At 69.3% G+C, this 227,278-nt stretch carries 199 protein-coding genes, 4 tRNA genes and 1 pseudogene (2 of these 204 cut by a window edge); 129 read left to right on the top strand and 75 right to left on the bottom strand.

Annotated features, from left to right (window positions below):
* The 6 genes from BEI_RS10560 to BEI_RS10535 form a co-directional block, all read right to left on the bottom strand.
* A protein-coding gene (locus tag BEI_RS10560; RefSeq protein WP_097789490.1) for a PDR/VanB family oxidoreductase crosses the window boundary here: on the bottom strand, positions 1–98 show its 5' portion. 853 nt of this gene lie to the left of the window's left edge; 98 of the gene's 951 nt are visible here — the first part of the coding sequence; the start codon lies at positions 96–98; its stop codon lies off the left edge, out of view.
* A 10-nt stretch (positions 99–108) separates the two neighbouring features.
* A complete protein-coding gene (locus BEI_RS10555; protein WP_097789489.1) occupies positions 109–1,773 on the bottom strand; it encodes a choline dehydrogenase in 1,665 nt (554 codons plus the stop codon).
* 289 nt (positions 1,774–2,062) lie between these two features.
* Positions 2,063–3,004, bottom strand: coding sequence for an ABC transporter substrate-binding protein (locus tag BEI_RS10550; RefSeq protein ID WP_097789488.1), 942 nt, complete (start codon positions 3,002–3,004; stop codon positions 2,063–2,065).
* A gap of 44 nt (positions 3,005–3,048) precedes the next feature.
* The gene (locus BEI_RS10545; protein ID WP_097789487.1) at positions 3,049–3,816 is read right to left on the bottom strand and encodes an SDR family NAD(P)-dependent oxidoreductase; all 768 of its coding nucleotides are present in this window, start codon (positions 3,814–3,816) and stop codon (positions 3,049–3,051) included.
* Positions 3,813–4,970, bottom strand: coding sequence for an aromatic ring-hydroxylating oxygenase subunit alpha (locus BEI_RS10540; RefSeq protein ID WP_097789486.1), 1,158 nt, complete (start codon positions 4,968–4,970; stop codon positions 3,813–3,815). The genes BEI_RS10545 and BEI_RS10540 overlap by 4 nt, the downstream gene beginning before the upstream one ends.
* A 188-nt stretch (positions 4,971–5,158) precedes the next feature.
* Positions 5,159–6,055, bottom strand: a complete 897-nt coding sequence (locus BEI_RS10535; RefSeq protein WP_097789485.1) for a LysR family transcriptional regulator — start codon at positions 6,053–6,055, stop codon at positions 5,159–5,161.
* Between the two features lie 282 nt (positions 6,056–6,337).
* Between BEI_RS10535 and leuC the strand changes: the two genes are divergently transcribed.
* The 3 genes from leuC to leuB all read left to right on the top strand — a co-directional run bounded on the left by leuC (position 6,338) and on the right by leuB (position 9,694).
* Entirely contained in the window at positions 6,338–7,789 is a 1,452-nt protein-coding gene (gene leuC, locus BEI_RS10530) for a 3-isopropylmalate dehydratase large subunit (RefSeq protein WP_097789484.1), read from the top strand.
* A 3-nt stretch (positions 7,790–7,792) separates the two neighbouring features.
* Positions 7,793–8,437 (top strand): 3-isopropylmalate dehydratase small subunit, encoded by a 645-nt coding sequence (gene leuD, locus BEI_RS10525; RefSeq protein ID WP_097789483.1) that lies wholly within the window; start codon positions 7,793–7,795, stop codon positions 8,435–8,437.
* Positions 8,438–8,614: 177 nt separating this feature from the next.
* Positions 8,615–9,694, top strand: a complete 1,080-nt coding sequence (gene leuB, locus BEI_RS10520; RefSeq protein WP_097789482.1) for a 3-isopropylmalate dehydrogenase — start codon at positions 8,615–8,617, stop codon at positions 9,692–9,694.
* A 64-nt stretch (positions 9,695–9,758) separates the two neighbouring features.
* On the opposite strand, the gene BEI_RS10515 is transcribed toward leuB, so the two are convergent.
* Complete coding sequence (locus BEI_RS10515) at positions 9,759–10,709, bottom strand: IS481 family transposase (RefSeq protein WP_097789481.1); 951 nt, start codon at positions 10,707–10,709, stop codon at positions 9,759–9,761.
* Positions 10,710–10,974: 265 nt separating this feature from the next.
* Here BEI_RS10515 and asd point away from each other — a divergent pair, with 265 nt between their 5' ends.
* The 14 genes from asd (at position 10,975) to BEI_RS10445 (ending at position 26,588) form a co-directional block, all read left to right on the top strand.
* On the top strand, positions 10,975–12,087 hold the full coding sequence (gene asd, locus BEI_RS10510; protein ID WP_097789480.1) for an aspartate-semialdehyde dehydrogenase: 1,113 nt from the start codon (positions 10,975–10,977) through the stop codon (positions 12,085–12,087).
* A gap of 465 nt (positions 12,088–12,552) precedes the next feature.
* Positions 12,553–15,066 carry a FimV/HubP family polar landmark protein gene (locus tag BEI_RS10505; protein ID WP_097789479.1) on the top strand — a complete coding sequence of 838 codons (2,514 nt, stop codon included), beginning with the start codon at positions 12,553–12,555 and terminating at the stop codon, positions 15,064–15,066.
* A gap of 7 nt (positions 15,067–15,073) precedes the next feature.
* Entirely contained in the window at positions 15,074–15,985 is a 912-nt protein-coding gene (gene truA, locus BEI_RS10500; protein ID WP_097791055.1) for a tRNA pseudouridine(38-40) synthase TruA, read from the top strand.
* A gap of 146 nt (positions 15,986–16,131) precedes the next feature.
* Entirely contained in the window at positions 16,132–16,773 is a 642-nt protein-coding gene (locus BEI_RS10495; protein ID WP_227644444.1) for a phosphoribosylanthranilate isomerase, read from the top strand.
* 54 nt (positions 16,774–16,827) lie between these two features.
* Positions 16,828–18,042 (top strand): tryptophan synthase subunit beta, encoded by a 1,215-nt coding sequence (gene trpB / locus BEI_RS10490; protein ID WP_097789477.1) that lies wholly within the window; start codon positions 16,828–16,830, stop codon positions 18,040–18,042.
* Between the two features lie 9 nt (positions 18,043–18,051).
* Positions 18,052–18,855 (top strand): tryptophan synthase subunit alpha, encoded by an 804-nt coding sequence (gene trpA / locus BEI_RS10485; protein ID WP_097789476.1) that lies wholly within the window; start codon positions 18,052–18,054, stop codon positions 18,853–18,855.
* A gap of 74 nt (positions 18,856–18,929) precedes the next feature.
* Entirely contained in the window at positions 18,930–19,931 is a 1,002-nt protein-coding gene (accD, locus tag BEI_RS10480; protein WP_097789475.1) for an acetyl-CoA carboxylase, carboxyltransferase subunit beta, read from the top strand.
* Between the two features lie 7 nt (positions 19,932–19,938).
* Positions 19,939–21,255 (top strand): bifunctional tetrahydrofolate synthase/dihydrofolate synthase, encoded by a 1,317-nt coding sequence (gene folC, locus BEI_RS10475; RefSeq protein WP_097789474.1) that lies wholly within the window; start codon positions 19,939–19,941, stop codon positions 21,253–21,255.
* Positions 21,252–21,932 carry an SPOR domain-containing protein gene (locus BEI_RS10470; protein ID WP_097789473.1) on the top strand — a complete coding sequence of 227 codons (681 nt, stop codon included), beginning with the start codon at positions 21,252–21,254 and terminating at the stop codon, positions 21,930–21,932. The genes folC and BEI_RS10470 overlap by 4 nt, the downstream gene beginning before the upstream one ends.
* On the top strand, positions 21,929–22,495 hold the full coding sequence (locus BEI_RS10465) for a CvpA family protein (RefSeq protein WP_097789472.1): 567 nt from the start codon (positions 21,929–21,931) through the stop codon (positions 22,493–22,495). The genes BEI_RS10470 and BEI_RS10465 overlap by 4 nt, the downstream gene beginning before the upstream one ends.
* Positions 22,496–22,553: 58 nt before the next feature.
* Positions 22,554–24,071, top strand: a complete 1,518-nt coding sequence (gene purF, locus BEI_RS10460) for an amidophosphoribosyltransferase (protein WP_097789471.1) — start codon at positions 22,554–22,556, stop codon at positions 24,069–24,071.
* Positions 24,072–24,085: 14 nt separating this feature from the next.
* The gene (locus BEI_RS10455; protein ID WP_097789470.1) at positions 24,086–25,282 is read left to right on the top strand and encodes an O-succinylhomoserine sulfhydrylase; all 1,197 of its coding nucleotides are present in this window, start codon (positions 24,086–24,088) and stop codon (positions 25,280–25,282) included.
* Positions 25,283–25,422: 140 nt separating this feature from the next.
* A complete protein-coding gene (locus tag BEI_RS10450) occupies positions 25,423–26,013 on the top strand; it encodes a cytochrome b (protein WP_097789469.1) in 591 nt (196 codons plus the stop codon).
* A 2-nt stretch (positions 26,014–26,015) separates the two neighbouring features.
* A complete protein-coding gene (locus BEI_RS10445; RefSeq protein WP_097789468.1) occupies positions 26,016–26,588 on the top strand; it encodes a YceI family protein in 573 nt (190 codons plus the stop codon).
* 88 nt (positions 26,589–26,676) lie between these two features.
* On the opposite strand, the gene BEI_RS10440 is transcribed toward BEI_RS10445, so the two are convergent.
* Positions 26,677–27,426 (bottom strand): 2OG-Fe dioxygenase family protein, encoded by a 750-nt coding sequence (locus tag BEI_RS10440; protein ID WP_227644443.1) that lies wholly within the window; start codon positions 27,424–27,426, stop codon positions 26,677–26,679.
* 261 nt (positions 27,427–27,687) lie between these two features.
* On the opposite strand from BEI_RS10440, the gene BEI_RS10435 reads away from it, so the two are divergent.
* The 3 genes from BEI_RS10435 (at position 27,688) to BEI_RS10425 (ending at position 32,403) form a co-directional block, all read left to right on the top strand.
* Positions 27,688–29,541 carry a putative bifunctional diguanylate cyclase/phosphodiesterase gene (locus BEI_RS10435; RefSeq protein WP_227644442.1) on the top strand — a complete coding sequence of 618 codons (1,854 nt, stop codon included), beginning with the start codon at positions 27,688–27,690 and terminating at the stop codon, positions 29,539–29,541.
* Between the two features lie 117 nt (positions 29,542–29,658).
* On the top strand, positions 29,659–30,945 hold the full coding sequence (locus tag BEI_RS10430) for an MATE family efflux transporter (protein WP_097791054.1): 1,287 nt from the start codon (positions 29,659–29,661) through the stop codon (positions 30,943–30,945).
* 198 nt (positions 30,946–31,143) lie between these two features.
* A complete protein-coding gene (locus BEI_RS10425) occupies positions 31,144–32,403 on the top strand; it encodes a D-amino acid dehydrogenase (protein ID WP_097789465.1) in 1,260 nt (419 codons plus the stop codon).
* A 277-nt stretch (positions 32,404–32,680) separates the two neighbouring features.
* Here the strand turns inward: BEI_RS10425 and BEI_RS10420 are convergent, their stop codons facing one another.
* The 3 genes from BEI_RS10420 to phhA form a co-directional block, all read right to left on the bottom strand.
* Entirely contained in the window at positions 32,681–33,868 is a 1,188-nt protein-coding gene (locus BEI_RS10420) for an amino acid aminotransferase (RefSeq protein WP_097789464.1), read from the bottom strand.
* Complete coding sequence (locus BEI_RS10415; protein WP_097789463.1) at positions 33,869–34,207, bottom strand: 4a-hydroxytetrahydrobiopterin dehydratase; 339 nt, start codon at positions 34,205–34,207, stop codon at positions 33,869–33,871.
* Positions 34,208–34,424: 217 nt separating this feature from the next.
* Positions 34,425–35,246, bottom strand: a complete 822-nt coding sequence (phhA, locus tag BEI_RS10410) for a phenylalanine 4-monooxygenase (protein WP_097789462.1) — start codon at positions 35,244–35,246, stop codon at positions 34,425–34,427.
* Positions 35,247–35,533: 287 nt separating this feature from the next.
* Between phhA and BEI_RS10405 the strand changes: the two genes are divergently transcribed.
* Positions 35,534–37,096 carry a sigma-54-dependent transcriptional regulator gene (locus tag BEI_RS10405; protein ID WP_097789461.1) on the top strand — a complete coding sequence of 521 codons (1,563 nt, stop codon included), beginning with the start codon at positions 35,534–35,536 and terminating at the stop codon, positions 37,094–37,096.
* On the top strand, positions 37,093–37,713 hold the full coding sequence (locus tag BEI_RS10400; protein ID WP_097789460.1) for a hypothetical protein: 621 nt from the start codon (positions 37,093–37,095) through the stop codon (positions 37,711–37,713). The genes BEI_RS10405 and BEI_RS10400 overlap by 4 nt, the downstream gene beginning before the upstream one ends.
* On the opposite strand, the gene BEI_RS10395 is transcribed toward BEI_RS10400, so the two are convergent.
* Complete coding sequence (locus BEI_RS10395; protein WP_097789459.1) at positions 37,707–39,668, bottom strand: RecQ family ATP-dependent DNA helicase; 1,962 nt, start codon at positions 39,666–39,668, stop codon at positions 37,707–37,709. The two genes, BEI_RS10400 and BEI_RS10395, sit on opposite strands and share 7 nt — an antisense overlap.
* 110 nt (positions 39,669–39,778) lie before the next feature.
* Between BEI_RS10395 and BEI_RS10390 the strand changes: the two genes are divergently transcribed.
* The 6 genes from BEI_RS10390 to BEI_RS10365 are packed head-to-tail and all read left to right on the top strand — an operon-like array spanning position 39,779 to position 48,389.
* Positions 39,779–41,212: a hypothetical protein gene (locus BEI_RS10390; RefSeq protein WP_097789458.1), complete on the top strand. Its 1,434-nt coding sequence runs from the start codon at positions 39,779–39,781 to the stop codon at positions 41,210–41,212.
* A complete protein-coding gene (locus tag BEI_RS10385) occupies positions 41,209–42,009 on the top strand; it encodes a hypothetical protein (RefSeq protein ID WP_097789457.1) in 801 nt (266 codons plus the stop codon). The genes BEI_RS10390 and BEI_RS10385 overlap by 4 nt, the downstream gene beginning before the upstream one ends.
* The gene (locus BEI_RS10380; protein ID WP_097789456.1) at positions 42,006–42,197 is read left to right on the top strand and encodes a hypothetical protein; all 192 of its coding nucleotides are present in this window, start codon (positions 42,006–42,008) and stop codon (positions 42,195–42,197) included. The genes BEI_RS10385 and BEI_RS10380 overlap by 4 nt, the downstream gene beginning before the upstream one ends.
* The gene (locus BEI_RS10375; RefSeq protein ID WP_097789455.1) at positions 42,194–42,385 is read left to right on the top strand and encodes a hypothetical protein; all 192 of its coding nucleotides are present in this window, start codon (positions 42,194–42,196) and stop codon (positions 42,383–42,385) included. Before BEI_RS10380 ends, BEI_RS10375 begins: the two co-directional genes overlap by 4 nt.
* Positions 42,382–47,253, top strand: a complete 4,872-nt coding sequence (locus BEI_RS10370) for a hypothetical protein (RefSeq protein WP_097789454.1) — start codon at positions 42,382–42,384, stop codon at positions 47,251–47,253. The genes BEI_RS10375 and BEI_RS10370 overlap by 4 nt, the downstream gene beginning before the upstream one ends.
* Positions 47,250–48,389, top strand: a complete 1,140-nt coding sequence (locus BEI_RS10365; protein WP_097789453.1) for a Wadjet anti-phage system protein JetD domain-containing protein — start codon at positions 47,250–47,252, stop codon at positions 48,387–48,389. The genes BEI_RS10370 and BEI_RS10365 overlap by 4 nt, the downstream gene beginning before the upstream one ends.
* On the opposite strand, the gene BEI_RS10360 is transcribed toward BEI_RS10365, so the two are convergent.
* Complete coding sequence (locus BEI_RS10360) at positions 48,341–49,258, bottom strand: GGDEF domain-containing protein (RefSeq protein ID WP_097789452.1); 918 nt, start codon at positions 49,256–49,258, stop codon at positions 48,341–48,343. The genes BEI_RS10365 and BEI_RS10360 overlap by 49 nt on opposite strands.
* Positions 49,259–50,000: 742 nt before the next feature.
* Entirely contained in the window at positions 50,001–51,152 is a 1,152-nt protein-coding gene (gene cfa / locus BEI_RS10350) for a cyclopropane fatty acyl phospholipid synthase (RefSeq protein ID WP_097791053.1), read from the bottom strand.
* Between the two features lie 124 nt (positions 51,153–51,276).
* Between cfa and BEI_RS10345 the strand changes: the two genes are divergently transcribed.
* The 5 genes from BEI_RS10345 (at position 51,277) to BEI_RS10325 (ending at position 56,044) form a co-directional block, all read left to right on the top strand.
* A complete protein-coding gene (locus BEI_RS10345; RefSeq protein ID WP_097789450.1) occupies positions 51,277–51,597 on the top strand; it encodes an MTH1187 family thiamine-binding protein in 321 nt (106 codons plus the stop codon).
* 211 nt (positions 51,598–51,808) lie between these two features.
* A complete protein-coding gene (gene hppD, locus BEI_RS10340) occupies positions 51,809–52,909 on the top strand; it encodes a 4-hydroxyphenylpyruvate dioxygenase (RefSeq protein WP_097789449.1) in 1,101 nt (366 codons plus the stop codon).
* A gap of 167 nt (positions 52,910–53,076) precedes the next feature.
* Entirely contained in the window at positions 53,077–54,537 is a 1,461-nt protein-coding gene (locus BEI_RS10335; RefSeq protein ID WP_097789448.1) for a sodium-dependent transporter, read from the top strand.
* Between the two features lie 221 nt (positions 54,538–54,758).
* A complete protein-coding gene (cobA, locus tag BEI_RS10330; protein WP_379828895.1) occupies positions 54,759–55,583 on the top strand; it encodes a uroporphyrinogen-III C-methyltransferase in 825 nt (274 codons plus the stop codon).
* Between the two features lie 44 nt (positions 55,584–55,627).
* Entirely contained in the window at positions 55,628–56,044 is a 417-nt protein-coding gene (locus BEI_RS10325) for a septal ring lytic transglycosylase RlpA family protein (RefSeq protein ID WP_227644441.1), read from the top strand.
* Between the two features lie 16 nt (positions 56,045–56,060).
* Here the strand turns inward: BEI_RS10325 and BEI_RS10320 are convergent, their stop codons facing one another.
* The 4 genes from BEI_RS10320 to BEI_RS10305 are packed head-to-tail and all read right to left on the bottom strand — an operon-like array spanning position 56,061 to position 59,771.
* The gene (locus BEI_RS10320; protein WP_097789446.1) at positions 56,061–57,140 is read right to left on the bottom strand and encodes an ABC transporter substrate-binding protein; all 1,080 of its coding nucleotides are present in this window, start codon (positions 57,138–57,140) and stop codon (positions 56,061–56,063) included.
* The gene (locus BEI_RS10315) at positions 57,137–58,510 is read right to left on the bottom strand and encodes a sensor histidine kinase (RefSeq protein WP_097789445.1); all 1,374 of its coding nucleotides are present in this window, start codon (positions 58,508–58,510) and stop codon (positions 57,137–57,139) included. Before BEI_RS10315 ends, BEI_RS10320 begins: the two co-directional genes overlap by 4 nt.
* Entirely contained in the window at positions 58,507–59,172 is a 666-nt protein-coding gene (locus BEI_RS10310; RefSeq protein WP_097789444.1) for a response regulator transcription factor, read from the bottom strand. The genes BEI_RS10315 and BEI_RS10310 overlap by 4 nt, the downstream gene beginning before the upstream one ends.
* Positions 59,169–59,771: an IclR family transcriptional regulator gene (locus BEI_RS10305; RefSeq protein WP_097789443.1), complete on the bottom strand. Its 603-nt coding sequence runs from the start codon at positions 59,769–59,771 to the stop codon at positions 59,169–59,171. Before BEI_RS10305 ends, BEI_RS10310 begins: the two co-directional genes overlap by 4 nt.
* Positions 59,772–59,958: 187 nt before the next feature.
* Between BEI_RS10305 and BEI_RS10300 the strand changes: the two genes are divergently transcribed.
* The 17 genes from BEI_RS10300 to BEI_RS10220 all read left to right on the top strand — a co-directional run bounded on the left by BEI_RS10300 (position 59,959) and on the right by BEI_RS10220 (position 76,731).
* Positions 59,959–60,945 (top strand): Bug family tripartite tricarboxylate transporter substrate binding protein, encoded by a 987-nt coding sequence (locus BEI_RS10300; protein ID WP_097789442.1) that lies wholly within the window; start codon positions 59,959–59,961, stop codon positions 60,943–60,945.
* Complete coding sequence (locus tag BEI_RS10295; protein WP_097789441.1) at positions 60,945–61,397, top strand: tripartite tricarboxylate transporter TctB family protein; 453 nt, start codon at positions 60,945–60,947, stop codon at positions 61,395–61,397. The genes BEI_RS10300 and BEI_RS10295 overlap by 1 nt, the downstream gene beginning before the upstream one ends.
* Complete coding sequence (locus BEI_RS10290) at positions 61,397–62,923, top strand: tripartite tricarboxylate transporter permease (protein WP_097789440.1); 1,527 nt, start codon at positions 61,397–61,399, stop codon at positions 62,921–62,923. Before BEI_RS10295 ends, BEI_RS10290 begins: the two co-directional genes overlap by 1 nt.
* A 322-nt stretch (positions 62,924–63,245) precedes the next feature.
* Positions 63,246–64,565, top strand: coding sequence for an urea ABC transporter substrate-binding protein (gene urtA / locus BEI_RS10285; protein ID WP_097789439.1), 1,320 nt, complete (start codon positions 63,246–63,248; stop codon positions 64,563–64,565).
* A 68-nt stretch (positions 64,566–64,633) separates the two neighbouring features.
* Positions 64,634–66,238, top strand: coding sequence for an urea ABC transporter permease subunit UrtB (gene urtB / locus BEI_RS10280; RefSeq protein WP_097789438.1), 1,605 nt, complete (start codon positions 64,634–64,636; stop codon positions 66,236–66,238).
* Positions 66,239–66,241: 3 nt separating this feature from the next.
* Positions 66,242–67,384, top strand: a complete 1,143-nt coding sequence (gene urtC / locus BEI_RS10275; protein ID WP_097789437.1) for an urea ABC transporter permease subunit UrtC — start codon at positions 66,242–66,244, stop codon at positions 67,382–67,384.
* Positions 67,381–68,211 carry an urea ABC transporter ATP-binding protein UrtD gene (gene urtD / locus BEI_RS10270; protein ID WP_097789436.1) on the top strand — a complete coding sequence of 277 codons (831 nt, stop codon included), beginning with the start codon at positions 67,381–67,383 and terminating at the stop codon, positions 68,209–68,211. Before urtC ends, urtD begins: the two co-directional genes overlap by 4 nt.
* A complete protein-coding gene (gene urtE / locus BEI_RS10265) occupies positions 68,211–68,909 on the top strand; it encodes an urea ABC transporter ATP-binding subunit UrtE (protein WP_097789435.1) in 699 nt (232 codons plus the stop codon). The genes urtD and urtE overlap by 1 nt, the downstream gene beginning before the upstream one ends.
* Before the next feature lie 264 nt (positions 68,910–69,173).
* Positions 69,174–70,079 carry an urease accessory protein UreD gene (locus tag BEI_RS10260; protein ID WP_097789434.1) on the top strand — a complete coding sequence of 302 codons (906 nt, stop codon included), beginning with the start codon at positions 69,174–69,176 and terminating at the stop codon, positions 70,077–70,079.
* A gap of 135 nt (positions 70,080–70,214) precedes the next feature.
* Positions 70,215–70,517: an urease subunit gamma gene (ureA, locus tag BEI_RS10255; RefSeq protein ID WP_097789433.1), complete on the top strand. Its 303-nt coding sequence runs from the start codon at positions 70,215–70,217 to the stop codon at positions 70,515–70,517.
* Between the two features lie 91 nt (positions 70,518–70,608).
* A complete protein-coding gene (locus tag BEI_RS10250) occupies positions 70,609–70,938 on the top strand; it encodes an urease subunit beta (RefSeq protein WP_097789432.1) in 330 nt (109 codons plus the stop codon).
* On the top strand, positions 70,935–72,650 hold the full coding sequence (gene ureC, locus BEI_RS10245) for an urease subunit alpha (protein WP_097789431.1): 1,716 nt from the start codon (positions 70,935–70,937) through the stop codon (positions 72,648–72,650). Before BEI_RS10250 ends, ureC begins: the two co-directional genes overlap by 4 nt.
* Before the next feature lie 147 nt (positions 72,651–72,797).
* Positions 72,798–73,304 (top strand): urease accessory protein UreE, encoded by a 507-nt coding sequence (gene ureE, locus BEI_RS10240; protein ID WP_097789430.1) that lies wholly within the window; start codon positions 72,798–72,800, stop codon positions 73,302–73,304.
* On the top strand, positions 73,294–73,974 hold the full coding sequence (locus BEI_RS10235) for an urease accessory protein UreF (RefSeq protein WP_227644440.1): 681 nt from the start codon (positions 73,294–73,296) through the stop codon (positions 73,972–73,974). Before ureE ends, BEI_RS10235 begins: the two co-directional genes overlap by 11 nt.
* A gap of 250 nt (positions 73,975–74,224) precedes the next feature.
* Positions 74,225–74,914 (top strand): urease accessory protein UreG, encoded by a 690-nt coding sequence (gene ureG, locus BEI_RS10230; RefSeq protein ID WP_227644439.1) that lies wholly within the window; start codon positions 74,225–74,227, stop codon positions 74,912–74,914.
* A gap of 50 nt (positions 74,915–74,964) precedes the next feature.
* Positions 74,965–75,180 (top strand): hypothetical protein, encoded by a 216-nt coding sequence (locus tag BEI_RS10225; protein WP_097789428.1) that lies wholly within the window; start codon positions 74,965–74,967, stop codon positions 75,178–75,180.
* Positions 75,181–75,306: 126 nt separating this feature from the next.
* Positions 75,307–76,731, top strand: coding sequence for a phospholipase D family protein (locus BEI_RS10220; protein ID WP_097791051.1), 1,425 nt, complete (start codon positions 75,307–75,309; stop codon positions 76,729–76,731).
* Positions 76,732–76,780: 49 nt separating this feature from the next.
* Here the strand turns inward: BEI_RS10220 and BEI_RS10215 are convergent, their stop codons facing one another.
* Entirely contained in the window at positions 76,781–77,701 is a 921-nt protein-coding gene (locus tag BEI_RS10215; RefSeq protein ID WP_097791050.1) for a YihY/virulence factor BrkB family protein, read from the bottom strand.
* Positions 77,702–77,885: 184 nt separating this feature from the next.
* Here BEI_RS10215 and BEI_RS19150 point away from each other — a divergent pair, with 184 nt between their 5' ends.
* The 3 genes from BEI_RS19150 to dcd all read left to right on the top strand — a co-directional run bounded on the left by BEI_RS19150 (position 77,886) and on the right by dcd (position 80,398).
* A complete protein-coding gene (locus BEI_RS19150) occupies positions 77,886–78,806 on the top strand; it encodes a coiled-coil domain-containing protein (protein ID WP_097789427.1) in 921 nt (306 codons plus the stop codon).
* Between the two features lie 118 nt (positions 78,807–78,924).
* Complete coding sequence (gene apbC / locus BEI_RS10205; RefSeq protein ID WP_193765205.1) at positions 78,925–79,728, top strand: iron-sulfur cluster carrier protein ApbC; 804 nt, start codon at positions 78,925–78,927, stop codon at positions 79,726–79,728.
* A gap of 103 nt (positions 79,729–79,831) precedes the next feature.
* Positions 79,832–80,398, top strand: a complete 567-nt coding sequence (gene dcd, locus BEI_RS10200) for a dCTP deaminase (RefSeq protein ID WP_097789425.1) — start codon at positions 79,832–79,834, stop codon at positions 80,396–80,398.
* A 289-nt stretch (positions 80,399–80,687) separates the two neighbouring features.
* Here dcd and purN read toward each other — a convergent pair whose 3' ends face one another.
* Both purN and purM read right to left on the bottom strand, forming a co-directional pair.
* Positions 80,688–81,428, bottom strand: a complete 741-nt coding sequence (purN, locus tag BEI_RS10195) for a phosphoribosylglycinamide formyltransferase (protein ID WP_097789424.1) — start codon at positions 81,426–81,428, stop codon at positions 80,688–80,690.
* The gene (purM, locus tag BEI_RS10190; RefSeq protein ID WP_097789423.1) at positions 81,425–82,498 is read right to left on the bottom strand and encodes a phosphoribosylformylglycinamidine cyclo-ligase; all 1,074 of its coding nucleotides are present in this window, start codon (positions 82,496–82,498) and stop codon (positions 81,425–81,427) included. The genes purN and purM overlap by 4 nt, the downstream gene beginning before the upstream one ends.
* Positions 82,499–82,639: 141 nt before the next feature.
* Between purM and BEI_RS10185 the strand changes: the two genes are divergently transcribed.
* Positions 82,640–83,716 carry an AI-2E family transporter gene (locus BEI_RS10185; protein WP_097789422.1) on the top strand — a complete coding sequence of 359 codons (1,077 nt, stop codon included), beginning with the start codon at positions 82,640–82,642 and terminating at the stop codon, positions 83,714–83,716.
* Complete coding sequence (gene hda / locus BEI_RS10180) at positions 83,713–84,414, top strand: DnaA regulatory inactivator Hda (protein ID WP_097789421.1); 702 nt, start codon at positions 83,713–83,715, stop codon at positions 84,412–84,414. The genes BEI_RS10185 and hda overlap by 4 nt, the downstream gene beginning before the upstream one ends.
* Positions 84,415–84,417: 3 nt before the next feature.
* On the opposite strand, the gene ehuB is transcribed toward hda, so the two are convergent.
* The 3 genes from ehuB to BEI_RS10165 form a co-directional block, all read right to left on the bottom strand.
* Positions 84,418–85,293 (bottom strand): ectoine/hydroxyectoine ABC transporter substrate-binding protein EhuB, encoded by an 876-nt coding sequence (gene ehuB, locus BEI_RS10175; protein WP_097789420.1) that lies wholly within the window; start codon positions 85,291–85,293, stop codon positions 84,418–84,420.
* A gap of 93 nt (positions 85,294–85,386) precedes the next feature.
* Positions 85,387–85,926 carry a carboxypeptidase-like regulatory domain-containing protein gene (locus tag BEI_RS10170; protein WP_097789419.1) on the bottom strand — a complete coding sequence of 180 codons (540 nt, stop codon included), beginning with the start codon at positions 85,924–85,926 and terminating at the stop codon, positions 85,387–85,389.
* Positions 85,927–86,045: 119 nt separating this feature from the next.
* Positions 86,046–86,414: a phasin family protein gene (locus BEI_RS10165; RefSeq protein ID WP_097789418.1), complete on the bottom strand. Its 369-nt coding sequence runs from the start codon at positions 86,412–86,414 to the stop codon at positions 86,046–86,048.
* A 203-nt stretch (positions 86,415–86,617) separates the two neighbouring features.
* Between BEI_RS10165 and BEI_RS10160 the strand changes: the two genes are divergently transcribed.
* Positions 86,618–88,000, top strand: a complete 1,383-nt coding sequence (locus BEI_RS10160) for a class II fumarate hydratase (RefSeq protein WP_097789417.1) — start codon at positions 86,618–86,620, stop codon at positions 87,998–88,000.
* Between the two features lie 102 nt (positions 88,001–88,102).
* Here the strand turns inward: BEI_RS10160 and BEI_RS10155 are convergent, their stop codons facing one another.
* The 3 genes from BEI_RS10155 to BEI_RS10145 are packed head-to-tail and all read right to left on the bottom strand — an operon-like array spanning position 88,103 to position 91,058.
* Positions 88,103–89,173 carry a TRAP transporter substrate-binding protein gene (locus BEI_RS10155; RefSeq protein WP_097789416.1) on the bottom strand — a complete coding sequence of 357 codons (1,071 nt, stop codon included), beginning with the start codon at positions 89,171–89,173 and terminating at the stop codon, positions 88,103–88,105.
* A 34-nt stretch (positions 89,174–89,207) separates the two neighbouring features.
* Entirely contained in the window at positions 89,208–90,497 is a 1,290-nt protein-coding gene (locus BEI_RS10150) for a TRAP transporter large permease (RefSeq protein WP_097789415.1), read from the bottom strand.
* 3 nt (positions 90,498–90,500) lie between these two features.
* Positions 90,501–91,058 (bottom strand): TRAP transporter small permease, encoded by a 558-nt coding sequence (locus BEI_RS10145; RefSeq protein WP_097789414.1) that lies wholly within the window; start codon positions 91,056–91,058, stop codon positions 90,501–90,503.
* Between the two features lie 370 nt (positions 91,059–91,428).
* Here BEI_RS10145 and araD point away from each other — a divergent pair, with 370 nt between their 5' ends.
* The 8 genes from araD to BEI_RS10105 all read left to right on the top strand — a co-directional run bounded on the left by araD (position 91,429) and on the right by BEI_RS10105 (position 100,862).
* Positions 91,429–93,162 (top strand): L-arabinonate dehydratase, encoded by a 1,734-nt coding sequence (gene araD, locus BEI_RS10140; RefSeq protein ID WP_097789413.1) that lies wholly within the window; start codon positions 91,429–91,431, stop codon positions 93,160–93,162.
* Positions 93,163–93,171: 9 nt separating this feature from the next.
* On the top strand, positions 93,172–93,969 hold the full coding sequence (locus tag BEI_RS10135) for an HpcH/HpaI aldolase family protein (RefSeq protein ID WP_097789412.1): 798 nt from the start codon (positions 93,172–93,174) through the stop codon (positions 93,967–93,969).
* Positions 93,970–93,971: 2 nt separating this feature from the next.
* Complete coding sequence (locus BEI_RS10130; protein ID WP_097789411.1) at positions 93,972–94,856, top strand: aldose 1-epimerase; 885 nt, start codon at positions 93,972–93,974, stop codon at positions 94,854–94,856.
* Positions 94,853–95,734 carry an SMP-30/gluconolactonase/LRE family protein gene (locus tag BEI_RS10125; protein ID WP_097789410.1) on the top strand — a complete coding sequence of 294 codons (882 nt, stop codon included), beginning with the start codon at positions 94,853–94,855 and terminating at the stop codon, positions 95,732–95,734. Before BEI_RS10130 ends, BEI_RS10125 begins: the two co-directional genes overlap by 4 nt.
* Positions 95,735–95,777: 43 nt before the next feature.
* Complete coding sequence (locus BEI_RS10120) at positions 95,778–97,223, top strand: NAD-dependent succinate-semialdehyde dehydrogenase (protein ID WP_097789409.1); 1,446 nt, start codon at positions 95,778–95,780, stop codon at positions 97,221–97,223.
* 11 nt (positions 97,224–97,234) lie between these two features.
* Complete coding sequence (locus tag BEI_RS10115) at positions 97,235–98,005, top strand: SDR family NAD(P)-dependent oxidoreductase (RefSeq protein ID WP_097789408.1); 771 nt, start codon at positions 97,235–97,237, stop codon at positions 98,003–98,005.
* A 74-nt stretch (positions 98,006–98,079) separates the two neighbouring features.
* Complete coding sequence (locus BEI_RS10110; RefSeq protein ID WP_265331688.1) at positions 98,080–100,107, top strand: alpha-glucosidase; 2,028 nt, start codon at positions 98,080–98,082, stop codon at positions 100,105–100,107.
* Positions 100,107–100,862, top strand: coding sequence for a sulfite exporter TauE/SafE family protein (locus BEI_RS10105; protein WP_097789406.1), 756 nt, complete (start codon positions 100,107–100,109; stop codon positions 100,860–100,862). The genes BEI_RS10110 and BEI_RS10105 overlap by 1 nt, the downstream gene beginning before the upstream one ends.
* A 59-nt stretch (positions 100,863–100,921) precedes the next feature.
* Here the strand turns inward: BEI_RS10105 and BEI_RS10100 are convergent, their stop codons facing one another.
* The 4 genes from BEI_RS10100 to BEI_RS10085 all read right to left on the bottom strand — a co-directional run bounded on the left by BEI_RS10100 (position 100,922) and on the right by BEI_RS10085 (position 106,358).
* Positions 100,922–101,977, bottom strand: a complete 1,056-nt coding sequence (locus BEI_RS10100; RefSeq protein ID WP_097789405.1) for a LacI family DNA-binding transcriptional regulator — start codon at positions 101,975–101,977, stop codon at positions 100,922–100,924.
* Positions 101,978–102,188: 211 nt separating this feature from the next.
* Complete coding sequence (locus tag BEI_RS10095; RefSeq protein WP_097789404.1) at positions 102,189–103,673, bottom strand: carbohydrate porin; 1,485 nt, start codon at positions 103,671–103,673, stop codon at positions 102,189–102,191.
* 277 nt (positions 103,674–103,950) lie between these two features.
* On the bottom strand, positions 103,951–105,450 hold the full coding sequence (gene glpD, locus BEI_RS10090; protein ID WP_097789403.1) for a glycerol-3-phosphate dehydrogenase: 1,500 nt from the start codon (positions 105,448–105,450) through the stop codon (positions 103,951–103,953).
* Positions 105,451–105,599: 149 nt separating this feature from the next.
* On the bottom strand, positions 105,600–106,358 hold the full coding sequence (locus BEI_RS10085) for a DeoR/GlpR family transcriptional regulator (RefSeq protein WP_097789402.1): 759 nt from the start codon (positions 106,356–106,358) through the stop codon (positions 105,600–105,602).
* Between the two features lie 212 nt (positions 106,359–106,570).
* Between BEI_RS10085 and glpK the strand changes: the two genes are divergently transcribed.
* The 5 genes from glpK to BEI_RS10060 all read left to right on the top strand — a co-directional run bounded on the left by glpK (position 106,571) and on the right by BEI_RS10060 (position 109,367).
* The gene (gene glpK / locus BEI_RS10080) at positions 106,571–108,079 is read left to right on the top strand and encodes a glycerol kinase GlpK (RefSeq protein WP_097789401.1); all 1,509 of its coding nucleotides are present in this window, start codon (positions 106,571–106,573) and stop codon (positions 108,077–108,079) included.
* A gap of 103 nt (positions 108,080–108,182) precedes the next feature.
* A tRNA-Val gene (locus BEI_RS10075) sits at positions 108,183–108,259 on the top strand.
* 25 nt (positions 108,260–108,284) lie between these two features.
* Positions 108,285–108,361, top strand: a tRNA-Val gene (locus BEI_RS10070).
* A gap of 22 nt (positions 108,362–108,383) precedes the next feature.
* Positions 108,384–108,460 (top strand) — tRNA-Val (locus BEI_RS10065).
* A gap of 250 nt (positions 108,461–108,710) precedes the next feature.
* Positions 108,711–109,367 (top strand): dienelactone hydrolase family protein, encoded by a 657-nt coding sequence (locus tag BEI_RS10060; protein WP_097789400.1) that lies wholly within the window; start codon positions 108,711–108,713, stop codon positions 109,365–109,367.
* A gap of 31 nt (positions 109,368–109,398) precedes the next feature.
* Here BEI_RS10060 and BEI_RS10055 read toward each other — a convergent pair whose 3' ends face one another.
* The 4 genes from BEI_RS10055 to BEI_RS10040 all read right to left on the bottom strand — a co-directional run bounded on the left by BEI_RS10055 (position 109,399) and on the right by BEI_RS10040 (position 112,548).
* Positions 109,399–109,863 (bottom strand): GAF domain-containing protein, encoded by a 465-nt coding sequence (locus tag BEI_RS10055; protein ID WP_097789399.1) that lies wholly within the window; start codon positions 109,861–109,863, stop codon positions 109,399–109,401.
* 106 nt (positions 109,864–109,969) lie between these two features.
* A complete protein-coding gene (locus BEI_RS10050; RefSeq protein WP_097789398.1) occupies positions 109,970–110,764 on the bottom strand; it encodes a MetQ/NlpA family ABC transporter substrate-binding protein in 795 nt (264 codons plus the stop codon).
* Positions 110,765–110,864: 100 nt separating this feature from the next.
* Positions 110,865–111,518: a methionine ABC transporter permease gene (locus tag BEI_RS10045; protein WP_097789397.1), complete on the bottom strand. Its 654-nt coding sequence runs from the start codon at positions 111,516–111,518 to the stop codon at positions 110,865–110,867.
* Positions 111,499–112,548: a methionine ABC transporter ATP-binding protein gene (locus BEI_RS10040; protein ID WP_097789396.1), complete on the bottom strand. Its 1,050-nt coding sequence runs from the start codon at positions 112,546–112,548 to the stop codon at positions 111,499–111,501. Before BEI_RS10040 ends, BEI_RS10045 begins: the two co-directional genes overlap by 20 nt.
* Before the next feature lie 434 nt (positions 112,549–112,982).
* Here BEI_RS10040 and BEI_RS10035 point away from each other — a divergent pair, with 434 nt between their 5' ends.
* The 17 genes from BEI_RS10035 (at position 112,983) to BEI_RS09955 (ending at position 131,340) form a co-directional block, all read left to right on the top strand.
* On the top strand, positions 112,983–113,612 hold the full coding sequence (locus BEI_RS10035) for a riboflavin synthase subunit alpha (RefSeq protein WP_097789395.1): 630 nt from the start codon (positions 112,983–112,985) through the stop codon (positions 113,610–113,612).
* A 166-nt stretch (positions 113,613–113,778) separates the two neighbouring features.
* Complete coding sequence (locus BEI_RS10030) at positions 113,779–115,083, top strand: NCS2 family permease (RefSeq protein WP_097789394.1); 1,305 nt, start codon at positions 113,779–113,781, stop codon at positions 115,081–115,083.
* Positions 115,084–115,105: 22 nt separating this feature from the next.
* A complete protein-coding gene (locus tag BEI_RS10025) occupies positions 115,106–115,651 on the top strand; it encodes an adenine phosphoribosyltransferase (protein WP_097789393.1) in 546 nt (181 codons plus the stop codon).
* 7 nt (positions 115,652–115,658) lie between these two features.
* On the top strand, positions 115,659–116,138 hold the full coding sequence (gpt, locus tag BEI_RS10020; protein ID WP_097789392.1) for a xanthine phosphoribosyltransferase: 480 nt from the start codon (positions 115,659–115,661) through the stop codon (positions 116,136–116,138).
* Positions 116,139–116,141: 3 nt separating this feature from the next.
* The gene (gene ung / locus BEI_RS10015) at positions 116,142–116,828 is read left to right on the top strand and encodes a uracil-DNA glycosylase (protein ID WP_097789391.1); all 687 of its coding nucleotides are present in this window, start codon (positions 116,142–116,144) and stop codon (positions 116,826–116,828) included.
* Between the two features lie 132 nt (positions 116,829–116,960).
* Complete coding sequence (gene upp / locus BEI_RS10010; protein WP_097789390.1) at positions 116,961–117,590, top strand: uracil phosphoribosyltransferase; 630 nt, start codon at positions 116,961–116,963, stop codon at positions 117,588–117,590.
* Positions 117,591–117,955: 365 nt separating this feature from the next.
* Entirely contained in the window at positions 117,956–119,044 is a 1,089-nt protein-coding gene (locus BEI_RS10005) for an ABC transporter ATP-binding protein (RefSeq protein WP_097789389.1), read from the top strand.
* Position 119,045: 1 nt separating this feature from the next.
* A complete protein-coding gene (locus BEI_RS10000; protein ID WP_097789388.1) occupies positions 119,046–120,146 on the top strand; it encodes an ABC transporter ATP-binding protein in 1,101 nt (366 codons plus the stop codon).
* A complete protein-coding gene (locus tag BEI_RS09995; protein ID WP_193765091.1) occupies positions 120,139–121,023 on the top strand; it encodes a carbohydrate ABC transporter permease in 885 nt (294 codons plus the stop codon). Before BEI_RS10000 ends, BEI_RS09995 begins: the two co-directional genes overlap by 8 nt.
* 1 nt (position 121,024) lies before the next feature.
* Positions 121,025–121,918 (top strand): carbohydrate ABC transporter permease, encoded by an 894-nt coding sequence (locus BEI_RS09990; protein WP_193765090.1) that lies wholly within the window; start codon positions 121,025–121,027, stop codon positions 121,916–121,918.
* 12 nt (positions 121,919–121,930) lie between these two features.
* Positions 121,931–122,203, top strand: a complete 273-nt coding sequence (locus BEI_RS09985; RefSeq protein WP_097789387.1) for a DUF2160 domain-containing protein — start codon at positions 121,931–121,933, stop codon at positions 122,201–122,203.
* 73 nt (positions 122,204–122,276) lie between these two features.
* Positions 122,277–124,004: an ABC transporter substrate-binding protein gene (locus BEI_RS09980; protein ID WP_379828891.1), complete on the top strand. Its 1,728-nt coding sequence runs from the start codon at positions 122,277–122,279 to the stop codon at positions 124,002–124,004.
* A 143-nt stretch (positions 124,005–124,147) separates the two neighbouring features.
* Complete coding sequence (locus BEI_RS09975) at positions 124,148–125,797, top strand: glycerol-3-phosphate dehydrogenase/oxidase (protein WP_097789385.1); 1,650 nt, start codon at positions 124,148–124,150, stop codon at positions 125,795–125,797.
* A 127-nt stretch (positions 125,798–125,924) separates the two neighbouring features.
* A complete protein-coding gene (locus BEI_RS09970; protein ID WP_097789384.1) occupies positions 125,925–127,166 on the top strand; it encodes a uracil-xanthine permease family protein in 1,242 nt (413 codons plus the stop codon).
* Between the two features lie 95 nt (positions 127,167–127,261).
* Positions 127,262–128,644: an MATE family efflux transporter gene (locus tag BEI_RS09965; RefSeq protein WP_097789383.1), complete on the top strand. Its 1,383-nt coding sequence runs from the start codon at positions 127,262–127,264 to the stop codon at positions 128,642–128,644.
* A 67-nt stretch (positions 128,645–128,711) separates the two neighbouring features.
* On the top strand, positions 128,712–129,893 hold the full coding sequence (locus tag BEI_RS09960; RefSeq protein WP_097789382.1) for an acyl-CoA dehydrogenase: 1,182 nt from the start codon (positions 128,712–128,714) through the stop codon (positions 129,891–129,893).
* 241 nt (positions 129,894–130,134) lie between these two features.
* Positions 130,135–131,340 (top strand): CaiB/BaiF CoA transferase family protein, encoded by a 1,206-nt coding sequence (locus tag BEI_RS09955; RefSeq protein ID WP_097789381.1) that lies wholly within the window; start codon positions 130,135–130,137, stop codon positions 131,338–131,340.
* Between the two features lie 170 nt (positions 131,341–131,510).
* Here BEI_RS09955 and ppsR read toward each other — a convergent pair whose 3' ends face one another.
* Complete coding sequence (gene ppsR, locus BEI_RS09950) at positions 131,511–132,344, bottom strand: posphoenolpyruvate synthetase regulatory kinase/phosphorylase PpsR (RefSeq protein ID WP_097789380.1); 834 nt, start codon at positions 132,342–132,344, stop codon at positions 131,511–131,513.
* Positions 132,345–132,575: 231 nt separating this feature from the next.
* On the opposite strand from ppsR, the gene ppsA reads away from it, so the two are divergent.
* The 5 genes from ppsA to BEI_RS09925 all read left to right on the top strand — a co-directional run bounded on the left by ppsA (position 132,576) and on the right by BEI_RS09925 (position 139,201).
* Positions 132,576–134,948, top strand: a complete 2,373-nt coding sequence (gene ppsA, locus BEI_RS09945; protein WP_097789379.1) for a phosphoenolpyruvate synthase — start codon at positions 132,576–132,578, stop codon at positions 134,946–134,948.
* A 112-nt stretch (positions 134,949–135,060) separates the two neighbouring features.
* Entirely contained in the window at positions 135,061–135,507 is a 447-nt protein-coding gene (locus tag BEI_RS09940) for an anti-virulence regulator CigR family protein (protein WP_097789378.1), read from the top strand.
* Between the two features lie 63 nt (positions 135,508–135,570).
* A complete protein-coding gene (locus tag BEI_RS09935; RefSeq protein WP_097789377.1) occupies positions 135,571–137,970 on the top strand; it encodes a Lon protease family protein in 2,400 nt (799 codons plus the stop codon).
* On the top strand, positions 137,957–138,733 hold the full coding sequence (locus BEI_RS09930; RefSeq protein WP_193765089.1) for a universal stress protein: 777 nt from the start codon (positions 137,957–137,959) through the stop codon (positions 138,731–138,733). Before BEI_RS09935 ends, BEI_RS09930 begins: the two co-directional genes overlap by 14 nt.
* Positions 138,734–138,784: 51 nt before the next feature.
* The gene (locus tag BEI_RS09925; RefSeq protein WP_097789375.1) at positions 138,785–139,201 is read left to right on the top strand and encodes a hypothetical protein; all 417 of its coding nucleotides are present in this window, start codon (positions 138,785–138,787) and stop codon (positions 139,199–139,201) included.
* Positions 139,202–139,322: 121 nt separating this feature from the next.
* On the opposite strand, the gene BEI_RS09920 is transcribed toward BEI_RS09925, so the two are convergent.
* Positions 139,323–141,206: a glycerophosphodiester phosphodiesterase family protein gene (locus tag BEI_RS09920; RefSeq protein WP_097789374.1), complete on the bottom strand. Its 1,884-nt coding sequence runs from the start codon at positions 141,204–141,206 to the stop codon at positions 139,323–139,325.
* 72 nt (positions 141,207–141,278) lie between these two features.
* Positions 141,279–141,764 (bottom strand): ribonuclease E activity regulator RraA, encoded by a 486-nt coding sequence (gene rraA, locus BEI_RS09915; protein WP_097789373.1) that lies wholly within the window; start codon positions 141,762–141,764, stop codon positions 141,279–141,281.
* Between the two features lie 210 nt (positions 141,765–141,974).
* Here rraA and BEI_RS09910 point away from each other — a divergent pair, with 210 nt between their 5' ends.
* Positions 141,975–142,541 (top strand): DJ-1/PfpI family protein, encoded by a 567-nt coding sequence (locus BEI_RS09910; protein ID WP_097789372.1) that lies wholly within the window; start codon positions 141,975–141,977, stop codon positions 142,539–142,541.
* Between the two features lie 87 nt (positions 142,542–142,628).
* Positions 142,629–142,988, top strand: a complete 360-nt coding sequence (locus BEI_RS09905) for a ribbon-helix-helix domain-containing protein (RefSeq protein ID WP_097789371.1) — start codon at positions 142,629–142,631, stop codon at positions 142,986–142,988.
* Positions 142,989–143,096: 108 nt separating this feature from the next.
* Here the strand turns inward: BEI_RS09905 and acnB are convergent, their stop codons facing one another.
* Positions 143,097–145,700 (bottom strand): bifunctional aconitate hydratase 2/2-methylisocitrate dehydratase, encoded by a 2,604-nt coding sequence (gene acnB, locus BEI_RS09900; protein ID WP_097789370.1) that lies wholly within the window; start codon positions 145,698–145,700, stop codon positions 143,097–143,099.
* A 243-nt stretch (positions 145,701–145,943) separates the two neighbouring features.
* Here acnB and BEI_RS09895 point away from each other — a divergent pair, with 243 nt between their 5' ends.
* The 3 genes from BEI_RS09895 to BEI_RS09885 are packed head-to-tail and all read left to right on the top strand — an operon-like array spanning position 145,944 to position 150,963.
* The gene (locus tag BEI_RS09895) at positions 145,944–146,378 is read left to right on the top strand and encodes a DUF1289 domain-containing protein (RefSeq protein WP_097789369.1); all 435 of its coding nucleotides are present in this window, start codon (positions 145,944–145,946) and stop codon (positions 146,376–146,378) included.
* 22 nt (positions 146,379–146,400) lie between these two features.
* Positions 146,401–147,033 (top strand): MiaE family protein, encoded by a 633-nt coding sequence (locus BEI_RS09890; RefSeq protein WP_097789368.1) that lies wholly within the window; start codon positions 146,401–146,403, stop codon positions 147,031–147,033.
* A gap of 30 nt (positions 147,034–147,063) precedes the next feature.
* Positions 147,064–150,963 (top strand): ATP-binding protein, encoded by a 3,900-nt coding sequence (locus BEI_RS09885; RefSeq protein ID WP_097789367.1) that lies wholly within the window; start codon positions 147,064–147,066, stop codon positions 150,961–150,963.
* Positions 150,964–150,970: 7 nt separating this feature from the next.
* On the opposite strand, the gene BEI_RS09880 is transcribed toward BEI_RS09885, so the two are convergent.
* The 4 genes from BEI_RS09880 to queC are packed head-to-tail and all read right to left on the bottom strand — an operon-like array spanning position 150,971 to position 153,453.
* The gene (locus BEI_RS09880) at positions 150,971–151,240 is read right to left on the bottom strand and encodes a YkgJ family cysteine cluster protein (RefSeq protein WP_097789366.1); all 270 of its coding nucleotides are present in this window, start codon (positions 151,238–151,240) and stop codon (positions 150,971–150,973) included.
* Positions 151,237–152,127 carry a 6-carboxytetrahydropterin synthase gene (locus BEI_RS09875; RefSeq protein ID WP_097789365.1) on the bottom strand — a complete coding sequence of 297 codons (891 nt, stop codon included), beginning with the start codon at positions 152,125–152,127 and terminating at the stop codon, positions 151,237–151,239. The genes BEI_RS09880 and BEI_RS09875 overlap by 4 nt, the downstream gene beginning before the upstream one ends.
* Complete coding sequence (gene queE / locus BEI_RS09870; protein WP_097789364.1) at positions 152,127–152,771, bottom strand: 7-carboxy-7-deazaguanine synthase; 645 nt, start codon at positions 152,769–152,771, stop codon at positions 152,127–152,129. Before queE ends, BEI_RS09875 begins: the two co-directional genes overlap by 1 nt.
* Complete coding sequence (queC, locus tag BEI_RS09865) at positions 152,764–153,453, bottom strand: 7-cyano-7-deazaguanine synthase QueC (RefSeq protein WP_097789363.1); 690 nt, start codon at positions 153,451–153,453, stop codon at positions 152,764–152,766. Before queC ends, queE begins: the two co-directional genes overlap by 8 nt.
* A 208-nt stretch (positions 153,454–153,661) precedes the next feature.
* On the opposite strand from queC, the gene trhP reads away from it, so the two are divergent.
* On the top strand, positions 153,662–155,074 hold the full coding sequence (gene trhP, locus BEI_RS09860) for a prephenate-dependent tRNA uridine(34) hydroxylase TrhP (protein WP_097789362.1): 1,413 nt from the start codon (positions 153,662–153,664) through the stop codon (positions 155,072–155,074).
* Between the two features lie 137 nt (positions 155,075–155,211).
* Positions 155,212–155,622 carry an SRPBCC family protein gene (locus tag BEI_RS09855; protein WP_097789361.1) on the top strand — a complete coding sequence of 137 codons (411 nt, stop codon included), beginning with the start codon at positions 155,212–155,214 and terminating at the stop codon, positions 155,620–155,622.
* A 42-nt stretch (positions 155,623–155,664) separates the two neighbouring features.
* On the opposite strand, the gene BEI_RS09850 is transcribed toward BEI_RS09855, so the two are convergent.
* The 13 genes from BEI_RS09850 to BEI_RS09790 form a co-directional block, all read right to left on the bottom strand.
* Positions 155,665–157,200 (bottom strand): GGDEF domain-containing protein, encoded by a 1,536-nt coding sequence (locus BEI_RS09850; RefSeq protein WP_097789360.1) that lies wholly within the window; start codon positions 157,198–157,200, stop codon positions 155,665–155,667.
* Positions 157,201–157,326: 126 nt separating this feature from the next.
* Entirely contained in the window at positions 157,327–157,563 is a 237-nt protein-coding gene (locus BEI_RS09845) for a DUF2789 domain-containing protein (RefSeq protein ID WP_097789359.1), read from the bottom strand.
* Between the two features lie 73 nt (positions 157,564–157,636).
* Positions 157,637–158,695, bottom strand: a complete 1,059-nt coding sequence (locus BEI_RS09840) for an asparaginase (protein ID WP_097789358.1) — start codon at positions 158,693–158,695, stop codon at positions 157,637–157,639.
* 58 nt (positions 158,696–158,753) lie between these two features.
* Positions 158,754–159,962: an efflux RND transporter periplasmic adaptor subunit gene (locus BEI_RS09835; protein ID WP_097789357.1), complete on the bottom strand. Its 1,209-nt coding sequence runs from the start codon at positions 159,960–159,962 to the stop codon at positions 158,754–158,756.
* A gap of 13 nt (positions 159,963–159,975) precedes the next feature.
* Entirely contained in the window at positions 159,976–162,333 is a 2,358-nt protein-coding gene (locus tag BEI_RS09830) for an ABC transporter permease (RefSeq protein WP_227644438.1), read from the bottom strand.
* On the bottom strand, positions 162,330–163,043 hold the full coding sequence (locus BEI_RS09825; RefSeq protein WP_097789356.1) for an ABC transporter ATP-binding protein: 714 nt from the start codon (positions 163,041–163,043) through the stop codon (positions 162,330–162,332). Before BEI_RS09825 ends, BEI_RS09830 begins: the two co-directional genes overlap by 4 nt.
* 82 nt (positions 163,044–163,125) lie before the next feature.
* Complete coding sequence (locus tag BEI_RS09820) at positions 163,126–164,346, bottom strand: MFS transporter (RefSeq protein ID WP_227644698.1); 1,221 nt, start codon at positions 164,344–164,346, stop codon at positions 163,126–163,128.
* Positions 164,333–164,881: a hypothetical protein gene (locus tag BEI_RS09815; RefSeq protein WP_097789355.1), complete on the bottom strand. Its 549-nt coding sequence runs from the start codon at positions 164,879–164,881 to the stop codon at positions 164,333–164,335. The genes BEI_RS09820 and BEI_RS09815 overlap by 14 nt, the downstream gene beginning before the upstream one ends.
* 4 nt (positions 164,882–164,885) lie before the next feature.
* A complete protein-coding gene (locus BEI_RS09810) occupies positions 164,886–165,389 on the bottom strand; it encodes a hypothetical protein (protein WP_097789354.1) in 504 nt (167 codons plus the stop codon).
* Between the two features lie 69 nt (positions 165,390–165,458).
* Positions 165,459–166,766, bottom strand: a complete 1,308-nt coding sequence (locus BEI_RS09805) for a DEAD/DEAH box helicase (protein WP_097789353.1) — start codon at positions 166,764–166,766, stop codon at positions 165,459–165,461.
* A 131-nt stretch (positions 166,767–166,897) separates the two neighbouring features.
* On the bottom strand, positions 166,898–167,488 hold the full coding sequence (locus tag BEI_RS09800; RefSeq protein WP_097789352.1) for a PqiC family protein: 591 nt from the start codon (positions 167,486–167,488) through the stop codon (positions 166,898–166,900).
* A complete protein-coding gene (pqiB, locus tag BEI_RS09795; RefSeq protein WP_097789351.1) occupies positions 167,485–169,167 on the bottom strand; it encodes an intermembrane transport protein PqiB in 1,683 nt (560 codons plus the stop codon). The genes BEI_RS09800 and pqiB overlap by 4 nt, the downstream gene beginning before the upstream one ends.
* Positions 169,148–170,506 carry a paraquat-inducible protein A gene (locus tag BEI_RS09790; protein ID WP_227644437.1) on the bottom strand — a complete coding sequence of 453 codons (1,359 nt, stop codon included), beginning with the start codon at positions 170,504–170,506 and terminating at the stop codon, positions 169,148–169,150. The genes pqiB and BEI_RS09790 overlap by 20 nt, the downstream gene beginning before the upstream one ends.
* A gap of 117 nt (positions 170,507–170,623) precedes the next feature.
* Between BEI_RS09790 and BEI_RS09785 the strand changes: the two genes are divergently transcribed.
* The 6 genes from BEI_RS09785 to BEI_RS09760 all read left to right on the top strand — a co-directional run bounded on the left by BEI_RS09785 (position 170,624) and on the right by BEI_RS09760 (position 178,715).
* Entirely contained in the window at positions 170,624–171,607 is a 984-nt protein-coding gene (locus BEI_RS09785; protein ID WP_097789349.1) for a calcium/sodium antiporter, read from the top strand.
* Between the two features lie 273 nt (positions 171,608–171,880).
* Positions 171,881–173,290, top strand: coding sequence for a cytochrome ubiquinol oxidase subunit I (locus BEI_RS09780; RefSeq protein WP_097789348.1), 1,410 nt, complete (start codon positions 171,881–171,883; stop codon positions 173,288–173,290).
* A gap of 3 nt (positions 173,291–173,293) precedes the next feature.
* Positions 173,294–174,295, top strand: coding sequence for a cytochrome d ubiquinol oxidase subunit II (gene cydB / locus BEI_RS09775; protein ID WP_097789347.1), 1,002 nt, complete (start codon positions 173,294–173,296; stop codon positions 174,293–174,295).
* Positions 174,296–174,299: 4 nt separating this feature from the next.
* Positions 174,300–175,964 carry a thiol reductant ABC exporter subunit CydD gene (gene cydD / locus BEI_RS09770; protein ID WP_097789346.1) on the top strand — a complete coding sequence of 555 codons (1,665 nt, stop codon included), beginning with the start codon at positions 174,300–174,302 and terminating at the stop codon, positions 175,962–175,964.
* Positions 175,957–177,693: a thiol reductant ABC exporter subunit CydC gene (gene cydC, locus BEI_RS09765; RefSeq protein ID WP_097789345.1), complete on the top strand. Its 1,737-nt coding sequence runs from the start codon at positions 175,957–175,959 to the stop codon at positions 177,691–177,693. Before cydD ends, cydC begins: the two co-directional genes overlap by 8 nt.
* Positions 177,694–177,719: 26 nt before the next feature.
* On the top strand, positions 177,720–178,715 hold the full coding sequence (locus BEI_RS09760) for an adenosine deaminase (RefSeq protein WP_097789344.1): 996 nt from the start codon (positions 177,720–177,722) through the stop codon (positions 178,713–178,715).
* Between the two features lie 88 nt (positions 178,716–178,803).
* Here the strand turns inward: BEI_RS09760 and BEI_RS09755 are convergent, their stop codons facing one another.
* The 5 genes and pseudogenes from BEI_RS09755 to xdhA form a co-directional block, all read right to left on the bottom strand.
* Positions 178,804–179,793 carry an IS110 family RNA-guided transposase gene (locus BEI_RS09755; RefSeq protein ID WP_097788805.1) on the bottom strand — a complete coding sequence of 330 codons (990 nt, stop codon included), beginning with the start codon at positions 179,791–179,793 and terminating at the stop codon, positions 178,804–178,806.
* A gap of 617 nt (positions 179,794–180,410) precedes the next feature.
* Complete coding sequence (gene guaD / locus BEI_RS09750; protein ID WP_097789343.1) at positions 180,411–181,778, bottom strand: guanine deaminase; 1,368 nt, start codon at positions 181,776–181,778, stop codon at positions 180,411–180,413.
* 314 nt (positions 181,779–182,092) lie between these two features.
* Positions 182,093–182,959 (bottom strand): xanthine dehydrogenase accessory protein XdhC, encoded by an 867-nt coding sequence (gene xdhC, locus BEI_RS09745; protein WP_097789342.1) that lies wholly within the window; start codon positions 182,957–182,959, stop codon positions 182,093–182,095.
* Positions 182,946–185,390 (bottom strand): annotated as a pseudogene (gene xdhB / locus BEI_RS09740) (xanthine dehydrogenase molybdopterin binding subunit). The gene xdhC and the pseudogene xdhB overlap by 14 nt, the downstream one beginning before the upstream one ends.
* Positions 185,374–186,864, bottom strand: a complete 1,491-nt coding sequence (gene xdhA, locus BEI_RS09735; protein WP_097789341.1) for a xanthine dehydrogenase small subunit — start codon at positions 186,862–186,864, stop codon at positions 185,374–185,376. The pseudogene xdhB and the gene xdhA overlap by 17 nt, the downstream one beginning before the upstream one ends.
* A 177-nt stretch (positions 186,865–187,041) precedes the next feature.
* Between xdhA and BEI_RS09730 the strand changes: the two genes are divergently transcribed.
* Positions 187,042–187,725: a TetR/AcrR family transcriptional regulator gene (locus tag BEI_RS09730; protein ID WP_097789340.1), complete on the top strand. Its 684-nt coding sequence runs from the start codon at positions 187,042–187,044 to the stop codon at positions 187,723–187,725.
* On the opposite strand, the gene BEI_RS09725 is transcribed toward BEI_RS09730, so the two are convergent.
* Positions 187,712–189,085, bottom strand: coding sequence for an NCS2 family permease (locus BEI_RS09725; protein WP_097789339.1), 1,374 nt, complete (start codon positions 189,083–189,085; stop codon positions 187,712–187,714). The two genes, BEI_RS09730 and BEI_RS09725, sit on opposite strands and share 14 nt — an antisense overlap.
* Positions 189,086–189,284: 199 nt before the next feature.
* Here BEI_RS09725 and hrpB point away from each other — a divergent pair, with 199 nt between their 5' ends.
* Positions 189,285–191,738 (top strand): ATP-dependent helicase HrpB, encoded by a 2,454-nt coding sequence (gene hrpB, locus BEI_RS09720; RefSeq protein ID WP_097789338.1) that lies wholly within the window; start codon positions 189,285–189,287, stop codon positions 191,736–191,738.
* 15 nt (positions 191,739–191,753) lie between these two features.
* Here hrpB and BEI_RS09715 read toward each other — a convergent pair whose 3' ends face one another.
* A complete protein-coding gene (locus BEI_RS09715; protein ID WP_097789337.1) occupies positions 191,754–194,465 on the bottom strand; it encodes a cation-translocating P-type ATPase in 2,712 nt (903 codons plus the stop codon).
* 122 nt (positions 194,466–194,587) lie between these two features.
* On the opposite strand from BEI_RS09715, the gene BEI_RS09710 reads away from it, so the two are divergent.
* Entirely contained in the window at positions 194,588–195,043 is a 456-nt protein-coding gene (locus tag BEI_RS09710) for a YchJ family protein (RefSeq protein ID WP_097791045.1), read from the top strand.
* Between the two features lie 132 nt (positions 195,044–195,175).
* Here the strand turns inward: BEI_RS09710 and BEI_RS09705 are convergent, their stop codons facing one another.
* The 6 genes from BEI_RS09705 to hutI all read right to left on the bottom strand — a co-directional run bounded on the left by BEI_RS09705 (position 195,176) and on the right by hutI (position 203,661).
* On the bottom strand, positions 195,176–196,522 hold the full coding sequence (locus tag BEI_RS09705; protein ID WP_097789336.1) for a Na+/H+ antiporter family protein: 1,347 nt from the start codon (positions 196,520–196,522) through the stop codon (positions 195,176–195,178).
* Positions 196,523–196,659: 137 nt separating this feature from the next.
* Complete coding sequence (locus BEI_RS09700) at positions 196,660–198,006, bottom strand: Na+/H+ antiporter family protein (RefSeq protein ID WP_097789335.1); 1,347 nt, start codon at positions 198,004–198,006, stop codon at positions 196,660–196,662.
* 83 nt (positions 198,007–198,089) lie between these two features.
* Positions 198,090–199,622 (bottom strand): histidine ammonia-lyase, encoded by a 1,533-nt coding sequence (hutH, locus tag BEI_RS09695; protein WP_097789334.1) that lies wholly within the window; start codon positions 199,620–199,622, stop codon positions 198,090–198,092.
* 123 nt (positions 199,623–199,745) lie between these two features.
* On the bottom strand, positions 199,746–201,449 hold the full coding sequence (hutU, locus tag BEI_RS09690) for a urocanate hydratase (RefSeq protein ID WP_097789333.1): 1,704 nt from the start codon (positions 201,447–201,449) through the stop codon (positions 199,746–199,748).
* Between the two features lie 45 nt (positions 201,450–201,494).
* On the bottom strand, positions 201,495–202,454 hold the full coding sequence (hutG, locus tag BEI_RS09685) for a formimidoylglutamase (protein WP_097789332.1): 960 nt from the start codon (positions 202,452–202,454) through the stop codon (positions 201,495–201,497).
* Complete coding sequence (hutI, locus tag BEI_RS09680) at positions 202,444–203,661, bottom strand: imidazolonepropionase (protein WP_097789331.1); 1,218 nt, start codon at positions 203,659–203,661, stop codon at positions 202,444–202,446. Before hutI ends, hutG begins: the two co-directional genes overlap by 11 nt.
* Positions 203,662–203,961: 300 nt before the next feature.
* Between hutI and BEI_RS09675 the strand changes: the two genes are divergently transcribed.
* Positions 203,962–205,287 carry a YjiH family protein gene (locus tag BEI_RS09675; protein ID WP_097789330.1) on the top strand — a complete coding sequence of 442 codons (1,326 nt, stop codon included), beginning with the start codon at positions 203,962–203,964 and terminating at the stop codon, positions 205,285–205,287.
* Positions 205,288–205,373: 86 nt separating this feature from the next.
* Here BEI_RS09675 and hutC read toward each other — a convergent pair whose 3' ends face one another.
* Positions 205,374–206,084: a histidine utilization repressor gene (hutC, locus tag BEI_RS09670; protein WP_097789329.1), complete on the bottom strand. Its 711-nt coding sequence runs from the start codon at positions 206,082–206,084 to the stop codon at positions 205,374–205,376.
* A gap of 258 nt (positions 206,085–206,342) precedes the next feature.
* Between hutC and BEI_RS09665 the strand changes: the two genes are divergently transcribed.
* From BEI_RS09665 to BEI_RS09635, 7 genes are all read left to right on the top strand, one after another.
* Entirely contained in the window at positions 206,343–206,876 is a 534-nt protein-coding gene (locus BEI_RS09665; protein WP_097789328.1) for a DUF1269 domain-containing protein, read from the top strand.
* A 102-nt stretch (positions 206,877–206,978) separates the two neighbouring features.
* On the top strand, positions 206,979–207,578 hold the full coding sequence (locus BEI_RS09660) for a DUF938 domain-containing protein (RefSeq protein WP_097789327.1): 600 nt from the start codon (positions 206,979–206,981) through the stop codon (positions 207,576–207,578).
* Positions 207,579–207,746: 168 nt separating this feature from the next.
* Positions 207,747–209,144: a c-type cytochrome gene (locus BEI_RS09655; protein ID WP_097789326.1), complete on the top strand. Its 1,398-nt coding sequence runs from the start codon at positions 207,747–207,749 to the stop codon at positions 209,142–209,144.
* A 4-nt stretch (positions 209,145–209,148) separates the two neighbouring features.
* Positions 209,149–210,945 carry a cytochrome c oxidase subunit I gene (ctaD, locus tag BEI_RS09650; protein ID WP_097789325.1) on the top strand — a complete coding sequence of 599 codons (1,797 nt, stop codon included), beginning with the start codon at positions 209,149–209,151 and terminating at the stop codon, positions 210,943–210,945.
* The gene (locus tag BEI_RS09645) at positions 210,942–211,610 is read left to right on the top strand and encodes a cytochrome c oxidase subunit 3 (RefSeq protein WP_097789324.1); all 669 of its coding nucleotides are present in this window, start codon (positions 210,942–210,944) and stop codon (positions 211,608–211,610) included. The genes ctaD (BEI_RS09650) and BEI_RS09645 overlap by 4 nt, the downstream gene beginning before the upstream one ends.
* A 14-nt stretch (positions 211,611–211,624) precedes the next feature.
* Complete coding sequence (locus tag BEI_RS09640) at positions 211,625–212,335, top strand: heme-copper oxidase subunit III family protein (RefSeq protein ID WP_097789323.1); 711 nt, start codon at positions 211,625–211,627, stop codon at positions 212,333–212,335.
* A 17-nt stretch (positions 212,336–212,352) separates the two neighbouring features.
* Positions 212,353–212,670: a cytochrome C oxidase subunit IV family protein gene (locus tag BEI_RS09635; RefSeq protein WP_097789322.1), complete on the top strand. Its 318-nt coding sequence runs from the start codon at positions 212,353–212,355 to the stop codon at positions 212,668–212,670.
* 93 nt (positions 212,671–212,763) lie between these two features.
* On the opposite strand, the gene BEI_RS09630 is transcribed toward BEI_RS09635, so the two are convergent.
* A complete protein-coding gene (locus BEI_RS09630) occupies positions 212,764–213,012 on the bottom strand; it encodes a hypothetical protein (protein ID WP_097789321.1) in 249 nt (82 codons plus the stop codon).
* A gap of 391 nt (positions 213,013–213,403) precedes the next feature.
* Positions 213,404–213,480: transfer RNA gene (locus tag BEI_RS09625), tRNA-Pro, on the bottom strand.
* A 192-nt stretch (positions 213,481–213,672) separates the two neighbouring features.
* On the opposite strand from BEI_RS09625, the gene BEI_RS09620 reads away from it, so the two are divergent.
* Both BEI_RS09620 and BEI_RS09615 read left to right on the top strand, forming a co-directional pair.
* Positions 213,673–214,032 carry a CidA/LrgA family protein gene (locus BEI_RS09620; RefSeq protein WP_097789320.1) on the top strand — a complete coding sequence of 120 codons (360 nt, stop codon included), beginning with the start codon at positions 213,673–213,675 and terminating at the stop codon, positions 214,030–214,032.
* A complete protein-coding gene (locus BEI_RS09615; RefSeq protein ID WP_097789319.1) occupies positions 214,029–214,760 on the top strand; it encodes an LrgB family protein in 732 nt (243 codons plus the stop codon). Before BEI_RS09620 ends, BEI_RS09615 begins: the two co-directional genes overlap by 4 nt.
* Before the next feature lie 113 nt (positions 214,761–214,873).
* On the opposite strand, the gene BEI_RS09610 is transcribed toward BEI_RS09615, so the two are convergent.
* Positions 214,874–215,230 (bottom strand): hypothetical protein, encoded by a 357-nt coding sequence (locus tag BEI_RS09610; RefSeq protein ID WP_097789318.1) that lies wholly within the window; start codon positions 215,228–215,230, stop codon positions 214,874–214,876.
* 196 nt (positions 215,231–215,426) lie between these two features.
* Between BEI_RS09610 and BEI_RS09605 the strand changes: the two genes are divergently transcribed.
* From BEI_RS09605 to BEI_RS09585, 5 genes are all read left to right on the top strand, one after another.
* Positions 215,427–215,600, top strand: a complete 174-nt coding sequence (locus tag BEI_RS09605; RefSeq protein ID WP_097789317.1) for a DUF2970 domain-containing protein — start codon at positions 215,427–215,429, stop codon at positions 215,598–215,600.
* Between the two features lie 122 nt (positions 215,601–215,722).
* A complete protein-coding gene (gene coxB, locus BEI_RS09600) occupies positions 215,723–216,844 on the top strand; it encodes a cytochrome c oxidase subunit II (protein WP_097789316.1) in 1,122 nt (373 codons plus the stop codon).
* 36 nt (positions 216,845–216,880) lie between these two features.
* Entirely contained in the window at positions 216,881–218,512 is a 1,632-nt protein-coding gene (gene ctaD, locus BEI_RS09595; protein ID WP_097789315.1) for a cytochrome c oxidase subunit I, read from the top strand.
* Between the two features lie 16 nt (positions 218,513–218,528).
* Positions 218,529–219,131 carry a cytochrome c oxidase assembly protein gene (locus tag BEI_RS09590; RefSeq protein ID WP_097789314.1) on the top strand — a complete coding sequence of 201 codons (603 nt, stop codon included), beginning with the start codon at positions 218,529–218,531 and terminating at the stop codon, positions 219,129–219,131.
* On the top strand, positions 219,128–219,991 hold the full coding sequence (locus BEI_RS09585) for a cytochrome c oxidase subunit 3 (RefSeq protein ID WP_097789313.1): 864 nt from the start codon (positions 219,128–219,130) through the stop codon (positions 219,989–219,991). Before BEI_RS09590 ends, BEI_RS09585 begins: the two co-directional genes overlap by 4 nt.
* A gap of 5 nt (positions 219,992–219,996) precedes the next feature.
* Here BEI_RS09585 and BEI_RS09580 read toward each other — a convergent pair whose 3' ends face one another.
* Positions 219,997–220,191, bottom strand: a complete 195-nt coding sequence (locus BEI_RS09580) for a DUF2909 domain-containing protein (protein WP_097789312.1) — start codon at positions 220,189–220,191, stop codon at positions 219,997–219,999.
* Here BEI_RS09580 and BEI_RS09575 point away from each other — a divergent pair.
* Genes BEI_RS09575 through cyoE form a run of 4 tightly spaced genes read left to right on the top strand, consistent with a single transcriptional unit; the run spans position 220,190 to position 223,424 of the window.
* The gene (locus BEI_RS09575) at positions 220,190–220,921 is read left to right on the top strand and encodes an SURF1 family protein (protein ID WP_097789311.1); all 732 of its coding nucleotides are present in this window, start codon (positions 220,190–220,192) and stop codon (positions 220,919–220,921) included. The two genes, BEI_RS09580 and BEI_RS09575, sit on opposite strands and share 2 nt — an antisense overlap.
* On the top strand, positions 220,918–221,475 hold the full coding sequence (locus BEI_RS09570) for a hypothetical protein (protein ID WP_097789310.1): 558 nt from the start codon (positions 220,918–220,920) through the stop codon (positions 221,473–221,475). Before BEI_RS09575 ends, BEI_RS09570 begins: the two co-directional genes overlap by 4 nt.
* Positions 221,465–222,505 (top strand): COX15/CtaA family protein, encoded by a 1,041-nt coding sequence (locus BEI_RS09565; RefSeq protein ID WP_097789309.1) that lies wholly within the window; start codon positions 221,465–221,467, stop codon positions 222,503–222,505. Before BEI_RS09570 ends, BEI_RS09565 begins: the two co-directional genes overlap by 11 nt.
* Positions 222,498–223,424: a heme o synthase gene (cyoE, locus tag BEI_RS09560; RefSeq protein ID WP_097789308.1), complete on the top strand. Its 927-nt coding sequence runs from the start codon at positions 222,498–222,500 to the stop codon at positions 223,422–223,424. The genes BEI_RS09565 and cyoE overlap by 8 nt, the downstream gene beginning before the upstream one ends.
* Positions 223,425–223,430: 6 nt before the next feature.
* Here the strand turns inward: cyoE and BEI_RS09555 are convergent, their stop codons facing one another.
* Positions 223,431–224,882 carry an SLC13 family permease gene (locus BEI_RS09555; RefSeq protein WP_097789307.1) on the bottom strand — a complete coding sequence of 484 codons (1,452 nt, stop codon included), beginning with the start codon at positions 224,880–224,882 and terminating at the stop codon, positions 223,431–223,433.
* Between the two features lie 101 nt (positions 224,883–224,983).
* On the opposite strand from BEI_RS09555, the gene BEI_RS09550 reads away from it, so the two are divergent.
* From BEI_RS09550 to thrS, 3 genes are all read left to right on the top strand, one after another.
* Positions 224,984–225,451 carry a DUF2489 domain-containing protein gene (locus tag BEI_RS09550; RefSeq protein ID WP_097789306.1) on the top strand — a complete coding sequence of 156 codons (468 nt, stop codon included), beginning with the start codon at positions 224,984–224,986 and terminating at the stop codon, positions 225,449–225,451.
* A 261-nt stretch (positions 225,452–225,712) separates the two neighbouring features.
* Positions 225,713–226,525, top strand: a complete 813-nt coding sequence (locus BEI_RS09545; protein ID WP_097789305.1) for an OmpA family protein — start codon at positions 225,713–225,715, stop codon at positions 226,523–226,525.
* A 334-nt stretch (positions 226,526–226,859) separates the two neighbouring features.
* Positions 226,860–227,278 carry the 5' portion of a threonine--tRNA ligase gene (gene thrS / locus BEI_RS09540; protein ID WP_097789304.1) on the top strand. Its footprint extends 1,480 nt past the window's final position, so only the first 419 of its 1,899 coding nucleotides appear in the window; the start codon lies at positions 226,860–226,862; its stop codon lies off the right edge, out of view.

Raw genomic sequence — 227,278 nt, 5'->3', positions numbered from 1 at the left:
GGCAGGGGCGCGCCGTCCTCGGCCTCGAGGGTCAGCTCGACGATGGCCGGGGCCAGGCGGCGACGCCGGGTCAGGATCAGCGACAGGCGATCGGTCATGGCGGCCTCCTCAGCGTTGCTGGTTCTGCCAGTCGGGGTGGATCCACACCGGCGCCTCGCTGGGCGCCGGGGCGGGGTGGCCGAGGATCAGGTCGCTGGCCTTCTCGGCGATCATGACGGTCGGCGCATTGGTGTTGCCGCTGACGATGGTCGGCATGATGGAGGCATCCACCACGCGCAGGCCCTCGAGCCCGTGGACGCGCAGCTCGGGGTCGACCACCGCCTCGGGATCGCTCGCCGGGCCCATCTTGCAGGTGCCGGCGGCGTGATAGCCGGTCTCGGTGGTGGCCCGGGCCCAGGCGTCCAGGGCCGCGTCGCTCTGGCAGTCGGCGCCCGGGGTGATCTCCTCGCCGCGCAGGCCGTCGAAGGCCGGCTGCTCGATCAACTCGCGGACCAGGCGTACCGCGGCGCGCATGTCGGCCCGGTCGCGCTCGGTGGCCAGGTAGTTGAAGACGATCGCCGGGGCCTTCGCCGGGTCGGTGTCCGCCAGGCGTACCCGGCCCAGGCTGGTCGGGCGCATCAGGTCGATGTGCACCTGGAAGGAGTGCTCCTTGAGGGCCTCCACGGTGCCGGGCTCGACGGCCAGGGACATGAAGGTCAGCTGCAGGTCGGGGTGCTCGACCCCGGCCCGGGAGCGGATGAAGGCCCCGGCGTCGAACAGGTTGGTGCCGGCCAGCCCGCCGCGGTCGGCGAACCAGCGCATGCCCAGCCACCACTTGCGCGGCGCCCGGGTCCAGGGGGCATGGGAGACGGGCCTGGGGCAGCGGTAGGCGACCACGGTGTCCGGGTGGTCGCTGAGTCGCCGGCCGACGCCTTCCAGGCGATGGGTCTCGGCGATGCCCCAGCGCTCCAGCTCGTCCCGCGGACCGATGCCGGAGAGCATCAGCAGCTGCGGGCTGTTGATGGCGCCGCTGGCGAGCAGCACCTCCCGGCGGGCCCGGGCCTCGACGCGCGCCGCGCCGCGACGGTAGGCCACGCCCCGGGCGCGGCCGTCCTCGACGACCACCCGCTCGGCCAGGGCGCCGGTGATCACGGTGAGGTTGGGGCGCGTCCGGGCCCGGGCCAGGTAGCCCCGGGCGGTGCTCCAGCGCCGGCCCCGGTGGGTGGTGCGGTCGACCCGGCCGAAGCCCTCCTGGCGGTAGCCGTTGACGTCCTCGCTGGCGCCGTAGCCGGCCTGCTCCCCGGCTTCGAGAAAGGCCCGGGCCAGCGGGTCGGTCGGCGTGCCCGGGCTCACCCGCAGCGGGCCGTCGTCGCCGTGATAGTCGTCGCCGCCCAGGGCATGGGATTCCGCGCGCTTGAAGTAGGGCAGCACATGGGCATAGTCCCAGCCCTCGCAGCCGGCCTCGGCCCAGGCGTCGTAGTCCCGGGCGTGGCCGCGGATGTAGACCATGCCGTTGATCGAGGAGGAGCCGCCCAGGGTCTTGCCCCGGGGCGTGGCGATGCGCCGGCCGTCCAGGTGGGGCTCGGGCCCCGACCAGTAGTGCCAGTTGAAGCGGGGGCCGTCGATGGCCGCCCCCATGGCCGCCGGCATGTGGATGGTCCAGGAGCGGTCCCTGGGGCCGGCCTCCAGCAGCAACACCCGGTGCCGGCCGTCGGCGCTCAGGCGGTCGGCGAGCACGCAGCCCGCCGAGCCGGCGCCGACGATGATGTAGTCGTAGTCAGGGGTCGGATTCATGGTGACTCCAGAAGGGAGGCGGGCGCGTTCGGCGCCCGGCATCGCTGGGAGTTGGGAATGGGGCGTGGGAAAGCGCTGATTTATGTCGCGAGCGATGAGAGGCGGGGGCGCCTAGCCTGGCCGCCGCCGGAACGGAGCAACCGGAGTTGACAGGTTGCTCAATGAGGATTGTGACGGTCCGACGAATCGGGACCGCCGTCGGCCAGGCTCCCTAGGTTCGTTCCCGACGAACCAACGCACTTCCCACGTCCCTGTGGTTTGTCGAGCGCAGCAATAAATCAGCCTTTCCTTAGCGGTCGGCCAGGTAGGCGTCCATATAGGCCTCCAGGGCCGGCGTGGCGCCGTCGGCGCTGGTCACGCCCTCGAGCCACTCGCCGACCAGCTCGGGGTTGGCGTCGAGCCAGTCGCCGGCCACCGCTTCCAGGGGCCGTTCCTCGCGGCTGAACTCGTGGACCCAGGCGTTCTGCACCTCGATGGGGACCACCATCCGCTCGAGGAAGGCGGCGACGTTGGGCTCGCGCTCGAGGAAATCGGCGCTGGCCACGGTGGACACGGTGCTGGCGCCGCCCCACAGGCCCTCGGGGTCCTGCAGGTAACGCACGTCGTAGACGACGTTCATCCAGTGGGGCTCCCAGCCCAGGAAGGCGGTCCAGCGGCCGCCGTCGTTGTTGGCCTCGAGCTGGGAGAGCATGCCGGTGACGCTGGAGGCCACGACCTTCCAGTCGCCCAGGCCGTAGGTGTCCGCGTCGATGGCGTCCTGCATGATCTCGTTGCCGACGTTGCCGGGCTCGATGCCGTAGAGGCTGTGGTCGAAGCGCTCGGCATGCTCGGCCAGGTCGGCCATGGAGCGCACGCCGGCCTCCCAGACATGGCCGGGGACGGCGAGCTTGAAGCGCGCGCCCTGGATGTTCTTCGCCACCTCGACCAGCTCGCCGGTCTCCAGGCGCGGGTCGAGCATGTCGCTCTGGGAGGGGCGCCACAGTGCCATGTCGACGTCGATGTCGCCGCCGACCAGGCCTTCCAGGATGATGGCGGTGCTGGCCTCCTTGACGCTGGTCTCGTAGCCGAGGCGCTCCAGCAGCTGGCTGGCCACCTCGGTCTTGACCGTGGCACCGGGCCACGGCGGGGTCGCGAAGTTCACCTCGGCGGCCTGGGCGAGGCCGGGGAGGGTGGCGGCGGTCAGGGCGGTAGCCAGCAGGCCGCTACGCAGGGATTGGGGATGCTTCGTCATGGGGAAATCTCCTTAGCGTGTTGTTATCGAAAGGGCGAATCGGCTCAGTAGCCGCAGACCCCGCCGCCATCCACCGAGAGGATGGCGCCATGGGTGAAGCCGGCCCGGGGCGAGGCCAGGTGGAGGATGGCGTCGGCGACCTCCTCGGGCCGGGCCATGCGCCCCATCGGTGCTCGGGCATGGGCGGCGGCCAGGTAGCGTTCCCGGTCGCCGCTGGCCTCGGCGGCGGCCTCGATCATCTCGGTGGCGACGTTGCCGGGGCAGACGCAGTTGACGCGGATGCGTCCGGCGAGCTCCAGGGCCAGTGCCCGGGTCAGGTTGACCACCGCGGCCTTGGCCCCGGAGTAGACGCTGCTCGGCGGGAAGCCGATCAGCCCGGCGTCGGAACCCAGGTTCACGGCGTTGCCGGAGGCCGCCTCCAGGTGGGGGAGCGCGGCCTGGAGGGTGAAGAAGGTGCCGGCCACGTTGACCGCCATGGTGGCGTCCCAGTGGGCCTGGCTGACCGCCTCGAAGGGCACCTCCTCGAAGACGCCGGCGCCATTGACCAGCACGTCCAGCCCGCCGAGGCCGGCCACCGCGTCGTCCACCACGGCGGCGCAGGAGGCGCGGTCCTCCAGCGGCCCCGGGGCGGCGACCACCGCGGCCTCGTCGCCCAGCTCCCCACGCAGGGCTTCCACGGAGGCCGCCCGCCGGGCGCCGACGGCGACCGTCGCGCCCTCCTCGAGGAAGCGGCGCACGGTGGCGGCGCCGATCCCGCGGGCGCCGCCGGTGACCAGCACGCGCTTGCCGGCGAAGGGACGAGAGGCGCTCATGCCTCCGCTCCGTCCTCGCCGTGCAGGGCCCGGTGCACCAGGCGGTGGAAGTTCAGCACCAGGTGCTCGCTCTCGTTGCTGCGCTCGGCGTCGATCATGTAGCGGCCCTGGTCGTAGCCCAGCGAGCGCAGTCCCTTCTGGGTGGTGACGTTGAGCTCGATGTCCTCCGGGCCCAGGTCCTCGTTCATCCAGCGGATGCTGGCCTGGGTCACCTCGGGCAGGGCGTCCCGGTCATGGGCGCTGTAGTAGCCGAAGCGCAGGATGCTGCGCTCGGCATCCAGCGGGATGATCATGAAGGTGCCCATGCACTGGGAGAACGGGAACTGGTAGAAGGTGTTGTGGGGCCAGAGGCCGATGTTGAAGAAGCCGTCGCCGTCCTCCACCGGGCGGCCGATCGGTGCGCCATAGGCTTCGGTCGCCTCGCGGTTGGGCGGGGCGCCGTAGGTCCACCAGTTGTCGTGGTGACGCAGCTTGTAGCCGGAGAAGTCGATCAGTGACGCCAGGTCGACGTGGTGGGGCCCCGAGAGCTGGAAGTGATAGCCCTCGATGGAGTTGTCCATGATCACCTTCCAGTTGGCCGGGACGACGACGTCGTCCTCCTGGATCAGGCGCAGCTCGTCGAGGTCGGGAATGGCGTCGCGGATGGCCGCCTCGGCCCCGGGGAAGAGCTCATGCATGTCCGCGGCGTCGGGATCGAGGTTGAAGTAGACGCCGCCGGCGAAGACCTGCAGGCGCACCGGCGGGATCCGGTAATCGTCGACGTCGAAGGCCTCGATGCGATCGCTGCGCGGCGCGGCCTTGAGGCGGCCGTCGGCGCCGTAGCACCAGGAGTGGTAGGCGCACCGGATCACGCCCTTCTGGACGCCGCGGGTCTCGTTCAGCAGGCGGTTGCCGCGGTGCTGGCAGACGTTGTGGAAGGCGTGCAGCTCGCCGTCCCGGTCGCGCATCAGGATCACGCTCTGGTCGAAGATGTCGCGGACCACGAAGGCGCCGGGCCGGTCGAGCTCGTTGACGTGACAGCCGAAGTGCCAGGCGCCCATGAAGATGCGTTCGCGCTCGGCCTCGAACAGCGTCGGGTCATAGAAGTAGCGGGACGGCAGGGTCAGGGCGTTCTCGGGACGCTGGGCGGCCCAGGCCTGGGGGCTCTGTGACATGGTTCACCTCGTGCATCAGGGGATGTAATGGGCACAAGGCTAGGCGGGCGGTAGCGGCGCTACATGAGGTTTTGCGACACGCCATGGGGCATAGTTTTGATGTAAAGCGGCAAATAATTGCCGCTAAAAATCATATATAGCGATGATTCAGGATGATGCCGGGTAGTAATTATTGATGTTTAACGGCATCAATGCTCCCCGTCTCTGGCCGCGTCCTCGCGAGCTTGGTCGAGCAGGCCCAGCATGGCCCGGGCGGCGTTGGACAGGGTACGGCTGCGATGCACCAGGTAGCCCAGGGGGCGATGGATCGGCGGGTGGTCCACCTCGAGGACGTGCAGCTCCCCGGCCACCAGCCGCTCCGGCAGCAGGCTCCAGCCCAGGCCGATGGCGGTCATCATCTTCAGGGTCTCCAGGTAGTTGGTGGAGAGCGCCACCGGCAGGTCCAGGCCGGCGGCGGCGAAACGGCCCTCGATCAGGCCGCGGGTGAAGGTCAGGGGGCCGGGAAGGACGGCATCGAAGGCGCACAGCTCGTGGAGCCCCAGCCGCCCCCGGCCGGCCAGGGGGTGGTCCGGGGCGCAGACGAAGCACAGTCGGTCGATCCACACCGGCACCACCTCGAGCTGGGGATCGGGGTGCGGCGCCAGGGTCACCACGGCGATCTCCAGCTCGCCGTCGAGCACGCCCTGGTAGGCCTGTTCGGAGTCCAGGAAGTGCAGGTCCAGCCGCACCTCCGGGTGGCGGCCGGTATAGGCCTTGAGCAGCGGCGGCAGGCGATGCAGGCCGATGTGGTGGCTGGTGGCGAGCGTCAGGCTGCCGGCGACCCGGCCCTCCAGGTTGCCCAGGGCCCGGCGGCTGTCGTCGACCATCACCAGGATCTGCCGGGCCCGGGGGAGCAGTAGCCGGCCGGCCTCGGTGAGCGCCACCTTCCGGCCGATGCGGTCGAAGAGGCGGGCTCCGACCTGGCCCTCGAGCACCGCGATGCGCTTGCTGACCGCCGGCTGGGTGAGATGCAGCTGCTCCGCGGCCCGGGAGAAGCTGCCGCTGTCGGCCACGGCCAGGAAGGCCTGCAGGCTCTGGGTGTCCATGCTGAACTCCTTTAGCTATTCCAGTAAGGAATTCATTTAATAAATAACATGAATTGCTTTTATGTGCGCGCCGCGGGACACTGCCTCCAAAGCGCCGAGGGCCGAGGGCCGAGGGCCGAGGGCCAAGGGCCAAGGGCCAAGGGCCAAGGGCCACAGGATGCAAGCCGATCGCGGCGGAGCAGGGCGGCGCCGGGAAAGCCACGATACCGGGGAACGCAGAGTCCCGAGCAGGATTCGAACACCGACCGGACAAGCAGAGGGCCGCAGGCCCGGGAGAACGAGATGGCAGGCCAGACACTCTACGACAAGTTGTGGTCGCAACACCTGGTGAAGGAGCGCGACGACGGCACCGCCCTGATCTACATCGATCGCCAGCTGCTCCACGAGGTTACCTCGCCCCAGGCCTTCGAGGGCCTGCGCCTGGCGGGTCGCAGGCCCTGGCGGATCGACGCCAACCTGGCGACCCCCGACCACAACGTGCCGACCACCCTCAAGGAGCGGGCCGCGGGCAACAGCGGCATCGAGGACCCGGTATCGCTGATCCAGGTCCAGACTCTCGACGACAACTGCAACGAGTTCGGCATCGAGGAGTTCCGCATCAACGACCCCCGCCAGGGCATCGTCCACGTGGTGGGGCCGGAGCAGGGTGCCACCCTGCCGGGCATGACCGTGGTCTGTGGCGACTCCCATACCGCCACCCACGGCGCCTTCGCGGCCCTGGCCCACGGCATCGGCACCTCCGAGGTGGAGCACGTGCTGGCCACCCAGTGCCTGCTGGCCCAGAAGATGAAGAACATGCAGGTGCGGGTGGAAGGCGAGCTCGGCGCCGGAGTCACCGCCAAGGACATCGTGCTGGCCATCATCGGCGAGATCGGCACCGCCGGCGGCACCGGCTACGCCATCGAGTTCGCCGGCAGCGCCATTCGCGAGCTGTCCATGGAGGGGCGCATGACGGTCTGCAACATGGCCATCGAGGCCGGCGCCCGGGTCGGCCTGATCGCCGTGGACGACACCACCATCGACTACCTGAAGGGCCGTCACTACGCGCCCACCGGCGAGCAGTGGGAGGCCGCGGTGGCCGATTGGCGCGAGCTGGTGTCCGACTCGGACGCCGAGTTCGACAAGGTGGTGACCCTGGACGCCGCCGACATCGAGCCCCAGGTCTCCTGGGGGACCAGCCCGGAGATGGTCACCGGCATCGGCGGCGAGGTGCCGGATCCCGCCGAGGCCGCCGACGAGACGGCGCGGACCGGCATCCGCCGGGCGCTGGAGTACATGGGCCTTGCCCCCAGGCAGAAGATCACCGACATCCGGCTCGACAAGGTGTTCATCGGCTCCTGCACCAACTCGCGCATCGAGGACCTGCGCGAGGCCGCCAAGGTGGCCCGCGGCAAGAAGGTCGCCGACTCCGTCAAGCTGGCCATGGTGGTGCCGGGCTCCGGCCTGGTGAAGCGCCAGGCCGAGGCGGAGGGGCTCGACAAGGTCTTCCTCGAGGCGGGCTTCGAATGGCGCGAGCCGGGCTGCTCCATGTGCCTGGCCATGAACGCCGACAAGCTGGGTGCCGGGGAGCACTGCGCCTCCACCTCGAACCGCAACTTCGAGGGCCGCCAGGGCTATGGCGGACGCACCCATCTGGTCAGCCCGGCGATGGCCGCCGCCGCCGCCATCGCCGGCCATTTCGTCGACGTCCGTGATCTCGCCGCCAACGACGACGCTCAGGAACAAGAGGCCTAAGCCATGCAGAAATTCGAACGCCTCGACGGCCTGGTCGCGCCGCTGGACCGCGCCAACGTCGACACCGACCTGATCATCCCCAAGCAGTTCCTGAAGTCCATCCAGCGCACCGGCTTCGGCGTCAACCTCTTCGACGAACTGCGCTACCTGGACGAGGGCCAGCCGGGCCAGGACGTCTCCCAGCGACCGCTCAACCCGGACTTCGTGCTCAACCAGCCGCGCTACCAGGGGGCCAGCGTGCTCCTGGCCCGGCAGAACTTCGGCTGCGGCAGCTCCCGGGAGCATGCCCCCTGGGCCCTGGCCGACTATGGTTTCCGGGTGGTGATCGCGCCGAGCTTCGCCGACATCTTCTACAACAACGCCTTCAAGAACGGCATCCTGCTGATCAAGCTTCCCGAGGAGCAGGTCGACCGGCTGTTCGCCGAGGTGGAGGCCAACGAGGGCTACCGCCTCGACGTGGATCTCGAGCACCAGCGCCTGGTGACGCCCTCCGGCGAGATCCTCGAGTTCGAGGTGGACGCCTTCCGCAAGCATTGCCTGCTCGAGGGGCTCGACGACATCGGCATCACCCTGCAGGACGAGGACGCCATCCGCGCCTTCGAGCAGAAGCATCGCGCGGCGCGCCCCTGGCTGTTCCGGGAAGCATAATGGCTGCGGGCTACGGGCTACGGGCTACGGGCTACGGGCTACGGGCTACGGGCTACGGGCTACGGGCTACGGGCTACGGGCTACGGGCTATGGGTTTGGGTTTCGTGGCTCGTAGCTCGCTGCCCGCAGCCTGCGGTTTTGGCGCCTCGTAGTGATAATCAAAAGGACTAACCGGTTATGACACGCAAGATTCTGGTTCTCCCGGGCGACGGCATCGGCCCGGAAATCACCGCCCAGGCCGGCCGGGTGCTGGCCGCCTGTCAGGCCCGCGGCCTCGACATCGAGGTGGAGGAGGCGCCGGTCGGCGGTGCCGCCTATGATGCCGAGGGCCATCCGCTCCCGGACGTCACCCTGGCCAAGGCCCGGGCGGCGGACGCGGTGCTGCTCGGCGCCGTGGGCGGGCCCAAGTGGGACAAGCTCGAGGACATCGCCAAGCGCCCGGAGAAGGGCCTGCTCGGCCTGCGCAAGGAGCTCGGCCTGTTCGGCAACCTGCGCCCGGCGCTGCTCTATCCGCAGCTGGCCGAGGCCTCGACGCTCAAGCCCGAGGTCGTCTCCGGGCTGGACATCATGATCGTGCGCGAGCTGACCGGCGGCATCTATTTCGGCCAGCCCCGGGGCATCGAGGAGCGCGACGGCCAGCGGGTGGGCTACAACACCTACGTCTACTCCGAGGCCGAGATCGAGCGCATCGGCCGGGTGGCCTTCGAGATGGCCCGCAAGCGCGGCGGCAAGCTGTGCTCGGTGGACAAGGCCAACGTGCTCGAGGTGACCATGCTGTGGCGCGAGGTCATGGAACGGCTGGCCGCGGAGTATCCCGACGTCGAGCTGTCCCACATGTACGTGGACAACGCCGCCATGCAGCTGGTCCGGGCGCCCAAGCAGTTCGACGTGGTGGTCACCGGCAACATGTTCGGCGACATCCTCTCCGATGCCGCGGCCATGCTCACCGGCTCCATCGGCATGCTGCCCTCGGCCTCGCTCAACGAGAGCGGCCAGGGCATGTACGAGCCCTGCCACGGCAGCGCCCCGGACATCGCCGGCCAGAATGTCGCCAACCCCCTGGCGACCATCCTCTCGGTGGCGATGATGCTGCGCTACTCCCTGGGCGAGGCCGAGCTGGCCGAGCGCATCGAGGCCGCGGTGGGCCGGGTGCTCGACGACGGCCTGCGCACCGCCGACATCGCTTCCGAGGGCTGCCGGACCGTGTCCACCACCGAGATGGGCGACGCCGTGCTGGCGGCCTTCGAGGCCCTGTAGGGGGGACAAGCGAGCCGGCAATATCGTGGGAGCGCAGCTTGCTGCGCGATGCATCGGCTACCCGCTAGGTGTGTAAACCCACCAGGTTGTTCACGGAAAGTCCCAGCCGACTAATCGGAGGCTGATAATTCAGACTGGCATGTGGCCGATGCCAGTTGTACTGGTGGAGCCAGGCGGGCAGATGCTCGCCTCGTTGCTCTGAGCTCTGATAAGACCAGGCATAGGCCCATTCGCGCAGGGCGGTTTGAATGAACCGCTCTGCCTTGCCATTGGTACGGGGCGTAAAGGGGCGAGTGCGCTTGCGTTTCAGCCCTAATCGGCGGCACAGGCGGCGGAATGGCTTGGACTTGTAGCATCCGCCATTGTCGGTCAGTACCCGGCTAAAGTGGACCCCCAGACGCCTGTAGTACCGCACGGCCTGCAGCAGCGCACGGCAAGCGCTCCACTTGGTCTCATCCGGCAGGATGGTGCTGAAGGCCACTCGCGAGTGGTCGTCGATGGCCACATGGACGTACTCCCAGCCAGCGCCTCGTGTGTTCTGCTGGCGATTGCCGGTGACACGATGCCCTGGGCGCTCGAAGCGGCCGAGCTTCTTGATGTCCAGGTGCAGGAGCTCTCCCGGGGCGTCATGCTCGTAGCGGTTCTCGAGAGGAGCGGGCGCCAAGACCGAGAGACGATTCAGCCCCTCGCGCTCAAGGAGTCGCGCGACCGTACTGTGTCCGATGCCCACCTGTTCGGCAATCTGGCGGTAGGTCTGGCGCTGCCGGCGGCGTGCGATGACCTGCGCGCGGATCGCGTCTGGGGTCTCATGAGGACAACGGCATGGGCGAGAAGAACGGTCCAGGAGACCGGCCTCGCCCTCGTCCCTGTAACGGCGTACCCACTTGTAGACCGTCCGCACACTGACGCCTTGCGCCTGGGCCACCTCCGCTGGCCGAAGCCCTTCCCTGATGACTCGGCGGACCAGCAGGGCTCGACCATGCACTGTGAGACGGGCATTCTTATGGGTGTTCATCCGGGCCTCCTGGAGGTTGGTTTGGGTCGCACCTCCAATTGTCCGGGTAGGTTCCGGATGAACAACCTACCGAGAGATCACAGCTAGGCATACGGGGCGCCTGTCGGCGCCAATCGCTCAGTAAACTGAGCTCCCACAGTGATTTGTAGCTCGATTATCGAGACTCCTTATCAGCGTGCGATTGCCCGACACCAAGAGCCTGGCCGCTGATAAGCCCCCTCGCTTCCTGTATACTAATGGGTTCATTCTTTTTGGAGGACTTCACATGTTGAAAGTCGGTTTCGTCGGATGGCGTGGCATGGTGGGCTCCGTGCTCATGCAGCGCATGGTGGAAGATGGGGACTTCAACGGCATCGAGCCGATCTTCTTCACCACCTCCCAGGTCGGCCAGCCGGGGCCCGACGTCGGCGTGGACGTGCCTCCGCTGAAGGACGCCTTCGACCTCGAGGCCCTCAAGGCCCTGGACGTGGTCGTCACCTGCCAGGGCGGCGACTACACCAAGCAGGTCTACGAGGACCTGCGGGGCGGTGGCTGGAAGGGCTACTGGATCGACGCCGCCAGCACCCTGCGCATGGCCGATGAGGCCACCATCGTGCTGGACCCGGTCAACCGCAAGGTGATCGACGACCAACTGGCGCGCGGCGCCAGGACCTTCGTCGGTGGCAACTGCACCGTCAGCCTGATGCTGATGGGCCTGGGCGGCCTGTTCGAGGCCGACATGGTCGAGTGGATGACCTCCATGACCTATCAGGCGGCCTCCGGCTCCGGCGCCAAGCACATGCGCGAGCTGCTCAACCAGATGGGGGCCCTGCGCGACAGCGTGGCCGGCGAGCTCGCCGACCCGTCCAGCGCCATCCTGGACATCGATCGCAAGGTCACCGCGGCCATGCGCGGTGGCGACTTTCCCGTCGACAACTTCGGTGCACCGCTCGCCGGCAGCCTGCTGCCCTGGATCGATTCCAAGCTCGACAACGGCCAGAGCCGCGAGGAGTGGAAGGGCAGCGTCGAGACCAACAAGATCCTCGGCCTGCAGGACAACCCGGTGCCGATCGATGGCCTCTGCGTGCGCATCGGCGCCATGCGTTCCCACAGCCAGGCGTTCACCATCAAGCTCAAGCAGGACGTGCCGCTCGACGAGATCGAGGAGCGCATCGCCACCCACAACGACTGGGTGAAGCTGATCCCCAACGACAAGGACGCCACCATCGACGGCCTGACCCCGGCCGCGGCCACCGGTACCCTGACCGTTCCGGTGGGTCGCCTGCGCAAGCTGTCCATGGGCGGCGAGTACCTGTCCGCCTTCAGCGTCGGCGACCAGCTGCTGTGGGGCGCGGCGGAGCCGTTGAAGCGGATGCTCAAGATCCTGCGGGAACAGTGATAAATCACGGATTCATTGCTGCGCTCGACGACCCACAGGGACATGGGAAGTGGGTTGGTTCGTCGGGAACGAACCTGGCAATCCTGGCCGCCGGCGGTCCCGATACGTCGGACCGTCACAAGCCTCATTGAGCAACCAGTCAACTCCGGGTGTTCCGTTCCGACGGCGGCCAGGCTAGGCGCCCCCGCCTCTCTTCGCTCGCGACATGAATCAGCGACTTATCTTCCAACCCCCTAAATGGGGAAAGGCGGGGCGCCTCCCTCGGGAGGCGCCCCGCCTTTCGTTGGTCGGCCGAAATTCGCACGACCGGGGATCAATGGCTTACGTTGAAAGTATGAGAGGGTAGAAAGAGCGGGGCGGGCCCGCCAACGAGTTCGATGTGTTAGACATTACCATACCGCCCGAATGGCCAGGCCTTGACGGGCCGGGCACCGGAACGACCGAGGCGCGACACTAAGGGGTCCCATGAAACGCAAGCTGACGCTCACCACGCTGCTGCCGCTTTCCCTCGCCAGTCCCCTGGCGCTGGCCCTGGGGCTGGGGGATGTCGAGGTGCGCTCGACGCTCAATGCGCCGTTGCGTGCCAGCATTCCCCTGACCGACACCGCCGGATTGCAGGCCGGCCTGCTCAACGCCTCGATCGCCGGTGCCGAGGCCTATCGCGTCGCCGGGCTCGCCCGTACGCCCCTCGCGGCCAGCGTGCAGCTGGAGATCCAGCGTCGCCAGGGGCGCCTGGTACTCGACCTGGCCACCGAGCGAGCGGTGCGCGAGCCCTGGCTGGACCTCTTGCTGCGCTTCGACTGGCCGGGGGGCCGCCAGCTGCGTGAGGTCACCCTGCTCCTGGACCCCCCCGACTATGCGGCCATGCCGGCCCTGGTGGAGGGCGCCGACCGGGCTCGGCTGGCCGACTCGACCGCGAGGCCCCGCGCACCCAGCCGGGCCGGTCTGCCGGCGAGTTCGCGGACGTCGGGCGATCCGGCCCGGGTGCGCAGCGGCGATACCCTCTGGGCCGTGGCGGGCCGCCTGCGCCCGGACAGCGGGATCGGCATGAACCAGATGATGCTGGCCCTGGTGGAGGCCAATCCCGAGGTCTTCCCGACGGGGAACATCAACGACATGCGAGCCGGCTACACCCTCGTCGTGCCGCCTCGCGCGGCGATCGCCGCCCGCTCACCCTCGCGGGCCGCCGAGCTGGTCCAGGCCATGAACCGTGCCTGGGCCGGTCGTGGCGCCGGCGCGCCGGCCAGGGTGCCGCTGGGGGGCGCCGAGGCGGTGGCCGGTGCCGCCGAGGCCGGGGCCCCGCTGGAGGGAGGCGAGGCTTCAGGAGGGGCGTCCGCGGTCGAGCGCGGCGAGGCCACGAGCGAGGCCCCGCGGCTGACGCTGCTCACCGAGGAGGAAGCGGCGGGGCTCGGCGGGGCCGCCGAAGGCGCAAGCGCCGCGCCGGCCGGGAGCGGGCAGGCGGATGATGGCGAGGCGGCGCCCCGCGTCAGGATCGAGCCGGGCGTGTTGGCGGCGATCACCGGCGGCGGGGCGCTGACCGAGGACGAGCGGCTGTTGCGACTGGAGCGGCGCTGGGAGGAGAGCCGGGCGGCCCTGAGTGCCGTCCAGGCCGAGCGCGATGCGCTGGAGGCCGAGCTGGCCGGCGTGCGCGAAGAGCTGAGCGAGCTGCGTGAGCGCGTGGCCGCCCTGGCGGCGGGAGGCGCCGGCGTCGAGGGTGCCGGCGCCGGCGGCGTGGTGCCGCCGGAGGCGCCGGAGGCCACCGGGCAGCCGGCCGCGACTCCCTGGTGGGGCGCCCTCTATCAAGCCGCCCTGGAGCGCCCCTTGATGTCCGGGGGGGCCGGGATCGCCGCCCTCCTGGCCTTGTGGGCCCTCGTGCGGCGGCGCCGTTCGCGGGAAGAGGAGCCGGCCTTCCCCTTCGGCGAGGTCCAGGTGGCGGTGCCCCATGGGGAGGCGTCCGCCGCGGGCGCGGAGGCTCCCGGCCAGGATGGCGACGCCCCGCGGCCGGTGAAGGCTTCCATGCCCGAGGCCCAGGCCATCAACGAGGCCGATATCTTCATCGCCTACGGTCGCTATGACCAGGCTCGCGAGCTCCTGGAGGCGGGGCTGGCAAGGGAGCCCGAGCGGGATGACCTGCGCGTCAAGCTGCTTCGGGTCCTGCTCGAGCAGGGCGAGCGCGAGGCCGCCGAGCGGGAGGCTACCCGGCTGCGGGCGTCCGCCGATCCCGCCACCCAGGCCGAGGTGGAGCGGCTGATGGGGCGCTTGACCACGAGATCCGCGACGGCCGGCCAGCGGGCGGTCTTCAGCGCGGCGGACGAGCGCCCGCCGCGGCACTTCGCCGAACCCGGCGCCGCGGGTCCGGAGGGGCCGTCCGACGCTTCCCCGCCCCGTGGCGAGGAAGCGCCGAGCGCGCCGGCCTCCGAACGGACCGATCCCCCCGGGGCCGAGGACCTCTCCCGCTACCGCCCCCCGCGGGTGGAGCCCGAGGGCGAAGCGGCGCGGGCGGCGGACGCCGAGAGCCGGCGGGAAGCCGAGGTTGCCGGCGCCGACGAGGGGAGGGCAGAGTCGCCCTCCGCCGACGAGGAGGCCCTGCCTCAGGTGACTACCCGGGTGAAGGAGGACGGCAGTCAGGTCATCGACTACCGGCCGCCGTCGCTGGATCCGGAGGCCTCGACCGGGGATGAGACCCCCATGCAGCCCAGTGTCGACTTCACCCCCCAGGAGCGGCCGGCGGAGCCGCTCACCGCCAAGCCGGGGGAAGGGTGGGATGTCGAGGAGGTGGCGTTCCCGCCGCTCGGCGGGGATAATACGGGATCTGCCGACGAGGCATCCTCGGCGCCCACCCTCAACGAGGCCCGCCACCTGATCGAGCTCGGTGAGGTCCGGGAGGCGCGCCTCCTGCTGGAGCGACTGCTCGAGGAGGCCGATGACACCGGCGTGAGGGAGGAGGCCCGCGACCTGCTCGACCGACACCAGCCATGACGTGCGCATGACCCTTTTTCATCGTCTCGACGAACATCATCCCCTCTCCGGCCGGCTGGCCATGGCCGTGGAATACGACGGCAGTGCCTATTGCGGCTGGCAGCGCCTCAAGCATGCCGCCTCGGTCCAGGCGTCCCTGGAGACCGCCCTGTCCCGGGTGGCCGGGGCCCCTGTGAAGGTGCATGCCAGCGGCCGCACCGATTCCGGGGTGCACGCCACTCGCCAGATCGTCCATTTCGATCCGCCCGCCCCCCGCTCCCAGAAGGCCTGGGTATTCGGCGTCAACTCGAACCTTCCCCGTGACATCGCCGTGCGCTGGGTCACCGAGGTGGCGCCCGACTTCCATGCGCGCTTCAAGGCCCTGGCGCGGCGCTACCGCTATGTGCTGCTGAACCAGCCGAGTCGTCCGGTACTGGAGCGGGCCAACGTGACCTGGTGCCGCGATCCCCTGGACGCCGGCGCCATGCACCGGGCGGCCCAGGCGCTGGTGGGCGAGCATGACTTCTCCACCTTCCGGGCCGCCGGCTGCCAGTCGAAGACCCCCTGGCGGCACCTCCACTTCATCGAGGTGCACCGTCACGGTCCGCTGGTGGTGATCGACGTCCAGGGCAACGCCTTCCTGCACCACATGATCCGTAACATCGCCGGTGCCCTGGTCACGGTGGGGCGGGGCGAGCAGGGCGAGGACTACCCGGCGCGGCTGCTGGCGCTCCGCGATCGCACCCTGGGCGACGTCACCGCGCCGGCCTGCGGCCTGCACTTCGTCGACTCCCTCTACGACGAGGCATGGGGCCTGCCTGCCGAACCCCTGGGGCCCAACCTGCTGGCCTTCCTCGGCGAGTGGACCGGCGAGCGCCCCCTGCCGGATTGCCCGATGGTCGAGTTCCGGCGCGGTCGCCCGGTGGCGGCGGATGCGTAGCCATGCCTTGATCGAAGCCCTCGGTGGGAGCGCGGCTCGCTGCGCGATGCCAGGGCGGCTTCCCGGGCGCCTGGCGGCCACCATCGCGATCTGAAGATCGCTCCCACAGGGCCCATTGACCGCCCGTTGATCTGGAGACGCTTCCCTTGACAGCTCTGCCCCCTCAACCCCGCCGTACCCGGGTCAAGTTCTGCGGCATGACGCGTCCCGAGGACGTGGACGCCGCCGTATCGGCCGGCGCCGATGCCCTGGGCTTCGTGCTCTGGTCCGGCAGCAAGCGGGCCGTCGACCCGTCGCAGCTGGCGGCGCTCTGCGAGCGGGTGCCGGCCTTCGTCACCCGGGTGGGGCTCTTCGTCGACCCGGAACCCGCTTGGGTGGCCCGGGCCAGCGAGCACCTGGACCTGCTGCAGTTCCACGGGGAGGAGCCCCCGGCCTTCTGCGATGCGGCGCCGCGGCCCTGGATCAAGGCGCTTCGCATGCGCGACGGTCTCGACCTGGCGGCCGCGGCCGACGCCTACCAAGGCGCTCGTGGGTTGCTGCTGGATGCCTATCGCCCCGGCGTGCCGGGGGGCACCGGCGAGACCTTCGACTGGACGCGCATCCCCGCAGCCCTGGCAAAACCTGTTATCCTCGCCGGAGGCCTGACGCCGGCCAACGTGGCCCGGGCCATCGAGACGGTCCGGCCCTTCGCGGTGGACGTCTCCGGCGGCATCGAGGCCGCTCCCGGCCGCAAGGATGCCCGGCGCATGGCGGACTTCCTGCGGGAGGTGCGTCGCGCCGATGCGTGATCCCGAATTTCCCGTTCCCTACACCCCTTCTGGCGACCCTGTGAGGTGTCTCTCGTGAGCAAGTTCAGTGACCTGACCCGACTGCCGGATGCCCGCGGCCATTTCGGCCCCTATGGCGGCCGGTTCGTCTCGGAGACCCTGAGCTTCGCCCTGGAGGATCTGGACAAGACCTATGCGCGGCTTCGCGATGATCCGGACTTCCAGGCGGAATTCGACCATGATCTGGCCCATTACGTGGGTCGGCCCTCTCCGCTCTATCATGCGGCACGATGGTCCGAACGGCTCGGCGGCGCCCAGGTCTGGCTCAAGCGCGAGGACCTCAACCACACCGGTGCGCACAAGGTGAACAACACCATCGGCCAGGCCCTGCTCGCCAAGAAGAGCGGCAAGCCGCGGGTGATCGCCGAGACCGGGGCCGGCCAGCATGGCGTGGCGACCGCCACCGTGGCCGCCCGGCTGGGGCTGCGCTGCGACGTCTACATGGGCGCCGAGGACGTCGAGCGCCAGAAGCTCAACGTCTACCGCATGCGCCTGCTGGGGGCCAACGTCATCCCGGTGGAATCCGGCACCCGCACCCTCAAGGACGCCATGAACGAGGCGCTGCGTGACTGGGTGACCAACGTCGATGACACCTTCTACATCATCGGCACCGTGGCCGGGCCGCATCCCTATCCCATGCTGGTGCGCGACTTCAATTCGGTGGTCGGGCGCGAGGCGCGTCGCCAGTCGGTCGAGGAGTTCGGTCGCCTGCCCGACGCCCTGATCGCCTGCGTGGGTGGCGGCTCCAATGCCATGGGGCTGTTCTATCCCTTCGTCGAGGACGACGAGGTGGTCATGTACGGCGTCGAGGCCGGGGGCGACGGGGTGGCCACCGGGCGCCATGCCGCGCCCCTGGCATCGAACGCGCCACGCGGCGTGCTCCACGGCAATCGCACCTACCTGATGTCCGACGAGGGCGGGCAGGTCAGCGACACCCACTCCATCTCCGCCGGACTGGACTATCCCGGTGTGGGGCCCGAGCATGCCCTGTGGAAGGACGTGGGGCGGGTCAACTACGTGGCGGCGAACGACGATGCGGTGCTCGAGGCCTTCCGCGAACTCACCCATGTGGAAGGCATCATGCCGGCGCTCGAATCCGCCCATGCCCTGGCCCACGCCAAGGTGCTGGCGCCGACCATGCGCCCGGACCAGCATATCGTGGTCAACCTCTCCGGCCGGGGCGACAAGGACATCCTGACCGTCGCCAAGCTCGATGGCATCGAACTCTAGGGGATCCTGATGAATCGTATCGACCAACGCTTCGCCGCGCTCAAGGCCGAGGGACGCCGTGCGCTGATTCCCTACATCACCGGCGGCGATCCTGCGCCCGAGTACACCGTGGGCTTCATGCATGCCCTGGTCCGTGCCGGGGCCGACGTGATCGAGCTTGGCGTGCCCTTCTCCGATCCCATGGCCGACGGCCCGGTGATCCAGAAGGCCTGCGAGCGGGCCCTCAAGCACCATGTCCGCCTGACTCACCTGCTCGAGATGGTGCGCGACTTCCGTCGCGAGGATGGCGAGACCCCGGTGGTGCTGATGGGGTACCTCAATCCCGTGGAACGCATGGGGCTGGAAACCTTCGCCGACCAGGCGCGTGACGCCGGCGTCGACGGTGTGCTGCTCGTCGACCTGCCGCCCGAGGAGGCGGACCTGATGGGGCCGGTGCTCAAGGAGCGCGGCCTGGCCTCGATCTTCCTGGTGGCCCCTACCACTTCCTCGGCCCGGGCCGCTACAATATGTGCCCACGGCGAGGGCTATCTCTATTACGTCTCGCTCAAGGGCGTCACCGGCGGGGCCGCCGTCGATGCCGCGGATGTCGCCGAACACCTGGCGCCGCTGCGCGAGATGACCGACCTGCCCCTGTGCGTCGGCTTCGGCATCCGTGACGGCGCGGCCGCCGCCGAGGTCGGTCGAGTGGCCGACGGCGTGATCGTCGGCAGCGCCCTGGTCAACCGCATCGCCGACAACGCCGACCGGCCCGAGGCGATCCCTGCCGCCCTGGAGGCGGTACTGGGCGAGATGCGCCAGGCCCTGGACGCCTGACGCTCCCGAGCCGACCGATTCGATTCCGCCCCCGCCGCTGCGGGGGCGACAGCATAAATGGAAGCGTTTCTGAGATGAGCTGGCTAGACAAGATCGTGCCCTCGGTGGGCCGCATTCAGCGCAAGGACCGGCGCGCGAGCGTCCCCGACGGCCTGTGGCGCAAGTGTCCCAAGTGCGACGCGGTGCTTTACCTGCCGGAGCTTGAGAAGCATCACAACGTCTGTCCCAAGTGCGATCACCACCTGCGCCTGACCGCGCGCAAGCGCCTGGACTGGTTCCTCGACAAGGACGGCCGCGAGGAGATCGCCGCCGAGCTCGAGCCCGTCGACCGCCTGAAGTTCCGCGACTCGAAGAAGTACAAGGACCGCCTGGCCGCGGCCCAGAAGTCCACCGGCGAGAAGGATGCCCTGGTGGCCATGCGCGGTAGCCTCGAGGGGCTGCCGGTGGTGGCGGTGGCCTTCGAGTTCACCTTCATGGGGGGGTCCATGGGCGCCGTGGTGGGCGAGAAGTTCGTGCGTGCCGCGACCGTGGCGCTGGAGGAGGGGGTTCCCCTCATCTGCTTCGGCGCCTCGGGCGGGGCGCGGATGCAGGAGGCGCTGTTCTCGCTGATGCAGATGGCCAAGACCTCCGCCGCCCTGGAGAAGCTCAAGCAGGCCGGGGTGCCCTACGTCTCGGTGCTCACCGATCCGGTGTTCGGGGGCGTCTCGGCCTCGCTGGCGATGCTGGGCGACCTCAACGTCGCCGAGCCCAACGCCCTGATCGGCTTCGCCGGACCGCGGGTCATCGAGCAGACGGTCCGCGAGCAGTTGCCCGAAGGCTTCCAGCGCAGCGAGTTCCTGCTCGAGCACGGCACCGTGGACATGATCGTCCACCGGCACGAGATGCGCAGCCGACTCGGCGCGATGCTGCGCAAGCTGACCCATCAGCCGTCCAGCGGTCCGGTGGCGGCCACCGCCGAGCCGGACCTGGTCGATGAGGCCGAGCGCGCCGAGCCGGAGGCCGATGAGGTTCCCGCCGAGCCCTCCGCGACGGCCGCCGCGCCCGCCGAGGAGCCGCGCTCCGACGCCGGCCGCTGATCTGCCCATGCGCGACGCTTCCTCCTCCCTCGATGCCTGGCTGGCGCGGCTGGAAGCGGCTCACCCGGTGGGCATCGACCTCGGCCTCGACCGGGTGGCCGAGGTCGCCCGCCGGATGGGCCTGCTGGACCGCCCCATCGCCCGTCGCGTGATCACCGTGGCGGGCACCAACGGCAAGGGCTCCACCGTGGCCATGCTGGAGGCCCTGGCCCGCGAGCATGGGGCGACCACGGCCACCTACACCTCGCCGCACCTGCTGCGCTACAACGAACGGCTGCGCCTGGACGGCCGGGAGGCGGACGACGCCGTCCTGGTCGCCGGCTTCGAGGCCGTGGAGGCCGCCCGCCTCGACGCCGAGCCGGTCAGCCTGACCTACTTCGAGGCCGGCACCCTGGGGGCGCTGCATGCCATTCGCGCCTGCGCCCCCGACCTCGCCATTCTCGAGGTCGGCCTCGGCGGGCGTCTCGACGCCGTCAACGTCCTGGATGCCGACGTGGCGGTGGTGACCACCATCGCCCGGGATCATGCCGCCTACCTGGGTGACGACCTGGAAGGCATCGGCCGCGAGAAGGCGGGCATCATGCGGCCCGGGCGGCCGGCGGTGCTGGGCAGCGACCGGCTGCCGGCCAGCGTCGCGGCCACCGCCGAGGCGCTCGGGGCTCCGGTGTTCGCCCTGAACGCGGCCTTCTTCCGCGAGTCGCATCCGGCCGGTTGGACCTGGCGGGGGCGGGATGCCCGGGGCAGTGCCCTGACGCTGACGGACCTGCCCGATCCGGGGCTGCCGCTGGACAACGCCGCCAGCGCCCTGCAGGCGTTGGCCCTGGCCGACCAGGCGCTGGATCCGGCGGCCTGCCGCCGGGCGCTGGACGGGGTTCGGCTGCCCGGGCGGATGCAGTGGCGCGGCCAGTGGTGCCTGGACGTGGGCCACAACCCCCATGCCGCGGAGTACCTGGCCCGGCGCCTGGCCGAGCGCCCCTGCCGTGGGCGCACCATCGCCCTGCTGGGCATGCTCGCCGACAAGGACGCCGAAGGCGTGATTCGCGCCCTGGCGCCGGTGGTCGAGGCCTGGCTGCCGGTGTCCCTCGAGGGTGACCGAGCACGCAGCGCCGAGGCGCTGGCCGGGATCCTGGGCGACCGGAACCTGGCGGTGGTGCACCGGGCGTCCTCCCCGGCGGCGGGAGCGGCGTGGCTGGCGACGCACCTCGACCCCGAGGATCGCGTCCTGGTCTGTGGCTCCTTCTTCACCGTGGCCGGGGTCCTGGCGGCCTGGGCCGAGGAGGCGCAGACTGGAGCGGACGAGGCTAGCGGCGAGGGCGCAAGATGAAATACGGACTGCGTGAGCGGGTCAGCGGAGGACTGATCCTGATCGCCCTGGCGGTGATCTTCGTGCCGCTGCTGTTCGATGACCCGGCGCCTCGAGAGGAGCGCCCCGAGCCAATGCTGACCATCGAACAGCCGGTGGAAGTCGAGCGGCAGTCGCTCGAGGATCCCGTGCCGCCGCAGAGCCTGGGCGAGCAGGCCGGCCAGGAGGCATCGACGATGGGCGCCGACCCGGCCGAGGCCGGGGAGGTCCCGGCACCGGTACCCGGACGCCAGGCCGCGGCCACCGAGGAAGCCCCGGCCGTCGATGCCCCTCCCGCCCCGGGCGGCGTCGCCGAGGAGGCGGAGGCCCCGGCCGAGCCCTCCTCCGGTGAGGATCCCATCGCCGAGCTGGCCCGTGCGGCCGATGAGCGGCTGGGCGGCGACGAGAGGTCGTCCACCCAGGCCGTGCCGGGGGGGGAGTGGGCCGTGCAGGTCGGCAGCTTCGGCGAACCCGGCAACGCGGAGCGCCTGGAGGCGCGGCTGGTGGCGGAGGGCTTCCCCGCGTATCGGCGCCCGCGCAGCAATGACCTGGTCAGCGTCTATGTCGGCCCCTATGCCAGTACCGAGGTCGCCGAGGACGTCATGGGCCGGCTCAAGGCCAGCCAGAATCTCCAGGGCCTGCTGGTGAAGGCGCCGTGACCACCCTGACCTGGCTCGACTGGGCCTTCGTGGCGGTCCTCGCCGTGACCGGCATCGCCGGACTCGTCCGGGGCCTGGTCCGCGAGGCGCTGGGGCTGGCCGCCTGGATCGTCGCCCTGCTGGCGGCGCGCTGGCTGGCCGAACCGCTGGCCGACCGGCTCGTCGGCGTCCTCGACAGCCCCGACGGGCGGCTGGTGCTGGCCTTCGTGCTGGTGGTCCTCGGCGTGATCCTGGCCTGCGGCGTGATCATCCGGCTGATCCATGCCGCCGTGGAGTGGGTCGGGATGGGCCTGTTCAATCGGCTGGCCGGCGCCGCCTTCGGCCTGGTCAAGGGCGGGGCGGTGCTGGTGCTGGTGACCCTGCTGATCGGCCTGACGCCGCTGGAGCGGCTTCAGGCCTGGCAGCAGGCCACCCTGCGGCCAGGCTTCGTACAACTCAAGGACTGGGCGATCGGTCGGCTGGCGGACTGGGAAGACCGCCTGCCCGTGTCGCCCGGGACCCTCGGCGAGCTGCCGGTCAACCCCCACGCGGGGAAGCCGGACGAGCGGGTCGCCACCCCATGACATCGATGACACGGCGCGCAAGGGCGCCGCTCAATCAAGGCAAGCGAGGTAAGGTGTAATGTGCGGTATCGTGGGCCTGATGGCCAAGCAGGCGGTGAACCAGGGGATCTACGATGCCCTGACGGTGCTTCAGCACCGCGGCCAGGATGCCGCCGGCATGATGACCTGGCACGAGGGGCGCTTCCTGCTGCGCAAGAGCAACGGCCTGGTGCGCGACGTCTTCCATACCCGCCACATGGCGCGCCTCAAGGGCAACCTGGGCATCGGCCATGTGCGCTATCCCACTGCCGGTTCCTCCAGCGAGGCGGAATCCCAGCCGTTCTACGTCAATTCCCCCTATGGCATCAGCCTGGCCCACAACGGCAACCTGACCAACTCGGAGCAGCTCAAGCAGGAGCTGTTCTCCTCGGACCTGCGCCACATCAACACCAGCTCCGACTCCGAGGTGCTGCTCAATGTCTTCGCCCATGAGCTGGGCAAGCAGGGCCTGCATCTCGAGCCGGGCGACATCTTCGATGCCGTGCGTCGGGTGCATCGCCGCTGCCGGGGCGGTTATGCGGCGGTGGCGATCATCAATGGGGTGGGCATGGTGGCCTTCCGCGATCCCAACGGCATTCGCCCGGTGGTCTACGGCACCCGCGACGAGGGGAGCGGCCAGGAGGTGATGATCGCCTCCGAGTCGGTGGCCCTCGACGTCGGCGGTTTCGAGCTGGCCCGTGACCTGGCCCCCGGCGAGGCGCTGTTCGTCGACATGGAGGGACGGGTGCACACCCAGTCCTGCGCCGATGCCCCGCGGCTCGCGCCCTGCATCTTCGAGCACGTCTACCTGGCGCGTCCCGATTCCATCCTCGACGGCGCCTACGTCTACGGCACCCGGATGCAGATGGGCCGCAAGCTCGGCGACCGGATCCAGCAGGAGTGGCCGGATCACGATATCGACGTGGTCATCCCCATCCCCGACACCTCCCGGACCTCGGCCCTGGAACTCGCCCAGCATCTGGGGGTGACCTACCGCGAAGGCTTCATGAAGAACCGCTACATCGGGCGGACCTTCATCATGCCCGGCCAGACCCAGCGCAAGAAATCGGTGCGCCAGAAGCTCAATGCCATCGACATCGAGTTCGCGGGCAAGAACGTCCTGCTGGTGGACGATTCCATCGTGCGCGGGACCACCTGCCGACAGATCATCCAGATGGCCCGGGAGGCCGGTGCCAACAAGGTCTACTTCGCCTCGGCCGCGCCCCCGGTGCGCTATCCGAACGTCTACGGCATCGACATGCCGGCCGCCGGGGAGTTGATCGCCCATGGTCGCAGCGAGGCCGAAGTGGGCGAGCTGATCGGTGCCGACCGCATGGTCTACCAGGATCTCGAGGACCTCAAGGCCGCCTGTCGCGAGGTCAACCCGGCCCTGGACGCCTTCGACTGCTCGGTGTTCGACGGCCGCTACATCACCGGTGACATCGACGACGCCTACCTCGCCGACCTGGAGGCCAGCCGCAACGATGCCGCCAAGGCGCAGCAGAGCGCGGGGGATCATGCCCTGGTGGGCATGCACAATCAGGAAGACATCGACTGAACCGGGAGGGCGGCATGCACGACGAATCCAATCCCGGGGAAGCCTGGGGGCTCGATACCCTGGCGATCCGCACCGGGCACCATCGCACGGCCGAGCAGGAGCATGGCGAACCCATCTTCCCGACCTCGAGCTTCGTCTACGAGAGCGCCGCGGAGGCGGCGCGCAAGTTCGGTGGCGAGGAGGCGGGCAACGTCTACTCCCGGTTCACCAACCCGACGGTGCAGACCTTCGAGCGGCGCCTGGCCGCCCTGGAAGGCGGCGAACGCTGCGTGGCCACCAGTTCCGGCATGGCGGCCATCCTGTCCACGGCCCTGGCCCTGCTCCAGGCCGGTGACGAGATCGTCGCCTCGCGATCGCTGTTCGGCTCCACGGTCAGCCTGTTCGACAAGTACCTCGGCAAGTTCGGCATCACCACCCGCTACGTGGAACTGTCGAGCCTCGACGACTGGGAGGCGGCGCTGACGCCCTCGACCCGGCTGCTGTTCGCCGAGACGCCTTCCAACCCGCTCTCCGAGGTTGCCGACATTCCCGCCCTGGCCGACCTGTCCCGGCGTCACGACGCCTGGCTGGCCATCGACAACTGCTTCCTGACCCCGGCTCTGCAACGCCCGCTGGAGCTGGGGGCCGACCTGGTCATTCACTCCGCCACCAAGTACCTGGACGGGCAGGGGCGTGCCGTGGGCGGGGCCGTGGTGGGCCCGGACAAGGCCCTCGAGGAGGTCTTCGGCGTGGTGCGTACCTGTGGCCCCTGCCTGAGCCCCTTCAATGCCTGGATCTTCACCAAGGGCCTGGAGACCCTGGGGCTGCGGATGAAGGCCCATTGCGCCAACGCCCGGCGACTGGCCGAGTGGCTCGAGTCCCATCCGGCGGTGGAGCGGGTCCATTACAGCGGCCTGCCGAGCCATCCCCAGCATGCCCTGGCGGCCCGTCAGCAGAACGACTTCGGCGCCGTGCTGGGCGTCGAGGTCAGGGGAGGGCGCGAGGGCGCCTGGTCGGTGATCGACGCCACGCGCATGCTGTCGATCACCGGGAACCTGGGGGATGTCAAGACCACCATCACCCACCCCGCCACCACCACCCACGGCCGGTTGTCCGACGACCAGAAGATCGCCGCCGGCATCCGCGAGGGCCTGATCCGCATCGCGGTGGGCCTCGAGGACATCGCCGACATCCAGGCCGACCTGGCCCGGGGGCTCGACGCCCTGGCCTGACCCTTCCCGCCCGTCTTCCGCATGTCGCCCTGCCGGGCGGCATGTGGAAATTCCGAACGAAGCTTTCATCTTTTTTCAGCGGATTCGATTGCCCGGGTCGGGTACGCTATGTCTCGGTTTTGTTTCATTAGGAGCTAGGCATGTGGCGTAATTCGGTGTCCGGCTGGGGGCTGACCAGCATCCTGCTGCACTGGCTCAGCGCCGTGGCGATCATCGGCCTCTTCGTGCTGGGCTGGTGGATGACCGGCCTCGATTACTACCACGGCTGGTACAACCTGGGACCCTGGTGGCACCGCTCCCTGGGCATGGTGTTGCTGTTCGCGACCCTGGGGCGGCTGGCCTGGCGCCTCGTCCAGCCCTCGCCGGTGCCGCCCGGCTCACGGCTCGAGCGCCTGGCCGCTCATCTGGGGCACGTCGCGCTCTATGCCCTGATGCTGCTGGTGCTGGTCAGCGGCTACCTGATCTCCACCGCCGAGGGGGATGGCATCGACGTCTTCGGTGCCTTCGAGGTGCCGGCGCTGCTCACTGGCCTGCCGAACCAGGCCAGTCTGGCCGGTACGGTGCACTGGTACGCCGCCCTGGCCCTGATGATCCTGGCGGCCGGCCATGCCCTGGCCGCGGTGAAGCACCACCGGTGGGACCGCCACGATACCCTGGTCCGTATGCTGACCCCACGTCACGCCCGTCGAGCCGGCGGGTCGGAGACTCCCCTGACTCACGCAAGGAGATAGCGATGTTCAAGAAGACCGCCCTGGCCGCCGCCGCGCTGGTGCCCTTCACCCAGGCTCATGCCGCCGACTACGCCATCGATACCCAGGGCCAGCATGCCTTCATCCAGTTCAAGATCAGCCACCTGGGCTTCTCCTACATCCTGGGCAGCCTGGAGGAGTTCACCGGCGAGTTCCACTACGACCCGGAGAACCTGGCGGCGTCCTCGGCCAGCCTGGAGGTGGACGTCACCAGCCTGACCACCAACCACGCCGAGCGCGACAAGCACATCAAGAGCGATGACTTCCTGCATGTCGACGAGTACCCGTCCGCCAGCTTCGCCTCCACCGGCTTCGAGCCCACCGGCGAGAACCAGGGGGTGCTGACCGGCGAACTGACCCTGCATGGCGAGACCAACACCATCGAGATGCCGGTGACCCTGCTGGGCGAGGGCGAGGATCCCTGGGGCAACTACCGCGCCGGCTTCGAGGGTTCCACCACCCTGACCCTGGCCGACTACGGCATCGACATGTCGAGCTTCCCCGAGGTGATGCACGAGCTGGAGCTCTACGTGACCTTCGAGGGCATTCGCCAGTAAGCGCCGCCCCGCGGGCCCGAACGACGACACCCCCGGCCTCTCGGCCGGGGGTGTCGCGCTTGGGGGAAGGCGTTTCCTTCCGGCGGGGTCAGTGCCTGTCGAGCACCGCCTGGGGGAAGTGACGGCGGAGGATGCGGTTCTGGAAGTCATCCACGAAGCGACCGTTGATGATGATCACGAAGCGCTCGAAGGGCAGGCCGGGATCCAGCTGGGCGAGCGGATCGACGCTGTGGAAGAGGCGATCGTCGCGCAGGTGCAGGATGTCGCCCGGCATCAGGGTGGTGTCCACCAACGGCCGAGAGCCGGCCTTGTCCTCATAGAGGTGGCTGTCGGCCCCGAGGACGTTCCGGCGGCTGAGCACCAGGATGCTCAGTGCCTTGCAGCCATCGGCATGGATCCCCTGCCCCTGGAGCGGGTCGATACGGCCCTCGCCTCGGGCGCCGGTGATCTGCATCAGGATGGGCTCGTTCGGCTGGAAGCCCCAGAGGCGGGCCCAGGCTCGGACGAAGGCCAGGACGTCGGCGCGCTCCAGGAAGGCCGGGCTCAACGGCTCGTAGTAGCGAAGCCGATCGGCCATGCTGTCCGCGTCATTGAAGGCCCCGCCCTGGGCCATGGGGCAGTGCCCCAGGTCCTGGACCCCGCCGGCCTCGTCCAGGGCCAGCCAGGACATGCGCTTCCATCGGCGGTTGACGTAGGGGTCCCGCGGCAGGTCGGTGGTGAATCCCTGCCAGGCGGCGAGATCCAGCCTCGAGCGGGCCTCGGTCAGCGCCCAGTCGCCATGCGCCAAGGCATCGTGGACCTCGGGCGCCCAGTAGTCGGCGAGGGGATCTGCTGGCATGGTGGTATGATCAAAACCATATTTGAGAGTATCGAGTTTCATAAGACGTTCTCCTGATCCTTTCAGGGCGAAATTGCCCGACCGTTGACGAAAAACATCCGTCAACAGTAAGGAAAGGAGAGGAAATGTTTCAGAATGTCAAAATACGGCCGGTCGATCGGCATACGCCGATGGCGCCGCCGAATGTGTCAAGATGAAAGAGGTACCGCAGGGAAGGCGGTTTTGCTTATACCGTTTCAGTGCGCGTCATGTGGTCTCTTCATGACGCAATTTCCTGAGAGGCTACCGGGGTACGCCATGTTCCGTCGCGGTACGCGCCGCCTGTTGCAGTGGTGGAAAGGGCAGCAAGAGGCTGCCGTTGAGAGAAAGGCCCGGCGGACCGTCCCGGCGTCGACGAGCGAGGTCGAGCTCGTCCGGCGTCGCTATCATGAGAGCGAGCAGCGATTTCGTGCCCTGCTCGAGAGCCTGCCCCGGGTCGCGGTACAGGGTTATGACCGCGAACGCCGTGTCATCTACTGGAACGAGGCCAGCGTGCGGCTGTATGGCTATTCGGCCGAGGAGGCCATGGGGCAGTTGCTGGAGGACCTGATCATTCCCGAGCCCATGCGGCAGGCGGTGATCGATGCTCACCGTGCCTGGGTCGACGAGGGACAGGAGATCCCCGCCGAGGAGCTCGAGCTGCGCCACCGAAGCGGTGAACTGGTGCCGGTGTTCTCCCATCATGTCATGCTCGGCGAGCACACCGATTCGCCGTTGATGTTCTGTGTCGACGTGGACCTCTCCGACCAGAAGCGGGCCCATCGCGACCTGGCCTTCGCCACCCGCTTCGACCGCCTGACCCATCTGCCCAACCGGGAGGCCTTCGAGACCGATCTGGACGAGCTGCTCGACCAGTGCCGGCGTCGTGGAGTGGGCCTGGTGGTGCTCTATCTCGATATCGACCATTTCGTCGAGATCAATGATGCCCTGGGGTATGCCCAGGGCGACCAGTTGCTGATCGAGCTCACCCATCGTCTGCGCCGCCAGCAGCGGGCCACCGACCTGATGTCCCGGGTCAGCGGCGACGAGTTCGTGATGGCCTTCCCCGGCGTGGCGCGGGAGCAGGACGTCCTGAGACTGGTGGACAAGGTCCGGTCGGCGTTTCGCTCCCCCTTCGCCCTGGACGGCAGCGAACGGATGGTGACGGCGAGTCTCGGCGCCAGCGTCTTCCCGGAGCACGGCATGACGGCCCGCGAGCTGATCCGCAACGCCGATGTGGCCAAGAACCGTGCCAAGCTGGATGGCCGCGGCAGCCTCCAGCACTTCCGTCAGCATTTCCATGACGAGCTGGTCCGGCAGCATCGCCTGGTCGAGCGACTCGAGCGGGCCATCGTCAACCGCGAGTTGCACCTGCACTACCAGCCCCAGGTGTCCGTGGTGAGCGGGCGCATCGAGAACCTCGAGGCACTGCTGCGCTGGACGCCCCTTGAGGGCGAACCGGTGTCGCCCGCCGAGTTCATCCCCCTGGCCGAGCGTTCTGGCCTGATCCATCAGCTAGGCGACTGGGTGATGGAAGAGGCCTGCCGCCAGCAGGCGGCCTGGCGAGCCGCGGGACGCGTCGATTCGCGTGTCGACATCAACCTCTCGGGGCGTCAGGTGCTGGCCCCCGACACCCTGGAGCGGCTCGAGGCCTGCGTGGCACGCCATGGCCTGCGGCCCCAGGATATCGGCATCGAGCTCACCGAGAACGTGCTGATCGAGGCGGATGCCGGCATCCTCGAACGATTGCGTTATCTCTACCACCGTGGCGTGCGCATCGCCATCGACGACTTCGGGACCGGCTATTCGTCGCTGAGCTACCTCAAGCATTTCCCGGTCACGGCGCTCAAGATCGACCGCGCCTTCGTGCGGGACGCCCCGGAGCAGCCCGAGGATCGCGCCATCATGGAGGCGACGATCTTCATCGGTCACCGGCTGGGGCTCGAGGTGGTGGCCGAGGGCGTGGAGACCGCCGAGCAGCTGGCCCTGCTGCGCGAGATGCGCTGTGACCTGGTGCAGGGCTATCTCTTCCACCCCCCCATGCCGGCGGAGGATATCGATCGCCTGCTGGTCGGCCCAGGAGTGGGGCACCACTGAGGACCGGGGCCAGTTCGCGTAGAATGGGGCACCTTCCTTGCCGACCGGAGTCCCGTGTTGCGAACCGATGCTGCTTCCGTCTCCCTGGGGGTGACGCTCTGGCGCCAGACCTGGCCCATGGCCATCGGCGTGCTGGCGCTGCTGGGCTTCCAACTGGTCGACAGTGCCTTCATCGCTCGGCTGGGCACGTCACCGCTGGCCGCGCAATCCTTCACCTTCCCGCTCTCCTTCCTGATCATCGGCGTTCAGGTGGGGCTGGGCATCGCCATCGCAGCGCTGATCTCCCGGGCCCTCGGGGCAGGAGAGCGCGCCCGGTCGCGGCGTCTCGGCAGCCTGGTGCTGATCGTCGGCACCCTGGTCATCGCCGGCCTGGCCCTGGCGCTCTGGTGGGCCCAGGCCGCCATCTTCCTGCGCCTGGGGGCCGCCCCGGACGCCCTGGCCCTGATCCGCTCCTACTGGGGGCCTCAACTGGTCGCCGCTTGGCTCGGCGCGGTCCTCTACTTCGGCTACAGCCTGTTCCGGGCCCATGGCAACACGCGTCTGCCGGGCACCCTGATGGTGGTGACCAGCCTGGCCAACCTGGCCCTGGACCCCCTGCTCATCTTCGGCCTCGGGCCCTGGGACGGGTTGGGGCTGCCCGGCGCCGCCTGGGCCACGGTGATGGCCTTCGGCCTGGGGCTGACCGTGCTCGGCCGTCGCCTGGCGGGAACGAACTGGCTGGCCGTCTCGGGGCTGGCCGGTGAGCTGTGCCGCTCGGCCCGGCCCTTCCTGGGCATCGCCGGGCCGGCCATGATCGGCCAGCTGATGCCGCCCCTGGCCGCCATGCTGGCGATCTCGGTGGTCGCCTGGCTGGGCGAGTCCCAGGTGGCGGCCTGGGGGCTGGCCAGCCGGCTGGAGACGGTCTCGCTGATGGTGGTCCTGGCCATGACGATGTCGCTGCCACCCTGGCTGGGGCGCTGTTATGGCGCCGGGGACTGGGAGCAGGTGCATCGCCTGATGCGCCTGGCGCTCCAGGTGGCGGTGCTGTGGCAGCTGGCGCTGGGGGTGGGCCTGGCCCTGGCGTCGCCCTGGGTGGCCGGCGCCCTGGCGGGCACCCCGGACGTGCGGGATGACCTGAGCATCCTGCTGCGTTACCTGCCCCCCAGCTACGCCGCCCTGGGGGTGTGCATGCTGGTGGTGTCCGCCGGCAATGCGCTGGGCTGGCCGCTGAGGTCGATGCTGATGTCCGCGGCCCGGCTCTTCGTCTGCTATCTTCCGGCGCTCGGCCTGGGCGCCTGGCTGGCGGGGTTGCCGGGACTGGCCCTGGGGGCGGCGATCGGCAATCTGCTGGCCGGGCTGGCCGCCTGGGGGCTGTTGCGCCGGATCCTTGGCAGTCCCCGCCGACAGGGTGTCGAGGTGCAGTGATAAATGCTGAATTTATGTGGATAAACGTGACAAAATAATGAGTATAACAGATAAATTGAAATAAAATGCCATAAAAATAGGTAAAAACGGGCGAATAGACCAATCGAGTGATCCTATACTGCTCCCCTCCTTACGACCGGCGCCGGATTTCGAGCGTCACGGTTCCCGCGTCAACAAGCACAAAGGGTAGGGCAGCGCATGAAGGTACTGATTCTCGGCAGCGGCGTGGTGGGGGTCACCAGCGCCTATTACCTGGCCCGCCAGGGCCATGAAGTCACCGTGGTGGACCGCCAGCCGTCGCCGGCCATGGAGACCAGCTACGGCAATGCCGGCCAGGTGTCTTTCGGCTTCTCCTCCCCCTGGGCGGCCCCCGGCATCCCCCGGAAGGCCGTGAAGTGGATGTTCCAGGAGCATGCGCCGCTGAAGATCCAGCCGAAGATGGAGCCGACCATGGCGCGCTTCATGCTGAAGATGTTCGGCAACTGCAACGCCGAGCGCTATGCGGTCAACAAGGAGCGCATGGTGCGCATCGCCGAGCACAGCCGCGCCTGCATCGATGCCCTGCGGGCCGAGACCGGCATCCGCTACGAGGACCGTCAGCGGGGCCTGCTCCAGCTGTTCCGCCACGACAGCCAGGTCGAGGCCGTGGCCAAGGACATGAAGGTCCTCGAGCAGTGCGGTGTGCGCCACCGGCTGCTGGGGGCCGAAGAGCTCACCGCGGTGGAGCCGGCCCTGGCCCGGGTGCCCGGCAAGTTCGTCGGGGGCCTGCATCTGCCCGACGACCAGACCGGCGACTGCCATCTCTTCACCAACCGCCTGGCCGCGCATTGTCGCGAGCGGCTGGGCGTGACATTCCGCTTCGACACCGAGATCCAGCGCATTCGCCGCGGCAACGCCGGCGTCGAGGGCGTGATCACCAGCGCGGGCGAGCTGACGGCGGATGCCTACGTGGTCTGCCTGGGCAGCTACTCGCCCTTCCTGGTCAAGGACCTGGGCATCCGCCTGCCGATCTACCCGGTCAAGGGCTACAGCCTGACCGTGCCGGTGGTCGACGACGGCGGGGCGCCCCAGTCCACGGTGATGGACGAGACCTACAAGGTGGCGATCTCGCGCTTCGATGATCGGATCCGCGTCGGCGGCACCGCCGAGCTGGCGTCCTTCGACCTGAGCCTGCCGGAGAAGCGTCGGGCGACCATCGACATGGTGGTGCGCGATGTCTTCCCCGAGGGCGGGGACGTGGACCGGGCGGAGTTCTGGACCGGCCTGCGGCCGATGACGCCGGATTCCACGCCGATCATCGGTGCCACCCGTTACGACAATCTCTGGTTGAACACCGGTCACGGGACCCTGGGGTGGACCATGAGCTGCGGCAGCGCCCAGCTGCTGGCCGATCTGGTGGATGACCGCGCTCCGGCCATCGATCCCGCCGGGCTCGATGTCGCACGCTACGCCGCCTGACCTCTCGAACGGCTGCGGATCGTGCAGCAAGCTGCCCTTGTCTGCTGGAAGTGAGCAGACAAGGGCAGTATGGAGAAGACTTGCCGCGGTGGAGGGACAAGCTGCGCATCCACAGGGATGGAGCGATGATCTGTCTGTGGGAGCGCTCTTCAGGGCGCCAAGGTATCGCGCAGCAGGCAGCCACGAAGAAGGTCTTTCACTCGGCCGCGCGGAGACCTGAAAACAAGACGCCCGGGTCTCGCGACCCGGGCGTCTTGCATGGGAGATCCGGAAAGGATCAGTTGACCGCGGCGATGGCCTTGGCCAGGTAGGGCAGGTTCTCGTGGGAGAAGCCGGCCACGTTGGCTCGGCCGGAGCGGACCATGTAGATGCCGAACTCGTCGCGCAGTCGGTCCACCTGCTCCGGCGTCAGGCCGGTGTAGGAGAACATGCCGCGCTGCTCGGCCACGCAGGCATACTTCCGGTCCAGGCCGTAGGGCTTGAGGGCCTCCACGAACTCGCGACGCAGGGTGTTGATGCGATCGCGCATCTCGGTGAGCTCCTCGCGCCAGACGGTGGCCAGCTCCGCGGAGTGCAGGATCTCGGAGACGATGGCGCCGCCATGGGCCGGCGGGTTGGAGTAGTTCTCCCGGGCGACGATGGCCACCTGGGAGCGCACGTTCTCCATCTGCTCCGCGTCCTTGGCGATCATGATCAGGCAGCCGGTCCGCTCGCAGTAGATACCGAAGTTCTTCGAGCAGGAGCTGGTGACGATCATCTCGTCGAGGTTCTCGGCCAGCAGGCGCACCCCGTAGGCGTCCTCGTCCAGGCCCTCGCCGAAGCCCTGGTAGGCGAAGTCGACCAGCGGCAGCAGGCCCCGCTCCTTGACCACCTCCAGCACCTGTTGCCACTGCGCCCGGGACAGGTCGAAGCCGGTCGGGTTGTGGCAGCAGGCGTGCAGCAGCACCACGTCACCCTCCGGGATCTCCTTGAGGGCTCCGAGCATGCCGTCGAAGTCCAGGCGGTTGTCGGCATCCACGTAGGGGTACTTCTTCAGCGTGATGCCGGCCGCCGGGAAGATGCCCAGGTGATTCGGCCAGGTGGGGTCGCTGACCCAGATGGCCTTGCCCGGGAGCTGGCTGGCGATGAAGTCCGCCGCCAGGCGCAGGGCGCCGGTGCCGCCCGGGGACTGGGTGGCGCTGGCGCGCCCGGCCTCGAGCACCGGCGAGCCTTCGCCCAGCACCATCGGCAGGATCACCTCGCCATAGGCGGGATCGCCGTGAGAACCGATGTAGGTCTTGGTGGTCTCGTTCTTGAGCAGCAGGGCCTCGGCTTCCTTGACCGCGCGCATCACCGGGGTGTTGCCCTGGGCGTCACGGTAGACGCCGACGCCGAGATCGACCTTCTGAGGGTTGGTGTCCTTCTTGAAGGCCTCGATGAGCCCGAGGATGGCATCCCCGGGAACCCGCTCAATTTGCTCGAACATTTACTTCGCTACCTCGTCGGTTCTGGCGGCTAGGATGAAATCGTTCTTGTGCAGGCCCTTCATCTCGTGGGACCACCAGGTCACGGTGACCTTGCCCCATTCGGTGAGCAGGGCGGGGTGGTGACCCGCTTCCTCGGCGATCTCGCCGACCTTGTTGGTGAACTCGAGGGCCTGACGGAAGTTGCGGAACTTGAAGACCCGCTCCAGCTGCATGATGCCATCGCGCTCGACGATCTGCCACTCGGGGATGTCGCGACGGTACTGCTCGATCTCGCTGTCGGTGACGTGGGGGGCGTCCCAGCTGCAGGCCTCGCACTGCTGTTCGGAAAGCTCGCTCATGATGACTCCTCGTTGTCGTTGGTCGTCGGGGGTGAAGCAGGGCTATCGCAGTTAGCGTTATCACTCGGGGCTGATTCGTCGACAGGTCTGTGAGGGGGCGCTGTGAACCCCTCCCTGGGCGCTACCGACGCCATCCCTGGCGTAGGACCCCCTCTTCGACCTGTCCCCGGCGCCCCTCGCCAGATCCAACTGCGATAGCCCTGGGAGGTGAAGAGGATCAGGCGCTGGCGGCCTCGGCCGGCTTGGGCTTGGGCGGGAAGCGCGGCTCGAACAGCCCGAGTTCCATCGCCTGGTGGACCATGCCCATGATGTCGCGATTGGCCAGGTCGTGCAGCGTCTCCAGGTCGTCCAGCACATAGTAGAGGGGCTGGAGGATATCGATCCGGTAGGGGGTGCGCAGGGCATCCATGGGATCGAAGGGGGCGTGGATCGGCGTGTCGGACAGGGCGTGCAGGGTCTCCTTGGGCGAGGAGATGATGCCGCCGCCGTAGATGCGCCGGCCTTCCGGCGTGTCGACCAGGCCGAATTCCACGGTCATCCAGTACAGCCGCGCCAGGTAGACCCGCTCCTTCGGAGAGGCCTCGAGCCCCAGGCGCCCGTAGGTGGCGGTGAACTCGGCGAAGGCCGGATTGGTGAGCATCGGGCAGTGGCCGAAGATCTCGTGGAAGATGTCCGGCTCCTGCAGGTAGTCCAGCTCCTCCGGGGTGCGGATGAAGGTGGCCACCGGGAAGCGGCGATTGGCCAGCAGCTCGAAGAAGGTGTCGAAGGGAATGAGCGCCGGCACCTGGGCGGTCTCCCAGCCGGTGGCCTCGCGCAGCACCGCGTCCACTTCGGCGAGCTGGGGGATGCGATCCACCGGCAGTGCCAGGCGCTCCATGCCGTCCAGATACTCCTGGCAGACGCGTCCGGGGAGCAGTTCGACCTGGCGCTCCATCAGGGTCTTCCAGGTGGCGTTCTCCTGGTCGGTCCAGGCGATGTGGCCCTGGGCATCGGGCATCCTGGCCTGGTAGGCGGTCTTCTTGCCTGTCTGAGCCTTCATGATCTCTCCCGTGGCGGTTGGGGTTGTATTGGCCTTAGAGGGAATGACCGCAGTCTAGGCGCGTCGGCACGCCGGGAGGACGGTTCATGCGGGATATCTACAGGCCAGCCCGGCGTCCAGGTGTAAATTTCCCCTTACGACCGAGCGCGGTCGGGATCCCACGACACGGAAGGTCCGTCGATCCGGCCATTGAGTCCGGTTAGGTGTCACGTTATCTTTACACGTGAGTCACGCTATCCTGACGGTCCGATACCGCCCTCGTCCTCCCTGCCTACTTCGAGTGCCCTATGCGCCTGAGATTCCACTGCCAGAACCGAATCGGCATCCTGCGCGACATCGTCGCCCATTTCGCCGACTACGGGCTCAACGTCGCCCACGGCGAGGTGGGCGGCGAGCACGGCAACGCCATCTATCTGCACGTCCCCCACCTGCTCAATGCCCAGCTGGCCACCCTCAAGCCGGAACTGGAGCGGGTGCCCGGCGTCTTCGGGGTGCGCCGAGTCAGCCTGATGCCCAGCGAGCGGCGTCACCTGGAGCTCGACGCCCTGCTGTCGTCGCTGTCCGATCCGGTCATGTCCATCGACATGGAAGGGCATCTGGTGGCCGCCAACCGAGCCGCGGGGCAGTTGCTGGGCGTGCGTGTCGACGAGGTCCCCGGCCTGTCGCTGGATCGTTACCTGCCCGACCTGGACCTGCCGGCGTTGATCCGTCGCAACAACGCTCGGGTCAACGGCCTGAGGGTCAAGCTGCGTGATACCGTCTTCCTCGCCGACATCGCCCCGCTGCACCGTGAGCACCAGGCGGACGTGGCCTCGCTGGCCGGTGCCGTGGTCACCCTGCACCGGGCCGATCGCATCGGGGAGCGCATCTATCAGGTGCAGCGCCAGGAGCTGCGCGGCTTCGAGTCGCTGTTCCAGGCCAGTCCGCGACTCGAGGCACTGATCCGCGAGGCCCGGCGCATGGCCCCGCTGGACGCGCCCCTGCTGATCCAGGGCGAGACCGGCACCGGCAAGGAGTTGCTGGCCCGGGCCTGTCACCTGGCGAGCCCCCGCGGCCAGGCGCCCTTCATGGCGCTCAATTGCGCGGGCCTGCCCGAGTCGATGGCCGAGACGGAGCTGTTCGGCTATGCCCCCGGGGCCTTCGAGGGTGCGCGACCCGAGGGCAAGCTCGGGCTGCTGGAACTGACCGCCGGGGGCACCATCTTCCTCGACGAGGTGGGCGAGACCAGCCCGCGGATGCAGGTCAAGCTGCTGCGCTTCCTCCAGGATGGCGGTTTCCGTCGGGTGGGCAGCGACGAGGAGACCTACCTGGACGTGCGGGTGATCTGCGCCACCCAGCAGGATCTGCCGACGCTGTGCGCCGAGGGGCGCTTCCGTCAGGACCTCTATCATCGGCTCAACGTCCTGACCCTCAATGTGCCGCCCCTGCGCGACTGCCTGGACGGCATCGAGGAGCTGGCCGCCCACTTCATCGATCGCGCCGCCACCCAGATCGGCTGTCCGCTGCCGACCCTGTCCCCGGCCGCCGTGGCCAGGCTGACCGCCTACCACTGGCCGGGCAACGTACGCCAGCTGGAGAACGTCCTCTTCCAGGCGGTGTCGCTCTGCGAGGGGGGCACCATCGAGCCGGCCCACCTGCGCCTGCCCGACGTGGGGCAGGCCCCGGGACTGACCGGCATCGACCTGGACGGCTCGCTGGCCGACATCCACGCCGAGGTGGAGCGCCGGGTCCTCGCCGCCCTCTATCCCCAGCATCCCTCCAGCCGCCAGCTGGCCCGGCGACTCGGCGTGTCCCACACCACCATCGCCAACAAGCTCAAGCGCTACGGTATCGGCACGGAGGAGGCATGAATGCCGCGGCGGGCCGGCTTCCCCTCTGGCTGAAGCTGGCCTTCACGCTCTGGGTCGTCACCTGGGCGACGAGCTATGCCCGGGTATTGGGTTGGCAGAACTTCCTCTGGCTGTGCGACCTGGCGAGCTTCCTGCTGCTGGTCGCCCTGTGGACCGAGAGCCGGCGCCTGATGTCCGCCCAGTGGCTCGCGGTCCTGCTGGTGGGGGTGCTCTGGGGCGTGGATGTCGGCACCGCGCTGGTCATCGGGGTGCACCCGATCGGCGGCACCGAATACATGTTCGATACCGCGCGGCCGCTGGCCTTCCGGCTGCTGTCCCTGTTCCATCTCCTTCTGCCGCTGGTCGCGGGCTACGGGGTGTGGCGGCTGGGGTACGACCGTCGCGGCCTGGTGTGGCAGGTAGGCCTGACCTGGGCGGTCCTGCCGCTGAGCTACGCCGTCACCGATGCCGAGCGCAACATCAACTGGGTACAGGGTCCCTTCGGCCAGCCCCAGGCAAGCCTCGATCCCCTGGTGTATCTCGTCGGCCTGATGCTGGCCTGGCCGGTGGTGGTCTACCTGCCGACCCATCTGCTGACGCTGGGGCTGGCGCGCTGGCGCCGCCGTCGGGATCACTGATCCAGGCCGCGGGCCAGGCCGGCGTGGACCTCCCCGAAGGGGTAGGCCTCGAGGGCGGCGAAGCCCTCGAGGCCTCGCGCCCGGTGGCGACCGAGCGCGGGCGAGCTCAGCCCGCACAGGAAGCGGGCCAGCAGGGTGGGGGTGGCCGCCTCGGCCTCGCCGGCCGCCGCCAGGCGCTCGCGCAGCGCCGCGGTCAGGGGCTCGGCCTCGAGGCCGGCCAGGGGCGCGCGTTCCGGCGGCGCCGGCAGACGAGGGACCGCGCCGCGACAGCCCGAGCAGTGACCGCATCGCTCGGGGGCCCGGTCGTCGCCGAACCAGTCGGCCAGCCGCCGGGTCAGGCATCCCTCGGCCTCGAAGAGGTCGAGCATGGCATGCAGCCGGGCGATCTCGGCGCGCTCCCGGTCGACGAAGTCCTGGTGCAGGGAGGCGACCAGCGCCGGCGTGGCGGGCCTCAGGACCTGGTAGACCTCGGTCATCTGTCGGCTCTCCAGGCGGATCCAGCCCTTGTCCACGAAGTAGTCCAGGGCGGTGATCACCCGGCGCCGCGTGGTATCCAGCCCACGCTCGGCCCCCAGACGCGCCAGCGCCTCGAAGTCCAGACGGTGCCAGGTGCGGGCCTTCGTCGCGGCCTCGAGGATCGCCTCCACGAAGGCGCGGCGTTCCCCCTGGAACCGGGCGGCCAGGGCCTCGGCGGGCTCTTCCAGCTGGAAGCGATACTCGGCGAAGTAGCTGTAGCGAGGGCGGATCACCCCCACGAGCTCGAGGCGGACCAGCAGCGTCTTGAGCGGCAGGGGGCGGATGTCGCTGTCCCGGGACAGCGCGCTCAGGGAGAACTCCCAGTCCTCTCCCAGGGCGGGCAGCATCGCGAAGACCCGGCCGATGGCCGCCCGCTCCGGGGTGTCGCCGTAGGTGAAGTTCTCCAGCACATTGAGGTGGTCGCGTCCGGCCAGCATCAGGCATTCGGCGGGGGCGCCGTCCCGGCCGGCACGACCGATCTCCTGGCTGTAGTTCTCCACCGACTTGGGCAGGTCGAAGTGAACCACGGCGCGGATGTCGGCCTTGTCGATGCCCATGCCGAAGGCGATGGTGGCGACGATGCAGGGTAGCCGCCCGTCCATGAAGTCGGCCTGCAGCCGCTCCCGGGCCTCGGCATCGAGCCCGGCATGGTAGGCCGCCGCCTGCAGGCCGGCCGCCGCCAGGTAGGCGGCCAGGCGCTCGGCGGTCTGCTGCAGGGTCACGTAGACCACGGTGGGGCGCGGGCTCGGCCCCTCGAGACGCGGGCGCAGCCACGCCACGAGCCGTCGGGGGCGCGCCTCGGCGGACACCGGGTCCACCTGGAGGTCCAGGTTGGGGCGATAGAAGCCGGTGGCGGTCACGTCGGATGCCGCGATGGCGAAGCGCTCGCGCATGTCCTCGATCACCCGGGGCGTGGCCGTGGCGGTCAGCAGCAGCACCTGGGGGATGTCCAGCTCCCGGCGCACATCGGGCAGGGTGAGGTAGTCGGGACGGAAGTTGTGCCCCCACTCGGAGATGCAGTGAGCCTCGTCCACCACCAGCAGCGAGATCGCGACCCGGCGGATGAAGGCGCGGAAACGCTCGTTCTTGAGGCGTTCCACCGAGATCATCAGGATGCGGATCTCGCCGCGGGCGACGCCGTCCATCACCGCCTGGGCCGTCTCGCGATCCTGGGTCGAGTCCAGGCTGGCCGCGGGAATCCCATGCCGGGCGAGGAAGGCCAGCTGATCCTGCATCAGCGCCAGCAGCGGCGAGACCACCAGCGTCAGGTGCGGCAGGTGCAGGGCGGGGAGCTGGTAGCACAGCGACTTGCCCGAGCCGGTGGGGAAGATGGCCGCCGCCGAACGCCCGCCCACCACGGCCTCGATGACCGGGCGTTGGCCGGGGCGTAAGTCGGCGTGGCCGAAGACGCGCGACAGGGTCTGGTCGATGGTGGGCATGGCGGCTCCGGTCGGGGCAGGGGCCCTCAGGATACACGTCATGCCCGGCGATGACCCGAGGCGTCCTGTCTTGGCATAATGTGACGTTCTTCGCCCGGAAAGGATGCCCCATGACCGCCTGGAGCAAGCTGCTCGTCGCCACCTCGCGACTGCTCGACCTCCACGACAGTGCCCACGAGCCGGGGTCGCCCTTCGTGCAGGTCAGCCAGGAGCAACGCAGAGGCTGGCGAGACGGCTATTGGCTGGACCTCGGTTGCCTGCTGCTGGAATACCTGCTCGACGTCGACTTCGCCACCAACAGCGCCTTCGTCTCCCAGGGGCGTTGCCTGAGCTGGCTGCGCCACACCTATCCCGACCTGCCACATGATGACCTGGCCTTCGTCATCAACCTGCTGGCGACGCCGACCGAGCTGCACTTTCGCCAGTCGTCGCCGAGAGCGGACGCCGGCGAGGCGGCGTTGAACGCCGGCCCCTGCCGGACGGGACGCAGCACCAAGCGCACCGCCCTGATCGAGAAGCAGGGCCAGACCGGCCAGGTACGCCTCACTCCCAGCGGCCGCCAGGCGGTCACCCTGGCCGGTCAGGTCGAAGACCTGCTGTATTCCGAATACGACGCCGCCAAGGTGCTGGCGGCGCTGGCCCGGGGTGACTTCGCCCGGATCCCCGACATCACCAACCAGATCCTGCTGGCGATCCGCGCCCTGACCCAGGAGCTGCGTCGGGTTCGCGAGAACCCCACCCGGGAAGGCAAGCTCACGGCACTGCAGGACAACGAGCGGCATTACCACAACGCCCTGTCGAGCATCCAGCGCACCCTGCTCGATGCCCGGGCCCAGCTGGGCACCCCGGGCCTGGTCGCGCGTTTCGAGGCCTGGCGGGAGGCCCAGGCCGATGACTGGGACCTGCGCATGCTCTCCGGAGCGATCGGGCGGGTGCTGACCGCCATCGAGAACCTGTCGCGGCGCCTCTCGGAACTGCTCGCCGATATCGCCGAGGGGCGCATCCAGTCCATGGGGGTGGTCGACTTCGCCGACCTGGCGCGATGCCTGCTCACGACGCCGCCGGCCCCGGGGCTCCAGGCGGCGCTGGTCGAGCGCCTGATGCCCTTCCATCAGGCGGTGGCGGTGCCGCGCCTGGCACCGCTGCTGCCGTTGCTCGAGACGCGTCGGGCCGAGACCAGCCATGCGGCACTGGTCTTCGACGAAGCCTCGGACGCCCGGCCCGAGGACCCGCTGCTGGCACGGTTCCTCGAGGCCCGGGGCCCGGCGCTGCGCCGCCGGGTGGCGACCTCGCCGATGTCGCTGCCCGAGGCCCTCGCCGAGGGCTGGCACCGCTTCGAGGACACCGATTGCCTGCCCCAGCTGCTCAACGTCTTCGTCGACACCCAGCAGCTGGACGAGACCCTGGCGGTGGGCGTCGAGTATCGAGCCTTTCGGCTGGACCTGCCCGACGGACGGCGCATCGAGGGCGCCGTGACCCCCAGCCTGCGCCTCGCCGCGCCGGCCGCCTCCTCCCTAGCCACGGAACAGGACCCTGTGCGATGAACATGACCGAGATGGGCGAGGTCGTCGCCTACCTGCTGCGCTATCGCTGCGCCGAACGCCAGCCCGGAAGCGGCCGCAAGCGCCGCGCCGCCCGGGAGGGGCAGCTCTCCGAGCGCGATGTCTGCGCGCTGATCGATGATGCCAGCGACGCCGAACGCGAGGCCCTGCGCGACTTCCTGGCCGGCCAGGGCCTGCGCCTCCGGGTGCTGGAGGCCGGCGACTACCCGGGAATCGCCCCCGGCTCGCGCTACTATGCCTTGTTGCCCGACCCGGATCTGGAGCAGCCCCCGCTCTACACCCGGGAGCCGGTCTTCGATGCCCTGCGCCTGCGCCAGGAGAGTCGGGGCGAGCTGGCCCAGTGGTACCTCCAGCTGTGGCTGCTCACCCACACCCTGCTCTATACCCGCTATAACCGGGCGCTGTCGGACGTCAGCCGCTACCAGGAGGCGACCTTCAGCGGCCCGGAGCTGGTCGACCTGATGCGCGACCAGCTCGAGACCCTCAGGGGCCTGGGCGAGGCCGTGCCCGAGGCCAACCTCTCGCTGCTCGACGAGCGAGGCGAAGACGTCAGCCGGCGGGTGCGGGCCTTCATCGACCTGCAGGTCAGGGCGGGGTTGCTGGAGCCGCTGCGCGAGACCGGCGACGAGGGCGGCGAGGTGTGGCAGCAGACCCTGCTCGGGGCGCTGGAAAGCGAGCAGGTGGGCATCCACCAGCTGGGGCACCTCCAGGCCCTGGCCGAGGGTCGCCAGGCACCGGCCGGCGTCGATGATGTCCCGGTCGAGGAGGACGAGGCATGAGCGTGATCCACCGCATCGAGGTGGCCAACCTGCTCAACAAGCACGGCGACGTGGCCTCCCCCTGGGAGGCCAGGATGCGTCACCTGCTGCTGGACCTGCGTGGCCAGTCCAGCGCCATCAGCATGGAGAACGGCTTCGGCCGAGAGAGCGCCCTGGCCGAGGCGCGCGCCGAGGAGGGTCGGGCATGAGCGTGATCAACCGCATCGAGGTGGCCAACCTGCTCAACAAGCACGGCGACGTGGCCTCCCCCTGGGAGGCCAAGATGCGTCACCTGCTGCTGGACCTGCGTGGCCAGTCCAGCGCCATCAGCATGGAGAACGGCTTCGGCCGAGAGAGCTCCCTGGCCGAGGCGCGCGCCGAGGAGGGTCGGGCATGAGCGTGATCAACCGCATCGAGGTGGCCAACCTGCTCAACAAGCACGGCGACGTGGCCTCCCCCTGGGAGGCCAAGATGCGTCACCTGCTGCTGGACCTGCGTGGCCAGTCCAGCGCCATCAGCATGGAGAACGGCTTCGGCAGGACCACCCTGGCCGAGGCGCTGATCGGCCTGCTGTCCCGGGACCGGACCCTGCTGACCCGCACGCGGCGCAAGTGCTCGCCGAGCAGCGTCGGCGGGGAGGGGCGCAGCTGGAGCCACCTGCGCGTGGAGTTTCGCTCCCGCAGCGGGCGGGCCGGCCAGGACGACATGCTGGAGGCGGCCGGGGAGGAAGTCGCCGGGGAGACCTTCGTGTTCGGCTTCTACGGCTACTGCGACGGCAGCGGCCTGTCCTTCTACCACTACACCGGCCGGCTGGAGGACGTCCCGGTGCACCACCATACCGCCGACGGCAAGCTGGCGCTCTTTGCCAATCGCGACGTCAAGGCGGCCCTGGCCGAGCGGGGGGTGCGCCTGACGCTCAATCGCGAGGAGTGGCTGGAGGCGGTGGGCAGCCACGTCTCGCGACGCGAGCTGGCGCAGCTCGCCGCCTTCCAGAAGGACGGCGGCGCCGACAAGAGCCAGATCTTCAATGCCATCCGGCCCCGCGCCGGCGAGCAGGCCGACCAGGCCTTCTTCTTCGAGGTGCTGGCCCCGGAGATCCTCTCCGGGGCGACCCGGGGCGAGACCGACGAGCGCGAGGAACTGATCGAGGAGGTCATCCTCAACTCGGGCACCAACATCACCGAGCTGCGCCATCGCCTGGAGGAAGCCGAGGCCGATCAGCGGCGCAGCGGCGACAAGGTGCAACGCCTGGCCGCGCTCACCGACCAGGGCGAGGCGCTGCTCGAGGCGCGACGGCATCTCGCCGAGCTCGATCGCGGCCTGGCCGCCGGCGAGCGACTGCTCGGCGGCCGCGCCTTGGCGGGCCTGCCCGGGGTGCCGCGGCCCTCCGAGGCCGACGACGAGGTGGTGTCCGGTTTCGCCTGGGGCGCCGGGGACACCGGCCGTCCCCGGGTCTCGGTCCGGCTGCTGGCGCGGCTCTGCGGTCGCTCCGAACGCGTCCTGCGCCGGGCCCTGGACGAAGCGGGCATACGCCTCGACGGTCACCGCCGCGTGCTGCACCTGCCCGAGGCCGACTGGCCCCGGGCCCGGGAGGTCGGTCACCTCGGCTTCCAGGCCGCCCGGGACTGGCTGGCCGGCAGCCTGGCCTTCGACGACGATACCGACCGGGAGCGCGCCATCCGCGCCCTGGAGGAGGGCGCCGAGGCCTTCGAGGCCCTGGACGGCAACCCCTTCCGCGACGAGGTGATCGCCGACCGGCTCTTCCTGGACGAGCTGGACCGCGACCTGGAGGCGCTGGACGAGCGGGCCGAGCACCTGGACCGGGAGCGCGAGCGGCTCGAGTCCCGCCAGCGGGACTTCATCGACAACCAGAGCTTCTATACCCAGGCGCTGGCCGACGGCCTCTTCGACGAGGCCGAGCTGGAGGACCCGCTGGCCACCGCGGACACCTGTGCCGCCGAGGCCGAGGCGGCCCGCCGGGCGCTGCTCGAACACAGTGCCCGGGTCGGCGAACTCGGCCGGGTGGCCGAATGGCATGACGCCTTTCGACGCGAGCATCCCGGGACCGACCCGGCGGCGCTGCTCGACGAGAAGCTCGCCCGCCAGGAGGCCCTGGAGGCCGATCGGGAAGCCGTCCGAGCCGAACGGGACGCCGCGGACGAACGACTCGAGGCCGACCGGGACGAGGCGGCGCGCCTCGACGGCGAGCGACAGCGCCTGACCGGCGAGCGTGGCCCCCTGGCCCAGGCTCAGGGGCCCTGGGAGGCCTTTCGCCGCGGCTGGCCGGATGCCGAGGCGTCCGGCTTCTGGGCGGCCCGCAAGGCCGGCTTGGCCGACCTCGACGAGGCGTGCCGGGAGTCGATGCGGGCCCGGGAGGAGGCGGAACAGCGTCGGGCCCGCCTCGCGCCCCTGGCCGAGGCCGCCGAGCGCTATCGCGAGCTGCACGGCGATGACGAGCCGGTCCACCTGCGCGACCGCCTGCACGCCGAGGCGCGGCGCCTGGACGACGAGGCCCATCGTCTCGATGCCGAGGAGAGCCGGTTGCGGGACCTGCACCAGGCCCGGCTCGACTTCGCCGAGCGCAGCGATTTGGCCCCGGCCGACTGGCTGGCCGATGCCAAGCGCCGCTATCCACGGCTGCTCAGCGAGGCCGAGCAGCTCGAAGCGGCGATCGCAGGGCGCGAACGCTATCTCGAGCGCCTGGGCGGCGACCCCCTGGAACGCCGAGTCGCCGAGGCCGAGGCCCATGGGCATCTGGACGCGGCCGGGATCCCCTGGCGGCCCTTGCACGAGGTGCTCAACGATCCGGTCCGGGACGAGCCGGCCCGGCGTGCCTGGTTGTCCCAGGCCGCCGGGCTGCTCTTCGCCCCGGTCGTGGACGGGAGCGGGCCGGCCAGGGAGGCCGCCGAGCGCCTGGTCGAGGCCGGACTGACGGTGCCGGTGCTCGAGGGCGAGCGCCTGGCCGAACGGCTGGCATCGGGAGAGTCGCCCCTGGGGGCGATCCAGGGGGTGGAGACCCTGGCGGTGAAGGCCGCCCTGGATCCGCGCCACCTGGACGCCCTGCGCGAGGCCACGACGCGGCGCCTGGCTGCGGATCGCGCATGCCGGGAGGCGCTGGCCGAGGAGTGCGCCCGCCTGGATCCCCATGGCGAGTGGCATGCCCTGGCCCTCCAGGCCCGAGAGGCCGAGGAATCGCAGGTGGAAGGTGCCCTCGAGGCCCTCGCCGAGGCCCGGGAGGCGAACGATGCCCGGCGTGAGGCCCTGGCGCCGCGGCTTTCCGAGGCGGCGCTGGCCTGCATCGACGACTTCCAGCGTTTCCTTCAGGAGGGCGGCGAGATGGCCCTGCGGGAGGCGAAGGCGGCCGCGGAGGCGGCGAGCCGGCGGCTGGAGGAGCTGCAGCCGTTGCGTGACCGACTGGCCCGGGAACTGGCGCTGCATGGCGAGACCTGGCTGGCCGCCGAGCGCTTCGCCGCTGCCGGCGGCGCCGAGCGGCTGGCGGAGCTGGACGAGCGGCTGGCGGTGCTGGAGGAGGCCCTGGCCGAGGTCGAGGCCCGGCGTGACCGGCAGGCCGAGGCCCGGGAGGCCGCCCGCCGTCGCCTGGAGGCGCTGGAGGCCGGGCTGGCCGGCCTCTTCGCGGACGGGGAGCGAGCGCGGCTGCGGTCCCTGGCGGACTTCGAGCGCCAGGACGGCCCGGCCTTCATGGCCGGGGCCGAGGCAAGGCGCCTGGAACTCGAGCAGGATCTGGCCCGGGCCAGCCGGCGGGCCGATTTCGACTTCGAGCGGATCCGGGCCTATCTGGAGGTCCGCGATGCCGGCGGTGGAGGCCGGGTCCTGGAGCGAGACCTGGCTCGCTGCAAGCGCGACCTGAAGGAGGCACGGGAAGCCCGCAAGGCCAAGGAGAGGGAGCGCCGCGAGGTTCAGGACCGCCTGTCTCGGCAGCAGGCGGCCCTGCACTGCGTCGATCAGCTGGGCATCGCCTGGCTGGAGGCACTGCGCCAACTCCCCGAGGGCTGGCGGGAACGGCTCGTGCCGGCGGCCCCCGCGACGGACGCCTTCGGCTGGCCCCCGGACGATCCCCGCGCCGAGGACCGGGACGACGCCCTGGCCCGCTGGCAGGCCCTGGCCGGCCAGGGGCCGGTGGGGGAGGTCGCCGAGCTGGAGGCCGTGCAGCAGAGCCTGCTGGATGCCCTGGGCGAACTGAATCTGGGGGAGCGGGCCCGGGATCGCGAGCGTCAGGCCAGGCGAGTGGCGGAGGCCGAGCGTGCACTGGGCGGCGCCCTGGAGGAGGCGGCCCAGAGTCGATTGTTCAACGACACCGAGCGGGCGCGGCTGGCCTCGCTGCACGGCATCACCGAGGCGGCCCTGACCGACCTGGCCGGGTTGCACGCCCAGCTGCAGGCACAGCTGGAGGAGCACCGCGGGCGGGTGGGCCGGCTGCAGGCCTCCCGGGAGCAGATCGAAGGCACCCTGGTGGAGCGGCTGAGCTCCATCATCGGCGACGCCGCCGGCAATCTGGACATTCTCAAGCGGGTCGCCCGCCGCAGCGGCGAGGGCGGGGCCTATTTCGAGGTCAAGGCGTCCCTGGTCGGCGGCGAGCGCCTGCGCGAACTGATCCAGGTGCTGCTGGCCGAGATCGACGAGCATCAGGCGGCGTTGCGTCGCCGGGCCGAGCGCGACGGCGGACTGGGCGAGGCCGAGACCGGCCGGCGGGATGAGGAGCTGCTCGGCCAGATCCGCCGGCGCATCTACCGGGGGCTCTTCCATGATGTCGCCATCCGCCTCAAGCACGATGCCATTCGTCCTCACGGCCGGTTATTCTCGCTCAACGAGGCCATGTCGGAGGGCCAGCGGGAGGCCGTCTCGCTGATGTGGCTGGTCAAGCTCTCGGAGTTCGCCATCGAGCGGGAACTGCGGGAACTGCCCGGCCACCACAAGCGCCGGGCTCGTGCCAGCCGCGAGAGCGTGATCCTCCTCGACGGCCTCTTCTCCAAGCTGTCGCACCGTCGCCTGATCCAGGATTCCCTGGAGTCGTTGCGCAACACCCGAGGACGCTTCCAGATGATCGGCCTGATCCACAACCCCAACTATGAGAACGACGCCGAGATCTTCCCCACTTACCTGGTCGGCAGCGTGATCGGCGGCGCCCAGGGGCAGGGCGGGCATGTCATGGTCCGCGACGGCCATGCCACGACGCCGGAGTCGCTGGGGCGCGCCAGCGGCGAGGCCAGCCTGTTCGGCATCCATGTCACGGCGCCTGCCACATGAACGGGGAGCATGACGCGGTTCGCGCCGTCCGTGCCTGGCTGGAGGCGGATTGGAGTCGTCATTTCCTGCGCCAGGGGGGCAAGCGCTGGCGCAGCGATACCCTGGTGCGGGACCTGAAACGCCGCGGTGTCTGCGACTCGGAGCTGGCCGCCTGGCAGGCGCTGGCCGTCCTCCGCCACCAGGGCGTGCTCGATGCCCCGGCGGCCCTGGACCACCGGCTGTCGGTACGGATGGGGCTCTCGGAGGGCGAGCGGCATCGCCTGATCCAGAGCCTGCCGCGGCCGGATGCCGCCCTGGGCCTGGAGGGCGACCTGGCCGTCGCCTGGTCGCGGGCCCGGGAGGCCGGCCTGGCGGACTGGTCCCTCGATGACCAGTGCCGCCTCGTCGAGGGCCTGCGACGTCTCGCCGCCGACCTCCCCGCCGCCTATGATCTGGGAGCCTATCGGGCCAGCGCCCGCTACCTGCTGGGCAGCGCCAAGCTGCTTCAGGCGTTGCCCGCCGAGCTGGTCCGCGCCTTCGGCATCGAGCCCCGGGACTTTCGGCCCATGCCCACCTGGCTGCTCGCCGAGGCGCCCGAGGTCCCGCAGGGCCTGCTGTTGATCGAGAATCCCCAGAGCTTCGAGCAGGCCCGCCGCCTCGGGGTGGGGGATCGTCTGGCTCTGGTCTGCGGCTTCGGTTACGGGCTTGCCCTGGGCGAGGCCCTGGCCGACGTCGACCGGGTGAGGCTTGTGGGAGAACGCCCGCCCCGACAGGGCCTGGCCAGGCTGCTGTCGCTGCCGTCCCAGACCTATTGGGGGGATCTCGATCCCGAAGGGCTACGCCTCTACCGCGCGCTCAAGCGTCGCCTGCCCCGGCTGTGCCTGTCGGCCCTGATGGCGCCCATGGCGGAGGGGCTGGAGGCCGAGGGGGGGCCACCCTCTGCATCGCCTGACCGGCAAGGAGGGGCAGCGGGGCAGCGCCGACGGGGCGAGAGGGCTCGATCAGGAATGGCTGGAGGATGCCCGCGTGCTCGAGCGGGCCGGCGAGCCTCTGGACCAGGCTCTCGAGGCACGCTGGCTGGCCGCTCTCGAGGCCGAGTGAGGCGGCCTCAGCCGCTTGCCTCGACCCGGTTGCGGCCCCGGTGCTTGGCCTGGTAGAGGCTGCGGTCGGCGCGCTGCAGGAGGATCTCCCGGGAATCGCCGACCCGGTGTTCGGCGATGCCGATGCTGACGGTGACGCGGCCCGCCCCCATCTGGCCGAAATCGTGCTCGGCGACGCAGCGGCGCAGCCGCTCGGCCAGGCGCTCGGCATTGGTCCGCGGGGTCAGGGGCAGCACCAGGGCGAACTCCTCGCCGCCCAGCCGCGCCAGCAGGTCTTCCTCGCGCAGCAGGGCACGGCAGCAACTGGCCAGGGACTCGAGGACCTCGTCCCCCTTCAGGTGCCCCCAAGTGTCGTTGATCGCCTTGAAGTGGTCCAGATCGAGCATCATCAGCGACAGCGGCGTGGCATGGCGGTTGCTGAGCGAGATCTCCTCGTCCAGGCGCTTGAGGAGCTTGCGGCGATTGGCGAGGCCGGTGAGGGCATCGCTGTCGGAGAGGGCCCGCAGGCGTTCCTCTTCGGCGACCTGCTCGCTGATGTCGAGCATCATGCCATGCCAGAGCACGCCGTCATCCACGCGTTCCGGTTGCGCCCGGACCGCGATCCAGCGGCAGATATCGCCGGGCAGCAGCAGACGAAACTTGGTGATGATAGGCGTGCACCAGCGAACCGAGCGCTCGATCGCCGCCATCAGCCGGGGGTAGTCCGCGTCGTGGAGCCGCTCGAGGGCGGGGCGGGCATCCCGGGCCAGGAGCTCGGGCTCCAGGTCCAGCAACCGGGTGCCGCTGCCCATCAGGTGAGGGAAATGCAGATGACCGTCGTCTCGGCGGTGAAGCTGGAAGATCAGGCCAGGAAGTTGTTCGGCCAGTTCGAGGACCTTCACCGGGTCGAGCCGTTCCCTGCTCGGCATGACTTCGATGGGCGGCATGAGATTTCCCTTCTGGTTCCTGCTGCGTACAGGTAAGTTCGTTATCGTTGGCGTGCTGCCATGGGGCCTGGGGAATATCAGGCGTTCTTCTTGTTAAGCGGCTTATCATACACTCGGCGCGAAGCGCTGGCACTAACCATCGGTTGTAGGAGATCGCCGATGCTTTGTAGGTGATTGCTCGACGTTTGCCACCATTGCCGACAAGTTTTACTTAGGCGTGCCGTGGGGAGCGAAGAATGAAGAATGAAGCAAGCGCCGGTGGGGGACCGGAAGGCGCCGTGGCATGCTTTACCCGGATCCGCCCGGAACATCGTAGCGACCGGGGCGCCCCAGCGAGAAGACCACCTGCCACAGCTGCAGGTTGCGGGCCCGAAACGCCCCGGCACACACGGACAGGCCGAATGGTGAGTCGGAACATCCGCCGCCGGCGAGTGTTCCGCAAGGATCAGCGCGGGGCGTCGTAGCGACCGGGGCGCCCCAGCGAGAAGACCACCTGCCACAGCTGCAGGTTGCGGGCGCGAAATGCCCCGGCACACACGGACAGGCCGAATGGTGAGTCGGAACATCCGCCGCCGGCGAGTGTTCCGCAAGGATCAGCGCGGGGCGTCGTAGCGACCGGGGCGCCCCAGCGAGAAGACCACCTGCCACAGCTGCAGGTTGCGGGCGCGAAATGCCCCGGCACACACGGACAGGCCGAATGGGTGAGCCGGAACATCCGCCGCCGGCGGGTGTTCCGTAAGGATCAGCGCGGGGCGTCGTAGCGACCGGGGCGACCCAGCGAGAAGACCACCTGCCAGAGTTGGAGGTTGCGGGCCCGGAACGCCCCGGCACACACGGACAGGTAATAGCGGAACATCCGCCGGGTCCGCTCGTTGTAGTGCTCGGCGATCTCGTGCCAGTGGGCGTCGAAGTTGGCCAGCCAGGCCATCAGCGTCTTGTCGTAGTCGGCCCCGAAGTTCTGCCAGTCCTCCATCAGCAGGTGTCCCTCGCTGGCCTTGGCGATATGGACCGTCGACGGCAGCACCCCGTTGGGGAAGATATAGCGGTTGATCCAGGGGTCGGCGCTGATCTCCGAGTTGTTCGAGCCGATGGTGTGGAGCACGAACAGGCCGTCCCTGGGCAGCAGGCGGCGAACCGTCCGGAAGTAGGTGTCGTAGTTGCGATGGCCGACGTGCTCGAACATGCCGATGGAGACGATCCGGTCGAAGCGCCCCTGCAGGTCCCGGTAGTCCTCCAGCAGGATCTTCACCGGCAGGCCCCGGCAGCGTTCCCGGGCCAGTTCGGCCTGTTCCCGGGAGATGGTGATGCCGGTCACCTCGACCCCGTGATGGCGGGCGGCATGCTCGGCCAGGCTGCCCCAGCCGCAGCCGATGTCGAGCACCTTCATGCCGGGTTGCAGGTCCAGCTTGCGACAGGCCAGCTCGAGCTTGGCCTTCTGCGCCTCGTGCAGCGTCCCGGCGTCCTTCCAGTAGCCGCAGGAATAGCACATGGTATCGTCGAGCATGCGCTGGAAGAGATCGTTGCCGAGATCGTAGTGCGCCTCGCCGACGATATAGGCCCGGGCCCGACTCTGGAGGTTGAAGAAGCCGGACTGCAGGCGATACATGAGGCGCTCCGAGGGGGACTGGGCATGCTCGCCGAGCCCGTGGCACAGCAGGCGATGGGCCATCTCGTCGATGCGCTCGCAGTCCCACCAGCCGTCCATGTAGGCCTCGCCCAGCCCCAGGGTGCCCTGGTGCAGGATGCGGGGAAAGAAGTCGGGGTGATAGATGCGGATGTCCTGGGGGGCCTCGCCGTTGAGGGTGACCCCGGAGCCGTCGAGGAGCTTCTCGACGACATGGCGAGCCCGGGTATCGGGAAGGGCGACAGGGCCGAGGCGCGAGTCACTGGTCATGGAATCCTCCTGGTCCCGCAGTGGCTGGACGCCGGAAGCCGGCGGCAGAGCGTCTTCCATCATCATAGACCACTCATACAAGCGGCGGGTCCCGGCCCGTCCCCACAGCGACGAGGAATCCCGGATGTACGTCATCATCGATCTCTGCGTGGTCCCCCTGGGCGTGGGGGTATCGGTCTCGCCCTATGTGGCGGCCTGTCAACGGGTCATCGAGGACGCCGGGCTGGAGCACCGGATGCATGCCTATGGCACCAACATCGAGGGCTCCTGGGACGAGGTCCTGGCCGTGGTCAAGCGCTGTCACGAGGCGGTCCACGCGATGGGGGCCCCTCGCATCACCACGACCCTGAAGCTCGGCACCCGCACCGACCGGGAACAGCACATGGATGACAAGCTGGAAAGCGTCGAGACGCTGTTGCGAGACTCCGACGCCGGCAAGGTGTAACGAATCCCTTACGCGCTGTCAGCCTGGCTTGCCGCCAGGGTGACGCCATTCATGGCCTCGCCGGGGCCGTAACGCAGGCTTGACGACGGCCCGGCCAAGGCGGCCGGCGATGGCGGGGAAAGCGCATGATCGGGGCGTTCCGGCGGGGGCGAGGGCGCACTAGTCTGGGGGCATCCAAGGCACCACAACCACAAGCGACCCGGAGGTCTTCATGAACGCCCCTGCCAAGACCAGCGAGATCAGCACCGCCAATCCGATCGGCACCGACGGTTTCGAGTTCGTCGAATACAGCGCCCCGACCGCCGAGGGCATCGAGGCCCTGCGCCAGCTGTTCCTCCAGCTGGGCTTCACCGAGACCCGCAAGCATCGCTCCAAGGCGGTGACCCTGTTCCAGCAGGAGAACATCAACTTCGTGCTCAACGCCGAGCCCGGCAGCCATGCCGCCGAGTTCGCCCGCGTCCATGGCCCCTGCGCCTGTGCCATGGCCTGGACGGTGGCCGACGCGAAGCAGGCCTTCGATCATGCCGTGGCCTGTGGCGCCAAGCCGGTCGAGGTGCCGGTGGGTGAAGGCGAGGTGGGCATCCCCGCCGTCGAGGGCATCGGGGGCTCCCTGCTGTACTTCGTCGACCACAAGGTCGATGGCGAGGGTCGCACCATCTACGACATCGACTTCGAGCCGATTCCGGGCCGCACGGCCCAGGACCACAGCGTTGGCCTCAAGGTCCTCGACCACCTGACCCACAACGTGGACCGCGGCCAGATGGACGTCTGGGCGGACTTCTACACCCGGGTGGCGAACTTCCGCGAGATCCGCTACTTCGACATCGCCGGCAAGAAGACCGGCCTGCACTCCCGGGCCATGACCGCGCCCTGCGGCAAGATGCACATCCCGATCAACGAGTCCGCCGACGACAACTCCCAGATCGCCGAGTTCCTGCGCGAGTACAACGGCGAGGGCATCCAGCACCTGGCCATGGCCACGGACGACATCTACGCCACGGTGCGCGCCCTCAAGGCCAACGGCATCCAGTTCCTGACCACGCCGGACACCTACTACGAGCGGGTCGACGAGCGGGTGCCCAACCACGAGGAGAACCTCGAGGACCTGCGCGAGCTGAACCTGCTGGTGGACGGCGGTCCCGACCAGGGCGTGCTGCTGCAGATCTTCACCGAGACGGTGATCGGCCCGATCTTCTTCGAGATCATCCAGCGCAAGGGCAACGACGGCTTCGGCGAGGGCAACTTCAAGGCCCTGTTCGAATCCATCGAGGAAGACCAGATCCGTCGCGGCGTGCTCAAGGCCGACGACTGATCCCCACCCGCGCCCGGCCGGCGCCGGGCGCGACGAGCAGGGGGGAAGTGACAGAACAATTCGTCGCCTCCCTGCCCATTCACGACAAAATCCGTCACAATGGGCGCCTGTATTGGCCCCATGATTTGTGGCGGGCGACAATAACAGTTCCGTGACCCTGGTGAGACATGTCAAATAACGCGCAAAACCGCACCCAGTGGCTCGGCCGCTGGGGCTTCGTCCTGGCGGCGACCGGCTCGGCGGTCGGCCTCGGTAACATCTGGAAGTTCCCCTACATTACCGGCGAGTTCGGCGGCGGTGCCTTCGTGCTGGTCTACCTGGCCTGCATCCTGGCCGTCGGCGTGCCGGTGATGATGACCGAGATCGCCTTCGGTCGCCGCGGCCGGGGCAGTCCCATCGATGCCATCCGCCGCGTGGCCGCCGAGTCCAAGGCCTCCCCCGTGTGGTCGCTGCTGGGCTGGATGGCCATGCTCTGCGGCTTCATGATCCTGTCCTTCTACGTGGTGGTGGCGGGCTGGTCCTTCTCCTACCTGTGGAAGATGCTCAGCGGCGGCCTGGCCGGCTCCAGCGTCGACGAGATGGCGGCGATCTTCGGCGCCAACAACGAGAGTCCTCTGAATCTGGGCTTCTGGAGCACCCTGGTGACCGTGGCCACCATGGCCATCGTCGGCAAGGGCGTGCAGGCCGGCATCGAGAAGAGCGTGAGCTTGATGATGCCCGGCATGGTGGTCATGCTGGCCGTGCTGATCGGCTACGGCGTGTTCTCCGGCGGCTTCGGCGAGGCCGTGCGCTTCCTGTTCTCCTTCGATGCGGGCAGCCTGTCCAGCGAGGGCATGCTGGCGGCCCTGGGGCATGCCTTCTTCACCCTGTCGCTGGCCTCCGGTGCCATCCTCACCTACGGCAGCTACCTGCCCGGGCGGGCCTCGATCGCCCGCACGACGCTGAGCGTGGCGGTGGCCGATACCGTGGTGGCGCTGATGGCCGGCCTGGCGATCTTCCCGGTGATCTTCGCCAACGGCATGAGCCCCGGCAGCGGTCCCGGCCTGATCTTCATGAGCCTGCCGCTGGCCTTCCAGGCCATGCCGCTGGGCACCCTGTTCGGCATCCTCTTCTTCGTGATGCTGTCCATGGCCGCCTTGACCTCGTCGATCTCCATGGTCGAGGCCACGGTGTCCTGGCTGACCGACAACAAGGGCATCTCCCGTCGAACCGCCTCCTGGGGCACCGGCATCGTGCTGTGGCTGATCAGCACCCTGGCCATGCTGTCCTTCAACGTGGGCGCCGAGTGGACCCTGGCCGGCAAGCACTTCTTCGGCTGGCTGGACTACCTCACCTCGCGCTGGATGATGCCGCTCGGCGGCCTGGGCATGGTGCTGCTCGCCGGCTTCGTGCTGAAGAGCGAGACCTTCCGCGAGGAGCTCGGCCTGTCCCCGGCCTGGCACGCCCTCTGGCTGTTCATGGTGCGCTACGTCAGCCCGCTGGGCATCCTGATGATCTTCGTCGACGCCCTGGGCATCGCCAAGGTCCAGTTCGGGGTGCACTGGCCCTGGCTGCTGCTGGTGCTGGCGGTGATCACCCTGATCGGCGAGCTGGCCAGCCCGAGGCTCAAGCGCGTGCTCGGGGCCTGATCCGGCCCGCTCCGACCCACGACACGGCCCCCGCTTCGGCGGGGGCCGTGTCGTTTGCGGGGGGCAGGTGCGGCCGGTTATATCCTTGCGCCGGATCATGAGTGGCAATCGGGCGCCGAATTAATTACTTTATCGCATATAAAATTCTCCCAACCCCGAGTGATTGGAATATGCGCGCCGCAAGCCCTTCCCCTGAGCCGCAGTCCCTTCGGCTGCCCCCCGTGTCCTCCGAGCTGGCGCCGGGGCGGGTCAGCCTGGTGGGCGCGGGGCCCGGGGATCCCGAGCTGCTGACCGTCAAGGCGCTCAGGCGTCTGCAGGCCGCGGACGTCATCCTGCACGACCGCCTGGTCAGCGACGAGATCCTGGCGCTCGCCGCCCCGCAGGCCTGGCGGCTGTATGTCGGCAAGGCGCGCTCGGACCACAGCGTCCCCCAGGAGGGGATCAACCAGGCCCTGGTGGACTGGGCCCGGGCCGGCAAGCGGGTGGTGCGGCTCAAGGGGGGCGACCCCTTCATCTTCGGCCGCGGCGGCGAGGAACTGGAATCCCTGGTGGCCGCCGGCGTCGAGGTGGAGGTGGTGCCCGGCATCACCGCCGCCTCGGGCTGCGCCGCCTATGCCGGGATTCCGCTGACCCACCGGGACCATGCCCAGTCGGTGCGCTTCATCACCGGCCACCTGCGCAACGGCAGCTGCGACCTGGACTGGGCGGCCCTGGCGAGCCCCGGGCAGACGCTGGTGTTCTACATGGGGCTCGGCAGCCTGGCGATCATCAGCGAGCGCCTGCAGGCGCACGGCCTGGCCGCCGATACCCCACTGGCGCTGATCGAGCAGGGCACCACCGCCCGGCAGCGGGTCCATGTGGGCAGCCTTGGCAGCTTGCCGCCGGCCCTCGAGCTGGGTACTATCCGACCGCCGACACTCGTCATCGTCGGCACGGTGGTGACGTTGCATGACGCACTGGCCTGGTTCGACAGCGAGCGAGCCGGTAGCCTGGGTTGGTTGCAGGGAAAGCACCCGACACCGTCTGACACGTCTCGAGGCGCCTGATCGCGGGGAGGTCGATCGGCGTACCAGTCGTCGTGAGGTGACGCATGGGGTATTCCATGAAGGCGGGCCAGGCTCGCCCCAGAGGGTTTCGTCTTGTCTCGATCTGCCTGGCGGCGCTGTGGCTGACCAGCGCCGCCGGGGCAGTCCAGGCCAGCCAGTCCTCCGCCGATGCCCACCAGAGGGGCATCGCCTCCTACTACAGCGACCGCTTCCAGGGCCGGACCACGGCCAGCGGCGACGCCTTCGACCAGCAGGAACTGACCGCCGCCCATCGCAGCCTGCCATTCGGTACCAGGGTGTTGGTGACGCGCCGCGACAACGGCCGACAGGTCGAGGTCCTGATCAACGACCGCGGTCCCTTCGTGGACGGCCGGGTCATCGACCTGTCCAAGCGCGCCGCCCGGGCGCTGGGCATGCTCCACCGCGGCACGGCCCCCGTCCAGCTCAGCCTGGTTCGCTGATCCTTGCCCGCTCGGTTCAGGGCGGGGGCAGCCCCTCGCTGCCGCGCGCGAACTCCCGCCGCCATCGGGCCAGCAGCGCCTGCCGCTTGAGATCGTCCAGGGTGGCGAGCAGTCCCGGTCCCAGTGACAGGGGACGCAGTGCCTCCCCGTGGCTCTCCCGCAGGGCATTGGCCGTCCCCGGCCCCGTCAGGGCGGGGTGCAGGGCGCCCAGGGCCGTGCGCTCCGCGATCACCCGCTGGCCCGCCTCGCCGATCAGGAAGTCCAGGAATCGCCGGGCGGTCTCGGGATGGGGCGCGCCCCGCGGCATCAACGCCAGCCGTCGGGTCACCAGCGCATAGTCATCGGGGATGACCATGGCGAGGGCCGGATCCGCCTCCACCACGGCCCGTGCATAGCTGCCCAGCAGGTTGTAGCCCACCCAGTAGCGTCCCTCGGACAGGCCGGAGAGCATCTCGCCGGTGGTGTCCGCCAGGGCGGCGTCGGCTTCCCCCAGGGCCGCCACTAGATCCCAGTAGCGCGGCGAGAGCCGTGACTCGGCGATGGCATAGGTATAGCCGGCGCCGCTGCGGGCGGGGTCGTAGGTCACCACCCGGCCGCGCAGCGCGTCGGCGTGGCGTTCCAGCAGCGCCAGCAGGTCGGCATGGCTCTCCGGACGACCGTAGCGCTCGACGAGTTCCCGGCGTACCACCATGACCACGGGTTCGAAGGTGAAGGCGAACAGTTCCCGTCGCCAGCGGGCCCGGGCCGGCCAGGCGTCGGCCGTCGCGGTGTCGAGGGGGCGCGCATGGCCGTCGTTGGCGAGGCGGTAATGCCAGGGCATGGCGGACGAGAGCAGCACGTCGGCCTCCTCGGGGTGCTCCAGGAAGCGGCGGTGCAGGGTCAGGGTCCCGAGGTTGCGATAGGTCAGCGCGATACCGGGATGGCGGCGGTGGAAGGCCTCGAGCAAGGGGCGAACGTGGATCGGGTCCAGGGCGCCGTGTACCACCAGGGCGGTCGCCTCCCCGCCGTCCGAGCGGGCCGGATAGTCGAGGCGCTCCTCGGCATGCACCGAGGCAACGAGCAGCCAGCACAGCATGACGATCAGCAGGCGGATCATGAGGCCGCCTCCTGGAAGCGCAAACGGACGAGGAGACCACGGCCGTCGACGCCGTCGTCGAGACTCAGGCGGACCCCATGGGTGCGGGCGATACCGTCGACGATGGCCAGGCCCAGCCCCGAGCCCTCCTGGTCGTCGCTGCCGCGATGGAAGGGGCGCAGCATCAGCAGGCGTCGGGAGGCGGGAATGCCCGGGCCGTCGTCCTCGACCTCCAGCGTCGGTGGCGAGGGACGGGTGCGCACGGTGATGCGCCGGGCGCCATAGCGCCGGGCATTGTCGATGAGGTTGCCGAGCGCCTCCTCGAGCTGCCAGTCCAGCCCCTCGACCGTCAGCGCCCCGGCGGCCGTCTCCACGCCCAGGTCGATCCCGTCCCGGTGACACGACGCCCAGTGGGTGCGTACCGCCTCGCGGGCCAGGTCGTTGAGATCCACCCGGCCCATCTCGGGATGATATTCGGGGTTGTTGAGCCGGGTCAGGGACAGCAGCTGGACGGCCAGGCGCGAGATTCGGGTGCCGGTGGCCCGGATGGCCTCCAGCGCCTCCCGCCAGCGTTCCGGCTCGTCCTGGCGCAGGGCCAACTCGGCCCGGGCCGAGAGTCCGGCGAGGGGGGTGCGCAGCTGATGCGAGGCGTCGCCGATGAAGCGCTCCTGGTTGGCGCGCACCCGGCGCATCCGCGCCAGCAGCTCGTTGAGGGTCTCGCGCAGCTCGGCCAGCTCCCGGGGCAGGGGCAGGTCCAGCGGGGCGAGGGTGCGGGGGTCCCGGGCGCGGATGGCGCGGCGAAGGCGGGTGAGCGGCGCCAGGGCGCCGCGGATCGCCAGCAGCAGGACCACCACCGCCAGCGCCGCCATGCCGAGGATGTAGGCGAGGTTGGCCCGCAGCAACTCCGCGGCCAGGCGCTCGCGTCCCTCCCGGGTGTGGGCGACCCGGATCTCGAAGCGTTCCCGTTGCTGCCAGTCCTCCAGGCGCGAGCGGCGCACCCCCTGGCGCAGGGTCATCTCACCCCAGTCGATGTCCCGATACAGCAGGGCGGCATCGCCGGGTGCGCCGCCCCGCGGATCGCCGGGCAGCTCGGCGTTGCCGGTGACGAAGCGTCCCCGGGCATCGTAGAGGGCGTAGAAGACGCGCTCCTCGGCATCGGTGGCGAGCATCTCCAGGGCGGCGGGGGGCAAGTCCAGCCAGAGGCGATCGTCCTGCCACTGCACCTGTTCGGCGATCGCCAGGGTGGCCGCCTCGAGCAGGCGGTCGTGGGCGCGGTCGGCGGTGCGTCGGGCATCGAGCCAGGCTTGCAGGACCATGAGACCGCCCAGGGCCAGCAGCGGCAGCAGCAGCCAGGTCAGCAGGCGACGATACAGGCTGTCTCGCCGGATCACGTCGCCTCCAGCAGGTAGCCCAGGCCGCGTACCGTGCGCAGGGCGACGCCGCCGTCGGCGAGCCGCTTGCGCAGGCGGTGGACATAGACCTCGATGGCGTTGTCGCCCATGGGTTCGCCCTGGAAGGCCTCCTCGGCGAGCCGCACCTTGTCGACGGGTTCCCCGGCATGACGCATCAGGCAGGCCAGCAGGCGCTGCTCCCGCGGGGGCAGCGACAGCGCTTCGCCGTCCAGGCTGAAGCGCTGGGCCAGCGCATCGAAGGCCAGCGGGCCCACCTGGAGCTGGTGCCCCCGCTCGCGGCGGCGCAGCAGCGCCCGGACGCGAGCCTCCAGCTCGTCCAGGGCGAAGGGCTTGGCCAGGTAGTCGTCGGCGCCCAGGTCCAGGCCGCGCACACGATCTTCCACCGCGCCCCGGGCGGTGAGGATCAGCACCGGCGTGTCGGCATCATGGCCGCGCAGGGTGGCGAGCACCTCCAGGCCGCCACAGCCGGGCAGGTTGAGATCCAGCAGCACCAGGTCCAGGCCGTGTTCCGCGGTGTCGAGGCGGGTCCGGGCCGCGTCGCCGTCGGCCAGATGCTCGACGTCGTGTCCCTCCAGGCGCAGGGCATCCACCAGGGTGTCCGCCAGCAGCCGATCGTCCTCCACCAGCAGCAGTTTCCTCATGGCGTTTCCTCCGGCTGGGGGGCGGCCAGGGCCTCCCGCGCGCGGGCCAGCGCCCGGCGGGCCCGCTCCCCCGTCAGGCGGCCGGCGGGCCCGGACAGCGACAGCCACAGCGCGGTCGCCTCGGGGGCGTTCGGCAGCGCCACCCAGGTCATGGTGCCACCGGGCAGGGCAGGGCGGGGATCGTCATCGCTCTCGATCCTCCAGCGGCTGCCGGGGCGCAAGTCGTGCCGCAGGCTGGTCGCCGGCAGGGCCACCAGTCGGCACTCGACCTCGCCGCCTTGGGCCTCCAGCAGGGCGGCGGTTTCCCCGGTCTCGGACGCGAGCCGATCGAGCAGGGGCTGTATCCGCGCGGCCAGCGCGCGCGAGGGCGGATGTCGGCGGGCCAGGCGCACCGGGGTCGCGCCCAGCCGCCAGCGGCCGTCGGGGCTACGCTGCACGTAGTCGAAGCGCTCCAGCGAACCCAGCAGCCGCAGCAGGGTGCTCTTGTAGAAGCCGGTGGCCTGGGCCAGCTCGGCCAGGCTGAAGGCCTCCTTGTCGGCATCGAAGGCGTCGAGCACCGTCAAGGCTCGCTCCACCGCTTCCACGCGATCCTGTGCCATCTCTAGGTCTCCGAGGCGGTAGGGGATGCAACTTTGGTCGCAATCTCACGGACAGGCATTGACCCCCGCTCGCGGGGCGCCTAGCTTTCCATCCTGAAGAACGTTGTTCTGCCTTACAGAATTGTAAGCCAGCCGTCAGCGTTCGACAAGTCCAACGTTTCGTTCCATCGACCAGGGGACCACAACAATGTCCAAGAGCACGCCACTCAAGCTGATCGCCGTCGCCGCCTTCACCGTCTCCGCCGGCTCCGCCCAGGCCTTCGAGCCGGAGGGCAAGGTCGAGTGCATCGCCCCCGCCGACCCGGGCGGCGGCTGGGACTTCACCTGCCGCAGCGTGGGCAACGTCCTGGAAGCCCTGGACCTGGTCCCGGGCAGCGTCCAGACCATCAACATGGCCGGGGCCGGCGGCGGCGTGGCCTACGCCCATACCGTGAGCAAGCGCGCCGGGGACGACCAGCTGCTGGTCGCGGCCTCCACCGCCACCACCACCCGCCTGGCCCAGGGCCAGTTCCCGGGCATGACCGCCGACATGGTCAACTGGATCGGTGCCCTGGGGGCCGATTACGGGGTCATCGCCGTGGCCGACGACGCCGAGTACGACGACCTGCCCGAGCTGATGGACGCGCTGAAGGAAGACCCGCGCAGCGTCAAGTTCGCCGGCGGCAGTGCCAAGGGAGGCTGGGACCATCTCAAGGTGCTGATCGCCGCCCAGGAGGCCGGGGTCGAGAACCTGCCGCGCATCCCCTACCTGTCGTACAACAACGGCGGCGAGGCCATGACCCAGGTGGTCGGCGGCCACGTGGATGCCTTCACCGGGGACATCACCGAGGCTCAGGGCTTCCTGGAGTCCGGCGATCTGCGCGTGCTGGCGGTGCTGTCCGAGGAGCGCCTGCCCGGCGAGTTCAGCGATATCCCCACCGCCCGCGAGCAGGGCATCGACGCCATCGGGCCCAACTGGCGCGGCTTCTACATGCCGGCGGACATCTCCGAGGACGCCAAGCAGTACTGGATCGAGGCCATGGACACCCTCTACGCGAGCCAGGAGTGGAAGGACGTCATGACCAACAACGGCCTGATGCCCTTCCACATGAGCGCAGGTGAGTTCGAGTCCTTCGTCACCGACCAGATCGCCGACATCGAACAACTCTCGAAAGACATCGGGTTGATCCAGTGATGACCTTCAACGACCGCATCTTCGGGATCCTGCTGATCGTCCTGGCCGTCGCGTACGGCTGGGGCGCTACCCAGTTCCCGGAACCGTTCGGGGGGGCCGAAGGCGTCGGCCCCGATACCTTTCCCCTGCTGCTGGCCGGGGTGCTGGCGCTGTCGAGCCTCTACCTGATCGTGCGGCCCGACCCCGATAACGCCTGGCCGTGGAGCCGCACCGGGGTGGAGCTGATCATCGCCGTGGTGGTGCTGATCGTCTACACGGCGTTGCTTCAGCCGCTTGGCTTCATCCTCAGCACCCTGCTGGCGGTGGGCACCCTGTGCTGGCGCATGGGGGCCTCGCCGCTCAAGGCCTACGCCACCGGCGGGGTCGCGGGCGTGGTGGTCTTCCTGATCTTCAACTTCGCCCTCGATCTCGCCCTGCCGCTGGGCCTGCTGTCCTTCCTGGAGGTGAACTGATGGAAACCCTGGGTTACCTGATCGATGGCTTCGGCGTGGCCCTGGCCCCGCACAACCTGATGTTCGCCCTGCTGGGGGCCTTCCTGGGCACCCTGATCGGGGCCCTGCCGGGGCTCGGTCCGGCCAACGGCGTGGCCATCCTGATCCCGCTGGCCTTCACCCTGGGCCTCGCCCCGGAGACCGCGCTGATCATGCTCACCGCCGTCTATGCGGGCGCCATGTACGGCGGGCGCATCTCCTCGATCCTGCTCAACATCCCCGGCGACGAGCCGGCGATGATGACCTGCCTGGACGGCTACCCCATGGCCCGGCAGGGCAAGGCCGCCGAGGCCCTGGCGATCTCCGCCGTGGCCTCCTTCATGGGCAGCCTGATCGCCACCGTGGGGCTGATCCTGCTGGCCCCGATCCTGGCTGACTTCGCCCTGACCTTCGGCCCGGCCGAGTACTTCGCGCTCTTCCTGCTGGCCTTCGCCACCCTCGGCGGGATCACCGGCAAGAATCCCATGAAGACGGTGGTGGCGGCCTGCCTGGGTCTGATGATCGCCACCATGGGCATCGACAACACCGGCGTGCAGCGCTACACCTTCGGCGTGCTGGAGCTCTACGAGGGGGTGGACTTCATCATCGCCATCGTCGGCCTGTTCGCCATCTCCGAGCTGCTGTTCTTCATCGAGGAGAAGGCCGGCGGCGGCAAGGAGAAGATGACCGTCAACAAGCTGACCCTGCGCTGGGCCGACATCCGGGCCATCATGCCCTCGAGCATCCGTGGCGGCATCCTGGGCTTCATCGCGGGCGTGCTTCCCGGGCCCGGGGCGTCGCTGGGCAGCTTCATCGGCTACACCCTCGAGAAGAAGGTGGTGGGCAGCAAGGGCCACTTCGGCGAGGGGGACCCGCGCGGCGTGGCCGGCCCCGAGGCCGGCAACAACGGCGCCTCCAGCGGCGCCCTGGTGCCGATGCTGACCCTCGGCGTGCCGGGCAGCGGCACCACCGCGGTGCTGCTGGCGCTGCTGATCTCGCTCAACATCACGCCGGGGCCGCTGATGTTCACCCAGAACGCCGACATCGTCTGGGGCGTGATCGCCGCGCTGCTGATCGGCAACTTCCTGCTGCTGGTGCTGAACATCCCGCTGGTGGGCATCTTCGTCAAGCTGCTCTCCGTGCCGCCGATGTACCTGCTGCCGATCGTGACCATGATCGCCTTCGTCGGCATCTACTCGATCAGCAATACCACCTTCGATCTCTACTTCATGGTGGCCTTCGGCGTCGCCGGGTACCTCTTCCGCAAGCTGGAGATCCCGCTGGTGCCGATCATCCTCGGCCTGCTGCTGGGGCCGGAGATGGAGAAGAACCTCCGCCACGCCCTGGACATCTCCGACGGCGACTGGACGATCCTCTGGGACAGCGGCCTGGCCATCGGCCTCTGGGTCTTCGCCGGCCTGGGCCTGATCCTGCCTTACATCGTCGGCCCGCTGCTGCGTCGGCGCATGCAGCTCCAGACCGGTACCGGAGGTCCCGAGGGCGACTGAATCCGGCACGATCATTCTCACGCCAGATGAGGGGGCGTCGGCACGGGCCGGCGCCCCTTCTTTCGTTCCGCCCCCTCTGTGTCGGGACGGGCGCGTACGGCGAGCACCGACATGGGGCGAGCCGGCGCGGGACCTGCCCACCCTTGGGGCAGGGCATGGAGGGGGATGGGCGGGGAGTGCGCGCCAGTTGACTGAAATATCAAAGATAAATGGAGAGAATGCGTTTCTGGCGTGCCTCTTGCATTAGATTTGCGGCAGAAGTGGAGTACCCGATGCGCATCCCCGCCCCGGATACCAACGACCCGAATCGCAAGGAGATACCATGAGCCCGAATTCGCCCGCCGTGCCCAAGCGTCTGTTCGCCGCCACCCTGCTCAGCCTCGCCGTGTCGGCCCCGGCCGTGGCCCAGGAGGATCCCATCAAGGTCGGCATCCTGCATTCGCTGTCCGGTACCATGGCCATCAGCGAGTCGACCCTCAAGGACACCATGCTGATGCTGATCGAGCGGCAGAACGAGCAGGGCGGCCTGCTCGGCCGCGAGCTCGAGCCGGTGGTGGTCGACCCGGCCTCCGACTGGCCGCTGTTCGCCGAGAAGGCTCGCCAGCTGCTGGCCCAGGACGAGGTCGACGTGATCTTCGGCAACTGGACCTCGGTGTCGCGCAAGTCGGTGCTTCCGGTGGTCGAGGAGCTCGACGGCCTGCTGTTCTATCCGGTGCAGTACGAGGGTGAGGAGTCCTCGGAGAACGTCTTCTACACCGGGGCGGCGCCCAACCAGCAGGCGATCCCCGCCGTGGACTACCTGATGAACGAGGTGGGCGTGGAGCGCTGGGTGCTGGCCGGCACCGACTACGTCTATCCGCGCACGACCAACAAGATCCTCGAGGCCTACCTCAAGGACCACGGCGTCGCCGACGACGACATCATGGTCAACTACACCCCCTTCGGGCATGCCGACTGGCAGAACATCGTCTCCGACATCAAGGACTTCGGCAGCCAGGGCAAGAAGACCGCGGTGGTCTCGACCATCAACGGCGACGCCAACGTGCCGTTCTATCGCGAGCTGGGCAACCAGGGCATCGACGCCGCCGACATTCCGGTGGTGGCCTTCTCGGTGGGGGAGCAGGAGCTCTCCGGTATCGATACCGCGCCGCTGGTCGGCCACCTGGCGGCCTGGAACTACTTCATGAGCGTCGACACCGATACCAACTATGACTTCATCGACGACTGGATCGATTACACCGGCGACGAGATGGCGGTCACCAACGATCCCATGGAAGCCCACTACATCGGCTTCAACATGTGGACCGAGGCCGTGCGCAAGGCCGGTACCACGGAGGTCGACGCGGTGAAGGACGCCATCATCGGCGTGTCCGTGCCCAACCTCACCGGTGGCTACGCCACCATGATGCCCAACCACCACATCACCAAGCCGGTACTGATCGGCGAGATCCAGGACAACGGCCAGTTCTCCATCGTCTGGGAGACCCCGTCCACCGTGGCCGGCGATGCCTGGTCCGACTACCTGCCCGGCTCGCGTGACCTGATCAGCGACTGGCGCGCGCCGATGCGCTGCGGCAACTACAACGTCGTCGAGGGAAGCTGCGGCGGCGGCGCCGACGCCGAGGTGGCCTCGGCCGAATAAGCCGCTCCCCGGGTCGCGGTCGCGGCCCGGGCCTTCTTTCACCCTTCCCCTACTGACAGGACATGGTCATGAGGACGATTCGCTCCCTCGTGCAGGGATTGCTGTGCCTCGTCGTCATCGGGTTCGCGGCCCCGGCTGCCTTGGCCGGGGCCGACGACGAGGGCCGGACGCTGCTCGAGGCCCTCGACACCGATTCCTATGCCGCCAAGGGCGAGGCCGTCACGGCCATCGCCGAGAGCGGCCATCCGCGGAGCCGCGACTGGCTCGAGGCGCTGCTGGACGGCAAGCTGCAGCGTCAGGAGGACACCGGGCGCTTCGTGGTGGTGCTCGCCAATCGCGGCCGCCACTGGCCGGTCCGCGATGCACTGAGCGACGAGGAACTCGGCGAGATGTCGCGACGCGACCTCGATCGCATCGGCATCAACAATGCGCTGCGCGGCCGGCTGCAGAACACCCTGGCGCTGCTGGACCTGCGTACCCCGGACGTCACGGCGCGTCGCGAGGCGGCCCGGGACCTGCTCGGCGAGGTCAGCCCGGCGATGGTCGAGCCGCTGACCGCCCTGGTGGAGGGCGAGGCCGATGACGAGGTGCGCCGGTTGCTGACCCAGGCCATCGCCATCCAGCGCCTGGCGCAGGGCGACGTCGGGGCGGTGGAGGCGCTGTCCGGCAGCCTCAATGCGTCCGTGCGCTCGGCGCTCAGCGCCGCCGCCCGCAGCGACGACGCGGCGCTGGCCGAGGCCGCCCGCGAGGCCCTGGCCGGCATCGAGCAGAAGCTCGAGCTCAACGGCGGCCTCGAGACGCTGTATTTCGGCCTGTCGCTCGGCTCGGTGTTGGTGCTGGCGGCGATCGGCCTGGCCATCACCTTCGGCGTGATGGGCGTGATCAACATGGCTCACGGCGAGCTGATCATGCTCGGCGCCTACACCACCTGGGGCATGCAGCAGCTGCTGCCGGGTCAGCCGGGGCTGGCGCTGCTGCTGTCGATTCCCGCGGGCTTCCTGGTCGCGGCGCTGGCCGGCATCGTCATCGAGCGCGGCGTCATCCAGTTCCTCAAGGGGCGCCCGCTGGAGACCCTGCTGGCGACCTTCGGCGTCAGCCTGATCCTTCAGCAGCTGGTGCGCACCCTGATCTCGCCGCTCAACCGCACGGTGGTCTCGCCGGAGTGGATGAGCGGCTCGCTGATGATCAACGAGGGCCTCTCGCTGACCCTCAATCGGCTCTATGTCCTGGGCTTCGCGCTGCTGGTGTTCGCCGGGCTGATGCTGGTGATGCGTCGCACCCGGCTGGGCCTGGAGGTGCGCGCCGTGACCCAGAATCGCGCCATGGCGAGGTCGATGGGCATCCGCGCGAACCGGGTCGACATCCTGACCTTCGCGCTGGGCTCCGGCGTGGCCGGCCTCGCCGGCGTGGCGCTGTCCCAGCTCACCAACGTGGGGCCCAACCTCGGCCAGAACTACATCATCGATTCGTTCATGGTGGTGGTGTTCGGCGGCGTGGGAAACCTGTGGGGCACCCTGGTGGCCGGGCTGTCGCTGGGCGTCATCAACCAGGTGCTCGAGCCCTGGGCCGGCGCGGTGCTGGCCAAGATCCTGGTGCTCGTGTTCATCATCCTGTTCATCCAGAAACGCCCCCGTGGACTCTTTCCGCAGAAGGGCCGGGCGGCGGAGGGCTGATCCATGCTGGCTTCGAGATCCTGGCTGTCGCGGCCGTTCCGCGAGCGCTCGACGCAGATCTTCCTCGGCGTGTTGCTGGCCGCGCTGGCGGTCGTGACGCTGCTCAACCTGGTCGTGCCGGCGGGGCATCCGCTGCACGTTTCGACCTATACCGTGACCCTGCTCGGCAAGTACCTGAGCTTCGCGCTGCTGGCCGTGGCGCTGGACCTGGTGTGGGGCTATCTCGGCATCCTGAGCCTCGGCCATGGCGCCTTCTTCGCCCTGGGCGGCTACGCCATGGGCATGTACCTGATGCGCCAGATCGGGGATCGCGGGGTGTACGGGGACCCCGTATTACCGGACTTCATGGTGTTCCTCGACTGGGATCGCCTGCCCTGGTACTGGCACGGCTTCGACATGGCCTGGTTCGCCTTCCTGATGGTGCTGCTGGCGCCGGGGATCCTGGCGCTGGTGTTCGGCTTCCTGGCGTTCCGCTCGCGGGTCACCGGGGTGTACCTGTCGATCATCACCCAGGCGCTGACCTTCGCGCTGATGCTGGCCTTCTTCCGCAACGAGATGGGCTTCGGCGGCAACAACGGCCTGACCGACTTCAAGGAGCTGCTCGGCTTCGACCTGCGCGGCGATGCCACGCGGCTGGGACTGTTCCTGGCCTCCGGGGTTGCGCTGGCGCTGGGCTACGTGCTGTGCCGGGCCATCGTCGCCAGCAAGCTGGGGCGGGTCAGCGTGGCCTGCCGCGACGCCGAGGCGCGCACGCGCTTCCTCGGCTATCGCGTCGAGCGCGTGCAGCTGTTCGTGTTCGTGGTCTCGGCGATGCTCGCCGGGGTGGCCGGCGCCCTGTACGTGCCACAGGTCGGCATCATCAACCCCGGCGAGTTCTCGCCCATCTTCTCCATCGAGGTGGTGCTGTGGGTGGCCCTGGGCGGTCGCGGCACCCTCTACGGCGCGGTGATCGGGGCACTCGTGGTCAACTACGCCAAGACGGTGTTTACCGGCGTGATGCCGGAGGCCTGGCTGTTCGCCCTCGGCGGGCTCTTCGTGGTGGTCACGGTGCTGCTGCCGAAGGGCGTGGCCGGCCTGCTGGAGACGCTGCGTCGCCGTCGCGACGGCGAGGCGACCGAGACATCCGCGCAAGGAGCGAACTCATGAACCTGCTCAGGGAGATGGCCAATCGCGATCGCGTCTTCGACTTCATGGCGCCGGCGCGCTCGCCGGTAGACGTGCGCCACGGCCCCATCCTTTACCTGGAAGATGTCAGCGTCAGCTTCGACGGCTTCCGCGCCATCGACAACCTGAACCTGACCATCGACGACGGTGAGCTGCGCTGCATCATCGGCCCCAACGGGGCCGGCAAGACCACCATGATGGACATCATCACCGGCAAGACCCGGCCCGATCACGGTTCGGTGTGGTTCGGCAGTCGCCACGACCTGCTGACCATGAACGAGCCCGAGATCGCGAGCCTCGGTATCGGCCGCAAGTTCCAGAAGCCGACCACCTTCGAGGCCTTGTCGGTGTTCGAGAACCTCGAGCTCGCCATGGCCGCCGACAAGCGCCTCTGGCCGACGCTGACCGCCCGGCTCTCCGGCGAGGCGCGGGAACGCATCGACGAGGTACTGGTCACCATCGGCCTGGCCGAGCACCGCGACCGGCTCGCCGGCATCCTCTCCCATGGCCAGAAGCAGTGGCTGGAGATCGGCATGCTGCTGATGCAGCGCCCGCGGCTACTGCTGGTCGACGAGCCGGTGGCGGGGATGACCGAACAGGAAATGGAACGCACCGCCGAGCTGCTCACCGGCCTGGCCGGCCGGCAGTCGGTGGTGGTGGTCGAACACGACATGGGCTTCGTACGCTCGATCGCGCGCACCGTGACCGTGCTGCACCAGGGCAGCGTGCTGGCCGAGGGCAGCATGGATCAGGTGTCGAGCGATCCGAAGGTGGTCGAAGTCTATCTGGGCACGGAGGAGGACGCCTGATGCTGAGCATTCGCGCACTCGATCAGTACTACGGCGAGAGCCACACCCTGTGGGGCGTCGACCTCGAGGTGCCGGCCGGCCAGTGCACCTGCGTGATGGGCCGCAACGGGGTGGGCAAGAGCACCCTGATGAAGGCGGTGATGGGCGAGGTCGCGGTAGCCTCGGGCCTCATCCGCTACGCCGATGACGTGGAGCTGACGAAGAAACGTGTGGAGGATCGTTCGCGGCTGGGCATCGGCTACGTGCCCCAGGGGCGCCAGATCTTCCCGCTGCTGACCGTCGAGGAAAACCTGCGTACCGGTCTGGCGGCGCGAGGCGACGGCGTGCGACGGATTCCCGAGCGTATCTTCGAGCTGTTCCCGGTGCTCGACGAGATGCGTCATCGGCGCGGCGGCGACCTGTCCGGCGGCCAGCAGCAGCAGCTGGCCATCGGTCGCGCCCTGGTGCTGGAGCCCAGGCTGCTGATTCTCGACGAGCCGGGGGAGGGCATCCAGCCCAATATCGTCGCCCAGATCGGTGAGGTGATCCGGCGGCTGATCCGCGAGGACGGCCTGTCCGTGCTGCTGGTCGAGCAGAAGCTGCCCTTCGCCCGCAAGTACGCCGACCGCTTCGCGATCATGGATCGTGGCCGCCCGGTCGCCGAGGGGACCATCGACGAGCTCGACGACGGTCTCATCAAGACCCATCTGACCGTCTGAGTCGGGCGGCCGCTTCGGCGCGCACTCGGGGCGTCGGCGACGAGGGGCGCCATGCGTCATCCTGGTGCGAGAGACATGTCGTCGATCGATATTGGTGCGCAAGCAAGGCGCAGCACGAGCCTCAGTGGTGCAATGATGCGATTGTCTACCGGGTTGTGTACAAGTCAAGTCATTGTACGAAAACGATATTTTGGAACAATTGCCAGTTTGGTACGTGACTTGCTGGGGAACCGGTAACCGCCACCGGACCCACAGGACCCGTCGATGACCGCCATCCCGCCTGCCCTACCGTCGCCCACCGAGTCGGGCCACCGCTTCGACGACGAGCGTCGCTGGGCGGCGAAGCTGGCACTGGACTTCGATGCTCGCGCCGACGGCCGTACCCGGTTGCTCAAGGCTCGCCATCGGGGCCCGCTGCGGGTCCAGCGTCCCTTCTACCCGGAGGTCCCCGACCAGGCGGGTCGTTCCGGCGCCTGCCATGTCTATCTGCTGCACCCGCCCGGGGGGCTGGTCAGCGGCGACGAGCTCGCCATCGAGGCCACGCTGTTATCCGGCGCTCATGCCCTGCTCACCACGCCGGCGGCCAACAAGCTCTATCGCGCCGACAGCCGAGGCGTGCGCTGGCATCAGCGCACCCGGCTCTGCGTGGCCGAGGACGCGCTGCTGGAATGGCTGCCCCAGGAGACGATCGCCTTCGATGGCTCTCGGGGCAGCCAGGTCACCGACATCGAGCTCACCGGCAACGCCCGCTGCCTGGGCTGGGAGGTGCTGGTGCTGGGCCGATTGGCGAGCGAGCTGCCCTATGTGTCGGGGGCCATCGAGCAGCGCTTTCGCCTGACCCGCGACGGCCACCCGCTCTGGTGGGAGCGTCAGGTGCTCGACCCGACCCATCGCCGCTTCCGTGGCGCCTGGGGGCAGGGCGGGACCGGCGTCCAGGCGACGCTCTGGGCGGTGGGGCTCGACGACGAAGCCGGTGCGATCGAGGCCCTGCGCGAGGCGTTGCCGGCGAGCCGCGAGTGGGCGGTGACGGCGCGTCAGGGGGTGCTGCTGCTGCGCTACCTGGGGCACGAGCGCAACGTCGCCTGGTCGCTCTGCCAGCGGGCCTGGGAGGTGCTGCGACCCCGGCTGGCGGGGCGCGAGGCCTGTGTGCCACGGATCTGGAGGACCTGACGAGGCTTCGCCTCGGCTGCGAGCGACGCGCTACGGGCATCGAGCACCATCTTGTCGAAGCTCGAAGCTCGAAGCTCGAAGCTCGAAGCTCGAAGCTCGAAGCCCGAACCAACTCATGATGAGGGAGCCGCCGACATGGAACTGACCCCGAGAGACAAGGACAAGCTGCTGCTGTTCACCGCCGGCCTGCTGGCCGAGCGGCGCCGCGATCGCGGCCTGAAGCTGAACTATCCGGAGGCGGTGGCGCTGATCAGCTGCCACGTCCTCGAAGGTGCCCGGGACGGGCGCAGCGTGGCCGAGCTGATGGGGGAGGGCCGCGAGATCCTCGGCCGCGACGACGTCATGGAGGGGGTGGCCGAGATGGTCGATCAGGTGCAGGTCGAGGCGACCTTTCCCGATGGGACCAAGCTGGTCACGATCCACGACCCGATTGTGTGAACTGGAAAGGGGGAGGTGTAGGGAGCGAGGGCGATGGAGACGCCTCACCACCAACCCCTGACCTCTCACGGCGACTGCAAGGAGCCACGACATGATACCCGGTGAATATCGGCTTCAGGACGGCGAGATCGCGCTCTGCGAGGGGCGCACGCGGATCACCCTCGAGGTGGCCAATACCGGCGATAGGCCGGTCCAGGTCGGCTCCCATTATCACTTCGCCGAGGCCAACCCGGCGCTGGTCTTCGACCGGGCCCAGGCCCGCGGCCGGCGCCTGGACGTGGCCGCGGGCACGGCGATCCGCTTCGAGCCCGGGCAGGCTCGGGAGGTCACGCTGATCCCCTTCGCCGGCTGTCGGCACGTCTTCGGCTTCCGCGGCGAGGTGATGGGGGCCCTGGACGGCGATTCAGGAGAGACGTCATGAGCGCTTGCAACACGATTGGCCGGCAGGCCTATGCCGAAATGTATGGCCCCACGGTGGGCGACCGGGTGCGCCTCGGCGACACCGAGCTTTGGATCGAGGTCGAGCATGACGCCACCCACTACGGCGACGAGGTGAAGTTCGGCGGCGGCAAGGTGATCCGTGACGGCATGGGCCAGAGCCAGCGCCATGACGACGCGGTCATGGATACCGTCATCACCAACGCCCTGATCCTCGACTGGTGGGGCATCGTCAAGGCCGACGTGGGGCTTCGGGGCGGGCGCATCGCCGCCATCGGCAAGGCCGGCAACCCCGATACCCAGCCCGACGTGCAACTCGTCGTCGGCCCCGGCACCGAGGTGATCGCCGGTGAAGGCAAGATCCTCACCGCCGGCCACATCGACGCCCATATCCACTTCATCTGCCCCCAACAGGTAGAGGAAGCGCTGGCCAGCGGCGTGACCACCATGCTCGGCGGTGGAACGGGCCCCGCCACGGGGTCGAATGCCACCACCTGCACCCCCGGCGCCTGGCACCTCGGCAAGATGCTGCAGGCCATCGACACCCTGCCGATGAACATCGGCCTGCTCGGCAAGGGCAACGCCAGCCTGCCGGAGGCCCTGGAGGCCCAGCTCATGGCCGGGGCCATGGGCCTCAAGCTGCACGAGGACTGGGGCACCACGCCGGCGTCCATCGACAACTGCCTGAGCGTGGCCGAGCGCTACGACGTTCAGATCGCCATTCATACCGACACCCTCAACGAGTCGGGCTTCGTCGAGGACACCCTGGCCGCGTTCAAGGAACGCGCCATCCACACCTATCACACCGAGGGGGCCGGGGGTGGCCACGCGCCGGACATCCTCACCGCCTGCGCCAAGCCCTACGTGCTGCCGTCGTCGACCAATCCGACCCGGCCCTACACGGTGAACACCATCGACGAGCATCTCGACATGCTGATGGTCTGCCATCACCTCGATCCCAACATCCCCGAGGACGTGGCCTTCGCCGACTCGCGTATCCGGCGCGAGACCATCGCCGCCGAGGACATCCTCCACGACCTGGGGGTGATCTCGATGATCGCCTCGGACTCCCAGGCCATGGGACGAGTCGGCGAGGTGATCTGCCGCACCTGGCAGACCGCCCACAAGATGAAGCTGCAGCGCGGCCTGCTGCCCGAGGACGAAGCGCTCGGCGCCGACAACTTCCGCGCCAGGCGCTACATCGCCAAGACCACCATCAACCCGGCCATCACCCACGGCATCGGCCACGAGGTGGGCTCGGTGGAGGTTGGCAAGCTGGCCGACCTGGTGCTCTGGGACCCGGCCTGCTTCGGCGTCAAGCCGGCGCTGATCCTCAAGGGCGGCATGATCGCCGCCGCGCCGATGGGCGATCCCAACGCCTCGATCCCCACCCCGCAGCCGGTGCACTACCGGCCGATGTTCGGCGCCTTCGGCCGGGCGCCGAGCGCCACGCGGGTGACCTTCGTCAGCCAGGCGGCGCTGGAGGCGGGCATTGGGGAGCGGCTGGGCCTGCAGAGCCAACTGGTGGCGTGTCATGACGTTCGCGGGGTCCGCAAGGGCGATATGAAGCTTAACGACGCCTGTCCCGAGCTCAGCGTGGACCCGCAGACCTACGAGGTGCGCTGCGACGGCGAGCTGCTGAGCTGCGAGCCCCTGGCCGAGCTGCCCCTGGCCCAGCGCTATCACTTATTCTGAGCTGCAAGCTGCAAGCTGCAAGCTGCAAGCTGCAAGCTGCAAGCTGGAAGAGGGCAGAGGGAAGAGGTGAGGGGTAAGGGGTTAGGAGTGAGGCGTTGGAAGTCACCCCAAACCCCTCACACCTCACCCGGACTCGAGGAAATTGCCATGTGGAAACTGATCGAACGCCTGGGGCCGATCGCGGCGAGCGCCGGCGCGGGCAGCCTGACCCTCGACTACGCGACCCGCACCCGAGGGCGCTTCAAGGCCACCTCCGATGGCGGCCGCGAGCTCGGGATCTTCCTCGACCGCGGGCCGGTACTGCGCCATGGCGACGGGCTGGCCGGCGAGGCCGGCCAGACGATCCGCGTCCAGGCCGCGGCGGAGCCGGTGGTCACCGCGCGCCTCGAGGCGGGCCTGCCGCTGGCGCGGCTGAGCTATCACCTGGGCAACCGCCACGTGCAACTGGCGATCGGCGTCGACGCCGATGGCCTCGGCTGGGTGCGCTTCCCGCCGGATCACGTGCTGGAGGAACTGGCCCGGCGCCTGGGCGCGCGGCTCGAGCATCACGAAGCGCCCTTCGATCCCGAGCCCGGCGCCTATGCCCGGGCCGGGGAGGGCGGCCATCACCACCGTCATCACGATCACCATCACGGTCATGACCATGCCCACTGAGTCGGACGACCTGGCGCTGCTGGGGCTGATGCAGCTGGTCAGCCCGGCGCTGCCGATCGGCGCCTTCGCCTGGTCCCAGGGCCTGGAGAGCGCCTTCGAGCTGGGCTGGGTGCGCGGCGAGGATGATCTAGGCGACTGGCTGGAAGGCGTGCTCGACGACGGCCTGGGGCGCTGCGAACTGCCGGCCCTGGCGCGCCTCATGGCGGCCTGGGCCGTGGACGACCCCGATGCGCTCCGGCACTGGAACGGCTGGCTCGCGGCCACCCGCGAGACCGCCGAGCTGGCCGCCGAGGAGGCGCGCCTCGGCGCCGCCCTGACACGGCTGGTGAAGAGCCTCGAGCTGACGCCCCCGACGCCGTCGCGCCTGGAGGGCATGGGCTACGTCGGTGTCTTCGCCTGGCTGGCCCATGCCCGTGGCGTGGCGCCACGCCAGGCGCTGCTCGGCTTCGCCTGGGCCTGGCTAGAGAACCAGCTCGCCGTGGCCTGCAAGGCGCTGCCGCTCGGCCACACCGCCGCCCAGCGGCTGATCGAGCGCCTGCGCCCGGCGCTTTCGAGCGCGGTGGACGCGGCCCTCGTGCGCGACGACGACGCACTCGGTCCCATGCTGCCCGGCCTGGCGCTGGCCAGCGCCCAGCACGAGACCCAGTACTCGCGGTTGTTCAGGAGCTGATCCATGAGGATGCCAGGCCAGCACGCTGCGCTCACCACGCCACGCGTCCGAAACCCTGACGTCTCTGCCGGTCTCCTGCGGTCGGCAAGACGGCACATCCTTGTGCCGGCTCGCCTCGATCTTCTTCCCTGAAGATCGACCGCGTCGCCTCGGCCGAGTCGACAGCGGCCGCGCAAGGTGGATTCGGCAGCGACTGGCCTCCGGCATTGCAAACTTGATAGAGCCGCCATGGCGGACAAGGAGAGAAATGATGACCCATTGCCTGCGGATCGGCGTCGGCGGCCCGGTGGGCTCCGGCAAGACGGCGCTGCTCAAGCGGCTGTGCCTGGCCCTGCGGGATCACTACGATATCGCCGTGGTCACCAACGACATCTACACTCGCGAGGACGCCGACTTCCTGACCCGCCACGAGGCGCTGCCGGCGGATCGCATCCTCGGCGTCGAGACCGGCGGTTGCCCGCATACCGCCATCCGCGAGGACGCCTCCATGAACCTCGCCGCCATCGACGACCTGCAGGCGAGTCATCCCGGGCTCGAGCTGGTGCTGGTCGAGTCCGGCGGCGACAACCTCTCGGCGACCTTCAGCCCCGAGCTCTCCGACCTGACGCTCTACGTCATCGACGTCTCGGCCGGCGACAAGATCCCCCGCAAGGGCGGCCCCGGTATCACCAAGTCGGACCTGCTGATCATCAACAAGATCGACATCGCCGAGCAGGTGCATGCCTCCCTCGCGGTGATGGAGCGCGATGCCCGCATGATGCGCGGCGAGCGTCCCTTCGTGTTCACCAATCTGCACGACGGCGTCGGCCTGGAGGAGATCATCGCCTTCCTGCTCGATCGCGGCATGCTCCCCGACCGGCGGCCGCCGGAACGCCTGCCGCCGGAACGCCTGCCGCCGGAACGCCGGCCGCCGGAGCACCGGGCCGAGGCGTCCGACTGAACGGGTCCCTCGCCTTGCCTTCCCTTTCCTACCTTCAGGAGACCACACCGATGTCCCGGATCACCGCCGTATTCACGGTTCCCGCACTGACCACGCTGGCCACCCCGGTGCTGGGCCACCCCGGCCATGGCGCGCCCTCGCTGCACCAGCACCCCACCGAGTTCCCCCTGCTGGCCTTGCTGGCCGTCGCCGGCCTGGCCTCCCTGGGCGTGGCCCTGCTGTTGCGGTCCCTGCGTCGACGCGAGCGCACTCGCTCGGGCCACTGAGGGGCCGCCTGCCCGGCTGCACCCCTGTCCCGCTTCGAGGTATGCTTCCGAGAGGCGTCGCCATCACGCGGCGCGTCGTTCGGGCAGGGAGCATCAAGGATGTCGGCGAGACGGGGGAGGATGCCCATGGCGTGGGGGATACTGGTTGCCTTGATCCTGGCCTGGGCGGTCATGGGCGCCTGGCAACGCTACAAGCCTCTCCCCGAGGGCATCGGGTCGGCCCATCCGCTGCGTCCGGCCGGCGAGGTCCGTTTCCTGATCGACGAGACCTGGTACGACGCCGAGGGGCGCAGGCACCGTCGACAGGCGATCTTCGACGAGGTGCTGGCGATGATCGGCCAGGCCCGTCGCCTGGCGGTGGTCGACATGTTCCTGTTCAACGACTTCGCGGGCCAGGCGCGAGGCGCCGAGTTCCGGCCGCTCTCGACCGAGCTCACCGAGGCGCTGATCCGACAGCGGGCCCGCCACCCGGAGCTCCGCGCGGTGGTGATCACCGATCCCTTGAACACCCTCTACGGCGGGCTCCGGCTCGATCACCTGGAACGGCTGCGCGCGGCCGGCGTGGAGGTGGTGCTGACGGACCTCAATCGGCTGCGGGCCTCCAACCCGCTGTGGTCGGGTCTCTGGCACCTGGGCCCCCGCTGGGTGGGCAACAGCGCCTCGGCGGGCTGGCTGCCCAACGCCCTGGGGCCCGGGCGGGTAACCCTGCGCAGCTATCTCGCCATGGCCAACTTCAACGCCAATCACCGCAAGACCCTGGTGGTGGACGAGGGCGACGGCTGGGCCGGCCTGGTGACCTCGGCCAATGCCCACGATGCCAGCAGCCTGCACGGCAACGTGGCGCTGCGCTTCTCGGGGGCGGCCGCGCTCGACCTGCTGGCCTCGGAGCGTGCGGTGGCCGGCTGGTCCGGGGTCTCGCTGCCCGGACCCCGACCGCCGGTGGCCGAGGACGATTTGCCCGGGGCACGCTTGCAGGTGCTCACCGAAGGCGCCATCCGCGATGCCCTGGTGACCGTCGTGGATCGGGCGGGGGAAGGGGATCGAGTCGACGTCGCGGTCTTCTACCTGGCTCATCGCGAGATCGTCGAGGCACTCATCGCCGCCCATCGCCGGGGCGTGACGGTTCGCGTGCTGCTCGACCCCAATCACGAGGCCTTCGGCATCGACAAGGGCGGGATTCCCAACCGTCCGGTGGCCGAGGAGCTGACGACGGCGGGCATCCCGGTTCGGTGGTGCGCGACCCGCGGCGAGCAATGCCACACCAAGCTACTGCTGCGCCATCCCGCCGATGGGGGCGAAGTGGAGATGATTCTCGGCTCGGCCAACTTCACCCGCCGCAACCTCGATGACCTCAACCTCGAGACCAGCGTGCGCCTGGTCGGGCCGCCGACCCTGCCCGCCCTGGCCGAGGCGGACGCCTTCTTCGCCCGTCGCTGGCATTCCACGCCCGAGCGCACCACCAGCCATCCCCATGCCGCGAAGCATGCCATGGGGCGACTGGCGTACTGGCGGTATCGAGTGATGGAGGTCACGGGGCTTTCGACCTTCTAGTCCCCGGCAGCGGGGCATCCGGCGCCTGTCGAGCGCCTCCCTGGACCGTCTAGTCGACATGGGTCACGGCCTCGTGTCGCGGGTCCAGGTACCAGGGCACCCCGAGTCGGGCGTTGCGCTCGAGCTCGGCGATCACCTGGGCGCCGAGCAGCAGGATGACGGCGCCGGCTTCCAGGGTCAGCAGCACGGCGATCAGCGTGGCCAGCGAGCCGTAGACGGCGTTCACGAAGGACAGGTTCTCGAAGTAGAAGACCAGCAGCAGCCGCACCCCCTCCCAGAGCAGCGCGGCCACGAAGCCGCCGACGATGGCCCGCCTCAGGGCCACCCGGACCACCGGCATCACCTTGTAGATGGCGCTGAACAGCAGGAAGACCCCGGCGAAACTGGTCAGGTTGAGGGCGGTCCCGGACAGCCCTGCCAGGGGCAGCTCGCGGCCGAGCATCGCCATCCACAGCGTATTGACGGCGTCGGCGAGGCTGACCAGCAGGGTCAGGCCCATCAGGCCCGCTCCCAGCACCACCATGAACGCATAGGGCATCAGCACCGAGACCCAGAGCGACCGGCCGGCGTGGATGTCCGGGGCATGGAAGATGATGGCCAGTGCGTCCTCGAGCATGCGGAAGGCGAAGGAGCTGAAGACCAGCAGCACGGGAATCCCGAGGATGCCGATGGCGTCCCGGGAATCGAGCAGCGAGCGTACCGCCCCGAGCAATACCTCGGCATGGGCCGGGGCGAGATGGCGTGCCTGGATGGCCAGCACGGCGAGCAGGTGTTGCTCGTCCACCACCCGAGCCAGCAGCACCACCAGCAGGGCGAAGAGCGGCACGATCGAGAGCAGGATGTTGTAGCCCACCCCGCCGGCCAGCAGGATCCCCCGGTTGCGCACGAAGGCGCCGAGGACCCGCCAGGTAAAGTGGAGTGTCCGTCTCGTCTGACGGAAATGGCGGGCGCGAGCCTGAGGTGGAATCATGGGCGTGCCGGTCTGGAGGCTTACCGGCATGATATGCCGCGAACCGCGGGGCTTGCCAATCCAGAGCCGGCCTTCCCGAGAGGACGCTGCCGGACGCCAGATCGGCGGTGACTGATCTATGCTGAAACCGGTGGCCGGCGAAGGCTCGCCGGCAGGCGCATCCGGTGTCGGGAGGAATGAGGCTATGGCCGAGACGACGTTACGCGAGCTGTTTCGGGACAACCGTGTCAGGGCCCTGGCGGGCGTGGCGGTGGTTGCCATCATCTGGGCGCTGGTCGCCCAGTCCAGCGTCAGCTCCAGCAACGAGGCCCGTGTGTCGCTGCAGTCCCGACTGGAGACGGCCATGGCGGAGAACGAGGCCCTGGCGACGCGCCTCGATGAATTGAACGCCGCCGAGACCGAGCTTGCCGACCTGCGCGCGGGGATCGAGTCGTTGGAGTCCCGTCGCCAGGAAGGCCTGGCCCGACTGGAGCGGATCAGCGGTGAGATCGAGGCCGCGGAAACACGGCTCGCGGACACCAGCACCCGGGTGGCGGCGGCGACCGAGGAGGCCGAGACGGCGGAGTCGCGCCTCTCCGAGGCCCGGTCCGCCCTGGCCGAGGTCCAGCAGCAGGCGGCCGAGGCGGAGCAGGCACGGGACGAGGCTCAGGCCGCCCGCCAGGAGGCGGAAGACGGTCGTCAGGCGGCGGAACAGGCCCGTGACCAGGCCCAGGCCGCCCGGGAGCAGGCGGAGCAGGCGCAGCAGGAGGCCGAGAGCCGTCGAGGGGCGGTGGTCGAGGAGTTGACCGGCCTCGAGGCACGGGTCGAGGAGCTCCAGGAACGACTGGCCGGCCTGCGCGAGCAGCAGGCGACGCTGCAGTCCCAGCGCGACGCCGCCCGTGACGAACTTCGCGACACCCAGGCGCAGGTGCAGGCCGGCCGCGAGGAACTGGCCGAACTGGATGCCCGGATCGTCGACCGGCGCCGCCAGCTCGAGCAGCTCGAGCGGGATGTGGCCAGCTGGCGGGAACGCCTGGTGGAGCTCAGCGACGAGGTGGCCGAGCGGGCCGCCGCCACCGAGGCCGAAGCGTCCGCCACCGAGGAGCAGGCGCCGGCCGACCCCTGAGCTCGATCCCCCCTCGGCGTCCCTGTCGCTGTCGGGCAGGGGCGCGGCATTGCATTGTCCGCGGGCCGCCCGGGTATACTGGCGGGCCGTCCCAACCGCAGGTAAGGAGCGAGTCGTGATCGAAGGGGTCAAGCACATCGTCGCCGTGGCGTCCGGCAAGGGCGGGGTGGGCAAGTCCACCGTCGCCGTCAACCTGGCGCTGGCCATGGCCGCCGAGGGCTACCGCGTGGGCATCCTGGATGCCGATATCCATGGCCCCAGCCAGGCCCAGATGCTCGGGGTCGGCGAGGGCGTGCGGCCCGAGGCCGCCGGCGAGAACCGCATGAAGCCGCTGCAGGCTCACGGGCTCCAGGCCATGTCGATGGCCTTCATGGTCGACACCCGTGAGCCCATGGTCTGGCGCGGGCCCATGGTGGCCGGTGCCTTCCAGCAGCTGCTGACCCAGACCGTCTGGGACGACCTCGACGTGCTGTTCATCGACATGCCGCCGGGTACCGGCGACATCCAGCTGACCCTGGCCCAGAAGGTGCCGGTGGACGGCGCGGTGATCGTCACCACGCCCCAGGACATCGCCCTGCTCGATGCCCGCAAGGGCATCGAGATGTTCCGCAAGGTGAACGTGCCGGTACTCGGGGTGGTGGAGAACATGAGCCTTCACGTGTGCTCGAACTGCGGGCACAGCGAGCCGATCTTCGGCGAGGGCGGCGGCGAGCGTATCGCCAGGGAGTACGACACTCGACTGCTCGGTCGGCTTCCGCTGGCGCTCTCCATCCGCGAGCAGGCCGACGGCGGCCGGCCCACCGTGGTCGCCGAGCCGGAAGGCGAGACCACGGCCAGCCTGCGCGCCATGGCCCGCCAGGTGGCCGAGCAGCTCAAGGGCGCGGCGGCGGACGAGGGCCCGGAAATTTCCTTCAGCGACTGAGGCGGACCGCCCGTGGTTCCCGCCCACGGGAAGTGACGCCCTCGCCCGGGGCCGCTATCATGGCGGCCCCTTTGCATTTCCATTTCACCCAGCAGGACGACCCATGAGCATCAAATCCGACCACTGGATCCGCCGCATGGCCGAGCGGGAAGGCATGATCGAGCCCTTCGAGGCCGACCAGGTGCGCTATGTGAACGATCGGCGGGTGATCTCCTACGGGACGTCCAGCTACGGCTACGACGTGCGCTGCGCCGACGAGTTCAAGGTGTTCACCAACATCCACTCCGCCGTGGTGGACCCCAAGGGCTTCGACGACAAGAGCTTCGTCGACGTCAAGGGCGACGTCTGCGTGATCCCGCCCAACTCCTTCGCCCTGGCCCGGACGGTGGAGTACTTCCGTATCCCGCGCAGCGTGCTGACCATCTGTCTCGGCAAGTCCACCTACGCGCGCTGCGGCATCATCGTCAACGTCACGCCGCTGGAGCCGGAGTGGGAGGGGCACGTCACCCTGGAATTCTCCAACACCACCAACCTGCCGGCCAAGATCTACGCCAACGAGGGGGTGGCCCAGATGCTGTTCCTGGAGTCCGACGAGGTCTGCGATATCTCCTACAAGGACCGCGGTGGCAAGTACATGGGGCAGCGGGGCGTGACCCTTCCCCGAACCTGAGAAAGCGTCGATTTGCTGCTGCGCTTGCCATCCTGCGCGCCGGCGGTGCTCGGAATCCTCATGTAGCAGGCTACACTCCGGTTCCTGTGCTCCGGCGGCACCCAGCCTGCCATCGCTCGCTGCGCAAATCGGCTGCTTTCTTGAGTTTGAGATACTACCTCGAAGACAAGAAGACCCCGAAAGCCGAGACTTTCGGGGTCTTCTTTTGCTGCATATTATTTCACGCTGCTTACTTGCAGCTTGCAGCTTGCAGCTTGCAGCTTGCAGCTTGCAGCTTGCAGCTTGCAGCTTACTCCTCGGCGTCCTCGTCCAGCTCCTCGGCGGCGTCGGCGTGGGAGAGGCGCATGCCGGTGGGCGGCAGGGGGGTGCCGTCCATGGTGGCGGCATCGCCCTCCAGCCGCAGGCGGCCTTCGAGGAACCAGCGCACGGCGATGGGGAAGATCAGGTGCTCCCGGGCCTGGACCTTGGCCTTCAGGCTGTCCTCGGTCTCGTCCGGGGCGATCGCCACCGCAGCCTGGATCGCCACCGGACCGCCGTCGAGCTCCTCGGTGACGAAGTGCACGCTGCAGCCGTGCTCGACCGCACCGTCGGCGAGCGCCCGGGCATGGGTATGCAGGCCCTGGTAGGCAGGGAGCAGCGAGGGATGGATGTTGAGCATCCGCCCCAGGAAACGCTGCACGAAGCGTGGCGTGAGGATGCGCATGAAGCCGGCCAGCACCACCAGGTCGGGCTCGTGACGCTCGATGACCTTGATCAGGGCGCCGTCGAAGGCCTCCCGGCTCTCGTACTCGCGGTGGGGCAGGGCGACGGCGTCGATGCCGGCTTCCCGGGCCCGCTGGAGTCCGTAGGCGTCGGGCTGGTTGGAGATCACCGCGACGATCTCGCCGCCCAGTTCGTCGTGCTGCTGGGCGTCGATCAGCGCCTGGAGGTTGGTGCCGCTGCCGGAGATCAGGACCACCACCCGCCGGGCGTCGGCGGGCTCGGGAGTGAAGTCCTGCAGGGTGTCGCTCGCGTAGCCGTTCTCGCTCATGCCCCGAGGTTCTCCAGCTGAACGATTTCCTCGCCCTCGCCCCGGGCGACGATCTCGCCGATCCGGTAGACGGTCTCGCCCAGGCCCTGGAGGTGAGCTCGGGCCTGGTCGGCCTTGTCCGCCGGCACCGCGAGCACCATGCCGATGCCGCAGTTCAGCACCCGGTACATTTCCTGGTCCTCGACGTTGCCCTGCTGCTGCAGCCAGTCGAAGATCGCCGGGCGATGCCAGCTGGCCACATCGATACGGGCCGCGGCGCCCTCGGGCAGCACCCGCGGCAGGTTCTCGGTGAGGCCGCCGCCGGTGATATGCGACAGGGCATGCACCGGGACGTCGGTTTCCCTGAGCAGCGACAGCAGCGGCTTGACGTAGATGCGGGTCGGGGCCAGCAGGGCCTCGCCGAGGGGACGGCCGTCGATGGCGGTGTCCAGGGAGGCGCCGCCGACCTCGAGGATCTTGCGGATCAGCGAGTAGCCGTTGGAATGCGGGCCGGAGGAGGCCATGCCCAGCAGCACATCGCCCTCGGCGACGCGGCTGCCGTCGAGGATCTCGTCCTTCTCCACCACGCCGACGCAGAAGCCGGCCAGATCGTAGTCGTTGCCCTCGTACATGCCGGGCATCTCGGCGGTCTCGCCGCCCACCAGGGCGCAACCGGCCTGCTCGCAACCCTCGCCGATGCCGCTCACCACGTCGGCGGCGATGTCCACATCGAGCTTGCCCGTGGCATAGTAGTCGAGGAACAGCAACGGTTCGGCGCCGGCGACCACCAGGTCGTTGACGCACATGGCCACCAGGTCGATACCGATGGTGTCGTGGCGTCCCAGGTCCATGGCCAGTCGCAGCTTGGTGCCCACCCCATCGGTCCCGGTGACCAGCACCGGCTCGCGATAGCCGCTGGGCAGCTGGCACAGGGCGCCGAAGCCGCCCAGGCCACCCATCACCTCGGGGCGGGTGGTACGGCGGGCGACGCCCTTGATGCGGTCGACCAGGGCATTCCCGGCATCGATGTCGACACCGGCATCCTTGTAGCTGAGGGAAGCCCCGCTCGGGCGATTGGTGGAATCGGTCATGACCTGTCCTGTATGAACATTGCTGTCGAAGAGTCGCTCCGGCGCCGGGAGGGCGCCGGGCTGGGCAAGATCGGGCCAGAATTGTAGCATCACGGCGCGCGGCTCGCACCGCCGTGCCGGGCATCACACAGGGAGAGCGCGATGCGTAGACAAGGGTGGATCCTGGCCGTCCTGGCGGCCATCGGACTGTGGTTCTTCATCAGCATCGAGCCGGTGCTGATGCCCTTCTTCGTCAGCATGGTCCTGGCCTATCTCGGCGATCCCCTCGCCGACCGGCTCGAGGAGCTCGGACTGTCCCGGCGCCTGTCGGTGTCGGTGGTCTTCCTGCTGCTGAGCCTGGTCATCGTGCTGACCCTGGTGCTGGTCATCCCGATGCTGGGCCGCCAGCTCGGCCAGCTCATCGAGCTGTTGCCCGCCGCCCTGGACTGGGGGCAGACCAGCCTGGTGCCGCGGATACGGGCCCTCACCGGGATCGACCTGGGTACCGATTTCGACCAGATGCGCCAGGCGCTGCTCGACAACTGGCGCGAGACCGGGACCTTCGCCGCCTCCCTGCTGGCGCAGGTGTCCCGCTCGGGACTGGCGCTGGCCGCCTGGGTGGGCAACCTGGCGTTGATCCCGGTAGTGACCTTCTACCTGTTGCTGGACTGGGACATCCTGGTCGCCAAGGTGCGCGCCTCCCTGCCACGGCACTGGGAGCCTGCCGCGGTGCACCTGGCCCGGGAGTGCGACGAGGTGCTCGCCGCCTTCCTGCGCGGCCAGCTGATCGTCATGCTCTGCCTGGGCATCATCTATGCCGTGGGCCTGACCCTGCTGGGGGTGAAGTTCGGCCTGCTGATCGGCCTGCTCTCGGGGCTGGCCAGCATCGTGCCCTACCTGGGGGTGATCGTCGGCATCGGCATCGCCGGGCTGGTGGCCTTCTTCCAGTTCGGGGATCCGTTGATGCTGCTGGCGGTAGGAGGCGTCTTCGGCTTCGGCCAGCTGGTGGAGAGTACGGTGTTGCAGCCCAAGCTGCTGGGGGACAAGATCGGCCTGCACCCGGTGGCGGTGATCTTCGCCGTGCTCGCGGGGGGGCAGCTGTTCGGTTTCACCGGCGTGCTGCTGGCGCTGCCGGTGGCTGCGGTGGTCATGGTGGTGTTGCGTTATCTCCATGCGCATTATAAAAACAGCACACTTTACGATGCGGGCCGCCAACCCCAGGACGAGGAGTCGCCATGAGCCGACCACCCGCGCAGCTTCCGCTGGGCGTAGGGCTGCGCGACGACGCCACCTTCGCCAACTTCCATCCCGGTCCGAACGCGGCCCTGGTCGATCGCCTCAAGCACCAGCTCGACGACGACGGCGAGCCCTTCCTCTATCTGTGGGGGGCGTCGGGAGTGGGGCGCAGCCATCTCCTGCAGGCCGCCTGCCACGCCGCCTCCGATCGTGACCGGCGTGCCTTGTACCTGCCCCTCGAGGAGCTGGGCCATTTCCCGCCACTGATGCTGGAGGACGCCGAGCGCCTCGACCTGGTGGCCATCGACGACCTCGATCGCGTGGTGGGCCGCAAGCGTTGGGAGGAGGGACTCTTCCATGCCTTCAATCGCCTGCGGGACGAGGGCCGGCGACTGGTGATCGCCGCCCAGGCGCCGCCGCGCCAACTGGCGGTGAGGTTGCCGGACCTGGCCTCCCGGCTGACCTGGGGCATGACCTTCCATGTCCAGGGGCTGGACGATGCCGGTCGCCTGGATGCCCTGCAGCTGCGCGCCCGGGTGCGTGGCATGCAGTTGCCCGACGAGGTGGCCCGCTACATCCTGCACCGCGGCCCGCGCCGCCTGGACAACCTCTTCGAGGCGCTCGAGATCCTCGACCGCGCCTCGCTCTCGGCCCAGCGCAAGCTGACCATCCCCTTCGTCAAGCAGGCCCTGGGCTGGTAGCGGTCAGTCCCGGCTGCACAGCCAGTCGGTATCGAAGCGGAAGGCGTTGAGGATGTCGTCCTGGGTAAAGCCGTAGCCTTCCAGGGTGTCCTCCCATTCCTGGGTGTTACGGTAGTCGAGCAGCACCTCGTCGAAGGCGTCGCGCAGGGGCTCGGCATCCGGCGGGAAGGTGAAGGCCCCCCAGCTGCGCACGATCTCGCCGCCGATGACCGGATCCTCGAATCCCTCGACGACCTCCACCTCGGGGCTGTGTGCCGCCAGTTGGCTCACGGTGAGCCCCGTGCCGGCGTAGGCATGGGCCTCGCCGCCGAGCAGGGTGTCGATGGCCGCATCGTTCTCGGCAATCCTCACCACCCGCTCGTCGGGCACCCCGAGCGTCGCCATCATGCCGACCTGGGTCGCCCCCTCCAGCACGGCGATGCGCAGGTCATCGCGTTCGGCGAAGTCCTCGTAGCCGCCGATCTCGAGCGGGTTCGAGGCCCGCACCAGCAGTCCCTCCCCGTAGGAGGTGTTGGGGGCGGAGAACAGGACCCGCTCGCAGCGGGCCGAGCGAATGGCCATCTCCGCGGCGGCCATGTCGAAGCGGCCCTCCTCGAGACCGGGGATCAGGTCGCCGAAGGCCGTCACCACCCACTCGATCTCCCCGATGCCCAGCTCGCCGAGAACATGGCGGGCCACGTCCGGCCCGGCACCACGGCCCTCGCCGTCCTCGTCCAGGTAGCCGTAGGGGACCTCGTTGGCCACGGCGACGCGGATGCTGCCGTTGTCCTGGAGCTCGGCCAGGCTGGCGGCAGGAGCCGGCATCGCCACGGCAAGGCCCAGCGGCAGCGCCCAGATGGCCAGGCGAGCAGGCCTGCGGGCCCGAGTGCTGCTTTCCATGTCGTGTCTCCCTTCCGGACTCGCGGGACCGGATGGCCACCGCGGGGTCGCCTTCAGGGTAGATGCCTGGCCGAGCCGTCGCCATGGCGGGCCTCAGCGGTGGAGGCGCACTTCCCGGTGCTGGCCGTCGGCCAACGACACCTGGTGGATGATGATGCGGCGATTGCCGGTGGCCGGATCGACCAGGCTCCCGGAGACATAGAAGTCCCCCGAGGGCAGGCCGCGCAGCAGGAAGTAGCCGTCGTCGTCGGTGCGGGTGGTGTGGGTATAGGCCCGGGCGCGCGGGTCGGCGGGCTCAACGCTCCTGCCGGCCAGCGCCTGTTCCGCGGCCTCGGCGGAGTAGGTGGTGACCGGGGCCAGGGAGATGGTCTCGCCGGCGCCGACCACGATGCCCGCGCGACCGTCCAGGGTCAGCCGTCCGCTCAGGGCGGCGCTGCCGGTCTTGTCCAGGGCGGCATACTGCTCGGCCGGGAAGGGCACCCGGCGCGGGACGCGACCCGGCGGGGCGGGACGGTCCTCGCCGATGTCGATCACCTCCGGCGGTGCCTCGCGGCGCGTGGCGCCCTCCGGTGGCAGCACCTGGCAGCCTGCCAGGATCGCGCCCAGCAGGATGGGTAGTAAGGGGTGTTTCATCGCACTCTCCCGGTTGGCGTCGCCCCGTGCCGGTGAGAGCTTACCGCAAAACGCAAACGACAGGGCCCCCGCCGAGGCGGGGGCCCTGTCGTGTCATGCGCGCCGGTGGCGCGGCAGGCTTACTTGGCGGCCTTGGTGGCGGTCTCGGTGGCCTGCTTGACGTTTTCCTCGGTCAGCTTCTGGCTCTGCTGGACGAAGTCCTGCTGCAGGGACACGACCTTCTCGGCGTCGCCCTTGAGGCGCTCGGTCAGGTCCTTGGCGACCTTCTGCTGGCCTTCCATGTAGGCGCGCAGGCCTTCGGCATCCTTGACGTCGAGCAGGGTGCGCAGCTGGGCCAGGCCGGTCTCGGTGTAGGCGCGGCCGGCCTCGAGCTGGGCGTTCGCCAGCTTCTCGGCGAAGTCCACGGACAGGGTGGCGTAGGCGCGGGCCGGGCCGAAGAACAGGGATTCGAACTGGGCGGTGAACTGCTTGGTATCGAAGTTTTGCATCGTCTGAGCCTCCTTGGGTGGCATCGTTCATGAAGGCTAGGGCGGTTCGCCGATGCCTTCGTCATCTGTTGCAGTGCACAATAGCAGCCGTGTTTGTGCAGTGCAACATCGGCGACGACGATTTTTCCCCGTGACCGTTGCGCCTTGCAAGGCCGCCGAGGGAGCACCATGGTGACAAGGACATGCCTCAGGAGGAGCCGATCATGAGCGAGCACCGCATCGAACGCGACAGCATGGGCGAGCTGGAGGTCCCGGCCGATGCCCTCTATGGGGCCCAGACCCAGCGGGCGGTGAACAACTTCCCGGTGTCCGGCCAGCGCATGCCGACGGCCTTCATCCATGCCGTCGCCCGTATCAAGCTGGCCGCGGCGCGGGTGAACCATGAGCTCGGCCTGCTCGATGCCGAGCGCTCGGCGGCCATCGTCGCCGCCGCCGAGTCGGTGATCGCCGGGGATCATGACGACCAGTTCCCGGTGGACGTCTTCCAGACCGGTTCCGGCACCTCCAGCAACATGAACGTCAACGAGGTGCTCGCCCGCCTGGCCAGCCGAGACGGCCTGGACGTCGGCCCCAACGATCACGTCAACATGGGGCAATCGAGCAACGACGTCATCCCCACCGCCCTGCACCTCTCGGCAGCCCTGGAGGTGACCCGCGAACTGCGTCCGGCCCTCGTGCACCTTCACGAGACCATCGACGTCCGGGCGTCCGAGCTCGATGCCGTGGTCAAGACCGGGCGGACGCACCTGATGGATGCCATGCCGCTGCGCATGAGCCAGGAGCTGGGCGGCTGGTCGAGCCAGGTGGCTCAGGCCATCGAGCGGTTCGACGGCGCGATGCTGCGATTGTGTCGGCTGGCCCAGGGCGGCACCGCGGTGGGCACCGGGATCAACGCCCACCCCGAATTCGCCGCGAGGATGGCCCGGGACCTGAGCCAGCAGACCGGTCTGTCGCTCGCGCCCAACGACAGCTTCTTCGCCAGCCTCGGGGCCCAGGACGCCGCGGTCGAGCTCTCCGGGCAACTGCGGGGCCTGGCCTGCGTGATCATGAAGATCGCCAACGACCTGCGCTGGATGAATTCCGGGCCCCTGGCGGGGCTCGGCGAGATCGAGCTCGAGGCGCTGCAGCCGGGCAGCTCCATCATGCCGGGCAAGGTCAATCCCGTGATCCCGGAGTCCGCGGCCCAGGCGGCGGCTCAGGCGATCGGACTCGATGCCGCGGTGACCGTGGCCGGCCAGAGCGGCAACTTCCAGCTCAACGTCATGCTGCCCCTGGTGGCCAACAACCTGCTCACCGGCATCACCCTGATGCGCAACAGCGCCTGGCTGCTGGCCGACCGGGCCATCGCTACCTTCAGGGTGCGCGAGGACAATCTGCGCGAGCCGCTCTCGCGCAACCCCATCCTGGTGACGGCCCTGAACTCGGTAATCGGGTACGACGCTGCGGCCGCGATCGCCAAGCAGGCCTACCAGGCGGGACGGCCCATCCTCGAGGTGGCCGTGGAGCAGACCCAGCTGTCCCGGGAGGAGCTCGAGCGGTTGCTGGATCCCGCCGCCCTGACCCACGGCGGGATCCCCGGCGCGTAAACGAGCGACAGCCCCGAGGCTCGCCACCTTCCGGGGAAGGGGGAGGCCTCGGGGCTCCGGGTCAGAGGGCAAGGCCCCCCCGGTGGGAGAGCCCTGGCAGGCTTACTGGAGGGCGGACTCGCGATCGGCCTGGACCTCGTCGGCGGCGCGGTCACGCGCGGCCTCGAGCTGGCTCAGGAAGGCCTGGCCTTCCTCGCCGTAGTTGTCCAGGTACCAGTCGCGGATCGGCGCCGCGTAGCTGCGGAACTGCTCCATCTCCTCCTCGGTGGGGGTGTAGATCTCGCCGCCGGACTCGTTCCACTTCTCGTAGGCCTCGAGCTCCTTGCGCGGCTGCATGCCGAACTGCACCACGCCCATCAGCGCCGCGCCGTCGGCCACCACGCGCTGCTGCGCGGGAGTGAGGGACTCGAACTTCTGGTTGCCCATCAGCCACATGGACGCCATGTAGGCGTGGCCGTCCAGGGTGATGTGATTCAGCACTTCCTGGAAGTTCATGTTGGTGATGTCGGAGATCGAGTTCTTGGTGCCGTCGACCACCCCGGTCTGCAGTCCGGTGTAGACCTCGAGCCAGGGCAGCGGCGTGGGGGAGCCGCCCATCTCCCGGACCAGGTTCTGCTGGATCTCGGACTCGATGGTGCGGAAGCGCAGGCCCTCGACGTCCGCCGGGCTCTTGATCCGGCGCTCGGCGTTGGCGAAGTTCCGCCAGCCACCGGTCTGGGTCATGGTCATCAGGCGGATGCCGTCGCCGGTGGCCTCGAGGATCTCGCCGCGCAGGAAGTCGGTGAACTCGGGGTCGGACAGCATGCCCATGGCGGTGCGGTCATCCGGGAAGGTGTAGGGAATGTCCATGCCCTGGATCGGCGGGTAGATGCCGGCCACGCCTCCGGTGGTGGCGGTGAAGAGATCGACCACCCCGGCCTGCATGGCCTCGAAGCACTCGTTCGCGGAACCGCACAGCTGGGGACCGACGAAGACGTTGACGTTGACCTCGCCGCCGGTACGGCTCTCCACGTAGTTCTCGAAGACCAGGGCGGCGTCGTACTCCTCGTCCTGCTCGTTGGCCAGCAGGACCACGTTCAGGTCCACGGCCTTGGCCATGGAAGCGGCGCTCAGGGTGGAGCCCAGCAGGACGGCGCTGGCGATGCCCTTCATCTTGAAGCTTGGCATTTTCATTATTGTGTCCTCTCGTGCGGTTGGTGAGGGTTGCTTATGCGACGTACCCGAAGGCGCGGGGAATGGCGAGCACCAGGTCCGGCACATAAACCAGGGCGAAAAGAATGCCGATCTCGACCAGGAACAGCGGCAGCATTTCCCAGGCAATCTTCTCGATCTTCTCGTTGCTGATGCTGCCGACGACGAACAGCACCAGGCCCATGGGCGGGGTGATCAGGCCCATGATCAGGGTCACGCTCATGACCACGGCGAAGTGGATGGGGTCGACGCCCACGCCGACCATCACCGGCGACAGGATGGGGCCGAGGATCAGGATGGCCGGGCCGGCGTCCATGATGGTGCCGATCCCCAGCAGGAAGGCCACCACCAGGAAGAACAGCAGGGTCGGGTCGTCGGTGATGCCCAGGATGAAGCCGCTGACCAGCTGAGGGGTGCCCTTGAGGCTGACCAGGGAAGCGAAGGCCACCGCGGCGCCGACCAGCAGCAGGACCACCGCCGAGCTCAGCGCCGCCTTGCCGAAGATGGCCGGCAGGTCTCTGACCTTCAGGTCGCGGGTCACGAACAGGCCCAGGATCAGCGCATAGAAGGCGGCGATGGCCGCGCCCTCCGTGGGGGTGAAGATGCCGCCGACGATGCCGCCGATCAGGATCACCGGCGTCAGCAGGGGCATGAAGGCCGACACGAAGGCCTGCCACTTCTCGCCCCAGCTCGCCCGGGGCAGGGGCTCGGGAAATTCCTTGAAGCGGGTCATGATCGAGATGGTGATCATCAGGCCCACGCCGATCAGGATGCCGGGCAGGATGCCACCGGCGAACATGCCCGCCACCGAGACGTTCATGATGAACGCATAGAGGATGAAGATGCCGCTCGGCGGGATGATGCTGGCGATAACCGCCGAGGCCGCCGTCACCGCCGCGGAGAAGCGGTTGGTGTAGCCGGAGTCCTTCATGGCCGGGATCATCACCGAGCCCAGCGCCGAGGCGTCCGCCACCGCCGAGCCGGAACCGCCGGCGAGCATCAGCGAGGACGAGACCGAGACCTGCCCCAGGCCGGCCTTGCGGTGACCGATCAGGGTCTCGGCGAACTTGACGATCCTCGAGGTGACCCCGCCCGCGGTCATCAGTTCGCCGGCCAGGATGAAGAAGGGCAGGGCCATCAGAGGGAAGCTGTCGATGCCCGCGAAGAGGCGCTGGAAGAGCAGGTCGAGGAACATCACCTTGCCTTCGAGCACCAGGCTGATGCCTGGCGCGATCAGCATCAGGAAGACGATCGGCATGCCGAGCACCAGCAGCGCCGCGAAGATCCACAGGTAAGCGAATGTCATGGCTCAGGCCTCCGCCTGTTGTTTGTCGGTATCGCCTTGGCCGGCGCCCAGCCTGGCCGCGGCCCGGGGGGCCACCAGGGCGTAGGCGGCGCGGAGCACCCGTTCCAGGGAGCACAGGGCGGTGAGGGCGAAGCTCAGCGGCAGGACGTAGTAGACCTGGGCCATGGGGATGCCCAGGGCCAGGCTCTGGGTGGTGGCGCCGCGCTCGATGCGGTCGAGGCCGAGCTGGATGCACCAGATCAGGGCGGCGAGGATCGCCACCTCGAGCAGCAGCTGTAGCAGTTGCCAGGGGCGTGAGCCCTTGAACCATTCGGTGCAGACCTCGAGGCTGACGTTGAGGCCCTTCTTGTGGGCGGCCGGGAAGTAGAGGAAGGCCATCCAGACCATCATGTAGCGCGACAACTCCTCGGTCCAACCGAAGCTGTCTCCCAGGGCGTAGCGGTAGAAGACGTGGACGATCATGACGGCCAGCATGGCCGCCAGCAGCAGGGTCGCCACCCGGCCGGCCCAGAGGGTCGTCTGCCGGTTGAGGCGGTCGAGCAGGGAAATAAGCGTTGGCATGCGTTCTCTCCGAGAGTAGCGCCTGGCGGCCAGGGGTCTCGCCGGACGGCCGTCGCGTTCTGATTGTTGTCTGGGTTGTCGGGGTGTCGATCACGCCGTCATATCGTAGCGCTACGAAATAGTAGGGTTGGGCCGTGGGGGTGTCAAGTTGCTCCCGGGCACGCTAATGCCATGTTTATGCGACGAAAGTCGTAAATCTTCGGCAAGCTCCCGAAACACCGAGGGTTGCAGCCCGACCCGAGGCCGACATAGGCAGCGGGTTACGCTCGGACTAGGCGCCAAGTTGACAGTCGGCCTGGCGTGGCACAGTATTTCGTAGCGCTACGATAATGACGCCGTGTCCGCCATGGCGGTGAACCCGAGAGGCTGAATGATGAACAAGGACCGACGCACCATCGACCAACTGCGCAGCCAGCGCTGGTACGACTCCCAGGACATGCGTGGCTTCGCGCATCGGCAGCGCACCCAGCAGATGGGCCTGCGTCGCGAGGAGTTCATGGGCAAGCCCGTGGTCGGCATTCTCAACACCTGGAGCGACCTGAGCCCCTGTCATGCCCACCTGAAGGATCGTGCCGAGGCGGTCAAGCGCGCGGTCTGGGCGGCGGGCGGCTTCCCGGTGGAGCTGCCCGCCATGTCCCTCGGCGAGGTGATGGTCAAGCCGACCACCATGCTCTACCGAAACTTCCTGGCCATGGAGGCCGAGGAACTGCTGCGCTCGCACCCCATCGACGGGGTAGTGCTGCTGGGCGGCTGCGACAAGACCACCCCGGGGCTGCTGATGGGCGCCATCAGCATGGACATCCCGTCGATCTTCTGCCCCGCCGGCCCGATGCTCAACGGCAAGTGGAAGGGCAAGACCCTGGGCGCCGGCACCCATACCCGCAAGTACTGGGACGAGCTGCGCAGCGGCAACATCACCCAGGAGGACTGGGTGGACCTGGAGTCGCGCATGACCCGCTCCAACGGCACCTGCAACACCATGGGCACGGCCTCGACCATGACGTCCATCGTCGATGCCATGGGCCTGACCCTGCCCGGCGCCTCCAGCATCCCGGCGGCGGATTCCGGCCACATCCGCATGGCCTCCGAATGCGGCTCGCGCATCGTCGAGATGATCTGGGAGGACCTCAAGCCCTCCGACTTCCTGACCCGGGAGAGCTTCCTCAACGGCGCCCGCTGCTACATGGCCATGGGCGGCTCCACCAACGCCGCCGTGCACCTGATCGCCCTGGCCCGGCGGGCCGGCGTCGAGCTGACCCTGGACGACCTGGACGCCGTGGCCCGGGAGATCCCGGTGCTGGCCAACATCTTCCCGTCGGGCGAGTACCTGATGGAGGACTTCTTCTATGCCGGGGGACTGCCGGCGCTGCTCAAGCGCCTCGACGGCCACCTGGACCTGGACGCCGGCGGCATCTCCGGCAAGGCCTTGGGCGAGTGGATCGCGCCCGCCGAGTGCTATGACGACGACGTCATCCGGCACTTCGGCGAGCCGGTCACCCCGGGGGCGGCGCTCGCCGTGCTGCGCGGCAACCTGGCGCCGAACGGCGCGGTGATCAAGGCCAGCGCCGCCAACCCCGAGCTGGCCCGCCATCGCGGCCGGGCGGTGGTGTTCGACAATCATGCCGACCTGGTGGCGCGCATCGACGACCCGGCCCTCGAGATCACCGCCGACTCCGTGCTGGTGCTGCGCAATGCCGGCCCCAAGGGCGCGCCGGGCATGCCCGAGTGGGGCGCGCTGCCGATCCCCAAGAAGCTGCTCGCCCAGGGCGTGCGCGACATGCTGCGCATCTCCGACGCCCGCATGAGCGGGACCCACTACGGCACCTGCGTGCTGCACGTGGCGCCGGAGTCCGCCGTGGGCGGTCCCCTGGCCCTGGTGCGCGACGGCGACGAGATCGAGCTGGACATCGACGCCCGCCGCCTGGAGCTGTGCATCGACGAGCAGGAGCTCGAGGCCCGCCGGCAGGCCTGGCGGGCCCCGAGTCCGCGGATCGATCGCGGCTACACCGCGATCTTCCAGGAGCACGTGACCCAGGCCGACCAGGGATGCGACTTCGACATCCTCCAGAATGGCCAACGACAAGACGAACCCGAAATCTTCTGAGGTGACGACATGACGCTTCCCAAGAACCGTTTCAAGCAGTGGCTGGGCGAGTCCAGGGTGCCGGTGGGCACCTGGCTGATGACCGCCAGCCCCAACGTGGCCGAGGCCATCGGCTTCGCCGGCTTCGACTACGTGGTGCTCGACATGGAGCACGTGCCGGTGGACGTGCCCCAGGCCATCGCCATCATGCAGGCCGTGGCCGGCACCCCGGCGGACCTGGTGGTGCGCCTGCCCTGGAACGATCCGGTGATGGTCAAGCGGGTGCTGGACAGCGGCGCCCAGACCCTGATGTTCCCCTACATCCAGAACGCCGAGGAGGCACGCCAGGCGGTGGCCTCCACCCGCTACCCCGGCCGCGGCTTCCGCGGCGTGGCGGCGGTGCACCGCGGCAGCCGCTACGGCATGGTCAAGGACTACCTCAAGGAGGCCGACCGGGAGATCGGCGTCATCCTCCAGCTGGAGACCCCGGAGGCCGTCGCCGCCCTGCCGGAGATCGCCGAGGTGGAAGGGGTCGATGCCCTGTTCATCGGTCCGGGAGATCTCTCCGCGGCCATGGACCGCATCGGCGAAATCCGCCACCCGGAGGTGCAGGACGCCATCGGCGAGGCCGTGGCCCCCGGCCTGGCCCGCGACCTCCCCTGCGGCATCGTCGGCGCCGACCCGGCGCTGGTGGGCGAGTACATCGCCAAGGGCTTCGCCTTCGTGGCCATCGGCTCCGACATGAGCCTGATGATGTCCCGGGCCCAGGAGTACCTCGCCGCCCTGCGCGGCGAGGCCGATACCCAAGAGAACAGCGGCGTCTACTGAGGATGGCCGCGACCCTCGAGCTCGCGGCGCCGCCCTGGCGCCTGGTGCTGGCTCCGTCCGTCGGCGGGGCCGTGGCCCGGCTGACCCTGGGCGGTCGGGACGTCCTGAGGCCCCTGGAGGCCGAGCGGGCCGACACCGCGGAGGCCGTGCGCCACAGCGCCGGCTACATGCTGGCGCCGTATTCCAACCGCATCGCCGACGCGGCCTTCCCCTGGGACGGCGAGACGGTGCGCCTGGCGCGCAACTTCGGCGACCATCCCCACAGCCTGCACGGCGTCGCCTGGCAGCGTGCCTGGGCGGTGGAAGCCCAGGACGCCACCGGCGCGACCCTGGTGCTCGATCATGACGGCGACGCCGACTGGCCCTGGCGCTGTCGGCTCCGCCAGCGCTGGCGACTCGACGGGGCCCGGCTGACGCTGGCCCTCGAGGTCGAGAACCGCGACGACCGGGACATGCCGGCCGGACTCGGCTGGCATCCCTACTTCCTGCGCGAGGGGCTGGAGGTGGCCTTCCGCTGCGACGGCGTCTGGCTGAGCGACGCCCGCCAGCTTCCCGAGCGTCATGTGCCCGTCCCCGCCGGCTGGGACTTCGCCGCCCGGCGGCCGGTGGGCTCGCCGGGGCTGGATCACTGCTTCACCGGCTGGGCGCGGGAGGCGCGCCTGGCCTGGCCGTCACGTGGCCACGCCGTGACCCTGACGGCCTCGGAGGCGCTCACCCATCTGGTGGTCTTCACTCCCGAGGGTCGCGACTTCGTCGGCATCGAGCCGGTCAGCCACGCCAACGACGCCCTCAACATGGCCGATCCGGCCGCCGCCGGGATGCATCGCCTGGCGCCCGGCGAGCGGCTGGTCGGCCACATTCACCTGACAGCCGAGATCGCATCATGACCGCTTCCCCGTTCCGCTCCGTGCTGTCGGCCCAGGCCTCCCTCGGCGAGTGCCCGGTCTGGGCCGGCGACGAAGGGGTGCTCTACTGGGTGGACATCGAGGCGCCGAGCCTCAATCGCTTCGACCCCGCCACCGGCGAGAACACCGCCTACCCCATGCCCGAGCACATCGGCTGCGTCGGACGCCGCGAGCAGGGTGGCTTCATCGCCGGCCTGCGCTCGGGCCTGTGGCTGCTCGACGCCTCGGCCCGGCCCCGGGAGTGCCTGGCCCGGCCGGTGGCCGACACCTCCATCAGCCGCTTCAACGACGGCCGCGTCGACCCCTGGGGGCGCTTCTGGGCGGGCACCATCCACGAGCCCAGGGACAAACCCCTGGCCAGCCTCTTCCGGGTCGACGCCGACCTGAGCTGCCGGCGCCTCGCCGGCGAGGTGCTGGTGTCCAACGGCGTGGCCTTCAGCCCCGACCGCCGCTGGGCCTACCACTCCGACACCCCCAATCACGTGATCTACCGCTTTCCGCTGGATCCCGACAGCGGCGAGATCCTGGGCCCGCGGGAGGTCTTCCACCGCTTCCCCTTCGGCAACGGCCGCCCGGACGGCGCCGCCGTCGACAGCGAGGGTCACTACTGGTCGGCGCTGTTCGAGGGCGGTCGCGTGGTGCGCCTGTCCCCGGAAGGCGAGCTCGTCGCCGAGTATCCGATCCCGGCCCGCTGCCCCACCATGTGCGCCTTCGGCGGCGAGGACCTCAAGACCCTCTACGTGACCAGTGCCCGCCACGGCCGTCCGGCCGAGGAGCTCGCTGCCTATCCCGAGTCCGGGGATCTCTTCGCCATGCGCGTCGAGGTCGCCGGGCGTCCCGAACCGCTGTTCGCCGGCTGAGGCCGGCCAGCTTTCACCCTTCTACAGGCTACAGGAGCCCATCATGCTCAACCTCCAGGACAAGGACCTGCTGCGCCAGGCGTGCCTGATCGACGGCGACTGGGTCGGTGCCGACGACGGCGCCACCGATGATGTCATCAACCCTGCCGACGGCGGCGTGATCGGCCGGGTGCCGCGCCTGGGCGAGGCCGAGACCCTGCGCGCCATCGACGGCGCCGAACGCGCCATGGTCGAGTGGCGCCGCAAGACCGCCAAGGAGCGCGCCGTGCTGCTGCGCCGCTGGCACGACCTGATGCTCGAGCACCAGGAGGACCTGGCCGCGCTGATGACCGCCGAGCAGGGTAAGCCGCTGGCCGAGGCCCGAGGAGAGATCGGCTTCGCTGCCAGCTTCCTGGAGTGGTTCGCCGAGGAAGGGCGTCGCACCTACGGCGAGGTGATCCCGAGCCCCATGGGCGACCGCCGCCTGATGGTGGTCAAGCAGCCAGTGGGCGTGTGCGCCGCCATCACTCCCTGGAACTTCCCGGCCGCCATGATCGCCCGCAAGGCGGGCCCGGCGCTGGCCGCCGGCTGCACCATCGTCATCAAGCCGGCGGGGCAGACCCCGTACTCGGCGCTGGCCATGGGCGAGCTGGCCCAGCGCGCTGGCATCCCGGCCGGGGTGGTCAACGTGGTCACCGGCGACGCCCGAGGCATCGGCGGCGCCATGACCGCAAGCCCCAAGGTCCGCAAGCTGACCTTCACCGGCTCCACCGGCATCGGCAAGCTGCTGCTGCGCCAATGCGCCGACACCGTCAAGAAGGTGTCCATGGAGCTCGGTGGCAACGCGCCCTTCATCGTCTTCGACGACGCCGACCTGGACCAGGCGGTCGAGGGGGCGATGCTGGCCAAGTTCCGCAATGCCGGCCAGACCTGCGTGTGCGCCAACCGCCTTTTCGTCCAGGACGGCATCCACGACGCCTTCGTCGAGCGCCTGGCCGTCAGGGTCGCTGAGCTCAAGGTCGGCCCGGGCCACGAGGCCGGCGTGAGCGTCGGCCCGCTGATCGACGCGGCGGCTGCGGACAAGGTCGAGCAGCAGCTGCGCGACGCCCTGGCCAAGGGCGGCAAGCTGCACTACGGCGGCGAGCGTCTGGCCGGCAACTTCCTGTCCCCGGCGGTGATCTCCGAGGCTACCCCGGATATGGAGTGCTTCTCGGAGGAGACCTTCGGTCCCCTTGCCCCCGTGTTCCGCTTCCGGAAGGAGGACGAGGTCCTGCGCCTGGCCAACGACACCGAGTACGGCCTGGCCGCCTACTGCTACACCCGTGACCTGGGACGTGCCTGGCGCATGTCCGAGGGCCTGGACTACGGCATGGTCGGCATCAACAATGGCCACGTCTCCACCTGCGAGGCCCCCTTCGGCGGCGTCAAGGAGTCCGGCCTGGGCCGCGAGGGTGCCCGCCAGGGCATCGAGGACTACCTCGAGACCAAGTACGTCAACATGGCCATCTGAGAGGCGAGACCATGAGCGAACAGCCCCAGGTTCAGTACCACTCTCTCCAGGGCAAGACGGTGTTCATCTCCGGCGGCGGCTCCGGTATCGGGGCCGCCCTGGTCCGGGCCTTCGCCGGCCAGGGGGCCCGGGTGGCCTTCGTCGACATCGATGCCGCCGCCTCCGAGGCGCTGGTGGCCGAGCTGGCCCCGGCGGAGGTGCGCTTCCACGAGTGCGACATCCGCGACATCGAGCGGCTGCAGGCGGTGATCGCCGAGGTGGAGCGCGAGCTCGCGCCCATCGACGTACTGATCAACAACGCCGGCCTCGACGACCGCCATGCCCTGGAGGAGCTGACCCCCGAGTACTGGGACAACTGCCAGGCCATCAACCTGCGCCACCACGTCTTCGCCACCCAGGCGGTACTGCCCTCCATGAAGCGGCGCGGGGAGGGCAGCATCATCAACCTCGGCTCGATCTCCTGGATGCGCGGTCGCCCCGGCATGGTGGGCTACACCACCGCCAAGGCCGCCATCAACGGCCTGACTCGTACCCTGGCCCAGGAGATCGGCGTGCATGGTGTCCGGGTCAACTCCCTGGTCCCCGGTGCCATTCGCACCGAGCGCCAGGAGCGCCTGTGGCTGACCCCGGAGCTCAACCAGCGCTTCCTGGACCAGCAGGCCCTGAAGTTCCGTCTGGAGGCGGACGACGTGGCTCGCATGGCGCTCTTCCTGGGCTCCGCGGAGAGCCGCGGCTGCACCGGCCAAAACTTCGTGGTCGATGCCGGCCTGACGCTCAACTGAGCCTCGCTTACCCGGGGAGGCGTTGCTTCCCCGGATCTCCTTGACTCTCTTCTTCTCATCATCAACGGGACACCATCATGATCCGCGTCATCACTGAGTCGCACGCCGTCAGCGTCTACCTCGGCGACTCCCTGCTGTTTCGTCATGGCTCCGACGCCCCGGCGGTCTTCGTCGGACGCGGCCAGGCCAGGTTCGACATGTACCGCGGCAACTTCGACATCGAGGACTATCTCGAGGCCCGCGAACCCTTGACGCACCTGGACGTGCTGCAGGATGGCGAGGCCCATCGACTGGCCTTCCGACGCCATGCCGAGGACGAGCTGCAGCTGGAACTCCGTCTGGAAACGACCCGGGATGGCGCTTGCCTGACCACCCGTTACGCCGCACCGGGCATCAATCGTACCTGGTGGCGACTGGCCGCCGAGCGCGACGAGCGGGTCTGGGGCTGCGGCGAGCAGATGTCCTACCTGGACCTGCGCGGCCGTCACTTCCCGCTGTGGACCTCCGAGCCCGGCGTGGGCCGCGACAAGAGCACCTACGTGACCTGGCGTTCCGACTTGGAGAACCGCGCCGGTGGAAACTACTACCACACCAACTATCCGCAGCCGACCTTCCTGTCCTCCCGCTACTACGCCTGTCACCTGGAGACCAGCAGCTACGCCGACTTCGACTTCCGGCATGACGGCTTCCACGAGCTGCAGGTCTGGGCGGTGCCGGAGCGGCTCGAGCTGTTCGCCGCGCCCAGCTACCTGGGCCTGGTCGAGACCCTCGCCGCCCGGTTCGGTCACCAGCCCAGGCTCCCCGACTGGGTCTACGAGGGCGTGATCCTGGGCCTCAAGCGGGGCAAGGCCCATGCGGAAGAAAAGCTCGAGCAGGCGCTGGCCGCCGACATGGCGGTCTCCGCGCTGTGGTGTGAGGACTGGGCGGGCATCCGCGAGACCAGCTTCGGCGCCCGGCTGTTCTGGGACTGGCAGGCCTCCGAGAGCCGCTATCCGGACCTGGCGGGCTGGTGCCGCGAACTCGAATCGCGCGGCATTCGCTTCCTGGGCTACGTGAACCCCTACCTCTGTGTGGACGGCGAGCTCTACCCGGTGGCCCGGGACCATGGCTACCTGGCCACCGACGGCCGGGGCGAGGCGGCGATCGTGGACTTCGGCGAGTTCCATTGCGGGGTGGTGGACTTCACCCATCCCGAGGCATGCGCCTGGTTCAAGGACACCATCCTCAAGGCCAACATGCTCGACATCGGCCTCAGCGGTTGGATGGCCGACTTCGGCGAGTACCTCCCGGTGGACGTGACGCTGGCCAACGGCGTCTCGGCGGAGGTCGAGCACAACCGCTGGCCGACCCGCTGGGCCAGGGTCAACGCCGAGGCCGTCGCCGAGCGCGGCAAGACCGCGGAGGCGACCTTCTTCATGCGTGCCGGCTACACCGGGGTCCAGGCCCATTGTCCGCTGCTGTGGGGCGGCGACCAGTCGGTGGACTTCTCCCGCCACGACGGCATCGGCACCGTGATCACCGCCGCCCTGTCCTCGGGGCTTCTGGGCAACGCCTTCCACCACAGCGACATCGGCGGCTACACGAGCCTGTTCGGTAACGTGCGCACCGCCGAGCTGTTCAAGCGCTGGGTCGACCTGGCCGCCTTCACCCCGGTGATGCGCACCCACGAGTGCAACCGTCCCACTGACAACCTGCAGTGGTTCGACAGCGCCGAACTGACCGAGCACCTGGCCCACATGAGCCGGGTCTACCGCCACCTGTCGCCTTACCTCCGGGCACTGGTCGAGGAGGGGGCCGAGCTGGGCATCCCGGTGCAGCGTGCGCTCTTCCTGCACTTCGAGGACGACCCCGAGGCCCATGGCATCCAGACACAGTACCTCTACGGCCCGGACCTGATGGTGGCCCCGGTGGTCGAGGAGGGGGTCGCGGCCCGCGAGGTCTACCTGCCGGCCGGCGAGACCTGGGTCCATCTGTGGAGCGGCGTCGTGGAGGAGGGAGGGCGTCGCTTGACGGTGAACGCGCCGGACGGTCGCCCGCCGGTCTTCTTTCGCCAGGGCAGCGCATGGCGCGAGCTCTTCGAGAACGTCCCGGGTCGCGACTGATGGAGCTTCTGGCGTATCTGCCGCTGCTGCTGGTGGTGGCATTGGCGACCTATGCCCAGACCATCACCGGCTTCGCCTTCGGGCTGATCTTCATGGCCGGGGTGGTGCTGCTCGGCATCGCCCCGGTAGCGTTGGGCGCCATCCTGATCAGCATCCTCAGCCTGTTCAACTGCGTGGTGGCGCTCTGGCGCAAGCGCGCTAACCTGGATCGCCAGGTCGTGCTGCTCAGCACCTTGAGCGGGCTGGTCACGGTCTTCCTCGGAGTCTGGGCGCTGAACGCCCTGAGCGGTGACTACGTGGGTTGGCTGCAGGTCATCCTGGGCGTGGCCATCATCGTCAGCAGCATGATGCTGGTACGCCATCCCAAGCCGCGGCGTAGCCGCTCGCCCCGCTGGACCTTCGCCCTGTTCGGCGGGCTCTCGGGCTTCATGGGCGGGATGTTCTCCACCTCGGGGCCGCCGCTGGTCTTTCACCTGTATCGCCAGCCCTTGAGCCATGCCGCGATTCGCGACTGCCTGCTGCTGATCTTCGCCATCAACTGCCTCCAGCGCCTGCTGATCGTCGGCGTGCAGGGGGACATCACCCTGGACGTCCTGGTGCTGGCCGGGCTGTCGATTCCGGTGGTGCTGCTGTTCACCTGGCTGGGCCGCCAGTACCCGCCGCCCCTGTCGGCGCGCAGCATTCGCCGGGTGGCCTTCGTGCTGCTGCTGGGGTCCGGTGTCAGCCTCTGCCTCTCGGGCCTGAGAGGGATGTGATCCCTCGGCAGGTCTCGTGAACTCGATGAACGAGGCGCCACCTGGCGCCTCGTCATCGTTCAGGGCCGGGCCAGGCGGACCGGCCGCAGCGAGCTCTCGCGCTCCAGCAGCTCGAAGCCCAGGTCGATCACCGGTTCCACGCGATGGCCCTGGAAGCGCTCGAGCAGGCTGGCGGCGATCCGGTCGCCGATCTCCTCCCGGGGCGGGCGCACGGTGGAGATCGCCGGCAAGCAGCAGTTGCTGAAGTCCATGTCGCCGAAGCCCACCAGGGCGATGTCCTCCGGGATACGGATGCCCTGGGCCTGGGCCTGGCTGATGGCGCCCAGGGCCAGCACATCGTTCGAGAAGACGATGCCGTCCACGTCGGGATGTTCGGCGAGCAACTCGGCGAAGGCCCGGCGCGCCGCCTCGGCCATGCGCCCGGTGCCGGTATCGACGACATGGCAGCGACCGTCCCCCAGGCGGTCGCGACAGGTCGCCTTGACACCCTCGGCACGCAGCTGGGCGCGGTTGTCGATGCTCAGCCGGGCGCCGATGAAGGCCAGCCGGCGACAGCCGGCGTCGAGGAGGTGGCGGGCCTGGGCACGGCCCACCTCCTCGTGGGAGAAGCCCACCATGGTGTCCAGGGCGTTGGAGCCCAGCTCCCACATCTCCACCACCGGCATCGACGAGCTGGCGAGGATCCGTCGGGTCTCGCGGGTATGCTGCAGGCCGGTAAGCACCATGGCGCTGGGGGACCAGGACATGAAGGTGCGGACCAGGGACTCCTCCTGGTCTTGGGAGTATTCGCTGTGGCCCAGCAGCAGCTGGTAGCCCTGGCGGCTCAGGGCCATCTGCATGCGGCTGACGGTGGAGGCGAACATGGAGTTGACCATGGACGGCACCACGACCCCGATCACCCGGGTCTTGGCGGCGGCCAGGGCACCCGCCATCAGGTTGGGGACATAGCCCAGGGTATCGATGGCGTCCTGGATGCGTCGTCCCAGGGTGTCGGATACCTCGTCCGGGCGACGCAGGTAGAGCGAGACCGTGCTGGCCGACACGCCGGACAGCTTGGCCACGTCCGTCATGGTCACCCGCTTGGTGCTGCGCCGGGTACGCTGCTGGATGCTCATGGTCGATGCTCGAGGTTGGCGAGGGGGAAGGGACGGTGATCTCGTGCCCCGGAAGGCGGATCGGTCATTTTAGAATCCTATCATACCCTTGCGAGCCTGCGTCCATGGCGCGTCGAGGATGAAAAAGGCCCCATCCGCCGAGGCGCATGGGGCTAGTTCGAAACGCATGCGAGTCCGGGGCGCAGCCGTCATGGCGCGCCCCCATGGCCGATCAGAACCAGGTTTCGGCCTGGACGCCGAAGCTCCACTGGCCGCCGGCGAAGCCTTCGCTGCCGAAGTCATCCGTGGTGGAGAAGTCGTTGAGTTCGCTGTCCCAGTCCGAATAGGACGCGAACAGCCGCAGCTCCGGACGCTTCCAGAAGCCGCCCACCTCGGGCTTGAGGGTCGGGGCGATGGTGAACTTGGTGTAGGCGCCGTCGACCGCGGTGCGGCCCTTGTAGCCCTGGGGATCCAGGTCCATGTCCATGTAGCTCGCCTCGTACTGCATCTCGAAGTGCTCGGTGAGCTCGTTGGCGAGGCGGGCGTTGAAGGAGACCCACTGGTAGTCGTCGCCCTCGACGAAGCGATCCTCGCTGGTCTCGGCCAGGATGGAGGGAGCGATGCGCCAGTTCGGAGTCAGGTAGGTGGTGCCGTAGACGGCCAGGCGGGTGGCCTGGGCGTCCTCGAGCAGGTCGCCATTGGCGCCGATCTGCTTGACCTCGGCGCCGAGGCCCTGGCCATGCAGCAGGGCGACCTTGAAGTTCCCCTCGCCGAGGCCGAAGAAGCTGTCGCCATGGTAGGCCACCAGGCCGTGGAGACCGTCCTCGGCGGCGGTGTCGCCCTGGTCGGTCATGCGCTGATTGTTGTCCGCTGCAGAGATGCCGCTCACCAGGAACTGCCAGTCGCCCACGTAGTTGTTGGCGCTGACGATGAAGCTGTCGGTGTCGTCGCTGGTGGTGCCACTGGTGGTTTCCACGGTGAAGTCATCGAAGCTGCGACCGTAGACGGTGAAGTTGGATTTCCAGTCCTCGCCGAGCTGGACATCGTAGATCCCGGCGCCCAGGCCGGCCAGCTTGTAGACGTCGCTGTCGATCCAGTGGATGTCGTAGTTGTTGCGGTCGAGGCGCTTGCCGGCCCAGAAGGTGGCGTCTTCGAGGGCGCCGCCCTCGAAGCCCGGCAGGTCGGACAGCTCCACGAACACCTGGCGGATGTTCAGGTTGGACTCGGAGGCGGTCCAGTCGTTGCTGGTGGTCTGGGAATCCGCGAAGGAGACCTGGAAGCGGGAGTGGGCGCCGTTGTCATGGGTCTTGTCATGGCTCAGACGGGCGTGGACGTAGGTGTCCGGCTCGTTGCCGAGCCGGCCCACGGCGCCGCCGACGGAGCCGGCCGGCGTGACGTAGGGGCCGCCTGGGATGCTCTTGCCCTCGTCGCCGATATGCAGGCCGGAACGGGCATAGGCGTTGAAGGAGAAGCCGTCGCCGTTCTCGGCCTGCTCTTCCAGGGCGGCGAGGCGGGCTTCGTGGTCCTCGCCCTGTTCGGCCTCGAGGCTGGCGGAGCGGGCCTCGGCGCTCTGAGCGCGAGCCTCGGCCTGAGCGACGCGGGCCTCGAGCTCGGCCAGGCGTTCCTCGATGCTGGCCTCGTCGGCTAAGGCTGTGCCGCCCAGGGAGAGCAGGGAGACGGCGGCGGCAAGGGGGGCGAGCTGGAAGGTTCTTGGCATGATCTGATCCCGGTGAGAGGTTCGTTGTTGTCTTGGTGAAAGTCGATGCGCTCTTCTTTCGTAGCGCTACGATTTCCCCGTTAATCGTAGCGCTGCGAAAAAAAGACGATACTCCACTTTAGTCGTATATTTCTGCTGGATTACCAGGATTTAGCGAAGATTGTCTTGCGGGGTCCAGTGGATGGCATTTGGCTATCCTTTGTCGCAGCGCAACGAAATGCAGCAACAAAGGCCGTCCGGAGACACACCGGGCGGCCTCGACTGGCGGGCAGGAAGGCTAGCCGGCCAGGGCCTGCCGATGCGTGCCCATGTAGGCGCCCAGCCGCGTGACCTGGGCCTCGGTGAGCCGCAGCGACAGCTTGGTGCGACGCCACAGGACGTCCTCGGGGGTTCGGGCCCACTCATGAGCCATCAGGTAGTCCACTTCGGCGGCGGTCAGGCCGGCGCCGAAGTCCTCGCCCATCGCGGCCCGGGTGGTCTTGCCCTCCAGGAAGCGCAGGCAGAGCGAGCCGTAGCTCCGGGCGTAGCGCCTGGCCTGGGCCGGCGAGAGGAAGGGATAGTCGGCCATCAGGCGCTCGCGGAAGTGTTCCTGGTCGCCGATGTCGCCGCCGGGCAGGGGCGCCTCGGCGGTCCAGGGGCCCTGCATGCCGGGCAGGTGCGGCGCCAGATCGGCCAGCGCCGCCTCGGCGAGCTTGCGGTAGGTGGTGATCTTGCCGCCGAACACGGACAACAGCGGCGCGCCCCGGGTGTCGAGGTCCAGGGTGTAGTCGCGGGTCATCGCCGAGGGGTCGGCGGATTCGTCGTCGCACAGTGGGCGGACGCCGGCGAAGGTGCGGATGACGTCCTCCCGAGTCAGGGGAGTGCGGAAATGGTCGTTGACCACGGACAGCAGGTAGTCGATCTCCTCCTCGGTAGCCTCGACCCGGGAGGGGTCGCCCTCGTAGCGGCGGTCGGTGGTGCCGATGAGGCTGAAGTCCTCCTCGTAGGGCAGCACGAAGACGATGCGCTTGTCGGTGTTCTGCAGGATGAAGGCGCGATCGTCGTTGTTGCGTCGGGGCACGATCAGATGGCTGCCCTGGATCATGCGCACGCCGTAGCGGGATCGGCGATGGGCCTGGCCCTTGACCACCGTCTCCACCCAGGGGCCGGCGGCATTGACCAGGGCTCGGGCCCGGCGGCTGAAGCGCTGTCCGGTGTCGGTGTCCTCGAGCTCGATCACCCAATGGCCCTCGACCTCACGAGCGTCGACACAGCGCGTGCGAACCAGGATCTCGGCGCCGTGCTGCCGCGCATGGAGGGCATTGAGCACCACCAGGCGGGCGTCGTCCACCCAGCAGTCGGAATACTCGAAGCCCTTGGCGATGTCCGGGGAGAGGCCCTGGGCGGGCGTCAGCTTGAGGCCTCGAGAGCCCGGCAGACGCTGACGCTTGCTGAGATGGTCATAGAGGAAGAGGCCGGCGCGCAGCATCCAGCCCGGACGCAGGTGGGCGCGGTGCGGCAGGATGAAGCGCAGCGGCCAGATGATGTGCGGTGCCTTGGCCAGCAGCACCTCGCGCTCGCGCAGCGCCTCGCGGACCAGGCGGAATTCGTAGTGCTCGAGGTAGCGCAGCCCTCCGTGGATCAGCTTGCTGCTCGCCGAGGACGTGGCGCTGGCCAGGTCGGCCTGCTCGCAGAGCCCGACCGACAGGCCGCGTCCGGCGGCGTCGGCGGCGATGCCGGCGCCGTTGATGCCGCCACCGATCACGAAGAGGTCCAGGAGGTCGGAAGATGTCGCCATGGAATGCTCCGGCCGGCACGCATGCCGGCATGTGTGTGGATGATCACGGAATGTTTGAAAACGAAAATAGAGTAATGGAATTCGAACATCAAGTGAACATCCGATGACGCGCCCCGGGACGGGGCGGCCAGGCGAGAGGGAGAAGGGGGTCAGGCGATATGCAGGGCGACGTCGTGCTGGTCGAGGATGCGCATGATCCCCTCGGAGGGGCGGCGGTCGGTGAAGAGGGCATCGAGCTGGGCGAGATTGCCCTGGCGTACCACCGGATTGCGCTGGAACTTGGAATGATCGGCGACCAGGTAGACCTGACGGGAGTTGTGGATGATGGCCTGGGCCACCCGGACTTCCTGGTAGTCGAACTCGAGCAGCGAGCCGTCCTCGTCGATGCCGCTGATGCCGATGATGCCGAAGTCGACCCTGAACTGGTTGATGAAGTCGATCGTGGCCTCGCCGATGATGCCGCCGTCCCGGGGGCGAACCTGCCCGCCGGCGACGATGACGTTGAAGTCCTCCTTGCGCTGGAGGATGGCCGCCACGTTGAGGTTGTTGGTGATCACCTCCAGGCCATGATGGTCCAGCAGGGCCTCGGCCACGATCTCGTTGCTGGTGCCGATGTTGATGAACAGCGACGCATGGTCGGGCACATGGCGTGCGAGCTCGGCGGCGATGCGTTGCTTGGCTTCCAGGTTGAGGGTCTTGCGCATCGCATAGGCGGTGTTGACGGTGCTGGACTCGAGGCCGGCGCCGCCGTGCACGCGACGCAGGTGGCCCTCGCTGGAGAGCCGGTTGAGGTCGCGGCGGATGGTCTGGGGCGTGACCGCGAAATGCGCGGTGAGCTGTTCGATGCTGGCATAGCCCTGACGGCGAACCAGCTCGACGATGCTTTCCTGGCGTTGCTGTGGATTCATGCTAGCTCCTTGATCCTGAAGATTCTACGTCATCCCGTCCCGGGCTGCAGGGTGAGTTCGGCGTCTCCTGGTTAGACGAAAGTCGAGGAATCGTCAGGCTGGTGCCAATTGTGAGGTCCAGGCGACTCGCGTAGTCTTTATGATCGTAAATGAACATTTTCGTTGCACAAGCGAAACGGCTCTGTCATTCCAACAACATCAGGATGCTTCCCATGGCTTCTTACCTGCTTGCCATCGACCAGGGCACCACCAGTTCCCGCGCCATCCTCTTCGATCGCGAGGGTCACAGCGTCGCCATCGCCCAGCGCGAGTTTCCCCAGCAGTTTCCCGCCGATGGCTGGGTGGAGCATGATCCCGAAGCCATCTGGAACACGGTGGTGGAGACCTGTCGCGAGGTGCTTGGCCGGCAGGAGGTGGCCGCGGAAGACATCGCCGGCATCGGCATCACCAACCAGCGGGAGACCACCCTGCTGTGGGATCGCGTCAGCGGGGAGCCGCTCCACAACGCCATCGTCTGGCAGGATCGCCGGACCGCCGAGACCTGCCAGTCGCTGCGCGACGCGGGACACACCGAGCTGGTCCAGTCCCGCACCGGCCTGCTGATCGATCCCTACTTCTCGGCGACCAAGCTCGCCTGGCTGCTCGACCACGTCGAGGGCGCGCGGGAGCGGGCCGAGCGCGGCGAGCTGGCCTTCGGCACCGTCGATTCCTTCCTGATCTGGCGCCTCACCGGCGGCCGGGTGCATGCCACCGATGCCACCAATGCCTCGCGCACCGCGCTGTTCGATATCCACGAGCAGCGCTGGGACCCGGAGCTGCTCGATCTCTTCGGCATTCCGGCCAGCGTGCTCCCGGAGGTCAAGGATTCCAGCGACGACTTCGGTCGGTCGCGGGCGGACGTCCTGGGCGTCGAGCTGCCCATCGCCGGCGTGGCGGGGGACCAGCAGGCGGCCCTGGTGGGGCAGGCCTGTTTCACGCCCGGCATGGGGAAGAGCACCTATGGCACCGGGTGCTTCATGATCGTCAACACGGGCGAGCAGGCGGAGGTATCCCGCAATCGCCTGCTGACCACCGTGGGCTATCGCCTGAACGGCGTGCCGACCTACGCCATGGAGGGCAGCATCTTCGTCGCCGGGGCCACGGTGCAGTGGCTGCGCGACGGGCTCAAGCTGTTCGCCGATGCCGCCGAGACCGAGTCCCTGGCCAGCGAGACCTCCAGCGGACACAGCGTCTACCTGGTGCCGGCCTTCACCGGCCTGGGAGCCCCCCACTGGGATCCCAAGGCCCGGGGCGCGATCCTCGGCCTGACCCGTGACACGGGCATCGCCGATATCGTCGCCGCCGGCCTGCAGGCGGTCTGCTATCAGACCCGTGACCTGCAGGTATGCATGAGCGATGACATGAGCACCCCCCCGGGTACCCTGAGGGTCGATGGCGGCATGGTCGCCAACAACTGGGTCATGCAGTTCCTGTCCGACATGCTGGGGGTCCGGGTCGATCGCCCCGAGGTGCTGGAGACCACCGCCCTGGGGGCGGCCTACCTGGCCGGCCTGCGCCTCGGCTGGTACCGTGATCTCGACGAGATCGCGTCCCTGTGGCGGTGCGGCAGCAGCTTCCGGCCGGGCATGGCGGACGACGAGCGCGAGCGCCTCTACCGGGGCTGGCTGGAAGCCGTCGCACGGGTACGCTCCACTCCCGCAGGCGAGGCCCCAAGTTCCTGATACTAGGCGGCTTGGCGCGGTCGCCGGGGAAAATAAGGGTTGCATTCCCCGGCGGCTTGGGTAGAATGTGCACCCGTTGTCGAGGCAAGCAGCGACAGGACGCAGGACCATAGCTCAGTTGGTTAGAGCGCCACGTTGACATCGTGGAGGTCGGCGGTTCAAATCCGCCTGGTCCTACCAGAATTCTCGCTGTCTGCCATGAGGCAGGACCATAGCTCAGTTGGTTAGAGCGCCACGTTGACATCGTGGAGGTCGGCGGTTCAAATCCGCCTGGTCCTACCAATGGCCTCGCGACCCCCGCTTCAGGACCATAGCTCAGTTGGTTAGAGCGCCACGTTGACATCGTGGAGGTCAGCGGTTCAAATCCGCTTGGTCCTACCAGCTTCCCGAAGCGCCCCGATGCCAGCCGGCTCGGGGCGCTTTGCATTCGGTGCCCCTTCCGCGACGATCCGGCGGTGATGCGTTGCCGGCTCCTTGGCAGCCGCGGCGGCTGGGGCGTATCGCCGAGCCATGCTCCGGCGATCGCCCGTCGATATGGCGTCTCTGGTTGAACGTCTCTCCCTGCGCTGGCTAGTTTGAAGGGAGAGGGCGGCCCCGGGTGAGGGCCGCGATATCGCCAGGGGGAGGGGCCATGACGCATACCAGTCAGTCGTTTCGCATCGAGACGGGCGACGCCATCCTGGAGGGTGACCTGACCCGTCCCGCGCAGGCCGCCGGGATCGTCGTCTTCGCCCATGGCAGCGGCAGCAGCCGGTTCAGCGTACGCAATCGCCAGGTGGCCGCCTACCTCGCCGACCAGGGCATGGCGACCCTGCTGTTCGACCTGCTCACCCCCGAGGAGAACGTGGTGGACGAGCGCACCCGCCGGTTGCGTTTCGACATTCCGTTGATCTCACGGCGGCTGACCGGTGCCGTGGATTGGGTCGCCGAGGCGCCCGAGACCCGGGAGCTGCGGATCGGGCTGTTCGGGGCCAGTACGGGGGCGGCCGCCGCCCTGGTCGCCGCCGCCGAGCGGCCGGACCGGGTGGTCACCGTGGTCTCCCGAGGCGGTCGGCCGGACCTGGCGGGGGAGGCGCTCGACCGGGTGCACGTCTCGACGCTGCTGCTGGTCGGTGAGCGGGATTATCAGGTGCTCGAGCTCAACGAGCAGGCCCGCGAGCGGATCCCCGGGGACTGCGAGTTGATCGTGGTGCCGGGCGCCACCCATCTCTTCGAGGAGTCCGGTACCCTGGAGGAGGTCCAGGCCCATGCCGCGCGATGGTTTCGCCGGCACGGGCTGGTGGGCTGAGGGCCTGCCTGCTCCCGAGGGGGCATCGCCGTCAGTCCAGGTCGGTGCGTGCGATGAAGACGCGGACCAGGGACTCGATACCGGCCTGGTCGGTCGGGGTGAAGCGGCCATGCTCGGGGCTGTCCAGATCGAGCACGCCCCACAGGCGGTCGTTCACGATCACCGGCACCACCAGTTCGGAGCGGGAAGCGGCGTCGCAGGCGATGTGGTCGTCGATGGCATGCACGTCCTCGATCCGCTGGGTCTGGCGGCGGCGCGCCGCGGCGCCGCACACGCCCTTGGCGAAGGGAATGGGGTGGCAGGCGGGCTTGCCCTGGAAGGGCCCGAGGGACAGCACCTCCGGTTCCCGCTGCAGGTAGAAGCCCGCCCAGTTCAGCCCCGGCACTTCCTGCATCAGGAAGGCACAGGTCTGGGCGCTGTTGGTCAGCCAGTCCCGAGTATCGAGCAGGGCGTCCAGTTGGCGGCCGAGCAGGGCGTAGTCGGGCGAGTGAGTCATGTCGTCTCCTTCAACGGCCCGGGGCCGGCATCGCGCCGGCCCCGGAGTTCTTGCTGAAGAGGGGGGCGGAGAGGCGTCACGAGCCTGGTCGCCTGTCCGTCGGCCCTCACTCCCAGCCGGGAACAGCCGCCCCCTTGAACAGCTCCTCCGCCTTGGCGGCGACCTCCTCGCGCTGGTAGGCATCGACCAGTTGCCGGATGGCCTCGCGGTCCTCGTCGCCGGCGCGCACCGCGATGATGTTCACGTACGGGGATTCGGGACCTTCCTTCACCAGGGCGTCGTCCAGGCTCAGGCCGGCCGGCTGGGCAAAGGTGTTGTTGATGAAGGCCATGTCCACGTCGGGCAGTACCCGGGGCAGCTGGGCGGCCTCGATCTCGCGGAAATCGAAGTCGTGCGGGTTCTCGACGATGTCCAGCGGCGTGGCCTCCAGGTTCTCGGGATCGGCCAGGGTGATCAGGCCCGCGTTGTGCAGCAGGATCAGCGAGCGGCCCTCGTTGGTCGGGTCGTTGGGCAGGGCGATGGTGGCCCCGTCCGGCAGTGCCTCGAGGCTGTCGTACTTCTCGGAATAGGCGCCGATCGGATAGACGAAGGTACGGCCGGCGATGGCGAAGTCGTAGCCGCGATCCTCGACCATGGACTGCATGTAGGGCTCGTGCTGGTAGGCGTTGGCGTCCAGGCTGCCGTCGGCCAGGGCGGCATTGGGGGTGACGTAGTCGGTGAACTCGACGATCTCGATGTCCAGGCCGTACTCGCGCTCGGCGATGTCCACCGCGACCTGCATGACGTCGGTCTCGGGGCCGGCCACGGTGCCCACCTTGAGGCCGTGTTCATCGGCACTGGCCTGGCCGGCGGCCAGGGTGAGGGCGGAGGCGGCCAGGCCGCCGATCAGGATGCTGCGCATGTCCATATCTCCCTGTCGAGACGGTCGTGATGATCGTGGTACGATCTTAAAGGAATAACTGCGGTGTGTGTAATTCTTTCTGGTTATTAATGCGATAGCGTCACTTGTGGTCGCTCTTGCGCACCAGGTAGTCCCCCAGGCTCTGGAAGCCCTGCACCATGACCACCAGGATCACCACGGTGATCAGCATGATGGTGGGGTTGAAGCGATTGTAGCCGTAGCGGATGCCCAGGTCGCCGAGGCCGCCGCCGCCCACCGCCCCGGCCATGGCCGAGTAGCTGACCAGGGTGACGATGGTCACGGTCAGGGCGGTGAAGATGCCGCCCCGCGCCTCCGGCAGCAGCACCTTGGTGATGATCTGCCAGGGGGTGGCGCCCATGGACTGGGCGGCCTCGACCAGTCCCGGCGAGATCTCGTTCAGCGCCCCTTCCACCAGCCGCGCCACGAAGGGGATGGCGGCGATGGTCAGCGGCACGACGGCGGCGTTGGTGCCGATCGAGGAACCCACCAGTGCGCGGGTGAAGGGGATGATGGCGACCATCAGGATGATGAAGGGCACCGAGCGCCCGATGTTGGTGATCACGCCGAGCACGCCGTTGAGCGCCGGCTGCTCGAGGATCTGCCGCGGCCGGGTCACGTAGAGCAGTACCCCGAGGGGGATGCCCAGGGCCGCCGAGATCAGCCCGGAAACCGCCACCATGTAGAGAGTGTCGAGGGTGGCCTCGAGGATCAGTTCAAGCATCGCGCCGGACATGGCCGAGCACCTCCACCTGCAGGTCGTGGGTTTCCAGATAGGCCAGGGCGCGGCGGGTGTCCTCCGCGTCGCCCATGAGTTCGGCGATCATCAGCCCCAGGGTGCGGTCCTGGATCGACTCCACCTTGGCCTGGAGGATGCTGACGTCGATGCCGCATTCCCTGGCCAGCCGGGAGACCAGTGGCGTGGAGACGGCATCGCCGGAGAAGGCCAGGCGCACCACCGGGTGGCTGTGCTCCCCCGGCGCCTCCTCGAGGCGTTCGATCAGGGCGCGGGGCGGTTCGAGCTCCAGGAAGTCGTTGAGGAAGTCGCGGCCGAGTCGGGTGCGCGGGGCGGTGAAGAAGTCGCCGACCTCGGCTTCCTCGACCAGCTCGCCGCCGGAGATCAGGCTGACCCGGTGGCAGATGGTCTTGACCACCTCCATCTCGTGGGTGATCAGCAGGATGGTCAGCCCCAGCTTCTGGTTGATGTCCTGGAGCAGTTCGAGGATGGCGCCGGTCGTGTGCGGGTCCAGGGCCGAGGTGGCCTCGTCGCACAGCAGTACCCGGGGGCGGCTGGCCAGGGCCCGGGCGATGGCGACCCGCTGCTTCTGGCCGCCGGACAGCTGGGCCGGGTAGTGGCGGGCCTTGTCGGCCAGGCGGTCGAGCTCCAGCAGGGGGGTGACCCGCTCGCGGATCTCGTCGGTCTTCAGGCCCATCAGCTCCAGCGGCAGGGCGACGTTGGCGTATACCGTCCGCGAGGTGAGCAGGTTGAAGTGCTGGAAGATCATCCCGATGCGGTGCCGCGCCTGGTTGAGCGCGTCCCCGGACAGCCCGGTGAGTTCCTGGCCGTCCACGGTGACGGTTCCGGTGGTGGGGCGCTCGAGCAGGTTGACGCAGCGGATCAGGGTGGACTTGCCGGCGCCGGACAGGCCGATGACGCCGTGGATCTGTCCCTTGGGCACGTGCAGGTCGACGGCCTTGAGCGCCTCGACGCCGGCGCTCTTGCCCCTGGGGTAGTAGGTCTTGGATACGTTTTGCAGTCGAATCATCTGGGCCACCGAGGTGGCGCCGGCCGGGGGCGGGCGGTCAGTCGGGCGGCCAAAAAAAAGGCCACCCTGACGGGTGGCCATCAACGCTGGACACACCCTTTTAGCTGCACTTCACATCACGCGACTGGCAAGCCTCGCGACGTCGGCGCCCGCAATCCGGGTTCAAATCGGCGCCTTCAAAATGTGCCGCAATGCTAGGTCTCGAACGAGCGTATGTCAAACCTTTTGGGGCATGTTTGTAGGCTAGTCGCGCATGTCCAGCAATAATCACTGTCAGGGCCGTAAAATCAGTGGATCTTGCTGTCGCGGGGCAAGGGCTCTCCCCGGAGGCCGGTCGGGGTGCCGGGGCGGCATGCCGTGGACGAGGGCATCGCGACTTTCCTACACTGTTCGCCTTTCCGCCGTCGGGCGGGCCGTCAGCCAGAGGAGGCGTTATGTTCACAGGCATTGTGCAGGGTACCGCGGAGGTGGTGGCCATCGAGGAAGCGGAGGCGTTCCGCACCCATGTGCTGGTCCTGCCGGAGCCCCTGCGCGAGGGGCTCGAGATCGGGGCCTCCGTGGCCCACAACGGCGTCTGCCTGACCGTCACGGCGATCGACGACGAGCGGGTGGCCTTCGATCTGATGCGCGAGACCCTGCGGGTCACCAACCTCGGCGAGCTGGCCGTGGGCGACCGGGTCAACGTGGAGCGGGCGGCACGCTTCGGCGACGAGATCGGCGGCCATGCGATGTCGGGCCACGTCATGGCCACCGCGGAGCTGGTGGAGCTCGACGAGGCCCCCAACAACCGTCGCCTGTGGTTCGAGCTGCCCCATGCCCTGGGGCGCTTCCTGTTCGCGAAGGGCTATATCGGGGTGGACGGCGCCAGCCTGACGATCGGCGAGGTGCGGCCGGGTACCGCCACACAGGGGCCGCGCTTCTGCGTCGACCTGATCCCCGAGACCCTGGCCCGGACCATCCTCGTGGATCGCGTGCCCGGCGACCGGGTCAACATCGAGATCGATCCCCAGACCCAGGCGATCGTCGAGACCGTGGAGCGGGTCATGGCGGCCCGGGGCGAGTGAGGCGTTCAGGCTCCGTTGGTGCGGCGGCTGGCCCCCGGCCCCGTCGACCGCTTATATAACAGGGATAGTGCCGCACGGGGCGTCTCGCATCACGGGACGCCTTCCGCTACCATGTGCGGCTTTTCTCGCACCAGGACGCGACAACGCGCACCCCAGGACGACTCCCATGCTGACACGCCTGATCGACAGACACTTCGCGCTCACCGAGCACGGTACCGACATCAAGACCGAGCTCATCGCCGGGATCACCACCTTCCTGACGATGGCCTACATCATCTTCGTCAACCCGAGCATCCTGTCCGAGTCCGGGATGGATTACGGGGCGGTCTTCGTGGCGACCTGCCTGGCCTCGGCGGTGGGCTGCCTGATCATGGGCCTGTGGGCCAACTACCCCATCGCCCTGGCCCCCGGCATGGGGCTCAATGCCTTCTTCACCTACGGCGTGGTGCTGGGCATGGGCTATAGCTGGGAGGCCGCATTGGGGGCGGTCTTCCTGTCCGGCTTCACCTTCTTCCTGCTCAGCGTCTTCCGCATCCGCGAGTGGATCATCAACTCGATCCCCATGTCGCTGCGCCTGGGGATCGCCGCCGGCATCGGGCTCTTCTTGGCCATGATCGCCCTGAAGAACGCCAACATCGTGGTCGCCAACCCCGCCACCTACGTGGCCCTGGGCGATCTCTCCGAGCCCTCGGCTCTCTATGCCCTGCTCGGCTTCTTCGTGATCACCGCCCTGGCGCACCTGCGGGTCACCGGCGCGGTGATGATCGGCATCCTCGGCATCACCGTCCTGGCGATCCTGTTCGGCCACAACGAGTTCGGCGGCATCGTCTCGATGCCGCCCTCCATCGCGCCGACGCTGATGCAGCTCGACCTGGCCGGCGCCTTCGACATCGCCATGTTCAGCGTGGTCTTCGCCTTCCTGTTCGTGGACCTCTTCGATACCTCCGGTACTCTGATCGGGGTCGCCCATCGCGGCGGGCTGCTCGACAAGGACGGCAAGCTGCCGCGCATCGGCCGGGCCATGATGGCCGACAGCGGCGCCTCGATGGCCGGTGCCGCCCTGGGGACCTCCACCACGACCAGCTACATCGAGTCCACCGCCGGCATCGTCTCCGGCGGGCGGACCGGGCTGACCGCCGTGGTGGTGGCCGGGCTCTTCCTGATCAGCCTGTTCTTTGCGCCCCTGGCCGGTTCCATCCCGGCCTACGCCACCGCCGGCGCCCTGCTGTACGTGGCGGTGCTGATGGCCGGCAGCCTGGCCCATGCCGACTGGCATGACGCCACCGAGGCGGCGCCGGTGCTGATCGCCGCCTTGGCCATGCCGCTGACCTTCTCCATCGCCGAGGGCATCGCGCTGGGCTTCATCAGCTACGTGGCCATCAAGGCGCTGTCCGGTCGCTTCCGCGACCTGAATCCGGCCGTGGTGGTGCTGGCGCTGATCTTCTGCGCCAAGTTCCTGTTCCTCGACTGACACCGACCGACGAGATTCCCCGATGAGCATCTACGGCGACTACATCAAGTCCGTGATTCGCACCGTCCCCGACTGGCCGCAGCCGGGGGTCAACTTCCGCGACATCACCCCGCTGCTGCAGAACAGCGCCGCCTTCCGCAAGCTGATCGACAGCTTCGTGCACCGCTACCAGGAGATGGACCTCGACGCCATCGCCGCCATCGACGCCCGGGGCTTCATCGTCGGCGCGCCCCTGGCCTACGAGCTGGGGTGCAGCTTCGTGCCGGTGCGCAAGAAGGGCAAGCTGCCGTTCAAGACCATCAGCGAGACCTACACCCTGGAATACGGCGAGGCCGAGGTGGAGCTGCACAGCGACGCCTTCCGCGAGGGGGATCGCATCCTGGTGGTCGACGACCTGATCGCCACCGGCGGGACCATGCTGGCCGCGGCCAAGCTGATCACCCGCAGCGGCGGCCAGGTGGTGGAGACCGCCACCATCGTCGACCTCCCGGACCTGGGCGGCTCCCGGCGCATCCGCGAGGCGGGCTATAGTGTCTTCTCCGTCTGCGCCTTCACCGAGGACGAGTGACACCGCCATGAGCACCCATCGCTACCATCAGCACTTCACCGTCTCCTGGGACCAGCTCCACCGCGACGTCCGCGAGCTCTGCCACCGCCTGGTCGAGCGGGACTTCCAGGGCATCGTCGCCATCACCCGCGGAGGCTTGATCCCCGCGGCCCTGATCGCCCGGGAGCTCAACGTGCGGCTGATCGACACCGTCTGCATCAAGAGCTACGACCACAAGGATCAGGGCGAGCTGGAGGTGATGAAGGGCGTCGACCATGACGGCGACGGCTGGCTGCTCGTCGACGACCTGGTGGACACCGGCAAGACCGCCCGCAAGGTGAGGGAGATGCTGCCCAAGGCCCATTTCGTCACCGTCTACGCCAAGCCGGAGGGACGCCCCCTGGTGGATCAGTACCTCACCGAGGTGGCCCAGGACTGCTGGATCCAGTTCCCCTGGGACATGGGGGTGGCCTACGTGGAGCCGCTGGCCGACCAGGTCAAGCGCTGAGCCATGAACTGTCCGCTTCCCGACAGCTGGCAGGCCGTTCTCGGCGCGGAGTTCGAGGCGCCCTACATGCGGGCGCTGCGGGACTTCCTGGCCGCCGAGAAGGCCGCGCGCAAGGTCATCTACCCGCATTCCTCGCACTGGTTCCGGGCCTTCGAGCTGACCCCGTTGCACGAGGTCCGGGTGGTGATCCTGGGCCAGGATCCCTACCACGGTCCCGGCCAGGCTCACGGGTTGTGCTTCTCGGTGCGGCCCGGGGTGCGCATCCCGCCGTCCCTGCTCAACGTCTACAAGGAGCTCGCCGCCGACGTCGGCTTCACGCCCGTCGATCACGGCAATCTGGAACACTGGGCCCGCCAGGGGGTATTGCTGCTCAACACCTCGCTGACGGTGGAGCAGGGCAATGCCGGCTCCCACCGGGGCAAGGGCTGGGAAACCTTCACCGACCGGGCCATCGCCGCGGTCAACGAACACGCCGGCCCCACGGTCTTCCTGTTGTGGGGCAGCCATGCCCGCCAGAAGAAGGCCCTGGTCGACACCCGTCGCCATCTGGTCCTGGAGTCGCCGCATCCCTCGCCGCTCTCGGCCCATCGCGGCTTCTTCGGCAACCACCACTTCTCCCGGGCCAACGCCTTCCTCGCCGAGCAGGGCCGCGGCACCATCGACTGGCAGCTGCCCGCCACCCCCGCGTGATGCCCGACCGTGCCCTCGGGCAGGGTCGGCTTAACCTCGCCGCGGGATGCGGGTAGAATAGCGCGCGATTTTACGCATGCCCCGCGTGCGTCCATGCTTGCCGACGAATCCCCCCGCCGAAGAGGTCCGCCCATGAGTGTCCATGCCATCCATCATCCGCTGGTCCAGCACAAGCTGGGGTTGATGCGCGAAGCCGGCATCAGCACCAAGAGTTTCCGTGAACTGGCCGGCGAGGTGGCCAAGCTGCTGACCTACGAGGCGACCCAGGACCTGGAGCTGGAGACCCAGGAGATCACCGGCTGGAGCGGCGAGCCGATCCCGGTGCAGCAACTCAAGGGAAAGAAGGTCACCATCGTGCCCATCCTGCGCGCCGGCCTGGGCATGCTCGACGGCGTCACCGACCTGATCCCCAGCGCCCGCATCAGCGTGGTCGGCCTCTACCGGGACGAGGAGACCCTGGAGCCGGTGCCCTATTTCGCCAAGTTCGCGGGGGATCTCGACGAGCGCATGGCCATCGTCATCGATCCGATGCTGGCGACCGGCGGCACCATGGTGGCGACCCTGGACATGCTGCGCGATCGCGGCTGCCAGCACATGAAGGTGATCGTCCTGGTGGCCTCGCCGGAAGGGATCAAGCGGGTCCAGGACGCCTACCCGGGCATCGAGATCTATACCGCCGCGGTGGACGACCACCTCGACGAGAACGGCTACATCGTCCCCGGCCTAGGCGATGCGGGCGACAAGATCTTCGGCACCCGCTGAATTCCCTCCCTCCCTCTCTCCCTCCCGCTCGATGGCCGGCAGCCCGCCGGCCGTTCCTTGCCGCGAACTCGACTCATCGGCGTGCATCGTCGTCTTCCCGACGCCTTGCAATGTTCGAATTCGATCATTGGTGATCATGATGGCATGTGGTTGGCGCATCGCCCAGCGTGTCTCGTGCTCTGCGACCAAAGTTTTATGCGTTAAAAAACACAATTAAAAACAAAGGTGTATCTCGTAGATCGGGGGTAGGTCGGCGAGCCGGCGGGGATTTTCGGTTGTGTACATTTGTGCGTGGTTGCGAAACTGGCTAGGCTTCTTCCCAGCAGTTTCCGAATACCGTCAACAACAACACAGCCGAGAACTGTATGTCCTTGATCCTCGAACACATCGATCGCGTGGTCGGCGGTGAGACGCACATCGATGACGTCAACCTCGAACTCAGGCCGGGTTCGTTCAATGTCCTGCTCGGGCGCACCCTGTCCGGGAAGACTTCCCTCATGCGCCTCATGGCGGGACTGGATGTCCCGACCCGGGGGCGGGTGCTGATGGATGGCCAGGATGTCACGGGACGTTCGGTGCGCAAGCGCAACGTCTCGATGGTCTATCAGCAGTTCATCAACTATCCGAGCCTCAGCGTCTACGACAACATCGCCTCCCCCCTCAGGCTGGCCAAGGTGGAGCGTCGCGAGATCGATCGTCGCGTCCGCGAGATCGCCGCGATGCTGCATATCGAGCCCTTCCTGGACCGCCTGCCCCTGGAGCTCTCGGGCGGCCAGCAGCAACGCACCGCCATGGGACGGGCGCTGGTCAAGGATGCCGATATCGTGCTCTTCGACGAGCCCTTGGTGAACCTGGACTACAAGCTCCGTGAGGAATTCCGCGAGGAGCTTCGAGCTGTCTTCGCCGAGCGCAACTGCATCGCCGTCTATGCGACCACCGAGCCCGCCGAGGCGCTCGTGCTGGGCGGCAACACCGCGGTCCTGCATGAGGGGCGCCTGCTCCAGTACGGCCGCACCGAGGACGTCTATCACCGTCCCCGGGACATCCTGACCGCCGAGATGTTCTCTGAGCCGCCGATCAATATCATCGACGGCATCATCTCCGGGGCCGAGGTCACCTTCGACAAGCGGTTGCACTTCCCGGTGAACGAGGATCTGCGCTCGCTGCCTCCCGGGGAATACAGCTTCGGTATCCGTGCCTCGCATATCTCGCTGACGCCCCGGAGCGAGGATGACATCGCCGTGAAGATGATCGTCGACCTGGCCGAGATCAGTGGTTCCGAGACCTTTCTGCATGTCCATAACGACCTCTTCCACCTGACGGTGCATCTCGAGGGCGTCCACGAGTTCCGGGTCGACGCGCCCGTCACCCTCTACTTCCCGACCCACAAGGTCTATGCCTTCGACCGGCATGGTGCCGTGGTGCATATCCCGACCCACCTGGGAGGCATCTGACATGGCCGAGATCACCCTGAAATCCCTGGCCCACACCTATCTCTCCGACCCCAAGTCACCCGAGGACTATGCCATTCGCGAGATGAATCACGTCTGGCATCAGGGCGGTGCCTATGCGCTGCTCGGCCCGTCGGGATGCGGCAAGTCGACGCTGCTCAATATCATCTCCGGACTGCTGGAGCCCTCCAGTGGCGACGTGCTCTTCGACGGCGAGCGGGTCAATGCCCTGCCGCCGGAGGGGCGCAACATCGCCCAGGTTTTCCAGTTCCCCGTCATCTACGACACCATGACGGTCTACGACAACCTCGCCTTCCCGCTGCGTAACGTGAAGACGCCGGAAGCCCGGGTGCACGAGAGGGTCATGGAAGTGGCCGATGTCCTGGAGCTGACCGCCCAACTCAAGCGCAAGGCCAAGAACCTGACCGCCGACGAGAAACAGAAGGTGTCAATGGGTCGCGGGCTGGTTCGGGACGATGTCTCGGCGATCCTGTTCGACGAGCCGCTCACCGTGATCGATCCGCAGCTGAAGTGGAAGCTGCGCCGCAAGCTGAAGGAGATCCACCAGCGTTTCGAGATCACCATGGTCTACGTGACCCATGACCAGCTCGAAGCTTCGACCTTCGCCGACAAGATCGCCGTGATGTACGAGGGGCAGGTAGTGCAGTTCGGCACCCCCCGGGAGCTGTTCGAGACGCCGAACCATACCTTCGTCGGCTATTTCATCGGCAGTCCCGGTATGAACTTCTTCGATGTTTCGTTTCGCGACGGTCGCGTATTGGCCGATGAGACCGAGCTGAGTGTGGGGCCGGGGGTCCGGCGAGCCATCGAGGGCGCCCGTTCGACAAACGTCAAGCTGGGCATTCGGCCCGAGTTCGTCGAGGTCCATGAGGCCCCGGTCGAAGGCGGCATGGAGGCGGTCGTCGAGCATGCCCAGGATCTGGGCACCTACTCGATCGTCTATCTGAGGCTCGGTGACACCCCCCTCAAGGCCCGCATCGAGGAGGACCAGGCCGTCCCCGTCGGCCGCGCCTACCTCCGTTTCCCCGACGAACGCCTCGGCCTGTACGTCGACGAATTCCGCGTGGAGATCGATCATGAATAAAGTTCAGAACAACCGCGCCTGGTGGTTGATCCTGCCCATGCTGCTGCTGGTGGCCTTCTCGGCCATCATCCCCCTGATGACCGTGGTCAACTACTCGGTTCAGGACGTCTTCGACGCCAACACGAGGTTCTTCACCGGCGCCGAGTGGTTCAAGGAGATGCTCAACGACCCCGAGTTGCACGCGGCGGTGCTTCGCCAGTTCGCCTTTTCGCTGACAGTGCTGGCCATCGAGGTGCCCCTGGGCATCGGTATCGCCCTGCTCATGCCCAAGAAGGGGTGGCAGGCTTCGGCGGTGCTGATCCTGGTCACCATGCCGCTGCTGATCCCCTGGAACGTGGTGGGCAGCATCTGGCAGATCTTCACCCGGGGGGATATCGGCCTGATGGGCTGGAGCCTGCGTGAGCTGGGGTACGGCTACAACATCACGGCCAGCCCGGTGGATGCCTGGGTAACCATCATCCTGATGGATGTCTGGCACTGGACGCCGCTGATCGCGCTGCTCTGCTACAGCGGCCTGCGCTCCATCCCTGACGCCTACTACCAGGCTGCACGGATCGACCGTGCCTCCAAGTGGGCCGTCTTCCGCTTCATCCAGCTGCCCAAGCTGACCAATGTCCTGGTGATCGGGGTGCTGCTGCGCTTCATGCACTCTTTCATGATCTATGCCGAACCCTTCGTTCTCACCGGTGGAGGCCCCGGCAGTTCGACCACCTTCCTGAGCCAGTCGCTGACCACCATGGCGATCGGCCAGCAGGATCTCGGGCCATCGGCGGCATTCTCGCTGATCTATTTCCTGATCATCCTGCTCGTCAGTTGGGTGTTCTACACCGCCATCATGAACATGCAGAAAGACAACAAGAAGGAAGGGGAGGCCTGAGATGACCGATACGATTCCCACTACCCCCGAAGCCGTGCGCAAGAGCGCGGCCGCCGCCGACGCCCGTCGGCGGCGCAAGGCCCGGCCGGCGAGTCGCCAATGGCGCCGTCGGGGCCTGATGGCGGCCTATATCGTCTTCGTCCTGCTGCCGATCTACTGGCTGCTCAACATGTCCTTCCAGTCCAATACCGAGATCCTCGGCGGACTGACCCTGTGGCCCGAGACGTTCACCCTCGAGCACTATGCCAAGATCTTCACCGATTCGAACTGGTACATGGGGTACGTGAACTCCATCACCTACGTGCTGATGAACATGGCGATCACCATCGTGGTGGCCTTGCCGGCGGCCTACGCCTTCAGTCGCTACCAGTTCATCGGTGACAAGCACCTCTTCTTCTGGCTCTTGACCAACCTGATGGCCCCGCCGGCGGTCTTCCTGCTGCCTTACTTCCAGCTTTACTACACGGTCGGGCTCTTCGATACCCATATCGCCGTGGCCCTGGCGCACTGCCTGTTCAACATCCCGCTGGCGGTGTGGATCCTCGAGGGCTTCATGAGCGGGGTACCGAAGGAGATCGACGAGACCGCCTTCATCGACGGCTACAGCTTCCCGAAGTTCTTCGTCAAGATCTTCATTCCCATGATCAGCTCGGGGATCGGCGTCACCCTGTTCTTCCTGTTCATGTTCTCCTGGGTCGAGTTGCTGCTGGCCAGCACCCTGACCGCCACCGATGCCCAGCCCATCGCCTCGGTCATGACCCAGACCAAGGGGGCCTCCGGCATCGACTGGGGCACACTGGCTGCCGCCGGCACGCTCACTATCCTGCCCGGCATCGTCGTCGTCTACTTCGTCCGCCACCACATCGCCAAGGGCTTCGCCCTGGGCCGGACCTGAGGAGGATATGACATGGAATGGATGGTCTGGACCACTCCTACCGCGATCTTCTTCTCGGTCATCGCGGCCATGCTCGCCGGGATGACAGCCTGGGAAGTCACCTCTCCCTCGCTCGAGCGAAAGGGCTTCCTGCCGATCGCGACCACGCGAGGAGATCGCCTGTTCATCGGCCTGCTTTCCACCGCCTACATCCACTTGATGGTGGTGGGGTTCACGCCACTGAGTCTCTGGCTAGCCCTGGGCATCTCCATCCTCTGGATGCTCATCCTGATGCGCTGGGGCTGACACAAAGCACATGGAGTCGAAGGTTCAAGGACGAACGATCACCAACGAAGAGGTCAATATGAAACCGACAAGAATGCGACTCTCTCTGCTGGCTGCCGGCGTCATGCTGGCAAGCGGTGCCCTGCAGGCCGACAACCATGATGCCCGTGCCATCGCCGAACGCCTCGTCGACGAGCACTTCCAGGATTCGACGCTGACCCGCGAGCAACAGATCGAGGAACTGCTGTGGTTCGCGGAGGCGGCCGAGCCCTTCCGCGGCATGGAGATCAATACCGTCGCCGAGGGCCTGACGACCCATATCTACGAACGGGACGTGCTCGCCGAGGCCTTCGGCGAGCTGACCGGCATCGACGTCACCCACAACATCATCGGCGAGGGTGATGTGGTGAACAACATGCAGACTCAGATGCAGTCTGGGCGCAACATCTACGACGCCTACGTCAACGATTCAGATGCCATCGGTACCCACATCCGCTACGGCACCACCGTCAACCTCTCCCGCGCCATGGAGAACGAATGGGCGGACTATACGCTGCCGACCCTGGACCTGGAGGACTTCATCGGGCTCCAGTACGGTACCGGGCCGGACGGCAACCTCTACCAGTTGCCGGACCAGCAGTTCGCCAACCTCTACTGGTTCCGCTATGACTGGTTCCAGCGCGATGACCTTCAGGAGCAGTTCCGCGAGATCTACGGCTACGATCTCGGGGTGCCCACCAACTGGACCGCCTACGAGGACATCGCCGAGTTCTTCACCGAACACGTCGGTGAACTCGACGGCCAGAAGGTGTACGGCCATATGGACTATGGCCGTCGCGACCCCTCGCTGGGGTGGCGCTTCCATGACTCCTGGCTTTCCATGGCGGGCATGGGCAGCCCAGGGGTCCCGTTCGGCAATCCGGTCGACGACTGGGGGATCCGGGTCAATGAACAGAGCCAGCCGGTAGGCGCCAGCGTGAGCCGTGGCGGGGCCACCAACTCGCCGGCCTCGGTGTTCGCCGTCACCAAGATGGTCGACTGGCTGGACCGGTTCGCGCCGCCCGAGGCCAGTGGCATGACCTTCGGCGAGGCGGGACCGGTCCCGGCCCAGGGCAACATCGCCCAGCAGATGTTCTGGTACACGGCCTTCACCGCCGACATGACTGACCCCGGCCTGCCGGTCACCGACGCGGACGGGACGCCCAAGTGGCGCATGGCACCGTCTCCCACCGGACCGTACTGGGAGGAGGGCATGAAGGTCGGCTATCAGGACGTGGGCTCCTGGACCTTCTTCGACTCCACCCCCGCAGACCGCCGTACCGCCGCCTGGCTGTTCGCCCAGTTCACGGTGTCCAAGACCGTGTCGCTCGAGAAGCTGATGGCCGGCCTCACGCCGATCCGCAAGTCCGACATCTTCTCCGAGCAGATGACCGAGATGGCGCCGAAGCTGGGGGGCCTGGTCGAGTTCTACCGCAGTCCCAACGAGTCTCAGTGGACGCCGTCTTCCACCAACGTGCCGGACTACCCGCGCATGGCCCCGCTCTGGTGGCAGAACCTGGCGCCCGCCGTCAGTGGCGATATCTCGGCCCAGGAGGCGCTCGACAACCTGGCCGGGGACATGGACAGCATCATGGCACGCCTGGCTCGGGCGAGGGTCTTCGAGGACTACGCGCCCGACCTCAACGAGGAGCGAGATCCCGAGCACTGGCTTTCCCAGCCCGGCTCGCCCAAGGCCAAGCTTGATGACGAGATGCCTCAGGGGCGCACCGTGCCCTACGACGAGATGATGGAGGAGTGGATGGGCGCCGGCACGCGTGGATGACCCCGGGCGGGCCCGATGCGGGCCCGCTCCACCCGCCGCTCGTCGGCGGGTGACGACACGAGCGTGAACGGTTGCCGCAACGGGACCCAGGCCCCGCTCGGCATGCACCGGGCGGGGCCTCTTGCTTCCAAGAAGGGCCAGAGATGCAACTACGACAGAACAATCTGCACAAGCTCCCCGACCGGGTCTTCGATGTGCTGGTCATCGGCGCCGGCATCAATGGGGCGTCCGCCGCCGCGGCGCTTAGCGGGAAGGGCGCCCGGGTGGCACTGATCGACCGCGGCGACTTCGCCGGCAGCACCAGCATGCAGTCATCCAACCTGGTGTGGGGTGGCATCAAGTACATGGAAAGCGGCGACTTCGCCCTGGTGCGCAAGCTCTGCAAGAGCCGCAATCATCTGATCAAGAGCTATCCCTCGACGGTACAGGAGATCCGCTTCCTGACCACCATCAACAAGGGCTTCCGGCATCACCCGCTGTATCCCTGGGCCGGCACTTGGTTGTACTGGCTGATGGGGAGTGGCTTCACGCGCCGCCCCAACTTCCTCCGCCCCCGCGACATCAAGGCCCGGGAGCCGATCATCGCGATCGGGGACGCTCAGGGCGGCTTCGAATACTCCGACGCCTATCTGCACGACAACGATGCCCGCTTCGTCTTCAATTTCGTGCGCGGGGCCCTGGATTTCGGCACCGTGGCCGCCAACTACGTCGAGTCCCTGGGATCCAGGCGAGAGGGGGAGCACTGGGTCACCGAGGTCCAGGATCGTATCGGGGGGAGTCGCTTCGAGATCCGGTCGAAGGTGCTGATCAATGCCGCTGGCCCCTGGGTCGACCGGCACAACGAGCTATCGGGCCAGCGGACCGAGCACCGGCATGTCTTCTCCAAGGGCATACACCTGATCGTGCCGCGCCTGACTAACCAGCGCCGGGTGCTCGCCTTCTTCGCCGATGACGGACGGCTGTTTTTCGTCATCCCCATGGGGGCCCGTACCTGCATCGGCACCACCGATACGCGGGTCGAGACTCCGGAGGTCGGGGTGACCGAGGAGGACGTCGGGTTCGTGCTCGACAACATCAACAAGCGCCTGGCGCTGGACACGCCGCTCACCGAGTCCGACATCATCGCAACCCGTTGCGGCGTCAGGCCCCTGGCGGTGAAGCCGCGCAGTGGCAGCGAGCGGGACTTCCTCAATCTGTCCCGCAAGCACGCCATCGACATCGACGCCGAGGCTCGCCATCTGAGCATCTTCGGCGGCAAGCTGACCGACTGCCTCAACGTCGGCGAGGAGGTGGTGGAAGAGGTCGGCCGGCTAGGGGTCGAGTTTCCCTTCCCGGACTACCGCTGGTATGGCGAACCCGATGCCTCGGTTCGCGACACCTTCATGCATCAGGCACGGCTGATGGACCTGGACGCCATGACCGCCTCGCACGCTTCGGAGCCCCTCAGCACCCGGCTCTGGCGGCGCTACGGCACCCAGGCCCTGGAGCTGCTCGAGGACATCCGTCAGGACCCTCGGCAGGGCGAGGTGCTCATCGAAGGCACCGAGTATCTGCGCGGAGAACTCAAGCTGACACGACGTCGCGAGATGGTCACCCGGCTCGAGGACTTCCTGCGGCGTCGATCCAAGATCTCGCTGGTGGTTCCGCAGGAGACCATTCGCACTTCGCCCGGCCTGCGCGAAGCCTGCGACATCCTCTTCGGTGACCAGGCGCAGGCTCGCATGGAAGAGTATTTCGCGGCTTCGACCCCCAGGGCTCACGTCGATGAGGGAGAGGGGGTGCCCGGGCGTTAGTGGTTGCCGGGACCGGCGGAGTGGGGCGCCGGTGCACCCCGGCGGGTCGCAAGCCTCGAAAAGCGTGGTGAGGCTGCTAGAATGCCGCGCGATCCCCACTCCCCTTGGTCCTCCTGGAGCCTGCGACATGATTGATCACACGGCGGCCGTCCCCGCGCCGACCGATTCTCCGCTGCGTACCCTCGTGGTCGGCGCCCAGATGCTCTTCGTGGCCTTCGGCGCGCTGGTGCTGGTACCACTGCTCACCGGCCTCGACCCCAACGTGGCGCTGTTCACGGCGGGTCTCGGCACCCTGGTCTTCCACGGCGTGACCCGGGTGAGCGTGCCGGTCTTCCTGGCCTCGTCCTTCGCCTTCATCGCGCCCATCCAGGGCTCGGTGGCCAACTTCGGCATTCCCGCCACCCTGGGAGGGCTGATGGCCGCCGGCCTGGTCTATGTGGCGATCTCCCAGCTGGTGCGCCTCAAGGGGACCGGCTGGCTGCATCGTCTGCTGCCCCCGGTGGTGGTGGGGCCGGTGATCATGGTCATCGGCCTGGCCCTGGCCCCGGTGGCCGTGGACATGGCCACCGGCGAGACCAGCGAGGCCATCGGCTACGGCCGGGCCATGGTGCTGTCCATGGCCAGCCTGCTGGTGACCCTGGTACTGGCGGTCTTCGGCCGTGGCCTGATCCGCCTGGTGCCGATCCTGGGCGGCATCCTCACCGGCTACGGGCTGGCCGTGCTGATGGGCGTGGTGGACTTCGCCCCGGTGCGCGACGCCGCCTGGCTGGCCTGGCCCGACTTCGTCGCCCCGAGCTTCCACTGGGCGGCGGTGCTGTTCATGATCCCGGTGGCCATCGCCCCGGCGGTGGAGCACATCGGCGACATGGTGGCCATCGGCTCGGTGACGCGGCGCAACTACCTGGAGAAGCCCGGCCTGCACCGTACCCTGCTGGGGGACGGCCTGGCCACCGGCACGGCGGCGCTGTTCGGCGGCCCGCCCAATACCACCTATTCGGAGGTGACCGGGGCGGTCACCCTGACCCGCGCCTTCAACCCCTGGGTCATGGTCACCGCCGCGGTGATCGCCATCGCCCTGTCCTTCCTCGGCAAGCTGGGGGCGGTGCTGCAGACCATTCCCGGTCCGGTGATGGGCGGCATCATGACGCTGCTGTTCGGTTCCATCGCGGTGGTGGGCATGAACACCCTGGTGCGCGCCGGCAAGCCGCTGACCGCGCCGCGCAACCTGGTGGTGGTGTCGCTGATCCTGGTCTTCGGCATCGGCGGCATGCAGGTCGGCGGCGGCCAGTTCACCCTGCAGGGCGTCAGCCTGGCCGCCCTGGTGGGCATCGTCCTGAACTGGGTGCTGCCCCGGGCCGACGAGGACTGATCGCCCGAACCTCCGCCGGGATCGCCCGGCGGAGCCCTTTGGCAGGCGGGCCCGAAACGGGCACAATCCCCGGCCCGTCTGCCATCGAGGATCCCATGTCTTCCCCGTCCGCCCCGTCCTCTTCCGCCGCACCCCGCTCCGAGCTGCTCGACGACCCCATCGCCGTCACCCTGCTGCGCAAGTCGCTGCCCGTGGCGGGCGGCATGCTGGCCATGATGAGCTTCAACCTGGTGGATACCTGGTTCGTGTCGCGGCTCGGTACCGCCCCCCTCGCCGGGGTCGCCTTCACCTTCCCGGTGGTATTCACCGTGATCAGCCTGGCCATCGGGCTCGGCATCGGCACCTCGGCGGTGGTGGCCCGGCGCCTGGGGCAGGGCGACCACGAGGCGGTGCGCGAGCGAGCCACCGATGCGGGGCTGCTGGCGGTCGGCGTCGGGCTGGTGGTCTCGCTGCTGGGCCTGGCCACGCTGGAGCCGCTGTTCGGCCTGCTCGGTGCCGATGCCACCCTGATGCCGCATATCCACGACTACATGGGCGTCTGGTACCTGGGGGCGGCGGCGATGATCGTGCCCCGGGTGCTCAACAGCGTGCTGCGCGCCCACGGCAATACCCGCATCACGGGGTTGATGATGGCGATGGCCGCGCTGGTCAACGGGGTCCTGGATCCGTTGCTGATCTTCGGGCCGGGCCCGCTGCCGGCGCTCGGCGTCCAGGGGGCGGCGCTGGCCACCGTGATCAGCTGGACCCTGATGACCCTGGGGCTCGTCCGCTATCCCCGGCTGCGACGGTTGTTCGTGTGGCAGGCCTTCGGGTGGCGGCGCCTGGCGCGCTCCTGGTCGGAACTGTCGCGGATCGCCGCGCCGGCCGCGCTGACCAGCGTCTTCACGCCCATCGCCATGGCCCTGGTGACTCGGGTGGTGGCGAGCCACGGGCATACCGCCGTGGCGGGCTACGGCGTCGGCACCCGTCTCGAGGCCATCTCGCAGATCGCCGTGCTGGCGCTGTCCATGACCCTGTCGCCGCTGGTCAGCCAGAACGCCGGCGCCGGCCAGCTGGCCCGGGTGCGCCGGGCGATCTTCGGTTGTTTCGGCTTCGTGCTGACCTGGCAGCTGCTGGTCTGGGCCCTGCTTCAGGGGCTGGCTCCCTGGCTGGTGGCGAGCTATGCGGAGAGCGATGCGGTGGGGGAGGTGCTGCGAACCTTCCTGTGGCTGGTCCCTCTCGGCCTCGGTGCCCAGGGGGTGGTGATCCTCTCGGTGTCCTCGCTCAACGCCCTGCACCGGCCCGCCCTGGCCATGCGCCTGTCGGTGGTGCGCCTCTTCGTGCTCACCGTGCCGCTGGCCTGGCTGGGAGGCTGGCTGGGCGGGCCCGAGGGTATCTTCGCCGGCCTGCTCGCGGCCAATCTGCTGATGGCCGGGCTCGCCTGGTGGCAGTTGCGACTTGTGCTGGATCAGTCTTCCGGCGGGGAATCGGCGGCCTAGGCTTGGCAGGGCGTCGCACAAGGTCTACATTCACATGGAATGTAGAAATTAATATGGAGCGTCCACCATGAGCCAGATCACCCCCGTCACCTGGGATGACCCCTTCCGCCTCGTCGACCAGCTCGGCGAGGACGAGCGGATGGTCCTGCAGACCGCCCACGACTACTGCCAGGAGCAGCTGCTGCCGCGAGTGCTCGAGGCCAACCGCCACGAGCGTTTCGACCGCGAGATCATGAACGAGATGGGCGAGCTCGGCCTGCTCGGCGCCACCATCGACGGCTACGGCTGTGCCGGCATGAACTACGTGAGCTACGGGCTCATCGCCCGGGAGGTCGAGCGGGTCGACTCCGGGTATCGCAGCGCCATGAGCGTGCAGTCCAGCCTGGTGATGTACCCCATCCACGCCTTCGGCAGCGAGGCCCAGAAGGACAGGTACCTGCCCCGGCTGGCCAGCGGGGAGTGGGTCGGCGCCTTCGGGCTCACCGAGCCCGACCACGGGTCCGACCCCGGCGGCATGTCGACCCGAGCCGTGCGCACCGAGAACGGCTGGCGACTCAATGGCACCAAGACCTGGATCACCAACTCGCCGATCGCCGACGTCTTCGTGGTCTGGGCCAAGGACGAGGAGGGCGTGATCCGTGGCTTCGTGCTCGAGAAGGGCTTGAAGGGCCTCTCGGCGCCCAAGATCGAGGGCAAGTTCAGCCTGCGGGCCTCGGTGACCGGTCAGATCGCCCTGCAGGACGTGGAGGTCGGCGACGACGCCCGCCTGCCCGGCGTCACCGGCCTCAAGGGGCCCTTCTCCTGCCTCAACCGGGCTCGCTACGGCATCGCCTGGGGCAGCATGGGCGCCGCCGAGGCTTGCTGGCACGCCGCCCGTGACTACACCCTGGAGCGCAAGCAGTTCGGCCGGCCCCTGGCCGCCAACCAGCTGATCCAGAAGAAGCTTGCCGACATGCAGACCGAGATCGCCCTGGGCCTGCAGGCCGCCCTGCGGGTGGGGCGCATGATCGACGAGGGACAGCTGGTCCCCGAGGCCATCTCGCTGATCAAGCGCAACAACTGCGGCAAGGCCCTGGACATCGCCCGAGTGGCTCGGGACATGCACGGCGGCAACGGCATCAGTGACGAATACCACGTCATCCGCCACGTGATGAACCTCGAGGCGGTCAACACCTACGAGGGGACTCACGACGTCCATGCGCTGATCCTGGGGCGCGCCCAGACCGGCCTGCAGGCCTTTACCTGCTGACCCATGGAAACGACGAAGTTGTCCCCAACGAGGGGCGCCGGGGACAAGCCGAAGAGGAGGTCCTACGCCAGGGGTGAGGAGCACTGCTCCGAACGGGCTGGCCAGGGATGGCCAGCACCGGTCCTGCAAGCGGCGCAGGAGGCGAGAGCGCCGCAGGGCGTCGGTAGCGTACAGGGAGGTATTCACAGCGCCTCCTCGCAGGCTTGTCGCCGGATCAGCCCCGAGTGAGCAAGGAGTCAAGATGAGCGGACCGATGGACGGCGTCGTGGTGCTGGACCTGTCACGGGTCCTGGCCGGCCCCTGGGCCGGCCAGCTGCTCGCCGACCTGGGGGCCCGGGTGATCAAGATCGAGCACCCCGGGCGCGGCGACGATACCCGAGGGTGGGGACCCCCCTGGCTGGAGGGCGTGGGCGGCGCGGAGCGGCTGGCGGCCTACTACCTGTGCGCCAACCGTGGCAAGCAGTCGCTGGCCGTCGACCTCGCCACCGAGGACGGCCAGGCCCTGGTGCGGGCGCTGGCCGACGGCGCCGACGTGGTGCTGGAGAACTTCAAGGTGGGCGGGCTGGCCAGGTACGGCCTGGACGCCGCCAGCCTGCGCGCGCGCAACCCGCGGCTGACGGTCTGCTCCATCACCGGCTTCGGCCAGGATGGGCCCTATGCCCACCGGGCCGGCTACGACTTCATGATCCAGGCCATGGGCGGGCTGATGAGCCTGACCGGCGAGCCGGACGGCATGCCCATGAAGACCGGGGTGGCGATCACCGACGTGATGACCGGGCTCTACGCCACCATCGGGGTGCTGGCGGCGCTTCACGAGCGGCGCAGCTCCGGGGTGGGGCGGCATATCGACGTGGCGCTGCTCGATGTCCAGGTCGCCACCCTGGCCAACCAGGCCCTGAATGCCCTGGTCAGCGGGGTCGATCCCGAGCGACACGGCAACGCCCATCCCAACATCGTGCCCTACCAGGCCTTCGCCTGCGCCGACGGCCACCTGGTGCTCACCGTAGGCAACGATGCCCAGTTCGCCCGTCTGGCCGACCTGCTCGGCCACCCGGAATGGGCCGAGGATCCGGCCTTCGCGACCAACGCCGCCCGGGTCGGCAACCGCGAGGTGCTGGTGCCGAGGATCGCCGAGGCCTTCCTGACCCGGGGGCGCGACGACTGGCTCGTCGAACTGGAGGCGCGCGGCATCCCCGCCGGGCCGATCAACACCCTGAGCGAGGTCTTCGACGACCCCCAGGTGCGCCATCGCGGCCTGTATCGGGAGCTCCCGTCCGATGGACGCCGGATCCCCCAGGTGGCCAACCCGCTGCGCTTCGACGGCGAGAGCGCGACCAGCGAGGCACCTCCGCCGGCGCTGGGGCAGGACAGCGATGCCCTGCTGGCCGAGATGGGGCTCTCGGAGGCCGATATCGCCCGACTCAGACGGGCCGGGGTGGTGAGATAGCCTCGAGCTACAAGCGCCGAGCGCCGAGCCGCCGAGTCGCAAGTGACAAGTAGAAAGTGACAAGAGGACCCCACCGGCGATTCCCAGCGGGGCGTTCTCCTGGCAGGAGGGCCACCTGGCTGGGTTTCCTTGCTACTTTTGACTTTCTGCTGGAACCTTCGCCTGGCCGCTCAGCGCGGCGAGAAGCGCCGGTTGATCCCGGTCTCGGCGATCATCCGCGTCGAGATCTCCTCCACCGAGAAGCGGGTGGTGTCGATGAAGGGGATGTGCATGCGACGGTAGAGGGCCTCGGCCTGCTGGACCTCCTGGACGCACTGATCGATGGAGCTGTAGCGGCTGTTGGGGCGGCGCTCGTGACGGATCGCCGCCAGCCGACGGGGGTCGATGGTCAGGCCGAACAGCTTGTGTCGATGCCGGGCCAGCACCCCGGGCAGCTTGAGATTGCCGTCCTCGTCCTGGTCGTCCTCGGTCAGCGGGTAGTTGGCGGCACGGATGCCGAACTGCAGCGCCAGGTAGAGCGAGGAAGGGGTCTTGCCGCAGCGCGACACGCCCACCAGGATGATGTCGGCCTCGTCGTACTGGTGGGTACGGGCGCCGTCGTCGTTGTCCAGGGCGAAATGCACCGAGTGGATGCGATCCATGTAGACGTCGTCGCTGCCGATGGCGTGGGTACGGCCGACGCTGTACGAGGAGTGGGTGGCCAGCTCCTGCTCGAGGGGCTCGAGGAAGGTAGAGAAGATGTCCACCTTGAAGCCCGGCGCGTCGCGGATCACGTTGCGCACGTCCTGGTCGACGATGGTGTCGATGATGATCGGGGTCTCGCCGTCCTTGACCGCGGTGGCCTCGATGATCTCGACCAGGCGCCTGGCCTTGTCGACGCTGTCGATGTAGGGCTTGGTGAGCATGCGGATGTCGACGTTCTCGAACTGGGCCAGCAGGCTTCGGCCCAGGCTCTCGGCGGTGATGCCGGTGCCGTCGGAGATGAAGAAGGCGGTGCGCGTCATGGCGATGGCTCGGGCTGGTAAGAATGGCGGTATTGTCGAGCCTGCCGGGAGGCGAGACAAGGCGCCGACTACAGGAATCGCCCCGAACGGCGCGTTGTTGTAAAAAACCTCCAGTGACTTCGATGTTAGACCAATGGCGAATATGGTCCCCCGCTGGTAGAGTCGCCACCATCCATTCATGACGGCGTGTCATGAGTACCGTGGTGCCGACATCCAATCCAAGGGGGTCTCGTGGACGATTACATTCTCTGGTTCGATCAGCTGGGCATGGACGATGTCGAGCGCGTCGGGGGCAAGAACGCCTCCCTCGGCGAGATGATCTCCAACCTCGCCGGAGCCGGGGTCACCGTGCCGGGCGGCTTTGCCACCACCGCCCATGCCTACCGCGAGTTCCTGTCCCACGAGGGCCTCAACGACCGCATCAACCAGGCGCTGTCCACCCTGGACGTCGATGACGTCACCGAGCTGGCCCGGGTCGGCGCCGAGATCCGCCAGTGGATCATCGACACGCCCCTGCCGCCCGCCTTCGAGGCCGCCCTGCGCGAACACTACGAGAAGCTCGTCGCCCTGCACCCCAACCTCAAGGTGGCGGTGCGCAGCTCGGCCACCGCCGAGGACCTGCCGGATGCGTCCTTCGCCGGCCAGCAGGAGACCTTCCTCAACATCGAGGGCTTCGACAACATCAAGCGTGCCGTGCACGAGGTGTTCGCCTCGCTGTTCAACGACCGGGCCATCTCCTACCGGGTGCACCGCGGCTACGCCCACGAGAACGTGGCCCTGTCCGCCGGCATCCAGAAGATGGTGCGCTCCGAGACCGGGGCCGCGGGCGTGATGTTCACCCTCGACACCGAGTCCGGCTACCGCGACGCCGTCTTCGTCACCGCCTCCTGGGGCCTGGGCGAGACGGTGGTGCAGGGGGCGGTGAACCCCGACGAGTTCTACGTGCACAAGCCGACCCTGGCCGCCGGCCGCCCGGCGGTGCTGCGCCGCAACCTGGGCTCCAAGCTGATCAAGATGGTCTACACCGACGACGCCAGCGCCGGGAAGTCCGTGGAGACCGTGGACGTGCCGCTGGCCGACCGCGCCCGCTTCTGCGTCACCGACGACCAGGTCATGGCGCTGGCCCGCCAGGCGGTGATCATCGAGGAGCACTATGGTCGCCCCATGGACGTCGAGTGGGCGCTCGACGGCGATGACGGCGAGCTCTACATCGTCCAGGCGCGTCCCGAGACCGTGGTCTCCCAGCAGGAGGGCGGCAAGCTCGAACGCTTCCACCTCAAGGAGAAGGGGCGCACCCTGCTGGCCGGCCGGGCCATCGGCCAGCGCATCGGCCGCGGGGCGGTCAAGATCGTCCAGACACCGGACGACATGGACAAGATCCACCCCGGGGACGTCCTGGTCACCGACATGACCGACCCCGACTGGGAGCCGATCATGAAGCGTGCCTCGGCCATCGTCACCAACCGGGGGGGGCGGACCTGCCACGCGGCGATCATCGCCCGCGAGCTGGGGATCCCCGCCGTGGTCGGCTGCGGCGACGCCACCGAGGCCCTGGACGGCGGCCGCGACGTCACCGTGTCCTGCGCCGAGGGTGACACCGGCCACGTCTACGACGGCCTGCTCGAGTTCGACCGCAACGTCACCAGCGTCGACGCGATGCCCGAGCTGCCGTTCAAGATCATGATGAACGTGGGCAACCCGGACCGGGCCTTCGGCTTCGCCGGCCTGCCCAATGCCGGCGTCGGCCTGGCACGGCTCGAGTTCATCATCAACCGCATGATCGGCGTGCACCCCAAGGCGCTGCTCGAATACGACACCCTCCCGGCGGACCTGCAGCAGACCATCGATCTGCGCACCGCGGGCTACGACGACCCGGTCAGCTTCTATGTCGACAAGCTGGTCGAGGGCATCTCCACCCTGGCCGCGGCCTTCTATCCGCAACGGGTCATCGTGCGCCTGTCGGACTTCAAGTCCAACGAGTACGAGAACCTGATCGGCGGCAAGCTCTACGAGCCGGGCGAGGAGAATCCCATGCTCGGGTTCCGCGGGGCCTCCCGCTACGTCTCCGACGCCTTCCGGCCCTGTTTCGAGCTGGAGTGCCGGGCGTTGAAGCGGGTTCGTGACGAGATGGGGCTGAACAACGTCGAGATCATGGTGCCCTTCGTGCGCACCACCGACGAGGCCCGCGAGGTGGTCGAGCTACTGGCGGCCAATGGCCTGGAGCGCGGCCAGGACGGCCTCAAGGTCATCATGATGTGCGAGCTGCCGGCCAACGCCCTGCTGGCCGACGAGTTCCTGGAGTACTTCGACGGCTTCTCCATCGGTTCCAACGACCTGACCCAGCTGACCCTGGGCCTCGATCGGGACTCGGGGATCGTGGCGCACCTCTTCGAGGAGCGCAACCCGGCGGTCAAGAAGCTGCTGTCCATGGCGATCCAGGCCTGCAAGGCCCAGGGCAAGTACGTGGGCATCTGCGGCCAGGGCCCCTCGGATCACCCCGACCTGGCCAAGTGGCTGATGGAGCAGGGCATCGACTCCGTGTCCCTGAACCCGGACGCGGTGCTGGAGACCTGGTTCATGCTGGCCGGCGAGACCCTCGGCTGAGCATCGCCGCCGCCTCATGACGACGACGCCCGGCCCGCCGGGCGGCGTCGTATCTGCTCGCCGCTTGCACGATGGACGACTAGGGCAGCTACCCGGCAAAGGAGGAGGTCCCATGAGGTCACGTCGCCGTTATCGCCTGGTGACGGCCCTGAGCCTGCTGCTCGCCGCATCGCCGGTGGTGGCCAGCCCTGGCAATGGCCAGCCGCCCGGTCATGCCAAGGCCGCCGGGGGGCAGGCCGAGAGGGGCCATGACGAGACGCCCCCGGCGCGGCACGTCGAGGAGCCGAGCATCGAGGCGACCCTGATCCGCGAGGTCTTTCGCCGGCATCGGGACACCCTGGCGATCGACGACCGCGAGCGGCTGCCGCCGGGGATCCGCATGAACCTGGCCCGGGGCAAGCCCTTGCCCCCGGGGATCGCCAAGCGTCTCGATACCGACATCCTTCGTGACCTGCCCCACCATGAAGGCTACGAGTGGCGACGGGTCGGATGGGACGTCGTCCTGGTGGACGCGACCCATGACATCATCCATGCCGTCATCCGTGATGTCCTGAACTGACCCGCCTCGGGCAGAGGCCTCGCGCATCTTCCATACTTGCCCTGTCGGCAAAGGAGACAGGCCATGATGGAACCCTTGACGGTGGAGGCGGTGTTCCGGCGTTGCCCGAGCGAGACCTTCGACTTCGCCCTGACCAGCGAGCTCGAGCCGCTGGGCCTGATCGGCGGCCAGGACCGGGCGCGGGAGGCCCTGACCCTGGGCACGGCGATTCCCCACGACGGCTTCAACCTCTATGTGCTGGGGCCGGCCGGTCACGGGCTGCGGGGGCTGGTCACCCGTTTCCTCGAGGATCGCGCCGCCGAGGGCTCGGTGCCCCCCGATCTTTGCTACCTCAACAACTTCGATGACCCCGCCAGTCCACGCCTGCTGCGGGTGCCGCCGGGGATCGGGCGACAATTGCGCGGCGACATCGAGCGACTGATCGAGGAACTCGCCAGCGCCATCCCGGCGGTCTTCGAGAGCGACGAGTACCAGAATCGCCTCCACGAGCTCAAGCAGGCCATGGGCGAGCGCCAGCGCGATGCCGTGGAGGCGGTGCGCCGCGAGGCCCGGGAACACGACATCCTGCTGCTCTCCACCCCCAGCGGCTTCACCTTCGCGCCGGCCGACGAGAACGGCGAGATGCTGTCACCGGACGCCTATCAGGCCCTCGACCAGGAGGAGCGCGAGCGTATCGAGCGGAACGTCGAGATCCTGCAGCGCAAGCTGACCCAGGCGATCCGACGGATGCCCAAGCTGGCCAAGTCGCTGCGCGAGCAGATCAACACGCTGACGGAGGAAATGCTCCAGTCCGCCATCGGCGGCCCCCTGGAGGAGCTGGAGGAGCGCTATGCGGACTCCGAAGGTGTGCTCGCGCACCTCGCCGGGATTCGCCAGGCGATCCTCGACAACGTGGATGCCTTCCGCAGCGACGAGCCCGAGGTCCCGCCGGAGGCGGTGTTCAGTCGCCTGCGCATCAACCTGCTGGTGGACAATGGCGACGCCCAGGGCGCGCCGGTGGTCTACCAGGACCTGCCCAGCCACCAGCACCTGGTCGGCCGTATCGAGCACCAGGTCCACAACGGCACCCTGCTCACCGACTTCAGCCTGATACGTGCCGGGGCCCTGCACCGGGCCAGTGGCGGCTACCTGGTGCTCGACGTGCGCGGCCTGCTGACCCAGCCCGGCGCCTGGGAGACCCTCAAGCGGGTGCTGTCCAGCGGGCGCATCCGCACCGAATCCCTGGAACAGGCCTACGGATTGATCAGCACCATGACCCTGGAGCCCGAACCGGTGCCGCTCGACGTCAAGGTCGTGCTGCTGGGCGATCGCCTGCTCTACTACCTGCTTTGCGAGCACGACCCGGACTTCCTGGAGCTGTTCAAGGTCCAGGCCGACCTGGACGACGAGTTCGACCGCGACCACGACAAGCTCCATCTCTATGCGCGCATGATCGCCATGCTCGCCCGGGAGGAGGACCTGCGACCCCTGGACCCGGAGGGCGTGGCCGCGGTGATCGAACGGGCCAGTCGGCTGGCCGATGACCAGCGCAAGCTCACCGCCCGCCATCGCGATCTGCATGACCTGCTGGTGGAGGCGAACCACTGGGCGGGCGAGGACGGCCAGGAGACGATCGGCCGCGAGTCCGTGGAGCGGGCGGTGTCCGAGCAGCGCCGCCGCGCCGACCGGCTGCGGGAACACAGCCATGAGCTGATCACCCGTGGCACCCTGATGATCGATACCGACGGGGCTCGCGTCGGCCAGGTCAACGGCCTGACGGTGTTGCGGCTGACCGATCACGGCTTCGGGCAGCCGATCCGCATCACCGCCACCGCCCGCCCGGGCAACGGCCAGGTCGTGGACATCGAGCGCGAAGCCAAGATGGGCGGTCCCGTCCATTCCAAGGCGGTGATGATCCTGGCCCGCTACCTGGCCAATCGCTATGCCGGCGACGAGCCCCTGTCGCTGTCGGCGAGCCTGGCCTTCGAGCAGTCCTACGGCGGGGTGGAGGGCGACAGCGCCTCGGTGGCGGAAGCCTGTGCGCTGGTGTCCGCCATCGCGCGGCTTCCCCTGGACCAGGCCTTCGCCGTCACCGGGTCGATCAACCAGCACGGTGAGGTGCAGGCGGTGGGCGGCATCAACGAGAAGGTCGAGGGGTTCTTCGAGGTGTGCCGGGCACGCGGCGAGCTGTCGGGGCAGGGGGTGATCCTGCCGGCCAGCAACGTCGAGCACCTGATGCTGGGGAGCGAGGTCCGCGAGGCCGTGGCCTCGGACCGGTTCCGGATCTACGCCATCCATCATGTCGACGAGGCGCTGGCACTGCTGGCCGAGTCGGCAGAGGACGAGCGGTCGCTGGATGACCGGGTCGCCGAGCGCCTCGCGGCGTTCCGCGAGGCGGTCCGGCGTAGCCGGCCGCGCCCCGTCCCCCCGGGTAGCGGTAACGATGGCAACGACGACGAGGGGGAGTCCGATGGGCGAGAGTGATGGTCGCCGGGGCGAGGGCGGGGAAGAGCTCGCCCTGGCCGTGGCCCGGGTGCTGACCCTGCTCGATGCCTCCCGCCAGAGCCTGGCGGCGCTCTCCGTCGCCGTGCGCCTCGCCGAGCGCCAGGGAGCCGAGTTGGTGGCGCTCTATGTCGAGGACCAGGATCTGCTGCACACCGCCGCCTTCCCGTTCGCCAGCGAGATCGGGGCTCAGTCGGGGCTGGTCCGCCGTCTCACGGCCCCGAGCGTCGAGGCCAGCCTGGCGCGACAGGCCGAACGGGTCGCCCAGGCCCTGGAGCTCGCGGTCGCCGGACGACGTCTGCAGCACTCATTGCGCATCAGCCGCGGCCGGGTGGTGGCCGAGGCGCTGTCCCTGGCGACGCCCGGCGATCTCATGCTGCTCGGCAAGGCCGGGCTGACCGGCCATTTCGGTGCCCGGCTGGGCACCACCAGCCTCGGCCTGATCCTCTCCGCTCCCTGTCCGGTAGTGGTCTGGGACGACGAGGGGACGCCGGCGGCGCCGGGCCCGCTGCGAGTCCTGGTGGATCCCGCCTCCGGCGACGCCCCGGCGGTCCCCACGCCCCTGTCGGCGCTGTTCGACGGCACGGAGCCGATACCCCGCAGCGACGCCGCCTCGCTGACGAGACGGCTCGCGGTGTGTCGCGGCGGCGCCTTGCTGCTGCATCGCGACGAGCTTCGCGGGCTGCTCGCCGAGGACCCCGACTGGCTGTCCCGGCTGGCGTTACCGGTGGTCGTGGTGCCCTGAGCCGGCGTCTTTTGGCATCATGTCGGCCTCCATCCTGGCAGGATCGCTTCCATGACGTATTTCCTGGTGATGGGCGGCCTGGCGCTGTCGGTCTGCCTGACCCTGGGCTGGGCGCTCTGGCGGGCCGGTCGCTGGCTGTTCGGTCGCCTGGCGCCCCGGCGGGCCTCACCGTCGCGCGCCGCCGCCAAGCCACGGCGAGGCGCCGGTGCCGCACGCCGGTCCGCCCCGTCGCGCGCCTGGCGCCTCACCCGGACGCTGGCGCATCTGGGCGGCGCCTGGCCGCTGGCGCTGTTGGCCCTGCTGCTCTACGGCGGCACCCGCTTGGCCGCCCATGGCATGGCCGCACGGCCCCACGAGGCTCCCGACGCCTTCCACCGGCTGGTCGAGGCGCTGGGCTGGGGAACGGCGGGGCTGGCCGGCCTGGCCGGCGTCGGTCTCTCGGCGGCCTGGCGCAGCCGGCGGGCCTGATGCCGGCGAAGCACGGCGCCTCGCAGCCTGGTCGGGTCTGACCGGTCGTCACGCGAATCACGGTTTTCGAGTCAAGTGGTTCGCTCGATTGAGGCGAATCGCGCGCTATCCAGCGATATCGCTAGTCCCGTAGCCAGTTGCGCAGCTTCACCAGCATCAAGGCACCGTCCCCCAGGCGACGTCGCTCGGCGAGCAGCCGGGTCAGGCGGTCGGGGCGGTCGGTGATGATGCCGTCGACGCCCAGGTCGATGAGCCGGGACATCCGGGCCGGCTCGTTGATGGTCCAGGCATAGAGGCGGTAGCCATGGTGGTGGGCGCGCCGCACCTCCGACGCATCGATGCGATTGTGGCGCAGGGCCAGGGCATCGAAGCCCCGTCTCGGCAGGGTGCCGCGCATGACGAGCTGGGCCAGCAGGACGGTGCGGGCCTCGGGGGCCTGGCGTTCGATCTCGCCCAGCAGCGAGTAGGAGAGGGTGGCCAGCGAGATGTCGCGCATCACCGCGGGTTCGCCACAGGCGGCTCGCCGCACGCCGTCCGGTGCTCGCCCCCGGCAGCGACGCCGGGCCTCGGCCTCCGTGGCCAGCACCTCCAGGACCCGTCCGACCAGCCGGCGTTCCCGACCCGGATCCGGCTTGAGCTCGATCATCAACCCGGCCCGCCCCCGGACCCGCCTCAGGGCCTCGTCCAGGCCGGGGATGCGGGCCCCGACGAAGGGATCGCCGAACCAGCTCCCCACGTCCATCTCCTCGAGGGCCGCCCGGTCGAGGTCGGCGATGCGTCGATCATCGCCGACGAGCCTCGACAGGGTGCTGTCATGGTGGAGCACCACCGCAGCGTCGGCGGTGAGGCGGGCGTCCACCTCGATGACATCGGCGCCGTCGGCCATGGCGCGGTCGATGGCGGCCAGGGTGTTCTCCGGCGCCTCCAGCGAGCTGCCGCGATGGGCGATGATCGTCACCGTCTCGTGGATCTCGAACCGATGGATGATCCACCAGGCCTGGCCGAGCGCGAACAGCAGCACGGTGAGTTCCACGGCCCAGGCCAGGCGTCCGGGATGGGCCCCGGGAGGCGGGGCCGGCGGACGCGGCTCCCGGTGGGCGAGCCGCAGGTAGAGGCAGGCCCCCATCAGGGCATTGGCGGCGATGCCGACGAAGGCGAGGGCCAGGGTGATCAGCACATAGGCACCGACATAGCCCAGCATGGCCGGCACCAGGACCGGGCGTCGCTCGGGGAGGTGACCCAGCAGAGGCGTGAACAGGGCGTCGAAGAGGGCGCCTGCCGCCAGGGGCAGGGCGACGATGCCGGCCAGCAGCACCAGGATCGAGGCGGCGATCCCGGGGCCTCGGCCACGGGTCAGGTGGAAGCTGCGGGCCAGGGCCCGTCGCGGCGAAAGGCCTTCGAGGATCAGCACCGGCAGCGCGAGGTGCCAGCGCGTGTACAGGCTGGCGGCGGCCAGCGCCCAGCCCAGCACCAGCGGCAGGGCCGTGGCGACGAACTGCCAGAAGGCGGGAGGGCGGACCTGCTGGACGTAGTAGGGGTCCAGGTCCCCCAGCAGGCGGTCATGCAGCGTCAGCAGGGCCAGTACCGCGGGCAGGAGCAGCGCCAGGTGGCTGCCCACCTGAAGCAGCGCCAGGCCGGACAGCGAGGGCAGTCGGCGCAGGCAGGTCCAGAGGGCATCGAAGGCCAGGTGGACATGGTTGTCCCGGGGACGCACGGCGACCAGGGTCATTCCGGCCTGCTGCAGGTAGAGCACCAGGAAGGTGACGCCCACCGCGCCCAGCAGCCAGGCCAGCCCGCCCGGGGTCAGCAGGGTCTCGAGCAGGACGGCGTTGCTGATCAGGGGGCGCTGGAAGCGCCCCAGCAGATGCGCCAGGGTCCAGCCCGCCGCCGGCAGCAGCAGGCTCGAGGCCAGCAGGGTGAAGAACAGATGATAGGCGACGAGAGGGCGCAGGTGATCGCGCAGGCTGCGCAGCACATCGCCGGTCAGCTGGGGCAGGGCCAGCATGGGTACCGTGGCGTCGTGGTCATGTTCCTAGGGTGGCACCGTGGCGTCCAGGCCGGCAAACCTGCTGGGGCATCAGTCCAGGGTCAGGCGCTCGTCGGCCACCAGGATGCCGTTGTTGTCGGCATACAGCCATTGGCCGGGGTGGATCGTCACGCCGGCGAAGGCGACCGGGATGTCCCGCTGCCCCTCGCCGCGCTTCTCGCTCTTGCGGGGATGGGCGGCCAGTGCCTGGATGCCGAGCTCGGTCTCGGCCAGGACGTCGACGTCGCGGACGCAGCCGTACATCACCACCCCGGCCCAGCCGTTGCCGGCGGCCTTTTCGGCCAGCATGTCCCCGAGCATGGCACAGCGGGTCGACCCACCGGCGTCGACCACCAGGACGGCACCTTCGCCGGGTTCGTTCACCGCCTCCTTGACCCGGGAGTTGTCCTCGAAGCACTTCACGGTGCGCACCGGCCCGCAGAAGGCTTCCAGGCCACCGAAGTTGACGAAGAGGGGATCGAGGACGGCCACCTCGGGGTAGGCGTCGCAGATGTCGGGGGTGACGATCGGATTCATGGGGACTCCTCGCGGCATTGATGATGAGATCGGCATGATGCCACAGAGAGATGTCAGGGACAGGGCGCGGATGGCGGCATTGACACCCGGAGGCGGGCGTGTCCGGCGTAGTAGCCGGCTACTACCCGCAGCAGGCGGCGCCGTGTCAGCGTATCGACGGGCACCGGACGGGCCGGTGGCCGACGATGACGACGACAGGGAGACCTCCCCATGGGCAAGACCATCCTGATGATCACCGGCGACTTCACCGAGGACTACGAGACCATGGTCCCCTTCCAGGCGCTCCAGGCCCTGGGGCACCGGGTGCATGCCGTCTGCCCCGACAAGGCGGCCGGGGACAGCGTGGCCACGGCCATCCACGACTTCGAGGGGGACCAGACCTATACTGAGAAGCCTGGTCACCGCTTCACCCTCAACGCGGATTTCGCCGCGGTCGAGGTCGCGGGGTACGATGCCCTGGTGGTGCCGGGCGGCCGGGCGCCGGAGTACCTGCGCCTGAATCCTGAGGTGCTGGCGATGGTGCGTCACTTCTTCGACGCGGACAAGCCGGTGGCGGCGATCTGTCACGGGGTGCAGTTGCTGACCGCCGCCGGCGTCCTGGAGGGACGCCACTGTGCCGCCTATCCGGCCTGTCGCCCGGAAGTGGAAGCCGCCGGCGGGGTCTATGCCGACATTGCCGTGGATGCCGCGATGACCGAGGGCAAGCTGGTCTCCGCGCCGGCCTGGCCGGCCCACCCCGACTGGCTGGCCCGTTTCCAGGCCCTGCTGGCCGACTGAGCAAGCCGTCCCCGTCCCGGCGCGTGAGGCCGGGACGGCCCAGGCCGATGCTACGCCCCAAGTTCCCGGATCGAGGAGGTCGCCTCAATGTGTCAGCTGTTCGTCAATGCCGATCCGGCGCTCTGGAAGTGCGTGACCCGCTCGCTGCGCATCGATGGCATGGTGACCAGCCTGCGCATGGAAGCCGCCTTCTGGCGGGTATTCGAGGAGATCGCCGCCCGGGACGGGATGCAAACGCCACAGCTGATCACTCGCCTCTATCACGAATCCCTCGACGCCGGTCATGACCTGGGCAACTTCACCTCCTTCCTGCGAGTCTGTGCCCTGCGCTACCTGGCGCTGCAGCGGGACGGCGAGATTCCTGCAGACTCTCGGGTCCCGCTGGCCGCCCTGGATGCCGAGGGCATTCTGAAACGCGAGCGATCCGCGGCCCTGCGAGCCCACTGAGCCGCGACCGGACACGAAAAAAGCGCCCCGGATGGGGCGCTTCGGTCATCGACTTGGGCCCGCCGGAGCGGGCCCGCGATGGTGCGAGCATCGGCGTCGAATCGGGGCTCAGGCCTGCTGAGCCACCGGGATCACGTTCGAGGCGGCCTTCTGGAATTCCTCGATCTCGTGGAAGTTCATGTAGCGATAGATCTCGCCGGCCATGGCGTCGAACTCGCTCATGTAGCGACGATACTCCTCCACGCTCGGTAGGCGGCCTTCCACGGCGGCCACCGCGGCCAGGTCCGCCGAGGCCAGGTAGACGTCGGCGCCGTCGCCCAGGCGGTTCGGGAAGTTGCGGGTGGAGGTGGACACCACGGTGCTCTTGGCGGCGACACGGGCCTGGTTGCCCATGCACAGCGAGCAGCCGGGCATCTCCATGCGCGCCCCGGCGCGGCCGTAGATGCCGTAGTAGCCTTCCTCGGTGAGCTGGTGCTGGTCCATCTTGGTCGGCGGTGCCAGCCACAGCTTGGTCTTCAGGCTGCCCGCGGGCTGCTTCTCGAGCAGCTTGCCGGCGGCGCGGAAGTGGCCGATGTTGGTCATGCACGAGCCGATGAAGACCTCGTCGATCTTGTCGCCGGCGACCTCGGAGAGCAGGCGGGCGTCGTCCGGGTCGTTGGGGGCGCACAGCACCGGCTCGGCGAGCTGATCCAGGTCGATCTCGATGACCTCGGCGTACTCGGCGTCCTTGTCGGCGCGCATCAGGCTCGGGTTGGCCAGCCACTCTTCCATGCCCTGGATGCGGCGCTCCAGGGTGCGCGCATCGCCATAGCCGTTGGCGATCATCCACTTGAGCAGGGTGATGTTGGACTTCAGGTACTCGGCGACCGAGTCCTCGCCCAGGGTGATGGTGCAGCCCGCGGCGGAGCGCTCGGCGGAGGCGTCGGAGAGCTCGAAGGCCTGCTCCACGGTGAGGTCCTCGAGGCCCTCGATCTCCAGGATGCGGCCGGAGAAGGCGTTCTTCTTGCCGGACTTCTCGACGGTCAGCAGGCCCTGCTGGATGGCGTAGTAGGGGATGGCATGGACCAGGTCACGCAGGGTGATGCCCGGCTGGCGCTTGCCCTTGAAGCGCACCAGCACGGATTCCGGCATGTCCAGCGGCATCACGCCGGTGGCGGCGGCGAAGGCCACCAGGCCGGAGCCCGCGGGGAAGGAGATGCCCATCGGGAAGCGGGTGTGGGAGTCGCCGCCGGTGCCCACGGTGTCGGGCAGCAGCATGCGGTTCAGCCAGGAGTGGATGATGCCGTCGCCCGGGCGCAGCGAGACGCCGCCGCGGTTCATGATGAAGTCGGGCAGGGTGTGGTGGGTCTCCACGTCGACCGGCTTGGGGTAGGCGGCGGTGTGGCAGAAGGACTGCATCACCAGGTCGGCCTGGAAGCCCAGGCAGGCCAGGTCCTTGAGCTCGTCCCGGGTCATCGGGCCGGTGGTGTCCTGGGAGCCCACGGTGGTCATCTTCGGCTCGCAGTACATGCCGGGGCGCACGCCGTCCATGCCGCAGGCCTTGCCGACCATCTTCTGGGCCAGGGTGAAGCCCTTGCCGCTGTCGGCGGGCTGCTCCGGCTTGCGGAAGACCTCGGAGGGGGCCAGGCCCAGGGACTCGCGGGCCTTGGCGGTCAGGCCGCGGCCGATGATCAGCGGGATGCGGCCGCCGGCGCGGACCTCGTCGAGCAGCAGCTGGGTCTTGAGCTCGAAGGTGGTCAGCACCTCGTCGGTGCCGTGCTTGCAGACCTTGCCTTCATAGGGGTAGACGTCGATGACGTCGCCCATCTCGAGCTTCTCGACGTCCATCTCGACGGGCAGGGCGCCGGAGTCTTCCATGGTGTTGAAGAAGATGGGCGCGATCTTGCCGCCGAAGCAGAAGCCCCCGGCGCGCTTGTTGGGGACGTTGGGGATGTCGTCGCCGAAGAACCAGAGCACGGAGTTGGTGGCGGACTTGCGCGAGGAACCGGTGCCCACCACGTCGCCGACATAGGCGACCGGATGGCCCTTGGCCTTGACCTCCTCGATCTGCTTGAGCGGGCCGGTCACGCCGGGCTCGACGGGCTCGATGCCCTCGCGCTCGTTCTTGAGCATGGCGTTGGCATGCAGCGGGATGTCCGGGCGGGACCAGGCATCCGGGGCCGGGGAGAGGTCGTCGGTATTGGTCTCGCCGGGCACCTTGAAGACCGTCAGGGTGATCTTCTCGTCCAGGGCCGGCTTGGACAGGAACCACTCGGCCTCCGCCCAGGACTGGATGACGTCCTTGGCCACGGCGTTGCCGGCCTTGGCCCGCTCCTCCACGTCATGGAAGGCGTCGAACATCAGCAGGGTATGCTTGAGCTGCTCGCCCACTTCCTGGGCCAGCTCGGCATCGTCCAGCAGCTCGACCAGGGAGGCGATGTTGTAGCCGCCCTGCATGGTCCCCAGCAGCTTGACCGCGTGGACCTTGTCGATCAGCGGCGACTGGGCCTCGCCCTTGGCGATGGCGGTCAGGAAGCCGGCCTTGACGTAGGCGGCCTCGTCGACCCCCGGCGGGACCCGGTTGGTCAGCAGGTCGAGGATGGCTTCCTCCTCGCCGGCGGGCGGGTTCTTCAGCAGCTCGACCAGGGCAGCCGTCTGCTCGGCGTTCAGCGGCTTCGGCGGCACGCCGGCCTGGGCACGCTCCTCGACATGTTGGCGATAGGCTTCAAGCACGTGGTGGCCCTCATTGGTTGTGGTGGCCGAGCATCCCGCGCGACGGGCTGGCCGCGGCGCGGGAGGGCTCGGCACGTGAATACGGCACGGTCAACGGTGCCGCCATTCTAGGAGAAACTGTCGACAATGTTAAGAATCCCCGTCGTGACGGGACCTTGAACTTTGGTCTGCGGCTCGGGCGGGGTGCCAGCACGCCGGCGTCGCGTTACCATGACGGCTTCGATCAACGGAGAGGAGCGGTCGATGGCAGGGCGAATCGCCTCCCCCTGCGTGGGGTTGTGCTCGACGACGGTGGGCGACCGGGTCTGCCGGGGCTGCCAGCGGACCGACGAGGAGATCCGCGAATGGCCTGCCCTGGCCGGTGAGGCCCGGGCGCGGCGCATGGCGGAGCTGGATGCCCTGCGCGGGGCGGCCGCCGGCCGCCACCTGAGGGTGGTCGACGCCGCCGCGCTCGAGGCCCAGCTGGTGCGTCACCGCATCCGCTTTCGCGCCGACCAGCCGCCGCTGTCCCGGGCGGTGGAGCTGCTGCGCGTGGGCCGGGACCGCATCCGCGAGCTGTCCCGCTACGGCCTCGAGCCCCGCGAGCCCCTGGAGCCGGCCGCCCTGCATGCACGCATCGCCGCCGAACTGATGGCGGCGGCCGAGCGACGCCGGGCCGCTGCCGCGCCTCTCCCCTGAACCCTGAACCGCCGGACCCCAGATGACCGCGATGCCTGCCGCCGCCCCAATTGACCTGTTGCCCCCCGGGCTGCTCGATTTCCTCCACGTCGCCACGCCCGATGCCTGGGTCGACTGGGCCCTCTCGCAGCCCGAACTGCTGCTGATCGACCATGCCCAGTGCGAGAAGAAGGCGGCCTCCACGGCCATGAGCCTGCTCTATCGCTACGTGGATCGGCCCCTGCTGCTGGCCAAGATGAGCCAGCTGGCGCGGGAGGAGCTGTTGCACTTCGAGCAGGTCGTCGGGCTGATGGAGGCCCGGGGGATCGCCTACCGGCACCTCTCGGCCTCGCGCTACGCCGAGGGCCTGCGACGCCATGCCCGGGGCGAGGAGCCGTACCGCCTGGTCGATGTCCTGATCATCGGCGCCTTGATCGAGGCCCGCAGCTGCGAGCGCTTCGCCCGTTTGATCCCTCACCTTGACGCCGAGCTTGCCAAGTTCTATCGCGGTCTGGTTAAGTCGGAAGGGCGTCACTATGAGGATTACCTGATGCTGGCGCGGCAGGCCGCCCCGGAGGCCATCGACGATCGGATCGCCTTCCTTGCCGAGCGCGAGGCCGACCTGATCACCATGCCGGACTCGGCATTTCGTTTTCACAGCGGCGTACCGGCCTGACGCCGACGCCGCCCAGCAGGACCGATCATCATGCGGGATGCTTCCGACGCCGTTACTCCTGACGACCAGGATCGCCTGGCCCTCTTCGGTCACTTCTCGCTGACCCTGAGCGACGATGCCCTGACCCATTTCAGCTACGACAAGGTCAAGGCGCTGCTCGTCTACCTGCTGCTCCACGATCAGCCGGTGAATCGGGCGACCCTGGCCGAGCTGCTGTGGCCGGATCAGGGCCTGTCGTCGGGCCGGACCAACCTGCGTCATGCCCTGCACTGTCTGCGCCAGTCACTGGGGGAGCAGGCCGAGCGGGTCCTGTCGGTCTCCCGCCAGACCATCGCCTTCCGCCTTCCCGACCACTGGCGTTTCGACCTCCACGAGCTCCAGGCGCTGCTCGAGGCCCCGGCCGAGGTGGAGACCCTGGAGGAGATCCTGGAGTGCTACCAGGGCGACCTGGTGGAGGAGCTCCAGCTCAGCGCCTGCGCCGAGTTCCAGCGCTGGCTGGTCCAGGCGCGCAACGAATGGCGCCAGCGGGTGATCCGCTTCGCCGAGTCGGTCCTCGAGCAGCATGATCCGCTGCCGGACGAGCTGCTGCAGGCCCTGGTGAGCCGCTTCTCCGGCTATGGGCCCTTCCATGAGCGCCTGGTGCGCCAGCTCGCCGAGCAGGGGCAGCTGGCCGCCGCCCACGAGCAGTACAACGCCTATCTCCAACTGCTGGCCCTGACCGGCCAGCAGCCCGATCCGGCCTTCCTGCAGCTCGCCCGCTACTGGTCCGACGGCAAGTCCGAGGCCGCCTCGGGCCCAAGCGGCGCCTTCTCCCGGACCCTGGCCGCGGACAGCTCGCCGCTGCGCGAGGACGAGATCGAGCAGCGCCAGCTGTCGGTGATGGCCATCCGCCTGACCCTGGACGCCGACCTCGCCACCCGCGGCGAGGCCCGCGCCTGCCTGGCCCTGCAGATCGAGCTGATGCGCTGGCTCGAACAGCAATGCCACCATCTGGGGGGCTTCTGGCTGCCCGGCGCCACCGGGGGCCTGGGCCTGGCCTGCTTCGGCACCCATGGCCCCGCCCACCAGCTGGCGGAGCTGGTGGCCCTCTACGAGCACTGCCGCCGGATGCTGCCCGAGGAGAGCGCCCGCCACTGGACCGGCGAGGGGGGCGCCCCCAGCATCGCCCTGGCCGCCGGCCTCAACAGCGGCCGCGTCGTCTACCTGCCCGAGCGGCACCTGGTCGATCCCCTGGGGCAGGTGACCCAGGGAGCCCTGTCGTTGATGAGCGCCGCCGAGGGCAGCGAGCTGGTGATCTCCCAGGAGGCCAGCCAGCACATGCCGCCGGCCCTCGACCTGCAGCCGCGGCTGTCGTCGCGGCTGGTGGCCAGCGACGGCCGGGTTCGCCTGCGGGCCCTTGTCCTGGGCGAGAACGAGGGCGGCCGGGAGGCCCTGCCCCCCAGCCTGGTAGGGCGCGAGTCGGCACTGCGCACCCTGCGCGATGCCCTGGCCCGGGCCGGCATCGGGCTGCGCCAGAGCGTGCTGGTGCGCGGGCCCTCCGGGCTCGGCAAGTCGGCCCTGCTGGTCGGCTTCCGGCAGCTCGAGCAGAGCCGGGAGGCGGCCATCTGCTGGCAGCCCACCACCCGGCTGTCGGTCCAGGAGCCCTACGGCGTGGCGCGGCAGTTGCTGCGCTGGCACCTGGGCGGGCCCATCGAGGGCGACCGCCTGGAGGGGCTCGTCCCCGCCGACCTCGGCGACGAGCAAGGCCTGCTGCTGGAGGAGGCCCTGGGCGTGCGCGAGCCCCGCGAGCTGGCCGTGATCGCCCAGAGCGGCGAGGCCGTCGAGCTGGTGGTGGCCCTGCTGCACCGACTGATCGATCGCCTGACCGAGCGGCGTACGCTGGTGCTGATGATCGACGACCTGCAGTGGCTCGACGAGCCCTCCTTCAAGGTGCTGGCCGGCCTCCAGGCCCGGCTGCCCATCAATTGCCCCTTCCTGCTGGTCGCCAGTCACCATGGCCGCGAGGCGCTGCCCGCCAAGCTCGACTGGGACCAGCAGATCACCCTGGGCCGGCTCGATCCCATGCAGGCCTCGCGCCTGCTCTCCCAGCTGGCCCGCCGCTATCGCCTGCACCTGAGTCCGCGGCTGCGCAGCCAGATCATCGAACGCTGCGACGGCGTGCCGCTCTACCTGCAGGAGATCTGCCGGCGGGTCGACATGGACCGTCGCGAGGGGCGCAGCGTGCAGCTCGACGAGCTGCCACGGGGCCTGCTCGGCCTGCTGGCCAGCCGCATCGACCAGCTCGACGCCGATCGCGAGGTGGCTCATGTGGCCGCGGTCCTGGGGCGTCGCTTCCGGCTCGACTTCCTCGCCGAGTGCAGCGGCTGGGAGATGCCGCGGCTGACCTTCGCCCTGGAGCAGATGGTGCGCCTGGAGATCATCGAGCCGGTGGAGGGCGAGGACGAGGGGCGTGAATACCAGTTCACCCATCAGCTCCTCCAGGAGGCCGCCTACCTGTCCTGCCCCCGGGACGTGCGGGTGGCCCTGCACCGCCAGGTGGTCGGCCTGATCGAGGAACGCTTCCCGATGTGGATCAGCCGGCATCCCGGCGACTTCGCCACCCACCTGAGGCGCAGCGGCCACTACGCCCGGGGCGCCCGCTACTTCGAGCTGGCCGCCCGCGAGGCGCTTAAGGTCAGCGCCAACCGCACGGCCCTGAAGATGGCCGACTTCGGGCTGGCCAGCCTGCGCCATGTGGAGGGCCAGGCCGAACGCGAGATCAGCCTGCACACCGTGCGTGGCCAGGCGGCCTTCGCCCTGGAGGGACACGGCTCGCCCACGGCCCACGAGAGTTTCGTGCGTGCCCGGGAGCTGCTGGCCTGCGCCGACGAGGCGCCGGAGGAGAGCGAGGACCTGGAGCAGGCCTTCCTGGTCAAGTGGGGCCTGTGGGTAGGGTGCAGCCAGCGCAACGCCCACGCCGATGCCTTCCTGCTGGCCTCGCGGCTGGCCGACCTGGCCGGCCGGCTGGAGGATCCGCGCTATCGTCGCCTGGCCGACTTCGCGCGGGCCAGCTGCGAGTACTGGGCGGGACGCATCCAGCAGGCCTACGAGCACCTGGAGGAGATCGATCCGCTCAACGCGCCGATGATGATCGAGTGGCTGCCGTTCTCCGATCATCCCCAGGTGGCCGCCGCCTGCTTCCAGGGCTGGGCGCTGTGCCTGCGCGGCGACTATGGTCGCGCCGAGCAGCAGGTGGAATCGGCGATCCGGCTGGCCGAGCGCATCAATCATCCCGGCAGCCTGGCCATGGCGCTGATGTACGCCGCGGCCCTCTACCGCCAGGTGGGGCACGTCCACCTGGCCGCCAGCCGGGCGGAGCGCGCCTACGAGATCACCGGCACGCCGGACCTGCACCTCTGGCAGGTCTCGGCCCGCCTGGTGCTCGGCTGGCAGCGGGCCCTGTCCGGCGACCGCGAGGGGCTCGCCCGCATCGAGGCGGCGCTGGACGAGCTCGCCGAGGTCACCGGCCGTGACCCCTATCAGCGGCCGGCGCTGTGGTTCGTCGATGCCTGCATCTCCCTGGGCGAGCTGGCCCGCGCCGAGGACTACCTGGACCAGAGCCTGCTGATCGCCCGGGAGCGTACCACCCTGTTCGTGCCCGAGCTGGCGGTGCAACTGGCCCGGGTGCTCCTCCGCCTCGGCCATCCCGCCGAGGAGGTTCGGGCCCTGACCGAGCAGGCCCTGGAGCAGGCCCGGGACGACGGTAACCTGCACCAGGAGTTGTGTGCCCTGGAGGCCTGGCTGACCCTGGTCGACCCGGAGGACGAGGCCGCCCGCGCCGACTTCCGCGCCCTGCTCGGCGAGGTCAGCCACAGCGACGCCCCGGTGCTGGTACGCTGGCGCACCCTGCTCGACAAGCGCCTGCCCCACACCGCCGACGCCGAGGACTGAGCGGCCGCTAGGTCGCGACCTCCAGGGCGGCGATGCGCTCGAGCGCCTGGTCGCGGTGCTCCCCGCACAGTGCCGGGTCGAAGTCGAACCGGGCGCACACCCCGGGGCGGCGGGGGTCGCCGAACAGGCGGCAGAGGTTGTCGTCGTCGAGCTGCACGCAGCGTTCCCCGGCGGGCTTGCCCGCCGGCATGCCGGGGATCGGGGAACTGATCGAGGGCGCGATGCAGCAGGCGCCGCAGCCCGGGCGACAACCGGGGGCCGACGGTTCGTGACTCATGGCGTTGCGTGCGTCTCCGGCCGGCGTTCCGGGGCACCGGCCTCAGGGCGGGCCTCCGCCAGGGCCCCCTTGTCGACGCCCTCGAAGGCCTGGACCCGGGTGGCCCGTCCCGTTTCCCCGGCGATCTCCCCGGCCAGCCAGGCCGCGATGTGCTCCACCGTGGTGGGGCATGGCATCACCACGCAGCGTTCCCGGGGCAGGCTCAGCGCGAACCGTCCCTGCTCGGCCCGGTAGCGGGTGGTCAGCCGACCCAGGAAGGAGGCGTCCTGCCCCTCCACCACATCCGCCTCGTCCACCAGGTAGCGGTCCGCGAGCCGAGAGGCCCAGTCGGCCTCCAGGGCAGGGCATCGTTCCCCCCCTTGCCAGACGTGAAGCCGCGAGCGATGGCCGTGGGCGATGCGCTGGCAGTTGCCCGCATGGCGCCTGAGCCCATGGCTGTAGGTGTAGTGGGCGCCGGCGATGGCCTCCTCGCGCAGGGCCAGGCGGATGGCCTCGACCCTGGGCGGGGGCTGACGCATCAGTTCCGTGGCCAGCCGCTCGGCGAGCCGCGACGGGGTGACGGCGTCCCAGGGCAGCAGGGTGAAGGCCTGGCGCGGGCCGCGCACCTCGAACGGATAGGGCGTCTCGGCCCGCACGCAGAGGCCCTCCGGGCAGTCCCGGACCGCGATGCCCGCCGCCTCGGTGGGCACCAGCAGGGTATGGTCCGCCCCGCGGTCGAGGCGCGACTTGATCCAGGGCTTGACCTCGCCGAAGTCGAAGAGCATGCCGTCCTCGCCGAGCTCGCCGTCGAGCTCGGCGTCGACGAGCCAGCTCGCGCCGACGAGCCCGCGCTCGGGGCACCACAGCGAGATGTCCAGGTGGGTGAGGCGATGGACGAAGAGGGTCATCAGTCGATCCCCGCGATCTTGTGGGTCTGCAGCGACAGCCGCCATTGCGGATGGGCCAGGCAATAGGCCACGGTCTCGGCCAGGCTGTCGCCGCCGCCCCCCAGGGGAGCGGTGTCCATGGGCTGCAGGAAGAAGTGACGGAAGCCCAGGTCGACGAAGCGTTCGGGCGGCGCGTCGGGCTGGGGATGGATCAGCTTGAGCTCGTCGCCGCGGGTCTGGACGAGCGGCGCCTGGCCCTTGGGGCTGACGCACAGCCAGTCGATGCCCGCGGGCGCCGGCAGGGTGCCGTTGGTCTCCACGGCGACGTCGAAGCCGCGCTCGTGCATGGCGGCGATCAGGGCCTCGTCGAGCTGCAGCAGGGGCTCGCCGCCGGTGAAGATCACCTGGGGCGTCGCCGTGCCAGGGGCCTCCGGCCACAGGGCCACCAGATGGTCGGCCAGGGCGGCGGTCGAGGTAAAGCGCCCGCCGTGCTGGCCGTCGGTGCCGACGAAGTCGGTGTCGCAGAAGCGGCACGCGGCCGCGGCCCGGTGGGCCTCGCGGCCGGACCAGAGGTTGCAGCCGCTGAAGCGGCAGAAGACGCTGGCCCGGCCGGCCTGGCCGCCTTCCCCCTGCAGCGAGTAGAAGGCCTCCTTGACGCTATACATCCCCGGGCTCCCCCGCGTAGGCCAGGGGGTCGACGGCGTCGTTGGCGGCGAAGGCCGCCAGCCGCTCCCGGCAGCTGCCGCAGCGACCGCAGGCCAGGGCCTCGCCCCGGTAGCAGGTCCAGGTGCGGGCATAGTCCAGGCCCATGGCCAGGCCGTCGGCGAGGATCTCGGCCTTGCCGGCACGCAGGTAGGGGGCGTGGATCTCGATCGGGGCGAAGTTGGCGATGGCGGCCACGGCATTCATGGCCTCGACGAACTCGGGCCGGCAGTCCGGGTAGAGGACGTGATCGCCGCCGTGGGCGCCGTAGTCGACCCGGTCGGCGCCGATGTTCACCGCCTTGGCGATGGCCAGCGAGAGCAGGATCATGTTGCGGTTGGGCACCACGGTGTCCTGCAGGTTGTCCTCGGCGTAGTCGGCGTCGGGCAGCTCGCGGCTGGCGTCGGTCAGCGCGGAGGCGTCGATCAGGCCGTGGATGGCGGTGATGTCGACCACCTGGTGGGGCACGCCGAGCTCTCGGCAGACCCGGCGGGCGACCTCCAGCTCGCGGGCGTGGCGCTGGCCGTAGTCGAAGGAGAGCGCATGCACCTCGCGGCCCTCGCGCAGGGCGCGGTGAAGCACGGTATAGGAATCCATGCCGCCGGAGTAGATCACCACGGTGGCAGGAGCGGAATGATGGGACATGGGGTACCTGTGGGTCGGAGAATTTGCTTAACCGGGGTCCGGTCCGGGAAGCCCCCAGTGTACTTGACCGTCGAGACAAGTGCCAAGCTGGCTCGGCGTTCGGCGTTCGGCGTTCGGCGTTCGGCGTTCGGCGTTCGGCGCTGTTATAATCCGTCCCCCTTCGTTTCCTGCGCTCAAGCGCGCCATCGTCCTGACAACGGTGAACCCCATGCAAGCCCCCGAACTGCTGTCGCCCGCCGGCACCTTCAAGAACATGCGCTATGCCTTCGCCTATGGCGCGGACGCGGTTTATGCCGGCCAGCCGCGCTACTCCCTGCGCGTGCGCAACAACGACTTCAAGCTCGACAACCTGCACAAGGGCATCGCCTATGCCCACGAGCGGGGCAAGCAGTTCTACGTGGCCTCCAACATCGCCCCCCACAACAGCAAGCTCAAGACCTACCTGCGGGACATGGAGCCGGTGATCGAGGCCGGCCCCGACGCCCTGATCATGTCCGATCCCGGCCTGATCATGATGATCCGCGAGCGCTGGCCGGATCAGGTGATCCACCTGTCGGTGCAGTCCAACGTGGTCAACTATGCCGCGGCGAAGTTCTGGCAGCGGCAGGGCATCAGCCGGATCATCCTGTCCCGGGAGCTGTCGCTGGAGGAGATCGCCCAGATCCGTGCCGAGTGCCCGGACCTCGAGATCGAGACCTTCGTTCATGGCGCACTGTGCATCGCCTACTCGGGGCGTTGCCTGCTGTCCGGCTACTTCAATCACCGCGACCCCAACCAGGGCACCTGCACCAACGCCTGCCGCTGGAAGTACAACACCGTGGCCGCCGCCGAGGACGAGACCGGCGACCTGGTCCCGGCCAACTCGGCCCGGGCCCATGCCGCCAGCGGCATCTGGACGCCGGAGCAGGGCGGCGGCATGATCGCCTCCGCCGGCGGCAGCGCCGAGACGAGCACCGCCACCGCCGGCGGCGTGGAGGGCCAGGACGAGCTCTCGGCGCTGATCGAGGACCGCACCCGGCCCGGCGAGCTGATGCCGGTCTTCGAGGACGAGCACGGCACCTACATCATGAACTCCAAGGACCTGCGCGCCGTCCAGCACGTGCCCCGGTTGACCGAGATGGGGGTGAGCTCGCTGAAGATCGAGGGGCGCACCAAGTCCCACTACTACGTGGCGCGCACCGCCCAGGTCTACCGGCGTGCCATCGACGACGCCGTGGCCGGCCGCCCCTTCGACATGCGGCTGATGGACGAACTCGACAACCTGGCCAACCGCGGCTACACGGAAGGCTTCTATCGTCGCCATGTCCACGACGAGTACCAGAACTACGAGCAGGGCAACTCGGTGGGCGTCCACCAGCAGTTCGTCGGCGAGATCACCGGTTACGACCCGGATCGCGGCGTGCTCGAGATCGACGTCAAGAACCGTTTCGAGGTCGGCGACGGCATGGAACTGATGCTGCCCGGCGGCAATCGTCGCTTCGTCCTGGAGCACATCGAGAACAAGCGAGGCGAGCCCGTGGGCGCGGCGCCCGGCTCGGGCCACGTGGTCCGCATCCCGGTGCCGGGGGAGCCCATCGAGGCCTCGCGGATCGAGTTCGCCCTGCTGATGCGCGACCTGTAGAAACGCTCGCGAGATCACTCAGCGCTGCTCCTGGCCTGAGCCCCGGCTGGACATCGGCCGCGGCCTTCGAGGAAGCTGGAGGGGGCAGGGCCGAGTCGGCCCTGCCGCCCCGATGACCCTCAGCACAAGGAACCGGCATGGCCATCATCGAGCACAGTGCCACCCTGGAGGCGCCTCCCGAGCGGGTCTTCGCCCTGCTCGAGCGCGTGGAGGACTTCGTCGACTACGCCGACCTCATCCGGGACATCGAGTCCCTGGGGGAGGGCCGCTATCGCTGGCACGTGCATGCCGTGGGCATGGACTGGACCTTCGAGGTGGAGATCACCGAGTCCCGGGCGCCGGAGGTACTGGCCTGGGAATCCCTGTCCGGGGTGCACAACCGCGGGCGTTACCATCTGACCCCGGTGCCGGAGGGCACCGAGGTGGCGCTGACCCTGGAGTACGAGATCAAGAACCGCCTGGTGGAAAAGGCCGTCAACCGGGCGATGCGGCCCCTGGTCAACAAGGTCAGCCAGCAGATCCTGGACCGCGTGGCGGCGCGTCTCTAGGAGAGCCCCGGTGCCCGCGTCACGCGACCACCGGCCAGGCTCCTAGGCCGGCTTCAAGGAGGCCACCCGCCCACGGCCACCGCGCTTGGCGCGGTACATCTGGCGATCCGCGGCATCGATCATCTGCATGGCCGAGCGGAACGGGCCGGTTTCCAGGGTGGCGATGCCGATCGAGGCCGACAGGTACAGCGTCTCATCCTGTCCCTCGGCCATCGGCTGCGCCTCGAGCAGCCTCAGCAGCCGGGCCGCCACCCGGCGGGCCCCGTCGCTTCCCTGGTCCGGCAGGACCACCAGGAACTCCTCGCCGCCGTAACGGCCGGCCAGGTCGCCTTCCCGGATCAGGTCGCGCAGGGCCGTGGCGAAGTTGACCAGGGCGGTATCGCCGACCCCATGCCCGTGCCGGTCGTTGAGCGCCTTGAAGTGATCCAGGTCGATGAACAGCAGCGCCAGGCCCTGCCCCGCGCGCTCCGCCGCCTGGAGACGCTGCTCGATGCTGTGTTCCAGCCAGCCGCGATTGGCGAGGCCGGTGAGGGGGTCCGTGCGGGTCTTGATGTCCAGCGCGTCGTTTTCCTCGCGCAGGGCGTCGAGCTGGCGATGGTGGTCCTCGAGGCGCGCGCAGAGGTGCAGCGTCAGGGCGAACAGCCGCTGCTTGCCCTCGAGCAGCACCTGGGTCCGGTCGAGGCTAGGCATCCCGGTCAGGGCGAACAGCTCGGTCATGGCCGGCAGGGCGTCGCAGACCTCCCCGAGCAGCCGCTCCAGGGACAGGCTCGGAAGACCCTCGAGGTCACCGAACCGCTCCAGGAGCTGGCCGAGCTTGGCGAAGGCCAGGGAGGCATCGTCGGCCAGGTGGGCGTCGGCGACCCGCCCCGACAGGCGCAGGCAGAGCCGCTGGGGATCGTCGGCCGTCAGCGGGCCGTGGCTGTCGGCGATGAGCCGGGCCAGGTCCAGGGAGGCCCCCCAGTCGCGGGCCAGCCAGGCGCCGACCCGGGCATGGTCGCAGCCGTAGGCCTCGCGCTCGGCCACCGCGAGCTCAGGGTGTTGAACGAGACACTCCAGCCGGCTCGCGTAGGCCTCGCCCTCGAGGGCGACCAGGGCGAGGATGCCCACGTCCTGGAGGAGGGCGGCGGTGAACAGCCGGCTCGCGGCCTCGGGGCACAGGCGACGCGCCAGCTCCCGGGCCGCCGTGGCGGCCGTCAGGGCGCGATGCCAGAAGCGGTCGGGAACCTCGAGGTCTCGCAGCCCGAAGCTCAGGGCCGCGGCCGTGGTGGCATCGGTGCCCAGTCGTCCCACGGCATCCTGACACTGATGCACCTCGCCGGCCTGGCGGGAGTAGAAGGCGCTGTTGGCCAGCGCCATCACCCTCAGGGTCAGGGCGGGGTCGGGCTCGATGGCCGCCGCATAGTCGCTGGTCGATGCCTCCGGGCAGCGCGACAGCTCCAGGACCCGCAGCACGGCGGAGGGCAGGGAAGGCAGGGTGTCACAGTCCTCCAGCCGGAGCGCCAGGGCATCGGGCAGCATGGGGAGCCCCCGGGGCCGGTGGGTGACCGACGCGGGCGGGTCTGTCTCGATCGCGGGCACGCCTGTTCTCCTTGTCGTGGCGAGGGCAGACGGGGCGACCGCCGGGGTCGGCTCGTCAAGCGCCCTGACGGGTCGTGCGGTGCAGTCTATCGCGCTTGCTCGCAGGGGTCTGCCCGCTTCAACGGATCAGGCCTTGCGCAGCGAGGCGTCCAGGTGATCGACGACCTCCGCCCAGTCGGCGTCCTCGGCGATGGCCTCGCGCAGGAACTCGGCCTGCCCCTCGTTCCAGCAGGGGGCGTCGGGCAGCTCCACCTCCTCGGGAATGGGGGCATGCCGCTCGAGGAAGCGCTTGATGGACTCCGGGTCCGAGGCCAGGCCGAGCTGCTCGAAGAGTTCACTGAAGGGGTGATCGGGGTGTTCCATGGCGGCTCTCCTGTCCCATCGCGGTGTATCCCCCACTCTAGTCCGACGCCCTCGAGCGGGGCAGGGCCCGGCTTCAACGCTCGGGGGGGGAGCGTTCCCCCACCAGCGGAAGGAGGAAGCGGCGCCGTCGTTCCGCCTCGGGGAGCGGCTGGGCCAGCAGGTGGACCAGCTTGGTGACCGCGGCCTCGGGCGTCATGTCGTCGCCGGACAGGACCCCGGCCTCGATCAGCGGGCGTCCGGCGGCATAGTCGCCGATGGCGACGGCGCCGTAGGGACACTGGCTGACCGCGGCCAACAGCTTGCCCTCGCCGCTGGCCCGGCCCAGCACGCCGGCCAGAGACGGATCGCCCGGCAGGTTGCCGCCCCCCCAGAGTTCCAGCAGGGCGCCCTGGACCCGATCGTCCGCCAGCCAGGCCTCGAGTTGCCAGGCGGTCATCCCCGGCCAGAGGACGATGCGCGGGACGGCCCCGTGGGCCAGGGGGGTGTAGTCCGGCAGCTCGAAGCGCGGGGCGCCGCGCTGCTGGCGCTCCAGCCCGCGGCCGGGGTAGAGCACGGCATCCTCGTCCACGCACTCGCCGAGCGGCGGGAGATTGGGGCTGACGAAGGCATCCGCCTCACGGGTCTGCCACTTGCGGCTGCGTACGCCCCGCAGCAATCGGCCGGCGAAGCACACCGCGACCTCCTGCAGGCGGGGGTCGGCGGCGAAGCGCAGGGCGACCTCGACGTTGGCCAGGGCGTCGCTGCCGGGCGCCTCCAGCGGTCGCATGGCCCCGGTGACCACGACCGGCCGGTCGAGCCCCTGGAGCTGGTAGGCCAGGCTGGCGGCGGTCCAGGCCAGGGTATCGGTGCCGTGAATGACCACGATTCCGGCATAGGTGGCGTACCGTTCGGCGATCAATCCCGCCAGGGCCTGCCAGTCGGTCGGCGTGGCGCTGCTGGAGTCGATCGGGGTCGCCGTCTCGAGGACCTGGAACTCGGCCAGGGCGGCCTGGCGTGCCGGCGGCAGGCCGGCCAGGGCGCGCCGCAGTCGGGCCTCGATGTCACGGCCCGGGGCGAGCCCCTCGGGGCTGTCGACCATGCCCAGGGTGCCGCCGGTGTAGATCACCAGCAGGGGAGAGGGAGAAGGCGTCATGTCGGCTCCGGGTGCTTGGCAATGGCGTCATGATACGGGCATGGACGCCCCAGGCAAGTCAGGCGCGAGGCGCCACCGCGATGCCGTCCTCGATCCCTTCCCCGGGATGGACGATGACCGTCTCTCCCGCCTCCAGCCCGTCGCTCACCTGGGTGACCAGCCCGCTCTGGCGGCCGATCTCCAGATGGCGCAGGCGGGCACGGCCGTCCTCGACCACGAAGGCGGCCCAGCGCCCGGCATCGCGGAAGAGCGCGCTGGTGGGGAGTTGCAGGACGTCCTCGGCCTGCCAGATCAGGAAGGTCGCCTCGACCCGGAAGCCCACCCCGAGCCCCAGCTCGGCGGGGGCCACGTCCTCGGCGAAGTCGACGATCACCGGCACCCGCTGCTCGTCGACCCCCAGCGCCGAGACCCGGGTGAAGCCGGCCGGCTCGATGCGTCGCACGCGCCCCCGCAACGGCGGGCCGCCCCAGCCGCCGATCTCCACCGCCATGCCCGGTGTCAGGCGCACGGCATCCATCGACAGCAGGTCCACCCGGACCTCCATGTCGGCGAGTCGGCCGATCTCGAGGATGGCCTCGCCTGCGGCCACGGCCCCCTCGCAACAGCGCATGCGCTCGAGCACCACGCCGCCCACCGGCGACGACACCTCGAGCCAGGGCGTGTCGTCGTCGCCGCGGGTGCCACTGGCCACCGCCAGCACCGCGCGTGCGCTCTCGACCTCGAAGCGTGCCGCCTCCACCCCGGAGGCGGCGGCCCGGGCCAGGGCGCGCTGGCGGTCGCGCCGGCTGGCGTAGTGTTCGAGCTCGGCGGTGGACACCAGCTGGCGCTCGTGCAGGCGCCGGTAGCGCTGGTACTCCGCTTCGGCGAAGCGCCGCTCGGCCTCGGCGGTCTCCAGGTTGGCCTCGGCGGCGTGGAGTCGGGCGCGGGCGGCCGAGAGGGCATCCTCCGCCTGTTCGCGGCTGCGGGCGTCGAGGGCCGGCGCGGGGCTGGGCTCCAGACGAAACAGCACCTGCCCCGGGGACACCGGGTCGCCGGGTTCCAGGGTGACCCGTTGCAGGTAGCCGTCGATGGGGGCGGAGACGTGCCAGGTATCGCGCAGCCGCGTCCGGCCCTCCTCGCGGACGCTGTCGGTGAAGGGAGCCGAGGTCACCGGGGCGGTGGTCACCGTCTCGGGAGCCGGGCGCAGGGCCCAGGCCAGCAGGCCGGCCAGGGCCAGGGCGAGCACTGCCCAGCCCAGGCGGACCAGCGTCGGGTGGGGGGGGCGCATGGGGTCTCCTTCGTCACTCCGGTGCCTTGAGCACCGCGATCATGTCCAGGCGTCCGAGGCGGCGCAGCATCAGCAGGCCGACCAGCGCCGCGGCGCCGAGGACCCCGCTGGCGGCGAGCGCCAGGGTGCGCGGGGTGAGCGCCAGCGGGATGCGGAAGAGGTCGTTGCTGACGGCCTCGCCGAGCAGCCAGCAGAAGCCGGCGCCCAGCGCCCAGCCCGGCGGGATCGCCAGCAGCGTGAGCAGCAGGATCTCCCCCACCAGTATCCGCGATACCTCGAGGCGGGTGTAGCCCAGGACCAGCAGCGTCGACAGTTCGCGGGCGCGCTCGGCGAAGCTGATGCGGGCGTCGTTGTAGATCACCCCGAAGGCGATGGACCCGGCCAGCAGCACGAAGATGGTCGCGAAGACCCCCATGGTCTCGTCCAGGTAGGCGCGCACGCCCCGCTCGGCCTCGTCGAGCAGGCCGATGCCGGCCACGGCGGGCAGGCCGTGAAGTTCGTCGAGCAGCGCCTCGCGACGGGCGGCGTCGACCAGCAACCAGGCGCCGCTGACGGCGGGCCCTTCCCGCATCAGGCGATTGAGGCCATCTCGGCTGAGGTAGGCGCCGACCCCGATGGGTTCGTCGACGAGCCCGGTCAGGGGCAGGGCGACGCGACGGCGATGCCCGGTCATGACCGCCACTTCCACCGGGTCGCCCGGCCGGTCGCCGAGCCACTCGGCCAGGTAACGGGTCAGCCAGAGCCCCGTGTCGGGCACCGGCCGGGGAGGCCCGGCGGCGACCACTCGGCGCATCCTGGGCCAGTCCGGCAGGCCCGTCAGCCGGGTCCGGTAGCGACGGTGGCCATGGCTCAGGGTCACGGGGACGGTGCGCCATGTCTCCACCCCGAGGACGCCGGGGAGGTGACGCAGTTCGCCGGCCGCCCTGGCGGGGACGGCCTCGGTGAAGCTCAGCTCGATGTCCATGCCCATGATGTCCCGGTACTGGCGGTCCACCATGCGCTCCACGGCATCGAGCTGCCAGGCCCCCATCATCAGCAATCCCGCCGAGAGGGCGATCCCGGTGATCGAGAAACTCGCCTTGACCGGGTGGCGGCCCAGATGGCGCAGCACGATGCGTGCGGCAGGCCCGCCGCCCGGCAGGCAGCGTTCCAGCCAGGTGCGTCGGAAGCGTTGTGGCGCGGGGGGGCGCATGGCCTCGGCGGGCGGACGGCGCACGGCCACCCAGACCGCCCGCCAGCAGCCGCCGAGCCCGGCCAGGCCCGAAAGGGCCAGCGACAGCACCATGGCCTCGATCGACAGTCGCAGGGGCAGGTCGGCGAAGCGAAAGTATTCCGCATAGAGGTCGGCCATCGCCTGGGCGGCACAGGCGGCCAGCCCCACCCCGAGGCCCCATCCCAGCAGCACTATCCCCCCGGCGAGGCCGGCATAGTGACGGGCGAGCTCGCCGTCACGGAAGCCGAAGGCCTTGAGGACGGCGATCTGCTCGCGCTGAGTCCGGATGGTGCGGACCATGATGACGTGGAGCAGGAAGGCCGAGACCAGCAGGAAGACCGTGGGCAGCACCCTGGCCTGGGCGCGCTGCATGGCCAGTTCCTCCTCGAGGAAGCGGTGGGACTGCTGATCATGGCGGGTCCCGGCGCCGGTGCCGCCGTATCGCGCCAGGGCCAGGTCCAGGGCATCGATCACCCCCTCGCGCTCGGCACCGGCCTGCAGGGTCAGGCTCAGCTCGTTGAAGGCACCGCTCATGTCGATGGCCTCGGCCAGGGCGCGGCGATTCATCCACAGCAGCGCATAGCGGTGGTAGTCGGGCACCAGGTCGGCGGGGCCGGCCTGATAGAGGAACTCGGGGCTGCGCGCCACCCCGCTGATGAGCAGCCGGATCCGCCGGCCCTCCAGGATGGCCTCCAGCGCGTCCCCGGGCGCCAGGTCGTGGGCCTCGGCGAAGGCGTCGCTGATCACCACCTGGTCCTCGCGGCCGGGCCCGGGCAGGCCGCCGCGCAGCAGGTGCAGGCGGTTGAGGACCGGCTGGCGCCCGTCCGGCAGGGAGAGGGCCCGGCCCTGGACCGGATCCTCGAAGCCGGCCACGGCGAGTCGCACCGGGGCGCCGACCCGGGACTCGATCAGGTTGACCCCGGGCAGCCGCTGCAGGCGGGTCACCAGGCCCTCCGGGGCCCGGCTGACGCGTGCGAACACCTCGGCATAGTGATGGCTGGCATAGAAGGCGGCCCGGGCCTCGGTCAGGGTCTCGATCATGCTGAGTGCCAGCACCAGGGTCATGACCCCGCCGGCGATGACCACGCCGATGGCCAGGACCTGGGTCTTGAGCCGCCACAGGTCTCGCCGCCGCTTGAGGGCCAGGGTGGCGCTCACCAGACCAGCGCTCCGGCGGCCTGGCGCTGCTCGGGGCGCGTCTGGGCCTCGAGGCGTCCGTCACGCAGGTGCAGGACCCGATCGGCCATCCCGCCGATGACCGCATTGTGGGTAATGATCGCCACCGTGGTGTCGGTGTCCCGGTTGACGCGCTCGATGACCTCCAGGACGCGGATGCCGGTGCGGAAGTCCAGGGCGCCGGTGGGCTCGTCGCAGAACAGCAGCGCGGGCCGCTTGGCCAGCGCTCGGGCGATGGCCACGCGCTGTTGCTCGCCCCCGGACAGCTGGGAGGGGAAGTGATCCAGCCGATGCCCCAGGCCGACCAGCTCGAGGGCGTCCTCCGGCGCCATCGGCGCCTCGCTGATATCGGCGACGATGGCCACGTTCTCCCGGGCGGTGAGGCTCGAGATCAGGTTGTAGAACTGGAAGACGAAGCCCACGTGCCGACGGCGGTAGTCGGTGAGCCGGCGCCGCGTGGCGCCGGACAGATCCTGGTCGAGGTAGCGCAGCCGCCCGGCATCGGCACGATCCAGCCCGCCGAGGATGTTGAGCAGGGTGGACTTGCCGGAGCCCGAGGCGCCGAGCATCACCACCAGCTCGCCGCGGGACAGGGCGAGGTCCACGCCGCGCAGGGCCGGCACCTCGACCTCGCCGGTCAGGTAGGTGCGCGTCAGTCCCCGGGCGTCGAGGACGATCTCGGGTGTCGCCATGGCCGGGCCCGTGTCGGGGAACACGGCTACAGCCTAGCAGGTGCCCGGGAGCTCACCCTTGCGCTCGGTCAAGGGGCGGGGCTCAACGCACCGTCAGGCGGCCCGCCTCGTCGGTCATCAGGCGCCGATCGCGCCCCGCGAGCAGGGCGAAGGCGCCGGCCGCGGCCACCACGCCCAGCAGCACGCCGCTGATGGTGGACAGCGCCAGCCCCAGGTCCAGCATGACGCCGACCCCGAGGGGGCCCAGGGCGGCCAGGGTGTAGCCGCCGCCCTGGACCATGCCCGACAGCTTGCCGGCGAGCCGCGCATCGGCGGTACGCAGGACGATCAGCGACAGGGCCAGGCTGAAGCCGCCGCCCTGGCCGAGCCCCAGCAGGATCACGCCTCCCCAGCGCCAGGCGAGGGGGCCCTCGAGCAGTACCCAGAAGCCGGCGGCGACCAGGCATAGCACCAGCGCCAGGGCGGGACGCTGGTCGCGCCCCAGGCGGGCCAGCCAGGGGGCGGCCAGGGCCGAGCCGAGTTGCACCATCACCGAGACGCCCATCAGCCAGCCCGCCTCCGCCTCGCCATGGCCCCGGGCGACGAGCAGGGTCGGCAGCCAGCCGAAGACGATATAGGCCAGGGAGGACTGGCAGCCCATGTAGAGGGTGACCTGCCAGGCCAGGGGCTGGCCGAGCAGGGCCCGGGTATTGCCGGTTCGCGGAGAGGGGGGCGGGCGCCGCACCGGGGTCGGCATCCAGGCCTGCCAGGCGGCCAGGGCCAGCGCGGCCAGGGCCGCCCAGCTCATCAGGGCTCGGGGCCAGCCGCCCAGGCCGTCGGCCAGGGGGATGCTCAGCCCGGCGCCCAGGGCGCCCCCGAGGCACAGCGCCATGGTGTAGACCCCGGTCATCAGGTCGGCGCCGGCGGGCAGCTCGCGCTTGACCAGGGCCGGGAGCAGGGTGCCCGCCACCCCGATGGCGGCGCCGACCAGCAGGGTGCCGGCGAACAGCCCGGCGGATCCGGCCAGGCCCCGCATGACCAGGCCGAGGGCCAGGACCAGCAGGGCCAGCGACAGGGTCCGTTCCGCGCCGAGGCGACGAGACAGCCAGGGCGCCAGAGGCGCGAAGAGGCCCAGGCAGAGCACCGGCAGGGTGGTCAAGGCGCCGATGGCCAGCAGCGGCAGGCCGGTCTGGGCTTCGATGCGCGGGAGCAGCGGGGCCAGCGACGACAAGGCCGGTCGCAGGTTCAGCCCCACCAGGATCATCAGGGCGACGAAGACCCCGGCAGAGGGGCCGAGCGCGCGGTGCCCCTCAGCGCTCTTCATCGTCATGGCGCCATTCCCTCAGGCGGCCGGGCTTGGCCGCCTCCCGGCGCCAGCGTTCGGCGAAGCGGGCCTCGTCCTCGAGCTCGTCGGCGGCGCGGAAGCTGACGGTTCCCGGCGGCGCCTGGTTCTCTTCCCGGGCGCGGTGGCGGATGGCGGAGGTGTCTTCGCTGCTGACCAGGTCGAGGGGGCCCTGGCCGGTGGCCTGGGCCACCAGGCGTCCCTCGTAGGCCCAGCAGCGCTGGGGGACCTGGGCGACGCGCCACAGGTGGCCCTGCCAGTGGGCCTGGCCGTCGGCCCCCAGGTGCAGGCCGTCATGCGCCGTCAGGGCGGCGAACAGGCGCGAGTTGAGCACCAGGCCGCCGCCGGGCATGCGCACCGGTCCGGCGTATTCGCCCCGGTGGAGGGCCGCGATCACGTCGTCACGCCTGGCCTCGGGCTCGATGCGCCCCTCGCCGCACAGGTGCAGCAGATCGCGGTCGACCTGCTTGATCACCCAGACGCGGATCGGGGAGCGGCCGAAGAGCTTCTTCCACATGGCGTTATTCCAGATGGCTGCGTAGGTCTCCCCTGACCTGGTCGATCAGGGTGATGAAGCGCGTCTGGCCCGGGGCATCGACTCGATCCACGCGGGCCACGCTGGCCAGGCCGCGATCCAGGCTGACCGCATCGAATACCTCGAGGGTCATGGCGTCGGCCGGGCGATCGCCGGGAGAGAGGGGGCCGTCCTCCAGGGTGAAGGTCGGCAGCAGGGCCGCCCGGATCCGGGTCTGGCCCTCGCCGGCCAGCACCCGACGCACGAACAGCCAGCCCTCGCAGGCCAGGGCGTGGCCGCCCTCGTGGGCCTGGAGGTACAGGGTCCGGTAGCAGGCGCCCTGGGCCGCGGCCTTCTCGGCCATGCTGCGGTAGGCCTCGACGGTACGTCGGGCGGGGATCCCCGCCGCCTCCATCTGCTGCCAGGCCGCCCGGTGTTCCCGGTCGAGGCGGTCCTGACGCTGGAAACGACGCCAGCGATGATAGTCGTGAAGCAGGGCATCAGAGTCCATGAGCCTTCCTTGCGCATCGGCGGGAGTGCATGATGGTCACATTCTCATATTCCGATATGAGTCGGCCACTCAGGCCTGTTGGCGGCCCTGGCCGCCCCGCCGGCGCCGGCGGGCCGGGCGCTGGGCGTCGTTGCCGTCGCGCGCTCCCCGGTCCTGCCGGGACCGGGCGCCGCCGTTGCCCGAACGGCCACGACCGCCGCCGCGCTTGCCGCGGCCGTTCTCGATGGGCTCCGGCTTGGCATCGGGGTCCGGTTCGAAGCCCGGCTCGACGTGCTTGACCAGGTCCCGCTTGATCAGCTTCTCGATGTTCTTGAGCAGCCCATGCTCGTCCACGCAGACCAGCGACACCGCCTGGCCGTCGTTGCCGGCCCGGCCGGTGCGCCCGATGCGGTGGACGTAGTCCTCGGCCACGTTGGGCAGCTCGAAGTTGACCACATGGGGCAGCTCGTCGATGTCGAGTCCGCGGGCGGCGATGTCGGTGGCCACCAGGACCTGCAGCTCGCCGGCCTTGAAGGCGGACAGCGCCCGGGTCCGCGCCGACTGGCTCTTGTTGCCGTGGATGGCCATGGCGGGGATGTCGCGCTTGCCGAGGTGTTCCGCCAGTCGGTTGGCGCCGTGCTTGGTGCGGGTGAAGACCAGCACCTGGAACCAGCGCTGGGAATGGATCAGGTGAGCCAGCAGGTCGCGCTTCTTCTCGCGATCCACCCGGTAGACGGCCTGGTCCACGGTCTCGGCGGTGGTATTGCGCCGGGCCACCTCGATCAGGGTGGGCGCGTCGAGGAGCTTGCCCGCCAGCGCCTGGATCTCGTTGGAGAAGGTCGCCGAGAACAGCAGGTTCTGGCGCTTCTCGGGGAGCAGCTTCAGGACCTTGCGGATGTCGTGGATGAAGCCCATGTCGAGCATGCGGTCGGCCTCGTCCAGGACCAGGATCTCCACGGCGGAGAGGTCCACGTGGCCCTGCTGGTGCAGGTCGAGCAGTCGGCCCGGCGTGGCCACCAGGATGTCGAGGCCGGGCCGGATGGCGTCCACCTGGGGCTGCTGGCCGACCCCGCCGAAGATGACGTGGGAGCTGAGGGGCAGGTGACGGCCATAGGCACGCACGCTCTCGCCCACCTGGGCGGCCAGTTCCCGCGTGGGGGTCAGCACCAGGGCGCGCACGCCGCGCTTGGCGGGGCGGCGGCCATCCTTCAGCCGCTGCAGCATCGGCAGGGTGAAGCCGGCGGTCTTGCCGGTGCCGGTCTGGGCGCTGCCCAGCAGGTCGCCGCCCTGGAGGACGGCGGGAATGGCCTGTCGCTGGATGGGCGTGGGGGTGGAATAGCCCTGGGCGTCGATGGCGCGCAGCAGTTCGGGGCACAGGCCAAGATCGGAAAAGGTCATGCGGTCTCCGCGGCGACGCCCCGGCCGCCCCCGCCGCCTGGGGCGGCGGGCCGGGGCCGGAGCGTGGAAATGGGGTGGGTCGCGGCGGTGGGGTCGGCCGCGAGGGTCGCCATTATGGCACAGCGGCGGCCTCAGCGCAGCCGGGGCCGAAGCGCCTCGGCGAGCTCGTCCGCCAGCCGGCTCCAGCTGCGTCCCAGGGCCCGCACCAGCGCCGGATAGCCGTCGCGGGCCAGGGGCGTGGCGACCTCGAAGGACGCCGCGTCCCGCAGGGCTCCCTCGGCGTCGAGGAGTCGCCAGCGCCCCGCCGCCACGGCATGGCCGTCCGGGCGGCCCTGGAAGCGCTCCACCGTGACGCGCAGCTGCAGGCCGTCGGCGCCGGCTCCGGCGTCGTCCTCCAGGACGACCCGGGTGTCGGGCAGGGCGATGGCCAGCCGATCCCGCAGCCGCCGCTCCAGCTGCCCGCCCAGGGGCTCGGCCCAGCGATGGCCGCTGGCCTCGTGCAGGGTCACGTCGTCCAGCTGGACGACGATGCCTTCCACGTCCAGGAAGGGAGCCAGGCGCAAGGGGCGCACCACCAGCGCCCGGGTGGCCTCGACGTCGGCCGCGGCCGCGGAGGGGGCCGGCTGGGGCAGGGCATAGCGGGTGGCCGGCTCGCCGTCGATGGCGCAGCCGCTCAGCCAGAGCAGGGGCAGGAGGGCGAGCAGCAGGGGAGACGGCATCATGGCGAGGTCCTGTCGGTCGGTGCCCGCGGCACGGGGTCGGCGGCGTCCAGGCGGTCGAAGAGCAGGGCGCCGGGGGCGTCACCCAGGCGGCGGGCGGAGGGTTGCAGATCGCGCAGCAGGCGTTCCAGCTGGTCCAGGGTCTCGGTGAGATCCCGGTAGGCCGGGGCGCCGGGGGAAAGGCCGGCCAGGGTGTCGCGCAGCGCCGCGAGGGTCGAGTTGAGATTGCCGGGGAGGGCCCGGGCCCGGGGGTCGTCGAGCAGGGTCTGGAGGCCGGCGGTCAGCTCGCGGACCTCGCCGAGCATGGCTTCGGAGGTGGCCAGGTTACGCGAGAGGCCGTCGAGGATGGGCTCGACCTCCAGGGCATTGAGCTTGTCCAGCAGGGTGGTGACCTGGGCCTGGATCTGGGCCAGCCCCCCCGAGGTGGTGGGGAAGACGGGGCGCTGGGCGAAGGTCTCGGGCGCGTGGCTGCCGGCCCGCTGGGGGTCCAGGGTGAGATCGACGAACAGCGCCCCGGTCAGCAGGTTGCCGCTCTTCAGCGAGGCACGCAGCCCTCGCTGGAACAGCCGGTCGAAGCGTTCCCGCCAGGCATCGAGGTCCAGCGTCTGGCTGTCGATGCCGAGTCGCTGCGGCTCGATGCGGATCAGTACCGGGATGGCGAGCCGCGCGTCCCGGTCCGGCTGGGGGGCGGTGAAGTTCCAGGGCACGCTGGCCACGGTGCCGATCCGGACCCCGCGAAACTCCACCGGGGCGCCGCGGCCGAGTCCGCGGACCGTGTCCTCGATCAACAGCACGTATTCCAGATAGCGGTCGAAGGTTCCCTCCCGGGCGCTGTCCTCGTCGGCATAGAGGGTGAAGGTGGTGTCGGGGTCGGCGATCACCCCGCGGGGCAGTTCCTCGGGCACGCCGAAGGTGACGCCACCGGCAAGCATGGCCTCGAGGGATTCCAGCCGGGCGCGCACGCCCTCGGAATCGAGGCGCAGGTCGATGCCGCTGGTGGTCCAGAAGCGGGTGTTGGTGGTGACCAGACGATGGTAGGGACTCTCGATGAAGATGCGGTGATGCATCCGTCGGGTCTCCACGTCGAAGGTCGCCTCCTCCACCCGGCCCACGGTGAAGCCCTGGTAGGTGACGGGGTCGCCCACGTTCAACGAGCTGCCCACCCGGCTGAGCAGGTTGATCCGCAGGCCTTCGGCTCCGGGCGGGGCGACCGGCGGCTTCTCCTGGACGTCGAAGGTTCGCGCCTCTTCCTCGCTCTCGCCGGGCTCGAGCTGCAGGTAGGCTCCCGACAGCACGGTGTTGAGGCCGCTGATGCCCTCGCGTCCGATGCGCGGCTTGACCACCCAGAAGTAGCTGTCCTCGACGAGCATCGGCGTGGCCTCGGGGGTCATGCGTGCCTTCAGCACCACCCGGGACAGGTCCTCGGACAGGGTTACCGACTCCACCCGGCCGATCTCCACGTTGCGGGTCTTGATCAGGGTGCTGCCGGCCTCGATGCCGTCGGCGCTCTCCATGGTCAGGGTGATCAGCGGGCCGCGGCTCATGTAGGTGTCGTAGACCAGCCAGGCGCCGATCAGCAGGGCCACGATGGGCACCACCCAGATGGGGGAGAGCGGGGCCTGGCGGGTGGCCCGGGCGCGATGCGCCTCCTCGGGCGCGTCGTCACGGGGCGTGTCGTTCATGCGGGGCGTCCTCGTCCTGAGCGGGGCGGTGGGGATCGTCCCAGATCAGCCTGGGGTCGAAGGTCATGGCGGCCAGCATGGTCAGCACCACCACGCTGCCGAAGGCCAGGGCGGCGGGCCCCGGGCCGACCGCCATCAGGTTGCCGGCGCGGATCAGCGCCACCAGGATGGCCACCACGAAGATGTCGACCATCGACCAGCGGCCGATGAACTCGGTCAGCCGATACATGCGGGTCCGGGCCAGGGCGTTGAACTCATGGGCGCGGGGGGCGACCAGGCACAGCCAGGCCAGGGCCATCAGCTTGCCCAGGGGGACGATGACGCTGGCCACCAGGATCACCAGGGCCACCGGCCAGGAGCCCATCTCGATCAGCTCCACGATGCCGCCGAGGATGGTGGAGGGGTCGCTGCGTCCCAGGCTGGTGGTGGTCATGATCGGGTAGACGTTGGCCGGCACGTACAGCACCGCCGCGGCCGCGAGCAGCGCCCAGGTGCGCTGCAGGCTGTGGGGCAGCCGGGCATGCAGGGGCTCGCCGCAGCGCCGGCAGTGGCCGTGGCCGCCCGGCTCGAGGCGGTTGACCAGGCCGCAGGTCGGGCAGCCGGTCAGGCCCTGGGGCGCCGCGGTGCGCCCGGTCCGGCTGCCCTCGGGAGCGGGGGGCTCGCCGGCCAGGGCGAACCATAGCCAGTCGCGGTCCACCGACTGGGTGGTGGCGAGCAGCAGCACGACGAAGGCGACGAAGGCCCAGAACGCGGGCCCCAGTTCGATGTGGGCCAGGCCGGCGATCTTGATCAGGCTGACCAGCGCGCCGATGAGGAAGACGTCGGCCATCATCCAGGGCTCGAGATGGGCGAGGGTGCGGGCGGTGGCGCGGCTTGCCGGCAGGGGGGCGCCTCGCAGCAGGCCCGCCTGGAGCCAGACGACGCCGAGCAGGTAGAGGGCCGGCAGCACCAGGGTGGTCAACAGCACGGCGACGGCCACCAGCGGCGCGTGCTGGCCGATCAGGTCGGTGGCGGTCTGGCTGAGCTCGATCCGATGGCCCACGCCGCGCACGCTGAAACCCAGGAAGGGGAAGCTCAGCGCCAGCAGCAGGGCCGCCAGGGCCGCCAGGGCCAGCGCCAGGCTGCGCTGGGCCGGATAGCGGTGGCGGCGGACCTCTACATGCCCGCAACGGGGGCAGACCGCCTGGTCGCCCGAACGCAGCGGGGGCAGGGCCATGAGCCAGTCGCACTCGTGGCAGGCGCGCAGCCGCCTGAGGGTGGGCCGGACCTCCGGCGGGGCACGATCGACGAGCGGCGCCTGCGGTGACAGGGCGACATGGCGAAAGGCCGGCCTTGGCACGGGGTGGCGTCCTCCTGACGACGGAACGGGATCTCTTGAGTGTGTCACGTTGACGCAGGGGGCACCATAGTCAACCATGCGGCCTTCGGATGTCCCGAATGTACTGATGGAGATACCATGATGCTTCCCGCCCTGGCGGTGTTGGCAGGCCTGATCCTGCTGGTCTGGAGCGCCGAGCGCTTCGTCGATGGCGCGGCGGCGACCTCGGCTCGACTCGGACTCTCCCCATTGCTGATCGGCATGCTGGTGATCGGCTTCGGCACCTCGGCCCCGGAACTGGTGGTGTCGGCCATCGCCGCGGGCCAGGGCAATCCGGGACTGGCGCTGGGTAACGCCTACGGCTCCAATATCGCCAATATCGGCCTGATCCTGGGGCTGGTGGCCCTGATCTCGCCCCTGGCCGTGCAATCCGGGGTGATCCGCCGTGAGCTGCCGGTACTCGGCGGGGCGACGCTATTGTCGGCCCTGCTGCTGCTCGGCGGCGGCATCGGCCGGCTGGAGGGCGGCCTGCTGCTGGTCCTGCTGGCCGCCTTCATGGCGGTGAGCGTCTTCCAGGGCCTCAAGACGGGCGCCGATCCGCTTTCCACGGACACCGAGACCGATCTCGCGTCGCATCCCATGTCCCTGCGTACCGCCCTGGGCTGGACCGCCCTGGGGCTGGTGCTGCTGGTGGCCAGTTCCCGTCTGCTGGTGTGGGGGGCGGTGGAGATCGCCCAGAGCTTCGGGGTCAGCGACCTGATCATCGGCCTGACCGTGGTGGCGGTGGGCACCTCGCTGCCGGAGCTCGCCTCCTCGATCAGCGCGCTTCGCCGCGGCGAGCACGACCTGGTGCTGGGCAACGTGGTGGGGTCCAACCTCTTCAACACCCTGGGCGTGGTGGGCCTGGCGGCGGTGATCGCCCCCATCGACGCCGGCCGCGAGGTGCTGCTGCGCGACTGGAGCCTGATGACCGCGATGACGGCGCTCATGATGGTGTTCGCCATGGGCTGGCGAGGCCGGGCCGGCCGCATCAACCGGCTGGAGGGCGGGGCCCTGCTGGCCATGTACGTCGCCTACATCGGCTTCATGATCAGCCTGGTGGTGGGCTCGGCCACCGGCTGAGCCGGGCGCGCTGCGACAACGCGACACAGGGAAGAGACGCCCTCGGGCACGCATCATGTGCCCTCGACGACGTATCATGGACAACGGATCATGGAATTAGCTTATTCCATCAGGGAATTGGTTCGTAAGGCACTCACGTTCCCCCGGACTGGCTAGGCTGTTCCTTGATCTTCGCAGGAATGCGGCAGGGTCCCCCTGGGCCCCACGCACAAGAGCACGGCCAGTGCCTGACGCATCCTTGACCCATCGATCCGCAGGAACGAGGAGTGTCTCATGGAGCTGGATCCCCTGCTGCTGTCGCGGCTGCAGTTCGCCTTCGTGGTGTCCTTCCATGCCATCTTCCCGGTGTTCACCATCGGGCTGGCATCCTACATCGCCGTGCTCAACGGACTCTTCTACCGTACCGACAACCCCGCCTGGGAACGCCTGGCGTCCTTCTGGACCCGGGTGTTCGCCGTGGTCTTCGGCATGGGGGTGGTCTCGGGCATCGTCATGTCCTTCCAGTTCGGCACCAACTGGAGCAACTTCTCCCTGGCGGCCTCCAACTTTCTCGGGCCGGTGCTGAGCTACGAGGTCGTGACCGCCTTCTTCCTGGAGGCCGCCTTCCTCGGCGTGCTGCTGTTCGGCCGTGGCAAGGTGCCCCAGGGCGTGCACCTCTTCGCCGCCGTCATGGTGGCGCTGGGCACCTTCATCTCGTCGTTCTGGATCCTGGCCGCCAACAGCTGGATGCAGACGCCGGCGGGCATGGAGCTCGTCGATGGCCGATTCCACGTGACCTCCTGGAGCGAGGCGATCTTCAATCCCTCCTTTCCCTACCGCTTCGCCCACATGGCGCTGGCCTCCTTCCTGACCGGGGGCTTCGTGGTGGCCGGCGTCAGCGCCTGGTACCTGCTGCTCGGGCGGGACGTGGAGGCCAACCGCAAGGCGTTCTCCATGTGCCTGTGGCTGCTGCTGCTGCTCGCCCCGACCCAGGCGGTGGTCGGGGACTTCCATGGCCTCAACACCCTGGAGCACCAGCCCACCAAGGTCGCGGCCATGGAAGGCAACTGGGAGACCCGGGAGGGCGCGCCTCTACTGCTGTTCGCCTGGCCCGACCAGACCGCCCAGGAGAATCACTTCGAGATCGGGATTCCGGGGCTCGCCAGCCTGATCCTGACGCATCACCTGGACGGCGAGGTGCCCGGGGTGAGCGCCGTGCCGCCGGAGGAGCAGCCCCCCGTGTGGATCGTGTTCTGGTCGTTCCGGATCATGGTCGCCATGGGCCTGCTGATGATCGCCGTGGCCCTCGCCGGCCTCTGGCTCCGCCTCAAGGGACGGCTCTATGATCATCGCGGCTACCTGCAACTGATGCGGGGGATGACGGTGACGCCCTTCCTGGCCGTGCTCGCCGGCTGGTTCGTCACCGAGACCGGCCGCGCACCCTGGCTGGTCTACGGCATCATGGACCAGGCCGAGGCGCTGACCCCGTCGCTGACCGGGGGCATGGCGCTGTTCACCCTGGTCGGCTACGGCCTGGTCTATGCCGTGGTGTTCTGGGCCGGCATCCTCTACCTGACCCGGGTGGTGCGCCAGGGCATGCTGCCCGAGCCGCCCCACGAGGACGAGGTGGAGCGACCCAAGCGGCCCTTCTCCGCCGCCCACGTGCCCTTCGAGGACGCCGCCAGCCATCCGGGGAGGAACTGAGCCATGGAAATGTTCGATCTGTCGTTGATCTGGGCCGTGATCATCGGCTTCGGGGTGATCATGTACGTGCTCATGGACGGCTTCGACCTGGGGGTGGGGATCCTCTTCCCCTTCGCTCCGGACGAGGGCAGTCGGGACGTGATGATGAACTCGGTGGCGCCGGTGTGGGACGGCAACGAGACCTGGCTGGTGCTGGGCGGCGCCGGCCTGCTGGCCGCCTTCCCGCTGGTCTACTCGGTGTTCCTGCCGGCGCTCTACATCGGCGTCTTCCTGATGCTCGCCGGGCTGATCTTCCGGGGCATCGCCTTCGAGTTCCGCTTCAAGTCCCACCGCAACCGCCGCTGGTGGAACCGGGCCTTCAGCTGGGGATCGGCGGTGGCGGCCTTCGCCCAGGGCGCGGTGGTCGGCGCCTATATCCAGGGCTTCGCCGTGGAGGACTTCGTCTACGTGGGGGGAGCGCTGGACTGGCTGACGCCCTTCACCGTGCTCACCGGGCTGGGACTCATGGCCGGCTATGCGCTGCTGGGCGCCACCTGGCTCATCATGAAGTCCGAGGGACACACCCAGGACTGGGCCTATCGGCTGGCGCCGAAGCTGCTGCTGGCGGTGCTGGCCGTGTTCGCGATCATCAGCCTGTGGACCCCCTTCGTCGACGCCGCGGTCCGGGATCGCTGGTTCGGCCATCTGCACCTGCTCTGGGTCTTCCCGGTGCTGGCGCTGGCCAGCGCGGCCTGGCTGTGGCGGTCCGTGAGCGAGCGGCGCGAGGGGCAGCCCTTCGTCGCCACCCTGGGGCTGTTCGCCTTCACCTACCTGGGGCTGGTGGCCAGCAAGTGGCCGGTGATCGTCCCGCCGGACCATACGCTCTGGGACGCCGCCTCGGCCCCCGAGTCCCAGCTCTTCCTGCTGCTCGGCATGCTCTTCGTCATTCCCATCGTGCTGGCCTATACCGCCTGGACGTATTGGGTGTTCCGCGGCAAGGTCCGCGAGGGCGAGGGATACCACTGAGGCCATGGCGGACGCACCGATCGCACGGGCCTGGCTGGCCCGCCTGGAGGGCGTCGAGCGGCCGCGCCTTGCCCTGGCGGTGGCCTGCGGCCTGGTCGCCGGGGTCTCGACCCTGGCCCAGCTGGCGCTGCTGGCCTGGCTGGTCAGCGCCTTGCTGGTGGAGGGCCGTTCGCTCGCCGAGCTGATGCCCGCGCTGGCCGGGCTGGCCGGGCTCCTGGCCGTGCGCGCCCTGGCCCAGTGGGGGCAGGAGGCTTCGGGCCTCGCCGCCAGCCTGCGCCTGCGCCGCCGGGCCCGTGCCGAATTGCTCGATCACCTGGAGCGGCTGGGGCCGGTGGGGCTGACCGGCCACCACAGTGCCAGCCTGGCGCAGCGGGTGGTCGATCAGGTGGAGGCGCTGGACGGCCATGTGGCGCGCTTCCTGCCCCAGCAATACCTGGCCGTCGGCCTGCCGCTGATGGTGCTCGGCGTGGTGGCCTGGCTCGACTGGCTGGCCGCGCTCTTCCTGCTGCTCGCCGCCCCCCTGATCCCGCTGTTCATGGCCCTGGTGGGCATGGGCGCCGAACGCCTCAACCGCGACCAGTTCGACGCCGTGGCCCGGCTCTCGCGGCACTTCATCGACCGGGTGAGGGGCATCGCCACCCTGCAGCTGTTCGGGCGTACGGAGGCGGCCACGGCGGAGGTGCACGCCGCCGCCGACGACTACCGGCGGCGCAGCCTGCGAACCCTGCGCCTGGCCTTCCTGTCCTCGGCGGTGCTCGAGTTCTTCGCCGCCGTGGCCATCGCGGTGGTGGCCATCTACGTGGGCTTCGGCCTGCTCGGCTATATCACCTTCGGGCCGGCCGATGAGCTGACGCTGTTCTCCGGGCTCTTGGTGTTGCTGCTGGCCCCGGAGTTCTTCCAGCCCTTGCGGAGCCTGGCCCAGCACTACCATGACCGGGCGGCGGCCCTGGGGGCCGCCGACGGCATGGTGACGCTGCTGGAGGAACGACCGCGTCGCCCGGCCGGCAGGCCGGCGCCGACCCGGGATCCCCTTGCCCTGGTCGAGCTCGAAGGGGTGACGGTGGATCACCCCGAGCGGGGCCGGGTGCTGGGCCCCCTGGACCTGGCGCTGTACCGGGGGGAGATCCTGGCGGTCAGCGGCCCCTCCGGGGCGGGCAAGTCGACCCTGCTGCAGCTGCTGGCCGGCTTCGTCGCCCCCGAGACGGGCGAGCGTCGCCTGGCCGGGGGCGTGACCTTCGCCTGGATGGATCAGCGCCCCTTGCTGATCCAGGGCAGCCTGGCGGACAACCTGCGCCTGGGGGCCCCCGACGCCGACCCGGCGGCCCTGGCGCGGGCGCTGGCCGCCGCCGGTCTGGGCGAGCTGGTGGCGACCCTGCCCGAGGGGGTGGCCACGTCGCTCGGCGAGCGGGGGGCGGGGCTCTCCGGCGGCCAGGCCCAGCGCCTGGCCCTGGCTCGGGTCTTCCTCTCCGAGGCGCCGCTGGTGCTGCTCGACGAGCCCACCGCCAGCCTGGACGCCGCCAGCGAGGCGGAGGTCCTCGAGGCCCTGGGGGCGCTGGCCGCCGCGGGGCGCACCCTGGTGATCGCCAGTCACCAGGCCGCGCCCCTGGCGCTGGCCGATCGTCACCTGCGCCTCGTCCACGGGCGTCTCGAGGAGGCGGGGCATGGCTGACGGCCGAACGCCACTCGCCACCCTGGCCCCCTGGCTGCGGCTGCTGGGACGGCGTCGGGGCCGGCTGCTGGCCGGGGCGGCCCTGATGGCCCTGGCCCTGGCGGCCGCCCTGGGATTGCTGGCCCTGTCCGGCTGGTTTATCACCGCCACCGGTCTGGCAGGGTTGGCCATGGCGGCGGGCGCGGCACTGACCCTCGATGTCTATGTGCCCGGGGGCGGCATCCGCGCCTTCGCCCTGACCCGCACGGTGGCTCGCTATGGCGAGCGCCTCTACAACCACGACACCGTGTTGCGCCTGCTGGCCGACCTTCGCGGCCGGATGTTCGCCGTGCTCGCCGGCCTCGACGCCCGGGCGCTGGCCCGTCGCCGCGCCAGCGACTGGCTGAATCGCCTCACCGCCGACATCGACACCCTGGACGGCCTCTTCCTGCGCCTGCTGGCGCCGGCCGGGGTGGCGTTGACGGCGATCCTCGCCCTCTCCGCCTTCCTGGCGCTCTGGTCCCCGGCGGTGGGGCTCGCCGTGGCGGCGCTGCTCGGCGTCGCCTGGCTATGGCTGACCCTGGGCCAGGCGCGCCTGGGCCTGGCCGCGAGCCGTCGACGGGTGGCCGAGCTGGAAGCGCTGCGGGGCGCCACCCTGGAAGGCTTCCAGGGGCTCGCCGAGCTCGAGGCCTACGGGTCCCTCGCCGCCCAGCGGCGGCGACTCGCCGTCATCGAGGACCGCCTGCTTGCCGACCAGCGCCGCCTGGGGCTCGTCGGCGCCCTGGGGCAGGCCCTGGCGGGGCTCGCGGTGGGGCTGGCCTGGCTCGCCGCCTTCTGGCTCGCGGCCCGGGCCTGGCAGGCCGGGGCGCTGTCCGGGCCGGTGATGGTGATGACGCCCCTGGCGGTGCTGGCCCTGCAGGAGGCGCTCGCGGCCTTGCCCCTGGCCTTCACCCAGGCCGGCGGCACCCTGGCCGCCGCGGAGCGACTCAATGCCCTGGACGCCGTGCGCCGGCCCGAACCCCGCGGGCCGAGCCCGGGGGTGTCCGCGGGACCGCTCTCCGTGAGCCTGGAGGGTGTCACGCTGCGCTATCCGGGAAGCCTGACCCCGGTGTTCGAGGACTTCGCCCTCCACCTGGCCCCGGGAGAACGGCTGGCCGTCCACGGCGCCTCGGGAAGCGGCAAGTCCAGCCTGGCGTCACTGCTCACCGGCCAGCTCCTCCCCGATGCCGGCGCGGTGCGCCTGGCCGGCCTGGCCCCCGAGACGCTGGACCCGAGGCGGCGGACCGACGCCGTGGCCTGCCTGACCCAGTCGACCGAGCTCTTCGACGACAGCCTGGCGGCCAACCTGCGCCTCGCCGCCCCCGAGGCGGAGGCGGCACGGCTCTGGGCGGCGCTGGCGACGGTGGAACTGGCGGACTGGGCGGCGGCCCTGCCGCGGGGGCTCGAGACCCGGGTGGGCGAGGGCGGTCGGCGACTCTCCGGGGGCCAGGCTCGCCGCCTGGCGCTGGCCCGGCTGCTGCTTCGCGATCCGGGGCTGGTGATCCTCGACGAGCCCTTCGCCGGCCTCGACCCGGCGCTCGCCGGACGCATCGCCGGCCGGCTCGACCGCTGGCTCGCGGGGCGCAGCGCCCTCTTCCTGGTGCACGCCCGGCGTGGGGAGACGTCGCCCCCGGGGGTGCATCGTTGGCAAGCGTTGGTCACCGGGTCCCGAAGGGGGCTTTGCGCCCCCGTGAGGAATCTTTCAGGATAGGGCAAAGCGTCGACGCGAGGTGCATCATGCGGGATTTCCTCAAGGCCCTGCCCAAGGCCGAACTCCATCTGCACATCGAGGGCACCCTGGAACCCGAGCTGATGCTGACGCTCGCCGATCGCAACGGGGTGCACCTGTCCTACGACTCCGTGGGGGCGATCCGGGCCGCCTACGACTTTTCCGACCTGCAGTCCTTCCTCGACCTCTACTACCAGGGCATGAGCGTGCTGCGCACCGCCCAGGACTTCGAGGACCTGGCCATGGACTACTTCCGCCGCGCCGCGGCCGAAGGGGTGGTCCACGTGGAGATGCACGTCGATCCCCAGGCCCACCTGGCTCGGGGCATCGAGCTCGCCACGGTGATGGAGGGGCTGGGCCGGGCGCGGCGCCGGGCCGAACGCGAGCTGGACCTGTCCTCGGCGCTGATCCTGGCCTTCCTGCGCGACCGGCCCGCCGAGGAGGCGCTCGACCTGCTGGAACGTGCCGCCCCCTACTGGGAGACCCTCGACGCCGTCGGGCTCGACAGCGCCGAGCTCGGCCATCCGCCGGCCAAGTTCGCCGAGGCCTTCCAGCGCGCCAGGTCCCTGGGGCTGGCCCGTGTCGCCCACGCCGGCGAGGAGGGGCCGCCGGACTACATCCTCGAGGCCCTTGACGTGCTGGACGTCTGCCGCATCGACCATGGGGTGCGCTGCCTGGAGGACCCGACCCTGGTCGAGCGGCTGCGGGAGGAGGCCATGGTGCTGACCGTCTGCCCGCTCTCCAACCTGCGTCTCAGGGTCGTCGAGCGTCTCGAGGATCATCCCCTGCCGGCCATGCTCGATGCCGGCCTGAACATCACCCTGAACTCCGACGACCCCGCCTACTTCGGCGGCGGCCTGCTGGACAACTACATAGCTTGCCGGCGGGCCTTCGGCTGGAGCCGGGAGGTCTTCCTGGCCCTGGCCGGCAACGCGATCGAGGCCGCCTTCATGGACGAGGGGCGTCGCGCCGAGCTGCGCGACCGTCTGGCGGCCTGTCGCTGACCTCGGCGGGATAACCGGTTCATCGCGCTTCACCGGGGAGCGCCCGTGTAGCCGCGTGCCAGGTAGATACCGTCTCTCCCGACCGACCTCAACCCCCCGCAGGGATGGGTTGGGGTCGATACTCGGTTTGCGTCTTCAGGACGCCATAGGCGATATGCACCAGCTTACGCATGGCCGCCCCGAGGGCCGACATGCTGTGCTTCCCTCGTGCCTTCAGCCGGGCATATTGCGCCTGGATATCCGGGTTGTGTGTCATGGCCACCACGGCTCCCATGTACAACTTCCGACGCATCACGGCACTCCCCGTCTTGGAGAGGGTTGGTGTCTTCTTGACCGACGTGCCAGAGGTGTAATACGTCGGCACGAGCCCCAGGAAAGCGGCCGCCTGTCGAGCACTCTCGAATGGTCGGCTTCGCAGGACCGCGACCAGCCTTGTGGAAAGCCCGGGACCGATGCCAGGAATGCTCATCAGCAACTGTCGATCTCGTTTTAGATGATCATGGCGGTCGAGGTGCGTCTCGATCTCCTCCTGTAAGCGCTTGGCTTCGCGCTCCAGGGCCGCCAGGACATGGCCGATCGAGGTCTCGGCCCCTGTATCACGGCTGAATTGAGCTTTCTCGAGACGATTCTTTTCGCGCTGAATATCCTGATAAACCGCTTCGAGGCGCGCCACCAGGCGCTTCAGCTCACGCGTTTCTTCAGGCTCCGGTGTCCACCGCCGGTGGCTTCGGGACGCGCCGAACTCTGCTAGGACACGGCTGTCTGCCTTGTCCGTCTTGTGAAGGCGACCTGCACTCTTGGCATAATGATGCGCGTGTGCGGGGTTGAGCACGTAGACATTGACGCCAGCCTCATGGAGCCAATAAGCCAGGGGCTCATGGTAGATCCCCGTGGCTTCCATGTAGACATGCAACGCTTCGGGAGACTCACCGGTCTGCCGGGTCAGCCAGTCCAGCAGCGCTGGATAATCCTGGTGCCGATTGGTAAAGACCTTGGTTTTGACCTTGCCCTTCTCCATATCACGAAGCCAGAGGCAATCCAGTTTCTTCTTGCCGATATCGATGCCGATATGTGCCATCTCACCACTTTCCCTTGTGCGTACAGCCTCTCCTCGCCGGAAGGGGGCATTGGATACCGTTCAGGTTTGCGAGATAGAAGCCTGGGAGACCAATCTACGGAACAGGTTCGAAACCGTCAGGGTAGATCCGGGTTTCTCCCAGGCCGTGGGGGTGGTAGCTAATCACTCCCCACTGGAGAGACACAAGGCAATCCAGTTTCTTCTTGCCGATATCGATGCCGATATGTGCCATCTCACCACTTTCCCTTGTGCGTACAGCCTCTCCTCGCCGGAAGGGGGCATTGGATACCGTTCAGGTTTGCGAGATAGAAGCCTGGGAGACCAATCTACGGAACAGGTTCGAAACCGTCAGGGTAGATCCGGGTTTCTCCCAGGCCGTGGGGGTGGTAGCTAATCACTCCCCACTGGAGAGACACAAGGGTGGATAAGCGTTAGCGCATCCACCAGTGCTGGCCCGCGAGGCATCGCGGGTGCGCTCGCAGGCTCGCTTACCCGCCCTACACGGCTTATCCGGCCGACACCGGGCGTAACCTGTTTCAGCCTCATTCGCGAAGCACCATAAAAAGGGGCGGCCCGTCCGCGACGGCGCCGCCCAAGGGGTACCACACCCAACTCCACTAGTCGTCGAGGGGCGTCGCCTCGACGGTCGATCGGTGAGCCGCCGTGTCGCGGCGGTGAACCAGGCGCCCGTCCGCCCAGGTGGCGTGGACCGCCCGGTCGTCGCCCAGCATCATCAGCGCGAAGAGCCGCTCGGCGAGCGTGCGGCAGCGCGCGGTGCGCCGGGCCAGCAGCGGCGTGGCCTCGGGGTCGAGGACCAGGATGTCGGCCTCGCCGCCCTCGCGCAGCCGGCCGACCCGGTCGTCCAGGTGCAGGGCCCGGGCGTTGCCCAGGGTCAGGCGGTAGAAGCCCTGCCAGGCGGTGAGCGGCTGGCCGAGCAGCTGGCCGACCTGGTAGGCGGCCTTGAGGGTGGCCAGGCCGGAGAGGTCGGTGCCGCCGCCCACGTCGCTGGCCAGGCTGGTGGCGAGTCCCGCCTCGCGGCAGGCCTGGCGATCGAACAGGCCGCTGCCCAGGAAGAGGTTGGAGGTGGGGCAGAAGGCGATGTTGGCCCCGGCCTGGGCCAGGCGCCGGCGCATGCCCTGGTCCAGGTGGATGCCGTGGGCGAAGGTGCTGCGCGGCCCCACCAGGCCGTAACGCTCGTAGACCCCCAGGTAGTCCTCGCATTCCGGAAAGAGCTCGGCCACCCAGGCGATCTCGCCCTCGTTCTCCGAGAGGTGCGTCTGCAGGTGCAGGTCCGGGGCGTTGCGCAGCACGGCCCCGGTGGCCTCGAGCTGCTCGCGGGTCGAGGTCGGCGCGAAGCGCGGCGTCAGGCTGTAGCCCAGCCGGCCCTTGCCGTGCCAGTCGCCGATCAGCCGCTCGCTGTCGCGCAGCCCGCCCAGGGTGTCGTCCACCAGGGCCTCCGGGGCGTGGCGGTCCATCAGCACCTTGCCGGCCAGCATGCGCAGGCCCCGGCGCCTGGCGGCGGCGAAGAAGGCGTCCACCGAGCCGGGGTGTGAGGTGCAGAACACCTGGGCGGTGGTGGTGCCCACCCGTAGCGACTCGTCGAGGAAGGCCTCGGCCACGGCCTCGGCATGGGCGCGCTCGGCGAAGCGGCACTCCTCGGGGAAGGTGTAGTCGTTGAGCCAGTCGAGCAGCTGGCGGCCGTAGGAGGCCATGATGTCGAGCTGGACGTAGTGCACGTGGCTGTCGATGAAGCCCGGCATCATCAGCTTGCCCGAGTAGTCCACCACCTCGATGCCCGACGGCAGGTGGGGGGCCAGCTCGGCGTAGTCGGCGACGGCGCGGAGTTGGCCGTCGACCAGCCAGAGGGCGCCGTCCTCCAGGTAGCGGACGCTGTCCGGCGCCGGGGCGTCGTCGTCGCCGGGGTCGGCGTCGAAGCTCAGCAGGGGACCGCGCAGGACGCGCATCTGGGTGCGGGGGTCGGTCATGGGGCTCTCCTATGGGCGCCGGCATGGCCGACGCTCAGTCATCCTCGTTATCAAAAGCCGCGCGAGATGAGCGCCGGGGATAAGGCGTAGCGAGGGGCTTTTGCCATGGGCGAGGCGGAAAGCTAAGAACATCCAGTGAATGTTCTTCCCGCCGAGCGGGTTGGCCACGGATGGCCAACCCAGGCCCTGCAAGCGGCGCAGGATGCTTTAGCGCCGCAGGGCAAAAGTAGCGCCCAGGGAAGGGGCTACAGCGCCCTCGCGGAGGCTTGTCGCCGGGAAAGCCCATCTCCTTTGCAGCGGTTTGAAAAATGCGACTAGTCGCGTGAAGGGGAAAAGGTCTCGCGCAGGGCCTCCGGGGCCACGCCGCGGCGCTCGGCCCGTTCGGGCGCCGGCGCCAGGGTCAGCAGCTCGGCGGCCACCGACAGGGCGATCTCGTAGGGCCGCTTGCCGTGGGCGCCGGGCACGCCGATGGGGCAGCGCACCGTTGCCAGCGCCGCCTCCCCGTGGCCGGCATCCGCCAGCCGACGGCGGAAGCTCGCCCACTTGCTGTCCGAGCCGATCAGGCCGATCGAGGCGCAGTCGCCGCGCCGCAGCAGGGCGTCCACCAGGGCGCGATCCTCGGCGTGGTCGTGGGTCATCACCAGGGCATGACAGCCCGGCGGCAGCGAGGCCACCGCGGCGGCCACGTCCGGGCCCTCGGGCCCCATGACGAAGCGCCGGTGATGCAGGCGCTCGCGGTCGGCCCCGCCGTCCGGGAAGGCGTCCTCCCGGCTGTCGAACCACAGGATGCGCCAGGGCAGGGGGGCGAGCACCTCGACCAGGGCCTGGCCCACATGGCCGGCGCCGAACAGCGCCACCGTCATCTCGGCGCCGGCGAACAGCTCGATCAGCACGTGGACGTAGCCGCCGCAGCACTGGCCGGAGCGCCCGCCCAGGGGGAAGGCCTCCAGCCGGGTGCCGGCCTGGCCTGCGGCCAGCGCCTCCCGGCCCGCCTCGATGACCTGCCACTCGAAGGTGCCGCCGCCCAGGGTGTCGTGAACGGCGTCCTCGGTGATCACCATCTTGGCGCCGGGCTCGCGGGGCGTGGAACCCGCCACCCCCACCACGCTGGCCAGCGCATGGGGCCGGGCCTGGCGCTGCAGGCGGTCCAGGGCCCCGTGCCAGGGCTCAGGCCGGCGCATGGTCGGGCCTCGTCGTCGGCGCGTCATGAGCCTGGCGCAGGGCCTCGGCGGCCATCAGCACCCGCTCGGGGGTGGCCGGGGTGTCCAGCGCCGGGCTGAGCCGGTAGTCGGCGAGGCTCGCCAGGGCGTCGCGCAGCGCCGACCACACCGAGATCGCCAGCATGAAGGGCGGCTCGCCCACCGCCTTGGAGCGGTAGATGCTGGCCTGGGAGTTGGGGTGGCCCTGGAGCAGCGCGACGTTGAAGGTCTCGGGCAGGTCGCCGAAGGCCGGGATCTTGTAGGTGGCGGGGCCGTCCGAGACCAGGCGGCCGGCGTCGTTCCACACCAGTTCCTCGCTGGTCAGCCAGCCCATGCCCTGGATGAAGCCGCCCTCGATCTGGCCGATGTCGATGGCCGGGTTCAGGGAGTCGCCGACGTCGTGGAGGATGTCGGCCCGGCTGACCCGGTACTCGCCGGACAGGGTGTCGACCTCCACCTCGGCCACGGCGGCGCCGTGGGCGTAGTAGTAGAAGGGCCGGCCGCGGCCGGTGGCGCGATCGTAGTGGATCAGCGGGGTGGCGTAGAAGCCCTTCTCGGACAGCGAGACCCGCCCCATGTAGGCGGCCTGGACCAGCTCCCCCCAGGGGATGCGTCGCTCGGCCTCGCCGATGCCGGCCACCAGGTGGCCATCCTCGAGGCGCATGCTCTCGCGGTCGAGCCCGCCGGCCTCGCGGTCGAAGTGGGCGGCGGCGAAGTCGAAGAGCCGCTCGCGCAGCTTGCAGGCGGCGTCCCGAGCCGCCTGGCCGTTGAGGTCGGCGCCGCTGGAGGCGGCGGTGGGCGAGGTGTTGGGCACCTTGTCGGTGCGGGTGGCGCTGATGCGCACCCGCTCCAGGTCGAGGCCCAGCTCCCGGGCGACCACCTGGCACACCTTGGTGTGCAGGCCCTGGCCCATCTCGGTGCCGCCGTGGTTGATCATCACGCTGCCGTCGGTATAGACGAGCAGCAGGGCGCCGGCCTGGTTGAGGTGCTGGACGGTGAAGGAGATGCCGAACTTCACCGGGGTCAGCGCCAGGCCCTTCTTGACGATCGGGCTTTGGGCGTTGAAGGCGGCGATCTCGCGGCGACGGCCCCAGTAGTCGCTGCTGGCCTCGAGCTGGGCGACGAGGTCGTGGAGCAGGCCGAGCTGCTCGACCCGCTGGCCGTAATGGGTCACGTCGCGGCCCTGCCGGTAGAGGTTGCGCTTGCGGATGGTCAGCGGATCCTCGCCCAGGTGACGGGCGATGTCGTCCATGGCCCGCTCGATGATCATCATCCCCTGGGGGCCGCCGAAGCCGCGGAAGGCGGTGTTGGAGGCCTTGTGGGTCCTGGCCCGCTGGCCGGTGACCCGGGCGTCGCCCAGCGAGTAGGCGTTGTCGGAATGGAACATGGCCCGGTCGACGATGGCGTCGGACAGGTCCGGGGAATAGCCGCAGTCGCCGATCACCGTGATCTCGCCGCCGGCCAGCACGCCCTGGTCGTCGAAGCCCAGCCGATAGCGGTTGTGGAAGGGGTGGCGCTTGCCGGTGGCGCGGCTGTCCTCGGCTCGGGGCAGGCGGATCTTGGCGGCCCGGCCGGTGCGCCGGGCGACCAGGGCGGCGATGCAGGCTCAGGGAGAGGCCTGGGTCTCCTTGCCGCCGAAGCCGCCGCCCATGCGGCGCATCTCCATGGTCACCGCATGGAAGGGGATGCCCAGCACCTCGGCGACCAGCTTCTGGGTCTCGCTGGGATGCTGGTTGGAGGTGTAGACCATCACCCCCTCGTCCTCGGTGGGCAGCACCAGGCAGGCCTGGCCCTCCAGGTAGAAGTGCTCCTGGCCGCCGACGAACTGCTCACCCTCCAGCACGTGAGGGGCACCGGCGAGGGCCTGCTGCCAGTCGCCGCGCTCGTGGACGTGAGTGGGCCGCACGAAGTCCTCGCGCTCGGCGGCGGCGACCGGATCCAGGGAGGCCGTCTGCTCGTCGATCTCGACCACGGCTTCCTCGACGGCCAGGCGGGCGGCCTTGTGGCTCTCGGCGGCGACGGCGAACAGGCACTGGCCCAGGTAGCTGATCTCGTCGTCGGCGAAGATCGGGTCGCCGGGGAAGACCGGGCCGATGTCGGTGTGGCCGGGGACGTCGGCCAGGGTGACGACGTCCACCACCCCCGGGGCGGCCTTGACCTTCTCCAGGTCCAGGCGGGTCAGGCGGCCATGGGCCACCGGCGACAGGCCCAGCGCCAGGTGCAGGGTGCCGGCGGGGCTCGGGATGTCGTCGATATAGGCGGCGCGGCCGGTCACGTGCTTGACGGCACTCTCGTGGGCCCGGGAGGTGCCCGCGCCGCCCTGGGGGTCGACGGTCTCGCGGGCCAGGGGCGCGTCACCCTGGTTGCGCCGGGTCTCGTCGCGGGGCAGGTCGAGTTCAGTGAGCGTACGCATCGAGGGTCACCTTGGTCGCAGGGTTGTTGTTGTCGGCGTCGTCGGCCCGGCCGTGCCCGGCCGTGATCATCAGACGCAGCCGCTCGAGCAGGTTGCCGGCGGCGAGGCGGCGGTAGTCGGCGCTGCCGCGAACGTCGCTCATCGGGGTCAGTTCCCCGGCGAGCGCGGCCCGGGCCTCGGCGAAGGCGTCGGCGTCCGGGGTCCGCCCCTCCAGGGCGGCCTCGGCGGCCGGCGCGCGGCGGGGAATGGCGGCCATGCCGCCGAAGGCCAGGTGGACGTCGCGCATCACGCCGTCCTCGAGTCGCCAGGCGAAGGCGCCCAGCACCGCCGAGATGTCGTCCTCACGGCGCTTGGACAGCTTCCAGACCTTGAGATTCGTCCCTTCGGCCGGCCGCGGCAGGAAGATGGCGGCGATGAACTCGTCCCCGGCCAGCGCCGTGCGCTTGTAGTCGAGGAAGAAGTCCGCCAGGGGCAGCTCCCGCGTGCCCCGGGGGCCGTCCAGGCGCAGGCGGGCATCCAGCGCGAGCAGCACCGGCGGGGTGTCGCCGATGGGCGAGGCGTTGGCGATGTTGCCGCCCAGGGTCGCGCGGTTGCGGATCTGGGAGGAGGCGAAGCGGTGCATGAGGTGCGCGAAGGCCGGGTAGGGCTCGGCGAGCAGCGGGGTCAGCCGGGCGAGCGTCACCGCGGCGCCGATCCACCAGCCCTCGGCGGTCTCCTCGATGGCGTTCAGCTCGGCCACCTGGCGCACGTCGATGATGTCGTCCAGGGCCTTGAGCTGCTGGGTGGTCTCGAGCCACAGGTCGGTGCCGCCGGCGACCAACCGGGCCTCGGGGCGCTTGGCCTTGAGGGCGCGCAGGGCGGCCAGGTCCTGGGGCGCCACGTAGTGTCCCTCGGCGGCCGGTTCGCCGTTGCGGGGCCGGCGCAGCCAGGCCACGTTGCCGGCGAGCCGCGTGTCCTCGGCCCACTCGGGGTCGGCCTGGGGGTAGTCGACCATCTTCAGGGCGGCGTCGCGGATGGGTCGGTAGCCGGTGCAGCGGCACAGGTTGCCGCCCAGGGCCTCCTCCAGGCGGTCCTGGGTCAGCGGGGCCGGCCGCCGCCGCTGGTTCTCGTAGAGGGTGAACAGCGACATCACGATGCCGGGGGTGCAGAAGCCGCACTGGCTGCCGTGGCAGTCGACCATGGCTGCCTGGGCGGGGTGCAGGCGCTCGCCGCGGGCCAGGCCCTCCACCGTCACCAGGTGGCAGCCGTCGACCTGGTGGGCCGGCGTGATGCAGGCGTTGGCGTTGTGGTAGACGAGCTCGCCGTCGGCATCGGGCTCGCCGATGGCGACGGTGCAGGCGCCGCAGTCGCCGGAGGCACAGCCTTCCTTGGTGCCGGTCTGGCCGAGCCGCGTACGCAGCAGTTCGAGGAGACTGGTGTCGGCGGTCACGTCACTGCAGTGCTGCCGCCTGCCGTTGAGGTAGAAGTCGATCATGGCCGGCTCCGATTGTGGTTGTGTCAGCCGATTGGCAAGGGATGATCTGATTCTTGACCATGTGGTCAGCTTTCGCAAGCGCTGTCGGCACTTTTTTTCGGCGGACCGCCGAATTGCCTTGGCACCGGCCTCTCAGGCAAGCTTTCGCCCCATGACCGGTTCGAACAGCGAGGGCCCATGGCCAAGGTAGACAACACCAGCGAACAGGAAGGGGGCGCCATCCGCCGGCGCAACGAGCGGGCGATCCTGGCGGCGGCCGAGCGGGTCTTCGCCCGCCATGGCTATCGCGGGGCCAGCCTGCAGGAGATCGCCGAGCAGGCGGGCCTGCCCAAGTCCAACGTCCTCTACTACATGGGCAGCAAGCGCAAGCTCTACGTGCGGCTGCTCGAGCGGATGATGGAGCGCTGGAACGCCATGCTCGACGACATCTCGCCCGAGGACGATCCGGCCGAGGTGCTCTCGGCCTTCATCCGCTCCAAGATGCAGCTCTCGAGGACCCATCCGGAGGGCTCGCGACTGTTCGCCAGCGAGATCCTCGGCGGGGCGCCCTTCCTCCAGGACTACCTGAAGGGCGAGCTGCGCGACTGGGTGGAGAGCCGGGCGGCGGTGTTCCGGGAGTGGGCCGATCGGGGCCTGATGGATCCGGTCGACCCGGTCTGGCTGATCTTCCTGATCTGGTCCACCACCCAGCACTACGCCGACTTCGAGGCCCAGGTGCTGGGCATCACCGGGCGCGACGCGCTCAGCGACCAGGACCTGGAGGAGATCACCGAGTTCCTGACCCGGGTGGTGATCAAGGGCTGCGGGGTGAAGCACCCCGCGGCCCGTGCCGAGGATTCGGCGACCCTCACTGAGCGGTGAGCAGCATCAGCACCGACAGTGCCGCACTGACCCACATGGCGGGCTTGATCTCGGCCAGGCGACCGGTCAGCGCCTTGATCAGCACGAAGCTCATGAAGCCGAAGGCGATCCCCAGGGTGATGGAGTAGGTCAGCGGCATCAGGATGATGGCCAGGAAGGCCGGGAAGGCCTGGTCGAAGTGGTTCCAGTCGATCTTGCCGATGGGCGCCATCATGAACAGGCCCACCAGCACCAGGGCCGGGGCGGTGGCGATGCCGGGCACCAGGGACAGCAGCGGCGACAGGAACAGGAAGGGCAGGAACAGCAGGGCGATGGTCACCGCCACCAGGCCGGTACGACCGCCCTGGGCGACGCCGGCGCCGGACTCGATGAAGGTCTGGGCGGCGCTGGTTCCCAGGGGGGCGGCGATCATGGAGGCGAAGGCGTCCACGGTCATGGAGCGCTTGAGGTTGCGGGGATTGCCGTTCTCGTCCTTGAGGTCGGCGGACTCGGAGAGCGCCATGAAGCAGGACAGGGCGTCGAAGAAGTTGGTGAACAGCATCACGAAGATGAAGGGCAGGTAGGCCACCTTCAGCGCGCCGACGATGTCCACGTGCATGACGGCCCCGAAGTCCGGCCAGGCGGCCAGGCCGTTCCAGGCCACCATCACCTCCTCGCCCCACAGCCGACCCATGGGGGCGGCCAGCAGGGTGGTCAGGGCGATGCCCATGATCAGGGCGCCGTTGAAGCGCAGGATGACGAACACCGCGGTGGCCACCAGACCGACGAAGAAGGTCGCCAGGCTGGCGTCCATGGCGCCGAGCGACACCAGGGTGGCGTCGCTGCCGACGATGAAGCCGGCGTTCTGCAGCCCGATGAAGGTGATGAACAGCCCGATGCCGCAGGTGATGGCGTAGCGCAGCGACGGCGGGATGGCCTCGATGATCGCGCGACGCACGTTGAACAGCGCCAGCACGGCGAACATTACCCCCGACCAGAAGACGCAGCCCAGCGCCACCTCCCAGGTCAGTCCGGCGCCCAGCACCAGGGTGTAGGTGAAGAGCGCGTTCATGCCCATGCCCGGCGCCACCAGGATGGGGTTGCGGGCATAGAGGCCCATCGCCAGGCTGCTCATGAAACTGATCAGCACCGTGGCGGAGAGGGCGGCGGAGAAGGGGATGCCGGCGTCGCTGAGGACGGCGGGGTTGACCACGATGATGTACATGCCGGCCAGGAAGGTGGCGATGCCGGCCAGGATCTCGGTCTTCAGCGTCGAGCCGCGGCGGCTGACGCCGAACCATTGGTCGAGGAGCGGCAGGCCCTCCTGGCGAGGGGTGTCCGAGCGAAGCTCCCCGGCGGTGCGGGTGGTTGTCTCTTGCATGATTGAACCCTGTTGTTGTTGTGGGCGGTAGGTGGAAGGTGTCATTTCCTGACCTTTCGGTCAAGATGGTCGAAGCCAAGGCTAGTCCCGGCACAGAGGCCGGGCAAGCGGCCGCCTTGTATCGGCATTCAACGAAGCATGGACTCCATGGATCGGCCGATGGAGCCGAGCGTGGCGCGACTTTCGAGAGAGCGAGCGAATGAAGACAAGCGTTGACGACGCGCCGCCCGCGTCCTTGCCCATCCAGGAGCGCCTGGCCGACATCCGCGCCGCCCTGGCGGCGCATGCCCGTGTCCTGCTGGTGGCCGAGCCCGGTGCCGGCAAGACCACCCGGGTGCCCCTGGACCTGCTCGAGGCCGACTGGTGCCGGGGCCGGCGATTGCTGCTGCTGGAGCCGCGCCGGGTCGCCGCCCGGCTGGCGGCGGGGCACATGGCCGAGTTGCTGGGCGAGGCGGTGGGGGAGACCGTGGGTTACCGGATGCGTGGCGAGTCGCGGGTGGGGCCGGCCACCCGGCTCGAGGTGGTGACCCAGGGGGTGCTGACCCGGATGCTCCAGGACGATCCCCTGCTCGAGGACGTGGCCGGGGTGATCTTCGACGAGTTCCACGAACGCAGCCTCGAGGCCGACCTGGGGCTGGCGCTGGCCCTGGACGCCCAGTCGGTCCGCGACGACCTGCGCCTGCTGGTGATGTCGGCGACCCTCGACGTCGCCACGCTGACCGCGGCGCTCGGCGAGGCCACGCCGGTGATCGACTGTCCCGGCCGCCAGTACCCCGTCGAGACCCGATATCGGCCGGCCCATGCCAGGGAGGACCCGGTTCGGCACCAGGCGGCGGTGGTCGCCGAGGCTCTGGCCGCCGATGCCGGCGATGCCCTGGTGATCCTGCCCGGGGTCGGCGAGATCCGCCGTCTGGGCCGCGCGCTGGCGGAGCGACTCCCGGACGTGGCGGTCGGCGAGCTCCATGGTCGGCTGCCGCTGGAGGCACAGCGCCGGGCACTCGCCCCGGCGCCCGAGGGGCGACGGCGAGTGGTGCTGGCCACCGCCATCGCCGAGTCCAGCGTCACCGTGCCCGGGGTGCGCCTGGTCATCGACGCCGGCCGCGAGCGCCTGCCGGTGTTCCAGCCGCGTTCCGGCCTGACCCGGCTGGAGACCCGCCGCGTCAACCGGGCCAGCGCCGATCAGCGCCGCGGACGGGCCGGCCGATTGGGCCCCGGGGTCTGCTATCGCCTCTGGGCCGAGGAGCAGCCCCTGGCCCCGGATCGCGAGCCGGAGATCCGCCAGGGGGACCTGTCGCCGCTGGCCTTCGAGCTGGCCCGCTGGGGCATCGCCGAGCCCGACGCCCTGACCTGGGTCACGCCTCCCCCGGCGGGGGCGCTGTCCGCCGGTCGGGACCTGCTGATCCGCCTCGGGATCCTGGACGAGACGCACCGCCTGACCGCGCTGGGTCGGGCCTGTGCCCGCTGGCCCGTCCATCCGCGCCTGGCGGTGATGCTGACGCGGGCCGGCGAGCTCGAGGCGCGGGGCCTGGCCTGCGGCCTGGCCGCCCTGGTCGAGGGCGGCGACGGCGACGACGAGCGCGACCTGGCGGCGGCGCTCGAGCGCCGCTTCGCCGCCCCCGGCGAGCATCGGGCCTGGCGACGCGACGCCCGGCGCCTGGCCGACCGGATGGGTTGCCGGCTCGAGGCGTCGAGCCTCGAGCCCCTCGGCGAGCTGCTGGCCCTGGCCTGGCCCGAACGCATCGCCCAGCGTCTCGAGCCGGGACGCTTCCGGCTGGCCGGGGGGGGCCGGGCGAGCCTGCCGGACGAGCATCCGCTGGGCCATGCCGAGCTGCTGGTGGCGGTGGCCCTCGACGGCGAGGGCGGGGGCGGGGGCGGGCGTATCTTCCGCGCCGCGGCCCTGGATCCCGCGCGACTGCCGGCGCTGCATGCCGAGGCCGGCGAGTGGCGGGAGCACCTGGAGTGGTCCGAGTCGGCGGGGCGCCTGGTCGGCGAGCGGCGCCGGGGGCTGGGCGCGGTGGTGCTCGAGCGTCGTCCCCTGACCGACCTGCCCCCCGAGGCGGTGCGCCGGGCCCTGCTCGAGGCGCTGCGCCGGCGGGGCCTGCCGCCGGACCCGGAGGCCGAGCAGCTGCGCGCCCGGGTGGCGCTGCTGCGCCGCGAGCTCGGCGAGCCCTGGCCGGACTGGTCCGAGGCGGCGCTGCTCGACGACCTGGACGCCTGGCTCGGCCCCTACCTCGCGGGGCTGAGCCGGCTCGACGAGGTGGAGCGTCTGCCGCTGTCGCGCATCCTGCTCGACCGCCTGGACTGGTCGTTGCGCACCCGCCTCGACGAGCTGGCGCCGACGCACCTCGAGGTGCCCAGCGGCTCGCGGATCCGGCTGGACTACCGGGACGGGACGCCGGTGCTGGCGGTCAAGCTCCAGGAGGTGTTCGGCTGGCGGGAGGCGCCGCGGCTGGTGGACGGGCGGGTGGCGCCGCTGCTGCACCTGCTGTCGCCGGCCCGGCGGCCCCTGCAGGTCACGGCGGACCTGGCGAGCTTCTGGGACAACGGCTACCCGGAGGTGCGCAAGGACATGCGGGGTCGCTATCCCAAGCATCCCTGGCCGGAGGACCCCTGGTCGGCCGAGGCCACCGCGCGCACCAAGCGCAAGCGGTGAAGGACCCGGCGCCGGTCAGCCCCGGCGGCGCAGCAGCGCCTTCTCCGCCTCGACGACCAGCATCAGGACCGCGGCGGTGGCCAGGATCGCCGCCCAGTGGGACGGGGCAAGGCCCGCGGCGCCGAACAGCCGCTGCAGGACGGGCACATAGGTCCAGGCGAGCTGTATCGCCACCGCCAGGCCGATCGCCACCCAGACCGGCCGGCTGCCGAACAGACCCTGGCGCGACAGGGCGCTGCGGGTCAGGAAGCGGCTGTTGATCAGGTAGGCGGCGCAGCCCGCCACCAGCATGTTCACCGCCCCGGCCCGGGCCACGGCGATGGGGGCGCCCTGGGCGTTGTGGAGCCAGGAGAAGACGCCGTAGGTGGCCAGCAGCAGCAGCGCCGAGACGAAGACCACCCGCCACAGCAGGAAGAGGTCGAGCAGCGCGGCCTCGGGCCGGCGGGGCGGTCGGCGCATCAGGTCGTGCTCGCCGGCCTCGAAGGCCAGCGCCAGGCCCAGGGTCACCGCCACCACCATGTTGACCCACAGGGCCTGGAGCGGGGTCACCGGCAGCAGCGATCCGGACAGGACCGCGAGCATGATCGCCAGGCCCTGGGCGCCGTTGGTGGGCAGCAGGAAGGTGATGGTCTTGCGGATGTTGTCGTAGACCTTCCGCCCCTCGCGAATGGCGGCGACGATGGTGGCGAAGTTGTCGTCGGCCAGCACCATCTCCGCGGCCTCCCGGGCCGCCGCGGTGCCCTGTCGCCCCATGGCCACGCCGACGTCGGCCCGCTTGAGGGCCGGGCCGTCGTTGACCCCGTCGCCGGTCATGGCGCAGATCTCCCCATGTGACTGCAGGGCCTTGACCAGGCGCAGCTTGTGCTCCGGGGCGGCCCGGGCGAAGACGTCCACCTCCAGGACGGCATCGGCCAGCGCCGCGTCGCTCATGGCCTCCAGCGCCGGGCCGTCGAGCACCCGCCCGGTGCGCTCGAACCCCAACTGCTCGGCGATGGCACGGGCGGTGACGCCGTGGTCGCCGGTGACCATGATCGGGCGGATGCCCGCCGCCCGGCACTCCGCCACGGCGACGATGGCCTCTTCCCGTGGCGGGTCCAGCAACCCCACCAGGCCCAGCAGCACCAGGCCCTCCTCGAGGTCCGCCTCGTCCAGCGGCGATCTCGCCGGGTGAGGCTTCTCGGCCAGGGCCAGGACCCTCAGGCCCCGGGAGGAGAGGGCGTGCAGCCGCGCTTCCCAGAGCCCGCGGTCCAGCTCGTCCTCCCCCTGGGCGGTGCGCATCCGGTCGCAAATCGCCAGCAGCCGGTCCGGCGCCCCCTTGACCAGCAGCATCGGTTCGTCGTCGAGCGTATGAAGGGTGGCCATGTACTGGTGCTCGGAGGCGAAGGGGATGGCGTCATGGCGATCATGGTCGCCGCGGATGGCCGAGGCCGACAGACCGGCCTTGGCGGCGGCGACCACCAGGGCGCCCTCGGTGGGATCGCCGTGGATCCGCCAGGTGTCGTCCTCCCGGGCCAGCTCGGCGTCGTTGCACAGGATGCCGACCTCGAGGAAATGGCACAGCGCCGGATGGTCGTCGAGGATCAGGGCTTCCCGTCGAGGCGCGTCCCCCTCGACCCTGTGCAGTTCGCCCTCCGGCGCGAAGCCCGTGCCGTCCAGAAGCACTTCGCCTTCGGGGAGCCAGATCGTCCGGGCGGTCATCTCGTTGCGGGTCAGGGTGCCGGTCTTGTCGGAGAAGATGGTCGAGACCGCCCCCAGGGTCTCCACCGCCGGCAATCGGCGGATGATGGCGTGGCAGCGGGCCATGGCCTGGACGCCGAGGGCCAGGCCGATGGTGACGATGGCCGGCATGCCCTCGGGGATGGCGGCCACGGCCAGCCCCACCGCGGCCATGAACATCTGCGGCCAGGGGCTGGCATGAATCCCTATGCCCACCAGGGCCGTGACCACCGCGCAGGCCAGGATGATCGTCGCCAGGACCCGGCCCGCCCGATCGAGCTGGCGGAGCAGGGGCGTGCGCAGCTTCTCCACCCCGCCGAGCAGTTCGGAGATCCGCCCCAGCTCGGTGGCGGCGCCCGTGGCGACCACCAGGCCACGGGCGCTGCCCTGGACCACCAGGGTGCCGGCATAGGCCATGGCGCTGCGGTCGCCGAGGGCCACGTCCGCCGCCACGGGGTCGCTGGCCTTGTCCACCGGCAGCGACTCGCCGGTGAGGGTGGCTTCCTGGTGGCGGAGGCGGCGGGCCTCGAGCAGACGCAGGTCGGCGGGTACCCGGTCGCCGCCCTCCAGCAGGACGATGTCGCCGGGGACCAGGGCCTCGGCGGCGATCTCCCGGCGCCGGCCGTCGCGCAGGACCTGGGCTCGGGGGGCGAGCATGTCGCGGATGCGGGCCAGGGCCTGTTCGGCCCGGCCCTCCTGAAGGAACCCGATCATCGCGATGACGCCGACCACGAGGAGGATCGCCGTCGCATCCAGGGTCTCGCCGAGGAGCAGGCTGCCCCCGGCCGCCGCCACCAGGATCAGCATCAGGACATTGGCGAACTGGGCCAGCAGCCGCCGCCAGGCGGGTCGCGGCCGGGCTCGGGGCAGGGCGTTGGGGCCGAAGCGAGCCAGGCGCGCCTCGGCCTCGGCTTCCGTGAGTCCCTCGGGGCGGGCCTCCAGGCACTCGAGGGCCTGGTCGGCGGGCATGGCATGCCAGTCGGCAGAAGCGGGGCGACGCTCGACGTCCATGGTCCGGGCCTCCCGGAAGCGTGCGTATGGCGATGACTATGCTGCACCGCAACGCCATCGACAAGGCCGGCGCGCGATCCGGTATCATGGGAGGCCTCATGCCCGACCCGGACCGATGCCCCATGGCCACTCCCGATGCCTGCCCCTGCGGCAGCGGCCTGCCGCTGGCCGCCTGTTGCGGCCTGTACCACCGAGGCGCCCCGGCGCCGACGCCGGAGGCCCTGATGCGCTCGCGCTACAGTGCCTTCGCCCTGGGCCTCACCGACTACCTGCTGGAAAGCTGGGCCGCCGAGACGCGGCCCGCGAGCCTGCCCGCCGACGACGGCACCCGCTGGGTGCGCCTGGAGATCCTCGACCATGGCGAGTCGGGCGATGAGGGGAGGGTGCACTTCCGTGCCACCTTCCGCGAGGGGCGGCGCTGGGGCGTGCTGGAGGAGCGTTCGCGGTTTCGTCGGGAGGCGGGACGCTGGGTCTACGTGGACGGCGAGCCTCAGGTGCATCGCCTCAAGCCCGGCCGCAACGCGCCCTGCCCCTGCGGCAGCGGAAGGAAGGGCAAGGCCTGCTGTGTGACAGGCTAGTCCCCTAGGTCGGGTGCAAGCGGCCCCGCCGGCTGAATGTCATGTCCCCTGTTGGGGGCGTTCAACCAGGCGGGGTCGTCGTTTCTTACAGCTTCAAGCTTGTGGCTTGAAGCTCCCGGGCGACGCCCGGGCTCAGAGGGTCATGGCGGCCAGCCAGCCGAAGACGATCAGCGGGATATTGTAGTGCAGGAAGGTGGGCACCACGCTGTCCCAGATGTGATCGTGCTGGCCGTCGGCGTTGAGGCCGGCGGTCGGCCCGAGGGTGGAGTCCGAGGCCGGGGAGCCGGCGTCGCCGAGCGCGGCGGCGGTGCCCACCAGGGCGACGGTGGCCATGGGCGAGAAGCCGAAGTTGATCGCCAGCGGCACGTAGAGCGACGCGATGATGGGGATGGTGGAGAAGGACGAGCCGATGCCCATGGTGATGAACAGGCCCACCAGCAGCATGATCAGCGCGGCCAGGCCCTGGTTGTCGCCGATCAGGGCGGTGGAGCTCTCCACCAGGGTCTCGACCTGGCCGCTTTCCTGCATGACGCTGGCGAAGCCCGCCGCCGAGATCATGATGAAGCCGACCAGGGTCATCATGCGCATGCCCTCGGTGAAGATGCCGTCCTGCTCGTGCCAGTGGAAGACGCCGCTCACCGACAGCAAGGCGAAGCCGAAGAGCCCCCCGAGCACCATGGAGCCACTGATCAGCTGCACCGCCACGGTGCCCACCAGGGCGATCGCCAGCATCCCCATCTGCCAGGGCTTGAGGTGGCTCGCGGCCTCGGCCGGAGTCTCGTCGCCGTGGGACAGGTCCAGGTCCCGGTACTCGCGCTTGCCGCGATAGCTCAGCAGGACGGCCACCCCCAGCCCCAGGGCCATGCCGGCGATGGGGATCACCATGGCCAGGGGCACCATGTCGGCGGTGATCGTCAGGCCCAGCTCGGCACCGGCCTCGTTGAGGTTGGCCATCAGGATGTCGTGGAGGAAGATCGAGCCGAAGCCCACCGGCAGCAGCATGTAGGGGGCGGTGATGCCGAAGGTGATCACGCAGGCCACGGCGCGGCGGTCGAGCTTCAGGTGGTTCATCAGCTTCAGCAGCGGCGGCACCAGCACCGGGATGAAGGCGATGTGCACCGGGATCAGGTTCTGGGAGCTCACCGCGAAGGCCAGCAGCACGCCCAGCAAGGTGAAGACGATGGTGCCCCGGTGGGGGATGCCCTCGTCGAGGTGCAGGCCGGCGATGGCCTTCTGGGAGAGCAGCTGGGTGATGCCGGAACGGGACAGCGCCACGGCGAAGGCGCCGAGCACCGCGTAGGAGATGGCCACGGTGGCGCCGTTGCCGAGGCCGTCGTTGAAGGCGTCCATGATCTCGCCGATCGGCATGCCGGCCCAGAGGCCGCCGACCAGGCTGGCGATGATCAGGGCGAAGACCACGGAGACGCGGGCGAGGCTGAGGGTGACCATCACCAGGATGGCCAGGACGACGGCATTCATGAACGGTCCTTGGAGCAGATGGGCGGAAGGGGAAAGCCGCACATTGTAACCGCGCTGGACGTCGACGCCAGGGCACCGTTCGGAAAGCACGCCGGGGGGAGGGGAGGGTGCCGGGGCCGGCCCCTCGTGGGCTGGGCTCAGAGCGTCATGGCGGCGAGCCAGCCGCAGGCGATCAGCGGGATGTTGTAGTGCAGGAAGGTGGGCACCACGCTGTCCCAGATGTGATCGTGCTGGCCGTCGGCGTTGAGGCCGGCAGTGGGCCCGAGGGTGGAGTCCGAGGCCGGTGAGCCGGCGTCGCCGAGCGCGGCGGCGGTGCCCACCAGGGCGACGGTGGCCATGGGCGAGAAGCCGAAGTTGATCGCCAGCGGCACGTAGAGGGAGGCGATGATGGGGATGGTGGAGAAGGACGAGCCGATGCCCATGGTGATGAACAGGCCCACCAGCAGCATGATCAGCGCGGCCAGGCCCTGGTTGTCGCCGATCAGGGCGGTGGAGCTCTCCACCAGGGTCTCGACCTGGCCGCTTTCCTGCATGACGCTGGCGAAGCCCGCCGCCGAGATCATGATGAAGCCGACCAGGGCCATCATGCGCATGCCCTCGGTGAAGATGCCGTCCTGCTCGTGCCAGTGGAAGACGCGGCTCACCGACAGCAAGGCGAAGCCGAAGACGCCGCCGAGCACCATGGAGCCGGTGACCAGCTGGGTGGCCACGGTACCGCCCAGGGCGATCGCCAGGACGCCGAGCTGCCAGGGCTGGAGGTGGCCCGCCGCCTGGGCCGGGGTCTCGTCGCCGTGGGACAGGCCCAGGTCCCGGTACTCGCGCTTGCCGCGATAGCTGAACCCGGTGGCGACCAGCAGCCCCAGGAGCATGCCGCCGATGGGCACGACCATGGCGAGGGGGACCATGTCGGGGGTGACCGTCAGGCCCAGGGCGCCGCCGGCCTCGTTGAGGTTGGCCAGCAGGATGTCGTGGAGGAAGATCGAGCCGAAGCCCACCGGGAGCAGCATGTAGGGGGCGGTGATGCCGAAGGTGATCACGCAGGCCACGGCGCGCCGGTCGAGCTTCAGGTGGTTCATCAGCTTGAGCAGCGGCGGCACCAGCACCGGGATGAAGGCGATGTGCACCGGGATCAGGTTCTGCGAGCTCACCGAGAAGGCCAGCAGGGTCCCCAGCAGGACGAAGACGATCGTCCTGCGATGGGGAATGCCCTCATCGAGGTGCAGCCTGGCGATGGCCTTCTGGGAAAGCATCTGGGTGATGCCGGAGCGGGACAGCGCCACGGCGAAGGCGCCGAGCACCGCGTAGGAGATGGCCACGGTGGCGCCGTTGCCGAGGCCGTCGTTGAAGGCGTCCATGATCTCGCCGATCGGCATGCCGGCGTAGAGGCCGCCGACCAGGGAGGCGGCGATCAGGGCGAAGACCACGGAGACGCGGGCGAGACTTAGTACGACCATCACCAGGATGGCCAGGACGACAGCATTCATGTTGTAGGAGCCTTGAGAATCGGTGGTTGTTGTTGGGGGCGTTATGGGCCGCCCACCCCGAGGGGTGGGCGGCGGGGGCGGTCTCAGTGGCTGGGCAGCAGCCCGTCGGGGACCAGGTGGCTGAGGGTGCGCCGGACCAGCAGCTCGCGGGCGGCGTCGATATCGGGGCCGAAGAAGCGATCCCGGTCGTAGTAGGCGACGCGCTCGCGCAGGGTGCGGCGTGCCTCCTCCAGGCACGCGGTGGTCGCGAGGCCGTCGCGGAAGTCCAGCCCCTGGCAGGCGGCCAGCCACTCGATGGCCAGGATGCCGCGCACGTTGTCGGCCATCTCCCAGAGGCGCTTGCCGGCGGCCGGGGCCATGGAGACATGATCCTCCTGGTTGGCCGAGGTGGGCAGGCTGTCGACGCTGTGCGGATGGGCCAGGGCCTTGTTCTCGCTGGCCAGGGCGGCGGCGGTGACCTGCGCGATCATGAAGCCCGAGTTGACCCCGCCGTTCTCGACCAGGAAGGGCGGCAGCTGGGACATGTGCTTGTCCATCATCAGCGAGACGCGGCGCTCGGTGAGCGAGCCGATCTCGGCGAGGGCCAGCGCCAGGTTGTCGGAGGCCATGGCCACCGGTTCGGCGTGGAAGTTGCCGCCGGAGATGACGTCGCCCTGCTCGGCGAAGACCAGGGGGTTGTCGGAGACCGCGTTGACCTCCACGGCCAGCACCTCGGCGGCCTGGCGGATCTGGGTCAGGGCGGCGCCCATCACCTGGGGCTGGCAGCGCAGCGAGTAGGGGTCCTGAACCTTGCCGCAGTGGGCATGGGAGTCGCTGACCTCGCTGCGCTCGCCCAGCAGGTGGCGGTAGGTGCTCGCGGCATCGATCTGGCCGCGCTGGCCGCGGACCTCGTGGATGCGTGCATCGAAGGGCGAGCGGGAGCTCAGGGTTGCCTCCACGGTGAGCGAGCCGCAGACGGCGGCGGCGGCGAAGAGGTCCTCGGCCTCGAACAGCCCCTTGAGGCCATAGGCGGTGGACACCTGGGTGCCGTTGAGCAGCGCCAGGCCCTCCTTGGGCGCCAGGGCCAGCGGCTCGAGGCCGGCGACAGCCAGCGCCTCGGTGGCCGGCAGCCATTCGCCCTTGTGGCGGGCCTTGCCCTCGCCGAGCAGCACCACGCTCATATGGGCCAGCGGGGCCAGGTCGCCGGAGGCGCCCACCGAGCCCTTCAGGGGGATATGGGGGTAGACCTCGGCGTTGATCAGGGCCACCAGGGCGTCCAGGACCTTGCGGCGGATGCCGGAGAAGCCGCGGGCCAGGCTGTTGACCTTGAGCACCATGATCAGGCGCACCAGGTCGTCGCTCATGGGCTCGCCGACGCCGGTGGCATGGGAGAGCACCAGGGAACGCTGCAGGTCCTCGAGCTGGTCCTTCTCGATGCGGGTCTGGGCCAGCAGGCCGAAGCCGGTGTTGATGCCGTAGACGGTGCGGTCGTCGGCGATCACCCGGTCGACGCAGTCGACGGCCTGCTGGATGTCGGCGTCGGCGCTCTCGGGCAGGCTGACCCTCACGGGGGCCTGAAAGGCCTGGCGCGCCTGGGCCAGGGTCATCTGGCCGGGTTGGATCTCGAGATGGGGCATGGCGGATTCACTCATGGCTGTCATTGGGTTGACCCTCGACCGGGCCGGGCCGTTCTCGACGGTCGCCGCCGGCGGTGGCTCGCCGGCGACGATCCGATGGGGCGTGCAAGCGCGTGACGGCGCTCAGCGCTGGGTGTCCTCGATCATCGGCAGGTCGAGGCCGTTCTCCACGGCGCAGCGCGTGGCGATCTCGTAGCCGGCGTCGGCGTGGCGCATGACGCCGGTGCCCGGGTCGTTGCGCAGCACCCGGCCCAGGCGGGCGTGGGCGTCGTCGGTGCCGTCGGCGACGATCACCACCCCGGCGTGCTGGGAGTAGCCCATGCCCACGCCGCCGCCGTGGTGCAGCGACACCCAGGTGGCGCCGCCGGCGGTGTTGAGCAGGGCGTTGAGCAGCGGCCAGTCGGACACGGCGTCGGAGCCGTCCTGCATCGCCTCGGTCTCGCGGTTGGGGCTGGCCACCGCACCGGAGTCCAGGTGGTCGCGGCCGATCACCACCGGCGCCTTGAGCTCGCCGTTGGCGACCATCTCGTTGAAGGCCTGGCCCAGACGGGCGCGGTCCTTGAGGCCGACCCAGCAGATCCGCGCCGGCAGGCCCTGGAACGAGATCCGCTCGCGGGCCATGTCCAGCCAGTTGTGCAGGTGCGGGTCGTCCGGGATCAGCTCCTTGACCTTCTGGTCGGTCTTGTAGATGTCCTCCGGGTCGCCGGACAGCGCCGCCCAGCGGAAGGGGCCGATGCCCTGGCAGAACAGCGGGCGGATGTAGGCCGGCACGAAGCCGGGGAAGTCGAAGGCGTTCGCGACCCCTTCTTCCATCGCCATCTGACGGATGTTGTTGCCGTAGTCGAAGGTCGGCACGCCCTGCTTCTGGAAGTCGAGCATGGCCTGGACGTGCACCGCCATGGACCGCTTGGCGGCCTTGACGGTGGCCTCGGGCTGGTCCTTGCCGCGGGCCACGTACTCCTCCCAGGTCCAGCCGGAGGGCAGGTAGCCGTGCAGCGGGTCGTGGGCGCTGGTCTGGTCGGTGACCATGTCCGGCCGAACTTCGCGGCGCACGAGTTCCGGCAGGATGTCGGCGGCGTTGGCGCACAGGCCGATGGAGATGGCCTTGCCCTCGGCGGTGTAGCGCTCGAGGCGGGCCAGGGCGTCGTCCAGGTCCTCGGCCTGCTCGTCCAGATAGCGGGTGCGCAGGCGGAAGTCGAGGCGCGACTGCTGGCACTCGATGTTCAGCGAGCAGGCGCCGGCCAGGGTGGCGGCCAGCGGCTGGGCGCCGCCCATGCCGCCGAGGACGGCGGTGAGGATCCAGCGACCCTTGAGGTCGCCGCCGTAGTGCTGGCGGCCGGCCTCCACGAAGGTCTCGTAGGTGCCCTGGACGATGCCCTGGGAGCCGATGTAGATCCAGGAGCCGGCGGTCATCTGGCCGTACATCATCAGGCCCTTGCGATCCAGCTCGTTGAAGTGCTCCCAGTTGGCCCAGGCCGGCACCAGGTTGGAGTTGGCGATCAGCACCCGGGGGGCGTCCTTGTGGGTCTCGAAGACGCCCACCGGCTTGCCGGACTGGATGAGCAGGGACTGGTGGTCCTCCAGGCGACGGAGGGTCTCGACGATCCGGTCGTAGCACTCCCAGTCCCGGGCGGCGCGGCCGATGCCGCCGTAGACCACCAGGTCCTCGGGACGCTCGGCGACGTCCGGATGCAGGTTGTTCATCAGCATGCGCAGCGGCGCTTCGGTGAGCCAGCTCTTGCAGGACAGCTCGGGGCCGGTGGGGGCGGCGATCTTGCGGCTGGGGTCGTGGCGGTCGGCGCTCCGGCGCTTGTCGGTGAGGCTCATGTCGTCTTTCCTCGCTTGTGGTCCGTTATGAGGGTGTCGGCCGATTCAGCCGTTCAGGGTCAGCAGATGGACGAGCCGGGCCGCCGCCTTGGCGGTGCGGCTGTCGACGTCGTAGGCGGGGTTGAGCTCGGCCAGATCGGCCAGGCGCAGCTTCCCGCTGTCGCGGATCACCTCGATCAGCGGCTCGAGCATGGCCAGCGATACCCCGCGGGGGGCGGGCGCGCTGACGCCCGGCGCCTCGGCGGCGGGCAACACGTCCAGATCGATGGTGAGGTAGAGGTGGTCGCAGTCGGTCACGAAGCGTTCCAGGTCCCGCCGCAGGGCGTCGAACGCCTGGGGCGTGAAGTCGCGATCCTCGCGGACCAGCACCGCGAGCGCCTCGGCACGCTGGAAGAGGGCGCGAGTGTTGGCGGCCCGACTCACGCCCAGGCAGGCATAGCGGAAGGGCCAGCCCCGGGTCCGGCACCCCTCGGCGATCTGGGCGAAGGGGGTGCCGGAGGAGCGCACCTGGGCCGGGTCGCGGAGGTCGAAGTGGGCATCGAAGTTCACGATGCCGATCCGCGGGGCGTCTTCCCGGGACTCGAGGTGACGGGCCAGGCCGGACCAGCTGGCGTAGGCCACCTCGTGGCCCCCGCCCAGCACGATCGGCAGGTGGCCGGCATGGAGCAGCGGCGCCAGGCGATCGGCGAGGGTGTCCTGGGCGGCCTCCAGGGCATCGCCGTCGCAGGCCACGTCGCCGGCGTCGTAGGCGGGGCCCCGGCGGTGCCAGGCCAGTGGGGCCAGGGCGCGCCGGATGGCCGAGGGGCCCGCGGCGGCGCCGGGGCGCCCCTGGTTCCGGGCCACGCCGGCGTCGCTGGCGAAGCCGACCAGCACGGTGCCGGGGGCGGCCTCGGCCGACAGGGGGCGGATGCACTGGTGCCAGCGCTCGCTGTCCGGCTCCGGGTCGGTGCGGCCCTGCCACGGGCTCATGTCGAGGGTGGTGGCGATGTCGTGTTCAGGCGCCATGGCTGGGGACTCCCTGGAAGAGGCGTTGACGCAGGCGGCCCGGCTGGACGGCATAGGCCAGCTCCGCCGGCGAGTCGATGTTCCAGACGCAGAGGTCGGCGGGAGCGCCTTCCTCCAGGCGACCCAGCTCCCGGCGGCCCAGCGCCGCGGCGCCATGGGCGGTCATCCCGGCCAGCGCCTCGGAAGGCGTGAGGCGGAAGAGGGTGCAGGCCAGGTTCAGCATCAGGCTCGGCATGAACAGCGGCGAGCTGCCCGGGTTGGCGTCGGTGGCCACGGCCATGGGCACGCCCGCCTCGCGCAGGCCGGCGATGGGCGGCTGCTGGGTCTCGCGCAGGGTATGGAAGGCCCCGGGCAGGATGACGGCCACGCTGCCGGCCTCGCGCATGGCCTCGATGCCGGCCGGGTCGAGGTATTCGATGTGATCCGCCGAGAGGGCGCCATGGCGGGCGGCCATGGCGGTCCCGCCGAGGTTGGAGAGCTGCTCGGCGTGAGCCTTGATGGGCAGGCCGTGCGCCTCGGCCGCCTGAAAGACGCGCTCGCACTGGGCCACCGAGAAGGCGATCTTCTCGCAGAAGACATCCACCGCGTCGGCCAGCCCCTCGGCGGCCGCCGCCGGGATCATCTCGTCGCAGACCAGGTCGATGTAGGCGTCGCTCCGGCCCTGGTACTCCGGCGGCAGGGCATGGGCACCGAGCAGGGTGGTGACGACGCGCACCGGCAGAGCCTCGCCGAGGCGACGGGCCACGCGCAGCATCTTGAGCTCGTCGTTCACGGTGAGGCCGTAGCCCGACTTGATCTCCACGGTGGTGGCGCCGTCGGCGATCATCGCCTCCAGTCGGGGCAGGGCGGCCCGGAAGAGGGTGTCCTCGGAGGCCTGGCGGGTGGCCTTCACGGTGCTGAGGATGCCACCGCCGCGCCGGGCGATCTCCTCGTAGCTGACCCCCTCCAGGCGCGCCTCGAACTCCTCGGCCCGGCCGCCGCCGAAGACGATATGGGTGTGGCAATCCACCAGGCCCGGCGTCATGACCCCGCCGCGGCCCATGTCCCGACAGCCGTCGGTCAGGGCCGCATCGAGGTCCTGCATGGGGAGCAGGCGCGCGATGCGCCCGTCCTCGACGATCACCGCCATGGGCTCGGGGCGCGTGGCCAGCCCGTCGAAGACGGTGACGTCGCGCCAGAGCAGGCGGTTCGGCGTTGTCTGGGTCATGTGAAGCCCTCCCGATGCGTAATGTATATACAAATGCTAGCCCATCTTCCGTGCGCCGTCATCCTCGCTCTCCGCATTCGAGCCGGTACGGTGAAGAGGCGCCGTGAGCTATCCCAGATAACTGAAAAACAAGGGTAATTCAGTTATTTTGCCCTGGGGTTCCGGGGAGGTGGGCAGCCGGCGTTAGACCAAAGTATATAGGGTGGGTGGAGGGTGGGGTTGGCGGAGGTAGGTCGGGTAATGTATATACATTAAGCGGCATCCCGACGCCGTCCCATAACGACAACGCAGGAGAGTCCCATGCCTACACCTCCCTCCGTCTCGCCTACGGCACGCCGACATTCGTCGGCCACCGTGCTGAAACTCTTCCTGCCCAGCCTGCTGGGCGTGCTGATCTTCTTCGTTCCCCTGACCCTGGGGGGCAGGACCACCATCCCCCTGGACCACATGGTCACCGGGGCCAAGGCGCTGCTGGGCGGGGCCAGCGGCTATTACGCCCTGGCGCTGATCGTGGCGGGGGCCCTCTACCCGTTCTACAAGGGCATCTGGCGGCGCAGCCTCACCGACGTCATCTTCACCGTGCTGAAGTTCGCGGGGATCCTGACCGCCGTGCTGGCGTTGACCGGCTGGGGGCCGGCCTTCCTGCACACCCCGGACATGCTGCCCTTCCTGTTCGAGAAGCTGGTCATCCCCGTGGGCCTGATCGTGCCGATCGGCGCCATCTTCCTGGCACTGCTGATCGGTTTCGGCCTGCTCGAGCTGATCGGGGTGCTGGTCCAGCCGATCATGCGCCCGATCTGGCGCACGCCGGGGCGCAGCGCCATCGATGCCGTGGCCTCCTTCGTCGGCAGCTACTCGATCGGCCTGCTGATCACCAACCGGGTCTATCAGGCGGGCGAGTATTCCGCCCGCGAGGCGGCGATCATCGCCACCGGCTTCTCCACCGTCTCGGCGACCTTCATGATCATCGTCGCCAAGACCCTGGACCTGATGAGCGTCTGGAACGCCTATTTCTGGCTGACCCTGGTGATCACCTTCCTGGTCACCGCCATCACCGTGCGGATTCCGCCGCTGTCCGGCATGGACGACACCAAGACCGACCCCGAGCCGGAGGCCGAGTCCGGCCGGCGCTGGTCCACCGCCTGGAACACCGGCCTGGACGTGGCCGCCAAGGCGCCCAGCCTGCCGGCCAGCGTGGCGCTGAACTTCCGCGAGGGCCTGATCATGGCCATCAGCATCCTGCCGTCCATCATGTCCGTCGGTCTGGCCGGGCTGCTGCTGGCCAAGTACACCCCGGTCTTCGAATGGCTCGGTTGGGTGTTCTATCCCTTCGTCGCCGTGTGGGGCGTGGAAGAGGCCGCCGCGGTGGCCCAGGCCTCGGCCGCCGGGCTGGCCGAGATGTTCCTGCCGGCGCTGCTGATGGGGGATGCCGGCTTCGTGGCGCGCTTCGCCACCGGCGTGGTCTCGGTGTCGGCGGTGCTGTTCTTCTCCGCCTCGATCCCCTGCATCCTGTCCACCAGCATCCCCATCCCGGTGGGGCGCATCGTGGTCGTCTGGTTCCTGCGGGTGGCGCTGAGCCTGCTGCTGGCGGTGCCCACCGGGATCCTGGTTCAGTCCCTGGTGTGACGTCTGGGGCGCTGCGGATGGCGCCAATCGATGGAAAAAGGCCGGAGGCGAACGCCTCCGGCCTTTTCTTGTAGGGGATCGCGCGATCAGGCGGTGTGCAGCGAAGAGCGCAGCTTGTAGCGGTCACCGGGGTGCAGCAGGCGGGCGTAGCTGACCAGGTGATCGCCGGACCAGGTCCGTCGGATCATCCGCAGGCAGGGCTGCTCGGGGGGGATCTCGAGTCGGTCGGCGGTGTCGGGGTCCACCAGCACGGCCTCCACGACGTGCTCGACGTCGGTGATCGGACAGGCCGCCACCAGCACCTCGTTGGGCGTACGGCGGGAGAAGTCAGTCTCCAGGTAGTGGGGGACCTGGCGGGGATTGACGTAGCGATCCTCGAGCTGGATGGGCACGCCATCCTCGCGATGGATGATCAGGGTATGGAAGACCCGGGTTCCCAGGCGCACCCCGAGTCGCATGGACACCTCGTCGCCGGCGTCCAGCGCCTCGGCCACCAGCACCTGGCTGGTGTAGGCATGGCCGCGACCCTCGACCTCGGCGGCGATGTTGTGGACCTCGACCAGCGAGGATTCCGCCTTGTGATCGGTGACGAAGGTCCCGACCCCGGGCTGACGGGTCAGGTAGCCCTGCTGGACCAGGTCGCGGATCGCCTTGTTGGCGGTCATGCGGCTGACGCCGAAGTCCCGGGCCAGCTGTTCCTCGGGGGGGATCTGATGGTGAGGCGCCCATTCGCCACCGCGGATCTTCTCCAGCAGGTGCTGCTGAATCTTGAGGTAGAGCGGGAGAGTGCTGCCCATGGTCGGCCGTGAATCCTTCACTGGTGGGGTCGGTGCGCCGTTCAGTTTACCCGCGCAGCGGCCCCGTGACACCCCGGCGGCCAGGGGCGTCCGCCCGAAGACTTGTCGGGAACGAAAGGATACGCAATCTTGAAACCAGGACGCCCCCTCGATCCGGGTCGCCGCCCGCGGCGCGTCGGCACGTCCCGACCCGCCACCCGGGGCGTCATTCACGGGGCAGGGCGTGGTGTGCCCGCTCCGCCGACTGGAGGGCGAGTCATGCAACGTCTGTACTTCCTGACCCCCGACCTGGATACCACGGTGAACATCGCCCATGAACTCGATGATCTGGGGCTGACCCATGACCAGGTCCATGTCACCGGACGCGATTGGCAGCATCTACAGGAGAGGGGGGTGAACAATGCCACGCTCAGGGAAACCACCGACGTGGTCCATGCCGGCTATCGCGGCGTCGCCTACGGCGCCATCCTCGGCCTGGTGCTGGGCGTGCTGGTGTACTGGCTCGCCGGGGAGGCGCTGGGGGTGGGGCCCTGGCCCCTGATCATCGGCCTGGGCATCGGCGGCGTCTTCTTCGGCGCCTGGGTCGGTACCATGGTCGGCGTCTCGGTCCACGACGCCAAGGTCGACAAGTACGAGCGAGAGCTGGAGAAGGGCGCCTTCCTGATGATGGTCGATATCTCCGACCTGCGTGAGGATCACGTCCGCCGGATCATCCACCGCCACCACCCCGACGTGACCATCGACAAGGTCACCTCCGACGAGCGCCGCCATCACCTCGGGACCGGCGCCTAGGCCGCCTCTGCCGATCGTCGCGGGCGACAGGGCCGACCGGCTCGACTATCATGCGTCCCGGAGCCGGAGGTGTCCGGCGCCGCCGCCGTCCCGAGGTCCGACATGCCCGATGCCCGTCTGCACAGTCCCGCCGTGGCGCGCAATCGCCAGCCCATCCTCGAGGTCCTGACCGAGGTCCTGCCCGGACGGGCGCGGGTCCTGGAGCTGGCCGCCGGCAGCGGCGAGCATGCGCTGCACTTCGCCGGCGCCCACCCCGGCTGGGACTGGCAGCCCAGCGACCCCAGTCCGCGGGCGAGGGCCTCCATCGACGCCTGGCGGGGCCGGACGGGGCCGGCCAACCTGCACGAGCCCCTGGACCTGGACGTCGCCGCTGACTGGCCCCTGGGGCGCTTCGACGCCATCCTGGCCATCAACCTGCTGCATATCGCGCCCTGGGCCGTCGGCGAGGCCCTGATGGCCAGGGCCGGCGATCATCTCGAGCCGGGCGGCGTGCTCTTCCTCTATGGCCCCTTCCGTCGTGGCGGCCGTCACACCTCGGAGAGCAACGCGGCCTTCGATGCCGACCTGCGAAGGCGGGACCCTCGCTGGGGGATTCGCGATCTGGAGGCCGTGACGGCCGAGGCGGCCGCCCATGGCCTGGGGCTCGAGCGCGTGGTCGCCATGCCGGCCAACAACCTGAGCCTGGTGCTTCGCCGCGCCTGAGCCCGCTCGACGGGCGACCCGCGAGCCCGTCGGCAGGCTCGGACCCGATCGGTCGCGGCGGAACCGCCGGCTTGTTCCCGGGCAGTGCGACGCCCGGCTGGGTGCTAAAGTGACAGATACGTCACGCCCGGCCGCGCCACGCGATGAGGCGGGCAAGGGGGCCCACCGATGGCTATCGCGATTGCCTTGATCGTCCTGGCCGGGGGCTCGGTACTGTTCTACTTCCTGAGTCCCTGGCACCTGACTCCCCTGGCCTCCAACTGGGGCGCCATCGACGTCACGATCGCCATCTCCTTCTGGGTCACGGGGCTGGTCTTCCTGGCCGTCTCGCTGTTCATCGCGGTCGCCCTGATCCGCTTCCGTCACCACCGTTGCGGGCGCGCCCACTACCGGCCGGAGAACAAGCCGCTCGAGTTCTGGCTGACCGCCGCCACCACCCTGGGCATCGGGGCGCTCCTTGCGCCGGGCCTGGTCGTCTGGGGGCATTTCGTCACCGTCCCGGACGACGCCCACGAGGTCGAGGTGGTCGGCCAGCAGTGGCACTGGAGCTTCCGCTTCCCGGGGGAGGACGGGATCTTCGGCGAGGCCCGCAATGCCCTGATCGACGCGTCGAACCCCCTCGGGCTGGCCCCCGGCGACCCCGCCGGGCGCGACGACGTCCTGGTGGAGCGGCCCCTCCTCATGCTGCCCGAGGGGCGTCCCGTGAAGGTGCTGCTGCGCTCCAAGGACGTCCTGCACAACTTCAAGGTCCCCCCCTTCCGCGCCAAGATGGATGCCATCCCGGGGCAGGTCTCCTATTTCTGGTTCACCCCCACGCGGATCGGCGACTTCGAGGCGGTCTGCGCCGAGTTGTGCGGCATCGGCCACTTCGCCATGCGGGCGAGGGTGAGGGTGGTGGAGCCGGCGCGGTTCGAGGCCTGGCTGGCGGAGCAGCCCACCCACGCCGAGCGGCTCGCCTGTCCGCCGGGCGATCCCCGGGCGGGCGAGGCCCTCTTCGCGACCTGCACGGCCTGCCACGGGGAACGGGGCCAGGGGCGGCAGACGACCGGCGCCCCGCGGCTCGCCGGCCTCGGGACCGACTACCTGGTCCGGCAGTTGCGCAACTTCCGCGTGGGCGCTCGGGGGACCCACGAGCAGGACGTCCAGGGCCGGCAGATGCGGCCCTTCGCCCGGTCCCTGGCGGGGGAGGCGGCCATGCGCGACCTGGCGGCCCATGTCGCGACCTTGCCCATGGATCCATCGCCTCTCACCGTCGAGGGCGATCCGCGCCAGGGGCGGCGGCTCTACCGCAGCTGCGCCAATTGCCACGGCGCCGGGGGCCAGGGCAACACCCGGTACAAGGCCCCGCGCCTGGCCGGGATGAACGACTGGTACCTGGTCCGCCAGCTCGAGCATTTCCGGGCCGGCATCCGGGGGCGGCACCCCCGGGATCCCTACGGCAACCAGATGGTCGACATGGCCCAGGTGCTGGTCGACGAGGCCGCGGTGCGGGATGTGGTGGCCTACATCAACGGCCTGGCGCGGGCCGACGCCGCCCCGGCGGTCGCCCGGCAGGCGGAGGAGTGAGGCGATGCACGAGCGCGAGTACGAGGCCAGCCCCGAGGCGCCGCCGGCCGAAACCGGCGAGATGGAACTGGTCCATCCCCGCACCTTCATCGGCAAGTACATCTGGAGCCAGGACGCCAAGGTCATCGCCATCCAGTATGCCGTCACCGCCACGGCGATCGGCCTGGTGGCGCTGGTGCTGTCGTTGCTGATGCGCCTGCAGCTGGGTTTCCCCAACAGCCTGTCGCTGATCGACCCGGAGAGCTACCTGCAGTACGTGACCATGCACGGCATGATCATGGTGGTCTACCTGCTCACCGCGATCTTCCTCGGCGGCTTCGGCAACTACCTGATCCCGCTGATGTGCGGGGCCCGGGACATGGCCTTCCCCTACCTCAACATGCTGAGCTTCTGGGTCTACCTGGCCTCGGTGCTGCTGCTGGTCGCCGGCTTCTTCGTGGGAGACGGCAGCTCCGGGGCCGGCTGGACCCTCTACCCGCCCCAGGCCATCAGCCAGGGCACGCCGGGGGCCGACGGCGGCATCGTGCTGATGCTGGTGTCGCTGGCGGTCTTCATCATCGGCTTCACCATGGGCGGGCTCAACTACGTGGTGACGGTGCTCCAGGGACGGACCCGGGGCATGACCCTGATGCGGCTGCCGCTGACCGTCTGGGGCATCTTCATGGCCACGGTGATGGCGCTGCTGGCCTTCCCGGCCCTGTTCGTCGCGGTGGTGATGATGCTGCTCGACCGGCTGCTCGGCACCAGCTTCTTCATGCCGGAGATGCTGGGCATGGGCGAGGAGGGCAGTCAGCGCGGCGGCAGCCCGCTGCTCTTCCAGCATCTGTTCTGGTTCTTCGGCCATCCCGAGGTCTATATCGTGGCCCTGCCGGCCTTCGGCATCGTCTCCGACCTGATCGCCACCCATGCCCGCAAGAACATCTTCGGCTACCGCATGATGGTGTGGGCGATCATCATCATCGGCGCCCTGAGCTTCGTCGTCTGGGCGCATCACATGTACGTCAGCGGCATGAGTCCCTATTTCGGCTTCCTGTTCGCCACCACCACCCTGATCGTCGCCGTGCCCACGGCCCTCAAGGTCTACAACTGGGTGCTGACCCTGTGGCGCGGCGACATCCACCTGACCGTGCCCATGCTGTTCGCCATCGGCTTTCTGTTCACCTTCGTCAACGGCGGGCTCAGCGGGCTCTTCCTCGGCAACGTCACCGTGGACGTGCCCCTCTCGGATACCTATTTCGTGGTCGGGCACTTCCACATGGTCATGGCGGTGGCACCGGTGCTGGTGATCTTCGGCGCGATCTACCACTGGTACCCGAAGATCACTGGGCGGATGCTCGACGCCACCCTGGGCAAGGTGCACTTCTGGGTGACCTTCCTGGGCACCTATGCGATCTACTATCCCATGCACTTCCTCGGCCTGGCGGGGGTGCCGCGCCGCTATTACGCCTACGGCGAGACGGCCTTCGTTCCGGATTCCGTGCAGTCGCTGAACGCCTTCATCACCATCGCCGCCCTCGTCGTCGCCGCGGCACAGCTGCTGTTCCTGTTCAATCTGGCCTGGAGCCTCTTCCGGGGGCGCGAGGCGGGGCCCAATCCCTGGCGGGCCACCACCCTGGAGTGGCAGACGCCCCATACGCCGCCCCGGCACGGCAACTTCGGCGACGAGCTGCCGCTCGTCTATCGCTGGCCCTATGACTACAGCGTGCCTGGAGTCAAGGATGACTACATTCCGCAGAACGTGCCGCCCCAGGCGGTGGAGCGCGAGCCCGCCGCCGATCGCGGGCGGGGAGGGGAATCATGACCGTTTCCCTGGTGCTGATCGTGTTGCTGATGGCGGGCTTCGCCGGTTGGCTGATCGGGCAGTCGATCAGGGTGCGGCCCTGGGTCGCCGACACCGGCGCGACCCCGCCCGCGCCCCAGACGCCTCCCTTCGTGACCGCCCCGCGGGTGGGGCTGGCGGTGTTCCTGGCGGTGGTCACCTCGCTGTTCGCGCTGGCCGTCAGCGCCTTCCTGATGCGCCGACACATCGGTGCGGACTGGCAGGCGGTGCCGGTTCCGGCCCTGCTGTGGTGGAACACCGGCCTGCTGATCGCCGCCAGCGTGGCCCTCCAGCTGGCCTGGCGGTCGACCCGTCAGGGTCGCCAGGCGGCGCTGCGGCGCCGGCTGGCCCTGGGCGGCGGCCTGACCCTGGCCTTCGTGATCGGCCAGGCCCTGGCCTGGCAGCGGCTCGAGGCCGCCGGCCACCCCCCGGCGGCCAACCCGGCGAACGCCTTCTTCTACCTGCTGACCGCCCTGCATGCCCTGCATCTGCTGGGCGGGCTGGTCGCCTGGGGGCGGGTGCTGGCCCTGGCCGGACGCGGCATCTCCCAGCCCCGGCTACGGCAGGCGGTCGAGCTGTGCGCGCTCTACTGGCACTTCCTGCTGCTGGTCTGGGGGGGGCTCTTCGGGGTGTTGCTGATGAGTTGAGAGAGGAGGCCACCATGGCGGACAGACGCACGAGCGGCCCGACCCTGGAGCCCGGCTGGCGGGGCCTGGTAAGCGATCTGGCCTCGGACCAGCGGGCCTTCAAGGGAGTCCCCTGGAGCAAGGCGATGATGTGGCTCTTCCTGCTGAGCGACATCTTCATCTTCGCCTGCTTCCTGGTGGGGTACATGCAGGTGCGGATCACCACCCCGGAGCCCTGGCCGAGCGCCAGCGAGGTCTTCGCCCTGCATCTGGGGGGGCGGGATATCCCCTTGCTGCTGATCGCCATCATGACCTTCATCCTGATCAGCAGCAGCGGCACCATGGCGCTGGCGGTCAAGTGCGGCTACGAGCGAAGACGGCTGGCCACCGGAGGGCTGCTCATCCTCACGGCGCTGCTCGGGGCCAGCTTCGTCGGCATGCAGGCCTTCGAGTGGACCACGCTGATCCACGAGGGCGTGAGGCCCTGGAGCAATCCCTGGGGCGCGGCGCAGTTCGGCGCGGCCTTCTTCCTGATCACCGGCTTCCACGGCACCCACGTGACCATCGGCGTGATCCTGCTGATCGTGATGGCGGCCAAGGTCGTGCGCGGTTCCCTGGCGGCCGAGCGTCCCGGTTTCCTGACCCGGCGCCGCGGGCGCTACGAGATGGTCGAGACCCTGGGGCTCTACTGGCATTTCGTCGACCTGGTCTGGGTCTTCATCTTCGCGTTCTTCTATCTCTGGTAGACGCGAGGGAGGTGAACATGGCAAGGGGCGAAGGGCAGCGGCATCCCATCGGCATCTACCTCTGGGTCTGGTTCCTGCTGTTCGTGCTCAGCGTGGGGTCCTACCTGGTGGATATCCTGCAGTTCGAGGGCTACCTGCGCTGGTCGCTGATCACGGTCTTCATGCTGCTCAAGGCCGGCCTCATCATCGCGGTCTTCATGCACATGGCATGGGAGCGCCTGGCGATCATCTGCGTGGTGTTGGTGCCGCCCGGCGTCCTGGTGTTCCTGATGCTGCTGATGGCCCTCGAGGGCCATCATGTGCTGGCCAGCCGCCTGACCTGGCTGGCCCAGTAGGGCGTGGCCGGACGCTCGTTCGGGCATTCGCCGTGGCATCCCGGCACCGCCGTGTGGTCTCCGGCAAGCGGGGAGGGCGGCTCAGGCCGGGACCTAGACATGCTCCGGGTCATGGGTCCAGACCGTGACGCCATCCTCCTCGCCCGGTACCCGCACGGAGAATTCCCCGGGCCCCAACTGCTCGACCTCATGGCCGTCCCGGGTCTTGAAGGTGGGCAGGCCACGGCTGATGGCCCCGCCATGCTGGAGGCTGTCGATGTCCTTGATGTCATGGTACTGATCGATGACGTACTCGTTGCCCTGATCATCGAAGGCGATGTGAGTCTTCTCGTACTGGCGCACGCCGTGATCTCCTCTGCCTGCCATCGTCTTTGCAGTATCGCAAGGGGGTAGCCAAAAGGCGAATGGCGACGTTTTGGCACAATCTGTAATTTCTGCTCTTGATACGAACGTATGAATATGGAGTCGATCATGTCCTTTCCCCTGACCTGCGAAGTGCTGACCCACTGGAATGCCGCCGCCCTCGCCTTGCGTGAAGCCGAGGCAGCCATCGAAGGCTTGCTCGGGTGACGCCGACAGGACTCGCCTGAGGCTCGAGACCGGGAGCGATCGGCTCCCGGTCTTTCGTTATGGGGTTAAGAGGTTAAGAAGAGCGGAAGAGCAGGGAAGGCTTGCCGACAACGAAAAACCGCCGCCCGGCGAGGCCTGGGCGGCGGTTTCTCTTGATGTTTGATGGTCGGAGCGACTGGATTCGAACCAGCGACCTTTGCAACCCCATTGCAACGCGCTACCAAGCTGCGCCACGCTCCGACGTTCTCTTGGTGGGGCGGGTGCCGTCTGGCGTTGCCCCCGAGAACGAGGCGTATACTAGCGCGATCCCCGGGAAATGAAAACCCCTTTTTTGCGATTTCTTTCAAATGCTTGGCCGACCGGCCCCGGGACGATGTCGGCCGTCGCCGGCTTTGCCAGACTGGAGGCTGTATCGAGCCGGGGAGAACGACGATGCCGATGATCATGGGAATGAGCATCCTGCTGGCCTGCCAGACCCTGGGCGAGCTGGTGGCCAGGGGGCTGACGCTGCCGATACCGGGGCCGGTGATCGGCATGGTGATCCTGCTGGCGGTGCTCCTGGTTGGTGGCGGGGTCCCCCAGGGCCTGAGGCTGACCGGGGAAGGGTTGCTTCGTTACCTGACCCTGCTGTTCGTGCCGGCGGGCGTGGGCCTGATGGTGCACGGCACACTGATCGGCCGCGACCTGTTGCCGATCCTGGTCGCCCTGGTGGGCTCCACGGCCATTACCCTGGCAGTGACCGCCTGGGTCCTGTCCCGTCTGCAGGTCCGATTCCGGAGGGAACGGGGATGAGCGTCGCCCCCCTGGACCAGCTCTGGGTCTACCTGTCCGGACAGCCGTTGCTGTCGCTGCTGGCGACCCTGCTGGCCTTCCTCCTGGCGGTTCGCCTCAACCGCCTCGTCGGCGGCACCCCGCTGCTGCATCCGGTCATGCTGGCCATCGCCCTGCTGATCGGCTGGCTGCGGCTGGTCGACCTCGACTACGCCACCTATTTCGAGGGGGCCCAGTTCATCCACTTCCTGCTGGGGCCGGCGACGGTGGCGCTGGCGATTCCCCTCTATGACCACCGGGAGCGGGTGCGTCGACTGCTGATGCCGCTGCTGCTGGCCTGCGTGACCGGCATCGTGACCGCCGTGACCAGCACGCTCGGGTTGGGGATGCTGCTGGGGGCGCGTCACGAGACCCTGATGTCGCTGGCCCCCCGTTCGGTGACCTCGCCGATCGCCATGGGCATCGCCGAGCAGATCGGCGGAATCCCCTCCCTGTCGGCGGGGCTGGTGCTGCTGACCGGGGCGATCGGCTGTGCCCTGGGGCCCTTCATCCTGCGCCTGCTGCGGATCAACGACCCGGCCATCCAGGGCTTCACCCTGGGACTGGCGGCGCATGGTTTCGGCACCGCCCATGCCTTCGCCCGCCTGGGTGCGGTGGCGGGAGCCTTCTCGGGACTGGCGATGGGGCTGACGGGCTTGCTGACGGCCTTCCTCTTGCCGCTGGTCACCCGACTCCTGGGGCTGGACTAGGAGCCTGTCGGGCTTAAGCTGATCTACTGCGAATCGTGACGACCGGTCAAACCCGACAGGCTCCTAGGCGCGGCACCGGGGGATCCCCTGGTGCCGCAGGGAAGCGGACCCGCTCAGATCTCTTCCCAGATTCGCTTGCGGAAGTCCTCGGAAAGCTGGGCGACCTTCTCGAGCCGTCGCATGTGAGTCTGGGTGACGTCCTCGATGAGGCGTTGATAGCACTCCTGCAGTTCCTGCGGCGTCTTGGTCGGGTCCCCCGTGTAGCAGCCCGCCATCCGCTCGCCGCTCTCGGCCAGGGCATGCAGGCACTGGGCCTCGAACTGCATCGCCTCGGCGAGACTCTCCATCCAGGCGAGCTGGAGGCGGGCGAGGGGATTCGCACCCTGGAGCCATTGCTGGCTCCACCATTGCAGCATGGCCTCGTTGGGCGCCTTGAGGGCCTCGGCGGCATCCCCCTTCTGTTGAGTCATCTCGGGTCTCCTCTGGGATCGGTGCGGGGTGAGGCGGCGGACCCTCCGTCCGGGAGGGGCGCATCATCCCCAGTATAGAAGTCATGGACCGGCGTCGATGGGAAAGGCGTCGCTTCCGCATGATCCACATCAAGGGGTGATCACGGGAGGCCGTATCTGGGCTACTGTCAGGGGGGACAGAATCCGGGAGGTGACGATGTGGCAGATCATCAAGTCCGTGCTGGCCGCCTTCTTCGGTGTACAGAAGGAGGCCCGGCGCCGGGAGGATTTCGAGAAGGGGCGCGCCGCGCCCTTCATCATCGTCGGCGTGCTGATGGCGATCGTCCTGGTGATCCTGGTGGTGCTGGTGGCGACCCTGGCGGCCGGTTGAGCGCCCCGCTGCGTTGACAGTCGCGTTTACGGGCGCCGTCCCCTGCGCCGGGAGGCCGGTTTCGGGCCTTCTATACTCGATCCAGGCATGGCTAATACAACAACGACGTTCGGGAGGGGGCGATGCGCAAGCGGCTCTTGTGGACGGCGGGGGGCTTCGCCTTCGCGGGACTGTCCGGGCTGGCGTCGGCCGACGGCTGGAACATGCCGGTGGGCGTCACCGATGTCAGCCGCGAGATCCATTCGCTGCACATGATCATCTTCTGGATCTGCGTGGTCATCGGTGTGGTCGTCTTCGGGGCGATGTTCTATTCGCTGTTCCGGTATCGCCGCTCTCAGGGGGCCGAGGCCTCCAACTTCCACGAACACACCACGGTCGAGGTCATCTGGACCGTGATCCCGCTGCTGATCCTGGTCGGCATGGCGGTTCCCGCCACCGCCACCCTCAAGAGCATGTACGACACCACCGAGGCCGACCTGGACGTCATGGTGACCGGCCAGCAGTGGCGCTGGCGCTACGAATACCTCGGCGAGGACGTGGCCTTCACCTCGAACCTCGCCACCTCACGAGAGCAGATCGCCGGCGAGGCCGCCAAGGGGGAAGACTATCTCCTGGAGGTGGACGAGCCGCTGGTATTGCCGGCGGGGCGCAAGGTCAGGCTGCTGCTGACCTCCGACGACGTCATCCACTCCTGGTGGGTGCCGGACCTGGCGGTCAAGCAGGATGCCGTGCCGGGCTTCGTCAACGAGAACTGGGTGCGCATCAACGAGCCGGGGATCTATCGCGGCCAGTGCGCGGAGCTGTGCGGTCGGGACCACGCCTTCATGCCGGTGGTGGTCCAGGCGGTCGAGCCGGAACGTTTCGACGCCTGGCTGGCCCAGCGCAAGGAGGCCGCCGCCCAGGAAGCACTCGGCGTCGACCGCGACTGGAGCCTGGAAGCGCTGATGGAGCGCGGCGAACGGGTCTACGGCACCATCTGTGCCTCCTGCCACCAGCCCGACGGCTCCGGCAGTCCGCCAGCCTTCCCTGCCCTGGCAGGCAACCAGGCACTGCTCGACGAGCGTGATCGGCACATCGATACCGTGGTCAACGGCGTCTCCGGTACCGCCATGCCGGCCTTCCGCAGCACCCTCAACCCGGTGGAGATCGCCGCCGTGATCACCTACGAGCGCAATGCCTGGGGCAACGATACCGGCGACGCCGTCCAGCCCTCGACGATCGCCGACGAGTGGCTGGCGGACTAGGCGCATTCCATCGTTCCGGACACCAGGGGGAATCCCATGGCTTCGCACCTGCCTCCCAAGCCTTCCGTGCAGTACGAGCATGCCGCCGAGGGCGGCGCCGCGGCCGGGGCCCATGCCCCGGCGCGGGGGCCGCTTCGCTGGCTGCTGACCACCAACCACAAGGAGATCGGGACCCTCTACCTGGTCTTCTCGCTGTGCATGTTCTTCATCGGCGGGATCTTCGCGCTGGTGGTGAGGGCAGAGCTGTTTCAGCCCGGGCTGCAGCTCGTCCAGCCCGAGTTCTTCAACCAGATGACCACCATGCACGGCCTGATCATGGTGTTCGGGGCGGTGATGCCGGCCTTCGTGGGCCTCGCCAACTGGATGGTCCCGCTGCAGATCGGCGCGCCGGACATGGCCCTGCCGCGGCTCAACAACTTCAGCTTCTGGCTGTTGCCCGTGGCCTTCACCATCCTGCTGGCGACCCTGGTGATGCCCGGTGGGGCCCCCAACTTCGGCTGGACCTTCTACGCGCCGCTGTCCACCACCTACGCCCCCCCGTCCACCACCTTCTTCATCTTCTCGCTGCACCTGGCGGGAATCAGCTCGATCCTCGGCGCCATCAACATCATCGCCACCATCCTCAACCTGCGGGCCCCCGGCATGCGCATGATGGACATGCCGCTGTTCGTCTGGACCTGGCTGATCACCGCCTTCCTGCTGATCGCCGTGATGCCGGTGCTCGCCGGGGTCATCACCATGATGCTGCTGGACATCAACTTCGGCACCAGCTTCTTCAACGCCGCCGGCGGGGGCGACCCGGTGCTCTTCCAGCACCTGTTCTGGTTCTTCGGGCACCCCGAGGTCTACATCATGATCCTGCCGGCCTTCGGCATCGTCTCGGTGATCATCCCGACCTTCGCCCGCAAGCGCCTGTTCGGCTACGCCTCCATGGTCTATGCCACGGCGTCCATCGCCATCCTGTCCTTCGTGGTCTGGGCGCACCACATGTTCGTGGTCGGCCTGCCGCTGGTGGCGGAGCTGTTCTTCATGTACACGACCATGCTGATCGCGGTGCCCACCGGGGTGAAGGTGTTCAACTGGATCACCACCCTGTTTCGCGGCTCGATCAGCTTCGAGCCGCCCATGCTCTTCGCCCTGGCCTTCGTGGTGCTGTTCACCATCGGCGGCTTCTCGGGGCTGATGCTGGCCATCTCGCCGGCGGACTTCCAGTACCACGACACCTATTTCGTGGTGGCGCACTTCCACTACGTGCTGGTGCCCGGAGCGGTGTTCGCCATCATGGCCGGCGTCTATTACTGGCTGCCCAAGTGGACCGGGCATTACCCCCATGAACGTCTGGCCCAGTGGCACTTCTGGCTGTCGGTGATCGGCGTCAACCTGACCTTCTTCCCCATGCACTTCGCCGGGCTGGCCGGGATGCCGCGGCGAATCCCCGACTATGCCCTGCAGTTCGCCGACTTCAACCTGGTCACCAGCCTCGGCGGTTTCCTGTTCGGGGCTTCCCAGCTGCTCTTCCTGGTCGTGGTGGTGCGCTGCGTGCGGGGCGGGGAGAAGGCGCCGGCTCGGGCCTGGGAGGGCGCGGAGGACCTGGAGTGGAGCGTGCCCAGTCCGGCGCCGCTGCACACCTTCGAGACACCGCCCGATTTCCAGCCGCAGCAGCACTGAGAGCGCGGAGGCCGTGATGCAGACAGGCATCGAGCGCGAGGACCGGCGTCGGGGCGTACGGCGCACCGTCGGTCGCACCCTGGTGGTGCTGGCCGGGATGTTCGTGTTCGCCTTCGCCCTGGTCCCGCTCTACGACGTCTTCTGTCAGGTGACCGGGCTCAACGGCAAGACGTCCGGTCGGGCCCAGGCGTTGGTCCACGAGGGCGTGGACACCTCACGCACGGTCACGGTCCAGTTCATCACCCGAGGCAGCGCCGGGCTGCCCTGGCGGCTCGAGGCGGATAATCGCCAGCTGCGCGTCCATCCCGGCGAGAGCCGCGAGGTGACCTTCCGCTTTCGCAACCAGGGCGAGACGGCGAGCCGGGCCCGGGCCGTCCCCAGCGTCTCGCCCTCCGAGGCGTCGCTGCACCTGCGCAAGCTCGCCTGCTTCTGTTTCCAGGAACAACGGCTCGCCGCCGGCGAGGAGCTCGCGGCGCCGCTGGTCTTCCAGCTCACCCCGGACCTTCCCGCAGGCGTCACGACCGTGACCCTGGTCTATACCCTCTATCCCGTCGAGCCGGGCGCCGAAACGCAAACGGTCCGACCCCAGGGCACCAACAGCGAAGGAGATCGAGCATGAGCGGTGGCAGCTACTATGTACCCGCCTCCAGCAAGTGGCCGGTGCTGGCGTCCCTGGCGCTGGGGGCGATGATGGTCGGGGCCGGAACCCTGCTGGTCTTCGGTGTCGCCGGCCTGCCGGTGATGGTGCTGGGCCTGCTGGCGGTGCTGGCCGTGATGACCCTGTGGTTCCGGGACGTCATCCAGGAGTCGCGCAGCGGGCTCTACGATGCCCAGATGGACCGCTCCTTCCGCTGGGGGATGGGCTGGTTCATCTTCTCCGAGGTGATGTTCTTCGCCGCCTTCTTCGGCACCCTCTTCTACGTGCGAACCTTTGCGCTGCCCTGGCTGGACGGGGAGGGGGCCAAGGGCGTGGCGGCCCTGCTGTGGCCCGACTTCACCGCCAGCTGGCCGCTGATGAACCCGCCGGATGCCGCCATCGAGGGACCCCACGAGACCTTCAGCCCGTGGCACCTGCCGCTGGTCAACACCATCATCCTGGTGAGCTCGAGCATCACCCTGACCATCGCCCACGAGGGCCTGAAGGAGGGCTACCGGCGCAGCGCCCGGTTCTGGCTGGCGGTGACCGTGCTGCTGGGGCTGTCCTTCATCACCATCCAGGGGGTCGAATACCACGAGGCCTATACCCACTACGGCATCACCCTGGAAGCCGGCATCTACGGCGCCACCTTCTTCCTGCTGACCGGCTTCCACGGGCTTCACGTGATCATCGGCACTATCATCCTGATGGCGATCCTGGCGCGGGTGCATCGAGGGCACTTCTCGGCCGACGATCACTTCGCCTTCGAGGCGGCCGCCTGGTACTGGCACTTCGTCGATGTGGTGTGGATCGGGCTGTTCACCTTCGTCTATGTCTTCTGAGGGGATCAGCCGCCCAGGTCGCCGAAATAGAAGCCATAGGTGAGCAGGGCCATCAGCAGGGCCGCCATGGCCACGCGCCACTTCAGCGAGACGAGCACCCGGCGGGAGCGGCCGGCGTCCTTGATCAGGAATCCCGCTCCGGCGGCGAGGCTCGCCACCATGGCAAGAAAAACAAGCGCAATCAGGATCTTGAGCAGCATGACACACTCCGTGACAGGAACCAGCGGCAAGACCGGGACCGGCAGGCGTCTGGTGCTCTGGGCGGGGTTCTGGTCCGTCCTGGTGGCGCTCGGCCTCGCCCTGGGACTATGGCAGTGGGAACGGGCCGAGGACAAGCGCGCCCTGCTGGCCCGCCATGCCGCGGCCCCGCACCTCGCAGCGCCCGTGGCCACGCCGCCCGACGGGGCTCGACTGACCCTGCGGGGCGAGTACCTCGCCGAGGAGACCCTGTTTCTCGACAACCGCACCCATCGAGGGCGCCTGGGGGTCGCCGTCCTGACGCCCTTGCGGGGGGCGGACGGTCGCCTCTGGCTGGTGGAGCGGGGCTTCCTGGCCACCGGCCCGACCCGCGAGAGGCCGACCGTCACCACCCCGGGAGGCCCGGTGACCCTGCAGGGGCGCTGGCAGGCCGATGGCGCCCGGCCGCCGGTGTTCGGCCCCAACCGCGAGGGACGTCGCCTGCAGCGTATCGAGCTCGATGCCTGGGCTGGGCTCGGTGGCTTCGCCCATGCCGGCTGGCTGCATCTGGAAGGCGGCCCCGGCCACCTCGCCTCCTGGTGGGAGCCCAATGTGCTGCCGCCGGCGCGGCACCTGGGCTATGCCGTCCAGTGGTGGGGGCTGTCGTTGACGGCCCTGGTGGTGATGATCCTGGGCGGTCGCCGCCTGTGGCGCGATCGAGGCCCGTCTTCCCGGCAGGAGGTGGCACCATGAGCCCGTCCCCTCGGCGCGTCTCGCGCCTCAAGTTGCTGGCGCTGTTCGGCGTCTTCGTTCTGCCCATGGCCATGGCCTGGGGCATGGTGGAGTGGCGGTTGGGCATCCCCGAGGCACGTACCGCCCATGGCCGGCTCGATCCCGCCGTGCCGCCCCTGGCGGCCTGGCCCGTGCAAGGCGTCCGCAAGGCGGGGGACGAGGACTGGTTGCTGGCCTTCGACTGCCCCGCGGCCTGCGCGTCCGAGGCCGACCGCTGGTGGCGCCTGCATCGCGCCCTGGGGCGGGAGGCGCACCGCCTCAGCCGGCTGCGTATCGGCGGGAGCGGTGCGCCGCTGCCCGGCGCGGCGGCGGCGGCGTGGCGGGAGCTGCCTCCGTGGCGGTCTCCGGGGCGCCTCTGGGTCGTCGATCCCGAGGGGCGGGCGGTCCTGGAGTATCCGGCGGGCGTGCCCGCCGATCAGGTGCTGGCGGATATCGAGCGATTGCTCGAGCTGAATCCCGCGTCGCCGCTGGTGCGGCGGGAGGCGATCACCGAGGAGTCGGCCGATGGGCACTGAACGCTTGCTGCGCCTGGCCCGTCGGCTGAGCCTGGTCGGGGCAGGGTTCGCCGCCCTGGTGGTGCTGGCCGGTGCCTGGACCCGGCTGGTGGATGCCGGCCTGGGCTGTCCGGACTGGCCGGGCTGCTACGGCGAACTGGTGGTGCCGGATGCCGCCCGGGCCCTGGTCCATTCCCCCGAGGCCCCCCTGGAGGCGGCCAAGGCCTGGATGGAGATGCTGCACCGTTATCTGGCGGCCGCCCTGGGGCTGATGGTGCTCGTCCTGGTGGCGTTGGGGACGGCCCTGCGCCGCCGGCTGAGCGGTTATCCCTGGGCCCTGACCCTGGCGCTGCTGGCGCTGATCCTGCTTCAGGGGGCCTTCGGGGCCCTCACCGTGACCCTCAAGCTGTGGCCCCAGGTGGTGACCCTGCACCTGCTCGGGGGGCTTTCGGTGATGACGCTTTTCCTCTGGCTGTCGCTGCGGCTCGGGCGGCTGGCCGGCGGCGAGCCGGCCCAGGTGCGACCGCGCAGGTTCTCGCCCCTGTGGGGCGCGGCGATGTTGCTGCTGGTCCTGCAGCTCGCCCTGGGAGGCTGGACCTCCAGCAACTATGCCGGCATCGCCTGCCAGGGTTTCCCCACCTGCAACGGCGAGTGGTGGCCATCCCTGGACTGGGGGGAGGGGTTCCACCTGACCCAGACCGTGGGACCCAACTACCTCCACGGCCAGCTGCATGCCGAAGCGCGCAGCGCCATCCAGGTGGGGCACCGTCTGGGCGCCCTGGCCCTGCTGGCCTGCCTGGCTGGCCTGGCATGGCGCTACGGTCGCGATGCGGCCCGCCGCCCCTGGCTGGTCCTGGCCGCGGGCCTGGCCCAGGCGGCGATCGGGGTGGCCAACGTAGTGTTCTGGCTGCCGCTGTGGCTGGCCTTGCTGCATACCGCCGGGGCGGTCGCGCTGGTGGTCGCCCTGACGCTGGCGGCCTGGCAGTGGCGCTGGCCGTCGGCGGTCGTGGTCTCCAACCCTGACGAGCGAAAGGAGTGGGCCCATGTCTGACGCCCTGGTGATTCGACGCGCACCGGCCGGGACGGCCACACGCTGGACCTGCCGGGACCTGCTGACCCTGTGCAAGCCACGGGTGGTGGTCGTGATGCTGGTGTGCAGCCTGGTGGGCATGCTGCTGGCGACGCCGATCCCGTCCCCCGCGGCGGTGGCCTTCGGCCTGCTGGGGATCGGGCTCGCCGCCGGGGGGGCGGCGGCCTTCAACCATGTGGTGGACCGCCGCCTGGATGCCCTGATGCTGCGAACCGCGCGTCGTCCCCTGGCCAGCCGGCGCCTGCCGACCCCGCTGGCGCTGGCCTGGGCGACGCTGCTGTCGGTGCTCGGCATCGGCCTGCTGCACTGGCAGGTCAATGCGCTGACCGCCTGGCTGACCCTGGGCTCCTTGATCGGCTATGCCCTGGTCTACACGGCCTTCCTCAAGCGGGCCACGCCACAGAACATCGTCATCGGCGGGGTCGCCGGGGCGGCGCCGCCGTTGCTGGGCTGGACGGCGGTGACCGGCCAGCTGGGTCCCGAGCCGCTGCTGCTGATGCTGATCGTCTTCGCCTGGACGCCACCGCATTTCTGGGCGCTGGCGATCCACAAGCGGGACGAGTATGCCCGGGCGGGGGTGCCGATGCTGCCGGTCACCCATGGCTCGGCCTTCACCCGGCTGCAGGTCTGGCTCTATGGCTGGCTGACGGTGGCGGTGACCCTGCTGCCCTTCGCCATCGGGATGAGCGGGGTCGTGTATCTTGCCGGCGTGTCCCTCCTGAATCTGCGCTTTATGACCTGGAACTGGCGGGTCTGGCGCGGTCGGGACCCCGAGGCCCCGCTGGCGGCGTTCTGGTTCTCCATCCGCTATATCCTGGGCGTCTTCGGCGTCCTGCTGCTGGATCACTATGCGCACCTGTGGCGGCTCCCGGGCCTCTGAGGCGCGCTACCAGAACAGCCGCAGGAGGGGATAGGTCAGCAGGGTCACCACCAGGGTGCCGATCAGGTTCAGGGCGAAGCCCGCGCGCATCATCGACTGGATGCGCAGGTGGCCGGTGGCGAAGACGATGGCGTTGGGGGGGGTGGCGACCGGCATCATGAAGGCGCAGCTCGCGGCCACCGCGGCGGGCACCGTCACCAGCAGCGGCGAGACGTCCAGCGACAGGGCCAGGGCGCCGAGCAGCGGCAGGAAGGCCGCGGCGGTGGCGGTATTGGAGGTGATCTCGGTGAGGAAGACGATCACCAGGACCACCACGCCGATCAGGGCCAGCAGCGGGAAGGCGCCGAACACGGCGAGCCGCTCGGCGATCCACTCGGCCAGTCCCGAGCGGCTGATGGCCCCGGCGAGCGCCAGGCCGCCGCCGAACAGGATCAGGATCCCCCAGGGCAGTTCCCGGGCGTCCTCCCAGGTCATCAGCCTCGAGCGCTCGGCGTCCCCGGCGGGCATCAGGAAGAGCGCGACCCCGGCGGCGACGGCGATGCCGGTGTCCGTCAGCCAGGCCACGCCCGCGTCGTTGAGCAGGGGGCGGCCGACCCAGGCCAGGGCGGCCAGCAGGAAGACGATGCCCACCCGCCGTTCCGCCGGGGTGGTGGGCCCCAGCCTGGCCAGCTCGTCCTCGACCAGCGCGGCGCCGCCCTCGGCGGCCTGCAGGGCGAACCCCCGGCGCGTCAGCCACCACCAGGCGCAGCCCATCATGACCAGGCTGACCGGCAGCCCCACCAGCATCCACTGGGCGAAGCCCAGGTCGAGTCCGCGACTGTCGGCCAGGTAGCCGGCGAGCAGGGCGTTGGGCGGGGTCCCGATCAGGGTCGCCACCCCGCCGATGCTGGCCGAATAGGCGATGGCCAGCAGCAGGGCGGTCGCGTAGCGGGCCAGGGCCTCGGGGTCGCGGTCGTCGAGCAGGCTGATCACCGACATGCCGATGGGCAGCATCATGATGGTGGTGGCCGTGTTCGACACCCACATGCTGAGAAACCCCGTGGCCAGCATGAAGCCGGCGATCTGCCGGCGGGGTTCGTGGCCGACCACGCGCAGCACCTTCAGGGCGATCCGACGATGCAGGTTCCAGCGCTGCATGGCGATGCCCAGCAGGAAGCCGCCCAGGAAGAGATAGATGATCGGGTTGGCGTAGCCGGCCGAGGCCTCGCCCATGTCGCCGATGCCCAGCGCCGGTACCAGCACCAGCGGCAGCAGGGCGGTGGCCGGGATGGGGATCGCCTCGGTGGACCACCAGGTGGCCATCAGCAAGGCCAGGCCGGCGCAGGCCCAGGCCGGTTCGCTCATGCCCGTCGGGGCCGGCAGGCTCAGCGTCAGGATCACCCAGAGCGGGCCCAGCCAGAGGCCGAGGCGAGCGGCCAGGGAAGGGGAGGTGGGCTTGTCGGGAGATCGGGCTGGCATAGGGGCGTCCTCTGCCGGTGAGTCACGGGGCGGGTTGGGGAGACGAATACCGGGAGTATAGAATGTGGGCCTTCACTTTCCCGACCGTCCGGATACCCTCCATGACCACCACTACCGCGCTGATCCTGCTCGGCCTGGGACTGGCCCTCGTCGCCGGTCTCGGCGCCTACGCCCTCACCCTCTGGAAGGAGGTGCGCCGACGCGAAGCCTTCCGCCGGGATGAGCTGCGCCGTGCCCACGACAACTGCCTCGAGAACCTCGAGCTCGTGGCCTCGGCGCTCCTCCAGCGTCAGGTCGACATCACCGAGGGGGCCTGGCGCTGCAAGACCCTGCTCGACATCCTCGATCCCGGCCTGGTCGAGCGTGCCGAGTTCCGGGCCTTCGGCGAGGTCCACCGACGCACCCGTCATCTGCACACCCACTCGGCGCGCCAGGCGCTGAGTCCCAAGGAGCGCTTCCGGGAGGATCGGGAACGCCTGGCGGTGGAGGACGAGCTGGGCGAGGCCGTGCTCGAGGCCGCCGATGCCGCCCTGACCTTCCGCCGGGACTGGCCCGGTTCCCTGCACTGAGGCGACGTGTCGGCGATCTCGCACAGTCGTTCGATTGCATTGCCGGGCCCGCTTCGGCAAGCTTGTCCCCGCACCGCAGATGGCTCATATGCGAATGGAAACCCGGGTCATCTGCGCGTCTTCACTGGCCGAAAACGCGATTTCGTGCTTTCTTGGTCGGTGTAGGCGAACGCTGTTCGCCTCCGTTGGCCGTACCATCGGATCCCTGGATGGCTTCGCTGACGTTGCCCATGCCAGATGTGTGTAAAGAAGGAGTCTTACATGAAGAAATCTACGACTGGCTTGCTGCTTGGTTCCGCACTGGTGGTCGGCCTGACCGGCTGTGCCAGCTCGGCCTCCCAATCGTCCGGCATGGGGGAAAGCGCCTCCTCCGACCGTGCCTGGTACCAGCACCCCACCGTGTGCGGTCTCGCCGGCGGCCTGATCGGCGGCGGCATCGGCTACGCCGCCAGCAGCGATTCCGACGAGGACCAGGGGGCCGCCATCGGCGGGACCACCGGTGCCGCCATCGGGGCCTTCCTGTGCGCCGAGCCGGACAAGCCGGCCCCGGCTCCGCGGGACACCGACGGTGACGGCGTGATCGACGCCAACGACCAGTGTCCGGGTACCCCGGCCGGGGTGGCCGTGGACGCCGTGGGCTGTCCGCTGGACTCCGACGGTGACGGCGTGCCGGACTACCAGGACCAGTGTCCGGGCACTCCGGCCGGCGCCGAGGTCAACGCGCTGGGCTGCGTGGAAGACCTGGTGCTGCGTGACGTGAACTTCGAGTTCGACTCCGCCACCCTGACCATGGGGGCCGAGCAGATCCTCGATGGCGTCGCCGACAAGCTGATCGCCAACGAGAACGTCCGCGTCCGCATCGAGGGCCACACCGATGCCGTGGGCAGCGAGGCCTACAACCAGGATCTGTCCCAGCGCCGAGCCGATTCCGTGGCCGACTACCTGGCCGCCCAGGGGGTCGACCGCGATCGCATGCGCACCGTCGGCTATGGCGAGTCCCAGCCGGTGGCCAGCAACGAGACCGACGCCGGCCGGGCCCAGAACCGCCGCGTCGAACTCGGCGAGTGGGAATGATCCCCGCCTGAGGCCCGCCGCCCCTTCGCCGGCGGCGACCCCCCACGGAGGCGCCTTCGGGCGCCTCTTTTCGTGCTGCCTCCCATGGCGCCACGGGGACGGCTTTGCTAGGCTAGACGGCGCTTTACGGCCCGGGCTGCGCATCGGCCGTCGCGCCGTTGCCGCCGCGGGAGGATTCCACGGAGCCTGTGCCGATGGGATGCCGCGTCGAACCGCGGCCTCGGCGAGCGGGCGTCTGCCGCCGCCCTGTCCGGGCCCGTGCCCCCGACCATTCTTTCTGGCGACACGTGATCCTTGGTATGGATCACCACTGCGCACAAGGAAACGCTTCATCATGCCCATCGTGACCCTGCCGGACGGCAGCCAGAGAACCTTCGACGAACCGCTTACCGTGATGCAGCTGGCCGAGAGCATCGGTGCCGGCCTGGCCAAGGCCTGCGTGGCCGGGCGCATCGACGGCGAGCTGGTGGATGCCGCTGACGTCATCGACCACGACGCCGAGGTGGCGATCATCACCGCCCGGGACCCCGAAGGTCTCGAGATCATCCGTCACTCCTGCGCCCACCTGATCGGCCATGCGGTCAAGCAGCTGTATCCCGACGCCAAGATGGCCATCGGCCCGGTGATCGAGGACGGCTTCTACTACGACATCGACTTCGGTCGTGCGGCGACGCCGGAGGACCTCGAGGCCATCGAGCAGCGCATGAAGGCGTTGATCGAGAAGGGCTATGACGTGGTCCGCGAATACGTCGA

This window comes from Halomonas beimenensis (assembly GCF_002549795.1).
In the GTDB taxonomy this organism is placed as follows: domain Bacteria; phylum Pseudomonadota; class Gammaproteobacteria; order Pseudomonadales; family Halomonadaceae; genus Halomonas; species Halomonas beimenensis.
This window is presented reverse-complemented; position numbering and strand designations above follow the sequence as displayed.

Bases quoted from the DNA above. Each gene is read 5' to 3' on its own strand.
- BEI_RS10555 (WP_097789489.1), bottom strand. From the start codon at position 1,773: ATGAATCCGACCCCTGACTACGACTACATCATCGTCGGCGCCGGCTCG.
- BEI_RS10550 (WP_097789488.1), bottom strand. From the start codon at position 3,004: ATGACGAAGCATCCCCAATCCCTGCGTAGCGGCCTGCTGGCTACCGCC.
- BEI_RS10545 (WP_097789487.1), bottom strand. From the start codon at position 3,816: ATGAGCGCCTCTCGTCCCTTCGCCGGCAAGCGCGTGCTGGTCACCGGC.
- BEI_RS10540 (WP_097789486.1), bottom strand. From the start codon at position 4,970: ATGTCACAGAGCCCCCAGGCCTGGGCCGCCCAGCGTCCCGAGAACGCC.
- BEI_RS10535 (WP_097789485.1), bottom strand. From the start codon at position 6,055: ATGGACACCCAGAGCCTGCAGGCCTTCCTGGCCGTGGCCGACAGCGGC.
- leuC (WP_097789484.1), top strand. From the start codon at position 6,338: ATGGCAGGCCAGACACTCTACGACAAGTTGTGGTCGCAACACCTGGTG.
- leuD (WP_097789483.1), top strand. From the start codon at position 7,793: ATGCAGAAATTCGAACGCCTCGACGGCCTGGTCGCGCCGCTGGACCGC.
- leuB (WP_097789482.1), top strand. From the start codon at position 8,615: ATGACACGCAAGATTCTGGTTCTCCCGGGCGACGGCATCGGCCCGGAA.
- BEI_RS10515 (WP_097789481.1), bottom strand. From the start codon at position 10,709: ATGAACACCCATAAGAATGCCCGTCTCACAGTGCATGGTCGAGCCCTG.
- asd (WP_097789480.1), top strand. From the start codon at position 10,975: ATGTTGAAAGTCGGTTTCGTCGGATGGCGTGGCATGGTGGGCTCCGTG.
- BEI_RS10505 (WP_097789479.1), top strand. From the start codon at position 12,553: ATGAAACGCAAGCTGACGCTCACCACGCTGCTGCCGCTTTCCCTCGCC.
- truA (WP_097791055.1), top strand. From the start codon at position 15,074: ATGACCCTTTTTCATCGTCTCGACGAACATCATCCCCTCTCCGGCCGG.
- trpA (WP_097789476.1), top strand. From the start codon at position 18,052: ATGAATCGTATCGACCAACGCTTCGCCGCGCTCAAGGCCGAGGGACGC.
- accD (WP_097789475.1), top strand. From the start codon at position 18,930: ATGAGCTGGCTAGACAAGATCGTGCCCTCGGTGGGCCGCATTCAGCGC.
- folC (WP_097789474.1), top strand. From the start codon at position 19,939: ATGCGCGACGCTTCCTCCTCCCTCGATGCCTGGCTGGCGCGGCTGGAA.
- BEI_RS10470 (WP_097789473.1), top strand. From the start codon at position 21,252: ATGAAATACGGACTGCGTGAGCGGGTCAGCGGAGGACTGATCCTGATC.
- purF (WP_097789471.1), top strand. From the start codon at position 22,554: ATGTGCGGTATCGTGGGCCTGATGGCCAAGCAGGCGGTGAACCAGGGG.
- BEI_RS10455 (WP_097789470.1), top strand. From the start codon at position 24,086: ATGCACGACGAATCCAATCCCGGGGAAGCCTGGGGGCTCGATACCCTG.
- BEI_RS10450 (WP_097789469.1), top strand. From the start codon at position 25,423: ATGTGGCGTAATTCGGTGTCCGGCTGGGGGCTGACCAGCATCCTGCTG.
- BEI_RS10445 (WP_097789468.1), top strand. From the start codon at position 26,016: ATGTTCAAGAAGACCGCCCTGGCCGCCGCCGCGCTGGTGCCCTTCACC.
- BEI_RS10440 (WP_227644443.1), bottom strand. From the start codon at position 27,426: ATGCCAGCAGATCCCCTCGCCGACTACTGGGCGCCCGAGGTCCACGAT.
- BEI_RS10435 (WP_227644442.1), top strand. From the start codon at position 27,688: ATGACGCAATTTCCTGAGAGGCTACCGGGGTACGCCATGTTCCGTCGC.
- BEI_RS10430 (WP_097791054.1), top strand. From the start codon at position 29,659: ATGGCCATCGGCGTGCTGGCGCTGCTGGGCTTCCAACTGGTCGACAGT.
- BEI_RS10425 (WP_097789465.1), top strand. From the start codon at position 31,144: ATGAAGGTACTGATTCTCGGCAGCGGCGTGGTGGGGGTCACCAGCGCC.
- BEI_RS10420 (WP_097789464.1), bottom strand. From the start codon at position 33,868: ATGTTCGAGCAAATTGAGCGGGTTCCCGGGGATGCCATCCTCGGGCTC.
- BEI_RS10415 (WP_097789463.1), bottom strand. From the start codon at position 34,207: ATGAGCGAGCTTTCCGAACAGCAGTGCGAGGCCTGCAGCTGGGACGCC.
- phhA (WP_097789462.1), bottom strand. From the start codon at position 35,246: ATGAAGGCTCAGACAGGCAAGAAGACCGCCTACCAGGCCAGGATGCCC.
- BEI_RS10405 (WP_097789461.1), top strand. From the start codon at position 35,534: ATGCGCCTGAGATTCCACTGCCAGAACCGAATCGGCATCCTGCGCGAC.
- BEI_RS10400 (WP_097789460.1), top strand. From the start codon at position 37,093: ATGAATGCCGCGGCGGGCCGGCTTCCCCTCTGGCTGAAGCTGGCCTTC.
- BEI_RS10395 (WP_097789459.1), bottom strand. From the start codon at position 39,668: ATGCCCACCATCGACCAGACCCTGTCGCGCGTCTTCGGCCACGCCGAC.
- BEI_RS10390 (WP_097789458.1), top strand. From the start codon at position 39,779: ATGACCGCCTGGAGCAAGCTGCTCGTCGCCACCTCGCGACTGCTCGAC.
- BEI_RS10385 (WP_097789457.1), top strand. From the start codon at position 41,209: ATGAACATGACCGAGATGGGCGAGGTCGTCGCCTACCTGCTGCGCTAT.
- BEI_RS10380 (WP_097789456.1), top strand. From the start codon at position 42,006: ATGAGCGTGATCCACCGCATCGAGGTGGCCAACCTGCTCAACAAGCAC.
- BEI_RS10375 (WP_097789455.1), top strand. From the start codon at position 42,194: ATGAGCGTGATCAACCGCATCGAGGTGGCCAACCTGCTCAACAAGCAC.
- BEI_RS10370 (WP_097789454.1), top strand. From the start codon at position 42,382: ATGAGCGTGATCAACCGCATCGAGGTGGCCAACCTGCTCAACAAGCAC.
- BEI_RS10365 (WP_097789453.1), top strand. From the start codon at position 47,250: ATGAACGGGGAGCATGACGCGGTTCGCGCCGTCCGTGCCTGGCTGGAG.
- BEI_RS10360 (WP_097789452.1), bottom strand. From the start codon at position 49,258: ATGCCGCCCATCGAAGTCATGCCGAGCAGGGAACGGCTCGACCCGGTG.
- cfa (WP_097791053.1), bottom strand. From the start codon at position 51,152: ATGACCAGTGACTCGCGCCTCGGCCCTGTCGCCCTTCCCGATACCCGG.
- BEI_RS10345 (WP_097789450.1), top strand. From the start codon at position 51,277: ATGTACGTCATCATCGATCTCTGCGTGGTCCCCCTGGGCGTGGGGGTA.
- hppD (WP_097789449.1), top strand. From the start codon at position 51,809: ATGAACGCCCCTGCCAAGACCAGCGAGATCAGCACCGCCAATCCGATC.
- BEI_RS10335 (WP_097789448.1), top strand. From the start codon at position 53,077: ATGTCAAATAACGCGCAAAACCGCACCCAGTGGCTCGGCCGCTGGGGC.
- BEI_RS10325 (WP_227644441.1), top strand. From the start codon at position 55,628: ATGGGGTATTCCATGAAGGCGGGCCAGGCTCGCCCCAGAGGGTTTCGT.
- BEI_RS10320 (WP_097789446.1), bottom strand. From the start codon at position 57,140: ATGATCCGCCTGCTGATCGTCATGCTGTGCTGGCTGCTCGTTGCCTCG.
- BEI_RS10310 (WP_097789444.1), bottom strand. From the start codon at position 59,172: ATGAGGAAACTGCTGCTGGTGGAGGACGATCGGCTGCTGGCGGACACC.
- BEI_RS10305 (WP_097789443.1), bottom strand. From the start codon at position 59,771: ATGGCACAGGATCGCGTGGAAGCGGTGGAGCGAGCCTTGACGGTGCTC.
- BEI_RS10300 (WP_097789442.1), top strand. From the start codon at position 59,959: ATGTCCAAGAGCACGCCACTCAAGCTGATCGCCGTCGCCGCCTTCACC.
- BEI_RS10295 (WP_097789441.1), top strand. From the start codon at position 60,945: ATGACCTTCAACGACCGCATCTTCGGGATCCTGCTGATCGTCCTGGCC.
- BEI_RS10290 (WP_097789440.1), top strand. From the start codon at position 61,397: ATGGAAACCCTGGGTTACCTGATCGATGGCTTCGGCGTGGCCCTGGCC.
- urtA (WP_097789439.1), top strand. From the start codon at position 63,246: ATGAGCCCGAATTCGCCCGCCGTGCCCAAGCGTCTGTTCGCCGCCACC.
- urtB (WP_097789438.1), top strand. From the start codon at position 64,634: ATGAGGACGATTCGCTCCCTCGTGCAGGGATTGCTGTGCCTCGTCGTC.
- urtC (WP_097789437.1), top strand. From the start codon at position 66,242: ATGCTGGCTTCGAGATCCTGGCTGTCGCGGCCGTTCCGCGAGCGCTCG.
- urtD (WP_097789436.1), top strand. From the start codon at position 67,381: ATGAACCTGCTCAGGGAGATGGCCAATCGCGATCGCGTCTTCGACTTC.
- urtE (WP_097789435.1), top strand. From the start codon at position 68,211: ATGCTGAGCATTCGCGCACTCGATCAGTACTACGGCGAGAGCCACACC.
- BEI_RS10260 (WP_097789434.1), top strand. From the start codon at position 69,174: ATGACCGCCATCCCGCCTGCCCTACCGTCGCCCACCGAGTCGGGCCAC.
- ureA (WP_097789433.1), top strand. From the start codon at position 70,215: ATGGAACTGACCCCGAGAGACAAGGACAAGCTGCTGCTGTTCACCGCC.
- BEI_RS10250 (WP_097789432.1), top strand. From the start codon at position 70,609: ATGATACCCGGTGAATATCGGCTTCAGGACGGCGAGATCGCGCTCTGC.
- ureC (WP_097789431.1), top strand. From the start codon at position 70,935: ATGAGCGCTTGCAACACGATTGGCCGGCAGGCCTATGCCGAAATGTAT.
- ureE (WP_097789430.1), top strand. From the start codon at position 72,798: ATGTGGAAACTGATCGAACGCCTGGGGCCGATCGCGGCGAGCGCCGGC.
- BEI_RS10235 (WP_227644440.1), top strand. From the start codon at position 73,294: ATGCCCACTGAGTCGGACGACCTGGCGCTGCTGGGGCTGATGCAGCTG.
- ureG (WP_227644439.1), top strand. From the start codon at position 74,225: ATGACCCATTGCCTGCGGATCGGCGTCGGCGGCCCGGTGGGCTCCGGC.
- BEI_RS10225 (WP_097789428.1), top strand. From the start codon at position 74,965: ATGTCCCGGATCACCGCCGTATTCACGGTTCCCGCACTGACCACGCTG.
- BEI_RS10220 (WP_097791051.1), top strand. From the start codon at position 75,307: ATGGCGTGGGGGATACTGGTTGCCTTGATCCTGGCCTGGGCGGTCATG.
- BEI_RS10215 (WP_097791050.1), bottom strand. From the start codon at position 77,701: ATGATTCCACCTCAGGCTCGCGCCCGCCATTTCCGTCAGACGAGACGG.
- BEI_RS19150 (WP_097789427.1), top strand. From the start codon at position 77,886: ATGGCCGAGACGACGTTACGCGAGCTGTTTCGGGACAACCGTGTCAGG.
- dcd (WP_097789425.1), top strand. From the start codon at position 79,832: ATGAGCATCAAATCCGACCACTGGATCCGCCGCATGGCCGAGCGGGAA.
- purN (WP_097789424.1), bottom strand. From the start codon at position 81,428: ATGAGCGAGAACGGCTACGCGAGCGACACCCTGCAGGACTTCACTCCC.
- purM (WP_097789423.1), bottom strand. From the start codon at position 82,498: ATGACCGATTCCACCAATCGCCCGAGCGGGGCTTCCCTCAGCTACAAG.
- BEI_RS10185 (WP_097789422.1), top strand. From the start codon at position 82,640: ATGCGTAGACAAGGGTGGATCCTGGCCGTCCTGGCGGCCATCGGACTG.
- hda (WP_097789421.1), top strand. From the start codon at position 83,713: ATGAGCCGACCACCCGCGCAGCTTCCGCTGGGCGTAGGGCTGCGCGAC.
- ehuB (WP_097789420.1), bottom strand. From the start codon at position 85,293: ATGGAAAGCAGCACTCGGGCCCGCAGGCCTGCTCGCCTGGCCATCTGG.
- BEI_RS10170 (WP_097789419.1), bottom strand. From the start codon at position 85,926: ATGAAACACCCCTTACTACCCATCCTGCTGGGCGCGATCCTGGCAGGC.
- BEI_RS10165 (WP_097789418.1), bottom strand. From the start codon at position 86,414: ATGCAAAACTTCGATACCAAGCAGTTCACCGCCCAGTTCGAATCCCTG.
- BEI_RS10160 (WP_097789417.1), top strand. From the start codon at position 86,618: ATGAGCGAGCACCGCATCGAACGCGACAGCATGGGCGAGCTGGAGGTC.
- BEI_RS10155 (WP_097789416.1), bottom strand. From the start codon at position 89,173: ATGAAAATGCCAAGCTTCAAGATGAAGGGCATCGCCAGCGCCGTCCTG.
- BEI_RS10150 (WP_097789415.1), bottom strand. From the start codon at position 90,497: ATGACATTCGCTTACCTGTGGATCTTCGCGGCGCTGCTGGTGCTCGGC.
- BEI_RS10145 (WP_097789414.1), bottom strand. From the start codon at position 91,058: ATGCCAACGCTTATTTCCCTGCTCGACCGCCTCAACCGGCAGACGACC.
- araD (WP_097789413.1), top strand. From the start codon at position 91,429: ATGATGAACAAGGACCGACGCACCATCGACCAACTGCGCAGCCAGCGC.
- BEI_RS10135 (WP_097789412.1), top strand. From the start codon at position 93,172: ATGACGCTTCCCAAGAACCGTTTCAAGCAGTGGCTGGGCGAGTCCAGG.
- BEI_RS10130 (WP_097789411.1), top strand. From the start codon at position 93,972: ATGGCCGCGACCCTCGAGCTCGCGGCGCCGCCCTGGCGCCTGGTGCTG.
- BEI_RS10125 (WP_097789410.1), top strand. From the start codon at position 94,853: ATGACCGCTTCCCCGTTCCGCTCCGTGCTGTCGGCCCAGGCCTCCCTC.
- BEI_RS10120 (WP_097789409.1), top strand. From the start codon at position 95,778: ATGCTCAACCTCCAGGACAAGGACCTGCTGCGCCAGGCGTGCCTGATC.
- BEI_RS10115 (WP_097789408.1), top strand. From the start codon at position 97,235: ATGAGCGAACAGCCCCAGGTTCAGTACCACTCTCTCCAGGGCAAGACG.
- BEI_RS10105 (WP_097789406.1), top strand. From the start codon at position 100,107: ATGGAGCTTCTGGCGTATCTGCCGCTGCTGCTGGTGGTGGCATTGGCG.
- BEI_RS10100 (WP_097789405.1), bottom strand. From the start codon at position 101,977: ATGAGCATCCAGCAGCGTACCCGGCGCAGCACCAAGCGGGTGACCATG.
- BEI_RS10095 (WP_097789404.1), bottom strand. From the start codon at position 103,673: ATGCCAAGAACCTTCCAGCTCGCCCCCCTTGCCGCCGCCGTCTCCCTG.
- glpD (WP_097789403.1), bottom strand. From the start codon at position 105,450: ATGGCGACATCTTCCGACCTCCTGGACCTCTTCGTGATCGGTGGCGGC.
- BEI_RS10085 (WP_097789402.1), bottom strand. From the start codon at position 106,358: ATGAATCCACAGCAACGCCAGGAAAGCATCGTCGAGCTGGTTCGCCGT.
- glpK (WP_097789401.1), top strand. From the start codon at position 106,571: ATGGCTTCTTACCTGCTTGCCATCGACCAGGGCACCACCAGTTCCCGC.
- BEI_RS10060 (WP_097789400.1), top strand. From the start codon at position 108,711: ATGACGCATACCAGTCAGTCGTTTCGCATCGAGACGGGCGACGCCATC.
- BEI_RS10055 (WP_097789399.1), bottom strand. From the start codon at position 109,863: ATGACTCACTCGCCCGACTACGCCCTGCTCGGCCGCCAACTGGACGCC.
- BEI_RS10050 (WP_097789398.1), bottom strand. From the start codon at position 110,764: ATGCGCAGCATCCTGATCGGCGGCCTGGCCGCCTCCGCCCTCACCCTG.
- BEI_RS10045 (WP_097789397.1), bottom strand. From the start codon at position 111,518: ATGTCCGGCGCGATGCTTGAACTGATCCTCGAGGCCACCCTCGACACT.
- BEI_RS10040 (WP_097789396.1), bottom strand. From the start codon at position 112,548: ATGATTCGACTGCAAAACGTATCCAAGACCTACTACCCCAGGGGCAAG.
- BEI_RS10035 (WP_097789395.1), top strand. From the start codon at position 112,983: ATGTTCACAGGCATTGTGCAGGGTACCGCGGAGGTGGTGGCCATCGAG.
- BEI_RS10030 (WP_097789394.1), top strand. From the start codon at position 113,779: ATGCTGACACGCCTGATCGACAGACACTTCGCGCTCACCGAGCACGGT.
- BEI_RS10025 (WP_097789393.1), top strand. From the start codon at position 115,106: ATGAGCATCTACGGCGACTACATCAAGTCCGTGATTCGCACCGTCCCC.
- gpt (WP_097789392.1), top strand. From the start codon at position 115,659: ATGAGCACCCATCGCTACCATCAGCACTTCACCGTCTCCTGGGACCAG.
- ung (WP_097789391.1), top strand. From the start codon at position 116,142: ATGAACTGTCCGCTTCCCGACAGCTGGCAGGCCGTTCTCGGCGCGGAG.
- upp (WP_097789390.1), top strand. From the start codon at position 116,961: ATGAGTGTCCATGCCATCCATCATCCGCTGGTCCAGCACAAGCTGGGG.
- BEI_RS10005 (WP_097789389.1), top strand. From the start codon at position 117,956: ATGTCCTTGATCCTCGAACACATCGATCGCGTGGTCGGCGGTGAGACG.
- BEI_RS10000 (WP_097789388.1), top strand. From the start codon at position 119,046: ATGGCCGAGATCACCCTGAAATCCCTGGCCCACACCTATCTCTCCGAC.
- BEI_RS09995 (WP_193765091.1), top strand. From the start codon at position 120,139: ATGAATAAAGTTCAGAACAACCGCGCCTGGTGGTTGATCCTGCCCATG.
- BEI_RS09990 (WP_193765090.1), top strand. From the start codon at position 121,025: ATGACCGATACGATTCCCACTACCCCCGAAGCCGTGCGCAAGAGCGCG.
- BEI_RS09985 (WP_097789387.1), top strand. From the start codon at position 121,931: ATGGAATGGATGGTCTGGACCACTCCTACCGCGATCTTCTTCTCGGTC.
- BEI_RS09980 (WP_379828891.1), top strand. From the start codon at position 122,277: ATGCGACTCTCTCTGCTGGCTGCCGGCGTCATGCTGGCAAGCGGTGCC.
- BEI_RS09975 (WP_097789385.1), top strand. From the start codon at position 124,148: ATGCAACTACGACAGAACAATCTGCACAAGCTCCCCGACCGGGTCTTC.
- BEI_RS09970 (WP_097789384.1), top strand. From the start codon at position 125,925: ATGATTGATCACACGGCGGCCGTCCCCGCGCCGACCGATTCTCCGCTG.
- BEI_RS09965 (WP_097789383.1), top strand. From the start codon at position 127,262: ATGTCTTCCCCGTCCGCCCCGTCCTCTTCCGCCGCACCCCGCTCCGAG.
- BEI_RS09960 (WP_097789382.1), top strand. From the start codon at position 128,712: ATGAGCCAGATCACCCCCGTCACCTGGGATGACCCCTTCCGCCTCGTC.
- BEI_RS09955 (WP_097789381.1), top strand. From the start codon at position 130,135: ATGAGCGGACCGATGGACGGCGTCGTGGTGCTGGACCTGTCACGGGTC.
- ppsR (WP_097789380.1), bottom strand. From the start codon at position 132,344: ATGACGCGCACCGCCTTCTTCATCTCCGACGGCACCGGCATCACCGCC.
- BEI_RS09940 (WP_097789378.1), top strand. From the start codon at position 135,061: ATGAGGTCACGTCGCCGTTATCGCCTGGTGACGGCCCTGAGCCTGCTG.
- BEI_RS09935 (WP_097789377.1), top strand. From the start codon at position 135,571: ATGATGGAACCCTTGACGGTGGAGGCGGTGTTCCGGCGTTGCCCGAGC.
- BEI_RS09930 (WP_193765089.1), top strand. From the start codon at position 137,957: ATGGGCGAGAGTGATGGTCGCCGGGGCGAGGGCGGGGAAGAGCTCGCC.
- BEI_RS09925 (WP_097789375.1), top strand. From the start codon at position 138,785: ATGACGTATTTCCTGGTGATGGGCGGCCTGGCGCTGTCGGTCTGCCTG.
- BEI_RS09920 (WP_097789374.1), bottom strand. From the start codon at position 141,206: ATGCTGGCCCTGCCCCAGCTGACCGGCGATGTGCTGCGCAGCCTGCGC.
- rraA (WP_097789373.1), bottom strand. From the start codon at position 141,764: ATGAATCCGATCGTCACCCCCGACATCTGCGACGCCTACCCCGAGGTG.
- BEI_RS09910 (WP_097789372.1), top strand. From the start codon at position 141,975: ATGGGCAAGACCATCCTGATGATCACCGGCGACTTCACCGAGGACTAC.
- BEI_RS09905 (WP_097789371.1), top strand. From the start codon at position 142,629: ATGTGTCAGCTGTTCGTCAATGCCGATCCGGCGCTCTGGAAGTGCGTG.
- BEI_RS09895 (WP_097789369.1), top strand. From the start codon at position 145,944: ATGGCAGGGCGAATCGCCTCCCCCTGCGTGGGGTTGTGCTCGACGACG.
- BEI_RS09890 (WP_097789368.1), top strand. From the start codon at position 146,401: ATGACCGCGATGCCTGCCGCCGCCCCAATTGACCTGTTGCCCCCCGGG.
- BEI_RS09885 (WP_097789367.1), top strand. From the start codon at position 147,064: ATGCGGGATGCTTCCGACGCCGTTACTCCTGACGACCAGGATCGCCTG.
- BEI_RS09880 (WP_097789366.1), bottom strand. From the start codon at position 151,240: ATGAGTCACGAACCGTCGGCCCCCGGTTGTCGCCCGGGCTGCGGCGCC.
- BEI_RS09875 (WP_097789365.1), bottom strand. From the start codon at position 152,127: ATGACCCTCTTCGTCCATCGCCTCACCCACCTGGACATCTCGCTGTGG.
- queE (WP_097789364.1), bottom strand. From the start codon at position 152,771: ATGTATAGCGTCAAGGAGGCCTTCTACTCGCTGCAGGGGGAAGGCGGC.
- queC (WP_097789363.1), bottom strand. From the start codon at position 153,453: ATGTCCCATCATTCCGCTCCTGCCACCGTGGTGATCTACTCCGGCGGC.
- trhP (WP_097789362.1), top strand. From the start codon at position 153,662: ATGCAAGCCCCCGAACTGCTGTCGCCCGCCGGCACCTTCAAGAACATG.
- BEI_RS09855 (WP_097789361.1), top strand. From the start codon at position 155,212: ATGGCCATCATCGAGCACAGTGCCACCCTGGAGGCGCCTCCCGAGCGG.
- BEI_RS09845 (WP_097789359.1), bottom strand. From the start codon at position 157,563: ATGGAACACCCCGATCACCCCTTCAGTGAACTCTTCGAGCAGCTCGGC.
- BEI_RS09840 (WP_097789358.1), bottom strand. From the start codon at position 158,695: ATGACGCCTTCTCCCTCTCCCCTGCTGGTGATCTACACCGGCGGCACC.
- BEI_RS09835 (WP_097789357.1), bottom strand. From the start codon at position 159,962: ATGCGCCCCCCCCACCCGACGCTGGTCCGCCTGGGCTGGGCAGTGCTC.
- BEI_RS09825 (WP_097789356.1), bottom strand. From the start codon at position 163,043: ATGGCGACACCCGAGATCGTCCTCGACGCCCGGGGACTGACGCGCACC.
- BEI_RS09820 (WP_227644698.1), bottom strand. From the start codon at position 164,346: ATGAAGAGCGCTGAGGGGCACCGCGCGCTCGGCCCCTCTGCCGGGGTC.
- BEI_RS09815 (WP_097789355.1), bottom strand. From the start codon at position 164,881: ATGTGGAAGAAGCTCTTCGGCCGCTCCCCGATCCGCGTCTGGGTGATC.
- BEI_RS09810 (WP_097789354.1), bottom strand. From the start codon at position 165,389: ATGGACTCTGATGCCCTGCTTCACGACTATCATCGCTGGCGTCGTTTC.
- BEI_RS09805 (WP_097789353.1), bottom strand. From the start codon at position 166,766: ATGACCTTTTCCGATCTTGGCCTGTGCCCCGAACTGCTGCGCGCCATC.
- BEI_RS09800 (WP_097789352.1), bottom strand. From the start codon at position 167,488: ATGATGCCGTCTCCCCTGCTGCTCGCCCTCCTGCCCCTGCTCTGGCTG.
- pqiB (WP_097789351.1), bottom strand. From the start codon at position 169,167: ATGAACGACACGCCCCGTGACGACGCGCCCGAGGAGGCGCATCGCGCC.
- BEI_RS09785 (WP_097789349.1), top strand. From the start codon at position 170,624: ATGATGCTTCCCGCCCTGGCGGTGTTGGCAGGCCTGATCCTGCTGGTC.
- BEI_RS09780 (WP_097789348.1), top strand. From the start codon at position 171,881: ATGGAGCTGGATCCCCTGCTGCTGTCGCGGCTGCAGTTCGCCTTCGTG.
- cydB (WP_097789347.1), top strand. From the start codon at position 173,294: ATGGAAATGTTCGATCTGTCGTTGATCTGGGCCGTGATCATCGGCTTC.
- cydD (WP_097789346.1), top strand. From the start codon at position 174,300: ATGGCGGACGCACCGATCGCACGGGCCTGGCTGGCCCGCCTGGAGGGC.
- cydC (WP_097789345.1), top strand. From the start codon at position 175,957: ATGGCTGACGGCCGAACGCCACTCGCCACCCTGGCCCCCTGGCTGCGG.
- BEI_RS09760 (WP_097789344.1), top strand. From the start codon at position 177,720: ATGCGGGATTTCCTCAAGGCCCTGCCCAAGGCCGAACTCCATCTGCAC.
- BEI_RS09755 (WP_097788805.1), bottom strand. From the start codon at position 179,793: ATGGCACATATCGGCATCGATATCGGCAAGAAGAAACTGGATTGCCTC.
- guaD (WP_097789343.1), bottom strand. From the start codon at position 181,778: ATGACCGACCCCCGCACCCAGATGCGCGTCCTGCGCGGTCCCCTGCTG.
- xdhC (WP_097789342.1), bottom strand. From the start codon at position 182,959: ATGCGCCGGCCTGAGCCCTGGCACGGGGCCCTGGACCGCCTGCAGCGC.
- xdhA (WP_097789341.1), bottom strand. From the start codon at position 186,864: ATGATCGACTTCTACCTCAACGGCAGGCGGCAGCACTGCAGTGACGTG.
- BEI_RS09730 (WP_097789340.1), top strand. From the start codon at position 187,042: ATGGCCAAGGTAGACAACACCAGCGAACAGGAAGGGGGCGCCATCCGC.
- BEI_RS09725 (WP_097789339.1), bottom strand. From the start codon at position 189,085: ATGCAAGAGACAACCACCCGCACCGCCGGGGAGCTTCGCTCGGACACC.
- hrpB (WP_097789338.1), top strand. From the start codon at position 189,285: ATGAAGACAAGCGTTGACGACGCGCCGCCCGCGTCCTTGCCCATCCAG.
- BEI_RS09715 (WP_097789337.1), bottom strand. From the start codon at position 194,465: ATGGACGTCGAGCGTCGCCCCGCTTCTGCCGACTGGCATGCCATGCCC.
- BEI_RS09710 (WP_097791045.1), top strand. From the start codon at position 194,588: ATGGCCACTCCCGATGCCTGCCCCTGCGGCAGCGGCCTGCCGCTGGCC.
- BEI_RS09705 (WP_097789336.1), bottom strand. From the start codon at position 196,522: ATGAATGCCGTCGTCCTGGCCATCCTGGTGATGGTCACCCTCAGCCTC.
- BEI_RS09700 (WP_097789335.1), bottom strand. From the start codon at position 198,006: ATGAATGCTGTCGTCCTGGCCATCCTGGTGATGGTCGTACTAAGTCTC.
- hutH (WP_097789334.1), bottom strand. From the start codon at position 199,622: ATGCCCCATCTCGAGATCCAACCCGGCCAGATGACCCTGGCCCAGGCG.
- hutU (WP_097789333.1), bottom strand. From the start codon at position 201,449: ATGAGCCTCACCGACAAGCGCCGGAGCGCCGACCGCCACGACCCCAGC.
- hutG (WP_097789332.1), bottom strand. From the start codon at position 202,454: ATGGCGCCTGAACACGACATCGCCACCACCCTCGACATGAGCCCGTGG.
- hutI (WP_097789331.1), bottom strand. From the start codon at position 203,661: ATGACCCAGACAACGCCGAACCGCCTGCTCTGGCGCGACGTCACCGTC.
- BEI_RS09675 (WP_097789330.1), top strand. From the start codon at position 203,962: ATGCCTACACCTCCCTCCGTCTCGCCTACGGCACGCCGACATTCGTCG.
- hutC (WP_097789329.1), bottom strand. From the start codon at position 206,084: ATGGGCAGCACTCTCCCGCTCTACCTCAAGATTCAGCAGCACCTGCTG.
- BEI_RS09665 (WP_097789328.1), top strand. From the start codon at position 206,343: ATGCAACGTCTGTACTTCCTGACCCCCGACCTGGATACCACGGTGAAC.
- BEI_RS09660 (WP_097789327.1), top strand. From the start codon at position 206,979: ATGCCCGATGCCCGTCTGCACAGTCCCGCCGTGGCGCGCAATCGCCAG.
- BEI_RS09655 (WP_097789326.1), top strand. From the start codon at position 207,747: ATGGCTATCGCGATTGCCTTGATCGTCCTGGCCGGGGGCTCGGTACTG.
- ctaD (WP_097789325.1), top strand. From the start codon at position 209,149: ATGCACGAGCGCGAGTACGAGGCCAGCCCCGAGGCGCCGCCGGCCGAA.
- BEI_RS09645 (WP_097789324.1), top strand. From the start codon at position 210,942: ATGACCGTTTCCCTGGTGCTGATCGTGTTGCTGATGGCGGGCTTCGCC.
- BEI_RS09640 (WP_097789323.1), top strand. From the start codon at position 211,625: ATGGCGGACAGACGCACGAGCGGCCCGACCCTGGAGCCCGGCTGGCGG.
- BEI_RS09635 (WP_097789322.1), top strand. From the start codon at position 212,353: ATGGCAAGGGGCGAAGGGCAGCGGCATCCCATCGGCATCTACCTCTGG.
- BEI_RS09620 (WP_097789320.1), top strand. From the start codon at position 213,673: ATGCCGATGATCATGGGAATGAGCATCCTGCTGGCCTGCCAGACCCTG.
- BEI_RS09615 (WP_097789319.1), top strand. From the start codon at position 214,029: ATGAGCGTCGCCCCCCTGGACCAGCTCTGGGTCTACCTGTCCGGACAG.
- BEI_RS09610 (WP_097789318.1), bottom strand. From the start codon at position 215,230: ATGACTCAACAGAAGGGGGATGCCGCCGAGGCCCTCAAGGCGCCCAAC.
- BEI_RS09605 (WP_097789317.1), top strand. From the start codon at position 215,427: ATGTGGCAGATCATCAAGTCCGTGCTGGCCGCCTTCTTCGGTGTACAG.
- coxB (WP_097789316.1), top strand. From the start codon at position 215,723: ATGCGCAAGCGGCTCTTGTGGACGGCGGGGGGCTTCGCCTTCGCGGGA.
- ctaD (WP_097789315.1), top strand. From the start codon at position 216,881: ATGGCTTCGCACCTGCCTCCCAAGCCTTCCGTGCAGTACGAGCATGCC.
- BEI_RS09590 (WP_097789314.1), top strand. From the start codon at position 218,529: ATGCAGACAGGCATCGAGCGCGAGGACCGGCGTCGGGGCGTACGGCGC.
- BEI_RS09585 (WP_097789313.1), top strand. From the start codon at position 219,128: ATGAGCGGTGGCAGCTACTATGTACCCGCCTCCAGCAAGTGGCCGGTG.
- BEI_RS09575 (WP_097789311.1), top strand. From the start codon at position 220,190: ATGACACACTCCGTGACAGGAACCAGCGGCAAGACCGGGACCGGCAGG.
- BEI_RS09580 (WP_097789312.1), bottom strand. From the start codon at position 220,191: ATGCTGCTCAAGATCCTGATTGCGCTTGTTTTTCTTGCCATGGTGGCG.
- BEI_RS09570 (WP_097789310.1), top strand. From the start codon at position 220,918: ATGAGCCCGTCCCCTCGGCGCGTCTCGCGCCTCAAGTTGCTGGCGCTG.
- BEI_RS09565 (WP_097789309.1), top strand. From the start codon at position 221,465: ATGGGCACTGAACGCTTGCTGCGCCTGGCCCGTCGGCTGAGCCTGGTC.
- cyoE (WP_097789308.1), top strand. From the start codon at position 222,498: ATGTCTGACGCCCTGGTGATTCGACGCGCACCGGCCGGGACGGCCACA.
- BEI_RS09555 (WP_097789307.1), bottom strand. From the start codon at position 224,882: ATGCCAGCCCGATCTCCCGACAAGCCCACCTCCCCTTCCCTGGCCGCT.
- BEI_RS09550 (WP_097789306.1), top strand. From the start codon at position 224,984: ATGACCACCACTACCGCGCTGATCCTGCTCGGCCTGGGACTGGCCCTC.
- BEI_RS09545 (WP_097789305.1), top strand. From the start codon at position 225,713: ATGAAGAAATCTACGACTGGCTTGCTGCTTGGTTCCGCACTGGTGGTC.